We start from the raw sequence: 225,908 nt of genomic DNA on the forward strand, positions 1-225,908 counted from the left end.
CAATCTTGCCGCCTTCGACCTTGATGTCGGCCTTGTAGGTCAGGTCGGCGGTAACGACGGTTCCACCCTTGATGACAGTGCTCATTGGTTATCTTCCTCTGGATGGTGCTTCGGCGGCCGGGGCCACCAAGTAAAAAGGGCGGAACTTGTCGTCCCGCCCGCAAACTCACTCGACGACCTCGGCCGTTTCCAGAACAGCGTGGAAGAGAACGTCCGCGCCGGCGGCGGCCCATTCCTTGGAAATGTCTTCCGCCTCGTTGTGGCTGAGTCCATCGACGCACGGGCACATGATCATCGTGGTCGGGGCGACCTTTGCCGCCCAGCAGGCATCGTGGCCGGCGCCGGAGATGAGGTTCATATGGCTGTAGCCGAGCTTCTCGGCGGCGCCGCGGACAGTGGACACCAGCTTGGGATCGAAGGTGACCGGGTCGAAATGGCCGACCGCCTCGATCGAACAGCCGACGCCGAGCGGTTCGCAAATCTTCGGCGCTTCGGCTTCGATCCGGGCGCGCATCCCATCGAGCTTGGCCTGGTCCGGCGAGCGGATGTCGACGGTGAAGACGACCTTGCCCGGCAGCACATTGCGGGAATTGGGCGAGAAGAACATTTGGCCAACCCCGCCGACGGCGCCCGGCTGGCTTTCCATGGCGACGGTCTGCACCATTTCGAGGATGCGCGCCATGGCGAGGCCGGCATTGACACGCATGTTCATCGGCGTTGAGCCGGTATGGGCCTCCTTGCCGGTCAGCGTGAACTCCAGCCACCACAGGCCCTGACAGTGGGTGACGACGCCGATCTGCTTGTTCTCGGCCTCGAGGATAGGTCCCTGCTCGATGTGATATTCGAAATAGGCATGCATCTTGCGGGCGCCGACCTCCTCGTCGCCCACCCAGCCGATGCGCTTCAATTCGTCACCGAAGCTCCTTCCCTCCGGGTCCTTGCGGGCATAGGCGTAATCGAGCGTATGGACGCCGGCGAAGACGCCGGAGGCGAGCATTGCCGGCGCGAAGCGGGCGCCTTCCTCATTGGTCCAGTTGGTGACGACGATCGGATGCCTGGTCTTGATGCCGAGGTCGTTCAGCGTGCGGATGACCTCGAGGCCGCTCAGGACGCCGAGCACGCCGTCATACTTACCGCCGGTCGGCTGCGTGTCGAGATGGGAACCGATATGGACGGGGAGGGCATCCGGGTCGGTGCCCGGACGGGTCATGAACATGGTGCCCATCTTGTCGACACCCATGGAGAGCCCGGCCTTTTCGCACCAGGATTGGAACAGCCGGCGGCCCTCGCCGTCGGCGTCCGTCAAGGTCTGGCGATTGTTGCCGCCGGCAACGCCGGGGCCAATCCTCGCCATTTCCATCAACGAATCCCACAGGCGGTCGGCATTGACGCGCCTATTCTCGCCAGGTGCAGCCATGGCGCTCTCCTCTTTTGCCGGCTAGGCCCTCCCCGGGGATAGCCATGTTCCCGTCGGTCAAATCGGAGCTTTCCTTTGCGCCCTTCGATCAGCCGTTGCCTTTGTCGGCAATCTGACTGATAATTTGACCGGTTGGTAAACATTACAACTTCCGTGGCGGCACTCAAGCCGGAAAAAGAAAAAAACCAGTTTGTTGCCCAAATAAATGGCGCGTCCGAAATTTGGGCAAAACGCGACGGTGCGGGCATCGGCAGGGGGAGAGATGGTACTTCCGAGAGCGGCGAAAACCCAGAGGCGCACGCGTATCCAGGAGGAGAAGGAGGAGCGGATCCTCGAAGCCGCGCTTGAGGTCTTTTCCGCGAGCGGCTTCCGCGGTTCGACCATCGACCAGATCGCCGAGGTGGCGGGCATGTCGAAGCCCAACCTGCTCTATTATTTCCGGACGAAGGAAGCCATGCACCGCGCCTTGATCGACCGCGTCCTCGATACCTGGCTCGATCCGCTGCGCGAATTCAACGCCGAGGGCAACCCTGTCGCCGAGATCCGCAGCTACATTCGCCGCAAGCTCGAAATGGCGCGGGATTTCCCACGGGAAAGCCGATTGTTCGCCAATGAGGTGCTGCAGGGCGCTCCTCATATCGAGGACGAGCTGAAGGGGCCGCTGAAGCAATTGGTCGACGAAAAGGCCGAGGTTATCCGGGCCTGGGCGAAGGCCGGCAAGATCGCCAATTGCGATCCCTATCACCTGATCTTTGCCATCTGGTCGACGACGCAGCACTACGCCGATTTCGACGTACAGGTGCGGGCGGTGCTCGGCCAGGAGCACGCAGGCGAGGGGCGCTTCGAAGATGCGGCGCGCTTTCTCGAGCGGCTGTTCGTCGACGGGCTACAGGTGCGCGAGTAGCGGTCGACATTGAATTGCAATGGCGGTGCCGTCCCTCATCCCGCTGCCGACCTTCTCCCCGCAAGCGGGGCGAAGGGGTATGCCGCGCCGCCTCAAGTCCGCTCTCCCCGGGCGCCGGAGAGGTGCTAGTTTTTGGTTAAACCCGAGGAGAGGGCCAGAACCGGCTCTTGTGCTCACGTTGGCCAATATAGCTATCCCTGTGCCGGGATGATCTTGGCAATGCGCGCGGCATCGTCGACGATCCAGGTCTCGAGCGTCGCCTTTCGGCCGCGCAGGCTGATATCCAATCGCCTGTCGCCCTCGAGACTGAGGCCGGCGCGTTTGACGAGTTCGACGGAGACGGCAAGCTCGGCATCGTGCTCCTTGGCCAGGCCCTCGAGCCGGCTCGCGGTGTTGATGGTGTCGCCGACCGCCGTCAGCGAGGTCGCCTGACCATAGCCCATCTCGCCGACGATGGCCGGTCCGGCATGGAGGCCGATCGCGAGCCGGAGCGGCCGTTCGAGCTCGTCCCCGAAGGTCTGGTTGAGCGCGCGAATACCCGTCGACAGCCGCGAGGCGGCGGCGAGCGCCTGGCGGCATGCTTCGGGCAGCGGCGACTTCAGCCCGAAGATCGCCAGCGCTCCGTCGCCGATGAATTTGTCGATGACGCCGCCGGAACTCTCGACCGCCTCGCCAACCATCTCGAAGTAGCGGTTGAGCAGGAATACCGTATCGTAGGGCAGCTTGTGCTCGGCAATGCGGGTGAAGTCGCGCAGGTCGCAGAAGAGCACGGCCACGCGCCGCTCGCGCCCGCCGCCGTTCTGCCGGGCAAGCTGCGTCTTGATCCCGAGGCTGTCGGTGTCGAGGATGGGGACGACGGTGACGTTGTGAGTGGGCCGGAACTGGCAGGCCAGCCGGACATTGTCGGGGGCACCGATCCGGCCAAGCGTGGCACGTTCCGCGGCCTCGGGCGCCGGCTGCCCGTCGAGACCCTCGATGACCCGCACCCGGCAGGTCGAGCATCGGCCGCGGCCGCCGCAGACCGAGACATGCGGGATGCCGGCGGCGCGGCTTGCCTCAAGCACGCTGAATCCGATCCCGACCGCCGCCACGCGCCCATCCGGATAGCGGACGCGGATACGGCCCCGCGCCGGCAGCGCGCGCAGCGCCAGGGTCCCGCCGATCAGGCCGGCAAAGCCGCCATAGAAGGCGAGCCGGATGTTTTCGGCGAGGGCCGGATCGAGGCGCGGCCGCTCGCTGACATAGGCCCGGTCGCCATAGCCGCCATGCTCAGCATAGTCGCGACCGAGAGAACGGGCGCCGTTGACGAAGCCGAGCAGCGCGAAGATCGGCACGAGCAGAGCAACGGTATAGAGCAGGAACTCGTAGCGCGGAAACCAGTCACGCCCGCGCATCCAGAACCAGGCGCCGAGGCAGGCGTGGCTCCAAACAAAAAGAAGAGCAATCGTCTGTCGGGTCGTGCCGATCGAACTCGACCAGAGGGCGCGCAGGATGGCCGGGTAGTCGGCATCGACCCCGGTCAGGAGCGGCTCAACCCGGGTGGCGACCACATGGGGGATCAGCAGGAAAGGCAGGCTCAGGCCGAAGATGATCTTCACGGCCTCTCCGACCGGCATCCTCAGCGTCTGGCGGCGATAGAGACTGTCGAGTGCCATCAGGAAGTGCAGGAGTAGCGCGCCGTAGAGCAGGACGGTTCCGGGTACGCTCTGCCAAACGATCGTGAAGACCTGCCGGCCGGCTTCCATCGCGCCGATCGAGATCAGGCCGAGGGAGTGATTTGTGAAATGCGTTAGCACGAAGACGCTGAGCACGGCGCCGGAAATCAGGTGCGTCTTCTTGCGTGTATTGGCGGAAAGGATCGTCAAACAGTCTGCCCGGGGTCTGCCGGCGGCGACCGGCCGCTGCTGGTTTTCCCCTTATCGACCAGTTTGCCGGTGGCGACAACTTACGTTTTCTACACAATCTGTTTCGCGTTCGTGTTCGCTCGGCGATACCACGCCAGGGGCTTGGCCCGACAAATCTATTCCATGATGCGCGGCAGTCCGGCGGCGAGAGCATCGATCGCCAGGCGCAGTTTCGGCAGCAGGTGCCGTGTTTGCGGCCAAACGGCATGGACCTTGAAAACGAGACCCGGCCGATCCGTCAGAACCCGGACGAGCTCGCCGCGCTGTACGCGCTCGCGCACCAACCAGCATGGCAGCCAGGCAAGGCCCAGTCCCTCGGCCGCCGCATCGGCGATCGCCGCGAGATCGTCGAGCCGCAGCCGGGTTTTCGGCAGGATGGTGTCTGCGGCACTGCCTTCGGCGGGGAACGACCATGGCCGCTGTTGGCCTGCGCGGCAGTAGACCACGGCGTCGTGATCTGCGAGGTCCGCCACGGTCTGGGGCGCACCGGATGCCGCGAGATAGGCCGGCGAGGCACAGACCGTCATGCGCTGTTCGGCGATCACCCGCGTCATCAGGCCGGAATCATTGCCCAATACATTGTTGCGGATCGCGAGGTCGAAACCGTCGTCGAGCAGGTCGACCACGCGGTCGTTGAAGGAGAGTTCGAGCTCAAGCCGGGGGTGAATGCGGACGAGGTCGCGAAAGACGGGAGCCACGCATTGGCGGCCGAAGAGCACCGGCATGGAGATCCGCAACCGGCCGCGAATCTCCTGTTTGCCGGATTCAAGTAGGGCTTCGACCGTCCTGATCTCGTCGAGTGCTTTCTGGCAGCTCTCATAGAAGAGCTGTCCTTCGTCGGTCAGGCTCTGCGCCCGTGTCGTGCGGTGAAAGAGGCGGGTGGCGAGGCGTTCTTCAAGGCGGGCAATCGTCTTACCGACCGCGGAGCGCGAGAGGTTCAACCGTTCTGCCGCCGCAGAGAAGCCGCCGGCCTCCGCCACCTCGACAAACACCGAGATGCCATTCAGATGTTCCATTTAATTGTATCCGCCTAGGAACCAATCTCGGGAAATCTTATCGCAACTGGCGATCCTGGTTCAACACTATGCTTGTCCAATCACAACCGAAAGGAACGAGCATGTCGAAATGGATGCAGGAGTGGAGCACGGAGACGGTCGGCCCATACAACCTGAAGATCACCGAGCGCAGGATGCCGGAAACCGGCGAGTTTGATGTGCTCGTCCGCACGACGGCGGTGTCGCTCAACTACCGCGACAAGCTGATGCTGGAAAGCGGCATGGGGCTGGATCTCACCTTTCCCTTCGTGCCGGCTTCGGACATGAGCGGCGTCGTCGAAGCGGTCGGCAAGGGTGTGGCCCGCTTCCGCCCCGGCGACCGCGTCATCTCCACCTTCGCCCCTGGATGGCTCGATGGCTTGCGGCCGGGAAGCGGCAGAACGCCGGCCTACGCCACACTTGGCGGCGTGCATCCGGGTGTCCTGTCGGAATATGTCGCTTTTCCGCAAGACTGGTTCGTCGCCGCGCCGAAAAGCCTCGATGCCGCCGAGGCGAGCACCTTGCCGTGCGCCGGCCTCACCGCCTGGTTCGCGCTGGTCGAGAAGGGCCACCTGAGACCCGGCGACCGCGTCGTCGTGCAGGGCACGGGCGGCGTCGCACTCTTCGGGCTGCAGATTGCCAAGGCCGTCGGCGCCGAGGTGATCGTGACCTCGAGCAGTTCCGAAAAGCTCGATAAGGCGCTCGCCCTTGGCGCCGACCACGGCATCAATCGCCGGAGCGAAGATTGGGTAGAGTGCGTCTATGAGCTCACCGGCGACCATGGCGCCGACCACATCCTGGAGATCGCCGGCGGCGCCGGCCTCGGCCAGTCGCTGAAGGCGGTCGCGCCGGACGGGCGTATATCGGTGATCGGCGTGCTCGAAGGCTTCGAGGTTTCCGGCCCGGTTGCGCCGCTGCTCCTGAAATCGCCGGTGCTGCAGGGTATCAGCGTCGGGCATCGCCGGGCGCTCGAAGATCTGGTTGGTGCCGTCGACCGCTTGCGGCTGAAGCCGGTCATCGACAAGCGCTACAAGTTTACCGAAGTCGGTGAGGCGCTCGCGCATCTCGATCGCGGCCCGTTCGGCAAGGTGGTGATCGAGTTCTGATCGCGCCACAATGAACATGGCCGGCGGCGATTGCCGGCGGCCATGCTGTCCTGTCGACTGTGCTTACTCGGCCGCCTGGCGCGCCATCGGGTTGTTCGGGTGAGTCGTCCAGTTGGCGTAATTGGGGTCGACCGGCTTGCCGGTGCGCTTATCGAGTTCACCGGCGGCGAGCGGCTCCATGGTGATGCAATTCTGGACCGGACAGACATTGACGCAGAGGTTGCAGCCGACGCATTCCTCCTCGATCACCTCGAAATGGCGCACGCCATTGACGAACTGCGTGATCGCCTGGTGCGAGGTGTCCTCGCAGGCGATGTGACAGCGGCCGCATTTGATGCAGGCATCCTGATCGATCTTCGCCTTGGTGACGTAGTTGAGGTTGAGATATTGCCAATCGGTGACGTTCGGCACGGCGCGGCCGCAGATGTCGTCGAGCGTCCGGTGGCCCTTGGCATCCATCCAGTCGGACAGGCCGGTGATCATTTCCTGGACGATCTTGAAGCCATAGGTCATCGCCGCCGTGCAGACCTGCACGTTGCCGGCGCCGAGCGCCAGGAATTCGGCCGCGTCGCGCCAGGTGGTGATGCCGCCGATGCCGGAGATCGGCAGGCCGTAGGTTTCCGGATCGCGGGCGATCTCGGCGACCATGTTGAGGGCGATCGGCTTCACCGCCGGGCCGCAATAGCCGCCATGGCTGCCGCGTCCGTCGATCGAGGGTTCCGGCGAGAAGGTGTCGAGATTGACCGAGGTTATCGAGTTGATCGTGTTGATCAGCGACACGGCGTCGGTGCCGCCGGCCTTGGCGGCGCGGGCCGGCTTGCGGACGTCGGTGATGTTTGGCGTCAGCTTGGTGATCACCGGCATGCGCGTGTACTGTTTGCACCAGCGCACCACCATCTCGATATATTCGGGCACCTGGCCGACGGCGGAACCCATGCCGCGCTCGGACATGCCGTGCGGACAGCCGAAGTTGAGCTCGATGCCGTCGGCCCCGGTTTCCTCGACCAGCGGCAGGATCGCCTTCCAGGCATCCTCGACGCAGGGCACCATGATCGAGGCGATCAATGCCCGGTCCGGCCAGTTCATCTTCACCTGCTTCATCTCGCGCAGGTTCACGTAAAGATCGCGGTCGGTGATGAGCTCGATATTGTTCAAGCCGAGCAGGCGGCGGTCGGCGCCCCAGATCGCGCCATAGCGCGGGCCGTTGACATTGACCACCGGCGGCCCTTCCTCGCCGAGCGTCTTCCAGACGACGCCTCCCCAGCCCGCCTTAAAGGCGCGCTCGACGTTATAGGCCTTGTCGGTCGGCGGCGCCGATGCGAGCCAGAACGGGTTCGGGGATTTGATGCCGACAAAATTGTTGCGAAGATCAGCCATTTTTTCTCGTCCTCTCGATCCTGTTCAGGCGACGGCGCTCGCCAGCGGCGCGTCCGCGGCGAAAGCCCGGTTGATCGATTCGGCGCTATCGCGTCCCATCGCCACGGCGGAAACCGTCAGGTCCTCGCCGCCGAGCACACAGTCGCCGCCCGCCCAGACCCTGGCGAACGAGGTGCGGCCTTCTGCATCGACGACGATGCGTCCGCTCTCCATCTGCAAGGCACCGAGGCCGGAGGCCTGAAAACTCTGGCCGATTGCCTTGAAGATCTGCTCGGCGGCAATAATACCCGTTTCCCCGGTCGTCGTCAGCTTGCCTTCCTCAAGGGCCGTGTATTCGAGTTCGATGCCGGCGACCTTGCCGTCCTTCACGGCGATGCGCTTCGGCTGCAGCCAGTGGCGGATGGTGACGCCCTTGGATGCCGCGAGATCCTGCTCGAACTCGGAGGCGTTCATGTGCTCCTTGCCGCGGCGATAGCAGATCGTCACTTCCTCGGCGCCAAGCAGCTTCGCCTGGACGGCAGCATCGATCGCGGTCATGCCGCCGCCGAGCACCACGACGCGGCGGCCGACCGGAACGTCGGCCTTGGTCTTCGACTGACGGAGTGCGGCGATGAAGTCGACGGCGTCCTCGACGCCTTCGGCGTTCTCGCCCTCGATCCGGAGAGCGTTGACGCCGGCGAGGCCGAGGCCGAGGAAGACGGCGTCATATTGCTCGGTGAGGTCGGCGAGCGAGAAATCGCGGCCGAGGGCCTCGCCGTGGCGCACCTCGATGCCGCCGATCGACAGGACGTAGTCGACCTCCCTCCGGGCGAAATCGTCCACCGTCTTGTAGGCGGCGATACCGTATTCGTTGAGGCCGCCGGATTTTTCACGCGCATCGTAGATCACCACGTCGTGACCCTTGACGGCTAGCCGGTGGGCGCAGGCCAAGCCTGCCGGCCCGGCGCCGACGACGGCGATGCGGCGTCCCGTTGCGGCCGCGCGCGCATAGAATTGCTTGTTCTCCTTCATGGCGACATCGGTCGCGTAGCGCTGCAGGCGGCCGATCTCGACCGGCCGCTCCTCCGCCGTGTTACGTACGCAGGCCTGTTCGCAGAGTGTTTCGGTGGGACAGACGCGGGCGCACATGCCGCCGAGGATGTTCTGGTCGAAGATCGTCTTGGCCGAGCCGATCGGATTGCCTGTCGATATCTGCCGGATGAACAGCGGGATATCTATGGAGGTGGGACAGGCCGTCATGCACGGCGCGTCATGACAGAAGTAACAGCGGTCAGAAGCAACCAGCGCCTCGTGCCTGTCGAGCGGCGGATGCAGATCGGAGAAATTGGTTTCGTACTCCGCGAGCGGCAGCCGCCCGTAGAGAATCCCAGATTGCGTCGTTCCCATTTTTAGCTCCCAATGTATTCTCAGGATGGGGAACGGTAACACGCTTTATTTTTTTATCAAACGGTAAAATTTTGGGTGCGCTTTCCGCGAATTCCCGGTGTTGCGGGCGTTTTTGCCGGCAGCGACACGTTACGCCTTTGTTTGACAGTACACGGCAAATAATGGCAGCAAATCGGGGGAAGGAGACTCGCTGGCGATGGCGCGCAGGGCGGAGAGCAACAACAGGCTGGACGATGCGGCCCGGGCGGGCTGGCTCTACTACGTGGCCGGCCGGACGCAGGACGAGATCGCGTCGATCATGGGGATTTCGCGCCAGTCGGCGCAGCGCCTCGTGTCGCTCGCCATGGCCGAACGGCTGATCAAGGTGCGGCTCGATCATCCGATCGCCGCCTGCCTCGAAGCAGCGGCGCGGCTCAAGGAGAAATACGAGTTGCGGCATGTCGATGTCGTGCCGAGCGATCCCGGATCCAATTCGACGACCGTAGGGATCGCTGAAGCCGGGGCGGCAGAAATCGAGCGCTGGCTGAAATCAACCGAGCCGGTCGTGCTTGCGATCGGCACCGGCCGGACGCTGAAGGCGACGATCGACCAGTTGCCGTCGATGGAATGTCCGCAGCACCGCATCGTCTCCCTCACCGGCAATATCCGCCTCGACGGTTCGGCCGCCTATTACAACGTCATCTTCAGCATGGCCGACACCATCAATGCGCGGCATTTCCCGATGCCCTTGCCGGTGCTCGTCTCGTCGGCCGAGGAGCGCGAAGTGCTGCACAAGCAGAGCCTCGTCAGAATGGCTCTGGAGCTTGGCGCCGAGGCCGATGCCGCCTTTGTCGGGGTCGGCGAGCTCGGGCCGGATGCCCCGCTTTGTGCGGATGGGTTTCTGGCGCGCGACGAGATGGAGCGGCTGACGGCGGCGGGTGCCGCCGGCGAGATCTGCGGCTGGATGTTCGATCATCACGGTGAATTGCTCACCGGCAGCATCAACGAGCGCGTGGCCTCCGTGCCGCTGCCGCCGCGCGAGCGGGCCGCGGTGATCGGCATCGCCAAGGGCAAGCGAAAATACGGAGCCCTGGGAGCGGCTCTCAAGGGACGGATCATCAACGGCCTCATCACCGACGAGACAACTGCCGAGTACCTGCTAGGCGATTGAGTCTACTTCCGGGGAGCAGTCCGGCAGCGGCGTTTTACCGAATGGGCTGCGTCCTCCCGGCCCATCACCACAAAAAAATCCTCAACAAAAATGAACTCTTAGCGCGTTGGCTATTTGGCGGCGGCGAATGCGCATTGACTTTTTTTGCCAATGGGTGAGTAATTGCCCACGAGCAAAGCAAATGCTCAATTTCTTCTGGGAGGAAGTCGATGAATTTGAGAACTTTCCTGCTGGGCACGTGCTCGGCAGTCGCTTTGGCAGGCCTGGCCCAAGCAGAGACCCTGACCATCGCGACCGTGAACAACGGCGATATGATCCGGATGCAGAAGCTGACGGACGCGTTCACGTCGAAAAACCCGGACATTCAGCTCGAGTGGGTGACGCTCGAGGAAAACGTGCTGCGCCAGCGCGTCACGACCGACATCGCCACCAAGGGTGGCCAGTACGACATCATGACGATCGGCACCTACGAAGTGCCGATCTGGGCCAAGCAGGGCTGGCTCCTGCCGCTCGACAACCTCGGTGCCGACTACGACGTCGACGACCTCTTGCCGGCGATCCGCAGCGGTCTGACCATCGACGGCAAGCTCTATGCCGCGCCGTTCTACGGCGAGAGCTCGATGGTCATGTACCGCAAGGACCTGTTCGAGAAGGCCGGCCTCACCATGCCTGAGGCGCCGACCTGGGAGTTCATCGCGGACGCGGCGCGCAAGATCACCGACAAGAACAATGAGATCTACGGCATCTGCCTGCGCGGCAAGGCGGGCTGGGGCGAGAACATGGCCTTCCTTACGGCGACGGCCAACGCCTTCGGGGCGCGCTGGTTCGACGAGAACTGGAAGCCGCAGTTCGACCAGCCGGAGTGGAAGAACGCGCTCGATTTCTACGTCAAGCTGATGAACGATGCCGGCCCGCCCGGCGCCTCCTCCAACGGCTTCAACGAAAACCTGTCGCTGTTCCAGACCGGTAAATGCGGCATGTGGATCGACGCCACGGTGGCGGCCTCCTTCGTGACCAACCCGCACGAGTCGACGGTCGCCGACAAGGTCGGCTTTGCGCTCGCCCCGGATACCGGCCTCGGCAAGCGCGGCAACTGGCTCTGGGCCTGGAACCTTGCCGTCCCGGCGGGTTCGCAGAAGGCGGAAGCGGCGCAGAAGTTCATCGCCTGGGCAACCGGCAAGGACTATCTGAAGCTTGTCGCCGAGAAGGAAGGCTGGGCGAACGTGCCTCCCGGCACCCGCACCTCCCTCTACGAGAACCCGGAATACCAGAAGGCGGCGCCGTTTGCGAAAATGACGCTCGACTCGATCAACGCCGCCGACCCGAAGAACCCGGCAGTGAAGCCAGTGCCCTATGTCGGCGTGCAGTTCGTGGCGATCCCGGAATTCCAGGGTCTTGGCACGGCGGTCGGCCAGGTGTTCTCGGCCGCGCTCGCCGGCCAGATGAGCGTCGATCAGGCGCTCGCCAGCGCGCAGCAACTGACCACACGCGAGATGACCAAGGCCGGCTACATCAAGTGAGGCTCCCAAGGGGCCGGGGCGCCGTCCGGAAACGGCCGGCGCCCCGGCCACCTCCAGAGCGGGACGAGGGAGGGGCGAACCCCGCCCTCACCCGCGTCCCGCTCTGTCTTTTTTGCCGATGGGCGTGCGTTCGGCAGGCACGATGCGCCTGCCTCTTCTTGGAACACCGTTGAGACCACATGGGGGACGCCATGGCGACCTTGCATACCCGCTCCGCCGCGCGGCTGATGATCGCACCGTCGGTGCTTCTGCTTCTGGCCTGGATGATCGTGCCGCTGGCGCTGACGATCTACTTCTCGCTCCTGCGCTACAATCTGCTGATGCCGGGAATGGAGGAGTTCGCAGGCCTCACCAATTACACCTATTTTCTGACCGATCCAGCCTTCTTCCAGGCGGTCTTCAACACGCTCGCAATCGTGCTCGGCGTGCTCTTCATCACCGTCGTCGGCGGCATCGCCCTGGCGCTGCTGCTCGACCAGCCGATGTTCGGGCAGGGGATCGTGCGGATCCTGGTGATCGCGCCTTTCCTGATCATGCCGACGGTCGCGGCGCTCGTCTGGAAGAACATGTTCATGAACCCGGTCAACGGGCTCTTCGCCTGGCTTGCCAAGCTCGTCGGCCTGCAGCCGTTCGATTTTCTCGCCAATGCGCCGCTCTTCTCGATCATCCTGATCGTCGCCTGGCAATGGCTGCCCTTCGCGACGCTCATTCTGCTGACGGCGCTGCAGTCGCTCGACGAGGAGCAGAAGGAGGCAGCGCAGATGGACGGCGCCGGCGCTTGGAGCCGGTTCATCTATCTCGTCCTGCCGCATCTTTCGCGCGCGATCACCGTCGTCATCCTGATCCAGACGATCTTCCTGCTTTCGGTCTTCGCCGAAATCCTCGTCACCACCAATGGCGGCCCCGGCACGCAGAGCACCAATCTCACCTTCCTGGTCTATGCCCAGGCGCTGCTGCAGTTCGACGTGGGCGGCGCGTCCGCCGGCGGCATCATCGCGGTCATTCTCGCCAATATCGTCGCATTCTTCCTGATGCGCATGATCGGCAAGACGCTGGAGGCTTGATATCATGGCACGCAATGTCTCGACCCAGCGCAAACTGGTCACCACGGCCCTGGCCTGGACGGTCGGCATCCTGATCTTCTTCCCGATCCTCTGGACCTTCCTGACGAGCTTCAAGACGGAGGCGCAGGCGATCGCCTCGCCGCCCGCCTTCCTGTTCTTCGATTGGACGACCGAGAACTATTTCGAGGTGCAGAGCCGCTCGGACTACTTCAAGCACTTCATGAACTCGGTGGTGGTCTCTTTCGGCTCGACGCTGCTCGGCCTGGTGATCGCCATTCCTTCGGCCTGGGCCATGGCCTTCGCACCGACCAAGCGAACCAAGGACGTCCTGATGTGGATGCTCTCCACCAAGATGATGCCGCCGGTCGGCGTGCTGGTGCCTATGTATCTGATCTTCCGCAACACGGGGCTGCTCGACACCCGCACCGGGCTGGTGATGGTGCTGACGCTCATCAACCTGCCGATCATCATCTGGATGCTCTACACCTATTTCAAGGAAATCCCGGGCGAGATCCTCGAAGCGGCGCGCATGGATGGCGCTTCGCTTGCCAAGGAGATCATCTATGTGCTGACGCCGATGGCGATACCGGGCATTGCCTCGACGCTGCTCCTGAACATCATCCTCGCCTGGAACGAGGCGTTCTGGACCTTGAATCTCAGTGCCGCCAAAGCGGCGCCGCTCACCGCCTTCATCGCCTCCTATTCGAGCCCTGAAGGCCTGTTCTACGCGAAGCTGTCGGCGGCCTCGACGATGGCGATCGCCCCCATCCTCATTCTCGGCTGGTTCTCGCAGAAGCAGCTTGTGCGCGGCCTCACCTTCGGCGCGGTCAAATAAGGGTCAGACTCATGGGAAGCATCACACTCAAGAACGTCTCGAAGGTCTTCGGCGCCCATGCCGTGATCCCGTCGATCGACCTCGACATCAATGACGGCGAGTTCGTCGTCTTCGTCGGCCCTTCGGGCTGCGGCAAGTCGACGCTTCTGCGGCTGATTGCCGGCCTCGAGGATGTCAGCGACGGCGCCATCGTCATCGACGGCAAGAACGCCACCGAATTGCCGCCGGCCAAGCGCGGCCTGTCGATGGTGTTCCAGTCCTACGCGCTCTATCCGCATATGAGCGTCCGCGCCAACATCGCCTTCCCTTTGAAGATGGCGGGCGAGGACAAGGCGGTGATCGACAAGAAGGTGGCCGACGCCGCCCGCGTTTTGAACCTCACCGACTATCTCGACCGCAAGCCGCGCCAGCTCTCCGGCGGCCAGCGCCAGCGCGTGGCGATCGGCCGGGCGATCGTGCGCCAGCCGGAGGCCTTCCTGTTCGACGAGCCGCTTTCGAACCTCGACGCGGCGCTGCGCGTCAACATGCGGCTCGAGATCAGCCAGCTGCACCAGCAACTGAAGACGACGATGATCTACGTGACCCACGACCAGGTGGAGGCCATGACGATGGCCGACAAGATCGTCGTCTTGAACCGCGGCCGCATCGAGCAGGTCGGCTCGCCGCTCGAACTCTACCACCGGCCCGACAATCTTTTTGTCGCCGGCTTCATCGGCTCGCCGAAGATGAATTTCATTTCCGGCGGCCCGGCGGCCAGCCATCAGGCCCATACGATCGGTGTCCGCCCGGAGCACTTGGTGCTGTCGAAGGACCACGGCACATGGCAGGGCACGGTCGGCGTGGCCGAGCATCTCGGCTCCGATACCTTCCTGCATGTGAACGCCGACGGCATCGGCACGATGACGGCGCGCGTCAGCGGCGATTTTGCCGTCACGCATGGCGACCGGGTCTTCCTGACGCCGGACCCGCAGCGCCTGCACAGATTCGATGAAAAAGGGCTGGCAATTCGATGAAACGTCTTGAAGGAAAAAGCGCGCTGATCACCGGATCGGCGCGGGGAATAGGCCGCGCCTTCGCGGAGGCCTATGTGCGCGAAGGCGCCACCGTGGCGATCGCCGATATCAATGTCGAGCGCGCAAGACAGACGGCCTCGGAGATCGGACCGGCGGCCTACGCGGTGGAGATGGATGTCACCCGGCAGGATTCGATCGATGCGGCGATCGCCACGGTCGTCCGCCAGGCCGGCGGTCTCGACATCCTGGTCAACAATGCCGCGCTCTTCGACCTTGCGCCGATCGTCGAGATCACGCGCGCAAGCTATGAGCGGCTTTTCTCGATCAACGTCGCCGGCACGCTCTTCACGCTGCAGGCGGCGGCGAAGCAGATGATCGGGCAGGGGCGGGGCGGCAAGATCATCAATATGGCAAGCCAGGCGGGGCGGCGGGGTGAGGCGCTGGTCGCGGTCTACTGCGCGACCAAGGCGGCGGTCATCAGCCTCACCCAATCCGCCGGCCTCGATCTCATCAAGCACCGCATCAATGTGAACGCCATCGCTCCGGGCGTCGTCGAGGGCGAGCATTGGGATGGTGTCGACGCGCTCTTCGCGAAGTACGAGAACCGGCCTCTCGGCGAGAAGAAGCGTCTGGTGGGCGAGGCCGTTCCCTATGGGCGCATGGGCACAGCCGAGGACTTGACCGGCATGGCAATCTTTCTCGCTTCTTCCGAAAGCGACTACGTGGTGGCGCAGACCTACAACGTCGACGGCGGCCAATGGATGAGCTGAGGCTTCGTCCAAGGACGGGTGCTCGAAAGGAACGATAGAATGACGACCAAACTCTCGCTTGCCGCACTCGACGTCATCAGGGCCAAGGCCGGCGTCCCGAACTATGACCGGCACGATCTGCGCGCCGGGATCGTCCATTTCGGCGTCGGAAACTTCCATCGCGCCCATCAGGCCGTCTACCTCGACGATCTCTTCAATCTCGGGCGCGACCACGATTGGGCGATCATCGGTGCCGGCGTCCTGCCGTCGGACGAGGTCATGCGCGCCAAGCTCGAGGCGCAGGATTTTCTGACCACGGTGGTCGAGCAGGACAACAACCGCACCGGCGCGCATGTGACCGGCGCGATGATCGCCTATCTGAAACCGGGCGATATTCCGGCCATCGTCGCGCAACTGGCCAGTCCGCACATTCGCATCGTTTCGCTGACGATCACCGAGGGCGGCTACTTCATCGACCCGGCCTCGGGCGAGTTCAATCCTGGCCACCCGGCGATCGCCGAGGACGCTCGCAACCCGGCAACGCCGAAGACGGTGTTCGGGCTCATCCTGGCCGGCCTTGCCGAGCGCAGGGCGCGCGGCGTTCCGCCTTTCACCGTCATGTCCTGCGACAATATTCCCGGCAATGGCGAAGTTACCCATGCGGCCGTGTCCGGCCTCGCCCGCCTGTCGGATCCGGCCTTCGCCGACTGGATCGACGCCAATGTCGCCTTCCCGAACGGCATGGTCGACCGGATCACGCCGGCGACGGGCCCGCGCGAGATCGGCATCGTCGCCTCTGACTACGGCATCGACGATGCCTGGCCGGTTTTTTGCGAAGAGTTCAAGCAATGGGTGCTGGAGGACAATTTCCCGCAAGGCCGCCCGGCGCTCGAAGAGGTTGGGGTGCAGTTCGTCCCGGATGTCGCACCCTATGAGCACATGAAGATCCGCATCCTCAACGGCGGCCACGCGGCAATCGCCTATCCGGCGGCGCTGCTCGACATTCATTTCGTCCACGACGCGATGGAGGAGCCGCTGATCCGCGCCTTCCTGGCGAAGCTCGAGCACGAGGAGATCATCCCGGTCATTCCGCCGGTACCGGATACGGACCTGAGGGACTATTGCAAGCTGATCGAAACACGGTTCGCCAATCCGAAGATCGGCGACACGGTCGCCCGACTGGCACAGGACGGCTCGAACCGGCAGCCGAAATTCATCCTGCCGTCGACGGCCGATCGCCTGCGGCGCGGCGAGGACGTGGTGGGCCTGTCTCTTGTCTCCGCACTCTGGTGCCGTTATTTCGCCGGCACGTCCGACAGCGGCAAGGCGATCGTCTTCAACGACGCCAACGCCGATCGTTTGCAGGCGGCAGCGCTTGCGGCGAAGGACGATCCGATGGCCTTCCTCGCGCTTTCCGATATTTTCGGCGATGTCGCCCACTCTGATCTTTTCCGCCGCCGCTTTGCCCATGCCTTGAAAACACTTTGGGAAAAGGGTACGCGCGCCACGCTGCAACTTTATCTGGACGATAAACTCGGAGAATAGCGCGATGGCGGGGCACGCCTCCAGACTGGTCATCTTCGACTGCGACGGCGTGCTTGTGGACAGCGAACCGATCTCGCTCAGCGTGCTGGTGGATTCATTGGCGACCGCCGGCGTTTCGATGTCAACGGAGGAGGCGAGCGAGCGCTTCCTAGGCCGCAGCCTCCAGAGCATGTCGGCAATCCTTCATGACGACTACGGCCTTGCGACCGACCACGCATTTCTCGAAGCGATGCGGACGCGGCTCTATGCGCGTTTCCGCCAGGAGTTGAGGCCGATTCCCGGCATACGTGAGGCCGTCGAGCAGCTGGACGCGGCCTGCTGCGTCGCCTCTTCAAGCCAGCCGGAGCGCATTCGTCTGTCGCTGAGCGTGACCGGCCTTGCCGACCTTTTCGAGCCGCATATCTTCAGCGCCACCATGGTGACGCACGGCAAGCCGGCGCCGGACCTGTTCCTGCATGCGAGTGCTGAAATGGGCTACGCGCCGGCCGATTGCATCGTCGTCGAGGACAGTGCGGCTGGCATCGAGGCGGCCAAGGCGGCGGGCATGCGGGTCTTTGCGTTTGCGGGCGCCAGCCACGCCCGCAGCGAGCGGCATCGGCAGCTGCTCGCCGGTCTCGGGCCGGACCTCCTGTTTGACGACATGGGCGAATTGGTACAGTTTGTCCGTCAATAGGCAGGGCAGGGTGGAGCGGCCCGGCGCGCTCTTCAGGCACACTGAAAATCCATCATCATCTCGGGACGGGGTCATCCATTGATGCGCGAATATGTCGTGGCGGTCGATATAGGAACCGGCAGTGCGCGCGCTGGCATCTTCGACAGGAAGGGTGCGCTTCTTGCGCGTGCCGACCGGGCCATTGCCATGAACCGGCCCGAGGAGAACCATGCCGAGCACGATTCCGAGGATATCTGGGCGGCCGTCTGCGAAGCGGTGCGGGCGGCGCGCGAAAGGGCGGGTATAGGCGCCGAGAGCGTTGCGGCAATCGGCTTCGATGCCACCTGCTCGCTGGTGGTCCGCGACCGTGACGGCGCGCCGCTTTCGGTCAATCGGCGGGGCGAGCCACGCTGGGACACGATCGTCTGGCTCGACCACCGGGCGCTTGCGGAGGCGGATTTCTGTACGGCGACCAGGCATCCGGTGCTCGATCATTCGGGCCGGGTGATGTCGCCGGAAATGGAGATGCCGAAGCTGATGTGGCTGAAGAAAAATCTGCCGCATCAATGGGAGAGGGCAGGCTATTTCTTCGACCTGGCGGACTATATGTCCTGGCGGGCAACGGGAAACACGGCGCGGTCGCGCTGCACGCTCACGGCTAAATGGAACTATCTCGCGCACAAGGAACGCGGCTGGCAGCGGGACTATCTCGAGCGGATCGGTCTCGAAGACCTTCTGACGCGCGGCGGCCTGCCCGAGGAGACGCTGCCGGTGGAGCGCGCCGTGGGGAAACTGACGCCGACCGCGGCCGCCGACCTCGGCCTCGATACCGAATGCCGGGTCGCGCCGGGCTTAATCGACGCCTATGCCGGCGCGCTCGGTGTGCTCGGAGGATTCGCCGGCGATACGGCGAAGCTCGAGCGCCAGCTGGCGCTGATCGCCGGCACGTCTAGCTGCATCGTCGCCTTCTCGAAGGAGATGAAGCCGGGTTACGGCATGTGGGGGCCCTATTTCGAGGCGGTGCTGCCCGGCCTCTGGCTTATCGAGGGCGGCCAATCGGCGACGGGCGCGCTGCTCGACCATGTCGTCCGGCTGCATGGCGGCGGGCTGGAGCCGACGACCGAAACCCACAAGAAGATCATCGAGCGCGTCCAGGAACTGCGCGCCGAGCATGGCCACGGCTTCGCCGACCGGCTGCACGTTCTTCCTGATTTCCACGGCAATCGCTCGCCGCTTGCCGATCCGCATGCGCTCGGCGTGATTAGCGGCTTGGCGCTCGATTGCTCTTTCGACGCGCTTTGCCGCCTCTATTGGCGGACCTGCGTCGCCATCGCGCTCGGCATCCGCCACATTCTCGAGATGATGAAGGAGGCGGGCTACGACCTCGATACGCTGCACGTCACCGGCGGCCACGTGCGCAATCCGCTACTGATGGAGCTTTACTCCGACGCGACCGGCTGCCGGGTGGTCGTGCCCGACGCGCCGGATGCCGTTCTGCTCGGGACGGCCATGGCCGCGGCCGTGGCCGGCAACCTCTATCCCGACCTTGCGCATGCGGGGGATGCCATGGCCTCGGGCGGACAGGAGAAGCGTCCGAATCCGGCCCTGCAGGATTTCTACGACCGCGACTATCGCCGCTTGCTGGCGCTCTATCGCCACCGCGCCGAACTGGAATCGATCGAATAGCTGAATCTTCGCTTATCGCGGAACCTTTTTCTCGCTCGCGGATTATTGCGTATAGCCGAGCGGTGACGCACATCGCCCCCAATGTGACGTCGGAGGCATACCGCCGGTTGCCAACTCACATCCCCCTCAGTGAGTTGCATAACCTCAGCCAGTGCCCTTCCCTCGGCACTGGCTGTTTTGCTTCTGAATTCCGGATTTCCAAATGAGCCCTGCCTCGTGTGACGCCGCCCAGATACGCGGACGCCCTGCCGAAGTTTGCTCCGGCAGGGCGTCTGTTTCAGCGAATTGACCCTAAGCGGCAGCCTTGGTCGATTCATTGAAGAACAGTGCCTGGCTGATCAGCGCCTTGACCATTTCGGGGTTGAAAGGCTTCGTCACAAGAAATGTCGGTTCGGGCCTTTCGCCGGTCAGCAGCCGCTCAGGGAAGGCGGTAATGAAAATCACCGGCACGGCACTGGTCTTGAGGATTTCGTTGACCGCATCGATGCCCGAACTGCCGTCGGCGAGCTGGATATCGGCGAGCACCATTCCCGGTTTGGCCGTCTTGAAGAGAGCGATGGCTTCGTCCTTGGTCCGCGCGATGCCTGTCACCCGATGGCCGAGACTTTCGACCATCTGCTCGATATCTATGGCGATCAGCGGCTCGTCCTCGATGATCATGATGTCGGTCGCCACCTGGCGCGAAATCTCCTGCGAGGCGCGGTCGAGCAGAGAGGTGAGCTTGGCGGTGTCGACGTCGAGAACTTCCGCGGCCTCCTGGGGCGTAAAGCCCTCGACCGATACGAGGAGGAACGCCTGGCGGGCGACCGGCGACACGGCCCCAAGATTGACGGAGGCGCGCTGCTCCCAGGCAAACGGCGAGACGGGTTCCGGGACGAGCACCGACGAGGAGCCGAAGAGCGAGGTGAAGAGGCGAAACAGCGCGACTCTGTCGCTGCTGGCCTCGGGGAAAATGGAAGTGTCGGCGATCAGCGCTTCGAGCACCGCTGCGACATAGGCGTCCCCGGATGTCTGAGATCCGGTCAAAGCGCGCGAATAGCGGCGCAGATAGGGAAGAAATGGCGCGATGCGGGTGGACAATGTCATGCAGGACTCCCTCAATCCGTGTCTTTTGATCTTTGTTCCGCTGCGGAAACGTGCCGAGGAAAAAAAGGTTCCGGAGTGGAACATTTCATTTTTTCGTCGCGTTATGGGGCAGGCGAAGTTTCTAGGGCGGCAGTCATACGATGAGATATAATTCAGGGGCAGGGCGGACGGTGAGCATGCGTCCGAAGTCTGACGATCCGAATGCGCAGATCGCGGCGAAGCTCAAAGCGCTTTATCTTTCGGTACAGGAGGAGGGAATTCCGGCTCGCTTCCTCGACCTTCTGGAAAAACTTGAGGCCGTGGAACAACGATCCATGCTGGATGGCAAGGAGTGAGCGCCGGAATGTCGGAAAATCAAGAGTTCAAGCGTGAGATGCTTGCGGCGCTGCCGAGCCTCCGCGCTTTCGCCATGTCGCTGATCGGCCGCCACGACCGGGCCGACGATCTCGTGCAGGACACCATCATGAAGGCTTGGGCCAAGCAGGACCACTTCGAGATGGGCACCAACATGAAAGCCTGGCTCTTCACCATCCTGCGCAACGAACTCTATAGCCAGATGCGCAAGCGCGGCCGTGAGATCCAGGATAGCGACGGTCATTTCACGGAAACGCTGGCGCACCATCCGGAGCAATACGGATCGCTCGACCTGCAGGATTTCCGCCGCGCCCTCGACCAATTGCCGCCGGACCAGCGCGAGGCGATCATTCTCGTCGGCGCTTCTGGCTTCTCTTACGAAGAGGCCGCGACGATATGCGGTTGCGCGCTCGGCACGATCAAGAGCCGCGTCAACCGTGCACGCCAGCGCCTCCAGGAGATCCTCCAGATCAAGGGCGAGAACGACTATGGGCCGGACGAGACCTCGGCGCCCATTACTTCGCGTGCCTTCGTGTCCTGACAGACCCTCATCGCCCTCGGCACTTCCTTCCTTATTTCTGCTTTGCTATGCGCGTTTACTCGAAGCAAGGATTGCGGCAGCCTCTGGAATTGTCGCATAATTCCCAATCGGTCTTGCCGGCGGGAGCGGGATTGGAGTTCGGGCCGAATGCACGAGAGGGCAGACGCAATGCTTCCCGCAGTGGCTGACACGCTTGGTTCGCGCGAGCGGCTCAGTGTCCTGCATGCGGCCGCACCGGACATGACGGTCGCCGACAGCGACTTCGAACCGCTGGCCAGGCTCGCCGCCAGTCTGTTCGACGCGCCGGTCGCCCTTGTCACGCTCGTCGATCACGAATGGGAATGGTTTAAGGCGGCTGTCGGGACGACGGAAACTCGGGCGCGCACCGAGGAGTCCTTCTGCGCCCATGCGATCGGCGACCGTGGCCCGTTTCTCGTGCTCGACGCGTCGGCCCACCCGGTCTTGCGGCACAATCGAAAGGTCGCGCAAGCACCTTTCTTGCGTTTCTATGCAGGCGCTCCGATCGTTCTCGGAGGGCAGGCGGTGGGCACCGTCTGCGTGCTGGATGGAACACCCCGCGCCGAAATCGCGGCGAAACAGCTCGATGCGTTGCAGGAAATCGCCGACGCGGCTGCGTCGCTCCTCAAGTTGAAGGACGAGGCGCGTCGGCGTGCGCTGAAGGAGGCCGCGCTATCGCGCGAAGAACAGCGGCTCGCCATGGCGCTCGACGCCGCCAATGTCGGCAGCTGGCTCTGGGATATCCGCTCCGGAACCGTGGCGGGCAACGGTGCGATGATGCGCATGTTCGGCCTGCCGCCGGAACGGACCCTGACCGCCAAGGCGGTCTTCGGCGCGATCCATCCGGACGACCGAGGTGCAACCTTCTCGAAGCTCAGGCAGGCGATGGCCGCCAACGAGGAATATGACGGCATGTTCCGGATTCGGGCGAACGGGCGCTGGCTGCTCGGCCGAGGCCGGGTGCACGATCGCGACAGCAGAGGTATGGCGCTGACCTTTCTCGGCATGACCATCGACGTCTCCGAACAGCAGGCGTCCGTGCAGCGGACGAGGCTGCTGCTGAAGGAATTGAACCACCGGGTCAAGAACACGCTGGCAATGCTGCAATCGCTGGCGCGCCAGACCCTTCGTCAGACGAGTGACCCGGCCGAGTTCATGACCGCCTTCGCGGGCCGGCTACAGGCGATCTCCGAGGCGCATGGGCTGCTTTCGGACTACGAATGGGGGACGATCCGCCTTGCGGAGCTGATTTCCAAGCAGCTGAAACCCTATGTCAGCGACTATGCCGAGCAGGTGGAGATCCACAAGGACGAAGTCCTGCTCGGACCGGACCAGGCGGTTGGTCTCGGCCTGGTGCTGCACGAGCTGGCGACCAATGCCGTTAAATACGGGTCGCTCTCCGTACCAAAAGGCAAGATCGTGCTGACGGCGCGCAGCGTCGTCGAGGAAGGCAGTGCCGTGCTGCATTTGACCTGGACGGAAGTCGGCGGACCGCCGGTCCGGGAACCGCGCCGGCGCGGCTTCGGCTCGCTGCTGATCGAGCGGAGCCTCGACAAGATTATCGGCAGTTCCGTAAAGGTCGAGTATCTGCCGGCCGGCGTTACCGCGCTGATCCGCCTGCCGCTCTGAGATAACCGTTGGGCGCGCCGGAAATCAACGGCGGTCGCTGCGCCGCCGCCCTTTGCCGAGCCCCAGCAGGAGTCCTACGGCGATCGCCGTACCGACGCCGATCAGCGGCTGCTTACGCAGGATGCTGGTCGCCGCGGCAAGTGCCAGGTTCGTCTGAAGCAAGGAGCGGCGACGCCGTTCGTCGACGAGACGCCGGTCGCGTGCGTTTCGTACAGCCATGAGCGCGACAATCATCAGGGCGACTGCCAGAAGCGCCACGGCGATCGCCACAGAGGCGATGATTGGCGAATAATACTCGGCGAGAACGAGTGCGATCGCCACGAGGGCGAAAACATAGGCGGTGACGAGAAGCACCGCGACGATCCCCCATAGAGCCGCATTGCGCTTGAAGCGCGAGGCCGCGGCACCGAAATCGACTGCAAGCAAGGCGGTGAGAACGGCGCCTAGGGACTGCATGCCATTGTCTCCCCTTCACAACACGCCGAAAGCGCCGAAGCCCGCTAGCGGCGCAGAAGGGCTGCAGCGATCAGGCCGATTGCCGCTGCGGCGCCGAGCGTGGCGAGCGGATGTTCGCGCACCGCGCGGCGGACCTGTTTTTCCGTGTCCGCATAGCGGCCGCGCAGATCCGACAGCAGCTCCTCACCGCTCTCCAGCAGGTCCTGCAACTCCGATTCGGCTTGCTTGCGGGTGCTGCGCGCTTTAGCTTTGGCTTCTCGCGAGGCCGCCACACCCCGATCGGCGATCAGCGCCATCAGTTGCGCAACGTCTTCCCGAAGATCATGAAGCTGGTCCTCGATCGATGTATCGACCGCACCGCTGTTGCGCTTCCTGCTGCCTGAACCTGAAAAGAGACCCGTGGCCATCCTGTCGCTCCCTTCGCTTCGCTGCGATGCCGGCTGAAGGCCGGCGCATTCTCGGCGGCGCACCGGACGTGGCACGCCGGGGATCAACGCATGAGGGAGGAATTTGTTTCGATAAATCTTGACGTTGCTCTCAGCGCCGAGGTCAAAGCGATGCCGTTTGCGGCAGAACGAAGGGGACATCGCGTGCCGGCGCGATGCCGACCCGCATCCGGCATCCGAAGACCGCTTCCATGGTCTCGTCGGTGAGGACCTCCTTCGGGGCGCCGAGGGCGCGGATGCGGCCGGCCTTCATCATCACCATCTGGTCGGCAAACATTGCGGTCAGGTTGAGGTCGTGCATCACCGCGATGACGCCGCCGCCGCCCTCGCAGAATTGGCGCGCCAGCTGCATAATGGTCAGCTGGTGGCGGATGTCGAGGCTCGAGACCGGCTCGTCGAGCAGGAGGTAACGAGGCTCGCCGTCGCCGACCGGCGCGGCGATCTGGCAAAGCACGCGGGCAAGCTGGACGCGCTGCTGCTCGCCGCCCGAAAGCTCCTCGTAAAGGCGGCCGGAAAAGCCGGCGAGGTCGACGGCTTCCAGCGCCTCATCGACGGTGCGGCCACTGCCGGCGATATCGGCACCGCCGGTTGACAGACCCAGACCAACGATCTCCCGGACCGTGAACGGAAAGGAGATGACCGTCGATTGCGGCAGGACGCCTCTTTTCAGGGCGAGTTCAAAGGGCTTCAGCTGGGCGATGTCATGATTGTTGATGGTCACCTTGCCCTTGGACAGGTGCAGCTCGCCGGAGATCGCCTTCAAGGTCGTCGTCTTGCCGGAGCCGTTCGGACCGACGATCGCCGTCATTCTCCCCGGAACGGCTTCGAACGAGACGCCGTGGAGCACGGGCCGGCCGGCGAGGCGGGCGGAGAGATCGGAGGCGCGGATCATCTTAGGTCAAAGTCCCATGTTCGAGCGCCCGCGGAGCAGAACCCACAGGAAGAACGGCGCCCCGACGAAGGCGGTGATGATGCCGATCGGCAGTTCGGCGGGGGAAACGATGGTGCGGGCCAGCATGTCGGCGAAGATCAGCATGGTGCCGCCGAGCAGAGCCGAAGCTGGCAGAAGGTAGCGGTGATCCGGGCCGATGACGAGCCGCAGCAGATGCGGCACGACGATGCCGACAAAGCCGATACCGCCGCTGACCGCCACAGATGCGCCGGTCGCCGCGGCGACGCTCAAAATGGCGATGTTCTTGAGGCGCTGCACTGGCACGCCCATGTGGAAGGCGGCCGCCTCGCCGAGGGTGATCGCGTTGAGGCCTCTCGCCAGGAAGGGGACGACACAGAGCGACAGGAGGATGATCGGCCCGGCGGTAAGGATTTTCGTCCAATTGGCGCCGGCCAGCGAACCAAGCCCCCAGAAGGTGAGATCGCGGAGCTGCTTGTCGTCGGCGACGAAGACGAGCACGCCCGTTACCGCGCTGGCGAGTGCGCCGAGCGCAATCCCGGCAAGCAGCATCGTCGCCACGGAGGTCTGACCGCTGCGTGTGGCGATGCGATAGAGGAGCATGGTCGTCGCAAGGCCGCCGCAAAAGGCGCCAAGCGGCAGCGCATAGAAGCCGAAGAGCGCAAAGACCGGCCCGAAGGTGGTGCTGCCAAGGACGATAAGCAGGACGGCGCCGAGGCTCGCCCCGGACGACACGCCGACCAGACCGGGGTCGGCCAGTGGATTGCGGAACAGTCCCTGCATGACGACGCCGGAAACGGCGAGCGCGGCGCCGACCAGCATGCCGAGCACGGCGCGCGGCAGGCGGATATCGAGGATGATGATGCGATCGCGCATGCTCAGGGCCTGGTCGCCGGACGCGCCACCGGCGAGCCATCGCAGGACATTGCCAAGCGAAGCGTCGGCGGCTCCCGTCATGATCGAGGTCGCGAAGGTCGCGGCGGCAAGCGCTGCGAGGGCGGCAATAAGTGTGCGCGCCAGACCGGAACGGTCGCCCTTCCGCCACGCATGCACGATCCTTGCAGCCAAGGCAGGCCCCCGCGCGCCGTCCATCGCCTCACTGCGAGGCATTGGTCTTCTTTCCATAGATTGCGGTGTTCAGTTCCCGGATCGCGCTTGCGGTGCGCGGGCCGAAACCGAGCAGATGCAAGCCATCCATGCGGACCAGTGCCTTGCTTTTCGCCGCCGGCGTCAGGCTGAGGGCGGGAAGGGCGAAGAGTTGGTCGGCACTCATCCCATGGGCGCCGCCCCGATCCATCATCAGAATGACGTCCGGCTTCGCCTCGACGATCGCCTCGTCGGTCAGTGGCTTGTAGCCGGGGAACTTCCCGGCGGCATTGACGGCGCCGGCAAGCTCGATGATGCCGCTTGCGGCCGTGCCGGTGCCCGATGCCATGATCTTGCCGTCCTGGGTGCTGAGGATGAAGAGAACCCGCTTGCGCTCGCTTTCCGGGCGTGCGGCGCTGTCGGCGAGTGCGGCGTCCAGATCCTGCTCGACGGATTTCACGAGCGCTTCGGCCTTGTCAGGCACGCCGAGAAAGGCGCCGACGGCGCGTATCTTGGCAAGAATGCCCGCCTCGTCATAGGTCTCGCCAATCGTCGTGAAGGGAATGTTCGCCTGCTTCAGCACGGAAAGCGCCTCGGGCGGGCCACTGCCTTCGATGGCGACGATCGCCGCCGGGTTGACGGCGATTATGCCTTCCGGCGCCAGCTGCCGCATGTAGCCGACATTGGGGAGCTTCGCCGCCGCCTCTGGATAGGTGCTGGTCGAGTCGCGGCCGACGAGCCGGTTTTCCTCGCCCAGCGCATAGATGATCTCGGTGACCGCTCCGCCGATCGAAACGATCCGGGACGTGTCCGGCTTCTCGACCGTCTCGGCCATTGCGGGGCTCACAAGGGACGAGGAGACGGGGGCGAGCGCCGGCAGCAGGAAGGGTGTCGAGAGCGCAAAGGCGGCGAGCGCCAATTCCCAGCGGCGAAGGCGGCGGAAGTCGAAGCGGTGCATGCCTTGTCTCCTCAGGCTGCGACGATGCTGTCGAGGCGCGGCAGGTTCTCGACCAGGCTGCGCCATTCCGGTCTTTCGCCAAAGCCTTCCTTCCGCTTGCCGAAGAACTGAATGACCATTTCGGCCTTGGCATCGAGGGCTTCGAGCGAGGTTACATGGCCGTCCGACGTCGGCTTGCGCACCGCCCAAAGCTCGGCGATGTGATCCGCGCGCAGATGCAGGTGGAAGGCCGGATCCATGACGTTGAGCCACGGGCCCATGGAGGCGATATTCTTGACCGGGCCGGAGTGGATCTGGATGACGCCGCGATTGCCGACGAAGCACATGATGGGCAGCTCGGTCTCGGCACTGCCCCGCATCATCGTCTCGATGCCCCGCGCGTCGAGCTGCCAGGCCAGATCGTCGCCGACTGCATGCAAGGCTTGGCGCCGGCCGATTTTCAGATTGCGCAACATGCCGTGGAACTGATGGGTGTCGGTCAGCTTCGTCCAGTGCTCACGCAGCGCCTGGGTGTCGACGGTGGCGGACGCGTCGTCGCCCGCCGCGGCGCCGGATTCGGCAACAAATTGCTGCGACTGATCTTCGAGGCGGAAGTCCGCGACGATCCAGTCATAGGCTTCAAGATCAGACGTCGGGCGCAGGTGAACCTTGTGAACCGCATTCCCCCATTTGTCGAAGAACTGCAGGCTGCGGCGGATCTCGCCCTTGGCATCGGTCTTCGTGACGGCGAAGCCGTGCGCCCAGGCGGACGGGAAGACCCGCAGATCGATTTCCGATCCGAGAACCAGGCTCGCAGACGGACCTGTCTTGACGTTCTCGTAGATGCCGATTTTCTCGTGGACAGCGGATTCGTTGCGGGTGAGCGCCATGACCTCGCCCAGCTCCCTGGCGCGGCCCAGGAAACGATTGGCGTCGGCATCGATGCGGCTTGCCGTCAGGCCGCATTCCGCGGCGACGAGGGCGGCTTCGGAAATGCCGAGCTGGGCGGCTATGTCGCGCTCGCGCATCGTCGGGTTCGCCGCGCGGTAGGCGCGAATCTCGGAGGGAGTGGGGCGCGTGCTGTCGATCATCGTTGTCTCGCTATTTATTCAGAATCAGCTTGCCCTGCCGGGTGATCCGCATCCGGTAGATCGCGCCGTCATGGGAAATCAGGATCTCGCTGGCGCCGCGGAAGAGCTCGTGGCTTTCCACAATCGGCTGCGAGCGGGTGGTCGCGCTCGGCGCCGGCGAGGAGAGGGGGGTATCGGTGTCGTTCGGTGTCACAGTTTCGGCCAGTTCACGAGGGTGGAAGCGGGTCGATGTCCCCTGTTCGCTCGTGCATTTCCAATTAGTATCTTGACTGCATTACTCATATTTCATTAAGGACGCAATACCGGAGACTTGCAGTCAAGTTTAGTTTATCGCCTCCGTCGCTGGCTCAAGGCGGGCGGCTCGGATGCGGAGCATGGGTGGTGTTAATGATGGTCTGTCTTTCCCGTTTCGCTTCCTCGACCGCAGCGATGATCCTGTCGATCGCCGGGACGGCCGTGGCACAGGAGCCAACGGCCGTCGGCGGGCTGACGGTCGAGCTCAACGAGGTCGCGCCTTCCGAGAAGGGGTGCAAGCTGACCTTCGTCGCCGGCAACGGCCTGCAGCAATCGCTTTCCAAGGTCTCGTTCGAGTTCGTCCTCTTCGATCAGAAGGGCCTGGTCGAACGCATGGCCGTTCTCGATTTTCGCGACCTGCCTGCCGGCAAGACGAAGGTCCGTCAGTTCGACCTGCCGGGGACGAAATGCGAGGCGGTGAAGAGCCTGCTGATCAACGATGCACCGGCCTGTGTCGGTGAGGGCATCGACAAGGGCGCCTGCATGACGGGGCTCCAGACCGGCTCGAAGTCGGCAGTCGAACTCAAGGGCTGATTGCCCGATCACTGAGGTGCCGTTGGAAGGCAGACTTGGATGAAGCACATCGTGAAATGGACGGGCGCGGTCGGCCTCTCTCTGTTGGCGCATGCCGGCGGAGCGATGCTGCTGGAGCCTAGCAAAGACGATTTCCAGATGGCCGGCGGGGCGGCGACCGAAGTTACGCTGCTCGGCAACGCCTTCGAGGAGACGCTGCAAGCCGGCGACCTCTCGGACGTCGTAGAACCCGCCGAAGACACGCCCGAGGAGGTGCAGCCGAGCGAGGTCCAGCCGACGGAGGAGATGGCGGAAGAGATCCCGCCGGCAATGCCAGAGAGCGTCTCCGAGCAGCCGACCGACATTGCGCCGACGGAGGCGGACGTCATCCTGCCGGCAGATCAAATGCCGGTGACCGAGGTCGCCGAGGCGCCGGTCACGGCCACTGTCGCGCCTGTGGAAACCGTGGTTCCGGAACAGAAGCCGGAGCCGGAAAAAATCGAAGAGAAGGTCGAGAAGCCGGAACCGAAGAAGGAGCCGGTGAAGAAGAAAAAAATCTTGCGCAAGAAGGCCGGCGAGCGCGGGGAGCAGGCGAATTCGCAGAGCAAGGGCCAGGCGGACGGCGTGGAGAATGCAAATGCGACCGCGGCCACCGGCGCGAGACAGAGTTCAGTGGCCCGGGAAGCGGGCAATGCCGCAGTCGACAACTACAAGGGGAAGGTCCAGCGCAAGCTGAACAGGGCCATGCGCTATCCGGCCGAAGCCAAGCGCCAAGGGCTGCGCGGCGTCGCGCAGGTGCGCTTTACCGTCACCTCCAGTGGCGGGCTCGCCGGCGTCAGTCTGGCAAGAAGCACGGGGTCGCCGATTCTCGACCAAGCTGCACTTGACACCGTGCGACGCGCCGCACCCTTTCCGGCTATTCCTGCCGCGGCCCGACGTGACAGCTGGCAGTTCACCGTCCCCGTTGAATTCAAACGATAATTCCCCTGGGCACCACGCCGCAGAGGGCTTCGGCAGGCCGAAATTTAATATGATTACGTACTCATGTTTATACTTTACTCAAACAATCAAGTTTTATAAGTTGCCGCCGTCGCACAACCGAGCGGTGTGCCGAACGAATATTTGATGGCGGTCAGCGGAAGGTCCGCACGTCGCCCACAGAACGGAGAAAACGGATGCGCGGCAAGCGGCACCAGAACACAGGCAAGGGCGGCAAGGGAAAGGCGAGGGAGGAAACGCCTGCTGTGCAGCCGAACGGCGGCAAGGCAACGCTGGAGGGGCGGAGCTTCCTCTATGTCGGCGGCCGCGATTGCCAGGTCGCCCATTTGCGGGAGATCGCCAGTTCCTATGGCGCGGAACTCATCCATCACGACGGCGGTTTACGAGAGGCGGTATCGCGCATCGACCGGGTCCTTCCCTCGGTCGACTGCGTCTTCTGCCCCATCGACTGCATCAGCCACGATGCGTGTCTGCGCGTGAAGACCGGCTGCAAGAAGTGGGGCAAGGCCTTCGTGCCGCTGCGCAACGGCTCGAAATCGAGCCTGGAGCGGGCCCTTCAGGACCTGTCCGCCAGCGGCGACAACTGAACCTTTGATGAAAGCGACGGCGCATTTCACAGCCTGATGCGGTCACTCGGAGTATCGATGATGAACGACGAACGTCCCGATCAAATGATGATGATCGGTCTTCACAAGCTAGCCTCGCAGCTCGGCGATGGTCTGGTGCCGGAGCTCTATGAAGTCCTGACGCGCCGCTCGCGCATGCTGGAGGACAACCCCAATGTGGCGGAATTTCCGGCCTGGCAGACCCGCCCTCCGGCCCGTGAACCGTTCGGGCTTGAACCATCGTCGAGCGCCGTTATCCTGCCGTTCCCGCGGAGCGAAGCCGGAGTCCCGGAAAAGAAGGCACGCGAAAGGTAGCCCCATGTTTGTCGCCATGAACCGTTTCCACGTCGCCATCGGTCAGGAAGAGGCATTCGAGGCCGTCTGGAAGGCACGGGATTCAAGCCTTTCGGACATGCCGGGCTTCATCGACTTCCATCTCTTGCGCGGCGAGAGCGTGCCGGAAGAGGGCTACACGCCGTTCATCTCGAAATCGAATTGGGAAAGCAGGGACGCCTTCGTCGCCTGGACGAAATCGGAAAACTTCCGGGCCGCGCACCGCAATGCCGCCGACAATCGGGCCATGTATCTGGGGCCGCCGAAGTTCGAAGGATATACGGTTGTCGAGGGCGCCTGAGCGTCTCTAATCGGCTTTGCGAGGCAGCAGCGCTCCGAGCGCCACTGCGAGCCATCCGGCCATCATCGTCACGCCGCCGAGCGGCGCCGACATTGGAAAAAGACCGTGGCCGGCGAAATGGCGCATGGTGAGGTCGGCGGCAAAGAGGGCTGTGCCGAGCGCGAGCAACAGCGCAGCAATCGCCGCCGTCCGGAAGTGCGACCATCCGGCATGAAGCGCGACCAGTGCCGGCGCATGGGCGAGGCACATGGCGGAGGCGCCGCCGATCAGCCGCGGATCTGTACCGTGCGAGGCGGCTGCAGCGGCGGCGACGCCGAAAACCCCCATCAGCCCGGCGATGAAAAGCACGCTTCCACGCATTCCGCGGTTCGGCATTAGACGTTCATTTCTTGTTCTGCATGTGATGGGCGAGCCGGGTGATCGGCTCGAGGATGATGTCGCGGAGCTGCGGGTGGGGGACGGTCTCCTCGAGAGCGCGGGTGAAGCAGAGTAGCCACTCGTCGCGTTCGGCCGGACCGATTTCGGCGATGAAATGCCGCCGGCGCAGCATCGGATGGCCGCGCTTCTCGACATAGATCGGCGGCCCGCCGAGCCAGCCGGTCAGATACTCGTAAAACTTTTCCTCGCTGCCGGAGAGGTCCGGCGGATGCACGGCGCGGCATCGAGCCGCCTCCGGCAGGCTGTCCATCAGCGCATAGAACCGACGCGTCAGGGCGCGAACCGCGGCATCGCCGCCGATCGCCTCGTAGAGCGTCGTGGTTTTCGTTTCCGTCATGAGCGTATCCTTGTCCGACTTCGTATCGCGGCGCCGCCCCGCGCACAACATCCGCACGTACCTTGCGGCGTTTCATCGCGTTGCCTCCCCTCGGTTGACAAAACCGTCCAGACGGTATCTTTATGGAGCATGACGAGCGCCTATCAGAGAAAGAAGCAGCCGGAGCGGGTTCGCCAGCAATTGCTGGATGTCGCGGCGCGGCTGTCGTTCGAAGAGGGGATCGCCGCCGTGACGCTCGATAAAGTGTCTCAGGTGGCTGGCGTCAGCAAGGGTGGGCTGCTGCACCACTTCCCCAATAAACTCGCCTTGCTGGACGGCCTGTTCGACGAACTGGTGGCTCGTTTCGACCGGGCGATCGAGGCGGCAATGGCCGATGATTCGGTGGACCGGGGACGTTTCACCCGCGCCTATCTCACTGTCTGTTTTGCGTTGGAAGAGGAAGGCAAGGACTGGCAGGTGCTGGCGATCGCTCTGCTGGCGGAGCCGCATCTGAAGGCGCGCTGGCGGGAATGGGTCGAGAGACGGTCGGCCGAGTTCGCCGCGACAGACAGCTCGCAGGATTGTCTTCTTGCCCGCTTCGCCGCTGACGGCGTCTGGCTGGCGGATCTCCTAGAGAGCCACGCCATCGAAGCATCCACGCGGGCGGCGCTGCTCCGGAAGCTCAAGGCGCTTTCGTTGCAGTGAGGCCGCCCGGAACGGGCTGACTTTTTTACACCAATCGATCGGAGACGTGCCGTGAACCCCGCAATGCTCTACACCGTCCTGGTGATCGCCATTGTCTTCGAAGTGCTCGGCACTTCGGCCATGCAGGCGGCGCAACATTTCACGCGGCTGGCGCCGACCGTGCTGATGGTGGTTTGCTATGCCGTCGCCTTCTTCTTCCTGTCCTACACGCTGCGCTATATTCCCGTCGGGATCGCCTATGCGCTGTGGAGCGGCCTCGGCATCGTGTTGATTTCGGCGGTCGGCTACATCACCTTCGGCCAGAAGCTCGACCTGGCGGCGATCCTCGGCCTGGCGCTGATCATCGCCGGCGTGCTGGTGCTCAATCTCTTCTCGAAGTCGACCTTTCACTGACGCCGTTGCCATCGCTTTGGCGGAGCGCTTCGCCCTACGGTGCGACGGTCGAACCAACGGTGTTTTCCACCGATTGGCCGAAGCGTCGCAGTTGCGCGTTGTAATTTTGTCGGGTGCGCGGATCGAAGATCATGATCGGCGTCGAGACGGCGACGCTTGCGGCGCTGCCGACGGTCTGGGCAGTGCCGAGCGCAACGGCGCCAACCCGTTCGCCGAGGCCGACATCGGAATCCGTCACGGTCTGGCCGGCAATCAGCCGGTTGCCGAGCAGCCGCACCACCTCCGGACTTTCGGCGAATTTGCCGTGGTTGAGGCGGTCGCCGCCCTTGAGGGCCGTCAGGTCGAGCACCGTGATGCCCGCCCGCTCTAGCTGGCTGCGATAGGGTTCCACTGAGGGATCGATCTGCCCGAGCCGGTCGATATTACCGGAAATCCGCCGCGAAACGGTCAGTGCCCGGTCGTCGCGGGAGACGAAGAGGGTGAATTTCGGCCGCGATTTGCCCATGGCCTGCATTTGCTTGGTGAAGACATCGACGTCGAGATCGGGCGAGGCGAGAATGACGTCGGTGATCTTGGGGGCGACGCGGCCGTCGCGGATCGCCATCTGCCGGAGCGCCTCGACGGTGAGCCACGACCCCATCGAGTGGGCCATCAGTGTGATCTCGCCGACGGAAGGGTTCTTCGAGGCTCGCTGCAGCAGCTCTTCCAGCGCGTCGCGCGAATAGTTGGTGCTTTCCTTGTCGTAGTTATAGTCGAAGATGCTGGCGCGCGACGGCCACGTGAAGATGACCGGCGCGACATCGGCGCCGGAATCGTGAACGATCTGGGCGTAGCGGTAGACGGCGTCCTCGAAGCGGTTGTTGAAGCCGTGGACGAAGATCAGCACGCGTCGGCTCTTCGGCAGATGGCCGTGAAGCCAGGCCTGCGTCTCCGCCCCGGGCTCCAGCGGTTTGACGCTGACGGTGGAGAAATCGCGGCTCGGATCGGCTGGCAATCTCTTCGGCCATTGGACCTGGCCGACCTTGCGGTTCTCCTCCGGGGGAATCGAGACGACGATTTCGGTCAGCGAGAGCTCCGGGGCGCGTTCGCCGGTGAAGAGGATGCCAGGATCATTCGACTGGGCGCGGGTGGTCGCCACGAGCAGGTCCACCTGCGAGGCCCCGGCGGCGGTGCCGGAGGGAGCAAGCACGCCGACCGGGCGCCCGCCGCAGCCGGCAAGGCAGAGCATCAGCCCCAGGCAAAGCAGGACGCGGTTCATCCGCGCAGCCAGGCTTGCATCAGCGATCGACGGCACCCCGAGCCCCCTCATGAGCACAACTCGCGACCGGTCGTCATGACCGGCGACCATCGGACAGCAATGGCAGATTTTTGCTTGGCGCGACACCCCGCCTGAGATTTTTCTGATCGTCCCGCATGGTCTCCGCTCCATCCTGCCGCGGCGTGCATGCAAGTTTTCGCTACAATGCGCAGGCGGAGAATCCCCCGGATATTCATTGAAATGGCGGATATCTTTCAATAGCATCGCGCCTATCCTGACCGGGGTGCGGCGATAGCGGATGATCCATCCGATCTCCCTGAAATACCAAAGGAATAGAGGGAATGCAGGCGGTTTTCGACGGCCATAACGATGTGCTTTTGCGCCTCTGGCAGCATGCGCGCGGCGGGAGCGACCCGATAGCCGAATTCATCGAGGGAACCGACAAGGGCCATATCGACATGCCGCGCGCCAAGGCGGGCGGCCTCGCAGGCGGCCTATGCGCCATCTACATTCCATCGGGCGATCTGGTGCTCAGAACCCCGGACAAGAACGGCCACTACGTGACGCCGCTATCGGTGCCGCTCGACCGAATGCCGTCGCTCGCGACGGCGATCGAGCTGGCCGACATCGCGACGAGGCTCGACCGGGCGGGCGCCTGGCGGCTCTGCCGCTCGACCGCCGAGATCCGCGAGGCAATGGCCGATGGCATCTTTGCGGCCGTCCTGCATATGGAAGGCTGCGAGGCGATCGGGCCGGATCTCGCCGCACTCGAGACCTTCCATGCGGCCGGCTTGCGGTCGCTCGGACCGGTCTGGAGCCGCCACAATGTTTTCGGCCATGGCGTGCCCTTCGCCTATCCCTCGTCGCCCGACACGGGACCGGGTCTGACGGAAGCGGGATTTGAACTCATCCAGGCCTGCAACCGGCTCGGCATCCTGATCGATCTCGCCCATATCACCGAGAAAGGTTTCTGGGATGTGGCGGAAACCACCGATCAGCCGCTCGTCGCCAGCCATTCCAATGCCCACGCACTGACGCCTGTCGCCCGCAACCTGACCGATAGGCAGTTGGATGCCATCCGTGAGAGCCGCGGCCTGGTCGGCCTCAACTATGCGACGACCATGCTGCGCGCCGACGGGCAGGAAAATGCGGCCACGCCGCTTTCCGACATGGTGCGCCACATCGACTATATGGTCGAGCGTGTCGGCATCGACTGCGTCGCGCTCGGATCGGACTTCGACGGCGCGACGATACCCGAGGAAATCGCCGATGCCGCAGGCAATCAGAAGCTCGTTGCCGCGCTCAAGAGCGCCGGATATGGTGACCGCGAGCTCGAAAAAATATGCCGCGGCAACTGGCTTAGAGTTCTGGGACAGGCTTGGCACGAGGCTGCCTGAACCCATGAAGAAGAGCCCGGAAAGGGCTAGATAGAGGGAAGCGCAAAATGATGCATAAGCTCAATGGACGTTTTCGACTTCTGACTGCTTCCGCGGCGCTTGCGCTCGCGCTGGGTGCCGCCCTGCCGGCATTTGCCGAAACGCCGAAGGACACGCTGGTCGAGGGGTTCGCCTTCGATGACATCATCACCATGGATCCGGGCGAAGCCTTCGAGCTTTCGACCGCGGAAGTGACCAGCAACACCTACAGCCTACTCGTCCGTCTCGACCTCAACGATACGTCCAAGGTGGTCGGCGACCTTGCGGAAAGCTGGACCGTTTCCGATGACGGCCTCACCTATACGTTCAAGCTGAAGCAGGGCATGAAGTTTGCGTCGGGAAATCCGATCACCGCCGAGGATGTCGCCTATTCCTTCGAGCGAGCCGTCAAGCTCGACAAGAGCCCGGCCTTCATCCTCACCCAGTTCGGCCTCAGCGGAGACAACGTCACGGAGAAGGCCAAGGCGGCGGATGAGCATACCTTCGTCTTCACCGTCGACCAGCCCTACGCACCGAGCTTCGTCTTGAACTGCCTGACCGCGACCGTCGCCTCGGTCGTCGACAAGAAGCTGGTGCTCGAACACGTCAAGTCCGTCGAACCGACCAAGGACTACAAGTACGACAACGATTTCGGCAATGAATGGCTGAAAACCGGCTACGCGGGCTCGGGCCCCTTCAAACTGCGCGAATGGCGGGCCAACGAAGTGGTCGTGCTGGAGCGCAACGACAATTACTACGGCGAGCCGGCCAAGCTCGCCCGGGTCATCTACCGGCACATGAAGGAAAGCTCCGGCCAGCGGCTGGCGCTCGAGGCCGGCGATATCGACGTTGCCCGCAATCTGGAGCCGGGCGACTACGAGGCGGTCGGGAAGAACGCCGATCTGGCGACGACCAGCGCGCCTAAGGGCACGGTCTATTACATCAGCCTCAACGAGAAGAACGAGACGCTCGCAAAGCCCGAGGTGCAGAAGGCCTTCAAATATCTGGTCGACTACGACGCGATCGGCGCCACGCTGATCAAGGGAATCGGCGAGATCCACCAGAGCTTCCTGCCGAAAGACGTGCTCGGTGCTCTGAACGAGAACCCCTATACATTCGACGTCGCCAAGGCGAAGGAACTGCTGGCCAAAGCCGGCTATCCGGACGGCTTCACCGTCACCATGGACGTGCGCAATACCCAGCCGGTCACCGGCATTGCCGAATCCTTCCAGCAGACGCTGGGGCAGGCCGGCGTCAAGCTCGAGATCATTCCGGGTGACGGTAAGCAGACGTTGACGAAGTACCGCGCCCGCAATCACGACATGTATATCGGCCAGTGGGGCATGGATTATTTCGATCCGCATTCAAATGCCGATACGTTCACCAACAATCCGGACAATTCCGATGCGGGTACGAACAAGACGCTCGCCTGGCGCAATGCCTGGGACGTTCCGGAACTGAGCAAGAAGACCAAGGAAGCACTCCTTGAGCGCGACAGCGCCAAGCGTGCGGAGATCTACAAGGAACTGCAGAAGAGCGTTCTCGACGACAGCCCCTTCGTAATCATCTTCCAGCAGACGGAGGTCGCCGGTCTTCGGGGTAACTTGAAGGGCTTCAAGCTCGGTCCGAGCTTCGACACCAACTACGTCTGGAACGTCTCCAAGGAATAGTCGAGAGGACCATTCCCTTGAGCATGAGCGATACAGTGCGAATGAGCGGGCGCCGGCGCGCCCGTTCCCGCAAGGCCGTTGCCACGGTGCTGCAGTTTGTCGTCGTCGTGGCGACCACCTATCTCGGTCTTCTTGCCGTCACCTTCTTCATCGGCCGCGTCATCCCGATCGACCCGGCGCTGGCTGTTCTCGGCGACCGGGCGCCGCAGCACCTGGTCGAACGGACCCGCGAGGCGATGGGCCTCAACCTGCCCCTCTACCAGCAGTTCCTTCTTTACTGCCGGCAGGCGCTCTCGGGCGATTTCGGCGTGTCGGTGCTGACAACCAATCCGGTGATGACCGACATCCGCCGCGTCTTCCCGGCGACGATCGAGCTTGCGACGCTTGGAACGCTGATCGGCGCCGCGATCGGCGTTCCTCTTGGTGTCCTTGCCGCCGTCAAACGCGGCAGCATTGCCGACCAGATCGTCCGCGTCATCGGGCTTGTTGGCTATTCCGTGCCAATCTTCTGGCTGGCGCTGCTCGCACTCCTGGTCTTCTACGCGCGGCTGAAATGGGTCGCCTATCCCGGCCGTATCGACGTGGTCTACGAATATACGTTCTCGCCGATCACCGGCCTCTATCTCGTCGATGCGCTCTGGCAGCGGCAATGGGATGTGCTGCGCGACGTCTTCCGGCACATCATCCTGCCGGCCTCGCTGCTCGGCTATTTTTCGCTCGCGTATATCAGCCGGATGACCCGCAGCTTCATGCTGAACGAGCTGCAGCAGGAGTATATTGTCGCGGCTCGGGCCAAGGGGCTTTCCGAGGCACGGATCATCTGGGGCCATGCGCTGCGCAATGCCGCCGTGCCCCTCGTCACGGTGATCGCGCTTTCCTATGCCAGCCTGCTCGAGGGGTCGGTGCTGACCGAGACCGTCTTCGCCTGGCCGGGGCTCGGCCTCTACATCACCAATTCGCTGCAGAATGCCGACATGAACGCCGTTCTCGGCGGCACGATCATCATCGGTTCGGTCTTCATCGGCATCAATCTCCTGTCCGATCTGCTTTACCGGACGCTTGACCCGAGGACGCGCGCCCGATGAGCCTTGCCACGCAAACTCGCCCGTTGACGCGCCGCGAATGGCTGCTTTCCGACCGGCCGCAGTCGCGGCTGCAGGCGCGCCTCGGCCGCGCCTACATGACCTGGCGCCGCTTCTCGGCGAACCGCCTCGCGGTGGTCGGCCTGCTCATTCTCCTGGGCCTCTGCATCGTCGCCGCATTCGCCGATCTCCTCGCGCCGCATTCCCCGGTCATCGGCAATCTCGCCGGCGCGCGGCTGCTGCCGCCGGGCAGCGAGGGTTATCTGCTTGGCACCGACGACCAGGGCCGGGACATCCTGTCGCGGCTGATCTACGGTTCGCGGCTGACGCTCGCCGTCGTGGTGCTCGTCGCGATCATCGCCGCACCGGTCGGCCTGGTCGTCGGCGCCGCCGCTGGCTATGCCGGCGGCTGGATCGATGCGATCCTGATGCGCATCACCGACATTTTCCTCGCCTTTCCGAAGCTCGTACTGGCGCTCGCATTCGTCGCGGCGCTTGGCCCCGGCATCGAAAACGCCGTGATCGCCATCGCGATCACCTCCTGGCCGCCCTATGCGCGCATTGCCCGCGCCGAGACGCTGACCGTGCGCAATTCCGACTACATCGCCGCCGTCCGATTGATGGGCGCCTCGCCGACGCGCATCGTCTTGCGGCACGTGATGCCGATGTGCATGTCGTCGCTGATCGTCCGCGTGACGCTCGACATGGCCGGCATCATCCTGACGGCGGCGGGCCTCGGCTTCCTCGGCCTCGGCGCACAGCCGCCGCTTCCCGAATGGGGCGCGATGATCGCCTCCGGCCGCCGCTTCATCCTCGACCAGTGGTGGGTCGCCACCATGCCCGGCATCGCCATCCTCATCGTCAGCCTCGGCTTCAACCTGCTCGGCGACGGCCTGCGCGACGCGCTTGATCCGCGGGAGAGCGGGCAATGAGCGCCTTGCTGACTGTCGAAGACCTTCGCGTCCGGTTCCCGACCCGCACCGGTGTCGTCGAGGCGGTGCGCGGGGTCTCCTTCACGCTCGCACGCGAGCGCCTCGGCATCGTCGGCGAAAGCGGCTCCGGCAAATCGCAGACGGGCAGGGCGATCATGGGCCTTACGCCGCCGCATGCGGAAGTCACGGCGAAGCGGCTCGCCTTCGACGGTATCGACCTCCTCTCGGCGCCGCCGAAGCTTCGGCGCGATCTTCGCGGCAAGCGCATCGCCATGATCCTGCAGGATCCGAAATACTCGCTGAACCCGGTGATGAGCATCGGCCGGCAGATCGTCGAGACACTGCAACGCCACGAGAAGGTCGGCCGTGCGGAGGCGCGCAAGCGGGCACTCGACATGCTGGCGGCGGTGCAGATCCGCGATCCCGCCCGCGTCTTCGACCTTTATCCGCACGAGGTCTCTGGCGGCATGGGCCAGCGGGCGATGATCGCCATGATGCTCGTCGCCGGCCCGGAATTGCTGATTGCCGACGAGCCGACCTCGGCGCTCGACGTCACCGTGCAGCTTGAAGTGCTGTCGATTCTCGACCGGCTTGTGGCCGAGCGCGGCATGGGGCTGATCTTCGTCTCGCACGATTTGAGGCTGGTTTCGTCCTTCTGCGACCGGGTGCTCGTCATGTATGCCGGCAGGATCGTCGAGGAGATCGCCGCGTCCGACCTAGGCAACGCCAAGCATCCCTATACTCAGGGCCTTTTGAACTGCATGCCGGCGATCGGTACCGACCGCCATCCCTTGCCGGTTCTCGACCGCAAGCCGGAGTGGGCGCTATGACCGCGGCCGTCTCCGTCAAAGAGCTCAGCGTCGTCTATGACGACTTCCGCGCGCTCGACGCCGCGAGCGTCGAAGTCGAGGCCGGCGAATCCTTCGGGCTCGTCGGCGAGTCCGGTTCGGGAAAGTCGACGCTGCTGAGGGCAATCGCCGGGCTCGCGCCGGTCAGCGCAGGCACGATCCGCGTCGAGGGGCGCGAGCTTCGCGGCGCGCGCCGCGACAAGGCGTTCTACCGCGCCGTCCAGATGGTCTTTCAGGACCCCTACGGTTCGCTGCATCCGCGCCAGACCATCGACCGGCAGCTGGTGGAGCCGTTGGCGATCCACGGCATCGGTGACGGCGAACGCCGCATCCTGAAGGCGCTCGACGAAGTGGGCCTCGGCTCCGGCTTCCGCTTCCGCTACCCGCATCAGCTCTCCGGCGGCCAGCGCCAGCGCGTCGCCATCGCCCGGGCGCTGATCCTCGAGCCCTCGATCCTGCTGCTCGACGAGCCGACGTCGGCGCTCGATGCGTCGGTCCAGGCCGAGGTGCTGAACCTGCTCGAACAGGTGCGCCGCGACCGCAAGCTGACCTTCATCATGGTCAGCCACGACCTCGGCGTCGTCACCCATATGTGCGAGCGGCTGGCGGTGATGCAGGGCGGCCGTGTGGTCGAGCGGCTGACGTCAGCGGACCTCGTCGCCGGCCGCATTGCCGAGGACTATACGCGCAACCTGATGGTGGCGAGCAAGGGGTTTCGACGGAAGACGACGTAAACTTCCGGTTGGCGATCCTCAGATACAGTAAAGCGGCGTCTCTGAGCTGCCGAGGCTAGAACCCCCCTCTGCCCTGCCGGGCATCTCCCCCACAAGGGTGGAGATCGGCAAGGGTCGACGCTTTCGCCGGTCGGCAACGCCGCAGATTGGGCTACGGGCTTATCGTGCCGCCTCTACTTCGCGATTAATGCTGTCGGAAAGTTGAAGCAGGGGCTTGGCGTCTTGCCAATCTCCACCCTTGTGGGGGAGATGCCCGGCAGGGCAGAGGGGGTTATCCACACCCGCTTTCCCGCTCAGAGCAAACCAAAACCCCGATCGCGCTCCGACATTTGCGTCACCTCGAGCGGCCAGGCGATGGCGAGGCGTGGATCGAGCGGATTGAGGCCGCCTTCGGCCTCCGGCGCATAGAATTTGTCGTGCAGGTAGAGAAGCTCGCAGTCTTCGGTCAGCGTCTGGAAGCCATGCGCGAAGCCGCCGGGGATCATCATCGAGCGGGCGTTTTCGGCACTCAGGATTTCGCCGTGCCATTGGAGATAGGTCGGTGAATCCGGCCTGATGTCGACGGCCACATCGAAGACGGCGCCGGAAAGACAGGAGACGAATTTTGTCTCGTCGTGCGGCGCCCGCTGGAAATGCATGCCGCGGATCGCCCCCTTGATGCGCGTCAAAGTGTGGTTGATCTGGGCGACGCAGCCGTCTGCGCCGAAATCGCGCAGCTCGTCACGGCAGAAGAAGCGCGAGAAGAAACCACGTTCGTCACCGGCCTTCTTTCGCTCGATCACGATCAGGTCCGGCAGAGGGGTCTGGATACGGTTGAAGCGCGACATAAGGGTCCTCGCGAGGTGGTGCTATTTCGAACCGCTTCTTGCACGATCAAGCGTTGACGCGGCAAGCGGTAACTGGAAAAGAGGGCGAACGACATTGGAGCCACCATGATCGACGTGCATCCGACGGCGAGGATCAGCCCGCTCAGCGACATCGAAGATTCCGTTCGCGGGACGCGGATCGTCGTCGGCGAGGCGTCGGTCATCGACAGCTTCGTCAAGATCAAGCCGGCAGGCGGCTCGGGCGACCTCACGATCGGCCGCTTCTGCTACGTCAATAGCGGCTGCGTCTTCTATACCGGCAACGGCATTCGGATCGCCGACAACGTGCTGATCGCCGCCAATTGCACCTTCGCCCCGGTCAATCACGGCTTCAAGGACAGGGATCGCCTGATCCGCGAACAGGGGTTCCAGCCGAGCCGCGGCGGCATTGTCGTCGAGGAGGATGTCTGGATCGGCGCGAATTCGGTGATCCTCGACGGCGCCATTCTCAGGAAAGGCTGCGTCATTGCCGCCGGCTCGATCGTCCGCCGCGAGGTCGACGCTTACACGATCTGCGGCGGCAATCCGCTGCGCCGGCTCGGCGAGAGGTCATGATGTTCACGGTTCTCGGCGGTTCCGGCTTCATCGGGCGCAACCTGGTCCGCCGGTTGCGCGCGCTCGGACATGTCGTCGATGTCCCCGCCCGGGCCGACCTGCCGCTCGCCGGCAGGGATCTCGGCCATGTCATCTATGCCATCGGCCTGACCGCCGACTTTCGTACCCGGCCGTTCGACACGATCGAGGCGCATGTGTCGCTCGCGGCCGACGTCTTGCGCCACAACGCGTTTTCCTCCTTTCTCTATCTTTCCTCGACGCGGGTTTACGCGAACGGCCAGGATACGCGCGAGACTGCCCATCTGTCGGCGTCGCCGCTCAATCCCTCGGACCTCTACAATCTGTCGAAACTGACGGGGGAGGCGATCTGCCTTGCCTCCGGACGCGAGAATGTGCGGGTGGCTCGGCTGTCGAACGTCGTCGGCCCCGAGGAGGCACAGGCGGATACGTTCCTGGGGGCGCTCTGCCGAGAGGCGAAGGCGGGCCATATCCAGCTCCAGACGGCGCTCGATTCCGCAAAGGACTATATCTGGATTGACGATGCCGTCGATCTGTTGCTCCGCATCGCTGAGCAGGGGCGTCACACGGTCTACAACGCGGCAAGCGGCGGGCAGACCAGCCACGCGGACTGGTGCGCGGCAATTCAATCCCGCACGGGATGCACCGTTGCTGTAAACGACGAGGCGCCGACCGTTTCTCTTGCGCCGATCTCCAATGAACGGGTGAAAGAGGAATTCGCTTTTGCCGCCACACCTGTGCTAGAGCGCATCTCTGAAATCCTGGGCATGAGCGGATCGGGGCCCGATACCGATCCGCGGCCTTCCACATGAAGACAGGACCTGACATGGACCCTATCGAACAATTCCGCTCCGAACGGGTGGCGACGATCGAAAGCTATCGCCGCGACGGCGATTTCCAGGCGCTCTCCGATCAGTGGCGCGAAGCCACCATGGCCAAGCGCTATGTCTATAATTTCGACTGGCTCGGCCGTCCTATCATCCAGTATCCGCAGGATATCGTGGCGATGCAGGAACTGATCTGGGCGACGCGTCCCGATCTGGTCATCGAAACCGGCATCGCCCATGGCGGCTCGCTAATCCTCAGCGCCTCGCTGCTTGCCATGCTCGACATGTGCGATGCCATCGAAGCGGGCGTTTCGTTGGATCCCAGCCAATCCAAGCGCAAGGTGATCGGCATCGACATCGACATACGCGCCCACAATCGCGAGGCGATCGAAAGCCACCCGATGGCGAGCCGCATTCAGATGTTCCAGGGTTCGGCCATCGACCCCGAGATCGTCGCACAGGTGCGCGAGGCCTCGGCTGGCTACAAGCGCGTCATGGTCTGCCTCGATTCCATGCATACCCACGCGCATGTGCTTGCTGAGCTCGAGGCCTATGCGCCCTTGGTGACGCCCGGCTGCTACTGCGTCGTGTTCGACACTTTGGTCGAGGACCTGCCGGCCGGCTTCTTCAGCGACCGTCCCTGGGACGTTGGCGACAACCCGAAGACTGCGGTGCATGAGTATCTGCAAACCCATCCGGAGTTCGAGATCGACAGGTCCGTTCAGAACAAGCTGATGGTCACGGTTGCCCCGGACGGGTTCCTGAAGCGGCTATAACCGTGCAGCGACGGGATCACCACAGCAATTGAAGAGGGGGCCGTTCGCGACAGCGACGGCCCCTTTTGCTTTCGGCCCCGCTGCGCCGAGCCGCCGGGTCAAATCACCCGCACTTCCGGGATGGCGACGACGAAGCGGCCGCCCCAGCTGCGAATATAGGCATGCGCATCGACGATCTCGTCGGTCAGGTTCCAGGGCAGGATGACCACGTAGTCGGGCTTCGCCGCCTCGAGCCTGGCCGGTTCGTAGATCGGAATATGGCTGCCCGGCGAGAGCTTGCCCTGTTTCAGGTCGTTGCGGTCGACGATGAAGTCGATATCGGCCGCGGTCACGCCGCAAACATTGAGGAAGGTATTGCCCTTGGCGGCCGCGCCATAGGCTGCCACCCGCTTGCCCTCGCTCTTCGCCTTTTCCAGAAACGTCCGAAAGCCCTCGCAGACGGCGGCGATCCGTTTGCCGAAGGCGATGTAGGCCTCCATATCCGCAAGGCCGGCCTTCGCCTCGTCCGCCCGCACCTTCGCAAGCCCGTCGGTCGCGGCCCGTGTGCCGGTTGCCGGCTGGGCAAAGATGCGCAGCGAGCCTCCGTGGGTCGGCAATTCCTCGACGTCGAAGACCTTCAGGCCGCTGGCCTCGAATATGCGTTCGACGGCCACGAGCGAGAGATAGGAATAGTGCTCGTGATAGATCGTGTCGAACTGGATGCCCTCGATCAGGCGCAAGAGATGCGGGAACTCGAAGGTCGCGACGCCGTCCGGCTTCAGGAGGATCGCGAAGCCGCCGACGAAATCGGCGATATCCGGCACATGGGCGAGGACATTGTTGGCGGCCGTCAGGTCGGCGCGGATGCCGCGGCCGACGAGCTCGTTGGCGGTGTCGCGGCCGAAAAAGGCGACATGGGTCGGCACGTTGCGGCCTTCGGCGATCTTGGCGGCATTGCCGGCCGGCTCGACGCCGAGCACGGGTATCCCTTTGGCGGCGAAATATTGCAGCAGGTAGCCGTCATTCGAGGCAACCTCGACGACCTGCGACGTGCCTTCAAGGCCGAAGCGTTCGGTCATCTTTTCGGCATAGCGCCGCGCGTGGTCCAGCCAACTCGTCGAGAAGGACGAAAGATAGTGATAATCGGCGTTGAAGATCTCGTCCGCCGGCACCGTTTCGGTGGTCTGGACGAGCAGACATTCCGAACAGACCATCACCTTCAAGGGGAAGGCTTTTTCCCGCGCGATCGCTTCCTTGCTCGGCTCCAGAAACGAGTTCGACCAGGGTGTGACGCCGAGGTCGGCGACAACGGTTTCAAGCGGGCTCGAGCAGAAGCGGCAGGAGTGAGACATCAGCGGCCTTTCGTGAATGCGTCGATCTGATCAAGCGTCAGCGGCAGTGCGGCTTTGCCTTGGCGCCAGCCGTCGTACCAGCGGGCGGTCCATTCGATCGCCTGCCGCTGGGTAAACCGGGCGCGCCAGCCGAGGCTTTCGCCGGCAAGCGCCGGGTCGAGGCCGAGCGTCTGCATCTCGCGGGGTTGCTTTTGCGACGAGACGTCGTCCCATTCGGGTTCAAGCCCCATGGCCGCCTGGATGGCGTTCGCCACATCGCGCACGGGGATCTGCGGTTCGGCGGGCGAGGGGCCGAAGTTCAGGGCATCGACCGCGCTCGCGCCATTATAGATCGCTTCGGCGAAGAGGAAGTAACCGTTCAGGCAATCGAGTACGTGCTGCCAGGGGCGCGTCGCGAGCGGGCTGCGGATATTGAGCCTGGTGCCGGAAAGGGCGGCGCGGACGATATCCGGCACCAGCCGATCGGCCGAAAAATCGCCGCCGCCGATCACGTTGCCGCCCCGCGCCGTGGCGATGCGGATGCCGCGCTCTTGGAGAAAGGCGCTGCGCCAGGTCGCGACCGCCACCTCGCAGGCTGCCTTGGAGCCGGAATAGGGGTCGTGTCCGCCGAGCGTATCGCTCTCCCGGAAGTGCCTGCCGCTCTCGTCGTTGCGATAGACCTTGTCGGTGGTCACAACGAGGATCGCCTTCACCGAGGGAACGTCACGCGCCGCCTCAAGCAGCCGGATCGTGCCCATGACATTGACGGCGAAGGTCTCGGCGGGCGTCGCATAGCTCTCGCGCACCAGCGGCTGGGCCGCCATGTGCAGGATGATCTCCGGCTCGCTCTTGCGCAGGACGGCGGCAAGCGCCTCGCCGTCGCGGACGTCGCCGAACTGCCCGTCCGGCAGCCCGTCCGCATGGAGAAGCGCATGCAGCGACGGGTCGGAAGCGGGCGGCAGGGCGTAGCCGGTGACTTCGGCGCCCATCTTCTTGAGCCACAGGCCGGCCCAGCTGCCTTTAAACCCGGTATGACCGGTCAGCAGGACGCGCTTTCCCTTCCAGAAATCCGGATCGGGCAGGCGGCTCATGACCAGAGCTTCCAGGGGGCGCGGTTCTGCTGCCAGAGCTCCTCGAGCTGGTTCTTGTCGCGCAGCGTATCCATCGGACGCCAGAAGCCGTCATGCGGGAAGGCCATCAGCTGGCCGTCGCGCGCCAGCGCCTCGAGTGGCGCGCTCTCGAACGCCACGTGATCGCCATCGATGCGGTCGAGCACGGCGCGGTTGAGCACGAAGAAGCCGCCATTGATCCGGCCGTTGTCGCCCGCCGGCTTCTCGATGAAGCTCTGCACCTTGCCGGAGTCGATCGCCAGCGCGCCGTAGCGTCCCGGCGGCACGACGCTGGTGACGGTCGCCTCGCGGCCATGCCGAAGGTGGAAATCGGTGAGCGCCCGGATGTCGATGTCGGCGACCCCGTCACCATAGGTGAGGCAGAACGTGTCGCCGAGATATTCGCCGACGCGCTTCAGGCGCCCGCCGGTCATGGATTCCGCCCCGGTATCGACGAGCGTCACCCGCCAGGGCTCGGCCTTGCTCGAATGGTAGATCGTCTCGCCCGTGGCCATGTCGAAGGTGACGTCGGACAAGTGCAGGATGTAATTGGAGAAATACTCCTTGATCATGTAGCCGCGGTAGCCGAGGCAGATCACGAAATCGGTAAAGCCGTAATGGCTATAGATCTTCATGATGTGCCAGAGGATCGGCCGACCGCCGATCTCGATCATCGGCTTGGGCCTCAGGTGACTTTCTTCGGAGATGCGGGTGCCGTATCCGCCGGCGAGAATGACGACCTTCATGCCCTAACCTGCCTCTACCCAATCTGCCGCCCTTATGGCCGGCGTTCCGGCGGTTCATTGGAGCATTTTCAGCCTGATTGCAACAATTGCGGTGCCGGAACCGGGTTGGTCGGCTCTGCCGGCTAACTCGAAATGAGTATGCCGCCCGGCGGGCGGCGTCGCTTGCCGGGTGCCCGGCAAAGGCGCAGAATGCCGCGCGCTGGGGCATGGTTCACCGAGGGAGGATCGAATCATGAATGATATGAGCCTCACCAATCTGCAGGCAGGAAAGACAAGCATCAGCGCCGCGGCCGTCGAGGTCCTTGCGGGGCGGCTGCGCGGCCGCGTGCTGGACGGGCGCAACCCGGCCTATGACGAGGCGCGCACCGTCTGGAACGCGATGATCGACCGCAGGCCCGGCCTGATCGTGCAGGCGGCCGGCGCCTCCGACGTCATCAATGCGGTTCGCTTTGCGGCGGAGAACCAGCTGCTCCTCTCCGTGCGCGGCGGCGGTCACAATATCGCCGGCAATGCGGTTTGCGACGGCGGACTGATGATCGACCTCTCGCCGATGAAATCGGTGCGCGTCGACCAGACGACGAAGCGCGCCTGGGTCGAGCCAGGCGCGACGCTTGCCGACGTCGACAAGGAAACCCAGGCCTTCCGCCTGGTGCTGCCGACCGGCATCAACTCGACCACCGGCATCGCCGGCCTGACGCTCGGGGGAGGCTTCGGCTGGACCACGCGCAAATTCGGATTGACGATCGACAATCTCGTTTCGGTCGATGTGGTGACCGCCAATGGCGAGCTGCTGCGCGCCAGCCAGACGGAACACCGCGAACTCTTCTGGGCATTGCGGGGAGGTGGCGGCAATTTCGGCGTCGTCACGGCCTTCGAATTCGCGCTCAACGAACTCGGCCCGGACGTTGTCGCGGGGCTGGTCGTGCATCCCTTCGCCGATGCCGAAAACGTCCTCAGGCAGTATCGGCAGGCCCTGGAAAACGCTCCGGACGAGCTCACCTGCTGGGTGGTGATGCGGCAGGCGCCGCCGCTGCCCTTCCTGCCCGAGGAATGGCATGGGAAGGAGATCCTCGCGCTGGCGATGTGCTATTGCGGCGATCCCGAAGCAGGCGAGAAGCCAACCGCGGAGTTGCGTTCCATCGGCGAGCCGATCGCCGATGTCGTCGGTCCCGTTCCCTTCGTCGCCTGGCAGCAGGCCTTCGATCCGCTGCTTTCGCCCGGCGCCCGCAACTACTGGAAGAGCCATGACTTCATGGAGCTTTCCGACCAGACGATCGGCATCCTCACCGATGCGATCCGCCAATTGCCGGGGCCGGAATGCGAGATCTTCATCGCCCATATCGGCGGCGCCGCCGGCCGGGTTGCGGTGGAGGAGACCGCCTTTCCGCAGCGCAATTCACATTTCATCATGAACGTCCATGCCCGCTGGCGCGAACCCTCAATGGATCAGGCCTGCATCGCGTGGGCACGCCGGCTCTTCGAGGCGGCCAAGCCCCATGCAGCCGGCACGGCCTATATCAACTTCATGCCGGAGGACGAGGGCGACCGCGTCGAGGCGGCCTATGGCGGCAACTACCGTCGCCTCGTCGAGGTCAAGCGCCGCTACGATCCCCAAAACCTGTTCCGGATGAACCAGAACGTGCGGCCGAGCGAACTGGCCGGAGCGGCATGACCAAGGGTTACGCAAGCTGAAGGAGAGGCCGCATGGATGACCGATCGGTCCGTGACCTTTTTCGCCGCGCGGCCGATCACGCCGCGCGGTTTCGCGAGACGATCTCCGATCGCCGGCAAGGCCCTGAGGTCACCTATCTCGGATCGCTTGATGCGTTCCGCGAAGCGGTTCCGGAGGAGGGGACAGCCGGCGCCGAGGTGATTGATACGCTTGCCGCCAAGGCGGAGCCCGGGCTTCACGTCATGACCGGCCCGCGCTTCTTCGGCTGGGTCATCGGCGGCTCGCATCCGGTCGGGGTCGCGGCCGACTGGTTGACCAGCGCCTGGGGCCAGAATGCCGGTAACCACCATGCCGCTCCAGCGGCCGCGGCAGCGGAAGCGGTCGCCGCGGGCTGGCTGCTCGACCTCCTCGCCCTGCCGCGGACATGTTCCGTCGGCTTCGTCACCGGGGCGACGGTGGCGAATTTCGTCTGCCTTGCCGCGGCGCGCGGCGAAGTCTTGCGGCGCGTCGGCTGGGACGCCGAGGCGCAGGGTCTCTTCGGCGCGCCGCCGATCACCGTGCTGATCGGCGACGACGCCCATGCGACGGTTTTCTCCGCACTCCAGTTTCTGGGCCTCGGAAACGACCGCGTCATTCGCCTGAAGACCGACGAATTCGGCCGGATCAGCGTATCGGATTTCGAGGACCAGTCGGCCAAGGTCACCGGCCCCGCAATCGTCATCCTGCAGGCCGGGCAGATCAACACCGGCGCCTTTGACGATTCCGCCGCTCTCATCCCCGTCGCCAGGCGAATCGGCGCCTGGGTCCATGTCGACGGCGCCTTCGGGCTCTGGGCCCGCGCCTGTCCGCCGAAGCGCGCGCTCGCTGACGGAGCCGATGAAGCCGACTCCTGGGCGACGGACGGCCATAAATGGCTGCAGACGCCCTATGATTGCGGCTACGCCATCATCCGCGACGAGGAGGCGCATCGCCGGGCGATGACGATCGCGGCGAGCTATCTGCCGCCGAGCCACGAAGGCGAACGCGACCCGAGCCATTTCGTGCCGGAATTGTCGCGCCGCGCCCGCGGCTTTGCTACCTGGGCGATGATCAGGCATCTCGGCCGAAGAGGCATCGCCGCCATGGTCGAGCGCCATTGCCGGGTCGCCCGCGCCATGGCCGAGCGGCTGAGCGGCGAAGAGGGCATCACCGTCCTGAATGAGATCGTGCTCAACCAGTTCATGCTCCGCTTCGGTGCGGGACGACCGGATGAGGAGGCCGACCGGCTGACGCAACAGACAATTGAAAGGCTGCAGGCCGACGGCGTCTGCTTTGCCGGCGGCGCCAGCTGGCGCGGACGAAAGGTGATGCGTGTCTCGGTCATCACATGGCTGACCTACGACAGCGCTGGAGACACGGCCGCGGACGCGATCATCGCCGCCTGGCGGGCTGTCAGAACGACCGGCGAACGCGCCGGCTCGTGACCGCGGCATCTAGGCATCCACATTCCCGCGCCAGCGGAAGGATCCAGCGGCGTCGAACGGATCGCGACCATAGCGGGGAACCTCTCTGCCGCGGCTGTGGTTATCAGCTTTTGGAACGGGCGCAGGACGACCGCGACGGCTTGGCCGTGCCAAGGCCGGCCAGGCCGCTTCACCCGGCCAGTTTGACTTTGATCGAACGGGAGGAGGAATTCCCATGTCACCGATGAGACCGCCAATCGCGGCCGCCCTTGCCGCGCTGATGATCGTCAGCCCTTTGAGCTTCGCCGCCGCGCAGACGCCCGCACCCCCTCCGCCGGCAGCGCAAGCGCCCGATCAGGAACCGCCCGACCAGGATCAGGACACCCAGGCGGATCGGCCGGACATGCAGCGCGACGACGGCTGGCGCGACGGCAGGCGCGGCGAGCGCATGCGCGACCGGATGCGGCACGGCAACCGGATGCGGGCCGGAATGATGCACCGGCAGATGATGAAAATCATGTTCGCCATCACCGATGCGGACAATGACGGCGCGCTCTCCTTCGAGGAGATCAGCACCATCCACAAACGGATCTTCGACAAGGTGGACGTCAACCGCGACGGCAAGGCGACGCCTGAGGAAATCCAGACCTACTTCCACAACTAGCGACCGTCCGCTACGTTCCTTGCTGCAGGGCCGGCCGTCACCGGCCCCAGGATGTTGCGAGGGCGGATGACGTCATTCAAGTTGAAGCGCGTCTACGAGGCGCCGGAAGCGTCTGACGGCACGCGCATCCTCGTCGACCGCCTCTGGCCGCGCGGCGTCGCCAAGGACAAGGCGCGGATCGACCTCTGGCTGAAGGACATCGCGCCCAGCGACGCGCTGCGCAAGCGCTTCCACGGAAAGCCGGAGGACTGGGAGGCGTTTTGCGAAGCCTATGCCAAGGAGCTCGAAGGCGAGGCGGCGCAGGCGGCGGTGAAAGAGCTGCGCGATCAGCTCAAGAAAGGGCCGGTGACGCTGCTCTATGCGGCGCGCGACGAGAGCCATAACAATGCGGTGGCGCTGAAGGCGTGGCTGGAGAGGGATCAGTAGGAAGCACGCATTTGCCGTGATGCCGCCCGTGACGAGGTGAGCCAGACACCGAACAGTGTCACTGTCAGGCCAAGGAACATCAGCATCGAAAGTGGCTCGTCGAACATCAGCCATGCCCAGAGCATCGTCACCGGTGGGCTGAGATAGAGCACGCTACTGACCTCCGCGGCGGCGTAGAGTCGAAGGCTCATATAGTAGATGCCGTAGCAGAAGAAGGTCGAAAACAGCACCAGCCAAGCGATGCCACACTCGAAACGGCCGTCGAGAGGCGGCATCAGCTCACCATTCCATCCGGCGGCAGCCGCAAAGAGGACCGCTGCCGTCAGGCACTGGATGCACAGGGCTTGGTGGATGGGCATGTTGATCGTTCCCATTCGCTTCTGTACCACCGTTGCCAGTGCGAAAACCAGCATTGAGGCAACCGTCAGGACGTAGGCCCAGATCGGCGCCGTTCCGAGACTTACGCTGTCGGCCGAGGCGATAAGCACTCCGATCGCGCCGAGAGCCGTACCCGCCCATTGTCTTCCGCTCAATCGATGCCCCAGAACCGGCTGCGACAGGGCTGCAATGGCGAGAGGGACAAGATCCGATATCAGTGCCACAAGTCCCGTCGGCACCCGCTGGCCGATGGCAAGCGCAAACCCGCCCAGATAGAGGAACATCATCGCCACGCCGAACACCACCTGCTGGACCACGGCGCGTGCGCTGATCCGTGGTCCGATCAGGAGGGCGAATGGCAGTAGGATCAGTCCCGACATAAGGGTCCGCCAGAACAGGACCAGCATCACGTCGGCGTTCTCGCTGGCATAGCGGATTCCGACGAAGCCGGAACTCCAGCTTGCGACGAGTGCTACTGCCATGATCGGCCATAGGAGGCGATGCGGTCGGGTATGGAAAGCGCGCACTGTCATGGGGCCTCTGTAGATTCCAAGGGGCTCGCCCGTTGCGCCGGAAGCGCGTCGTGGGCGGTATTCCCGAGAGATCTATGTCAACGGCCATATTTCCGCACATGACAAATTTCGATGAGGCCATGAACAGGGCAAGAAATTCGGCATAAGAATTTGCCTTAATGCCGGCTTTGCGTCAGAATTTGACACCTACGAATGGGGATCGTCATGGCTGGGGTGATGACGCGCCGTCTGGATGTCGACTCTTTGCGGGCGCTTGTCGCGATCGAGAAACACGGCGGTGTCACGCGCGCGGCCGAGGTTCTGGGCCTGTCGCAGTCTGCCGTCAGCCACAAGATCAGGCGATTGGAAACGAGCCTCGATTGCGAAATTCTCAGCCGGAAACCAAACGCGCCGATATTCACGACGGCTGGTCAGGACCTTCTGGTTTATGCGCGGCGCATTCTGGGCATCCATGATGAGGCAATTCTCAGCCTGTCGAAAAGCACCCTGCAGGGCAAGATCGCGCTTGGAATGACCGAGGATACGACCTGCACCGACCTGTCGCGCATCCTCGGCCGGTTTCGCCGGCTCCACCCGGAGGTGACGGTCCGCACGCAAGTGCGCATGAGCCTCACCCTGCAGGCACTGCTTGCCAAAGGGGCGCTCGATGCCGCCATCATCCCGGTGTTCCAGCACGAGGTCCGGCCGACCGATCTCCTGCTCTTCCGCGAGACCCTGCATTGGGTCAAATCGCCCGAGCTGACCTTGCCCAAGGGCGGGGCAATCCCGTTCCTTTCCTTCGATGACAACTGCTTCTACCGGCGCTGGGGCATCGACCTCGGGCAGGACGAGGGAACGGTGTTCGAGACGGTGTTCGAATGCTCAAGCGCGGCGGGGATCACCGCGGCCGTCACCTCGGGGCTCGGCGTCGCGCTTCTAAGTCAGCGGCACCTCAGAGCCGACATGGAGATCATCGACAAGGACTTTCCCAAGCCCCCGGATCTCGCCTACGTGGTCCGGCGCGCCCGCAAGCCGCGGAACACGGCACTGGAAACGTTGGTAAGGGAGATTGAGGCAGAAGTCAGCCGTTATGGGAGGCTGCAAATTGCGGTGTGAGAGGTTTCATGGTGTCGCCGGAGTGGGGATGGACGGCCACCCTCGGATCTCTCGCGGGGGATCGGATGGCATCACTCCAGTTGAAGTGCGACAACGAGGCGTCGGAGGCGGGGACGGGACGCGCATCGTCGACCGGCTATGGCCGCGCGACATCCGTCCGGCCTTATTTCAACGAAAGAACCACCGGTCCCGCGACCGGGTCGGTCACGCCCAATCCGCCGCCCAGGTCCTCGAGCGACTCGCGGAAGCTGTCGAGCGTGGCGATCATCTGAGGCCGACTGGCGGCCAGCGCCTCCATGCTCTCCCATTCGACGATGATGCAGAAGCGCCCCTCGCCGGTCTTGACGATGTTGGCGTGACGCATGCCTTCCCAGCTCGCCGCGATGTTTCGGTGCGCGTCGAGGAAGCCGTCCTCCATGCCGGGCTTAACCTTGAAACGAACGACGTTGAACGCGGTCGTGATTGCCTCGGTGGGTGAGTGAGACTGCAAGAGGAGCCGGTATGTACTGGGGGTGATAGTCTCGCATCGGCTCCGGTGCCTGCTTCACAATAGCGTAACTCAGGGAGGCGAATAGTGCAAAAAGCGAACCAAGTGCATTTGCAGATTAAGAATGGAGGTCGCCTGATTTGGCGAAGGCTACGGTTTCAACAAGCCCCATAATCGCACTCCAGCGCAGTGTAATGCTCGGACAGTGTGGTATCGCGGTTCCGCTGTAAAGATGCGACTGGAACCTATGCTGGCAAACCGGAGCATGGGCAACACTTCTCGCTTGCGCGGGAGGAGTTGACGCCGTGGAGAGCGACTTCGGTGATGGAGGAACCCTCGATTTGTCGCCCAGCTGGGCGACGTGTGCCGGGAGTTCGCCATCTCGCGCTAGACCGGCTACGAGATCTTCAACCGCTGCAAGACTGACGGCCTGGATGATCGGTGGCGCGTGCTGGCGCACTGGGTGGGAGACAGGAAAACTGGCGCACCCGACAGGATTCGAACCTGTGACCTTTGGAATCGGAATCCAACACTCTATCCAGCTGAGCTACGGGTGCATCCGTTGGCGGCCAGGGCCGCCGAAGCAGGCTGTGAGCGGTTCTTAGCCTAGCTTGCGTGCCGCTTCAATGGCCAATTGCAAGAGAGTGTAGGGGAAATTCGATTTCCGCGCGGAAGCTGTGGTCGCGGCGCATCGCTCGGCGCGCGCCGCCCGCCCAAGAAAAATGCCGCATCCCGGGGATGCGGCATCGAGGCGGGAGCGGATTTCTCGGGCCGGAGCGCTGTTCGGGGCCGCGCTTCGGCCTGTCGGCCGCTCAATCCTCAAGTGATACGGGTATCGAGCCATTCGGGCCTCAAGCCATACGGGCCTCAAACCATCTGCATGGCGCCGGGGCCGGGGATGGCTTTGGCCGGCACCTTGCCCATGATGATCATGCCGAGCACCTCGTCCTTGGTGACGTCCTCGGTGCGGGCGTGGCCGACGACCTGGCCGTTCTTCATCACCGAGACGCGGTCGGCGAGGTCGAAGACGTCATGGATGTCGTGGCTGATCAGGAAGATGCCGATGCCCTCGCGCTTCAGCTGCTTGATGAGCTCGCCGACCTGCGCCGTCTCCTGCGGCCCAAGCGCCGCGGTCGGCTCGTCCATGATCAGGATGCGGGCGTTGAACAGGATGGCGCGGGCGATCGCCACCGATTGCCGCTGGCCGCCGGAGAGCGCCTTCACCGGCTCCTTGAAGCGCTGGAAGTTGGGGTTGAGGCGGCCCATCACCTCGCGGGCCTTCGCCTCCATCGCCACGTCGTCGAGCGTGCCCCAGGGGGTGCGCAGCTCCCGGCCGAGATAGAGGTTGGCGGCGGCGTCGACATTGTCGGCGACGGCAAGCGTCTGGTAGATCGTCTCGATGCCGTATTTCTTGGCGTCGCGCGGGTTGTTGATGTCGGCCGGCTCGCCGTTGATAAGGATCTCGCCGGCATCGCGCCGGTAGGCGCCGGAGAGGATCTTGATCAGCGTCGACTTGCCGGCGCCGTTATGGCCGAGAAGGGCGACGACCTCGCCGGGATAGAGGTCGACGGAAGCGTTGTCGACCGCGTGGATGCCGCCGAAGGAGATGGAAATGTTCCTCATTTCCACGAGCGGAGTGCGTTGTTCAGTCATTGTTCGAACTCCTGATTACTTGGCGCGGGCGCGGTAGACGGTGTCGAGCCAGACGGCGGTGACGAGCACCATGCCGACGACGATCCGCTGCAGCGGGCTATCGATGCCGAGCAGCACCATGCCCGACTGCAGCGACTGCATGACGAGCGCGCCGAGCATCGCGCCGGCGATCGTGCCCATGCCGCCGGCAAGCGAGGTGCCGCCGATGACGGCCGCGGCGATCGTATAGAGCTCGTCAAGCTCGCCCTGCGCATTGGTGGCGGCGTTGAGGCGGGCCGTCGAGATCGCCGCGGCAACGGCGCAGAGCATGCCCATCAGCGCAAAGATCCGGACGGTGACCCAGCGGGTCTTGATGCCGGCAAGCTCGGCCGCTTCCGGGTTGCCGCCGAGCGCGAAAACGTAGCGGCCGAAGCGCAAGCGCGTCGAGATGAAGGTCATGATAATGCCGATCAGGATGGCGATCAGCACGGGAATGGCAATCCCGTGGGCAATGAAAAGGCCGCCGTCCGGCCAGGCGATGCCGTTCGCGTCGGCGTATTTGCGGGCGATGTTGACCGGCCAGCCGTAGTTATTGGCGATCGCCACAGCGCCGAGCACGAGGGCGCAGCCGACCGCCGACAGGAAATACTCGGCCCAGATCGGGCGACGCGGAAATCCGAAGCGTTTGCGCTGCCTGCGCGAGTGGATGATGCTGGCGACGATCGCGACGCAGGCGATGAGGCCGACGATCCAGCTCGCCGTCGCGCCGATCGAGCCCTCGGTGCCGCCGCCCATCAGGCGGAAGGTGGAATCCATCGGCGCCACGGTGCGGCCGCTCGTCACGAACCAGGTGGCGCCGCGCCAGACGAGCAGCCCGCCGAGCGTGACGATGAAGGACGGCACGTTGAGGAAGGCGATGATCACGCCGTGCAGCGCGCCGATCGCGGCGCCCAGCAACAGGCCGGCGAAGAGGGTGATGATCCACGTGGCCGGATGGTTGAAGCCGAGGAGCTGCGGCAAGAGCTCCGCCTGCAGCACGCCCATGATCATGCCGACGAAGCCGAGAATCGAGCCGACCGAGAGATCGATGTTGCGCGTGACGATGACCAGCACCATGCCGGTCGCCATGACGGCGATCGAGGCTGTCTGCACCGACAGGTTCCAGAGGTTGCGCGACGTCAGGAACAGGCCGCCGGACAGAAAATGGAAGCCGATCCAGATGATCAGCATCGCGCCGACCATGCCGAGCAGGCGCGTATCGATTTCGGTGGCGCGGAAGAAGCGCTTCACCGGGCTTTCCTCCGCGCTGCGGGTGCGGTTGAAATGTGCGGTATGTGTCGTATCGGCCATGGCCGCCGTCCCCCACTTGTTTTCATGCATTTGCCGGTCGTTTACGCGGCGTGCCGCTATCATAGCACCGTGCGGCCAGACCATTCCGACCTCATGCAAACGCCGCAACGGGTTCCGTTGCGGCGTTTTGAGGTCACTTCAAACGTCCGTCCGTCACTTGCAGGCGGCGACGGAGTCGGCAGCCACGCCCTGGCAGGCGGCATCCTTGGAGATCCAGCCGGCGTCGATGACGACGTTCAGATTGTCCTTGGTAATCGCCATCGGTGCCAGGAAGACGGACTTCATGGCGACGCCCTTCGGTCCGCCGTTGAAGGTCTGAACGCCTTCGATTTCGTCCATCGTTTTGCCGCCGGCGAGTGCTGCAGCGATTTCTGCCGCCTTCTTGCCGAGCTCACGGGCGTCCTTCCAGACGGAGACGGTCTGCGTGCCGAGCGCCACGCGGTTGAGCGCCGCATGGTCGCCGTCCTGGCCCGAGACCGGAACCGAGCCGGCAAGGCCCTGGGCCGAAAGCGCTGCGATCGCGCCACCGGCGGTGCCGTCGTTGGAGGCGACGACCGCATCGACCTTGTTGTCGTTGGCGGTCAGGAACTGCTCCATGTTCTTCTGCGCATTTTCCGGCTTCCAGCCGTCCGTATAGGCTTCGCCGACATTCTTGACCTTGCCGGCGTCGACGGCTTCCTTCAGCACTTCCATCTGGCCGGCGAAGAGGAAGTCGGCGTTCGGATCGGAGGAGGAGCCCTTGATGAAGACGAAATTGCCTTCCGGCTTCGCCTTGAACACTTCGCGGGCCTGCATGCGGCCGACTTCCTTGTTGTCGAAGGTGATGTAGAAGGCCGCCGGGTTCTCGATCAGGCGGTCGTAGCCGACGACCGGAATGCCTTCCGCGGTGGCCTTTTCGATTGCCGGGGCAATGGCATCGGAGTCCTGCGCAAGCACGATCAGCGCGTTGGCGCCCTGGGCGATCAGCGATTCGATGTCGGTGAGCTGCTTGGCGGCAGAGGACTGCGCGTCAGCGGAAATATATTTGTCGCCGGAGGCTTCGAGCGCTGCCTTGATGGCCGCCTCGTCGGTTTTCCAGCGCTCTTCCTGGAAGTTCGACCAGGAAACGCCGACGACGAGGTCCTTGGCGACCGCTGCGGAATGCATGGACGCGATGATGGCAGCCCCTGCCATCAGCTTCAAAATGGATTTCATTCTATCCTCCCAAGTGGCAGCGCCGCGCGCACGAACCTCCCGCACGCATCCCCGACGAGCCGTGAACTGCTGTCGCAAAGAGCGCTGCCACAGGTGCAAGGCTTTTTTCTCGACAGTCGAGAAAATAAATGTCAGAGTTTTAGAAGGCTGTCAACAAGGCCCGTAACGTCTTGTTTCGCCAGTCAACAGGTGCTTTGAGAGGACATGTGATCGCGCAATCCGCCAAGCCCAGGGACGTGCAATGCTGACCAAAACGAGCACCGAAGTCGTGCGTCAGCAAAACACTGCGCTCGTCCTTTCTGCGCTTCGGCGCAAGGGCGCGCTGTCCCATACGGAGATTGCCGAGCAGACCGGCCTTGCCTCGGCGACGATCTCCGTCATCACCGCCGAACTGGAACGGTCGGGGACGATCGCCAAGACCGAGCAGCATGTTCAAGGGGGCAGGGGGCGGCCGCGCGTTCTCTTTGCGCAGCGGCGGGACTGCGGCTACGTGATCGTCGTGCGGATCTCCTCCGACATCGTTCAATATTCGCTGGCCGACTATGGCGGCGTGCTCCTCGATCGCTTCGAGGAGGCGCGAAGCCATGACGCCGGCGACGCGGTGGCTTTCGGCCAGGTTTTCCTGGCGGCGCTCGAGCGTCTGCTGCAGCGCTCGCGCATTGAGAAAGAGCGGGTGCTTGCCGTTTCGATCAGCAGCAAGGGGCTGGTGGCGGGCGACGGGGCGCGGCTCCTCTGGTCGCCGGTCTTCGGCCGCCAAGAACTCGATTTTTCGAAACTGCTCGGGCCCGATTGGCGGGCCCGGATCATGCTCAGCAACGAGACACTGCTCGTCGCCCAGGCGCTGGCGGCCAAGGCGGAAGAGAAGGGCGACGCCTTCAAGGGGCTGGCGGCCGTCTCGCTCGGCCACAGCATCGGTCTCGGTCTTGCCCGAAGGGGGCGGTCGGGCGAACTCGACGTTTCCGCGCCGAATTTCGGGCACATGCTGCACGCCTCCTCCGCCGGCCTCTGCCGCTGCGGCTCCCATGGCTGCATCGAGGCCGCTGCCGGCTTCTACGGCATTCTGCGCGCCGCCTTCGAGGTGCCGTCCGACACGATTCCCGCGAAATTCGTGCCGCTTGCCGAAATGGACAAGATCGCCACCGGTGCGCGTCAGGGCCAGCGCATGCCCGGCTATGCCTTCCGCCAGGCCGGCATCGCGCTCGGCAACGGCATTTCGCGCATGCTGAGCCTCTACGAGCCGATGCCGATCTACGTCACGGGGCAGGGGACGCGCTATTTCGATCTGCTGCAAAAGGGGGTTGAGGAGGGGCTTGCGCAATCCTTGCAGGTTCGCCTCGATGGCCTGCCGGAGATCACCGTCGTCGGCGACGAGCAGCGGCTCGTCTTCGACGGCCATCTCGGTCGGGCGCTAGGCGCCGTCGACAGCGACATCACGGCCGCCGGGCATTCCTAGGTATTTCAGGCACAGACATTCCAGAGGCGAATTATCATACTAGTACAATTTACGGTTATTTAGCGTCTGCCTGCCAAGCTGTTTCCGGGACGGGAGACGGCCATGTTCTCAGTAATTGCATGCATAAGCGATCGTCACGACTGGCGCCTGGTTGCGGTGGCGGCGATCGTCTGTCTGGCCGGCAGCGCGGCGACGATGCTGCTCTTGCAGCGCGCCGAGCGCAGCGAGGGCCTCCAGCGGCACCTCTGGACCGCAGCCTGCGCCTGTGCCTGCGGCGTCGGGGTCTGGTCGACGCATTTCATCGCTATGCTCGCCTATGATGGTGGCGTGCCTATTGCCTACGACGCCTGGGGTACGTTGTTTTCGGCGCTGGTCGCGGTGGTCGCCTCCGGGCTCGCCTTTGCGACCGCCCTTCTCGGCACGTCCCGCTACGCCTTCCCCGGCGCCGGCATTTTCCTCGGCCTCGGCATCGCCGCCATGCATGTAACGGGCATGCGCGCCGTCGAGACGCAGGCGCGCATCGAATTCGATCCGCAAATGGGTTTCGCCGCCGTCCTCTTCGGGCCGCTGATCGCCGTCTTTGCGCTCCATGCCTTTCAGGCTCTCGGCGGCGTGCGCAAGCTGGTCGTTCCGACGCTGCTGCTCGTGCTGGCGATATGCGTCCTGCACTTCACCTCGATGAGCGGCGTCACCCTGGTGCCCGATCCGAGCGCGGCGGCAGCGGACGCCTTCGATCCCGTCTGGCTCGCCGGCGGTGTCGTCGTGGCTTCGACGACGCTGATCCTCACGGCGCTGGGCGCGCTGTTCATCGATCGGCATTTGACCGACCTGCGCGGCCTCGCCAACGCCTCGCTCGAAGGGATGGTGATCGTCTGCAACGGCAGGATCATCGATGCGAACGAGCGGTTTGTCGGCCTCTGCGGCGCAAAGGTGGCCGATCTCATCGGCAGAAGACCTGAAGAGCTCTTCGCGCCACCTCAGGGGCGCGAAGCGCGCGAGCGCCAGATCGATGACGCTCCCGCGGAGGTCGAACTCCTCCGTGCCGACGGGCGGCTTGTGCCGGTCGAGCACCTCTGCCGGACGATCGAATACCGCGGCCGGCAATCCGACGTGATCTTCGTGCGCGACCTCAGCGCCCGAAAGGAGGCCGAGCGGACCATCGAGCATCTCGCCCACCATGACGCGCTGACGGATCTTTCCAACCGCAGTTCCTTCGAGAGGCGGATGAACCAGGCTCTGGCGGTCGCCGCCGCGAGAAACGAACAGCTCGCGATCTTCTGTCTCGACCTCGACCGGTTCAAGGCCGTCAACGACATATTCGGCCATGGCGAAGGCGATCGGATCCTGCGCAAGGTTGCCGATATCCTGCGTGCCGCTGCGGGCGAGGCCGATTCGATCGCCCGGCTCGGCGGCGACGAATTCGCCATCCTGCAGACCGGCGCCGCGCAGCCGGAAGCGGCGCGGCAATTGTCGGACCGCATCCTCAGGCTTTTCGCCGAGGAGATGGATACCCACCGCGATCCGATGGCCGTCGGCGTCAGCATGGGCGTGGCGATCTACCCCGGCGACGGCGACACGGCAGAGCGGCTCTGCAACAATGCCGATACGGCGCTCTACCGGGCCAAGCAGACGGGCAAGGGCATCGCCTGCTTCTTCGATGCGGAAATGGACGAGGCGGTGCGCTCGCGCCGTCAGATGGAGAGCGACCTCCGGCACGCGATCCTCAGGCATCAGCTGTTCCTCGAATACCAGCCGCTCGTCGATGTCCGTGACGATCGGGTGGTCGGATACGAGGCGCTGCTGCGCTGGAGACATCCGGAGCGCGGGCTCGTCGGGCCGAATGTCTTCATCCCGATCGCCGAGGAAAGCGGTTCGATCATCCAGATCGGCGAATGGGTGCTGGAACAGGCCTGCGCCGAAGCGGTCCGCTGGACGGAGCCGCTGCCGGTCTCCGTCAACATCTCGCCGGTCCAGTTCCTCGTGCCGAGCCTTTTCGACCAGATCGCCGGCATCCTGCGACGCACAGGCCTCGAGCCGCGGCGGCTGGAACTGGAACTCACCGAGGCGGCGCTGCTGCACAACCGGGAAGACGTGCTGGCGGCACTCGTGCGGCTTCGGCTGCTCGGCGTGCGGATCGTCATGGACGATTTCGGTACGGGACATTCGTCGCTCGCCAACCTGCAGACCTTCCCCTTCGACAAGCTGAAGATCGATTGCAGCTTCACGGCGGCGCTCGACAAGGACCCGGCCGCCCATGCGATCATCCGGGCGATCATCGCGCTCGGCCATAGTCTCGACCTGCCGGTCGTGACCGAGGGCGTCGAAACCGAGCGGCAGAAGCAGATCATCGTCGAGGAGGGGTGCCGGCAGGTTCAGGGGTTCCTCACCGGCCGGCCGGGACGTGCGCCGAGTGCCAGAGCGAATGTGTCATCGGACGCTCCGGTGCTCCGGTCGGTCGAGGCGTAGTCTGCCTGTTGCAGTCAAATGGGTTTCGACGGAGACTTTCTTTTCGCCCTCATTCCTGTGCTTGTCACAGGAATCCAGCAACGCCGCGTCTGCGGCGCGGAGGAGTCTTACAGCCAAGGACTTGGGCGGACTGGATTCCAGTGACAAGCACAGGAATGAGGGTGTGGAGGTGAAGCCATGCCGTACCGCAACCGAGGGGCGGCAGACGCTGTCGTGTAGTGCGCCGTCTGACACGGCGTCGCCAAAAAACAAAGGCCAGGAACGCCCGGCCTTTGTCCCTTCAGATTGCCTGAGCTTCAGGCGACGCTGATCTGGCGCTTTTCGGCGACAGAGCGGACGGCCGCATCGGCAAGGGCGAGGGCGGCAAGCCCGTCCTTGCCGGACGGGGTGATTTCCGCGCCTTTCTCGATCGCGGCGATGAAGCTTTCGATCTCGTTCGCATAGGCTTCGGTGTAGCGCGTCATGAAGAAATCGTGCAGCGGCGGGCGCGTATAGCCCTCGCCGGTGGCGATCTCGATCGAGACCGGTCGCTGGTTCTCGGCCGAAACGGCGCCCTTCGAGCCGTGCACCTCGATGCGCTGGTCGTAGCCATAGGTGGCGCGGCGCGAGTTGGAGATGACCGCCTGCTTGCCGGATGCCGTCTGCAGAATGACGGAGACGCTGTCATAGTCGCCCGCTTCGCCGATCGCCCTGTCGACGAGCACGGCGGCGGTCGCCGTCACCGAAACTGGCTCCTCGCCGAGCAGGAAGCGCGCCATGTCGAAATCATGGATGGTCATGTCGCGGAAGATGCCGCCCGAGCGCTTAATGTAATCGACGGGCGGGGCGCCCGGATCGCGCGAGGTGATCGTCACCATTTCGACGTCGCCGATAGTGCCGGCGTCGATCGCCTTGCGCACGGCCATGAAATGCGGGTCGAAGCGGCGGTTGAAGCCGACCATCAGCTTCGCCCCGGTTTCGGAGACCACCTCGAGGCAGGTCTTGACGCGATCGACGTCGAGGTCGACCGGCTTCTCGCAGAAGATCGCCTTTCCGGCCCGGGCGAAGCGCTCGATCAGGTCGGCATGGGTGTCGGTCGGCGTGCAGATGACGACGGCATCGATGTCGGAAGCGGCCTCGATCGCCTCGATGGTGCGAACGTCGCAGCCATAGGCCCCGGCGATTGCCTCCGCCGCTGCCGGAAAGGCATCGGCAACCGCGACAAGGACGGCATCGGGATTGCCGCTGACGGCTTTCGCGTGAACCTTGCCGATCCGTCCGGCGCCCAGAAGACCAAATCTCAATGTCATCTTCGTCTCTCTCAAATTCCGGTTCCAGACCGGGTGGGTGCGCAATGATATTGACGCTCATCGCACAGAGGCGTTGCGGGCGCGATGGCGTCCGCGGGATTAGATCGATGAGAGGGGTAGCGGTCGTTCCTCCCACGCCGTCACGTCCGATCTAGCATCCTGCCTCGTGGCACACGGATCAAATCGGAATGAAACGGCCAACGCTTTCATTTTCAGAATGTTTATTCCATTCGCGGCACTGGCGTCAAGCGGAGACGACGCCTGTCGATCCCGCCGTTCGTCTTCACGGCGCCCTTTTCCAACACCGACAATTGCCAAACAATTTGTCCTTTAGTCGGTATCGATCCGGAGAATTTTGCGATAGACGGAGAGGCAAGGCGCTGAGTGTCGTCAGAGGCAATGTCATGATCAAATTCATCGATCCGGATCATCCGTTCTACCGGCCCCTGTGGATCCGCCTGCTTATCGTTGCCCTCTGTGCGGTGTGGACGGCTGTCGAGTTCTATGGCGGCCAGATGATGTGGGCGACGATCTTCCTCGTCGTGACCGCCTATGCCGGAGCGGCGCTGCTGATCTTCTACAAGCCGAAGCAGGCCGAGGAAAAAGGAACCGGCGGGGGTGAGGAGCCGAAGTAGCGGCTAGCTCACTGCTCGAGCCGTCGCGACGCTTCGTCGATCAACATGTTGGCAAGCTTCATGCGGATGGTGGCGTTCGCCCGGAACTCCGGCGGCAGCCGGTCTGGATGGTTCATGGCGGCAAATCGGCGGCGCTTGGCGGCGAGCGTCAGCCCGGTCTCCCCTTCGCCGAGATCAAGTTCGGCCGCCACATCGGCGAGGCTCGTGCGCCGCAGGTGGTCGGGCATCACCGGCGGTTCTTCGCTGCGTTCGGCCGGCGCGAGGTCCATGTAGGCCCTCTCGACGGCGGCGAACGGGGCGGTCGTCCGCGCCGGCGTCTCGACGACGAATGCCGGCGAACGGCCGAACGGCGATTGCGGGCGTTCGCGCGCCGTGTCTTCCCCGTCCGCCTCCGTGTCGTCCGGTAGCGCCTGCTCGGCCTTCAGGCGCTCGAGTACCGATTGAAACACCGACATGCCGAACATGGCGACTCCCGTGATCTGCCGCGCGCGAGGAGCGCGTGCGAGCCGAACGATCTTGCCGGTCGAGAATTATGCGGGGCTTATCACGTGCGGCTCTGCTTGAGGATCAGGTCGTAGAGCAGTTTCGCGCTCGGGGGGAGCGCCCGGCCCTCGGCGGTGATCAGCCCATAGGGCTTGATGCGGATCGGGAACTCAGTCGACAGGATCCGGATTTCGCCGGCCTGGGTGCCGTTGCCGGCGACGAGCTTCGCCACGTCGAGCGCGACCGGGGCGATGGCGTTGGTGTTGCGGACGATCGACAGGGTGAGGATGATCGAGGATGTGTTGATGACGGTCGAAGGCAGGCGCACGCCGGCCGAGATGAAACTGTCCTCGACGGCGCGGCGCAACAGCGTCCCCGGCGGCTGAAACACCCAGTCATAACCCGGCAGGTCGTCGGCGCCGGCGGAGGCGTGGTCGAGCAGCGGGTGGCCCTGGCGGACAATCAGACAGACCTCCTCGAAGCCGATTTCGACCAGGTTGAAGAGCCGGGGATTGAGGTCGTCCGGGATACGGCCGACGACGAAGTCGTGGCGTGCCGCAAGCAGCTCGCGCGTCAACACGTTGCTGTTGTCGATCTGTACATTGATCTCGATGCCGGGATAGGCCGTCGACACCTGGCGGATTGCAGGCACGGCGAGGTTGAGGGCGGGGCCGGTGACGGAGCCGAGCGACACCGAGCCGCCGCTCCCCGTCTTCAATTCGGTGATTTCGCGCGCGGCTTCGCGCAATTCGAGAAAGATCGTCCGTGCCCGCCGCGCGAGCGCTTCGCCGTAGCGGGTCAATTCGACTCCGCGGGCCACCCGCGCACAGATCGGGGCCTTCACGATCGCCTCGATTTCGGCGAGCATGCGCGAGGCGGCCGGCTGGGAGACGCCGAGCGATTCGGCCGCGGCGCTGATGCGGCGATGGTCGTCGATCGCCAGGACCAGCCGCAGGTGGTTGATCTTCAGTCCCGACCGGAAAAGGCCGGTGTCGAAGGACTCGCCGGCCGGGGTCGCGACGCTCGGCTTGCTGTCGAGGGTCATTGTTCGGCCCCGCTATTCAAGAGATTCATAAATCACACTCTTTAAGAGTCGTATATCAATTTTGATATGTATGCAAAGCGATATTGTATTTGACAGTTATGGCAATTGATTCCAGTTTCCACCCATGTGCGCCAGCGCATGCGGGAGTATGCTAAGACAGGGAGGACCTTCCTTTATCTTGAAACGCCGCCGGGGACGATCTCTCCGGGCAGGCGAATCGCTGCGCATATGACGGGGGCTCCGGCCGCCGGCTTCAACACTCAGGGAGAGATCTGATGAAACTGATTACTTCGCTTCTCGCCGCCGCGGCGATATCCGTCGCAGCCTTCGCTGCGCCGGTATTTGCCCAGGACAAGGGCACGGTCGGCATTTCCATGCCGACGAAGACGTCGACCCGCTGGATTTCCGACGGCGAAACCATGGAGAAGCTATTCAAGGAAGCCGGCTACACGCCGGACCTGCAGTTCGCCGACGACGACATTCCGAACCAGCTCGCGCAGATCGAGAACATGGTGACGAAGGGCGCGAAGGTTCTCGTCATCGCCGCCATCGACGGCACGACGCTCTCCGACATCCTGCAGAAGGCAGCAGACGCCGGCGTCAAGGTCATCGCCTACGACCGGCTGATTCGCGACTCCGGCAACGTCGACTACTACGCCACCTTCGATAACTTCCAGGTCGGCGTGCTGCAGGCCACCTCGCTCGTCCAGGGCCTGAAGCTCGATGAAGCCAAGGAGCCGAAGAACGTCGAACTGTTCGGCGGTTCGCCGGACGACAACAACGCCTTCTTCTTCTATGACGGCGCGATGTCGGTTCTGCAGCCGCTGATCGACAGCGGCAAGATCGTCGTGAAGTCCGGCCAGATGGGCATGGACCAGGTCGGTACGTTGCGTTGGGACGGTGCTGTTGCCCAGTCGCGCATGGAAAACCTGCTCTCGTCCACTTACACCGATGCCAAGGTCGATGGCGTTCTGTCGCCCTATGACGGCCTGTCCATCGGTATCATCTCGGCCCTGAAGGGCGTTGGCTACGGCTCCGGCGACATGCCGATGCCGATCGTCACCGGCCAGGACGCGGAACTGCCGTCGGTCAAGTCGATCCTTGCCGGCGAACAGTACTCCACGGTCTTCAAGGACACCCGCGAACTCGCCAAGGTGACCGTCGGCATGGTCAATGCGATCATGGATGGCAAGGAGCCGGAAGTGAACGACACCAAGACCTATGAAAACGGCGTCAAGGTCGTTCCGTCCTACCTGCTGAAGCCGGTTTCGGTCGACAAGACCAACGCCAAGGACGTTCTCGTCGGCTCCGGCTACTACACGGAAGACCAGATCAACAACTGATCTTGCTCGAGGGGTCTGCGGCTGACCGCGGACCCTTTCGCCTGATGCGACGTGCATCCTTGCAGACGCATAATAGTCGCTGTGATAATTTGAACTGCTCATGGGGACCCCGGATCCTAACCGATCCGGGGGCCGTGCAGCGGGTGGAAGCCAGCAGTCTCTCGCAGATTGCCGCTGGAATGGCTGAATATGGACAATATCATTCTTGAAATGCGGGGCATCACGAAGACGTTCCCTGGCGTCAAGGCGCTGGACAATGTCTCGTTCAAGGTCCGCGAGGGCGAGATTCATGCCCTGGTCGGCGAAAACGGTGCCGGCAAGTCGACCCTGATGAAGGTGCTGAGCGGCGTCTATCCCGCCGGCACATATGAGGGCGAGATCCATTATGACGGCGAGGAGCGCCGCTTCAGCACGATCGCCGACAGCGAAGAACTCGGCATCATCATCATCCATCAGGAGCTGGCGCTCGTTCCGCTGCTGTCGATCGCCGAGAATATCTTCCTCGGCAACGAGATCGCCAACAAGGGCGTCATCCATTGGCCGCAGACCTTCTCCCGGACGCAGGAACTGCTCAAGAAGGTCGGCCTCACAGAATCGCCGGCGACGCTGATCACCGATATCGGCGTCGGAAAGCAGCAGCTGGTGGAGATCGCCAAGGCGCTCTCCAAGAAGGTCCGGCTGCTGATCCTCGACGAACCGACCGCATCCCTCAACGAAACCGATTCCGACGCGCTTCTGAAGCTGCTCATGGAGTTTCGCAACCAGGGCATGACGTCGATCATCATCTCGCACAAGCTGAACGAGATCAAAAAGGTCGCCGATCAGATCACCATCCTGCGCGACGGCGGTACGGTGGAGACGCTCGACTGTCACAAGGAAGACATCAGCGAGGACCGGATCATCAAGGGGATGGTCGGGCGGGCGATGGAAGACCGCTATCCGCCGCGCGAACCGAAGATCGGCGACACGCTGCTCGAGGTGAAGAACTGGAACGTTTACCACCAGCACCACCGCGACCGGCAGTTCCTGCACGATGTCAGCTTCAAGGTGCGCGCCGGCGAGGTCGTCGGCATCGCCGGCCTGATGGGCGCCGGCCGCACCGAGACGGCGATGAGCATCTTCGGCAAGTCCTGGGGCCACAAGATCACCGGCGAGGTGACGATGCGCGGCCAGCCGGTGGATGTCAGCACGATTCCGCGGGCGATCAAGGCGGGCCTTGCCTATGTAACCGAGGACCGCAAGCAGCTGGGGCTCGTGTTGATCAACAACATCAAGGAGAACACCACGCTTGCCAATCTGAGCGCGGTGGCCGCCAACGGCATCATCGACGAGCGCCAGGAGAGGAAAGTCGCCTCCGACTACCGCTCGAAGCTCCGGATCCGTTCGCACTCGATCTACCAGGAGGCGGTGAACCTTTCGGGCGGCAACCAGCAGAAAGTCGTGCTGTCCAAGTGGCTGTTCACCAACCCCGAAGTCCTCATACTCGACGAGCCGACCCGCGGTATCGACATCGGCGCGAAATATGAGATCTACACCATCATCAACCAGCTCGCAGCCGAGGGCAAAGGCATCCTGATGATCTCGTCGGAAATGCCGGAACTGCTCGGAACCTGCGATCGCATCTATGTCATGAACGAGGGCCGCATCGTGGCGGAGCTTTCCAAGGAGGAAGCAAGTCAGGAATCCATCATGCGCGCCATCATGCGTTCAGGGGAGAAACACTAATGGTCGCCGATACGAGCACCCACACCACCAAACCGTCGATCGGGGACTACCTCAGGAACAACATCCGCGAATACGGCCTTCTGGTCGCGCTCGTGATCATCATGCTGTTCTTCCAGTTCGTCACCAGCGGCGTCCTCTTCAAGCCGGTCAACATCACCAACCTGGTGCTGCAAAACTCCTTCATCGTCATCATGGCGCTGGGCATGCTGCTGATCATCGTGGCCGGTCACATCGACCTGTCGGTCGGCTCGATCGTCGCCTTCGTCGGGGCGATTTCGGCGATCATGCTGGTCAAATGGGGTCTGCCGGCCATCGTCGTCGTTCCCGCCTGTCTCGTCGTCGGCGGCATCATGGGGGCAGCCCAGGGCTACTGGGTGGCCTACCAGAAGATCCCGTCCTTCATCGTCACGCTCGCCGGCATGCTGGTTTTCCGCGGCATGACCTATGTCGTGCTCGGCGGACGTCCGATCGGTCCGTTCCCGAAGGACTTCCAGATCCTTTCGACCGGCTTCGTTCCTGATTTTCTCTACTTCCTCAACCCGAGCCCGGAGATCGTCAAGAACATGGTGGCCCTCGTGGCGGTGCTGGCTCTCGTCGGCTACGCGATCTATGCCGGCCTGCGCAACCGCCGGATCAACGAGCAGCACGGCACCGAAAACGAGCCCTTCGTGTTCTTCGCCGTTCAGATGGCGGTCATCGGTGTCGTGGCCCTGTTCATCGGCTTCCAGCTTTCGACCTATCGCGGCCTGCCGAACGTCCTCATCGTCATGGGCGTGCTGATCGCCGCCTATACCTTCATCACGACGCGCTCGACGATCGGCCGCCGGGTCTATGCCATGGGCGGCAACGAGAAGGCCACCAAGCTCTCCGGCATCAACACCGAGCGGCTGACCTTCTATGCCTTCGTCAACATGGGCGTGCTGGCGGCGCTTGCCGGCATGATCATCACGGCACGGCTGAATTCGGCGACCCCGAAGGCCGGCGTCGGCTTCGAGCTCGACGTCATCGCGGCCTGCTTCATCGGCGGCGCCTCGGCCTCGGGCGGCGTCGGCAAGATCACCGGCGCGGTGATCGGCGCTTTCATCATGGGCGTGATGAACAACGGCATGTCGATTATGGGTATCGGCATCGACTACCAGCAGCTGATCAAGGGCCTCGTGCTGCTCGCAGCCGTATTCTTCGACGTCTACAACAAGAACAAGGGCAAGGGCTGATCGGGGATCCGGGCAGCTCTCACTGACCACATCATGAACGGGCGGCCGATCATGGCCGTCATAGCTGGGTGGCGCGAGCCACTCTCGAGGCGGAGCATTGCCGTTCGCATTGACAGCAATGCCCGAAGCCAACTCGATCAGGAAGGATAGAGACGTGCTGATTTCCCAAGTCAGGAAGCAAGACGGATCGATTGCAGTCGCAGTGCGGGAGCCGGGCGAAACGGCACGCCTCGTCAAGGACGCGGAAAGCGTCTACGCATTGGCGATGAAGGCGGCGAATGGCGGCAAGAGCCTCCAGGCGGTTATCGATGCCAAGGGCCTCGGAGAGACGATCGACCTCGAGGCGGCCTATGCCGAGGGTCGGATGCTGCCGCCGATCACCCATCCCGATCCGGCGCACCTGCATCTGACCGGCACCGGGCTGACGCATCTCGGCTCCGCCGCGACGCGCGATGCGATGCATAAGAAAACCACCGAGGCGGCCGAAGAGACGCTCACCGACTCGATGAAGATGTTCCGCATGGGGCTCGAAGGCGGCAAGCCGAGGGCTGGCGAAAAGGGCGTCCAGCCGGAGTGGTTCTACAAGGGCAACGGCACCGCCGCGGTCGCCCCCGGTCAGCCGCTCACCTCCCCCTCCTTTGCCGAGGACGGCGGCGAAGAGCCGGAAATGGCCGGCATCTATGTCATCTCCGACAAGGGCATGCCCTATCGTCTCGGTTTCGCGGTCGCCAACGAGTTCTCCGACCATAAGACCGAACGGGTCAATTACCTGTGGCTGGCGCATTCGAAGCTCAGGCAGGCAAGCTTCGGCCCGGAAATCCGCATCGGTGCGGCGCCGGACGACATCCGCGGCACGTCGCGTATCCTGCGCGGCGGCAAGGTCCTGTGGGAAAAGCCGTTCCTCTCGGGCGAAACCAACATGTCGCACAGCTTCGCCAATCTTGAATATCACCACTTCAAATACGGTCTCTTCCGCGAGCCGGGCGATGTGCATGTGCACATGTTCGGGACCGCGACGCTGTCCTTCGGTGACGGCATACGCACCGAGCCAGGAGACATCTTCGAGATCGAGGCCAAGGACTTTGGCCTTGCGCTGCGTAATCCGCTGGCGATCGCCGAAGAAGAAGACATCGCCATACATCAGCTCTGATATATCTGCTAAAGCAGCGTCGGGCCGCGACGGGCGGCCCCTTGCGACAAGAAGACAAGGAGGCTGAAGCCCATGACACTTCACCAGAATCTCATTGCCGGCGAATGGGTCGGCAGCGACGGCGTCGCCAATGTCAATCCCTCGAACACCAACGACGTCATCGGCGAATATGCCCGTGCCACCGCCGACGATGCTTCAGCCGCGATCGCCGCGGCCAAGGCGGCGTTTCCGGCCTGGTCGCGCTCCGGCATCCTCGAGCGCCACGCTATCTTGAGAAAGACCGCTGACGAAATCCTCGCCCGCAAGGACGAACTTGGCCGGCTGCTGTCGCGCGAGGAAGGCAAGACGCTCGCCGAAGGCATTGGCGAGACGGTGCGGGCCGGTCAGATCTTCGACTTCTTCGCCGGCGAAGCCTTACGTCTCGCCGGCGAGACGCTGCCCTCGGTGCGTCCGAACATCGGCGTCGAAATCACCCGCGAGGCAGTCGGCGTCGTCGGCATCATCACGCCGTGGAACTTCCCGATCGCCATTCCGGCCTGGAAGATCGCCCCGGCACTTTGCTACGGCAACACCATCGTCTTCAAGCCAGCCGAACTCGTCCCGGGCTGCGCTCACGCGATCGTCGACATCCTGCATCGCGCCGGCCTGCCGAAGGGCGTGCTGAACCTCGTCATGGGCAAGGGCTCGGTCGTCGGACAGGCGATGCTCGAAAGCCCGGATGTCCAGGCGATCACCTTCACCGGATCCGTGGGCACCGGCAAGCGCGTCGCCATGGCCTCGGTCGAGCACAATCGCAAGTTCCAGCTGGAGATGGGCGGCAAGAACCCGTTTGTCGTCCTCGACGACGCCGATCTTCCGGTCGCCGTCGAGGCGGCGGTCAACTCCGCCTTCTTCTCGACCGGCCAGCGCTGCACCGCCTCGTCGCGGATCATCGTCACCGAGGGCATCCACGACAAGTTCGTCGCGGCAATGGGTGAGCGCATGCAAGGCCTCGTCGTCGATGACGCGCTGAAGGCCGGCACCCATATCGGCCCGGTCGTCGACCAGAGCCAGCTGAACCAGGACACCGACTATATCGCCATCGGCAGACAAGAAGGCGCGAAGCTCGCCTTCGGCGGCGAGGTCATTTCGCGCGACACCCCCGGCTTCTATCTGCAGCCGGCGCTGTTCACCGAGGCGACGAATGCGATGCGGATCTCGCGTGAAGAAATCTTCGGGCCGGTCGCCGCGGTCATCCGCGTCAAGGATTACGACGAGGCGCTCGCCGTCGCCAACGACACGCCGTTCGGGCTCTCCTCCGGGATTGCCACGACCAGCCTCAAGCATGCGACGCATTTCAAGCGCAATGCCGAGGCCGGCATGGTGATGGTCAACCTGCCGACCGCCGGCGTCGATTTCCACGTGCCGTTCGGCGGCCGCAAGGGCTCCTCCTATGGCCCGCGCGAACAGGGCAAATACGCCGCCGAATTCTACACAACCGTCAAGACAGCCTACACGCTGGCTTAAGCCCAAGAGCGGGATGAGGAGGCAAGTGCCATCCTCATCCCGCTGCAAAGCCATCGTGCTCCAGCCCGCACCCACGGGCCCGAAGGAAGGAAGAAATGAAGAAGAAAGCTGAGTGGCCGCGCAAGCTGCGTTCGCAGGACTGGTTCGGCGGTACGGGAAAGAATGCCATCATGCACCGCTCCTGGATGAAGAACCAGGGGCTGCCTGCCGACACCTTCGACGGCCGGCCGATCATCGGCATCTGCAACACCTGGTCGGAACTCACGCCCTGCAACGCGCATCTGCGCGACCTTGCGGAGCGGGTGAAGCGCGGTGTCTACGAGGCCGGCGGCTTTCCGGTGGAATTCCCGGTCTTCTCGACTGGCGAAAGCACGCTTCGCCCGACGGCGATGATGTTCCGCAACCTCGCGGCAATGGACGTCGAAGAGGCGATCCGCGGCAATCCGGTCGATGGCGTCGTGCTGCTCGGCGGCTGCGACAAGACGACCCCCAGCCTGCTGATGGGCGCGGCTAGCGTCGATATTCCGGCGATCGTCGTCTCCGGCGGCCCGATGCTGAACGGCAAGTGGCGCGGCAAGGACGTTGGTTCCGGCACGGCGATCTGGCAGTTCTCGGAAATGGTCAAATCCGGCGAAATGAGCCTCGAAGAATTCATGGATGCCGAGCAGGGCATGGCTCGTTCTGCGGGAAGCTGTATGACCATGGGCACGGCCTCGACGATGGCGTCGATGGCCGAAGCGCTCGGCATGACGCTCTCCGGCAATGCCGCGATCCCGGCCGTCGACGCCCGCCGCCGGGTGATTTCGCAGCTCACCGGCCGCCGCATCGTCGAGATGGTCAAGGAAGACCTGAGGCCCTCCGACATCCTCACCAAGCAAGCCTTCGAGAACGCCATCCGCGTCAACGGCGCGGTCGGCGGCTCTACCAATGCGGTGCTGCATCTGCTGGCGCTTGCCGGCCGCATCGGCGTCGATCTTTCGCTCGACGACTGGGACAGGCTCGGTCGCGACGTGCCGACCATCGTCAACCTGCAGCCCTCCGGCAAGTACCTGATGGAAGAATTCTATTATGCCGGCGGCCTGCCGGTGGTCATCAAGGCGGTCGCCGAGATGGGGCTGCTCCACAACGACGCCATCACTGTCAGCGGCGACACGATCTGGAACGACGTCAAGGGCGTAACGAACTACAACGAAGACGTGATCCTGCCCCGGGAAAAGGCACTGACGAAATCCGGCGGCATTGCGGTGCTGCGCGGCAATCTGGCGCCCCGCGGCGCCGTCCTGAAGCCCTCGGCCGCCTCGCCGCATCTGATGCAGCACAAGGGCCGCGCTGTCGTCTTCGAAAGCATCGAGGACTACCACGCCCGCATCAACCGCGAGGACCTCGACATCGACGAGACCTGCGTCATGGTGCTGAAATATTGCGGTCCGAAGGGCTACCCCGGCATGGCCGAGGTCGGCAATATGGGCCTGCCGCCCAAGGTCCTGAAGAAGGGCATCACCGACATGATCCGCATTTCCGATGCGCGCATGTCGGGCACGGCCTACGGCACCGTCATTCTCCACACGGCACCGGAAGCGGCCGAGGGCGGGCCGCTGGCGCTCGTTCAGAACGGCGACCTGATCGAGGTCGACATCCCGAACCGCACGATGCACCTGCATGTCTCCGACGAGGAGCTCGCCCGCCGCCGTGCGGCCTGGGTGTCGCCGGTCAAGCCGCTCACCGGCGGCTATGGCGGCCTCTATATCAAGACCGTCATGCAGGCCGATAGCGGTGCCGATCTCGACTTCCTCGTCGGGCCGCGCGGCGATCGCATCCCGATGGACCGCGACAGCCACTGACGGGGCTGAACAGCGACCACCGTTTCGGCTTCGGGTGCCGTAGTTGCCCCTCACCCGAACCCTCTCCCCGCCTGCGGGGAGAGGGGACGTAGGGGCCGTTGTCGCTGTTCCTGCGGACTATTGGGCAAGCGTTCGCCGCGAGTCTCCTTCGCCCCGCTTGTGGGGAGAAGGTGGCCAGTAGGCCGGATGAGGGGCCGCCGCCGGCGGTGATTCCCTGATTTTCGGCTTACTGACTCTGGCGTTGGCTCTGCTCGCCGTGGCTTTGCGTCTGCCCTTGCCGTTCCACCGTTACGGTGACTTTCAACGTCTCGCTGGCGACGCCATGCACCAGCCCGGATATCGGCGCGGCATCGCGGTAGCAGAGGCCGGTGGCGACTCGGACATAGCGTTCGTCGGGGCAGATCTTGTTTGCCGGATCGAAGCCGACCCAGCCGAGACCGGGCAGGTGCACATCGGCCCAGGCATGGCTCGCGGTCTGCTCGGGATGGCCTTCGGTCAGCAGATAGCCCGAGACGTAGCGGGCCGGCAGGCCAAGCGTTCGGGCGGCCGAGACGAGGATGTGGGCGTGGTCCTGGCAGACGCCCTTGCCGCGCTCGAGCGCCTCCTCGGCGGTGGTACCGGCATGGGTCTCGCCGGGCTCGTAGGCGACCGCCTCGTGAATCGTCCCCATCAGCGCGTGCATGCGCTCGAGATCCGTTGCGCCCTCGGCCGATTTCGCCAGCTCGCGGACCAGCTTGCCCGCCTCGCTGAGCGGTGTTTCGCGGGCATAGAGCCAGAGCGGCACATAGGACTGGTGCGCTCCGAAGACGCCGGCCCGGTCTTCCGTATCCACTTCACCGCTCGCCTCGATCCGCAAGGTCGTCCGATCCGCGTCGACGTTGACGAGATGCGTGCGGTTGCCGAAATGGTCATCGTAGCTGACCTCGACCACCGCGCCTTCGACGAGCGTGCGCCAGTTCAACACCCTCTGGCCGGGCTGCGTCGTCGGCGTCAGCCGCAGCCGCTGCAGCGCATAGGGCACCGGTTCGTCGTAATGGTATTCGGTCGTGTGGCTGATTTTCAGGTGCATTCCACTCTCCCGGACCTCATTGGTAAAACCGGTAGCCGTCGGTTATTTCCTGGCCGAGACGGTTGTTGTGGCTGATGAACTCTTCCAGATATTCGTGCAGGCCCCGGTCCATGATGTCGCTGATCGACTGGCTGCGGAGCGAAGCGAGCGTTTCCTCGGCGGTCTCGTGAGCGGCATGCCTCTCGCCATATTCGCGCGACAGATAACCGAGATTGCTGACGATCTTTTCGTAGCAATAGGCGAGCGAGCGCGGCATGCGGCCGTTCGAGATCAGGAAATCGGCGATATTGGCCGGCCTCAGTTCCGCATCATAGACCCAGCCATAGGCGCGGTGCGCCGAGACGGAGCGTAGGATCGATTCCCACTGGACGTTGTCCACCGACGATCCGACGGCGGAGACCGCCGGCAGCAGCACGTAGTACTTCACGTCGAGGATGCGCGCGGTGTTGTCGGCCCGCTCGATGAAGGTGCCGATGCGCGAGAAGTTGAAGATCTCGTTGCGGAGCATCGTGCCGTGGAAGGCGCCGCGGATGAGGCCGGCGCGGCGTTTGATGGCGTCGATGATCTCCGGCATGTCGGCCGGCCGCGCCTTCTTGGCGAGCATCGCCTTCAGCTCGATCCAGCATTCGTTGGTGGCTTCCCAGGTCTCGCGGGTCAGCGCCGTGCGGACCATGCGGGCGTTGTGGCGGCCCGCCTCGATGCAGGACATGACGCTTGACGGATTGGCCCGGTCGCGCAGCAGGAAATCGATGGCGTCGCTGCTGGTCAGCGTGTCGTGCACCTCGTCATAGAGCTCGCGCACGCCGGCGCTCTGCAGCACGCCGTCCCAGTCGCCCTCGCTCGATTCGCTGCGGGTCAGCGACATGCGCAGGCCCGCGTCGATCAGCCGGGCGCTGTTCTCGGCGCGCTCGATATAGCGGAACATCCAGTAGAGGCCGTTCGCAGTTCTTCCCAGCATGGCCTCAGTCCTCCAGTACCCAGGTGTCCTTGGTGCCGCCGCCCTGGCTGGAATTCACCACCAGCGAGCCCTCCTTCAGGGCGACACGCGTCAGCCCGCCGGGAATGATTTGCACCTTGTCGGAAACGAGCACATAGGGACGCAAGTCGACGTGCCGGGGCGCGATGCCCTTGTTGACGAGGATCGGCACGGTCGAGAGCGACAATGTCGGCTGGGCGATGTAGTTGCCGGGGCGCTCCTTGAGCTTCTCGGCGAAGGCGGCACGCTCCTTCTTGGTCGCCGTCGGGCCGACGAGCATGCCGTAGCCGCCGGAGCCGTGCACTTCCTTGACGACGAGCTCTTCCAGATGTTCGAGCACGTATTTGAGGCTCTGCGGTTCCGAGCAGCGCCAGGTGGGGACGTTTTCGAGCAACGGCTTGCGGCCGGTATAGAACTCGACGATTTCCGGCATGTAGGAATAGATCGCCTTGTCGTCGGAAATGCCGGTGCCCGGCGCATTGGCGATGGTGATGTTGCCGGCGCGATAGACGTCCATGATGCCGGGAATGCCGAGCGCGGAATCCGGTCGGAAGGTCAAGGGGTCGAGAAAATCGTCGTCGACGCGCCGGTAGAGCACGTCGATCGCCTCGTAACCGCGCGTCGTGCGCATCTTCACCTTGCCGTCGATGACCCTGAGGTCCGACCCTTCCACCAGTTCGACGCCCATCATGTCGGCGAGGAAGGCGTGCTCGTAGAAGGCGGAATTGTAGATGCCGGGGGTAAGCACGGCGACGCGCGGCTTGCCGGCGCAGCCGGCGGGCGCCAGTGACGACAGGCTCTGGCGCAGCAGATAGGGATAGTTCTCCACCGGCCGCACGCGGTTCTGGTGGAAGAGCTCCGGGAACATCTGCATCATGGTTTCCCGGTTTTCCAGCATGTAGCTGACACCGGAAGGCGTGCGGGCGTTGTCTTCGAGCACGTAGAACTGGTCTTCGCCGGTGCGCACGATGTCGGTGCCGACGATGTGGGTATAGACGCCTCCCGGCGGCCGGAAGCCGATCATCTGCGGCAGGAAGGCATCGTTCTTCTCGATCAGTTCGCGCGGGAGCCGGCCGGCGCGGATGATTTCCTGCTTGTGGTAAATGTCGTCCAGAAAGGCGTTAAGCGCAATGACGCGCTGTTCGATGCCCTGGGCGAGGCGTCGCCATTCACGTCCGGATATGATGCGGGGAATGAGATCGAAGGGGATGAGCTTTTCGGATGAATCGGCGTGTCCGTAGACTGCGAAAGTAATGCCCGTCTTGCGGAAGATGTTCTCGGCTTCTCTCGATTTCGCTATGAGCCGGTTTCTGTCCTGGCTGGCATACCATTGATGATAGGTCGAATATGGCTGGCGCGGACTGCTGTCCGCATTGATCATTTCGTCAAATGCCAAAGGCGTAGATCCCCTTATTTTTGTCCATTTGAGTACAACGGTTGCCGCAATGCAAGAAGCGTGCACAGTCGCGCGCGAAGAATTTTCGGCTTGCGCCGGTCCGTAAATTGAAGGCGCTTTCGTCTCTCCGGCTTGCGATTTATGCGTGCCGGATTTCTCCTGCTGATTTGGAAATGGGCAGATGCCTGATTATTTGGCGCCCCACCGCAGGTTGCGGTCTCGGTGGAAGCCTTGTTTGCCGATCTTGTTCATCGATGCGGCAGGAATAAGATATCGGCGCTGGTCAGGTGGTGACGGCATGGACGCAATATACGAGATCGCCGAACGGCCGGCGCAACGGGTTACCGGCCGCCTCTGGGACGGCACATTCATCGAAGCGGCCGACGGCGCCATCCACCGGCTGGTAGCCGAGACGCAGGAGCATCGACGCCGCACGCATCCGCGCGATCACGCCGCCCTTATAGGCCTCTCCTGGAATGTCCGGCCGGAGGGCTTCACCTATCTGCTCGGCTATGCCGGAGAAGATCACGAGACCTTTGCAGCGCCCGACCACATGGACCTGCCGGCCATGCGCTTTGCGACGACGATGCACCACCCTGAAGGAGGAGATGTTTTCGTTCAGTACCGCAAGATGTTCGAGTGGATTGCGGCTGCGGGCCACTTCGTCGATCAGACCCATCTACACTACCGCGAAGAATACGCGCCCGGCTTCGTCTCCCCGTCTGCCTCCTCTCTGCGACTGATGGTTCCAATTCGCTGATCGCAACCATCAGAAAAATTGCTTTGACCAGGGGCGGCACGCGGTCTATCGCCGCGGCGACGGTCTCGCTCATCGAGGTCCGCCTCGATCGGGAAAAACACCTATGATGCTTGCCCGCCTGGCCCCGGCCATTTTCGTGCTGCTCTGGTCGACGGGCTGGGTGGTGGCGAAATATGCTGCATTCTTCGCCGATCCGCTGACCTTCCTGGCGCTGCGCTACAGCGTGGCGATCCTGCTCTTCGTCGGCTTCTGCGCCGCGACCGGCGCGCGCTGGCCCAGCTCCTGGAGCCTGATCGGCCACGCGATTGTGTCGGGGATCTTCCTGCACGGCCTCTATCTTGGCGCCGTATGGTGGGCGATCGGGCAGGGGGTGCCCGCGGCCATATCCGGCATCATCGCCGGGCTGCAGCCGTTGATGACGGCGGCGGTCGCGCCGTTCCTGATCGGCGAGAATCTCAGCCGGCAGCAGCGGCTCGGTTTGGTGCTCGGCTTTTGCGGCATCGCACTTGCCGTCTTGCCGAAGACGCTGGCGCTCGACACCGCCGCGACGCCCATTCATTTCCTGCCGGTGGCCATCAACGTCCTCGGCATGGCGGCGGTGACCTATGGCACGCTCTACCAGAAGCGATATCTGCAAAACGGTGACATTCGGTCGATCGCCGCCCTGCAATATGTCGGCGCCCTGTTCGTCACCGTGCCCTTGGCCCTGATGCTCGAGGATCTGCACGTCACCTGGAACCTCGAGCTCGTCGCAGCGCTTGCATGGTCGGTCCTCGGCCTGTCGATGGGGGCGATTGCGCTCCTGCTCTATCTCATCCGCCGCGGCCAGGTCTCGCGCGCCGCATCGCTCATCTATCTGGTGCCTCCGCTCGCGGCGGTCCAGGCGGCGCTCTTCTTCGGCGAAGCCCTGACCTGGCCGATGATCGTCGGAACCGTTATTGCGGTGACGGGCGTCTACCTCACCAATCGCAAGAACAATGGCGAGGCGCCGGCTGGGGAACGCGCAATCAATGTTGCGGCAGGCTCAGCGAAATAGAGCAGCGCAGCGTATGCGAGAGCTCAGACGAGCGCGGATTCGGGGCCTTGCTGTTTCCCGAGAACGTTGCGCACCACGATGAAACGCTTGGTGGTCTCGACGCAGGTCGCGCCAAGGTGGAGGTCAGGCCCGCGGCCGGAGACATGCAGTAGGAAATATCTGCAGCGACCCTCGCGTCCTTTCGGAGGCGCAAGGGTCACTGTTTATCGCAGGCGGCTCAGCCCTGGCGGCCGCCGCCATTGTCTGCGCGGCGCATGCCTTGACCGCGCCCGCGGCGATTGCCGGGCTGCCCGTCGCCCTGGCGCCGGCCGTCATGCTTCGGGCCGGGGCGGCCATGGTGCTTGCGGTTTTCGTGATTGCGGTTGCCCTCCGGCCGGCCGTCGTGGTGGCCCTGGCCGGCGGCCCGGTGATCGCGGCGCTCGCTCTTCTGCGGACGATCGTCGCGCAGCAGTTCGTCGCCTGCAAACCCGCTCGTTGCCGGCTCCCGCGCAGGACGCTGCGGGCGCTGAGCTCCGTCGCGGCGCTGGCCGCCGCTGCCGCGATGTTGACCACCGCCATTGCCGCGCTGCTGGCCGTTGCCGCGACTGCCGCGACCCTTGGAGGGACGAGCCTGGTCGGCCGGCGCCTCGCCGCTGGCGACGGCGATCTGGATGCCCATCAGCTTTTCGATGTCGCGCAGCAGGCGGATTTCGTCCGGTGAGCAGAAGGCGATCGCAATGCCGTCGCGGCCATTACGGGCGGTGCGGCCGATGCGATGCACATAGGCGTCCGGCACTTCCGGCAGATCGTAGTTGTAGACATGGGTTACACCCGGAATGTCGATGCCGCGTGCGGCGACGTCGGTCGCGACGAGCACGCGGATTTCGCCGTCGCGGAACGCCTTCAGCGCGCGCTCGCGCTGGCCCTGACTCTTATTGCCGTGGATCGAGGCGGCCTTGAAGCCGACATGGTCGAGATGCTTCATCAGCTTCTCGGCACCGTGCTTCGTGCGGCTGAAGACTAGTGACAGACCATCGGGATTGTCGGTCAGCGATTTCTTGAGGATCGTCGTCTTCAGGTCCTTGCCGGGGACAAAATGGACATATTGCTCGACCTTGTCGGCGGCCTTGCCGGGCGGCGTTACCTCGACCTTGAGCGGATCGGTCAGATATTCGCCGGCGAGTTCGGCGATCTGCTTCGGCATGGTCGCGGAGAAGAGCAGCGTCTGGCGGTTCTTCGGCACCAGCTTCGAGATCTTCCGCAGATCGTGGATGAATCCGAGGTCGAGCATCTGATCGGCCTCGTCGAGCACGAGGTAGCGCCCTTGCGTCAGCGTCACGGCCTTGCGGGCGACGAGGTCGAGCAGGCGGCCGGGCGTTGCGACGAGAATGTCGACGCCCCGGGCGAGCTGTTCGGTCTGCTTGTTGATCGAGACGCCGCCGACAACGACGCCGATCTTCAGCGGGCTCTTTCTCACGAAAAGCTTAAGGTTGGTGGCGATCTGATTGACCAGTTCGCGGGTGGGGGCCAGCACGAGCGCGCGGATGTTGCGCGGGTCGGCGCGCCCGCCATCGGCGAGAAGCTTCTCGATCATCGGCAGACCGAAGGCGGCGGTCTTGCCGGTGCCCGTCTGGGCAAGACCGATGAGATCATGACCCTTGAGAACAAGCGGGATGGCCTGCATCTGGATGGGCGTCGGCTTTTCGAAGGCATTGGCGGAGAGGGTCGCCAGGATCTGCTGCGATAGGCCGAGGTCTTTGAAAGTGGACAATGGATATACCTTTCGGGGCGCCAAACGCATGCGCCGGAATCGCCTCTTGCAATTCCGGTGTCGTCTGGCGTCAAGAACCCCGCGTGAATTGGGAACTTGTGGTTTAGAGAAAATCGTCAAGCGCCTGTGCTGCCGCCGGTTGCGGCGATGTCTCGCGCTATTCCTTCTTCACGGCTCGAAGTGTTTGCCGAGGGCGCGCTCACGCGGCGGCCGGAAGGTGACGCGCTGTCCATGTCGTTGTTTTGGCCCGAAAAGTCAAGCGGCATCTTTTGCATGTGCGAGATTGGCTCGCCGCAGCAGCCTTCTCGAAGGCCGGCGTTCAGGAAAGTTCGTCATGGCCAGGATCGGCCAAGCATAATGGATGAAAGCTTGCAGAACAGGCGCCGGAGCGTACAATTCTGCGGCTCGGCCCCCGGCATCTCGGCTAGGCCGGGTGCGCATATTGCAGGAATTGCGTGGTCCAGTTCGGCAGGAGCGGGAGCGATACGGGCCGGCGCCGAAACCCGGTTTCGATGCTCAGCTGCGTTCGCAACCAAGCCGTGTGAAGCTGGACAAAAATTGGACGCTCGGCGATTCGGGAACCTGACGCGGCTTCAGCCGTTCCATCCCTTTAGTCTTCGCCGACCTATCTGCCAATCGAGATACAGGAGAGGAACCAGTGCGGAACCGGATTTGGATACTGGCAGCCGATGGCAACGCCGCGCGCATCGTCAAGGACGTCAACTTGCTGAAGGACGGGCATCAGCAGCCGGAGGTGGAATCCTACGAGATCGAGGCGAGGCGCGCTCAGGACATCATGGCCGACAAGCCGGGCCGCAGCCATTCGTCGGTCGGACACGGCCGCTCGGCCATGGAATACAGCAGCGATCCGGTTCGCGAGGAACAGCACCGCTTCGCCGTCGAGATTGCCGGGAAGCTCGACCACTATGCGCTGGAAAACGCCTTCGAGAACCTGGTGATCTGCGCCGCGCCGAAGACCTTGGGCGACCTCAGGAAGCTGCTCTCCCATCAGGTCAAGGAAAAGACCGTCGCCGAGATCGACCGGAATTGCGTGGCGGTGCCGACCGAGCAACTGATCGCCACGGTCAAGTCGGTGGTCTTTCCCGGCTAGATCGCTTCAGGGCTTATCGCCGCGCAGCATTTCGCGTTTGCCGGCGAAGCCCGGAAGGCGCTCGACCACGAAGCCGGCCGCAGCGAGATTGCGGCGGACGAAACCTGCCGCCGCATAGGTGGCGAAGGTGCCGCCTTTGACGGTTTTGTCGAAAACCGCCTGCATGAGTTCCTGCGACCACATGTCGGGGTTCCGCGACGGGGCGAAGCCGTCGAGAAACCAGGCGTCGAAACTTTCCCGCGTTTGGGCAACGCCCTGGAGCGCCATGCCGCAGACGACGGTGAGACGCACGCCGTCGAAGTCGATGTCGATCCGGCCGGCCGGCGCATCCGGCCAAGGGGCGACAAGCGCGCGGCGCTCGGCGTCGATCTCCCGCCAATGGGCGAGTGCCCGGTCGATTTCGCCGGCGCGCATCGGGAAGCGCTCGAAGGAGACGAAGTGTAGCCGGCCATCGGGGACCTGTGCCTCTTTCCATTGCCGCCAGGACTCGCAGAAGTTCAGGCCGGTGCCGAAGCCGAGCTCGCCGATCGTAAAGGTCCCGCCTGCGCTCCAGCGCGCGGGCAGCCTGTTGCCCGAAAGAAAGACATGGCCGCATTCCAGCCGGCCGTCAGTGCGGCAGTAAAAGTGATCGCCAAATTCCACCGAATAGGGCATATCGCCCGCATGCCATTCAAGGCTCTGGCTTGCGGTCGGCTGGTTCTGGCGGAGATCGGTCTCTGTCATGGCGATGGCGATAGACTTGCGGCGGGGTAAGGTCAATCGATGAGCGAAGTTTTGATCGTTGGTGGCGGTATCATGGGGCTCTGGGCGGCGCTCATGGCCGGCCGTGCCGGCATCGAGACGCGCCTCCTCGAGCGGAAGGGGATCGGTGCAGGCGCAAGCGGCGGCCTGCTCGGAGCGCTGATGCCGCACATGCCGGACCGCTGGAACGCGAAGAAACAGTTCCAGTTCGATGCGCTTGTTTCGCTGGAGGGCGAGATTGCCCGGCTCGAGGGCGAGACGGGTCTATCGGCGGGCTATCGCCGCTCGGGCCGGATCATGCCGCTCGGCAGACAGCATCTGCGCGATATCGCGCTCGGCCACCAGCAGGACGCGGAGCGGCACTGGGTCGCTGGCGACCAGCGGTATCATTGGCACGTCCGCGACGCCGATACCGACGGCTGGCCGGCAGCGAACGCCGCACCCTTCGGCCTCGTCCAGGACACGCTTGCCGCACGCGTGGCGCCGCGCAGGCTGCTGGCGACCTTGCGGGCGGCACTCGATGCATTTCCTCATGTCCAGATCGAAGAGGGCGCCGACGTTTTGTCGATCGACCCGCAGCACGCTCGGCTAGCACTCTTCGAGGGCCGCGAGGTCGCGTTCGGGCATTGCATCCTCGCCGCCGGTGTCGCGAGTTTTCCGCTGGTCGATCGGTTGGCGGAGCGGCCGCAGGCGGCGAGCGGCGGCCCCGTCAAGGGGCAAGCGGCGCTGCTCCGCGCCGATATTGATCCGGCCGCGCCGATCATCTTCACCGACGGGCTCTACATCGTTCCGCATGAGGACGGCCTTGTGGCCGTCGGCAGCACCAGCGAGAACCGATTCGCCGAGCCCTTTTCGACGGACGCGCAACTGGATGCGCTGATCGAACGCGCCGTTGCACTCACCCCGCTGCTGCGCGATGCACCGGTGATCGAACGCTGGGCCGGTCTGCGCCCCAAGGCCACGGGCCGGGAGCCGATGGTCGGCCGCCATCCGGAATATGAAAGGCTGTCGGTGCTGACGGGCGGCTTCAAGGTCAGTTTTGGACTGGCACATGTTCTGGCGGGCTTCGTCATCGACGAGATTGCCGGGCGCAGGACCGCCGAACTGCCGCAATCCTTCCGGTGCGAAACCCATATCGCGGCGTTGCAGTAGCCCCCATTCCACTTCGTCAATCTGTCACGCAAATCACCTAAGAGGCGGCTATCGAACCGAATTTCGGAGCCTTGCAATGCGGTACGCCATTTGTTTTACGCCGCCGATGGGCGACCCTCTGTCCGCGGCGGCGGCAAGCTGGCTTGGCCGCAGCGTCTATTCGGGCGAACCCGTCGAGCCGCCGTCGATCGCCGGCCTTCGCATTTCCGAGATCGCCTTCCACACGGCCGTTCCGCGCCGCTTCGGCTTCCACGCGATGATCATGGCGCCCTTCCGCCTCGCGGAAGGCGCCGATGAAGCGCAGCTGCTGAGAAGTCTGATGCACTTCACCAGCGCCGAGACGCCGTTCGCGATCGAGCGGCTGGAGGTGGCGCGCCTCGGGCAATGCCTGGAGCTGACGCCGACGGTGCCGAGCCGTGCGATGCATATGCTCGCCGCGCGGGTCCTGCAGGCATTCGACCGCTTTCGGGCGCCGCTCGGCGAGGACGAAATCGAACGTTCCGATCCCGACCGGTTGACTGCCCCGCAATTTACGAATCTGCATCGGTGGGGCGATCCCTTCGTGATGGAAGAGTACCGCTTCCATATGAAGCTCACTGGTCCTTTGGGTGCTGAAGCCGGACGAGGCCTCGAGGCGCCGTTGCGCGAAGTCTTCGAACCGCATCTGACGAAGCCGCTTGCGGTCGAAAGCCTCGCCTTGTTCGTCGAAGCGGAGAAGGGCGCGCCGATGCGGGTCCATTCCCAGCATCCGCTCGGCAAGATTTCCGTCCGTCCAAGGAGCGAAAGGACGGTTCGGTCCTCGGCGCAGCCTCAGTTATCGGGTAAGTCAACGGGTGACGCCGGCGGCGCTTCGCCGCTGCTGGCCAATTCCGTTTCGGCAATCCGCTAACCTCCTTTCGCGCCGTCATTTTCATCTCGACAATCCGTTGCGCGGTGCTACCGTCTCGGAAAATCGAAGGTGATTTCATGGCCGAGACTTCCTATCCGCGCGACCTTGTTGGCTATGGACGCACGCCGCCGCAGCCGCATTGGCCGGGCGATGCGCGCATCGCCGTGCAGTTCGTCCTCAATTACGAGGAGGGCGGCGAAAGCTGCATTCTCGATGGCGATCCGGCATCCGAGTGCCTGCTGTCGGAGATCGTCGGCGCGCAGCCCTGGGCGGGTCAGCGCAACCTCAACATGGAATCAATCTACGAATACGGCGCGCGTGCCGGTTTCTGGCGCCTGTGGCGGATGTTCACGAGCCGTGGCGTGACGCTAACGGTCTATGGCGTGACGCTTGCCATGGCCCGCAACCTGGAGGCGGTTGCGGCGATGAAGGAGGCCGGCTGGGAGATCGCCAGCCACGGGCTGCGCTGGCTCGAATACAGGGATTTTCCGGAGGAGGTGGAGCGCGAGCATATTCGCGAGGTCGTGCGGCTCCATACGGAGCTGACGGGCGAGCGGCCGCTTGGCATCTACCAGGGCAAGCCTTCGGTCAACACGCTGAGGCTCGTGCTGGAGGAGGGCGGCTTCCTCTATTCCTGCGATTCCTATGCGGACGAACTTCCTTATTGGGTCCCGGGGCTGACACCCGACAAGCCGCATCTCATCATCCCCTACACGCTCGACGCCAACGACATGCGCTTTGCCACCAATCAGGGCTTCAATTCGGGAGACCAGTTCTTCACCTATCTCAAGGACACGTTCGACGTGCTTTATGAGGAGGGCAAGGAAGGCAGCCCGAAGATGATGAATGTCGGCCTGCATTGTCGTCTCGTCGGCCGGCCGGGCCGAGCGGCGGCGCTCGGCCGCTTCATCGATTACGTCCTGTCGCACGATCAGGTGTGGGTGCCGCGGCGCATCGATATCGCCCGCCACTGGTATGAACACCACAGACCGGAGGGAATGCGTTGATGTCGGAACGCGAGGATTTCGTCCGCCGTTTCGGCGGTATCTTCGAGCATTCCCCCTGGGTGGCGGAGCGTGCGTTCGACCATGCCGCCTCGTCGGGATTGACGGCCGGAAACGTCCATTCGGCCCTCTGCAACGCTTTTCGCGCGGCATCGCCCGCAGAACGTCTGGCGGTCCTGCGCGCCCATCCCGATCTAGCCGGTAAGCTCGCCGTTGCCGGCAAGCTCACGGCGGAATCGACGTCCGAACAGGCATCGGCGGGCCTCGACCGGCTCTCGCCGAAAGAGCATGCGCAGTTCACGAAGCTCAACGCCGCCTATACCAAGAAATTCGGCTTTCCCTTCATTATCGCGGTGAAGGGTTTGACGAAGGCGGAGATTCTCGCCGCCTTCGAGCAGCGGATTGACAATTCCGCGGAAGAGGAATTTGAAACCGCCTGCGCGCAGGTGGAGCGGATCGCCCGGCTGCGTCTCAGTTCCATGCTTCCGGGAGATGACAATGCCTGACAAGACCGTTCCGCCTACCGGCGCCGCACCGCGCCCGGGCCTCCATGGCCGGAGAGTTGGGACCCGGGCCTGATGTCGCATCTGCTTTCGATCGAGCCCCTGACGAAGGAGGCGTTCGCCCCGTTCGGCAGCGTCATCGAGGCCGACCCCGCGTCGGCGCGGCTGATCAATGGCGGCAATACAGAGCGGTTTCATGCGCTTGCCGAGGCCGACGTGATCGGGGAGGGCGCCCGGGTGATCATCAGCATCTTTCGCGGCCAGCCGCGGAGCTTTCCCTACAGCATCACCATGATGGAACGCCACCCGTTCGGCAGCCAGAGTTTTTCGCCACTTCAAGATCGGCCCTGGCTCGCGGTTGCCGCCGAGGATGAGGGCGGGCGCCCGGGCAGGCCGCGGGTTTTCCTGGCAGGGGGCCGGCAGGGGGTCAATTATGGCCGCAACGTCTGGCATCATCCGCTGATGACGGTCGATACCGTCAGCGATTTCCTCGTTGTCGATCGCGGCGGACCGGGCAACAATCTCGAGGAGTTCTTCTACGAGGAACCTTTCTTTATCCCAGATCTGCCTTCGAAGGGAACAGTCCGATGAAGAAGAGCGGCCGGCTGACAACCCATGTTCTCGACACGGCGCTCGGCAAGCCGGCAGAGAACCTGCGCATCGATCTCTATCGGCTGGAAGGCGAGGAGCGGCAATCGATCTGCACGGTCCGCACGAACAGCGACGGTCGCGTCGACGCGCCGCTTGCGGAGGGCGAAGCCTTCAAGGCGGGGCAGTACGAACTTGTGTTTCACGCCGGCGATTATCTGCGCGCGGCCGGAGTGGCGCTTGTCGAGCCGGCCTTTCTCGACCTCATCCCGTTGCGGTTCGGCATCGCCGACGCCGCCAGCCACTACCACGTGCCGCTGCTGCTCTCGCCCTACGGCTATTCGACCTATCGCGGCAGCTGAGCCGGACGAGAAGGATGTGGGCGCACGGCGCCCGCATCTGGCGCCTCACATCGCGTAGTCGGCGATGACGTCGCGAGCCACGTCGTTGATGTTGCGCTTGCCGCAGAGCGCCATGGTGATGTCCATCTCCTTGCGGATGATGTCGAGCGCCAGGGTCACGCCGTCCTTGCCCATCGCCCCGAGGCCATAGAGGAACGGGCGGCCGATGAAGGTGCCCTTGGCTCCAAGCGCGACTGCCTTCAGCACGTCCTGTCCGGAGCGGATGCCGCCGTCGAGATGAACCTCGATCTGGTCGCCGACGGCATCGATGATCTTCGGCAGCATGCTGATCGAGGACGGCGCCCCGTCGAGCTGGCGGCCGCCGTGATTCGAGACGATGATTGCGTCGGCGCCGGTTTTCGCCGCCATTTTCGCGTCTTCCGGATCGAGGATGCCCTTCAGGATGAGCGGACCGCCCCAGCGGTCCTTGATCCATTCGACGTCCTTCCAGGAAAGCTGCGGGTCGAACTGCTCGGCGGTCCAGGCATGGAGCGAGGAGAGGTCGGTGACGCTCTTGGCATGGCCGACGATGTTGCGGAAGGTGCGTCGGTTCGTGCCGAGCATCTTCATGCACCAGCCCGGGCGCGTCGCCATCATCCAGAGATGTTTCGGAGTCATGCGGGGCGGCGCCGAGAGGCCGTTGCGGAGATCCTTGTGCCGCTGGCCGAGTATCTGCAGGTCGAGCGTCAGGACGAGGGCCGAGCATTTGGCCGCCTTGGCGCGGTCGATGAGGTTGAGCACAAATTCGCGCTCGCGCATCACATAGAGCTGAAACCAGAAGGGTTTCGTCGTCACCGAGGCGACGTCCTCAATCGAGCAGATGCTCATCGTCGACAGCGTGAAGGGAACGCCATAGGCCTCTGCCGCCTGCGCCGCCAGCATCTCGCCGTCGGCGTGCTGCATGCCCGTCAAACCCGTCGGTGCAAGCGCCACCGGCATCGAGACTTTCTGGCCGATCATCGTCGTTTCGAGCGACCTGTTGGTCATGTCGACCAGCACCCGTTGACGCAGCTTGATCTTGGCGAAATCCTCTTCGTTGGCGCGATAGGTGCCCTCCGTCCAGGCGCCGCTGTCGGCATAGTCGAAGAAGAGCTTCGGAACCCGCCGCCTGGCAAGCGCCTTGAGGTCGCTGATGTCGAGGATTTGCGTCATGGATGGCCCTCATCGAATGGAGATGACGGACGCCTTAACATCTTTTCGGAAGGGTTGTAATAGTCGCCTGAGGCAAGTGGTCAAAAAAATTGACCTCTTGCCTCAGGTGGTGCCGAGCGTGGATTTCGCCGGCTTGCCTGCCACATAGGTCTCGACGATCGAGCGATCGTCGCCCATCGTCTGCAGGAGGAAGAGCTCGTCGGCGAGCGAATTGACCACTTCGGCCCTGAGCGCCATGGCCGGTGTGGCCGCCATGTCGAGGACCGCAAGGTCGGCATCGCTGCCCGGCTCCAGCGTGCCGATGCGATCGGCAAGCGAAAGCGCCTCGGCATTGCCCCGGGTCATCATGTAGAAGCTGTCGAAGGGGTTCAGCCGTTCGCCTTGGAGCTGGACGATCTTGTAGGCCTCGTCGAGCGTCTTCAGCATCGAATAGCTGGTGCCGCCGCCGATATCGGAGGCGACCGAGACGCGCACCGGTTTCGCCCGCCGCGTCAGGGCGTGGAGCGGAAACAGGCCGGAACCGAGAAAGAGGTTGGATGTCGGGCAGAAGACGGCGACAGAACCGGTCTCGCTCATCGCATCGGCTTCGCGCTCGGAGAGATGGATGCAATGACCGAAAAGGCTCTTGCGCCCGAGCAGGCCGTAGCGGGCGTAGACGTCGGTATAATCCTTGGCTTCGGGATAGAGCTCGCAGGTAAAGGCGATTTCGTCGCGGTTTTCGGAGAGATGCGTCTGTACGTGCAGGTCAGGAAACTCGCGGACGAGCGATTTCGCCGCATCCATCTGCTCCGGCGTCGAGGTGATGGCGAAGCGCGGGGTGATGGCGACGTGATTGCGGCCCCTGCCGTGCCAGTCGGCGATCACCGCCCGCGTCTCGTCATAGCTCATCTCAGGCGTGTCGAGCAGGCCCTGCGGCGCGTTGCGGTCCATCATCACCTTGCCGGCGACCATGCAGGTGCCGCGCCTCAGGCTCTCGGCGAAGAAGGCGTCGACGGACGCCTTGTGCACCGAACAATAGGCCGTTGCCGTCGTCGTGCCGTGGCGGACCATCTCGTCGAAGAAGTGCCGGGCGATCCGCTCCGCATGCGCGGTTTCGACGAAGCGGCATTCCTCCGGAAACGTGTAGGTGTTCAGCCATTCGAGCAGGTTGGCGGCGTAGGAGGCCATGACCTGCATCTGCGGGAAGTGCAGATGCGTGTCTATGAAGCCCGGCACGATGAGGTGCGGCCGGTGATCGATCTCCTCCACCCCTTCCGGCGCTGCCGTCTTTACAGTCGCGTAGGGGCCGCAAGCCTTGATGACGCCATCCTCGACAAGGAGCGCGCCGTCGCCTTCATAGGCATAGCCGGCGCTGTCGTCGATGCTCTCCGGCGCGCGGTTGAAGCTCAATGTGCGGCCGCGGATCAGGATGGATGTCATTCTGCCTCCCCGACGGCGCTCTCGAACCAGGCCGTCAGCAGCCTGCGTTCGTCCGCCGTCATATCGGTTATGTTGCCGGGCGGCATGGCGTGGCTGCGCCCGGCCTGGATATAGATTTCCCGCGCCAAAGCGGCAATCTCGGCGTCGCTCTCGAGCGTGACCCCCTTCGGGGCCCGGCCAATGCCTTCGTAAACAGGCTCGGCCGCATGGCACATGCTACAGCGGGTGGCGATCGTGTCCTTGACGGCCGGGAAATGCGCGTTTTCGGCAAAGCGCTTGAACGCTGGTGCGGCCTCGGCCCGCTCTTGTCCGGTCAGCACCTTCGGCACCGTCGACAGCCACATGATCAGGATGAAGAGGATCGCTGTCGCGAGCCAGGTCCAGGTCGGCTTGCCCTTGCGCGCATGCGTGGTGTTGAACCAGTGGCGGATCGTCACGCCCATCAGGAACACCAGGGCCGCAATGATCCAGTTGAACGCCGTCGCGAAGGCAAGCGGATAGTGGTTTGACAACATGAAGAAAATCACGGGCAAGGTCAGGTAGTTGTTGTGCAGCGAACGCTGCTTGGCCTGGGCGCCGAGCCTCGGATCGGGCGTGCGGCCGGCGATCAGGTCGGCGACGACGATCTTCTGGTTGGGGATAATGATGAAGAAGACGTTGGCGGACATGATCGTCGCCGTGAAGGCGCCGAGATGCAGGAAGGCAGCGCGGCCTGTGAAGACCTGCGTGTAGCCCCAGGCCATGGCGACCAGCACCAGGTAGAGAAGGGCCATCAGGCCCCAGGTATTCTTGCCGATCGGCGATTTGCAGAGGAGATCGTAGAAGACCCAGCCGACACCGAGCGATGCAAGCGAGATCAGGATTGCCGTCGTCGCCGAGATGTCCAGCACATGCCGGTCGATCAGGAACAGATCGGCGCCGCCGTAATAGACGAGGCAGAGCATCGCGAAGCCGGAGAGCCAGGTGGCGTAGGACTCCCATTTGAACCAGGTGAGATGTTCCGGCATCGTGGCGGGCGCCACCAGATATTTCTGGATGTGGTAGAAGCCGCCGCCATGCACCTGCCATTCCTCGCCATAGGCGCCGGGCGGCAGGTGGTTGCGTTTCACCAAGCCGAGGTCGAGCGCGATGAAGTAGAAGGACGAGCCGATCCAGGCAATGGCCGTCACCACATGCAGCCAGCGGACGGCAAAGGCCAGCCATTCCCAGGCAATGGCGAATTCATACATTCAGATACCCTTTCTCTCCGGTGTCGCAGCTTGCGAGAAAAAACGGGAGCGGGGAAGGGGTGACGTGATCACTCGGTGGTATTTCACCGCCAATGCCAGCGCGCTTGAAACCAATCTTTTCCAAAAGGTTAGAGCGGCGTTCTCCGAAACCGATTCATCGCTGGCCTGCCAGCTCGCCTGGATTTAGCTTGCCAAGGATCCAGTCGCGGAAGGCGCGGATCTTGAAGGCATTGCGGCGGGCATAGGAATAGACCAGCCAATAGTCGTGACCCTCGCTGCAGCGCAGCTTGAAAGGCTGGTAGAGCCGGCCGAGCGCCACGTCGTCGCTATAGAATTCCGGCATCAGAATGGCGACGCCCTGGCCGGCGACCGCTGCCCGCGCCTCGAAGGCTTGGGAGCCGAGCCGGATTGCCGGCCTGCCGGCCAAATCCGGGTCGTCGACGCCGGCGGCGCGGAACCATGCCGGCCACCATGGATCCCCAGGGCCGATGATGGGGAGCTTCAGAAGGTCTCGCGGCGTGCGCACGCCGCCGATCGTCGCCGCAAGCGCGGGGCTGAGCATCGGGGCAAATTCCACCCGCATCAGCCGATGGCTGACAAGGCCCGGCCAATCGCCCGTTCCGGAGCGGATCGCCACGTCGACCGATTCCTTGTTGAAATCGATGATTGCGTCGTTCGCCGCCAGACGTACGGCGATATTCGGGTGTGCAAGTTGGAACGTGCCGATCTCTCGGGCAAGCCATTGCGAGGCAAAGGTCGCCGTCGAGTTGATGAGCAGCGCCGTTTCCGTGTCGCGGCGCGCCGAGGCGACCGCGTCCTGCAGCAGTTCGAATGCTTCGGTCACCTTCGGCGACAGCCGCTGGCCGACTTCCGTCAGCGTCACCTGGCGCGGCTTCCTGAGGAACAGCGGCTCTCCGACGCTCTCTTCGATGAGCTTGATCTGGTAGCTAACCGCCGTCTGGGTCATGCCGAGCTCCTCCCCGGCCCTGGTGAAGCTGCCAAGCCGTGCGGCTGCCTCGAAGACCCTCAGCGCATTCAGCGGAAACTGCTTCGACATCTTCATGGATAAGTTCTCTTGATGCATGCAGGCAGATGTTCGATTGGAGTTCGAGCATCTTTGGCGGCATGCTGCAAGTCAAGTTCACAGCTTTCGAAAGGGTGCTCAGATGTCCTGCGATGTATTGGAATATGCTGAAAGAAAGCCAGTTTGCTCAGTGCGTGGAGCAATCCGGACAGTCGCCTCTGCCTTTCGTCGGATGAGAGGCCGGAGCTTGAAACTCGACCTCGAAACGACGTCCGATTACATGAAGAGAGACTTGGGTGTCATGGATTGGGACGTGCCGCGGCGGGAGGATGAAAGGCTCCGGTAGGTCGACAAATGCCCCTCATCCCGCTGCCGCGACCTTCTCCCCGCAGGCGGGGCGAAGGGACTCGCGGCACCTCCCAAGTCCGTCAGAACGGGGAGAGGGTTAGGGGCCTCCACGGTTGCTGAAAATCGTTGAGCCAAACTTGCCCCTGAACAGCTCAAATCCCTCTCAATCTCTCCACCGCCATCAAGACACGCTCCGGCGTCGCCGGCGCATCGAGCCTCGGACATTCGCGATAGTCGGCGACGCTGGCGACCGCCATCGACAGTGCTTCCAGCACCGAGATCGGCAGCATCAAGGGCGGCTCGCCAACCGCCTTGGAGCGGCCGATGGTCTTTTCCGCATTTTCCGACCATTCGGCGAGGCGCACGTTGAAGACCTTCGGCCGGTCCGAGGCGAGCGGGATCTTGTAGGTCGACGGGGCATGGGTCTTCAGCCGCCCCTTCTCGTCCCACCAGAGTTCCTCCGTCGTCAGCCAGCCCATGCCCTGCACGAAGCCGCCCTCAACCTGGCCGATGTCAATCGCCGGATTGAGCGAGCGGCCGACGTCGTGCAGCACGTCGACCCGGTCGACGAGGTATTCCCCGGTCAATGTGTCGATCGATACTTCCGAGACGGCCGCCCCATAGGCGAAGTAGTAGAAGGGCGTGCCGCGTCCGGCGGCGCGGTCCCAGTGAATCTTCGGCGTTTTGTAGAAGCCGGCGGCCGATAGTTGCACACGGGCAATGTAGGCCTGGCCGATGAATTCGGCGAAGGGCACGCGTTCTTCGCCGATCTTCACGTGGTTCTGCACGAAGCTGACATAGTCGGCGGTCGTCTGCCAGCGCTCGGCGGCGAAGGCGACGAGGCGCTCCTTGATCTGGCGGGCGGCGTCGAAGGCAGCCATGCCATTCAGATCGGAGCCCGAGGAGGCAGCGGTTGCGGAGGTGTTCGGCACCTTGCCGGTCGTCGTCGCGGTGATCTTCACCCGGTCGATATCGATCTGGAAACTGTCGGCGAGAACCTGCGCCACCTTGGTGTTGAGGCCCTGGCCCATTTCGGTGCCGCCGTGATTGAGATGGACCGAGCCATCCGTGTAGATGTGAACGAGCGCGCCGGCCTGGTTCAGATGGGTCAGGGTGAAGGAAATGCCGAACTTGACCGGCGTCAGGGCGATGCCCTTGCGGATCACCCGGCTCGATTTGTTGAAGTCGATGATCGCGGCACGCCGGCCCTGATAGTCGGCGCTCGCCTCCAGTTCCTCGACGATCTGCCGGATGATGTTGTCTTCGACCTTCTGATGGTAGGGCGTGACGTTGCGTCCCGAATCCTTGTCGCCATAGAAGTTCAGCTTGCGGATTTCGAGCGGGTCCTTGCCGAGCGCATAGGCAACCTCCTCGATGATCCGCTCGCAGCCGACCATGCCTTGCGGCCCGCCGAAACCGCGAAAGGCGGTATTGGAAACCGTATTGGTTTTCAAGGGTTGCGAGGTCAGCTTCACGTGTGGATAGAAGTAGGCGTTGTCGGCATGGAAGAGGGCTCGGTCGGTCACCGGCCCGGAAAGATCGGCGGAGAAACCGCAGCGCGCCGCATACGTCGCCTGCACTGCCAGGATGGTCCCGGCATCATCGAAGCCGACGTCGTAATCGACGAGAAAGTCATGGCGCTTGCCGGTCGCCACCATGTCGTCGTCGCGGTCGGGCCGGAACTTGACGGCACGACGCAGCTTGCGCGCGGCGACGGCGGCGAGTGCGGCGAACTGGTTGCCCTGCGTCTCCTTGCCGCCGAAGCCGCCGCCCATACGGCGGACGTTGACGGTGATGGCGTTTGAGGGGACGCCGAGCACCTGCGCGACCATATGCTGGATTTCGCTCGGATGCTGGGTCGATACCCAGACGGTCATGTCGTCATCCTCGCCCGGAATGGCGAGCGCGATGTGCCCCTCCAGGTAGAAATGCTCCTGGCCGCCGATGCGCATCTTGCCCTTGAGCCGGCGTGGCGCACGCTCCAGTTCGCCCTCCGCGTCGCCGCGCTGAAGAGTCAATGGCGGGGTGACCAGCTCTCCGCCTCCGGCGATTGCGTCGGCCACATCGATCCTGTGGGGCAGGTCGCGATAGGTGATCTTCGCCAGCCGCGCCGCGCGGCGGGCAATGTCGCGCGTCTCGGCAATCACCGCGAAGGCCGGCTGTCCATGAAACTGCACGCGGCCGTCGGCGAGCACCGGCTCGTCGTGGAGATGCGTGGAACTGATGTCGTTCGAATGCGGCATGTCCTTTGCGGTCAGCACCGAGACGACGCCGGGCAGGGCGGCAACCGCGGAGAGGTCCATTTCGAGGATTTCCGCATGGGCCCGGTCGGTGAGGCCAAGTGCGCCGTGCAAGGTGCCGGCGGGCTCCGGCATGTCGTCGATATAGTCGGCGGTCCCGGCGACGTGCTTGTGGGCGCTGTCGTGGCGCAGTTCGCTGTGCATCGGGCCGGCGATGGTGGTGCGTTCTTCGAAGGCGGATTTATCCATCGCTTAGCGCCCCCAACTGAGGGAGTTGCTGCCCCTCATCCGGCCTGCCGGCCACCTTCTCCCCGCGAGCGGGGCGAAGGCACTTACAGCGCCACTTTCCTTCCTGCCACTTCCCGAGCGAAGCGGGGCGCTGCCTCGATCCCCTCTCCCCGCGCGCGGGGAGAGGGGATGGGTGAGGGGCAATTTGACGACGCAGACTTCGAGGCCACCGCTCATGCCACATCCTCGAAACGCTCAAGCTGCGCCTTTTCGCCGACGCTCTCCAGAAAGAAGCGCATCAGCAGGTTCTTTGCCGCCAGCATGCGATAGGCGCTGCTGGCGCGCCAGTCGGTTATCGGTTGATAATCCGTTTCGAAGGCCGCCTGGGCTGCGCGTACCGTATCCTCTGTCCAGGGCTGGCCGATCAGCGCGGCCTCGACGGCCTTCGGCCGCTTCGGGGTGGCCGCCATGCCGCCAAAGGCGATGCGGGCGGCTTTCACCCGTCCGCAGTCGAGCGCGATGCGGAACGCGCCGAGCAGGGCGGAGATGTCCTCGTCGCGGCGCTTGGTCACCTTGTAGGCCGCGAAGCGGTCTCCCGCCGGCAGGGCCGGGACGAAGATGCTCTCGACGAATTCGCCGGGCCTGCGATCCTGCTTGCCATAGGCAATGAAGAAATCCTCGAGCGGCAGCGAGCGCGTGCCGTCCTTCGAGCGCAGACTGACCGTTGCGCCGAGAGCGATCAGCGGTGGCGGGCTGTCGCCGATCGGCGAGCCATTGGCGATGTTGCCGCCGATCGTTCCCATGTTGCGCACCTGCTCGCCGCCGATGCGGTCGAGGAGCGGTCCGAAGCTTGGAAAGGCCAAGGAAAGGGCTTCGAAGGCGGATGAATAAGTGACGCCGGCGCCAATGGTCAGGCCGGCTCCGGAGCTTTCGATCCGCTGCAGTTCGGCGATGCCGCTGATGAACACCGCCGGGCTGATCGGGCGCATCTGCTTCGTCACCCAGAGCCCGACATCGGTCGAGCCCGCGACAATCGTCGCCGTCGGGTACTCGGCGAGCGCCGTTGCGAGGCCGGCCGTATCCGCCGGCAAGACAAGGCAGTTCTCGCCATTGCGGATGACGATCGTTTCCGTCGGCTGAAACGCCTTTAGCCGGGCCGCTACGGTCTCCCGTGTCCGGGTGATCGGATCGAAAATCGCCGAGGGGCGCTCTTTGGCGGCGGCTTCCGCCGCCCGCACGATCGGCTCATAGCCGGTGCAGCGACAGAGATTGCCTTGCAGCGCCTTTTCGATCGCCGCACGGCTCGGATTGTCGTTCGTCAGCCACAGGCCATAGAGTGACATGACGATGCCGGGCGTGCAGAAGCCGCATTGCGATCCGTGATAATCCACCATCGCCTGCTGCACCGGATGCAGCGCCCCGTCGCTTGCCGCCAGATGCTCGACGGTGACGACATGCGTGGCGTTGAGCGAGCCGATGAACCGGATGCAGGCATCGACAGTTTCATAGACGAGGCTTTCACGCCCTTGGGGGTCGCCGGCAAGCCGGCCAACGAGCACGGTGCAGGCGCCGCAATCGCCCTCGGCGCAGCCTTCCTTGGTGCCGGTGAGGCGGCGTTGAAGCCTGAGGAAGTCGAGCAATGTGTCTGTCGGCGCAACGTCCGAGAGTGCGATTTCCGTATCGTTCAGGATGAAGCGGATGCTGTCGGATGCCTGTGCCATCACGTCCTTCTCGATCCGTTATTGCGCCGTCCAGCCGCCGTCCATCGAGACATGGGTGCCGGTGATCTGCGCCGCGTCGTCGCTTGCAAGGTAAAGCGCCAGTGAGGCCACCTGCTCGACGGTTATGAATTTCTTGGTCGGCTGGCCCTTGAGCATAACCTCGTTGATCACCTGTTCCTCGGTGATGCCGCGTGTCCTCGCCTGGTCCGGTATCTGCTTTTCGACGAGCGGCGTCAGCACATAACCGGGGCAGATCGAGTTCACGGTAATGCCGTTTTCCGCCACCTCGAGCGCCACGGTCTTAGTAAGACCCATGATACCATGCTTGGCCGCCACATAGGCGGACTTGAAGGGCGAGGCGACGAGGCCGTGTGCCGAGGCGATGTTGACGATGCGCCCCCAGCCCTTCTCTTTCATGGAGGGAATCGCCGCTCGGATGGTGTGGAAGGAGGAGGAGAGGTTAATGGCGATGATCCGGTCCCATTGCTCGACGGGAAAATCCTCGATCTTCTCGACGAATTGCACGCCGGCATTGTTGACGAGGATGTCGGTGCCACCGAAGCGCGCGGTGGCGGTCGCCATCAGGTCGGCGATCTCGGCCGGTTTCGTCATGTCTGCCGGGTGATGGAGGACGGTGCCGGCGCCGAGGCCGGCGCCGAGGCCGGCGACCTCGTCCGTCACCGTCCTGATCTCGTCCGCCGAACCGAAACCGTTCAGCACGATGTTGGCCCCGGTCTTCGCGAAGGCCTTGGCGATGGCCAAGCCGATGCCGCTCGTCGAACCCGTTATGACCGCTGTCTTCGTCATTCTCAATCTCTCCCTCGGCGCTGCAAACCGCCCTCGTTTCTGCAATCGAACGATGCGCCGTACTGTCACCCGCGCGCGCGCATTTTTGCGATGCAACAGCCGCAGCCTACGCGCAAAAGCGCAGCGGTGACAATTGTGTTTTTCCGTCCGGCGACGCAGAGTTCGTGTCGGGTTCGCAAGGGTGGTCGAGTTGCGTTTTGTTTTCGTTTGACATTCGTTTCAGCGTCGTATTGAAGTCTTTCGAAGGCCTCCCCTAGAGGAAGGGCGGCGTCTGTGCGTGCCGAGGAGGGGCATATGGGCGGATATATTCTCGCGATCGATCAGGGTACGACGTCCACGCGCGCGATCGTTTTCGACGGCAAGCAGCAGGTCGCGGGCGTCGGCCAGAAGGAATTCAAGCAGCACTTCCCGAAATCGGGCTGGGTCGAGCACGACCCGGAAGAAATCTGGGAGACCGTTCTTTTCACCATCCGGCAGGCGATCGAGAAGGCTGGCATTGCCGCCAGCGATATTGCGGCGATCGGCATCACCAACCAGCGCGAAACGGTCGTCGTGTGGGATCGCGAGAGCGGCAAGCCGATTCACAATGCCATCGTCTGGCAGGATCGCCGCACTGCCTCCTTCTGCGACAAGCTGAAGAAGCAGGGCCTCGAAAGGACCTTCACCAAGAAGACGGGACTGCTGCTCGACCCGTATTTTTCCGGTACGAAGCTCAACTGGCTGCTGACCAATGTGAAGGGAGCGCAGGCGCGCGCCGCCAAGGGCGAGCTCTGCTTCGGCACCATCGACACCTTCCTCATCTGGCGGCTCACCGGCGGCAAATCCTTTGCGACCGACGCCACCAATGCGTCGCGGACGCTGATCTACAATATCGTCGACAATGGCTGGGACGCCGAACTCACCGACATCCTCCGCATCCCGCGGACGATGCTGCCGGAGGTGAAGGATTGCGCGGCCGAGTTCGGCGTTACCGATCCTTCCCTCTTCGGTGCGGCGATTCCTATCCTCGGGGTGGCCGGCGACCAGCAGGCGGCGACGATCGGCCAAGCCTGCTTCAAGCCGGGCATGCTGAAATCCACCTACGGCACCGGCTGCTTCGCGCTGCTCAATACCGGCAAGGACATCGTCCGCTCGAAGAACCGACTGCTCACCACCATCGCCTATCGCCTCGATGGCAAGACGACCTACGCGCTCGAAGGCTCGATCTTCGTCGCGGGCGCTGCCGTCCAATGGCTGCGCGACGGGCTCAAGGTCATCAAGGCGGCGCCCGACACCGGCACGCTGGCCGAAAGCGCCGATCCGACGCAGGAGGTCTATCTGGTGCCGGCCTTCACCGGGCTCGGCGCTCCGCACTGGGACCCGGATGCCCGCGGCGCGATCTACGGGATGACGCGCAATACCGGACCCGCCGAATTCGCCCGGGCGGCGCTCGAGTCGGTCTGCTACCAGACGCGCGATCTTCTCGACGCCATGCACCGGGACTGGCGCAGCAACGGCAAGGACACGGTGCTGCGGGTCGACGGCGGCATGGTCGCCTCGGACTGGACGATGCAGAGGCTCTCCGATCTGCTCGACGCGCCGGTCGACCGGCCGGTCATCCTCGAGACGACCGCGCTCGGCGTCGCCTGGCTCGCCGGCAGCCGCGCCGGCGTCTGGCCCACACAGGAGGAATTCGCCAAATCCTGGGCCCGCGACCGGCGCTTCGAGCCGAAGATGGACGGGACGACCCGCAAGGGCAAGCTGAAGGGCTGGCGCAGCGCGGTGAAGCGGACGCTGATGGCGGCGTAGGCAGCTCACGCCGAGAATTGCTCCTCACCTTAGCCCTCTCCCCGCAGGCGGGGCGAGGGGACATGAGTTCGAGCGTTCCCCTTACTCCATAGAAATTGCCGCATGCGGGAGCAGGGACGGGACGGGCGCGGCAGCTCCCTTCTCCCCGCTTGCGGGGAGAAGGGAGCTGCCGCGGGATGGGGCAAAATTCCTGCCTTAAGAAACAGTGTGTTTCCAAATCCCGCATTTGTGGCCGTGCCGGGCGCCGATTATCTCTGGGCGATCGACAACAGGACGTCATCATGGAACTCGGGCTTTATACCTTCGCCGACGTGGACCCCAATGCTACCGACAAGGGTGCCGAGGGGCGCCGGCGCCTTGCGAATCTCATCGAAGAGATCGAGCTTGCCGACCAGGTCGGCCTCGACGTCTTCGGCCTTGGCGAGCATCACCGGCCCGACTACGCCGCCTCCGCGCCGGCGGTGATCCTCGCCGCCGCGGCGGCGCGCACCAGCCGTATCCGGTTGACGAGCGCCGTGACGGTGCTGAGCTCCGACGATCCGGTGCGCGTCTTCCAACAATTCGCGACCCTCGATCTTCTTTCCAATGGCCGCGCCGAGGTCATGGCCGGGCGCGGCTCCTTCATCGAGTCCTTCCCGCTCTTCGGCCAGTCTCTCGACGACTACGACCAGCTCTTTGCCGAAAAGCTCCATCTCCTGCTGGCGATCCGTGACAGCGAGAAGGTCACCTGGTCGGGCGAATTGCGGCCACCGATCGACGGTCGCGGCGTCTATCCGCGGCCGTTGCAGGACCAGCTGCCGCTCTGGATCGCCGTCGGCGGCACGCCGCAATCGGTGGCCCGCGCCGGCGCGCTCGGCTTGCCGATGGCGCTGGCGATCATCGGCGGCGAGCCGCGGCGGTTCGCGCCGCTCTTCGACCTCTACCGCGAGGCGGCGCGCCGCGCCGGCCAGGACGCATCGAAGCTGAAGACGAGCATCAACGTGCACGGTTTCATCGCCGACACGACGGATGAGGCGGCCGACCAGTTCTACGGGCCGCAGGCGGAGGTGATGAACCGCATCGGCCGCGAGCGCGGCTGGGGGCCGACGAACCGTGCCCATTACGACCAGGCGCGCAGCCCGACCGGCAATCTCTTCCTGGGCGACCCGGAGACGGTGGCGCAAAAGATCGTCGCGCACCAGAGGCTTTTCCGCAACGATCGCTTCCTCTTGCAGATGGCGATCGGCCCGATGCCGCACGACCAGATCATGCGCGGCATCGAGCTCTACGGCACCAAGGTCGCGCCGCGGGTTCGCGAGATGCTTGCGGAAGCAGGCCGGTAGCGGACCAGCCGGCACTGGTATCCATCGCGTCGCCACGCTACATGTGGCCGCGAAAGCGAGACACGATGACCCTCAACAATGACGAAGATCTCGAGCGGCTGAAGGAGATTGGCCGTATCTGCGCCAATGCGCTGCAGGCGATGGGCGAGGCGCTCGCGCCCGGCATCACCACGGCTGAACTCGACGCGATCGGCCGCAAGGTGCTCGAGGAAGCGGGCGCGCGCTCGGCGCCGGAGCTCTGCTACAAGTTTCCCGGCGCGACCTGCATCAGCGTCAACGAGGAAATCGCCCATGGCATTCCGGGCAGCCGGGTGATCCGCGCCGGCGATCTGGTCAACATCGACGTTTCCGCCGAGAAGGATGGCCTCTTTGCCGATACCGGCGCCTCCTTCCCCGTGCCGCCCGTCACATCGGCCATCGACCGGCTCTGCCGCGACGGCAAACGGGCCATGTGGGTGGGCTTGAAGCAGGTGCGGCCGGATCAGTCTCTGGCAGCGATCGGCAATGCCATCGGCGAATTCGCCCGCAAGAACCGCTATTCGCTGGTCACCAACCTGGCGAGCCACGGCATCGGCCGGTCGCTGCACGAGGAGCCGGCCGAGATCGCCACCTGGCCGGATCCGTCCGAACGTCGGCGGATGAAAGAGGGCATGGTCTTCACGGTCGAGCCGTTTCTGTCTATGGGCGCCCATTGGGCCGAGGGCGGCGACGACGACTGGACGCTCTACAGCGAGCCGCGTGCGCCAACGGTGCAGTACGAGCACACGGTCGTCGTGACGCGCGGCGGGCCGCTGGTCGTCACGCTGCCAGGCTGACCAGCTGATGCGGCAGCGCGGTAGCGCCAGGCTGCGATCGTTCGATTCCGTCAATCGAAGCTTCAATTATAATGATTTGTCGCCTTCTTGCTGCGATGCAATAAGGAGGCATGAGCACGCTTCACAGATTGCCGGATCGCGATGAGAAGCACGTCGGCACGACCGGCGGAATCGATCCGCGTCGCATGGTTGAGGCAGAGGCGCTGCCGACTTCTGCGCCCCATGCGCTCGCAGGCGGCAGCCTCGCCGCGACGGCGATCGCGGGCGCCATCGCCATGGCCGTTGCCATGGGCTTCGGCCGTTTCTCCTATACGCCGATCCTGCCGGCGATGATGACGGATGCGGGGCTCTCGCCGGCGGATGCCGGGCTGATCGCCTCGGCCAATTTCGTCGGCTATCTCGCCGGCGCCGTGCTGGCCGCCTATGGCTGGGCGCATGGCCACGAGCGGCGGATCGGCCTTGCTGCACTGGCCGCGACGACCCTGTTGCTGGCGGCGATGGGGCTCACCTCATCCGTTCTCGTCTATTCAGCCATCCGTTTCCTTGCCGGCCTCGCGAGCGCCTTCGCAATGATCTTCGTGTCCGGGATCGTGCTGGGGCAGGGGCTGCTGGCCAAGTCGGAACATGTGCCGTCGGTGCATTTCGGCGGCGTCGGCTTCGGCATCGCGCTTTCCTCGCTCTGCGTCTGGGCGGCACCGCTCGCGGGGGTCGCGGGCCTTTCCGCCTCGCAAGGAGATTGGTTCACCGGCGCGCTTGTCGCACTGGCAGGGACTGTCCTCGTTGCCGCTCTGCTGACGGGCGGAGAGCATGTGGGGAATGGTGCCGGACGGGAGGCGCCGCTCAGCTGGACCCGGCCGCTTGCAGCCATGACGCTCACTTACGGCTTCTTCGGATTCGGCTATGTGATTACCGCCACCTTCCTCGTCGCCATGGCCCGGGACCCGAGCGGCGGCCACAGCGTCGAATTCCTCGCCTGGCTGATTACCGGCATCAGCGCTGCGCTGTCGATCTCTCTGTGGCGCTTCGCCGTGCCGCGCCTCGGGCTTGCTGGCGTCTATGCCGCGGGCCTCCTGGTCGAGGCCGCCGGCCTGGTGCTGACCATATCCTTGCCTTCGCCCTACGCGCCGCTCGTCGGCGGCCTGATGCTCGGCGCCACCTTCATGATGGTCACCGCCTACGGCCTGCAGATCGGCCGCCAGCTTGCACCCGAAAGCCCGCGCCGGGCCCTCGCCTTCATGACCGCCGCCTTCGGCATCGGCCAGATCGTCGGTCCGCTCGTCGCCGGCTGGCTGGCGGAACGGACCGGGAGCTTCGCGCTGCCGACACTGGTGGCTGCCGTGGTGCTGTTCGGCTGCGGCGTGGTGGTGGTCGTTGAACTGCCGAGGATCAGGGCGGCATTGGGTCGGTGAAGCCCACGAATTCCGCGCGCCCGAGGCGGAACTATTCCCGGCGGAGCTTCATGAAATAACAGTAACATTCGCAATGTGGAATTGTTGCGACGGGCAATTTGCCCTAGTTTCGGCCGCATCAGGAGGCAAGTCGTTGTCCTCCAAATAGCGAGAGTGCCGTCCCTTGTTCCAATCCTTCTTCCCCAAGCCGAAGCAGTTCTTCATATCCGTCATTGTCTGGTCGCTGATTGCCGTTGCCTTCTGGTACGGCTGGGGTGAAAGGCTCGGCGCGGTCGTTGGTTTGCCGCCCGCACCGGCCGATGCCCCGCCGATCGTCGGCATCTCGGCCTTCTGGTCGCCTGCCTTCCTCTGGTTCTACATCTACTTTGGATTGGTGGTGGCGATTTTCGCCGCCTTTTGGCAGGTTTACGCTCCCCATCGCTGGCAGAGCTGGTCTATCTGGGGATCGGCTCTCATTCTCTTTGTCACCTATTTCCAAGTGCAGGTGAGCGTGGCAATCAACAACTGGTACGGACCCTTCTGGGACCTGATCCAGGCGGCGGTCTCCAAGGCGGCAGTTGTCACGGCGGAACAGTTCTACGCTCAGATCGGGACGTTCCTCGGAATCGCCATGGTCGCCGTGGCAGTCGCGGTGATGACGCGCTATTTCGTCAGCCATTACATCTTCCGTTGGCGTACGGCCATGAACGAATACTACATGACCAACTGGGGCAAGCTGCGTCACATCGAGGGGGCCTCGCAGCGCGTACAGGAAGATACGATGCGCTTCTCCTCGACGGTCGAGGGCCTTGGCGTTAGCCTTATCGACAGTGTCATGACCTTGATCGCCTTCACACCTGTCCTGATCCGGCTTTCCGAGAACGTCACCGAACTGCCAATCGTCGGCAGCATTCCCTATCCTTTGGTCACGGCAGCCGTCCTATGGTCGCTTTTCGGTACGGTGTTCCTCGCCCTGGTTGGGATCAAGTTGCCGGGACTGGAATTCCGCAACCAGCGTGTGGAAGCCGCCTATCGCAAAGAGCTAGTTTACGGCGAGGATCACATCGATCGCGCCCAACCGGAAACGGTTGTCGAGCTTTTCAGCAACGTTCGCAGGAACTATTTCCGGCTCTATTTCCACTATCTGTACTTCAACATTGCACGCATTTTCTATCTGCAGATCAACAATATCTTCTCGCTGCTTATCCTCGCGCCCTCGATTATTGCGGGCAAGATTTCCCTCGGCGCGCTGAATCAGATTTCCGGTGCGTTCGGCCAAGTGAGCTCGTCCTTCCAATACCTCGTCAACTCCTGGCCGACGATCGTTGAGCTGCTTTCGATCTACAAGCGTCTCCGCGCCTTCGAATCCGTGCTCGATGAAGCGCCGCTGCCTGATATCGACCGCCAATTCATTGAGGCCGGCGGCAAGGAAGAACTTGCCCTGTAGCTCGCGCTGATCAGAAGGCGGAGCGATCCGCCTTCTCTTCTGCCGCCTCGATCTGCGGCAGAGCCTCCGCATAGCTGACGCAGGCGACGTCCGGCTTGCGGCAGGTCTCCGTCAGGAAGCGATCAAGCGCCCGCCAATAGGCGCCGCCGTTCATCTCGACGAAGTGAAAGCCGAGCTGCAGCGGAACGCGCCCGCCGTCATATTCCTTGCGGAATGCCTCTCGGTATGCCGCAAGCGTCCGCTCCTCGAAACGGGTGCTGTCCCTTCGGTTTTCGACGCCCATCGAGTGGCGGATGAAGAGATTGTAGTCCATGCCGATGACCGGCCGGTGCGAAGGGCCTTCCGGGATGAGCGGCAGACCGAAGCGCGGCATACCGGCCTCGGTCCTGGGCCAGCCCGGCCCCTTGGTGACGAGGCTCGCGTCATAGCTGAACTTGAAGGCCTTGAGCGCCGGCAGGAGGCCGTCGCTCACCGAGAGATAAGGCGCGCGGAATCCCTTGGCGCCGTTGCGGGCGAAATGCGCCCAACCTTCCGGCTCGGCCTCCGGCCTGCTGGCCTTCTTCCAGGCGTCGACGAGTGCCGTGCGGAAGGCCGCGAATTCGCTCTCCCAGTCCGCCTCGCTCCAGCCCTTGCCGTCGAAATGACCGCAGGCGTGGCTGCCGATGTCGTGACCTTCGAGATGCGCCTGCCAGATATGGCCGGCGCGAACGGCGATCTCCTCGCGGCTCTGGGCGAAGCCGACATTGGATCGGCCGGCTTTCTGTCCCGGCGCCCTGTAGCTCTCCCTGCCGTCCGCCTTTGTCATCAGGAAGGTGCAGGAGAGGAAATAGGTGAAGTGCGCCCGGTTGCGCCTTGCCATGGTGAGGCTCTTTTCCCACAGCGCATTGTCGTGCGCGCCGTCGAAGGAGACGATCACGAGTTGCTTTTCCTTGGCGGGCAGGGGCGCCGAAGGCGGATCGGCGAGCGCTACTGTGGGAAGGAGACAGAGCGAGAGCGCGAGGATCTTGCGTGGCATGGGACGGCTTCTTGGGAGAATCAGCAGATATGACGAGTTGTATTCGCCGTCCCTTCTTCAACAATGCGGCAATCCTTTGGTCCCGCCGGAGATTCGCTGGGGATAAGCTATGCGATGGTAAATGAAGGGATAAAGCGGGTTGCGGGAGGTTCGACGCAGGCTATGGCTTGCATCGCGCTCCGAATTGTTGATCGATGCGTTCACAATCCGGATTCCCCCGGTTCGATGCAATCTAGCGTGGGTGACTTATGACTCTACTGGTCCTTGGTATCGTGATCTTTCTGGGCATGCATCTCGTTCGCGTGGTTGCGCCCGGCCTTCGCGCCGGTGTCATCGAGAGCCGCGGCAAGGGTACATGGATGGGGCTTTACGCGGCCGTCAGTTTCGTCGGCCTCTGTCTCATCATCTATGGCTTCGGCCAGGCGCGCGGCGAAACGGGGATGCTCTACGATCCGCCGGTATTCCTGCGCCACATCGCCGTTCTGCTGATGCTCTTCGCCTTTGTCTTCCTTGCCGCGGGTTCCCTGCCGGCCGGTCGCATCGCCGTCGCGGTCAAGCATCCGCAGATCCTCTCGATCAAGATCTGGGCCCTGGCGCACCTCCTCGCGAACGGCGAGACCTCTTCCGTCCTGCTCTTCGGCTCGTTTCTCGCCTGGGCGGTGATCCTGCGCATCTCGCTGAAGCGACGCGAGCGCGCGGGCGAAACCGTGCTGCCGGTGTTCAAGTCGACGCGCAACGACGCGCTGGCGGTGCTCATCGGCCTCGCAGCCTATGTGCTCTTCGTCTGGAAGCTCCACGATTGGCTGATCGGGGTCCCTCCCATCGTTATGGGCTAAATGACATCATGGGCTAAATGACATGGGCCCCCTTACAAGCGGCGCAAAATCGGGTAGAAGGCGCAAAATCCACAGAGAGCGACGCGCGTCCGGCCGGGCGCGCAACGGATGCTCGAACAGTTTGAGATTGCGCGTCTCCCTTCCAAATATCGGCATCGAATGTTGGGGACTACGCGCCAGCGTGCAGGAAGACCGGGGCAACAGATGGCAAACCAGGACGACAGCTTTATCCGCGAGGTGAACGAGGAACTCCGCTCGGATCAGATGAAAGCCATCTGGACGCGCTTCGGCGGCATCATCATCGGGATCGCGGCACTCATCGTCCTCGGCACCGTCGGCAAGGTCGGCTACGACTATTGGCAGGAGAGTTCCTCGTCGCAATCGGGAGACGCCTTCCTTGTAGCGCTTGATCTTGCCAAGGAAAACAAGTCGGAGGAGGCGCTTGCCGCCCTCACCAAGCTGGAGCAGGAGGGCTACGGCTCCTATCCGGTTCTCGCACGATTGCGCGCGGCGACGCTGCAGGCCCAGAAGGGCGAAACCGATGCGGCCGTTGCGGCGTTCTCCGAGATCGGCAAGGACACCCGCATTCCCGCGGCTCTCCGCGATGCGGCGCGGCTGCGCGCCGCCTACCTGCTCATCGATGCCGGCACCTATGATCAGGTCTCGGCCGAGGTCGAACAGCTGGCGGTGCCGCAGAACGCCATGCGCCATTCGGCGCGCGAGGCGCTCGGCCTTGCGGCCTACAAGGCGGGCGATTACGCCAAGGCGAAGGGCTGGTTCCAGCAGATCGCCGACGATACCGAAAGCCCGCGCGGCGTCGTCAACCGGGCGCAGATGCTGCTCGACGTGATTGCGGCGAGCGGCAAAGCTTGAGGCTTCTGATATGAGTTTCACCGTCGCCATCGTCGGGCGCCCCAATGTCGGCAAGTCGACCTTGTTCAACCGTCTGGTCGGCAAGAAGCTGGCGCTCGTCGACGACACGCCCGGGGTCACACGCGACCGGCGACCCGGCGACGCAAAACTCGTCGACCTGAAATTCCGCATTATCGATACGGCCGGTCTCGAGCAATCGGCGCCCGAGAGCCTGCAGGGGCGGATGTGGGCGCAAACCGAACAGGCGATCGACGAGGCGGATCTGTCGCTGTTCGTCATCGACGCCAAGGCCGGCCTGACGCCGGCCGATGAAACGCTTGCCGAGATGCTGCGCCGGCGCGGCAAGCCGGTCATCGTCGTCGCCAACAAGTCGGAGGCACGCGGATCCGACGGCGGCTTCTACGACGCCTTCACGCTCGGCCTCGGCGAACCGTGCCCAATCTCGGCTGAGCACGGCCAGGGCATGCTCGACCTGCGGGACGCGATCGTCGCCGCCCTCGGTGAGGATAGGGTCTTCCCGCCGGCGGAGGACGTCGCCGAGACCGATGTGGATATTCGCCCGACGGGGGCAGGCGAGGACGAAGAGGCGGAGCCCGCCTATGACGAAACCAAGCCCCTGCGAGTCGCGATCGTCGGCCGGCCGAATGCCGGCAAGTCGACGCTGATCAACCGCTTTCTCGGCGAAGACCGGCTGCTGACCGGCCCCGAGGCCGGCATCACCCGCGATTCCATCTCGGTCGAATGGGACTGGCGCGGCCGCACGATCAAGATGTTCGACACGGCCGGCATGCGCCGCAAGGCGAAGGTCCAGGAAAAGCTCGAGAAGCTTTCGGTCGCCGATGCGCTGCGCGCCATCCGTTTTGCCGAGACGGTCGTCATCGTCTTCGACGCTACCATTCCCTTCGAGAAGCAGGACCTGCAGATCGTCGATCTGGTGCTGCGCGAGGGGCGTGCGGCCGTGCTCGCCTTCAACAAATGGGACCTGGTCGAGAACTGGCAGGCGGTGCTTGCAGATCTGCGCGAAAAGACCGAACGGCTGCTGCCGCAGGCCCGGGGCATCCGCGCCGTGCCGATCTCCGGCCATACGGGCTACGGTCTCGACAGGCTGATGCAGGCGATCATCGAGACGGACAAGGTCTGGAACCGGCGCATCTCGACGGCGCGCCTCAACCGTTGGCTGGAATCGCAGCAGGTGCAGCACCCGCCGCCGGCCGTCTCCGGCCGTCGCCTGAAGCTCAAATACATGACCCAGGTGAAGGCCCGCCCGCCAGGCTTCATGATCTCCTGCACGCGCCCGGAAGCGGTGCCGGAATCCTATGTCCGCTATCTGGTCAACGGCCTGCGCAACGATTTCGACATGCCGGGCGTGCCGATCCGCGTCCATTTCCGGGCTGCGGATAATCCTTACGAATCGAAGGCTCGCAAGAGGCGGTGATTGGCTGTTTAGGCCGGAATCGCCCCTCATCCGGCTGCCGCCACCTTCTCCCCGCAAGCGGGGCGAAGGGACTTGTGGCGGCGCCTCCAGTCCCCTCTCCCCGCGTGCGGGGAGAGGGTTAGGGTGAGGGGCTATTCTCGATCCAGCACACCAGGCAATTTCTCCCGCTCCACCAGCGCTCCGTGATGGCCGATCACCGCTGCGGCGACCCGGGCCGCAAAGGCAGCGGCGTCGGACGGGGTGTCGCCGGCTGCAAGGCGCGCAAGGAAGGAGCCGTTGAAACTATCCCCGGCGCTGGTGGTGTCGACGATGCGGGCAACGGGTGCTGCCGGGATATGCAGGCGCTCTCCCTCGCCGAATTTCAGCGTGACACCGTTGGCGCCGTCCTTGACCGCGATATCTTCGACCTCGAGGCCACGATAACGTTCGATCGTGCTGCCGACGGAGGCATCACCGAAATGCGTCGCCTCGTCGTCATAGCTCGGCAGCACCATCGTCGCCGCTCGCGCACCCGCCTCGATGGTTGCGCGCATCCGTGCCACGTCGTCCCAGAGGCGCGGGCGGATATTCGGATCGAACACCACGCGCTTGCCGGTCGCCTTCGCCCGCCGCAGTTCCGACAGCAAGGTTTCGACCGCATCGGCAGCAAGGATTGCAAGCGTGATCCCGGAGAAGAAGACCACGTCCGCCGAGCCGATCGCCTTTCGCAGCCGATCCGGGTCGTCGGCAAGCAGCTTCGCGGCGGAAGTTGAGCGCCAGTAGGAGAAGCTGCGCTCCCCCTCCTTCAGATGGATCATGTAGAGGCCCGGCATGCGGCCCTCGATCCGGGCGATATGCGCCGTGCCGACCCTGGTCCCCTCGATGAATGACAGCATCTCGTCAGAGACGACATCGGTGCCGACGGCGGTCAGATACTCGACGGTCCATCCGGCCGGTGCGAACAGACGCGCGTAATAGGCGGTGTTGAAGGTGTCGCCCGCATAGCCCTTGCGCAGCATGCCGCCTTCCGCCTGCATCAGTTCGACCATGCATTCGCCGATTGAAAGCATGCTGCCCGCCATCCGCTCTTCCTCCCGCCATCGATGTCGCCGCCAATGGGTTAGCGATCTGTCGGCTTCGCAGCAAGCGAATGTTGCGCGCGCCGTTTACTCGGTGAAATCGCGGCGATACATCTTTCGTGCAGCAGCAGGAACAGCGGGGTGTGCGGATGGCGGTCGGAACGAGGTCTGGCGACGATTGGTGGCGCGGCGCGGTGGTCTATCAGGTCTATCCGCGTTCCTTCCAGGACACGGATGGCGACGGCATCGGTGATCTTCGCGGCGTGACCCGGCGGCTTTCTCATATCGCCTCGCTCGGCGTCGACGCCATCTGGCTGTCGCCCTTCTTCAGGTCGCCGCAGACGGACATGGGCTACGACGTCTCGGACTATTGCGACGTCGACCCGATGTTCGGCTCGCTTGCCGATTTCGACGCCATGATGGCGGAGGCGCACCGGCTGGGACTGAAAGTGATCATCGACCAGGTGATCTCGCACACGTCCGACCGGCATCCCTGGTTCGTCGAGAGCCGCTCGAGCCGTAGCAATGCCAAGGCGGACTGGTTCGTCTGGGCCGATCCGAAGCCGGACGGCACGGCGCCGAACAATTGGCTTTCGATCTTCGGCGGCCCGGCCTGGGAATGGGACGGGGTGCGCAGGCAATACTACATGCACAACTTCCTGACGTCGCAGCCGGACCTCAATTTCCATCATCCCGAGGTCCAGGAGGCGCTGCTCGATACGGTGCGCTTCTGGCTGGACCGCGGCGTTGACGGCTTCCGGCTCGACACGGTCAATTATTACTTCCATGACCGGCATTTGCGGGACAACCCGCCGCTCGTTCCGGATCCCGATGCGACGAGCAGCGACGCGCCGGAGGTCAATCCCTACGGCATGCAGGATCATCTCTACGACAAGACCCAGCCGGAGAATATCGCCTTCCTGCAGCGGCTGCGGGCCTTGCTCGACAGATATGGCGGCCGCACGACGGTGGGCGAGGTCGGCGATGGCGCCCGGTCGCTGAAGACGGTTGCCGCCTATACGAGCGGTGGCGACAAGCTGCACATGTGCTACACCTTCGACCTGCTCGGCCCGGAACTCTCGGCCCGCCATATCCGGCGCTGCGTCGAGAATTTCCAGGCGATCGTCACCGATGGCTGGGTCTGCTGGGCCTTCTCCAACCACGACGTCATGCGTCATGTCAGCCGCTTTGTGCTCCGCGAGGCGGACCGCGAACGGGTGGCGAAGCTCGCTATTGCGCTGCTTGCCAGCCTGCGCGGCTCGATCTGCCTCTACCAGGGCGAAGAACTGGGCCTGCCGGAGGCGGAACTCACTTACGAGGAATTGCGCGACCCCTATGGCATCCGCTTCTGGCCGGCCTTCAAGGGTCGCGACGGCTGCCGGACGCCGATGGTCTGGGAAAGGGATGAGGCGAATGCCGGCTTTTCCGCCGGTTTTCCCTGGCTGCCGGTGCGCGAGGAACAGCGCGCCTTGGCGGTGGATGCACAGGAGGGCGTCGCGGGGTCGGTGCTCGAACATTATCGCACTACGCTCGCTTTCCGTCGCGCCCACGCGCCCCTCCTAGACGGCGACATGGCGTTCCTTGCGACCAACCAGGATGTGCTGGCCTTCACCAGGGAGAAGAACGGCGAGAGGTTGCTTTTCGTCTTCAACCTGACGGGCGAGCCGCAAACGGTTCAGCTCGCCGTCGACATGGATGTCGCTGAAGTGCTGCCAATGCCGGGATTTGCGCCCGAGTTAGCTGAGAACGCGATCGCGCTTGCCGGTTACGACGTCTTCTGCGGCAGGCTGGGGTGAGCGGAGACGCGTTCGTTACCCCTCCGTCATCCTCGGGCTTGACCCGAGGATCCCAAGCACAGACATCACCGAAACTATCGAGCGTCGCGGTTAGTTTGCGTGAATTCGAGATCGCGTCGTGGTCAATGTGCCACGGGCGGCCTTGTGAATGGATCCTCGGGTCAAGCCCGAGGATGACAAGTGTGGAGAGGGCGGCATTCCGTCAGCAGGTCATCGTGTCAGTAGTCTCAGCCAATCAGCGCAAACTTGTCCACATCCACCAGCCCGCGGTCCGAAATCTTGAGGTGCGGTATCACCGGCAGCGGCAGGAAGGCGAGTTGCAGGAAAGGCTCCTCCAGCGTCGCGCCAAGCGCGAAGGCGGCCTGGCGCAGGTGGTGGAGGATGTCGCGCACCCGCTCATAGGGCTCGAGGCTCATCAGTCCGGCAATCGGCAAGGCGATCTCGCCGGTCACTCGGCCGTCTTCGACGACGACGAAACCGCCCCTGATCTCGGCGAGGCGATTGGCGGCAAGTGCCATGTCTTCGTCTCCGACGCCGACGACGCAGATATTGTGGCTGTCATGGCCGACGGTGGAGGCGATCGCGCCCTTCTTCAGGCCGAAGCCCTGAACGAAGCCGTTGGCATGGTTGCCGTTGATGCCGTGGCGCTCGATGACGGCGACCTTGATGATGTCGCGGCCGAGATCGGGCCCTGTCTGGTTGCCCTCGGCCGGCAGCCGAAAGCGTCGATGCTCGGTGATGATCTTTCCCGGCAGCACGCCGATCACCGAGGTCTCGCCCTCGCTGTAGGGCACGGCGAAATCCGCCGCCTTGACCTCTCGCGCCTTGACGCTGTCGAGCCCCACCGGCTCGACCGGCTTGCGGCGGGCAAAGAGCGCGCCGGTCACGCGTTTCCCGGCGGAGAAGACCATCCCGGCCCTGCAGGTCTCCAGGCTGTCGACGACCACGAGATCGGCCCGCCAGCCGGGCGCTACCAGGCCGCGGTCGCTGAGACCGAAGGCACGCGCCGCCGAGATCGAGGCGGCGCGATAGACCGCCAGCGGCTCGACGCCCGCCGCGATCGCCGTGCGGATCATGTGGTCGAGATGGCCCTGCTCGGCGATGTCGAGCGGGTTGCGATCGTCGGTGCAGAGCGCCAGATAAGGCGATAGCCGCTCGGTGATGATCGGCATCAAGGCATGCAGGTCTTTCGACACCGAACCTTCGCGCACGAGGATGTGCATGCCCTTGCGGATCTTTTCGAGGGCTTCCTCGGCGCTCGTGCATTCGTGGTCGGTGCGGATGCCGGTCGCGAGGTAACCATTCAGTTCCTTGCCGCGCAACAGCGGCGCATGGCCGTCGATGTGGCCGCCCTGGAAGGCGTCGAGCTTGGCGAGGCAGACCGGATCCTTGTGGATGACGCCGGGGAAATTCATGAACTCGGCAAGGCCGATCACCTTGGGGTGATGGCGAAACGGCGTAAGCCGCTCGATCGGCAGGTCGGCACCGGCCGTCTCCAGATGCGTTGCCGGCACGCAGGAGGAAAGCTGGACGCGGATGTCCATGATCGTTTCCATCGCCGAGTCCAGGAAGAACTGGATACCCTCGGTGCCGAGCACGTTGGCGATCTCGTGCGGGTCGCAGATCGCCGTGGTGACGCCGAGCGGCAGGACGCAACGGTCGAATTCGTGCGGGGTGACGAGCGAGGACTCGATGTGCAGATGCGTGTCGATGAAGCCCGGGACGATGATGCGACCGGAGATGTCGATTTCCTCGCAGCCCTCGTAGTCGCCGCAGGTTCCGACGATCCGGTCGCCGGAGATGGCAATGTCGGAAGCGACGAGTTCGCCGGTGACGAGATCGAAGAAGCGCCCGCCCTTGAGCACGATGTCGGCCGGCTTGCGGCCGACGCCCTGATCGATGAACCGTTCCAGCGCCTCGGACATGCCTGCACCTCGCCCCTTTGCTGCTTTGCCGATGACAATACCCCTCTCCCCTGAGGCGGGGAAAGGGCTTCGCAAATAACGCGGAGATGTCTCAGATATTGTTCTTCAAGACGTCGCGCAGCTTGTCGAAGAGTTCGTCGATCTGCTGCTTTTCGATGATCAGCGGCGGCGACAGCGCGATGATGTCGCCGGTCGTGCGGATCAACAGGCCTTTCTCGTAGGCCTTTAGGAAGGCGGAGAAGGCGCGCTTCGTCGGCTCGCCGGCGATCGGCTCGAGCTCGATCGCGCCGATCAGGCCGATATTGCGGATGTCGATCACATGCGGGCAGTCCTTCAGCGAATGCAGCGCCTCCTCCCAGTAGGGCGCGAGATCGGCGGCGCGCGTCAGCAGACCCTCTTCCTTGTAGGTGTCGAGCGTTCCGAGTGCCGCGGCAGACGCGATCGGGTTGCCGGAATAGGTGTAGCCGTGGAAGAACTCGATCAGATGCTCCGGGCCGGTCATGAAGGCGTCGTGGATTTCCGAGGTGACGAACACTGCGCCCATCGGGATCACGCCGTTGGTCAGGCCCTTGGCGGTGGTGATGATATCTGGCTTGACGTCGAAATATTGCGCGGCAAAAGGCGTGCCGAGACGGCCATAGCCGGTGATGACCTCGTCGAAGATCAGCAGGATGCCGTGCTTGGTGCAGATCTCGCGCAGCTTCTGGAGGTAGCCCTTCGGCGGGATGAGCACGCCGGTGGAGCCGGCGACCGGCTCGACGATGACCGCGGCGACAGTCGAGGCGTCGTGGAGGGTGACGATCCGCTCCAGTTCGCTCGCAAGATCGGCCCCGTGCTCGGGCTCGCCGCGGGCAAAGGCGTTCTTCCCCGGCAGGTGCGTATGCGGCAAATGGTCGACGCCCGTCAGCAGCGTGCCGAACATCTTGCGGTTGGCGACGATGCCGCCGACCGAAATGCCGCCGAAATTGACGCCGTGATAGCCGCGCTCGCGGCCGATGAGGCGGAAGCGCGAGCCGTTGCCCTTGGCGCGGTGATAGGCGAGCGCGACTTTCAGCGCGGTGTCGACCGATTCCGAACCGGAATTGGTGTAGAGGACGTGGTTCAGACCTTCCGGTGCGATGTCGACGAGCCGGTTGGCGAGCTCGAAGGCCTTCGGATGGCCGAGCTGAAAGGCCGGCGCATAATCGAGTTCGCCCGCCTGTTCGCGGATCGCCTCGGTGATCTTCGGCCGACAGTGACCGGCATTGACGCACCAGAGACCGGCCGTGCCATCGAGCACGGTCCGCCCGTCATGGGTGGTGTAGTACATGTCCTTGGCGCCGACGAAGAGCCGCGGCTCCTTCTTGAACTGCCGATTGGCGGTGAAGGGCATCCAAAAGGCGCGGAGATCGTTCGGGGTGGTGTTCAGGCGGTTCGACATGTCTGTTCTCCTCGGGGGCGTCCAGCGCGAAAAGTCGGCTGGGGTCCGAATTCTTTTACCTGTTGGTCAAATTATCAGTGCCCCTGTGAGCGTCAAGCCTGCCGGCGCGCAAGAAATAAGCCCCGCGATTGCTCGTCGGGGCTTTGGCCTTGCAGCTCTTGTCGGCGTCTTGGGAGTTACGCCGACTTGCGCACGAAGGGCTTTTCTATGACGACGCTCGTGGGGGCTCCGTAAATCTCCGTGAGTGCGCCCAAAATCCTCATGACCGCCTCGGACGAACTCGAATAATAGATCGTCTGGGCGTCACGACGGGTGCTAACCAGATTCTGGGCACGCAACTTCGAGAGGTGCTGGGAAAGAGCCGACTGGCTCAGCCCGACCTTGTTGGCCAATGCGCCTACCGCCATTTCTTCCTTGACCAGCGAGTCGAGAATGAGCAGGCGTTTTGGATTTGCCATGGCCGAGAGGAAACCGGCTGCTATTTCCGCTTCCTCATGTTTTTCAGGCGAAAGAGGCTGCATTGCGTGCTCCATGCGAGAATTACATCACACGTAGTTATGTTTTACGAAGCACGATAATTAGACGTGATGCATAAAAGGGCAACCACCCACTGCAAGAATTGGGGGTAGCTAAGTGCCGATTAACCGTTAAGTTTTTTCAAAATCGGCCGCAACTGGGCCGTGTCCTCGAGAACGGCGTCGAATTCCAGGCGCTGCAGTCTCTCCCCGTCGGAAAGGTCGAGGCCAGCCGAGTCGATCCCGACGATCTTCCAGTCGCCATCGCCGGCGCGGCAGTGGACGGTCGCATAATGCTTCACCGCGTCCCGGTGATCGGAGTTCATATGCTCGATGGCGCTGCTCTCCATCTCGGCGAGCGCGGCGGCCGCGGGCGAAACGATGACGAGATCCTCGCCAGTCAGCACATAGGCGCGGCCGAAACCGCCATTGAGGCTGGCGCGCAGCGGCGCCAGGCGGAAAAAGCCGAAATCGGGAAAATCGACATAGAGCCGGGCCTTGGGATGGCGGCGCAGAAAACGCTCGCGGATGCGGCCATGCGAGGCGCTGTCGCGCGCAACCTCTTCGGCCTCGCACTGCAGGGTGAGGCGGGGATGGGCTAGGGGGTCGCCCTTGCCCGGCTCGCCGGTCAGCAGTGAGGCGCGTCGGTCGGCAAGGAGCGCCTGGGTATGGGTCGAAAGCCGTGAGACGAGAATGACCGGCGCGCCGTCGATATCGATGCCGATCAAGGCGCGGCTGACGAAGGGAAAGCCGCTGCCGTCGGGTTCGAGCACAGCCAGCGCGCCGCTGCGCGCGGATCGGAGCAACACCCGGGCAAGCCTGCGCGCCTCGTCGTCGGTCTCTCTCAAGACGTTCGGTTTGTCGCTCATGATGCGCTTCCTCGGGTCAGTCAAAACAAAAAAGCCCGGAGCGGCTGCTCCAGGCTTCTTTTGAACCCCGCGCTTCGTGGCGTCAATCTTTGCTGCGGTGACGCGTCAGGCCTTCGACGATGTTTTGGGCGTCGATGGTCCCGACCACAGCGCCGTTATCGACGACGCCGATGCTGCCCGGCTGGCGGGACATGGCGTCGAGGATGTCGACGAGCGGCGTCGTCGGCTTGGCGGTCGCCGTCACGCCGGTCGTGGCAGCGGTCCGCCCGACGCCGGACTGCATCACGTCCTTTGCCGTCAGCATGGTGATCGGGTTCATGTGCTGGACGAAGTCGGCCACGTATTGGTTGGCGGGATTCTTGACGATCTCCTGCGGCGTACCGCACTGGATGATCCGCCCGCCTTCCATGATGGCGATGCGGTTGCCGATGCGAAAGGCCTCGTCGAGATCGTGGCTGACGAAGATGATCGTCTTCTTCAGCCGCCGCTGGAACTCTAGCAGTTCGTCCTGCAGGCGCGTGCGGATCAGCGGGTCGAGCGCCGAGAAAGGCTCGTCCATCAGCAGGATGGGAGCGCCGGTGGCGAAGGCCCGCGCAAGACCGACGCGCTGCTGCATGCCGCCCGAAAGCTCGTTGACCTTGCGGTCTGCCCACTTGGTCAGATTGACGAGTTCGAGCTGTTCGCCGACGCGCTTCTTTCGCTCCGCATCGCCGACGCCGGCCAGTTCGAGGCCGAAGCCGACATTGTCGGCCACCGTGCGCCAGGGAAGCAGGGCGAACTGCTGGAACACCATCGACACCGTGTGCATGCGGAAGTCGCGCAAGGCCTTGGCGTTGCAACGATAGGGGTTCAGCGGTGCGCTCGAAGTCTTGACCTCGACCTCGCCGCGAACGACCGGGGCAAGGCCGTTGACGGCTCTCAGCAGCGTCGACTTGCCGGAGCCGGACAGGCCCATTAGCACGAGGATCTCGCCTTCGTGGATTGCCAGCGAGGCGCCGGCCACGCCGAGCACGAGGCCGGTGGCAGCGCCGATCTCGTCGCGCGTCTTGCCCTGATCGACCATCTGAAGGGCAGGCTGGGGGTTCTTGCCGAAGATGATGTCGACATTCTTGAAAACGACGGCTTCGGTCATGCGCCTTCTCCTTCATCGGACGAGCGGAAAAGACGGTCGAGGACGATCGCCAGGATGACGATACAGAGACCAGACTCGAAGCCCCTGGCGATATTGACCGTGTTCAGCGCCCGAAGGACCGGCACGCCGAGGCCGTCGGCACCGACGAGCGCGGCAATGACCACCATCGACAGCGACAGCATGATCGTCTGCGTCAGCCCGGCCATGATCTGCGGCATGGCGAAGGGAATCTCGACCTTGCGCAGCACCTGCCATGGCGTGGCGCCGAAGGACTCGGCGGCCTCGACCAGTGACGGCGGCGTCGAGATGATGCCAAGGCGCGTCAGGCGGATCGGCGCGGGAATGGCGAAAATGACCGTGGCGATCAGCCCGGGCACCATGCCGAGACCGAACAGGATCAGCGCCGGAATGAGATAGACGAAGGTCGGGATCGTCTGCATCAGGTCGAGGATCGGCCGCATGATCGAGTAGACCCAGGCACGCCGCGCAGCGACGATGCCAAGGGGCACGCCGACGGCCATGCTGACGAAGCTGGCCGCGAGCACCAGCGCCAGCGTCTCCGTGGTTTCCTGCCAGTAGCCCTGGTTGACGATCAGGAGCAGCCCAAGACAGGTGAATGCGGCGATGCCGACCGAGCGGCGAAACCACCAGGCCAGGGCGGTCACGACCGCGATGACGATGAGCGGGTGCGGTGTCTGGAGGATGTAGAGCAGGACGGCGATGATGCCTGAAAGCAGATTTGCGAGCTGGTCGAAGAACAGTTCGAAATTCGTCGTCAGCCAGTCGACGAACGCCTTGGCCCAGCCGCCGATCGGGATGCGATTATCAGTTAGAAATTCCACGAAACTGGATCCCTCTTGTCAGGGTCAAACACTGGATCGCATGAAGCGGTGGAAGGGCGGGGAGGTTCCCGCCCGACTGCATGGTTTCCTTCAATCACAGCCGATTTGAGGACAGAGGCATGCAGCAATTTTTGAGTGCTGCAGCGACCTATGCGCGGCGGGCGGCCGCGCGGCGCCACGCAATCAGAGGCCGAGTTCGGACTTCACCGCAGCCAGTCCGTCGCCACCATCCTTGGTGGTCACGCCGGCAAGCCAGGGCTCGATGGCAGAGGGGTTGTCCTTCAGCCAGGCGGCAGCGGCCTTCTCCGGATCTTCGCCGTCGTTCAGGATCTTGCCCATGATCTCGTTTTCCATCTCAAGCGAGAAGTTCAGGTTCTTGAGCAAGGCGCCGACATTCGGGCATTCGGTCGTATAGCCGGCGCGCACATTGGTGTGCACCGTGGCGCCGCCGAAGTTCGGGCCGAAGATGTCGTCGCCGCCCGAGAGGTAGGTAAGCTTGAAGTTGGCGTTCATTGGATGCGGCTCCCAGCCGAGGAAGACGATCGGCTCGCCGTCCTTCTCGGCGCGCGCCACCTGCGCCAGCATGCCCTGTTCGGAGGATTCGACGACCTCGAAGCCCTTGAGATCGAACGTTCCCTTCTCGACCATGTCGATGATCAGGCGGTTGCCGTCATTGCCAGGCTCGATGCCGTAGATCTTGCCCTCGAGCGCATCCTTGTGGGCGGCGATGTCCTTGAAGTCCTTGATGCCGAGCTCAGCACCCTTGGCGTTGGTCGCCAGCGTGTATTTGGCGCCTTCGAGATTTTGGCGGACGGTTTCGACCGATTTGTCGTCGCGATAGGGTTTGATGTCGGCTTCCATGGTCGGCATCCAGTTGCCGAGGAAGACATCGATATCCTTGTTCTTCAGCGACGTGTAGGTAACGGGGACCGAAAGCACCTTGACGTCAGTCTCGTAGCCGAGCGCCTCAAGGATGGTGGTTGCCGTCGCCGTCGTGGCGGTGATGTCCGTCCAGCCGACGTCGGAGAAGCGGACGGTGCCGCAGCTTTCCGCCTCGGCCGCGGCCGCATTGCCGGCGGTCAAGGCCGCCATGCAGATGGCACCTGCCAGCATGAATTTGAGCGAGAATGTCCTTGTCATCGTTGTCGTTCCCCTGCCTGTGTTCTTTTTTTAGCCAAACACCAATGCGCCCCGAATTCAAGGCCTTGGCGTCGAGGGAAGTGTATTGTCTCATTCCATTGAGGGGATGCACAAAACGACGCTGAATGTCGCAATGCCTGCGAAATGGCGCTCCACAAACATTGATAGGCTCACGAGCGGCGCGGGTGGACCAATTTCCGCCGACGGCGAAAATCTGTGGGTCGCGCCGACGCGCTCTGGTCATCAGCTCTTTGCAAGGTCATGTAGCGGAGACGACGTCTGGGAACCCTGGTCATGGCCAAACTCTATTTCAGCTACGCGACGATGAATGCGGGCAAGAGCACGCTGCTCCTGCAGGCCGCCTACAACTATCAGGAGCGCGGCATGCGCGTCGTGATGCTGATCGCCGCCTTCGACGATCGGGCAGGCACGGGGCGCATCGCATCGCGCATCGGGCTCCAATCGGAGGGGATCCCGTTCCGTGGGAAGGACGACCTCTTCAAACTCGTCGAGCGGCTGAACGGCGACGGATCCGGCCAGATCGCCTGCGTCTTCGTCGACGAGGCGCAGTTCCTCGGCGAGGACCAGGTGTGGCAGCTCGCGCGCGTCGCCGATCGCCTCGGCATTCCGGTCATGGCCTATGGCTTGAGAACGGATTTTCAGGGGAAGCTCTTTCCGGGTTCTATGGCGTTGCTGGCGATTGCCGACGAGTTGCGCGAGGTCAGGACGATCTGCCATTGCGGACGCAAGGCGACGATGGTCGTACGCCTCGACGGCAACGGCAAGGTCATGCGCGAGGGGGCGCAGGTCGATGTCGGCGGCAATGAGAAATACGTCTCCTTCTGCCGCCGCCATTGGGAAGACGAGATGCGCGCCGGCTGACGGCGGCGCCCCGATCTTCAATGGGAGTTCCAAGCATGCGGTCCGTCGCCTTCGCCACCTGTCTCGCCTTCGTCGCGACACCGAGCCTGGCAGATGGCGACGCCAGGGCGGGCGCCGCGGTCTTTCGGAAATGCAGTGCCTGCCCTCCGGCGACGGAACCGGCGAACCGGGTGGGACCGAGCCCTGATGGGCGTTGTCGGCCGTCCCGTCGCTTCGTTCGGCGGCTACAACTATTCCGATGCAATGAAGGCGTTCGGCACTCAAGGTAAAGTGTGGGACGAGGTTACGCTCTCCGAATATCTGTTGAGCCCACGGACTCTGGTAAGCGGCACCAGAATGAGTTTTCCGGGACTGAGGAGGCCGTCGGACATTGTCGACTTATCGCCTATCTCAAAAATCCCACCGCCGGCCAATGAGCGGACCGCGCAGCCTCGCCTTACCTGCGAAAAAAGCCCGCCGGCGTCTCTTGTCCTGACCTGCTAAACACCCTTTATATAACTGCAATCAAGGGCTGAGCAGATTGGTCCGCGGGCACAGCCGCCCGGACGGACAAAGGGGATAGGACATGGCCACTCTTCAGAATTTTGACGCCGAAATCGCCAAGACGCGCAGTGTCGTCGACGAGATGCGCGGCAAGCTCGAACAGTCGGGCGTCGTGCTAGAGCAATTCGCCAAGGCGGACACCAAGCTCGGCGATGTCAATTTCGACATCGAGAACGCCCGCATTCAGGACGTCCTCAAACAACAGAAGGCGATGGAAGCCAACATCGCCGATCTGATCATCGGTCTCGAAGATGCAACGAACGTCTTCGGTGCCGAGTTCGAGAGCATGAAAAACTATACGGGTTACGAGAAGTTCATCGGCATGTTCTCCAAGCAGTCGATGCAGCGGATGCGCACCGACCGGGTGCGCAACATGTCGCTCGCCGGAAACCTTCAGGAACTGCTCGTCAAGTCCGACACCATCGTCGGCATCCTCAAGGAGCAGAAGGCGATCCTCGACCAGCGCTACAAGACCTCCGAGCAGAGCCTCATCCAGGTGATCGAGCGCCGCAAGGGCACGATGGCTGCGCTGGTGGAGACCCAGAAGCGCATCGAGGAGCTCAACCCTCTGCTGCTCGACGTCGAGAATCGGATCGCCGCTTCCACGGACCAAACGACCCGCACCGAACTCGAGTCCGAGCGCTCGCGGCTGGCGACGGAATACAACGAGAAACAGGCCAAGGAACAGGAACTGCTCGCCGAGAGCCAGACGCTCGAGCGCTATACCGCGATGTTCCAGACCTTCGTCGATTCGCTCAACAATCAGATCGCCGCGCAGAACACGCTGATCAACAAGCTGACGATCGATACGGAGCAGCGCATCGTCCTCTACAAGTCGCTGGAAGATTCGCTGAAGACCGCGGCGCAGCAGGACGTGGCTCACAAGATCAATACGCTCGGCAGTCAGGTCGACACCGCCGCCGAGGAAACGATGGCCGGGATCGGCGCCGCCGCCCAGCGGCATATCGGCGACCTTCTCGAAATGCATGAAAAGAACATGCTCGCGACCCAGGATATCCAGCGGCGCAAGAAACTGGCCGACGACGCCTTTGCCCGTCGCTTCCAGACGGTGATGGACAAGCACAATGCCGCAAACTACGTGAAGCAGTGATCGGCAAGGCGGCAATGACCGGCTTTCCGACCGCCTTTCGGCATATGCCGGAGGGGTTTACATGAACACCGCCGTATCGCCTGCCGTCAGGCAATATTTCACCTCGATCAGGGCCGCATTGGCCGGTCTCGAGCTGTTTCTCGGCGACCGCAATTCACCGCTTTACCGCAACACGGTCGTCGGCGAGGTCATTGTTCCCTATCTCGCCCGGCTGAAGGCATCGGTTGCCTGCTGGGAGAATCGCATCGGATTCGTAGAGCATTTCCGGATTTCGCGGGCCGAGAGCGGCTTTCCGGTCTTCCAGAACGTGCTGGAGCTCGAGAACGACCGGCAGAGCGCGGAAAAGCGGCTGGCGAGCATTCCCTCCGCGGATGCGCTGCGCGAGGAAATGGTCGATTTCATCCTCAGGCAAAAGGCCTTTCCGGAGGCGCTGCAGGCGCGCATGGCCGAACGGCTCTATCTCGAGCAGATCGGCAAGGGCGACATCTTCTCGCCTTTCATCCTGCCGGAGACGATCCGGGTCGCCGTCAACCCGAAGAAGATGCGGCCCTATTATGTGGTCGCCTGGGGCGCCTTCGACGGCACGCAGACGCTGCCGATGATCTATATGGCGACGGTCGAGGATTCTTCCGACAATATCGTCGAGATGCTGGTGACCGAAGACGGCAAGCTCAATCCGGAGATTGAGATCCCGCTGCCGGTCGGCGGACTGCTCAATCCGCAACTGGCGAGCCGTTTCGACGATTTCGCCTCGAAGAACAGCGCCTATTCGCTGACGCCGGTGACGATCGCCACCAATCTCGACAGGGATTTTCCGGAACTGCATCCAAAACAGCTTCGGCGCATCGTGCTCGGGCCGTTCTATTCGGCTGGAATCACGGAGAACAACGCGCGGATCAACGACATACTCTCGAAGGTGCGCAAGACCGAGAATGCCTGGCTTTTGACCTGGACGGTGCAGGAGGTCTTCTCCAAGGCCGAGCGGCCGGCGGAGCGTGGCTTCTGGTCGACGACGCCGGCGCAGGAGGAGTTTCACATCGATACCGGCAATCTCGAAGCCGCGCGCATGGGCGTGAGCGCCTACGAGAAGCATGCGCTGGTGCCGCACGACGCCTATCAGGCGCTCTACGCGGCAGGCGAGGCGGCGCAGGTGTTCGGTGACTACAAGGTGCATGTTATCTCCGGCAACCAGGTGGTGAGCGAGGTTTGATCGATGACGCTGAACACGGGCCTGACGACGCTGCACGAGGACGACATCGCCAAGCATCAGGCGGTGGCGCAGAGCCTCGTCACCAAGCTCGTCATTCTCGAGCGGGATGAGCCATCGGCGGGCACACCCCTTGCCGGCACCGGCCGCCGTTTCGTCTCGACCGTATCGACGGGAGGCCAGCGCCGCAGCCGGGAGGTGGAACTCGCCCGGACGATCCAAGCGGTGCGCGGCGCCGATCCGCTGCTTTCGCCGGCCCAGCACGCCGCGCTTTACCGTACCCGGCGCGGCATCCAGGTGGCGCTCGCGGTTTCGGATGTTTTCGCGCGGCAGACGAATCTCGAACAATTGCAGGCGCGTAACGCGGGCACGCCGCTTTCCGGCGAAGACGCAAGTCATTTCAAGGCGCTGCTCTCGGCCGCCGCCTATATCGCCGCCTTCACCCTTGCCGCCTATCTCGGCGCGACGCTGCAGGGTGAGGGCGAGCCGGTCGACGATGCCGCCGAGCCGGATTTCCTCTTCGATACGCCCCAGGACGCACTGAAGAGCATGGTCGCCGGGCTCGATCGCAGTCTTGCCGGTGCGCCGGACGATCTGGCCTTGACGGCGCGGGCCCGCGCCTTCTCTCGCGTCGCGATCGAAGGGCTGCTTGCCCGCAAGGCGCGCTTGACCGGGCTGCAGAACTTCGAGAATGTCCACATCCGGCTCGACCAGGATGACTTCACCCTGAACGGTTTCGATGTCGCGCCCGGGCAGAAGCGCAAGCCCTTGGTGATGACCTTCAAGAAGCCGGAGGAGATCATCGGCAATCACATTGCCAAGTATCAGGCGCTGAAACTTGCCAAGATGCTGATGGCCTACGACTTCGACCGGCAGATGAATCCCTTCGTCGAACTCGGCGGCTTCCTCTTCACCTTCATCGGCGACGGCATGCCGGGTACCGGCAAGACGATCCTGATCCAGATGCTTGCCGGCATGCTCCACGACTATTGCGGTGTCGCCGGCTACGCCTTCCATTACGAGAATTTCGGCGTCGACCAGATCTCCTCCTATCAGGGCAAATCGGGCCAGAACTGCAAGGAGTTCGTCAACAACGTGATGAACCCGCGGGCAATCGGCTTCGGCACGATCGACGACGTCGATCAGGTGACGGCGAAGCGCTCCGACGATCGCGCTTCCGCCGGCCAGCACGAAGTGACGGCGGTGCTGATGGAGAGCTTCGCCGGCGCCTCGACAGTGGTGCGCGGCAATTGCACCTTCGGCATGTTCTCGAACCATCCGGAGAATGTCGACGATGCCCTGCGCCAGCGCGCCGGCGCACGTTGGCTGGTCGACGGGCCGCAGACGGAGGCCGACTATATCGACATCTTCGCGCTGCTCGTCGGCAAGAACCACAAGATCCCGCTCGGGGAGCACGATCTCTATGCCGGCCAGGAGATCAAGCGCGCCGTCTCGCAATCCTATGCGGCCCATGCCCGGCCGCAGGAGGACGGGCTTGCGGCGGTTTGGGAACGCTACGAGAAGGAGAAGGGCAAGATCGCCTCGCTCGCCGATGTCGGCGCCTATCTGCACATGATCAAGGAGGCGGAGCCGCGCTTCACCGGCCGGGCGATCCGCAACATCACCGACGCGATCAAAATGCGGGCGATGGACGTCGAATTGCCGGACGACTGGTTCAAGGATGCGGGCACCTTCATGCACAAACCCTACGACGAGAAGAAGGCGATGATCGAGGACCTGCGCGGCCCGATCACCATCGACATGGTGCTGCAGGAGATCAACCGCTACGCCGATAGCGAATTCCGCTATACCGACAAGTCGGACGACGCCGCCATTGCCGAAATCATCCGCCGCGAGCGGCAACGCGAGAAGGCGATCCGCGAGATCGAGACAATGAAGCGCGAGGGCCGATGGCAGGGATGACAGAAGAGAACATCGCCCCATGAAGCGCCTTGTCGAAGCCGAGCTCATCTATGGGCGGCTGCTCGATATTTCCGAGCCGCATCTTGTGGCGCGCTATAACAAGGCGCTCGAAGGGTTGGGGCTGAAGCCGACGGCGCTCGAGCGCTTCAGCATCGATGTGACCGGCTTTTCGCCGGAAATTGCTGAGGAGCTCGGAGACCGCGATTATCTCGATCCGAACCGGGTCAACCGGCGCTTCATCATCCTGACGCCCGCCCAGGCGGACCTGCCGGTGGTCCATACGAGCTTTTCCAACACCGCGGCGCTGATGCATGAGTTCTTCAACGCCAACAGCCGGGCTATCAACGCCGTCACCATCAAGGATGCGCTCTATGGCGAGATCGAGGATTCGGTGTCGGTGGTCGAGGACATCGACGATCTGCTGTCGATCAACGAGGTCCGCTTCCGCGTGCTTTCCGCCGAGGACATGCTCGGAAAGGCGGCGGAGCTCCGGGAGCTCGTCGACCGGCTGAAGAAAGTGCCGGACGCGTGGGCGGACGACGCCATGCTGGACCGGATGGTGGAACTCGCCAAGCTGACCGGCGACATCCGCCAGAATGCTCTTGTCCCAGAGGAGCTGGTGTTTCGGCACGAGGCCTTCTGGGCCAATCATTTCGGCGGCGTCTATGTCTTCCTCGACCAGAAGACGACGACGGTGATCTGCGATCCTTCCGTGCCCGGCTTCAGGCGCTCGCGGCCCTGGCAGGTGAGCTATATCGCGATCGGCGATTACGCGCGCATCTACGACTTCCTGACGACGACGAACCGGCTGCAACTGCCGCAGGCCTCCTGGGTGCAGGAGTCGGGCCTCTTCCAGCACCGGGCCGACATGGCAATCCGCGGGCTGATCAACGAAGCCGATCCGGATGCGGATCTGCTGAATGCCGATCGAATCTGGCTACAGACCTGGATCCATCGCAACGCCGCGCTGGTGGCGCGCGATGGCACCTACCCGTTCCTGCAGGAAGTTGCGCGGGCGATCGCCGCAACGGGGACGGTGAAGATGCAGGAGATCGCCCCGGAGAACCGTTTCCTGCTGGTGCGGGCCGCTCCCGACCATCCGGACAAATGGCTGGTCAACCAACTCGTCTCGCAGCTCGTCCCGCGCGACTTCGTCTCCCGCTTCGTGTTCGACAAACAGGGCTTTTATGCTGCCTACGAACACTACGGCGAAAAGTTCCGCGAATATGTTGTGGCGACCCTGACGGGCACATATCTGAAAGACAAGACCGCCTTCCGGCACAAGCTCTACGGTCTCAAAGAGGAATAGGACATGCTCGATCCGATCGTTGTGTTTTTTCAGCGCGTGTTCACGGCGATCGGCCGCGGCATAGGTCTGGCGGTCTCCTGGCTCCTCTGGCCCTTCGTGGCGCTCGGCAACTGGTATGGGGCGCGGAGCTGGATCATCAAGGGGCCGATCGGACTGGTGCTGCTCGGGCTGATCTTCTTCTACGGCTATTTCATCTGGCAGACGCAGGCCTGGACCAATTTCGATCCGGACTATGTCAATCGCTACAAGCTCGCCGAGCGCAAGGTGCCGGCGGGTTCGCCGATCAGCGGCCCGGGGGCGACGACGGGACAATCCGGTAGCGCGGCGGCTACGAGCCAGGCCGCAGCCGTGGTGCCCTCGGACGGGTCGACCACGGAAGCGCTCGACATGGTGCAGTTGCCGGCCGGCACGGTCTGCCAGACCTCGGCGACCGTCGATGTCGCGGCCGATCTCATCGACCTCAACGTCAACCAGAACGCCTGGATTTCCTCGATGCTCGCCTACAAGCTCGGCCTGTTCGGGATGGACTGGGACGACACGCCCTGGCTCGACAACAAGGCGTCGTTCCAGCGCGGCATCAACCAGGCGGTGCGCCGCACCAGCGTCGAACTGGTCGACTCGCTTGGCCGGGTGCGCGGTACCTCCGGCGTCAACAACGACCTGCAGGCCGCACGCGGCAACATTCAGTTCGACGAGGAAACCTGGTATTTCGGCATCAATCCTTTCGGTCCGAAGACCCCGACGCCAAGCTTCTACCGTGCCGCCGAGCGCGACCTTCGGAAATTCAACGTTTCGCTCGGCAAATGCGAGGCGATCTTCGACGGCCGGTCCGACAACATGGTCGAGTTCCTCGACCGCATCGCCAACGATCTCGGCAATACGTCGGCGATCATCCGCGAGCGTTCGGAATTCCACAATGGCGGTTGGTTCGATACGCGCGCTGACGACCGTTTCTGGTTCGCCTTCGGCCAGCTCTACGGTTATTACGGCATTCTCTCGGCGGCCGGTGCCGATTTCGAGAATGTCGTCGCCCAGCGCGGGCTGACGCCGATCTATACGGAGACGCTGAAGCAATTGCGCTCGGCGCTGCGTATCCAGCCGCTGATCATCTCCAACGGCCGCGAGGACGGCTGGATCATGCCGACGCATCTGGCGACGATGGGCTTCTATATTCTTCGCGTGCGCTCCAACCTGGTGGAGATGCGCGACATCCTTGCCCGCTGACGGCCGGCATGGCAGCGTAAGCACAAGGAAACGGAGCGCGCATCCGGCAGAGGAGGCGGGATGTACGCACCAAACAGGGGGAAGCCATGGGGGAGGTCAAGTCCGACATCGAAATCGCGCGTGCTGCGCGCAAGCAACCGATCATGGAGATCGGGGCTAAACTCGGCATTCCGCCGGAGCATCTGCTGCCTTACGGCCATGACAAGGCGAAGGTCAGCGCCGAGTTCATTGCCGCGCAGAAGGATAAGAGAGACGGCCGGCTGATCCTGGTGACGGCGATCAACCCGACGCCGGCCGGCGAGGGCAAGACGACGACCACCGTCGGCCTCGGCGACGGCCTCAACCGCATCGGCAAGAAGACGATCGTCTGCATTCGCGAGGCCTCGCTCGGTCCCTGCTTCGGCATCAAGGGGGGTGCGGCCGGCGGCGGCTATGCGCAGGTGGTGCCGATGGAGGATATCAACCTGCACTTCACCGGCGATTTCCACGCCATCACCTCGGCCCACAACCTGCTCGCCGCGCTGATCGACAATCACATCTATTGGGGCAACGAGCAGGCGATCGACATTCGCCGCATCGCCTGGCGGAGGGTGATGGACATGAACGATCGGGCGTTGCGCCAGATCATCGGCTCGCTCGGCGGTGTCGCCAATGGCTATCCGCGCGAGACCGGCTTCGACATTACCGTCGCTTCCGAGGTCATGGCGATCCTGTGCCTTGCCGCCGACATCAAGGATCTGGAAAAACGCCTCGGCAACATCATCATCGGCTACCGGCGCGACAAGAGCCCGGTCTATGCGCGCGACATCAAGGCGGACGGGGCGATGGCGGTGTTGCTCAGGGATGCGATGCAGCCGAACCTGGTGCAGACGCTCGAGAACAATCCGGCCTTTGTCCATGGCGGCCCCTTTGCCAATATCGCGCATGGCTGCAACTCGGTGGTGGCAACGACGACGGCGCTGAAGCTTGCCGACTACGTCGTGACCGAAGCCGGTTTCGGAGCGGATCTCGGCGCCGAGAAATTCTTCGACATCAAGTGCCGCAAGGCCGGCCTGAAGCCGGACGCCGCCGTCGTCGTCGCCACCGTCAGGGCGATCAAGATGAATGGCGGCGTGAAGAAGGACGATCTCGGCAAGGAGAATCTCGAGGCGGTCAGGAAGGGATGCGCCAACCTCGGCCGCCACGTGCAGAACGTCAAGAAATTCGGCGTGCCGGTGCTCGTCGCGATCAACCACTTCACCTCCGATACGGAGGCGGAAATCCGCGCAATCAAGGACTATGTCAGGACGCTCGGTTCCGAGGCGGTCCTGTGCCGGCACTGGGCCGAGGGATCGGCCGGCATCGAGGAACTGGCGCATAAGGTCGTCGATCTCGCCAATGCCGGCCACTCGCAGTTCTCGCCGCTCTATCCGGACGACATGCCGCTCTTCCATAAGATCGAGTCGATCGCCAAGGACATCTACCACGCCAGTGAAGTGATTGCCGACAAGGTGGTGCGGGATCAGCTGAGGACCTGGGAAGACCAGGGCTATGGCCATCTGCCGATCTGCATGGCGAAGACGCAATATTCCTTCTCCACCGACCCCAACCTGCGCGGCGCTCCCAGCGGCCATGCGGTGCCGATCCGCGAAGTCCGCCTTGCGGCCGGAGCCGGCTTCGTCGTCGTCATCACCGGCGAGATCATGACGATGCCGGGCCTGCCGAAGGTGCCGTCCTCGGAGAAGATCCGCCTCAACGAAGCGGGCTACATAGAGGGGCTGTTCTGACGGTGGTGCAGTAGTGCCGGCTCAATCGAGACCGCCGATAAAGTCCGCCTTGCCGAGCGGCACGCCCTTATGGCGCAGGATGTCATAGGCCGTGGTCAGATGGAAATAGAAGTTCGGCAGCACGAACTTCAGCAGATAGTCGTCGCCGCTGAAGGTGACCTTCAGATTCGGGAAGTTGAGGGTCACCTCGCGCTTCTCGCTGCCCTCGAGGTGTTCCGGTGTCACGGTTTCGAAGAATGCCACCGTCTTGTCGATCCGCTGACGCAGATCGGCAAAGCTCTGCTCATCGTCGGGAAACCGCGGCACTTCAAGCGTTGTCAGTCGAGCGATGGCGTTCTTGCTGGTGTCGCTCGCTCGCTGGACTTGACCCGACAGCGGCAGCATGTCCGGCGCGAGCCGCGCGCTGAAGAGTTCGTCGAGCGGCGTGCCCGATTTGGCGGCAAAGGCCTCGCCCTTGTCGAGGAGCCCGCCGAGCGCGGAAAAGCCGCGTGTGAAGACGGGGACGGAGAGCGAATACATTCTCAAAGGCATGGGTCGTTCCTCGATAAGGCGTTGCGGACGATGCCGCTGTTAGATCGTGTCGCTCGGCGGCGGGTTCAATCGGCGGCGGAGATCTTTGCCAATCCGAAAGAGAATTCGTGCTGATGTTGGCTCGATTGCGCGCCACCATGGAACCACAATGACACCTTCGGAACTGCAGACCTACCTTTATTCACATATCCCGCTCTCCGCTGCGATGCAGGTGGAGGTGGCTGCGGTGGAGTGGGACCATGTCCTCCTCCGGGCGCCTCTGGCACCGAACATCAACCATCGCGACACGGTTTTCGGCGGCAGCGCTTCGGCACTTTCGATACTCGCTGCCTGGTCGCTGCTGCATGTCCGGCTTCGTGGGAGTGGCATCGCAAGCCGCCTGGTGATCCAGAGCAACCGCATGGACTATCTTAGGCCGATCGACGGTTCCTTCTCGGCCCGCTCGCGGCTCGAAGACTCCCACCAATGGCCAGGCTTCCTGCGTCTGCTCGAACGGCGGGGCAGGGCGCGTCTGACGGTGACGGCCGAACTCATGGCCGAGGGTGAGGTCGCCGGCACCTTCTCCGGCGAATTCGTGGCACTTGGATACGGGAACGCGAGCATTGACGGAGGCGGCTAGCGGCAATAGCGATAGCCGTTCTTTCGTTCGATGACGTCGAAATGCAGGTGTGTTTCATGGGCCGCGTCGCTGCCCGGATCGAGGACGGTCGTGAAGTAGAGGCAGCCGGAGGCGGTCACGGCGCGCTGGAAGGCGCCGGTCAGAGTGCCGTCTTCGTCGCGCGGCTCGATTTCGACGGTCTTGCCGTCTGCGAGGCTGAAAGAGGCGATGTCGACAGCGTTACCGCGTGCGTGCTCGGAGATCTTTCCCGTCTTTGCGTTGTTCCTAAGCCGGCAGACATAGGAGGAGGCCTGGTTCAGCGCCGAAATACGGGCGTCGGCTCCGAATGCGGCCTCCGCCGCCGGAGTGGCCGTCTCCTTCACCCAACGGGCGAGCGCCAGGGCCGTTTCGCAGCGCATCACTCCCTCGGGCTCAAGCGCGACGCCCGGCAGGACCGAACGGACTCGGATCGGCTTGTCGATGCCGCAGCCCTTGCCGTCGTCGATGCGGGCAGTCTCCGCAAAGGCGCTGCCGATCTCCTTGAGCGCGGCCAGACAGGAGGCATAGGCTTTCGGGTCTTCCTTTTCGATCGGCAGAAGCGCTTCCTCGCGGAGAGAGTCGTCTTTCCACCCAGGCGGTAGGTCTTTGCCAGCCCCGACACTTAAGTTTTCTTGATCGCTCGCTTGAGGTTTTCTCTGCGGCGCGGCAGGTTTTGGCGTGGGCGTCGGCTGTTCGCCTTGATCGGTATCCGGCCTCGCTACGGGTAGCGGGCCTTCCTTCGGAAGCGCCGCCCCCCAGAGCACGAGGGCGGAAATCAGTACCACTCCGACAGCGCGCATGCAGGTCCTTTCCGTTTGTCACGGTCAAACGCATGAAAGGCCATCCTGTTTCAAAATGTGCTGAAACTGAGGAGGACGGACGGGATATATGTGCCCTAAAATTATATTGACTTTTTCAGTCATGTTTTTTATGTGGCCCAAATAAGGCGATGACGTGACTGGATTCGCCGATTCCGACACCTGCCCAGCCAGCCCTTGAGTTTGCCGCTCAACAGCAAGCCCGGCCAACAAACTCATAGGACTGGTCCATGCTCAACCGGCATCATCGCCTGGCTCTTCTCGCATGCACGGCAACACTCGCATTGTCCGTCGCCTCCGGCAGCTTCGCGCAAAGCGCGACAACATCCCAGCCGACAGAGGCCGAAGAATCGGAAGCGGCAAAGAAGGGCGAGACCTATCTCTCGCCGATCATCGCCAAGGGCGGACGCGAGGCCAATCCCTATGCGAAGCCCGGTCCTTCGAGCGTCGTCAGCACGGACCAAATCGAGCTTCAGGCGGGCCAGGAGACCGACGATCTGCTGCGCAGCGTGCCCGGCACGTCGACGGCCAACAACCCGCAAAATCCCGGCGTTGCCGCCAATATTCGCGGTTTCGAGGGCTCCGGCCGCGTCAACATGATGATCGACGGCGTTCGCCAGAACTTCCGCTTCACCGGCCACGAGGCCCAGGGCTTCGCCTATGTCGATCCGGCCTTCCTTTCCGAGATAGACCTGACCCGCGGCGCCGTCACTGGCATCGGAGGCGGGGCGCTGGCCGGTTCGGTCAATTTCAAGACCTATGACATCGAGGACCTGATCCAGGACGGCAAAAACTATGGCGGTCAGGCCGTCGCCACCTACGGCAGCAATGGCGCCGGCTGGTCGGAATCCTTGCTCGGCGCCTATCGCTTCAACGACGTCTTCTCTGTGCTTGGCGGGATCAGCAAGAGCGATCCGGGTAATTACGACAATGGCGACGGCATCGAAGTTCCCTTCACCGAGGAGGATCTGCTTTCCGGCCTCCTGAAGGCCGAGATCACGCCGGACAAGGACCATTCTTTCAAGTTCAGCGCAATCTCCTACGACAATGACTTCTTCGCGAACTCCTATTTCCAAAACGTCAGAAACCAGACGGTCAGCGCGAACTACGCCTACACGCCCGACAATGAACTGATCGATTTCCGCGCCAACTCCTACTGGAACCGCCTGCGGATGAAGTACGATACCAACCTCCTGGGTGCCGGCGGCGCGGCGGGGCGGCGGATCACCGACACGGGTATCGGCTTCGACATTTCCAACACCTCGACATTCGATTTGGGCGAAGTTGCCGTGCGCTCCAACTACGGCGTCGAATATTTTCAGGATGACTACGATGTGATCAACAGCACGGCGCAGCCGACCGGCGGCGTCAACGGCGGCGGCAAGAACGCGACGACGGGCATCTTCAATTCGACGACCTTCACCTATGGCATCGTCGACCTCACTGCCGGCCTGCGCTACGACCAATTCAACATCGACGGCACCGGATCGGTGAGCGCCGGTAATCCGCTCGGCATGCCGGCAGGCGCCTATAGCGTCGACGAATCGGACGGCCGCCTCAACCCGAGCGTTACGCTCGCCGTCAATGCCACCGAGTGGCTGCAGCCCTACGTGACCTATGCCGAGACCTCGCGTGCTCCGACGGTCAACGAAATCTTCGTGGGCGGTTCGCATCCGGGCGGCTTCCAGATGTTCTTCCCCAACCCGTTCCTCCAGCCAGAAATATCCAAGGGCTGGGAAATCGGCGCGAACATCAATCTGGACGACCTCATTGCTACGGGAGACAGCTTCCGCCTGAAGGCGAACTATTTCCATAACCGGGTGGACAATTACATCACTGCGGCTTTGGCCAACGGCGGGATGAAAATATTCTTTGTCAACAATCCGGGAATATCCACGGTTCAAGGCTTTGAACTGCAGGCAGCCTATGATGCCGGCTATGTCTTCGGCGACCTTGCCTACACGCATACGGAGAGCGACCTCCCGTCACAGGTCAACGGCTTTGGCGTACAGAGCTTCCTTCCCGATGACATCGTAAGTGCGACCCTCGGGGCACGCTTCCTCGAGGAACAGCGCCTCACGGTAGGCACGCGGATCTATGCCGTTTCCAATGCCTTCATCGGCGAGGAGAATGCGGGGGCAAGCGGCTCCGCCACCGTTCCCGGCTACGGACTGGTGGACCTCTTCGCGAACTACAAATTCGAGAACGGTCTCGAACTCACCGGCAGTGTGACGAACGTCTTCGACAAGACCTACACGCCGGCGTCGAGCACGATCGCCGGCAGCACGGTCGACACCGGCCGCGGTCGGACGTTCCTCGTCACCGCGAAGGCGAAGTTCTAGGCTCCGTTGCCTGACTGCATGGAGAGGCGGCTCGAAAGGGCCGCCTCTTTTCTTTCGGCGCGCGAACATTCGGTGCTGTTTTCCCGCTTGCGTGAGGCCGCAAGCCACGCTAACACTTCGCCCATGGCAAACACGCAGAACATTTCGATCTGGTGGTGGGCTCGCTGAGGCGGCCTTGACCAGTCATGCGTGATTGAGACATGAAGCCGCCCGGAGATTTCGAGGCGGCTTTTTTCGTATTCGAGCCGCGTGGAATGACCGGGCTTTTACGGAGCGAGGCGAATGGCAACGGTAATTCTGAAAGACGGCGCGGAGAGTTACACCACGAATGGCGGCATTGTCGTGACGCGCCGGCGGCGCGACGCGTCCTATGCGGATGCGATCGCCTCCTATGTGGACAGGCTGGACGAGCGCCGCGGTGCGGTGTTCTCGTCGAATTACGAATATCCGGGGCGCTATACCCGCTGGGACACTGCCGTCGTCGACCCGCCGCTCGCCATCTCCTCCTTCGGCCGCTCGCTCTGGATCGAAGCCTATAACGGGCGCGGCGAGGTGCTGCTGGCGCTGATCGCCGAGCACCTGAAAATGGTTGCCGACATCACGCTCGGGACGCTGACGGCCCGCCGTCTCGATCTCACCATCAATGAGCCCGACCGCGTCTTTACCGAGGAAGAGCGCTCGAAGATGCCGACGGTCTTCACGGTGCTTCGCGCCGTGACGAACCTCTTCCATTCGGAGGAGGATGCGAGCCTCGGCCTTTACGGCGCCTTCGGCTACGACCTTGCCTTCCAGTTCGACGCAATCGACCTGAAGCTCGCCCGGCCGGACGACCAGCGCGACATGGTCCTCTTCCTGCCGGACGAAATCCTCGTCGTCGATCACTATGCCGCCAAGGCCTGGATCGACCGCTACGATTTCGCCAGGGACGGTGTCTCGACCGAGGGCAAGGCGGCGGAGATTGCTTCCGAACCGTTCCGCACCGTCGACAGCATCCCGCCGCACGGGGATCATCGCCCGGGCGAATACGCCGAGCTCGTCGTCAAGGCGAAGGAGAGCTTCCGCCGCGGCGACCTCTTCGAAGTGGTGCCTGGGCAGAAATTCTATGAGCGCTGCGAAAGCCGCCCCTCCGAAATCTCCAACCGGCTGAAGGTGATCAACCCGTCGCCCTATTCCTTCTTCATCAATCTCGGCAACCAGGAATACCTCGTCGGCGCCTCGCCGGAGATGTTCGTGCGCGTTTCCGGGCGCCGCATCGAGACCTGCCCGATCTCCGGCACGATCAAGCGCGGCGACGATCCGATCGCCGACAGCGAGCAGATCCTCAAGCTCCTGAACTCGAAGAAGGACGAATCCGAGCTCACCATGTGCTCGGACGTCGACCGCAACGACAAGAGCCGCGTCTGCGTGCCGGGCTCGGTCAAGGTGATCGGCCGCCGCCAGATCGAGATGTATTCGCGGCTGATCCACACGGTCGACCATATAGAGGGGCGGCTGCGCGACGACATGGACGCCTTCGATGGCTTCCTCAGCCACGCCTGGGCGGTCACCGTCACCGGCGCGCCGAAGCTCTGGGCGATGCGCTTCATCGAGAGCCATGAGAAGAGCCCGCGCGCCTGGTACGGCGGGGCGATCGGCATGGTGGGCTTCAACGGCGACATGAACACCGGGCTGACGCTGCGCACGATCCGCATCAAGGACGGCATTGCCGAGGTGCGGGCGGGGGCGACGCTGCTCTATGATTCCAATCCGGAAGAGGAAGAAGCCGAAACCGAACTGAAGGCCTCCGCCATGATTGCAGCCATTCGCGACGCGAAATCCGCCAACAGCGCCAAGGCGGCGCGCGACGTCGCCCCCGTCGGCGCCGGCGTCAATATCCTGCTGGTCGATCACGAAGACAGCTTCGTCCATACGCTGGCCAATTATTTCCGCCAGACGGGTGCGACGGTGACCACCGTGCGCACGCCGGTTGCCGAGGAAATCTTCGATCGGGTGAAGCCGGACCTCGTCGTGCTTTCTCCCGGCCCCGGCAGCCCGAAGGATTTCGACTGCAAGGCGACGATCAAGAAGGCGCGGGCGCGTGAACTTCCGATCTTCGGCGTCTGCCTCGGCCTGCAGGCGCTGGCCGAGGCCTATGGCGGCGATCTCAGGCAACTGGCGGTCCCGATGCACGGCAAGCCGTCGCGCATCCGCGTGCTGGAGTCGGGCATCGTCTTCTCCGGCCTCGGCAAGGAAGTGACGGTCGGGCGCTACCATTCGATCTTTGCCGATCCGTCGAGCCTGCCGCGCGACTTCATGATCACCGCCGAAAGCGAGGACGGAACGATCATGGGCATCGAGCATCTCAAGGAACCGGTGGCGGCCGTGCAGTTCCATCCGGAATCGATCATGACGCTCGGCGGAGACGCCGGCATGCGGATGATCGAGAACGTCGTGGCGCACCTGGCGAAGAGGGCGAAGATCAAGGCCGCCTGAGGCCCTCGCTGACGACCCCTTGAGAGTAATCGCGAGAGTGCGATCGCGCCTTTGACAAGCCGTTCATTATCGCCCATATGAGGCATGAAAATCCGCCTGCGCGAAAACCCGCGCGGGCGGTTTTGCGTTTCAATGGGCATGCATTTGCAACTCGTTTGCATCTGCACGAGGAATGAAGATGACCGCGTCCGACAATCGAACGGTTCTAAGGCTCGCCTTTTGGGGCATCCCGCTTTCTCTCGGGGTCATGGGGCTGAAGCTGCTTGCCTGGTGGGTGACAGGGTCGGTCGCATTGCTGTCAGACGGCCTGGAGTCCGTAGTCAACGTCGTTGCCGCGGTGATCGCCTACGCGATGATCGGCTACGCAGCGAAGCCGGCGGACGCCGGCCACCCCTTCGGGCATCACAAGGCGGAGTATTTCTCGGCGGTCATCGAAGGTGTCCTGATCGTCGTGGCGGCGCTGTCCATCCTTTGGGAGGCCGTGCCCGAGATGATGGCGCCGTCCTTGCTGAAGGCGCCGGCGCTCGGCCTGGCAATCAACTTCGCTGCGGGTGTCGTCAACGCGATCTGGGCCTATGTCCTGATCCGCGCCGGCAGGGCGCATCGTTCGCCGGCACTCAGCGCCGACGGACATCACATCCTCTCCGACGTCGTCACGTCGGCCGGGGTGCTCGCGGGTCTTGTTCTTGCCGTTGCCACCGGCTATGCAATTCTCGATCCCTTGCTTGCCGTGGTCGTCGCCGCCAACATCCTGTTTCAGGGCTGGAAGGTCATCTCGCGCTCGATCGACGGGCTGATGGACAAGGCTGTGCCGGCGGAGGAAGAAGAGGCGATCAAGCAGGCGATCGCCGCCAATGCCGGCGGGTCGCTCGGCGTCCATGACCTGAAGACGCGGCAGGCGGGTCCGGCGACCTTCGTGGATTTTCACATGGTCGTGCCGGAGGCGATGCCGGTCGGCGACGCCCATGATATTTGCGACCGGATCGAGGTTGCTATCCGCGCCGTTCATCCGGGCGCAAGGATCGCCATCCACGTCGAGCCGGAAGGCGAAAAACCGCACGGCGTGCGCGTCAAAACCAGAACGGGATGACGAAAAAGGGTGTGCGGTGCTTTGCCCGCATCGCTCCAAACTTAAGGAACCAGGGAAATGCCGAAGACCGACGTATCAGGACTTTCACAACTGGGGGCGAAGGTCGACCTGCCGCAGAGCCCCGAGGAGGCGGTGCTCGAACGCGTGCCGAGCGGCCATGAGGGTACGGATTTCCTCGTCCGCTTCACGGCGCCGGAATTCACCTCGCTCTGCCCTATGACCGGACAGCCGGACTTCGCCCACATCGTTATCGACTACGTGCCGAACGGCTGGCTGGTCGAATCGAAGTCGCTGAAGCTGTTCCTGCATTCCTTCCGCAATCACGGCGCCTTCCACGAGGATTGCACGATCGACATCGCTAAGCGGCTGGTGTCGCTTCTTTCTCCGAAGTGGCTGAGGATCGGCGCCTACTGGTACCCGCGCGGCGGTATCCCAATCGATGTGTTCTGGCAGACCGGCAATCCGCCCGCAGGCGTCTGGCTGCCGGATCAGGGCGTGCCGACCTATCGCGGCCGCGGCTGAAGCGGCGGGAAGCCCGCCGCCCTTGCGCCGGTATGGTCAGCCGAAGATCATCGCGGCGCCGGCCAGCGCGGTGACGCCGCCGAGAAGGCGGGCAAGCGTGCCGTTGCTCGAAAGCCTCGCGAGCGCGATACCCAGGCCAAAGCCGGCGGCGTGCAGCAATGCGGTTGCGGCGATAAAGCCGAGAGCGAAGGGCCAGGCGCCGGCCAGCCCCAGTTCGCTGCCATGGGCATGGCCGTGGAAGAGGGCGAAGATGCCGACGATCGCAGCGGCCGGCGCCACGTCGAGGCGCACGGCGATCGCGACGATCAGGCCGAGGGCGACGACCGAGGCGAGGATCGCAGGCTCGGCGAAGGGCAGGGAAACGGCGGCGAGCGCCAGTCCGAAGCCGACAGTCATCATCCCGACGAAGGCAGCAGGAACAGTCCAGAGCGCGCGGCCGCCGATCTGCGCGGCCCAGAGGCCGACGGCGACCATCGCCAGAACATGGTCCGCGCCGAAAAACGGATGGGAAAGACCGGCCGCCAGCGAACCGTGCTCGACCGGGTCGAGATGCGCGAAGGCGGGCGCCGCGGAAGCGCCGAGTGCGGCGGTGGCAATGAGCATGCGTGTCTTCATTATGGTCCCCATTTGTCGGCGGGCACGGGAGGCAGCCCGTCCGCTCTGATGACGCGCTGATCTTATTGGGCTTTTTCGCGCTGTCCATACGGCATTTGACGGTGCACCCATTTACCATTGCGGCAGCGCTCGGGGTCCGGACCTTTATTCACTGGCGGTTTGCATTGTCATCGGCATCGAGTCGCATTATCTGACCTTGAGACATTTCACGAGGAGTCCGAAGAATGCGGATGAACGACGACGACCAGGAAGAAAAGAAGACCGAACTGCCGCTGGGCAAGGAAACCGAGGCGAACCTTTTCAAGTCTCGTTCGATTTTCATCTACGGAACGATCAACCAGGAACTGGCGCAGAAGGTCTGCTCGCAGCTGGTGGCGCTTGCCTCGGCCAGCGACGAAGACATTCGCATCTTCGTCAACTCGCCGGGCGGACACGTCGAATCCGGCGACAGCATTCACGACATGATCAAGTTCGTGAAGCCGAAGGTCTGGACGATCGGCACGGGTTGGGTGGCCTCCGCCGGCGCGCTCATCTTCGTCGCTCCGCCGAAGGAACGGCGCCTTTGCCTGCCGAATACCCGCTTCCTGCTGCATCAACCGTCCGGCGGCACCCGCGGCATGGCTTCGGACATCGAGATCCAGGCGCGTGAAATCATCAAGATGAACGAACGGCTTAACAAGATCTTCTCCGAAGCGACCGGCCAGCCGGTCGAGAAGATCGCCAAGGACACGGACCGCGACTACTGGCTCGGCGCCGACGAGGCGAAGTCCTATGGACTCGTCTCGCGGATCATCACATCGGTCGCGGAGATTTGACGTCGGGTCACCCCAGCGAATCGCCCCTCATCCGGCTGCTGCCACCTTCTCCCCGCAGGCGGGGAGAAGGGTTCTGCCGCACCGTTCTGCCTATTTATGTTGACTTCGACGCCAGCCCCGCAGGCTATTGGTGAAGCCTCAGCTAACACGGGCTACACCCATCAGCTCCCTTGCTCCGCTTCGCCAAGCCGTGTATAGGCACTCTTATGACCAAGGCTTACGCGCACAAGATCTCAGCGATCTCCTTTGGACACGATCACGATCGTGCCCCCTCGCGCGCCTTTGCCTCGCTTCTTCTTCTCGGCCTTACTCGCGGTTGCCGGGTCCGGTGAGGGGCGCCCGGCGGCCGAAAGCCTTGCCGGCAGATGCTCCTCGAACACCCCAGAACTGAAACAATGGCGTCGGCATCAGCCTCGCAATATGGTCCGTGATCGGTTATTGCATCCGGCAAGCCACGCTCCAGTGACGAAGAGAAGCTGCACATGACACTGAGATCGCATCCCATCAAGGCCGGCATGCCCGAGGCCGCGGTGAAATATCAGGCCTATCCGCAGGTCGCGCTGCCGGACCGCACCTGGCCGTCGAATACGATCAGCAAGGCGCCGATCTGGTGCTCGGTGGACCTGCGCGACGGCAACCAGTCGCTCGTCGATCCGATGGGGCACGACCGCAAGGCCCGCATGTTCCACCTGCTCGTCGACATGGGGTTCAAGGAAATCGAGATCGGCTTCCCGTCTGCGTCGCAGACCGATTTCGACTTTGCCCGCTGGTGCGTCGAGGAGGGCAATGTGCCGGCCGACGTGTCGCTGCAGGTGCTGGTGCAGTGCCGGCCGGAACTGATCACCCGTACCTTCGAGGCGCTTGAGGGCGGCCACCGACCGATCGTCCACTTCTACAACTCCACGAGCGAGCTGCAGCGCCGCGTCGTGTTCGCCAAAGATGTCGCCGGCATCAAGCAGATCGCAACCGACGCCGCCAAGATGATCACCGACATGGCGGCAAAGGCTGGCGGCGGCTATCGCTTCGAATATTCGCCCGAGAGCTTCACCGGCACCGAACTGGAAGTGGCGCTGGAGATCTGCAATGCGGTCACGGAGATCGTCAGGCCGACCCCGGACAACAAGCTGATCATCAACCTGCCGTCGACCGTCGAGATGGCGACGCCGAACGTCTATGCCGACCAGATCGAATGGATGTGCCGCAATCTCGACAACCGCGAGAACCTGATCATCTCGCTGCATCCGCACAACGACCGCGGCACCGGCATCGCTGCCACCGAACTGGGCCTGATGGCCGGCGCCGATCGCGTCGAGGGCACGCTGTTCGGCAATGGCGAGCGCACCGGCAATGTCGACGTGGTGACGCTGGCGCTCAACATGTTCACGCAAGGGGTCGATCCGAAGCTGGACTGCTCGGATATCGAGCGGATCAAGGAAGTCTACGAATATTCGAACCAGATGGTCATTCCGGAACGCCATCCCTATGTCGGCGAACTGGTCTACACCGCCTTCTCCGGCTCGCATCAGGACGCCATCAACAAGGGCATGAAGGCGCTGAAGCAGGCCAACAAGCCCATCTGGGAAGTGCCGTATCTGCCGATCGACCCGCGCGATGTCGGCCGCAGCTACGAGGCCATCATCCGGATCAACTCGCAATCGGGCAAGGGCGGCATCGCCTATATCATGCAGGAAGACTACGGCATCAACCTGCCGCGCAACCTGCAGATCGAGTTCCGCGAGGACATTCAGCGGATCACCGACGAAGAAGGCAAGGAATTGCCGTCGAAGCGCATCCATCAGCGCTTCATCGAGCGCTATGTCGAGCAGCCCGGCGCACGCATCAAGTTCGTCGATCACCACACCTATCCGGTGGGCGACAACAAGGGGCTCAGAGTCGTTGCCGCCGAGATCACCGATCGCGGCGAGACGAAGCGGATCGAAGGCAAGGGCACCGGCCCGATAGACGGTTTCATCAACGCGCTGTCGATCTATCTCGGCATCGAGCTCTCGGTCGCGGACTATTCCGAGCACTCGCTGCAGCACGGCTCGAACGCCGCCGCGATCGCCTATGTGGAGGTCGAGCATCCGGGCGGCACGCTCTTCGGTGCTGGCATCAATACCAACATCGTCGCGGCCTCGCTCGAAGCGATCGTCTCGGCCGCGAATCGCGTGTTGGAGACGGTGGCGAAGTGAGCCCGTGACGATGGCCAGCGGGCTGTTCTGAAGACGGCGCTCGCCTGCGATTGCCCCTCTTCTCGGGTTTAACCCGAGGACTAGCGCTCTCCCCGCTTGCGGGGAGAGGGGACTAAGGCAACGCGGCAAACCCCTTCGCCCCGCATTGTGGGGAGAAGGTGCCGGGGGCCGAACCGCGACGTTCCAACGTGCTCAGATGGCGGCCGCCACCGTGCGCGCCAGATCCTGCAGACCGGCGGCCGATGACGGCCCGACGACGACGAAGGAGGCGCCCTCCTTCTGCCAGGAGACCAATCCCAGATCGCCGCGGATAACCTCGCTGAAGGTGTCCGCCTTGGCCCCGTCGGCGCTCCTCAAGAAGCAGATGGCGAAGATCTCGTCCTCCTGGTCACGGTAGACGAGCTGGGCGACCGGCTTGCCATTGGCGACCAGCAGCCTTGCGCCTTCGAAGGCAAGTCCCGTGCTCGTAAGATCGGGAATCTTGAAGCGGACGCCGACGCTCGCGGTCAGCCAGGTTTCTATGTGGGCCGCTTGCGAGGCCGGGACCTCGACCAGATGCTCCTTCTGGCGCGAATAGACGCGATGGTAGTCGGCAATCTCGTTGACCCACGGGCTCGCGGCGGTCTCGCCGACCGGTTCGACGAAATTGGCCGTGCTGCCGAGAATGAACCCGGCGACGCCGCCGGTCAGCAGCAGGCCGATCGCGGTGGCAACAAGGCGTGGCAAGACCCGGGCGCCTCGTGTCGGGAGGTTCGACGTCGTTACCCGCTCGAGCTTCGGGTTGATGCCGCCTCCCTGCTTTATCTGCCGCACCAGCGCCAGCGGCACCGGATCGTGAAGGAAATCCTCGAAGGCCCTGTTGCCGAATGTGCTGCCCGCCTTCAGCTTGTCAAGCAGCACCCTGGCGTCCTCATCGCGCGTAAGCAGAGCGTCGAGCTCGGATCTTTCCGCCTCGCCGAGTTCGCCGTCGATATAGGCGGACAACCGCACTTCGAGCGCCATCCCTTTCGTCTGCTGCAACGGTCAGGCCCTCCTTTCCGTATCTTCGGACAGCATGGCCGCGAGCCGCAGGCGCGCTGTCGAGAGCCTGCTCATCACCGTGCCGATCGGGATGCCGAGGATCGTCGCGGTCTCCCGGTAGCTGTGACCTTCGACGTTGACCAGCAGGAAGACGCTTGCCAGTCCCTCAGGCATGGAGAGGATCATCTTCTGCAGCTGATTGGCATAGACCGCCTTCTCGGCCGCGGCTTCGACATTCAGTTCACGCTGGTCGAATATGTCGACCATGCTGCCGGTGCCGCGGACCTTGCGCTTGCGGACCTCGTCCACCCAGAGATTGCGGGTCATCGCATAGACCCAACTCTCCAGCCGTCCCTCGCCATTCCACAGATGGCTGCGGCTGATCGCCCGCTCGCAAACCTCCTGGACGAGGTCGTCGGCATCGTTGGCATTGCGCGTCAGCGTCATCGCGAAGCGGCGCAATTTGGGCAGAAGGCTGACCAAATCCCGTCTGAAGTCCTTCATCTCTGCCGCTGGGCGCATTTCTCTTCCAGTGAGACGTGCCGGATCATCCGTCTGTTCGCGCTGCGAACGCACGGCTCATGATATGAAACTTGATCGGAAGTCTGCAAGGGAAGACCCGGATCGCAATGAGTTTTTTGCGGTCCGGCGTACAAGGTTTTGCACGCCGGCAGCCCGGCGTTCGGCGGGGAGGAAGATCCGCGCCGTCAATACTGACGAACGCCGCCGAGCGATTCGAGCAGGGCCCTGTAAGCCCATGTGCCTTCGCCGCCGCGGTCGCGGATTTCGACGAGCTGTGCTCTCCCCTCCTCGACCCGACCTTGCTCGATCAGGGCCTGGCCCATATAGGAGCGGGCGAGAATATAGTTTTCGTCGGCCTGGATGGCGCGCTTGTAATACTGCATGCCGAGCTCCATGCGCCCGGCCTTGCGGTTGCTATAGCCGAGATAGTTCAGGACGCGGGCGCTCTGCTGCTCGTTCATCGCGCCGAGGACCTTGATCGCGTTCTCGTATTGGCCGGCATAGGCGAGCTCGCGTGCCGCGTCGAACAGGACATCGTCGCCAAGATCACTCCGCTTCGCATCGACGCATCGGTTCCGCTTGGCGTCCCAGACCTTGCCGTCCCTGCATTGGGTGGTCGTCTTGGTCTTCTTGGGCGGCGCGCTGTTGTCGTCGCCGACGGCCAACGCCGCCTGGCTTGCCACGGAGGCCGCGAAGGCGGAAAGGGTGAAGAGGATGATCTTGCCGTTCATGATGCCTTTCTCCTGTGAACGATGCGGCGGCCGATGACCGGCCGACGCAGATGTCGCTCCGGCGGCGTTTGACCTCCAACGCGACATAGACGCCGGAGCCTTGCCGATTATTCGGGCGGCAGTTCAAAAAAAGCGCCCCCGATACGATGCCCCCTAAGCGCTCTCTCAACCATGGAACTGGGTTGTCTCGGCGAGGCTGACGGTCTTGGCGTCCGCGCCAAGGGCAAAGCGCTCGCGGGTCAGCTTCCAATTGCCCGGCTCTCCTCCGATCGAGAAAAGGTTGTAGGCGGCGACCGGCTTGGCGCCGCCCGGCCCTTGCGAGGCGGAGGCGATGCCGACAACCGGCACCGGCGCCGCGTGTCCCCTGAGCCAGTAGACGGTGTTGAGATGCGTGTGGCCATGCAGCACCAACTCCGCGCCACCTGACGAGATGGTCGCGGCGAAGCGGCGGATGCCGATCATGCGCTTGTGCATGGATGTGGCGCCGCGGATCGGCGGATGGTGGATCATGACGACCCGAAACAGACCGGCCTCGCCGGCCGCACGCAAGAGGTTGACCGTGGCGCGGGCCTGCCGCGGGCCGAAATAGCCGCTTGCCGCAAAGGGAGGCGTGGCGACCGCCGTCGAACAGCCGATGAGGGCGACCGAGCCCCGTACGCGAAGATAGGGAAAGCAGTGATGGTCCTTCATCCAACCGGAAGGACCGTTGTCGCCGCGCATGAAAGGATACCAGGCGCGTGCCGTCTTCTCATAGGCCCCCGGCACATAGGCGTCATGATTGCCGGGCACGACGGAGATGTCCTGCGGGGCGCCGGCCTCGGCGAGCCATTCGGTGACCGCTTCGATTTCCAGAGAGGATGCAAGGTTGACTAGGTCGCCCGTGATCGCCAGATGGTCCGGGTCGCGCGTTTCGATGTCGTCCATCAGGCATTTGAGCGTGTCGGGAAAGAGATGGCGCGCCCGGTTGCGGTGCCAGTTGACGAAACCGGTAATGCGCTTGGAGGCGAGTTCGCGAAACGACAGATCGGGCAGGGGGCCGAGATGGACGTCGGAAATATGCGCAAGTTTGAACATCGCCCCGGTCTAGCGCATATTCGACGGCAGGGGAATCACTTGAATGGGTTATCCCGCCGCAGCGGCACATGTCCGACGCAGGGCCACAGGCCCCGTTGCAGCACTTCGAATTGCCGGGAAGGAGAAGCCGATGGACCAGGACCGGCCGAAAGAGGTGCGCAACTGGCTCTGGCCCCTGACACGGCTCGCTCACATGTATTTCGCCGTCTCGCGCGGCATGACGCTCGGGGTGCGGGCCGCCTGCTTCGATTACCAGGGCCGGGTTTTCCTCGTCAGGCACTCATATCTGCCCGGATGGCACTTGCCCGGTGGCGGCGTCGACCGGCACGAGACGGCGTTTGACGGGCTGGTCCGCGAGCTCCGCGAGGAGGGCAATCTGGAGCTCACCGGGCCGCCGCGCCTCGTGCAGGTCTACTACAACCCGGGAACAAGCAAGCGCGATCATGTCGTCTTCTTCCGGTGCGACGATGTCCGCCAGGTGCGGCCGAAAGTTGCCGACCTGGAAATCGCGGCGGCCGGCTTCTTTGCGCCCGACGATCTGCCCGCCGACACCACGCCGGCAACGCGCCGCAGGCTTGCCGAACTTGCCGGAACGGCGGCGCCGGCTATGTTTTGGTAGGGACCCTACCGATCCTCGCGTCCGTGCGGCGCCTGCAGATCGAGTTCCGGCCCGACGGGCACGATACCGGTCGGATTGATCATCCTGTGGCTGCGGTAATAGTGCTCCTTGATATGGCGCATGTTGACGGTCTCGGCGACGCCCGGCACCTGATAGAGATCGCGCAGATATCCGCTTAGGTTCGGATAGTCGGCAATGCGGCGGATGTTGCATTTGAAATGGCCGACATAGACCGGGTCGAAGCGCAGCAAGGTGGTGAACAGGCGCCAGTCCGCCTCGGTCAGGCGGTCGCCGAACAGATAGCGTCGCGAGGCAAGGCGGCTTTCCAGTTCGTCCAACATCGCGAATAGCGCCGTGACGTTCTCCGCATAGGCCTCCTGTCGCGTGGCGAAGCCGGCCTTGTAGACGCCGTTGTTGACCTTGTCGTAGATGCGCGCATTGAGCGCGTCGATCTCCTCCCTGAGGTCCTCCGGATAGAAATCTGCTGCCGAGCCGGTGAGACGGTCGAAGGCGGAATTGAACATGCGGATGATCTCGGCCGACTCGTTGGAGACGATCGTGTTCTTCTTCCTGTCCCAGAGCACCGGTACGGTGACACGGCCGGAATAGTTGGAGTCGGCGCGCGTGTAGATCTGCCAAAGCGCCTGCGAGCCGAAGAGATGATCGACGGTGCCGCCGTTGTCGCCCTTGAATTCCCAGCCGTTTTCCAGCATCAGCGGATCAACGATCGAGACCGGGATGATCTCCTCAAGCTTCTTGAGTTTGCGGAAGATCAGCGTGCGGTGCGCCCAGGGACAGGCAAGCGAGACATAGAGATGGTACCGATCGGCCTCGGCCTCGAAGCCGCCTTCGCCCGAAGAGCCGGGTGAACCGTCGGCGGTGACCCAATTGCGGAATTGCGACACGCTTCGCTTGAAATGCCCGTTGGTTTCGACCGTATCGTACCAGACGTCCTGCCAGACGCCGTCCACAAGCCTGCCCATCAGCGCGATCCTTCCAGTTCTTCCTGTTCTCGATAGATAGCGCGGCATCGCCTCGCCGATAGGCATGAAATTCTGAACAGTGCGTTTTAGACTTTGACCGGCGGCGATTTTCTGCTATCGGCGATCCGAAGCTTTTTCTTTTTTCGGAAGCGACCGTAACGATGATCCTGTCGGGAAGCCTGCGACGACGCTGATGCTGCAAACGCCCTTGGGGCGCGCCATCCCTATTGTCTGTTCGCTTGCCGGTTCTCGACATCCATGAAAAAGCTCGATCTCGTCTATCTGACTGAAGACGCATCCCACGACGCAGCCATCGAAATCATCAATGAGGAAGCCTTCGGCCCCGGCCGGTTTGCCCGGGCGGCCGCGCGGATCCGCGAGCAGGGCCCGCACGACCGGGCGCTGTCCTTCATCTGCACCGATGACGGCGAAACGATCGCCTCCGTGCGGATGACCCCGGTGAGCGTGGGGTCCGTCAAGGGGCATCTGCTCGGTCCGCTCGCCGTCCGGCCGTCGCACAAGAACAAGGGCATCGGTCGGGAACTCGTGCGGATCGCCGTCGAGGCGGCGCGGCGGAAGGGCTCCGAAGCGGTCATCCTGGTGGGCGACCCGCCCTATTACCAGCCGCTCGGCTTCGCGAAGGTCCGGTACGGCGCGCTCGAATTCCCCGGTCCGGTCGATCCGGCCCGGGTGCTGGTCGTGCCGATCGCAGCCGACGTTCACGCGCGGCTTGAGGGTGTGATTGCCTGGCGGGATGACAGCGTAGTGCCTGCAGCGAAGGGCGTTGTGCCGCCACCCGCTGAAGGCGCCGCCGCCTGATTTGCTGGGCGCTGGGCCATTCAACGGAATGGCCGCTCCCTTCCACTCGTCATCCTCGGGCTTGACCCGAGGATCCATTCACGAGCTCAAAAAGAAGCAACCGGCCCCGGGGTTCGCGCTACATTACTGATGACCTGGGCGTGTCCAGATGCTTGCACTTGGATCCTCGGATCAAGCCCGAGGATGACGATCCAGGGGGCTCGGCATCCAACGCGCTCGCCCAAACGTGCGGCAGCACACCGAGCCGTATAGACCTCAATGCGCCCACTCACCGCCCTTCGCGGTACCACATTGCCGAGATCAACAACAGCAGGGCGGCGAGGCCGAAGAGGCCGGCGAAGAGCGACAGCGAATTGACGCCCTTGAGCACCGTCTCGTCTGTCATTCTGAGTGACAGGCGCTGGTCGTCGGCGACGCGCACCGCACCCCGGACCGGCAGGATGGTTGGCAGGTCGACGGCACCATCGGCATCCGCAAGCCGGCGGACCATGCCCTTGGTCTTTTCGGCCCAAGGCTTCAATTTTTCCTCGGTGGAGATCGCCGCCTTGAACTCCGGCGCATCGACATTGCCGACATGGACGAGCGTCGTCAGTTCGTCATTGGCGACTTCGAAAAGACCGATCTCGTCGGTCTTCACCTCCGCCTTGTAGAGCCCCGGCTCGCGCTCGGTGAGCCCTATCTCCTGAGTGCGGCCGGAAGGGTAGGTGAGCGTCGCCTGTCCGGGGTCGCCTTCGATCGTCTGCCGGGTGATTTCCAGCGTCCGTCCGAGGGCGCGCGCGGTCAGCGCTTCTTCCTCAAGCGCCGGCTCCTGCATCAGCCAGTGGGCGGTGCGCCGGTAGAGCGAGATATGCGGGCCGCCGCCTTCAAAGCCGCGCGCCCAGAGCCAGCCCTGGTCGGAGAGCAGCATGGCGACGCGGCCCTTGCCGACACGGTTGAGCACGAGCAGCGGCTTGCCGTCCGCTCCCTCCATGACGGTCTGGCCGAGCGGCCTATCAACGTCGACGGTGCGGAACCAGCGTCCCCAGCTTGGCGGTTCACTCGATGCGCCTTCGAGCCCGCGCGTCACCGGATGTTTTTTTCCTTCCTCCGAAAGCCGCGGGAAGAAGGCCTTCTCATTCATGACGCCTGTCGGATTTGCCGGCAGCACAGTCGAAAGCGGCGTTGCCGCGATCGAATCGTCGCCGGCATGTTCCGGCCCCGCCGCAATCAGCAGCGCGCCGCCGTTCTGCACGTACTGGGCGATGTTGTCGTAGTAGAGAATGGGCAGCACGCCGCGATGCTGGTAGCGGTCGAAGATGATCAGATCGAACTCGCTGATCTTGTCGACGAAGAGCTCGCGCGTCGGAAAGGCGATGAGCGAGAGTTCGTTGATCGGCGTGCCGTCCTGCTTTTCCGGCGGCCGCAAAATCGTGAAATGCACGAGGTCGACGGCGGCGTCGGATTTCAGGAGATTGCGCCAGGCGCGTTCGCCGGCATGCGGCTCGCCGGAGACGAGAAGGACGCGCAGGTTCTCGCGGATGCCATCCAGCACGTGAACGGCGCGATTGTTGACCTCCGTCACCTCGCCCGCGATCGGGTTGACTGCGAATTCGAGAATATTGTTGCCGCCGCGCGGAACGGTGAAGCTGAACGGCACATCCGTTCCCGGTTCCGCATGTTCCGTCGCGATCTCGTTGCCGTTGAGGCGGATCGTCACCTCGGCGCTGCCGCCGTTGGCAGCGCCATCGTCAACAACGCGGAAGGTCAGTTTCTGCTGCTCGCCGACGATGCCGAAGCGCGGTGCGTTGACGATCTCGATGCGCCGGTCGACCTCGTCCGGCCTGCCGCTAATCAGTCCATGGATCGGCGCCTCGAAACCGAGCTTCTGGTTGATATCGGGCACGTCGTGGATCTGGCCGTCGGTGATGAAGATGGCGCCGCCGACCCGGGCGGGCGGCACGTCCGCTATGGCCGTCGCGAGCGCGCCGAAGAGCTTCGTCGAGGGCGCCTCGGTCTCCTCGCCGTCCTTGGCCTCGACGACACGCGTCTCGATCTGCGGAAAACGGGCGAGTCGCTCCTTGAGGTCGGCAAGCGCCCTGTCGGTCTGTTCGCGCCGGCCGTCATTGTCCTGGCTCTGGCTGCGGTCGACGACGACGGCGACGATGGTCGAGAGGGGCTCGCGCTCTTCCTGGAACAGCACGGGATTGGCAAGCGCAAGGAAGAATGCTGCAAGGGCCGCGGCGCGGAGCCAGGCGCCGCGAACGCCTCGCCAGATGCCGAACGCCGCCAAGGCGGCCGCAACGAGCGCCAGTGCGGCAAGATAGGGCCAGGGAAGGAGCGGTGAGAAATCGATCGTCATCGCTGCCTCATTGTCCGAGCCGCTCGAGCAGGGCGGGGACGTGTACCTGGTCGGCCTTGTAGTTGCCGGTCAGCATATACATCATGATGTTGACGCCGGAGCGGAAGGCATATTCGCGCTGCATCTCGTCCGGCGGAACGGTCGGCAGCAGGGCGACGCCGTTGGCGTCCACCGCCCAGGCGCCGGCAAAATCGTTGCCGGTGATCATGATCGGCGTTACGCCGTCGCCGGAGCGGGCCGGCCGGTTGCTCGGCTCGTCGCGATTTTCGAACTGCGCCTCGATCCACAGAGGACTGCCGGTGTAGCGGCCGGGGAAATTGGTCAGGAGGTAGAAGGCCTTGGTCAACACGTGGTCGGCGGGCACCGGCTCCAGCGGCGGGATGTCCAGATTGGCCAGAATGGCCTGCAGCCGTTCCGTGTTCGGGCTGGTGCCGCTCGATGCAGCGCCAAGCGAGGAAAACTGGTCGCGCGTGTCGAAGAGCACGGTGCCGCCGGCGCGCATATAGGCGTCGATGCGGCTGACCGCCTGCGGGCTCGGCATCGGGGCGCTCGCCGAAATCGGCCAGTAGATGATCGGATAGAGGCTGAGTTCGTCCCGCATGATGTCGAGACCGACTGGCGCACCGGGCTCGAGCGTCGTGCGGTAGGTGAGGAAATCGGTCAGCCCGCGAAGCCCGCTCTCCGAAAGCCGGTCGACCTCGTCCTCACCAGTGACGACATAGGCGAGATGCGTCGTGTCCAGACGTTCGAGAATACGCTCGTCGTCCGGTCGCGCATCGTCCGCAAGGACCTGCGGCGGCGTGAAGAGAACGCCTGCGGCAAGCGCGAAGACCAGCATAGATGCAGTGCGCACCATGCGGATCCGGGAAAAGGCGCCGCTCATGAAAAGCACGATGATGGCGTCGGCAATGAGCAGGAGCAGGGCGAACGTCAACAGAGCCGGCTTCAGCGACCAGCTCTCTGCCCGCACGAGCCGTTCCACGGTGTGGGCTCCGGCAAGGGTCATGTCGATCCGCTTGAGTTCGGCGTCGCGCGGCAAGAGGTTCAGCGCGGTGAATCCGTCCTCGGAACCGTAAAGGCCCGGCGGGTTGTCCGGCGTCGTGACGGGAGCCTTGCCCGGCTGCATATCGAGCGGCCGGGCATTGCCGGTCTCCGCGACGAGCACACCGTCGGCATTGAGGAGCCGGAAGGGCGCCAGCGTGTGCGCCTGCGCCGCCCTGCTTTCACCGGCGACGCCGCCGCTGCGTGAAAGCTGGACGCTGCGGCGAAGCATCTCGACGAAATGCCCGGAAATCGGCAGGTTCGACCAGGTTGCCTCGGCGCTGACATGGAAGAGCACGATGCGGCCGGTGCCGCGTGCTGCCGTAGTCACCAACGGCGTGCCGTCGGCGAGGTTTGCCCAGGTGCGCTCGACCAGATCTGCCGTCGGTTCGGCTAGAACCTGGCGCTTGACCAGAATGTCGCTCGGCCGCGCCATACCCGCGAAGGGGCTGTTGGCCGGATAGTCGGCGAGCGGCTGCGGTTCGGACCAGGAGAGGGCCCCGCCGAGGGCCCGCTCCCCTTGCCGGAGCGTCACGGGAACGAGGGGGTCGTCGGCCGGTGCCGCGGCAAGGCGCGGACCCGCGAAACGGATCAGCATGCCGCCGTTGTCGATCCACTTCGAAAGCAGCGGATAGGTTTCTTCCGGCAACCGGCCGATATCGGCCATGATCAGGACGGAAGGGCGCTGTTCCAGGAGCTCGGGAATGGCGACGGCGAGGTCGGTCTCGCGCGGCTCGATGAGATCGGCATAGGGGCCGAGCGCGCGATTGATATAGTAGAGCGGCGACAAAAGCGGCTGCGACAGGTCGCGCGCCTCGCCGCTCAGGAGTGCGACGCGACGCCGGCGGAAACCGTCGTCCAGGAGATGCGTGGCACCGGCGGTCGCCTCGCCCTGGATGCCGATGCGGGCGAAATCGTTGCGCAGCTCGAACGGTGCTTCGATCGTTCCCTTGGCGACAGCGGCGCCGGGGGCAAATTCGATTGCGCTATCGGCGATGGCGCGGCCGCGGCTGTCGTAAGCGACGATCGGAAGGGACCGGCGGTCGTCGGTCTTCAGGCGGGTGGCCGTCACCGACATGCCGGCAGACTCGTTGCTCGTGCCGGTCAGTGCCACGGCCTGGCTGCCGTCCGCGTCGATCACCCGGAGCTCCGCCGCGCCCATTTCGTTCAGCGCTGCCATGGTCTTGTCATCGGCCGCTTCGATGCCGTCGGTGACGAAGGCGATCGTCCCCGGCGGGGTGTCGTTGAACGCGGTCTTCAGCGCCGCCAGCGCCGGTCGGCGATCGGCGGGAAGCGGCTCCGGCGCAGCGGCCGCGAGCCGGGTGCGTGCGGCAGCGGCCGATGCCGGCGTCGCGTCGTGCTGGCGATCGCCTGTGAAAAGGACCGAAACGGCAAGATCCCTGGCCTCGGCGTCGTCGATCAATGCCGACGCAGCCTCGACCCTTCGCTCCCAGTCGGGTGCTGTTGCCCAGCTGTTGTCGATCACGAGCGCCAACGGTCCGGAAGAGGCAAGCGTATTGCTGCGGGGATTGAAGACCGGGTCGGCGATCGCGAAGATGACCGCGGCGGCCATCAGCATTCGGAGAAGCGTCAGCCACCAGGGGCTTTTCGACGGCGTCTCCTCGCGCTTGATTACGGAGGCAAGGATGCGAAGCGGCGGGAAGACCTCGGCCGCGGGCCTCGGCGGCGTCATGCGCAGCAGCCACCAGATCACCGGCAAGGCCGCGAGGGCGGCCAGTATCGCGGGGTTGGCAAAGGCGAAGGCGAGGCCGCCGATCATAGCTGCCCCCCGTGTGTCGCGCGGGTGGGCATCCCGGAAAGATACATATGGACGGCGACCAGCGCCTCCGAGGCCGGCCGGTCGGTCCGATGCGGAATGAAGGTCCATCCGAGGTGGCGGAGACCTGCGCCGAGGCCGTCGCGGCGGGCGCGGTAGGCGCGCTGGTAGTCGTCGCGCAGGATTTCGGCGCGGCCGGCCGTCAGCTTCTCGCCGCTTTCGGGATCGGTGAATTCGGTGCGGCCGGCATAGGGGAAGACCTCCTCGGCCGGGTCGGCGATTTCGACGACATGTCCGCGCAGTCCCCTGCGGGCGAGCGGGCCGAGCCGCTCCATCACCTTGTCGGCCGGGTCGAGAAAGTCGCCGATCAGCACCAGATCGCTGGCGCCGCGGATCATGCCGGTCTCGGGCAGGCCGCCGCCAAGCGGGCTCAGCATGATCGCCGCCGCCAGGCGTTCGGCGGCGTTGCGGGCCGAAACCGGCTCCATCACCCCCGGGCAGCCGATCCGTTCGCCGGACCGGGCGAGGATTTCGGCCAGCGCCAGCATCAGCACCAGTGCGCGGCTTTCCTTCGACACTGCGCCGAGGGTCGATTTGTACATCATCGAGGGCGAAAGATCGGCCCAGAGCCAGATCGTGTGCGCCGCCTCCCACTCGCGGTCGCGGACATAAGTATGATCATCGCGGGCCGAGCGGCGCCAGTCGATGCGCGACAGGCTTTCGCCCTGGCTATAGGGGCGGAACTGCCAGAAATTCTCGCCGATGCCGCGCTTGCGCCGGCCGTGCCAGCCGGCAATCACCGTATTGGCGATGCGACGCGCCTCGACAAGGCAATCGGGAACGAGCATCGCCCGCTGCTGGGCGCGCGACAAGACTTCCCCGGACGGTGTACGCGCGACTGTCTGCCCGATCGCGGCCATGCGCTATCCCTTGGCTCGCTTCACCAGGTCGGCGATGACGTCCCGCACGGTCATGCCCTCGGCGCGCGCCGCGAAGGTCAGCGCCATGCGGTGCTGCAGCACTGGCTCGGCAAGCGCGAGAATATCGTCGATCGAGGGCGCCAGCCGGCCGTCATAGAGAGCGCGAGCGCGGGCACAGAGCATCAGGGCCTGGCCGGCGCGCGGACCCGGCCCCCAGGCGACGTTCTTGTCGGTGGCCGGATTGCCGTTGCCCGGGCGGGCGGAGCGGACGAGCGACAGGATGGCATCGACCACCTTTTCGCCGACCGGCATCTGACGAATGAGATGCTGAAGCTGCTGCAGGCGTTCGGCGTTGATGACCGGGCGGGCTTCGATCTCGGTCACGCCGGTTGTCTCCAGCAGGATCTGCCGTTCGGCGGCAAGCTCCGGATAGCCGACGTCGACCTGCATCAGGAAGCGGTCAAGCTGGGCTTCCGGCAGCGGATAGGTGCCTTCCTGCTCAAGCGGGTTCTGGGTCGCGAGCACGTGGAAGGGATGCGGCAGGTCCTTGCGGGCGCCGGCAATGGTGATGTGATATTCCTGCATGGCCTGCAGCAGCGCCGATTGGGTGCGCGGAGAGGCTCGGTTGATTTCGTCGGCCATCAGGAGCTGGGTGAAGATCGGACCGGGAATGAAGCGGAAAGAGCGGTGGCCGGCCTGATCCTGGTCCATCACCTCGGAGCCCAGAATATCCGAGGGCATCAGGTCCGGCGTGAACTGGATGCGGCTGTTGGCAAGCCCCAGCACGGTGCCGAGCGTCGCGACGAGCTTGGTCTTGGCGAGACCCGGCACGCCAACGAGCAGCGCGTGGCCGCCGGAAAGCACCGCCAGCAGCGTCTGCTCGACGACGTTTTCCTGGCCGAAGATGACCTTGCCGACCTCCGTCCGGATGAGCGCTATCTCCCCGAGAGCCGCTTCCGCGGCGGCGACGATCGCCTTCTCGTCGGCCGCTTCGGCCGCGGTTTTCATCACACTCATCGCCTGTCTCCCGCTCGTGCGTGTCGAACCCGATTCGGCATCACCCGGCGTCCGGTTCCCTTTTTTCAATTTAGACCCTGGCAGACGGCTGACAAGCCGCCGCCAACGCACTATCTCGTGAGCTTCAAGAAGCCCTGAAGCATACTAAGTGCTTCTCTGCGAAGCGCGAAGTGCGGTCAAGGTGCTCGTAACCGCTGACGAACATCCCGCACGCCTTTGAACACGCGACGCCTCCGAGGAAGATTGGGGCCAAACGGGACAGAACGATGGCAGAGACCAAGATTCAGCAGACGGGAGATGCGGCGGGTCTTGCCGCGTTAATTGCCCGCGCTGCCAGCCAGACGGAAGGCGAAGCGAGAGGGCTGCCGCCGGTCGAGCGCTGGAACCCGCCATTCTGCGGCGACATCGACATGGAAATCCGCGCCGATGGAACATGGTTCTACATGGGCACGCCGATCGGCCGCCTGCCGCTGGTGAGGTTGTTTTCCACGGTGCTGCGCAAGGACGACGACGGCAGGACCTATCTGGTCACTCCGGTGGAAAAAGTCGGCATCCGCGTCGCCGATGCGCCCTTCATCGCCGTCGAGATGAGCGTCACGGCAAGGGAGGGCGAGACCGTGGTCACCTTCCGCACCAATGTCGGCGACGTGGTCGAGGCGGGGCCGGAGCATCCGCTGCGCTTCGTCATCCATGGCGACAACCGCGAGCTGAAGCCCTATCTGCACGTGCGCGGACGCCTCGAGGCGCTCGTTTCCCGTCCGGTCATGTACGAGATCGTCGAACTTGGCGAGACCGCCCTGATCGACGGCGTCGAGACGTTCTGCGTCAGATCCGCGGGGGCCGTCTTCCCGGTCATGCCGGCGGCCGAGCTGGAAGCGCTGTCGCGATGAGCCGTCCGATTTTCTCCGCCGACGAGTTCCGTCGCCGTGCGCTCAAGCAGACGGGCGGCCCGATCGAGACCGCCTGGCGCGATCACGGCGACTTTCTCCTCAATCCCGGCATCGTGCCCCATCTCGAGTCGCTGCATCTGAAGGACGCCGCGGTGCTCGTACCGGTGGTCGACGACGGTGACGATGCGAGCGTCATCTTCACGCAGCGCACCTCGCATCTGCGCAAGCACTCGGGCCAGGTGGCCTTCCCGGGAGGCGCCGTCGATCCCGAGGACCACTCGATCGAGGTGGCGGCGCTGCGGGAGGCGCAGGAGGAGATCGGGCTCGATCCGCGTTTCGTCGAGACAATCGGCCGCCTGCCGCATTACATGGCATTGTCCGGCTTCCGCATCACCCCGGTGCTGGCCGTTGTCCAGCCCGGTTTCGAGCTCGTGCCCAATCCCGAAGAGGTCGAGAGCGTCTTCGAAGTGCCGCTCTCTTTCCTCATGGATCCCGGCAATCACGGCCGCGGAAGCCGCCATTGGGAGGGTGCGGAGCGGCATTTCTACCGGATGCCCTATGGCGAGCGGAACATCTGGGGGATCACCGCCGGCATCGTCCGCATGCTCTATGAAAGGCTTTATGCATGATATCTATCGCCGCCGAGCACTGGTTTCAGGCTCCATCGCTGCGCCGCGTCTTCGAGCTTTTGAATGCCGAGGGCGGCGAGGTGCGGGTCGTCGGCGGCGCCGTCCGCAACAGCCTGCTCGGTCTGCCGGTGGGGGATGTCGACCTGGCGACAACCTGGCAGCCGGAGGATGTGGTGGCGCGGGCGGAGAGCGCCGGCATCAAGGCGGTGCCGACGGGGATCGAGCACGGCACAGTCACGCTGGTGATCGACGGAATTCCCCATGAGGTGACGACGTTGCGCCGCGACGTTGCGACGGACGGCCGCCGCGCCGAGGTCGCCTTCGGCACCGACTGGAAAGCGGATGCCGAGCGCCGCGACTTTACGATCAACGCCCTCTATGCCGACGCCGGAGGCGAGATATTCGACTATGTCGGCGGCCTGTCCGATATCGAGAGCCGCACCCTGCGTTTCATCGGCAGCGCCGCCGAGCGGGTTGCGGAGGACTATTTGCGTATCCTGCGCTTCTTCCGCTTCTTTGCCCATTACGGGCAGGGCCGCCCGGATGCGGAGGGGCTCAGGGCCTGCGCGCAGGCACGAGCAAGGATCGCGACGCTCTCGGCCGAGCGCGTCTGGGGCGAGATGAAGAAACTGCTTGCCGCGGAGGATCCCGGCCGCGCCCTTCTCTGGATGCGCCAGGCAGGCGTGCTCGGCGAGGTCCTGCCTGAAACCGAAAAATGGGGGATCGATGCAGTGCCGGGCCTGATTGCCGCCGAGAAGGTCTTTGCCTGGACGCCGGAGCCGCTTCTGCGGCTTGCCGCAATCGTTCCGCCCGATGCCGGGCGGCTCGAGGCGATGGCGGCGCGGCTGCGCCTGTCGAAAACGGAGGCGGCCTTTCTCGCCCGCTTTGCCGAGGCGCCGGCCATTGCCGCCACGCTCGCGGACGCAGCGCTCGATCGCACGCTTTACCGGAACGGTGCCGAGGGCATCATCGCACGCCTCAAGCTTTCGCTCGCTGCAGCGCGGCGCAAATCGGAAACCGATCCGGCCTTTCTCGCCGAGACAGCCGCCTACCAGCGGCTGTTGGCACGGACGGAGAAGTGGCAGCGTCCCGTCTTCCCCGTGAACGGGGCCGATGTCCTGAAGGCCGGCGTTCCCGCCGGACCAAAGATCGGGGAACTGCTGGCGGAACTCGAGAATTTCTGGATCGAGCGCAACTTCAATGTCGACCGGGCGACGCTCGTCGCCCGGCTGGAAGCCCAGCTGCGTTCCGGCTGAGGCGAAAGGGCGGCGCGTCAGGCGGCCTGGGTTTCGTCGACGATGCGAGCCTTAATATTGTCGATCATGTTTTCGCGGATCACCGTCTCGCCATGGGTGTCCCGCATGTGTTCGACGACACGGCGGACGATTTCCGCGTCGTTGTCGGCGCGGGTATGCCAGGGGCAACCCGGAACGAGAGAACCGCATTCGAACAGGCGCATGGTGTTCCTCCTTTCTCTGGATCGGCATGCTTTCGCATCGAGCGAAATGCAGCGTGATCTCATCCAAGAAGTTCGGAGCGGGATGCGGTCAGAAAGACGCCGAGATCGTCTCATCCCGCTCAGTCATCAATGCAACTGACAGAGCCGCCGTCGGGATCTGTCCATGGGCAAGGGTAACATCAACCGGAGGTTCGGCCAAATTGTTCCGGCCCGGCCAGTTGCGCAAAGAAACCCTGTGAACATGCGGCGCGATGGTGCTATGGCTTTGCCACCTCCAGACTTGAAAGGCCGCTTCCACACCATGCTCGCTGTCCAATCGGAACTGATTTCCGCCATCCGGAGCATTCCGGACTATCCGAAGCCCGGCATCGTCTTTCGCGATATCACGACTCTGCTCGGCAATCCGAAGACGTTCCGGCGGGCGATCGACGAACTCGTCCACCCCTATGCCGGAACCAAGGTCGACAAGATCGCCGGGATCGAAGCGCGCGGCTTCATTCTGGGCGGTGCAATTGCGCATCAGCTGTCGGCCGGCTTCGTGCCGATCCGCAAGAAGGGCAAGCTGCCGCACGAAACGGTGAGGATCGCCTACAGCCTGGAATATGGCGTGGACGAGATGGAGATGCACAAGGATGCGATCGAACCCGGCGAGAAGGTGATCCTGGTGGATGATCTTATCGCCACCGGCGGAACCGCCGAGGGCGCCACCAAGCTCCTGCAGCAGATGGGCGCCGACATCGTCGCCGCCTGCTTCATCATCGACCTGCCGGAGCTCGGCGGTCGCAAGAAGCTCGAGGCGCTCGGCGTCAAGGTCCGCACGCTGATCGAGTTCGAGGGGCACTGAGTGAGTGGGCGGGCGCCCGGCGCTCGCGTGCTCAGGTGAATTCGAGGACCTTGCTTTCGAAGCGGATCACCGGCTCCTCATGCTGGTTTTCGCCCTCGCACAGGATCGTGTTGATGCGCCAGCCGGGGCGGGAGGCGAGGGCGCGGGCTTGGAGGAGCGTGACGGCATAGGTAACGGTGTCGCCGGCATAGACCGGTTTCAGCCAGCGGAGCTCGCGGAAACCGGCAGCCGGGCCGAGCCGGGGAGCATGCAGCCCCTCTGCGGCCAGCCGCCGGGCTTCGCCGGCCCAGAAACGGACGAAGCACTGCATCCAGCCGGCGCTGGTGTGCCAGCCTGAGGCGCAAAGGCCGCCGAACAGCGAGCGCCTTGCCTCCTCCTCGTCGAGATGGAAGGGCTGCGGATCGAAGTCGCGTGCGAAACGGACGATGTCCTCCGCCGTGAATGCCAGGCTGCCGATCATGGTCTTGCGGCCGGCCGCATAGAGTTCTTCGAGCGTCATCATCAGCGCCCACCCGCGCGGTGCCGAAACATGATCGAACATTCGGAGACAGCAACCGGCGCCCCGCTCTGATTGCTGATTTCGTTGCGGAACTTGACGAGACCGATCTGCGGCTTCGACTTCGAAGGGCGCGCCTCCAGGACGAGGCTGAAGCCGGAAAGCACGTCTCCTGCAAGCACCGGCTTCTTCCAGTCCATGAAGTCGATGCCGGGCGAGCCCTGCGAGGACGAATGGCCGAGGAAGGCGTCGATCATCATCCGCATGCCGATAGCGCTGGTATGCCAGCCGGAGGCGGAAAGCCCGCCAAGGATGCTGCGCCTGCCGGCTTCTTCGTCCAGATGCATCGGCTGCGGGTCGAACTCGCCGGCAAAGGCGATCATGTCTGCGGCCTGCATCCGAACCGGCGCATAGTCAAAGCGCCGCCCCGGCGTGAAGTCCTCGAAATATAGCATGCCAACCTCCGGGCCGCCTCCTGCGCACGTCACGTGTTGAAGCGGAAGTGGATGACGTCGCCGTCCTGGACGACATATTCCTTGCCTTCGTCGCGGGCCTTGCCGGCCTCCTTGGCGCCGGTCTCGCCGTTATAGGCAATGTAGTCGTGATAGGCGATCGTGTTGGCGCGAATGAAGCCGCGCTCGAAGTCCGAATGGATGACGCCGGCCGCCTGCGGCGCCTTGGTGCCGCGCGGGATCGTCCAGGCGCGCGTCTCCTTGGGGCCGACGGTGAAATAGGTGATGAGGTCGAGCAGCTTGTAGCCGGCTCGGATCAGCCGGTCGAGGCCGGCCTCCTCGAGGCCCAGAGCGCCGAGGAATTCCTTGGCCTCCTCTTCCGGCAGTTGGGCGACCTCGGATTCGATCGCGGCGGAGATGACGACGGTTTCGGCGCCCTGCGCCTTGGCCATCTCGGCAACGGCGCGGGTGTGCTCGTTGCCCGCTGCGGCATCTGCCTCCGCGACGTTGCAGACGTAGAGAACCGGGTGGGCGGTGAGGAGATTCAGCCCCTGAAGAATGCGCAGCTCCTCGGTATCGAGCTTCGGCAACAGCGTGCGCACCGGCTTGCCTTCTTGCAGGAGCTTCAATGACGCCTCCATGATCGGAAGCTGCGCCATCGATTCCTTGTCCTTGCCGGTGGCGCGCTTGCGCGTCTGTTCGGTGCGCCGCTCCAGGCTCTCGAGGTCTGCGAGCATCAGCTCGGTCTCGATCGTCTCGGCGTCCTCGACCGGATGGATGCGGCCCTCGACATGGGTGATGTCGTCGTCCTCGAAGCAGCGCAGTACGTGCACCACCGCATCCACCTCGCGAATGTTGGCGAGGAACTGGTTGCCGAGACCTTCACCCTTGGAGGCGCCGCGCACCAGGCCGGCAATGTCGACGAAGGAGATGCGGGTCGGAATGATTTCCTTAGACTTGGCGATGTCGGCGAGTTTGCGCATGCGCGCGTCCGGCACCGCGACCTCGCCGGTATTCGGCTCGATCGTACAGAAGGGATAATTTGCCGCCTGCGCTGCCGCCGTCTTGGTCAGCGCGTTGAAGAGTGTGGACTTGCCGACATTCGGCAGCCCGACGATACCGCATTTGAAGCCCATGGCCTAAACCTGTCGTTCTCGAATTTCTTGGCCGTGGCTATGGGGGAAAGGAGCGGGGCGGTCAAGCGCTTCGCGCGCATTGGGTGGACTTGCCCGGCTTCGACTTGAATGCTGGTACTGCAGGCGCGATACTGGATTTTTCCATCGCATGTCATCAACGGGTGCAGGTTCCGATGAGTGACAATGAAGTCGCCCCAAAACGAAAAACGAAGGTGAAGCCCAAGCTCGAGCGGCCGCGGCTCTATAAGGTCATCCTCGTCAACGACGACTACACACCGCGTGACTTCGTGGTGATGGTGTTGAAGGCCATTTTTCGCATGAGCGAGGAGACCGGCTATCGAGTGATGATGACCGCTCACAAGCTGGGCACCTCGGTCGTCGTGGTCTGCGCCCGGGACATCGCCGAGACCAAGGCGAAGGAAGCGACCGATCTCGGCAAGGAAGCCGGCTTCCCCCTGATGTTCACGACCGAGCCGGAGGAGTGAGTTCCGGCCCGTCCGTCAGTCCCCCTTGGGGCCGAACATCTTCTTCAGCATGTCGGCCATCGGTCCCGTCGCCGGCAGTTTTTTCGGCTGCGCGGCGTTGCGGGCCTGGTGGATATGGGACTGAGCGGCGACCCGCTTCTTCGCCTGCGGCTCTTGCGTGTCGGGCTTGCCGCCGGTGGCAAGGGCGATCTTGTTCATGAGCTGCGAGTCCTCGCCTTTGACGAGCATGCCGGCGTTGTCGGCGATGGTATCGAGTAGGGCCGAAAGCCAGGCCTGATCGGCCTTGGCGAAATCGCCGAGCACATGCGCATGTACCAGGTCCTTGACGCCCGGATGGCCGATGCCGAGGCGCAGGCGGCGGTACTCCTTGCCGCAATGGGCGTCGATCGATTTGATGCCGTTGTGGCCGCCATGGCCGCCGGCGGTCTTGATCCGCGCCTTGCCGGCAGGGAGATCCAGCTCGTCATAGATGACGACGATGTCCTTCGGCGCGAGCTTGTAGAAGCGCATCGCTTCGCCGACCGCTTCGCCGGAAAGGTTCATGAAGGTCTGCGGCTTGATCAGCAGGACGCGCTCGCCGCCGATCTCGCCCTCGGCGATCTCCGCCTTGAATTTCTTCGACCAGGAGGGAAAGCCTTGACGCTGCTGGATGGCATCCACCGCCATGAAGCCGATATTGTGGCGGTTGCCGGCGTATTTCGACCCCGGATTGCCAAGTCCCGCGATGATCAGCATGCGGCAAACTCCTGATGGTTCCTGCTTCACCGACGATGGTCATGCGGAGAGTGGAATGCTTGCCCCCCATCCCGCTGCCGTGACCTTCTCCCCGCTCGCGGGGAGAAGGGGTTCGCCGCGCTCTCCCAGTCCCTCTCTCCGCGCGCCGGAAGAGGACTAGTCCTCGGTTAAACCCGAGGAGAGGGGCAAAACCCGTCTCTCAACCCCAAACACCGTCGGCCGGGCAAGTCAATCTCTATTTGGCCGCCTGCTTTATTCCGTCCGGACGAAGGCCGTATTGCTCGTAGATCCGATCCTGGCTTCCCGTGGCGATCAAGCGGTTGAGTTCGACCTGCATGCGGCTGACGATCTCGTCGGGCATGTCGATGTGGCAGGCAATACCGTATTGCTTGCCTTCAAGCACCAGCGCCGCCTCGACAGGCTTGCCTTCGGCCCGCATCGTCTCGAAGGTCTTTTCGGAGGTCATCATCAGGTCGACGCGGCCGGCGATCAGCTTCCTGAGCGTCGAATCGAGGCTGGAGGCATAGTCGATCCTCTGGAAGCCATGCTCTTTCAGATAGCTGGCGGAAAAGTCCTCGCGTTGGGTGCCGACGATGAACTGTTTGGCCTCATCCAGCGTCCGTAGCTCGATCGCCGAATGCCTGTGACGCACCATGATCATCTGGTCGACGAGAAGCGGTTCGATCCATCTGAACTTCTTGTCCCGCTCGGCGTCGTGACCGGTCGTGAAAACGCAGTGGAAGGGTTCGCTTTCGGCAAGCGCAAAGGCGCGCGCCCAAGGCAGGACTTCGATCTCGTAGGGGAGCTCGACGGCCTTCATGATCAGGGCGATTTGGTCGACCGAGGCGCCGCTCGCGCCGTTCGCGGTCGAGAAATTGTAGGGCGGGTACTCCTCGGTGAGGAAATGGATCGTCTCGGCGTGGGCAGCGGCGGAAAGACCGATGGAAAATGCCAAGATCAAGTGTTTCACGCCATAACTCCTTCTGGCTCCCGGCTAGAGACGAGCACTGGCCTTGGCTTCGGATTCGTTTTCCAGCATGGTCAGCATACCGTCGATCGGCATCGGCCGGCTGAAGAGATAGCCCTGGCCATAATCCACACCGAGCTTGCGCAGGAGTTGCCACTGCTCGTTCGCCTCGATGCCTTCGGCGACCACCGTGCAGCCCATCTGGTGGGAGATCGTCCGGATGCCCTTGATCAACATTCGGCTCTTGCGCCGGACGTCGGCGGCTGGCGAGCTCAAGGAGCGTGTGAAGGACTGGTCGACCTTGACGATATCGACCGGGAAGCGGTTGAGGTAGCTAAGCGACGAGTAGCCGGTGCCGAAATCGTCGAGAGCGATGCGGCAACCGAATTCATTCAGCTGCTTCAACACCGAATGGACTTCCGGATTGTCGAGCATCAGCACCGCTTCGGTGATCTCGACGACGATGCGCTGCGGCGAAATGTGATGTTTGAGCAGGAGCGCGGCGAGCTTGTGAGGCAACGTCAGCTCGAACTGCAATGGCGAGAAATTGACGGCGAGATAGGTGCCTTGGGTGCCGTCCAGTTCGGAGATGGCGGCGAGATGGCGGATCGCCTTTTCGAGCACGCAGTCGCCGATGCGGCCTATCGTGCCGGTCTCCTCGGCAATGCCGATGATCTTGCCCGGCGGAATCAGGCCCTTTTCCGGATGATTGAGCCGCACCAGCGCTTCGAAGCCGACAATCTGCCCGTCGTCGAGGCTGACGATCGGCTGCAGCCAGGCCTCGAACCAATCTTCCTTGAGACCGGCCTCGATGCACTGTTCGATCTCGTGGCGCTCGCGTGCGGCGTCGAGCATGCCGGCGTCGAAAATCTGCAGACCGTTCTTGCCCTCGCGTTTGCGGGCATACATCGCCATGTCGGCCTTGAGCAACAGGTCGGAGGCGCCGGAGGCATGGGTCGGGTAGACCGAGACGCCGACACTGGCGCTGACGAAGAGCTCGTTGCCGGCAATCGGCATCGGTTCGTGCAGCGCCGCGCAGATGCTCTCGCCGATCTCGCTTGCCAGGGCTGCGACATCCGTTGCGGCAATCAAGATGGCAAACTCGTCGCCGCCGAGCCGCGCGATCACATCCTCGGGCCGAAGCGCTGCCCGAATGCGTTCCACCGTCTGGCGCAGGACCGCATCGCCGGCGGCGTGGCCGAAATTGTCGTTGATCCACTTGAAGCGATCGAGATCGATGAACAGGCAGGCAAGTTGAATGCCGCACTGGTCGGCGCTCAGGATCGCCTCGTCCAGCGCGTTTTCGAATCCTTGCCGGTTCAAGAGTCCGGTCAGGTGATCGGTGATCGCCTGGGTATGGTTGCGGCTCTCGGCCTGTTTCAAGGCGGTGACGTCGGTCATCACCGAAAGCGAAATTTCTCCGCCGCTCGTTTCCGTTTCCAGGATGAGCACCGTCATGAACTCGCCATCCGCCTTGCGGAAGGGCAGGGTCGAGTCGCTGACGTCGTGACCGTCCCGCGCTGTCGCTTTTGTGCGCTGATGGTAGGCGTCGTGCCATGAGGGATCGATGAAATCAGTGAAGCTGCGCCCGATGACCGAGTCGCGGCGATATCCGGTCGCGAGTAGCCAGTAGTCGCTGACCGCCGTCAGCCTGCCCGCGGCGTCGAGGGAAAAGAGCATGGCCGGCGTCAGGTTGTAGGTCTCCGTTGCACGGGCATGGGCGCTCTTCAGCTCCTGTTCCTCGCGCTCGAGCCGATCCTGCATCGCGTTGAAGTTGCCGGCCAAGGCGCCCATCTCGTCATCCGCGTTCCAGTCGACCCGGTGGCGCGATCCGAGGCGCCGCGTCGCTTCGACTGCAGCGGTGAGCCGCATCAGCGGCCGGATGACGATGAAGCGGTTGCCGATCAGTGCCGCAGCGAAGACCGTCGCGACGGCAAAGAGAAGGATGCCGAGGATCGTCCACTCGTCCTTGCTGAAGCGTAGCAGCAGGCCGGAGGGCGGGACGACGACGGTCAAAGCGCCGACGGGCACCGGGCCTTTGACGCTGTCATAGGAAATGGCCGTTTCCAAGGGCTTGCCGGCTGCGGCGTCAAGCTTGCCCGGAGGCACTTGCGCAAGGACGTTTCCCGCCGTGTCGCGGATCGTGACGGCGTCGATATCGGTGGCGTTCATCAGCGAAAGAGCGATCCGCTTGATGCCGTCCTGGTCGAAGTCCCAGATCGGCTTGCCAAGGGCTTCGGCGCTGGTTTCCATCAGCAGTTCGACGTTCTGCAGGCGCTCCCGCGCAACGCGCTCGCCGGATATGGCGAGGAACAGTGCCAAGAGGGGCGCCACGAATACAAGCATCGCGCCGCAGATGATCGCAATAAACCGGTTTTCCACCGAGTGCATCATCGGATGCTCCCGCCGGCGGACGTCATCACTCTCGACATTCGGATACTCTTGCACTGCCACGCCCATGTCCCTCGCGTGCAGAACATCATCAAAACCTTAAATGTTGCTGAAATTGCACGCCGAGATTTCATAAGCCGCGGCGTCAGCCCGCGGTCCGTGTGCGGTGCACAATGAAAGCAAAAAGCCCGTCCCAGGATTGGGACGGGCTCTCGAATGTTGCGGCCGTAAGGGCCGGCCAGCCGTTGCGGCAGTCGCGGATCAAGCTTCCGCTTCGCCCTCGGCTGCTTCTTCTTCTGCTTCAACTTCCTGCGCGCGGCCGGCGATCGTGGCGATCGTGAAGTCGCGGTCGGAAATCACCGGGGTCGTACCAGCCGGAAGCTTGACGTCCGAGATGTGGACGGTGTCGCCGATCTTGAGGCCACTGAGATCGACGCTCAGGAAATCCGGAATGTTGTCGGCGGAAACGTTCAGTTCGACTTCGTGGCGAACGATGTTCAGCGTGCCACCCTGCTTGAGACCCGGGGACTTCTCTTCGTTTTCGAAGTGGACCGGAACCTGGACCGACACCTGGCTGCCCTTCGAGACACGCAGGAAGTCGACATGCATGGTGAAGTCGCGAACCGGATCCAGCTGATAGTCCTTCGGCAGGACGCGGATCTTCTCGCCGTTGACGTCGATCGTTGCGACGGTGGTCATGAAACCGCCGGCGTGGATCTTCATCGTCACTTCCTTGGTGGAAAGCGCGATGGAAAGCGGGGCTTGCTTGTCACCGTAGATGACAGCAGGGATAAGACCGTTGCGGCGAAGTTCACGGGAGGACCCCTTACCAACCCGTTCGCGCGTCTCGGCCTTGAGCTCGTAAGTCTGGCTCATGGATAGACCTTTCTGGTTATTTGGAGAGTTCGTCCGTCAAGCGGAAAAACCTGAAACCGCATGGCGGTTCCATCCGCGTTGCCTCCAAGGGTGTCTGCGCGGACGCGGGGTCCATAGCCGAGAACGGGCCGAAATGCAAGGCACGCCGCGCCTCTCAACCTTTGCGCCGGGAGAAACGTGCGAGCGCGAGCATCAGGCCACCGCCGATCAGGCCCCAGAAGGCGCCGGAGACGCCGGCAAAACTGACACCGGACGCGGTGACGAGGAAAGTGATGGCGGCGGCTTCGCGGGTCCGGGCCTCCGTGAAGGCGGCCACGGCGGAGTTCGAAAGGGCGCCGATGAGCGCTAGGCCCGCGACCGCTTCGATCAGCACCGGCGGCGCCAGGCTGACGAAGGTGGTAACGGCGCCGGCGAGCAGGCCGAAGACGATATAGGCGATGCCGGCGATGATCGCCGACCAATACCGGCGGTTGCGGTCCGGGTGGGAATCGGGCCCGGCGCACATGGCGGCGGTGATCGCCGCGAGATTGACGGCGTGGCCGCCGAAGGGTGCGCTGAACAGCGAGAAAAGCCCGGTCGCCGCAAAGAGCGGGCCGGGGTTCGGGTGATAGTCGTTGACCTTCAGCACGGCGATGCCGGGAATGTTCTGCGACGCCATGGTGACGATGAAGAGCGGCAGGGCGATGCTGATCATCGCCGCCGCATTGAGGACCGGCGGGACGAATTCAGCCTTCGGCACGAGAGCGGACGATAGTTGCGCAAAGGCGGTTTCCGGCATCTCGACGCCGAGGGCGATCACGCCGACGAAGGCGAGAAGCGCTGCGGGAACGGCATAGAGCTTGTTGACGCTGCCGACGATCGCCCAGGCGAGGACGATCGGCAGGCCGAAGAGCGGATTGAAGGCGATCGCTTTCACCGGGGCGAAGCAGAGGCTCAGGAGCACGCCCGCGAGCATGGCGTTCGCCAGAGCTGCAGGAATGGCCGACACCATGCGGCCGAGCGGCTTCCACAGCCCGGCGACGACGATCAGCAGGCCGCAAACAAGGAAGGCACCGACGGCCGCGTTGAAGCCGCCTGGAACGGAACCGGAGGTCGCCAGCAGCGCCGCGCCGGGTGTCGACCAGGCGATGCTGACGGGTAGCCGCGTGACGATGCTGACGACTATCGCGCAGACACCCATAGAAACGGAGAGCGCCATCAGACCCGAGGCCGCCTGGGCCTCGGTGGCGCCGACGCCGGCGAGGCCATGCAGGATGACGGCGAAGGAGCTGGCAAAGCCGACGAAGGCGATCAGCACGCCCATGAAGAGGCTTTGGACGGAGAAATCACGAAGCATGGGCAACCGGGGTCTCGGGCGAGTCACAAGAGTTGCCCGACGGCGTAGCACATCGCAGGCCCGCTCGGTACCGCCCAACAACGTCTTGTAGGAGGGGGTGCTTGCACGACCTTCGTCTGCCTGGACCGGCCGCGGGACCTCTGTTTATAGTGGCCGCCAACGCGGTGCACCGAACGGGGAGACGGGTGCAGGCGATCCATGGCCGGAGGACGCTTTCAGGGAGGGAGCGAATGCCAGCAGTCAGAGACCATACGGAACACGTCTACAGGACCGCGCAACAATCGGCAGCGGCCGTCAGTTCGCCGGTCGCCGCTTCGTGGCGGCGCTGCCTGACCCTGCACGGCCTCGCCCCCGAAGAGGCGCGTCTGCCCTCGCGGCTCTCCGATGGCGAGTTTCGGCAGGCGCGCGAACGCTCGGGGGTGCTGATTGCGGAAGCGGTCGGCGAACTCGACCGGCTGTTCGGCGTGGTCGTCAAGGCCGGATGCTGCCTGTTGCTCACCGACGAGAAGGGGATTGCGCTTGAACGGCGCGGGGCAGGCGGGGACGATGCGGATTTCCGCGGCGTCGGTCTCTGGTCGGGCACCGTGTGGAGCGAGGCGAGCGTCGGAACCAACGGCATCGGTACGGCGATTGCCGACGAGCGCCCAGTCGTCATACATCGCGATCAGCATTTTTTGAGCCGCAATATCGGTCTGAGCTGTGCGACCGCACCGATCCGGGACGAGGCCGGGCGGCTTGCCGCGGCGCTCGACATATCCACCTGCCGCGACGACGCTTCCGAGGCGACGCTCGCGATCCTTTCGCAGGCAGTGCGCGATGCTGCCGCTCGCATCGAGGCAAACCTCTTCCGGCGCGCCTTTGCCGAAGCGCGGATCGTGCTCGTGCCGGCCGATCGGGCAGGGCCGGCTCTGCTCGCCGTCGACCGTGACGACCTTGTGCTCGGCGCGACGCGAGCGGCCCGGCAGTGGCTCGGGCTCGACGACAAGCGCATCGCCGCCGGCATTCCGGCCACCGACCTGCTCCAGGAGCGGGCCTCCAGCGAGGCGCGCGAATTGCCCGATGCTGAAAGGGCGGCCTTGCGACGCGTCTTGTCGCGGACCAATGGCAACGTGTCGATGGCCGCCGATCTGCTCGGAATCAGCCGCGCAACGCTCTATCGGAAAATGAAGCGGCTTTCGCTTAATTGAGTCTTCTCGAGAATGCCGCTCTCCTCGGGTTTAACCCGAGGACTAGCCCTCTCCCCGCATGCGGGGAGAAGGTCGCGGCAGCGGGATGAGTGGCAAAACTCAAATGACGTGCGATAGCGAGGGCCACCTGTCTCAATTCTGAAACACGCGGCGAAGCCGCGTGCCGCGGCACCCTACCGAAAATCTCCATCCGGCTTCACTCTCCCTCCACAGCAAATTGGAGTGCTGTTTTTCCAAGGGAGGAAGCCATGCTGCATCAGAAGATTCTCGATAACCCGTTCAAGCACAAATACGGAAATTTCATCGGCGGTGAATGGCGCGAGCCGGTGGCCGGCCGCTATTTCGACAATACCACGCCCGTCACCGGCGGCACGCTCTGCCAGGTGGCCCGTTCGGATGCCGCCGATATCGAGCTGGCGCTCGATGCCGCCCATTCCGCGAAGGAGAAATGGGGCCGGACCTCGACCACCGAGCGCTCCAACATCCTGATGAGGATCGCGGCGCGGATGGAGGACAATCTGGAACTTCTGGCGCGGGCCGAGACCTGGGACAACGGCAAACCGATCCGCGAGACGATGGCCGCCGACATTCCTCTGGCGATCGACCATTTCCGCTATTTCGCCGCCTGCATCCGGGCACAGGAAGGGTCGATCGGCGAGGTCGATCACGATACCATCGCCTATCATTTCCACGAGCCGCTCGGTGTCGTCGGACAGATCATTCCCTGGAATTTCCCGATCCTGATGGCCGCCTGGAAGGTGGCGCCGGCGCTTGCGGCCGGCAACTGCGTCGTCCTGAAACCGGCCGAGCAGACGCCGGCCTCGATTCTCGTGCTCGCAGAACTGATCGCTGATCTGCTGCCGCCGGGCGTGCTCAACGTCGTCAACGGCTTCGGCCTGGAGGCGGGCAAGCCGCTGGCGACCAGCCCGCGCATCGCCAAGATCGCCTTTACCGGCGAGACGACGACCGGCCGGCTGATCATGCAGTACGCCAGCCAGAACCTCATCCCGGTGACGCTCGAACTCGGCGGCAAGTCGCCGAATATCTTCTTCGCCGACGTGCTCAATGAGGACGACGACTATTTCGACAAGGCGCTCGAAGGCTTTGCGATGTTTGCGCTCAACCAGGGCGAGGTCTGCACCTGCCCGAGCCGGGCGCTGGTCCAGGAAAGCATCTATGACCGCTTCATGGAGCGGGCGCTGAAGCGGGTCGAAGCAATAAGGCAGGGCAATCCGCTCGATAGTGCGACGATGATCGGTGCGCAGGCGTCGGGCGAACAGCTCGAGAAGATCCTCTCCTATATCGACATCGGCAGGCAGGAGGGCGCTGAAGTGCTGACCGGCGGCGAGCGCAACGTGCTCGAGGGCGATCTCTCGGGCGGCTACTACGTCAAGCCGACGGTGTTCCGCGGGCACAACAGGATGCGCATCTTCCAGGAGGAAATCTTCGGCCCGGTCGTGTCGGTGACGACCTTCAAGACCGAGGAGGAGGCGCTCGCGATCGCCAACGACACGCTCTATGGCCTCGGCGCCGGCGTATGGAGCCGCGATGCCAACCGCTGCTACCGCTTCGGCCGCGAGATCCAGGCCGGCCGTGTCTGGACCAACTGCTACCATGCCTATCCTGCGCATGCCGCCTTCGGCGGCTACAAGCAATCGGGCATCGGCCGCGAGACGCACAAGATGATGCTCGACCATTACCAGCAGACGAAGAACCTGCTGGTAAGCTACAGCCCCGAGGCGCTCGGCTTCTTCTGATCCCCGCCCCAGAATTGGAGCGGGAAGGCGGTAAACCGCTCGTCCCGCTGGTGCCGGCGATCCTCCCGGCATGCTCCCGGTGGCGTTCCACCGGGAGCATGCTGGCTTTTCAGGAAGGAGAGAATGATGACGGAAACAATCGGCGAGCCGCGCGTGCTTGCGACCGACGCGGCGATCGAACTCATCCGCGAAATCCGCGCCGATCATCCGGAGATCCTGTTCCATCAGTCAGGCGGCTGCTGCGACGGCTCGTCCCCGATGTGCTACCCGGCAGACGACTACATCGTCGGCGACAACGACGTGAAGCTCGGCGAGATCGACCGCGTGCCGGTCTATATCAGCGCCAGTCAGCATGAGGTCTGGAAGCACACCCAACTGATCATCGATGTGGTGCCGGGCAGGGGCGGGATGTTCTCGCTCGACAATGGCCGCGAGAAGCGCTTCCTCACCCGCTCGCGGCTCTTTGGAGGCGGCGAGGCCTGCGCCGTTCCGTAGTCAAAAACAAACGCCGGCAGTTAGAGCCGGCGTTGTGATTGGCTGAAGTCGGACGTTCCGCTCTCAGTCGAAAAGGCTCGACACCGATTCTTCCTGGCTGGTGCGGCTGATGGCTTCGCCGATTAGGCCGGCGGTCGAGATCACGCGGATATTGTGGGCCGATTGCACCGCCGTCGTCGGCTGGATGGAATCGGTGATCACCAGTTCCTTCAGCATCGATGAGGTGACGCGGGCGACCGCGCCGCCGGAAAGCACGCCGTGCGTGATATAGGCGGTGACGCTTGTGGCGCCGTTCTTGAGCAGCGCCTCGGCGGCGTTGCAGAGCGTGCCGCCGGAATCGACGATGTCGTCGATCAGGATGCAATCCTTGCCATGAACGTCACCGATGACGTTCATGACCTCCGATTCGCCGGGGCGATCGCGACGCTTGTCGACGATCGCCAGCAGACAGTCGAGGCGCTTGGCAAGCGCCCGGGCGCGCACGACGCCGCCGACGTCCGGCGAAACGACCGTGACGTTCTTGAGGTCGTAGTGCTCCTTGACGTCGCGGGCCAGGATCGGAACCGCATAGAGGTTGTCGGTCGGGATGTCGAAGAAGCCCTGGATCTGGCCGGCGTGGAGATCGAGGGTGAGGACGCGGTCGGCGCCGGCTTCGGTGATCAGATTGGCGACCAGCTTGGCGGAGATCGGGGTGCGCGGTCCGGGCTTGCGGTCCTGGCGGGCATACCCGAAATAGGGAAGCACGGCGGTGATGCGGCGGGCGGAGGAGCGGCGGACCGCGTCGATCATGATGAGCAGTTCCATCAGATGATCGTTGGTGGGGAAGGAGGTCGACTGGACGATGAACACATCCTCGCCGCGCACGTTCTCGCCGATCTCGACGAAGATTTCCTGGTCGGCGAAGCGCCGTACGGTGGCTCTGCCGAGCGGCAGGTTGAGATAGTTGCAGATCGCTTCGGCCAGCAGCCGGTTCGAATTGCCTGCGAAAACCTTCATAGACGGTCCGCCTTGAGCTGGCGCGGCCACCGTCCGGTCCAGTCCGGGGCAGGATCGTCCGCGCAAAATCCCTGAGCCATTCCGATCGCGGGCAATCGCTGCGATGGCCGCTGTCAGAGCTGATCGGCCGCTTTTTAGCGTCCTTGAAGGTGAATGCAAGGGGATTGCTGCGGCGCAGCGCCTATTATCCTAAAATCTTTGCGTCAACCGCGTTGGGACTGACGCCATTCGAGATAGGCGTCGATCGTCTTTTCGGCGATCGCCTGCATTGTTTCCGGCGGAATGGCGCTCCAGGGTTCGGCAGCGCTGCTTTCCACCGTGTCCTGCCCCTGGATGCGGTGCAGGCGATTGCCGCCGCCGTCGAGAATGTCCCAAACATAGACGACCGTCGTCTTGCCGCTGTCGTTGAGCGCCGAGAAATAGCCCTTGAGAATATGGTCGCTCGACGTGTCGGTGGAGCTCTTGATGGTGATCCCCTGCGCCCGGGCCGAGGCGCCGAGCTGCTTCGAGAGGGGCGTGACGGCCTGAACCGGAGCGCCGATGATCGGCAGGAAGCGGATGCCGCCGGCACCGGTCGCCGCCGGAGCCGGCGAAGCGGCAGCCTGCTGCGTCTTCTCCGCTGCGGCCGCGACGTCAGGCTGCGCCGGCTGCTCTGCGCTTTCTTCCTCCGGCGGCGCCACGTTTCTCGCCTGCGCCCGCTGACTTTCGACCTGGGGCGGCGGATTTTCTGCCTGCGGCGGCAGATTTTCTGGCACCGGCGGTTGGGGCTGCATGGTCTGCACCGGTGCCACGCCTTCGGCGAGGCGGCTGGCTTGCGCCTCGAGCGTGCCGGCGGGATCCGTGTAGTCGGTGTGGCTCGTCGCGTAGTGGGTCGGCGGGACGGAAATGTTCGGCTGCGCTGCGAAGGCTGCGGTGCGGCTTGGCGGCACGCTTTCGACCGGCATCACGGCGGTCTGCGTGGACATGGCTTCGAGATCGGACTGGGTCACCGGCGGCGAGCGGAAGGTTCCTCCGCCGACGTCCACTTGCGGGATCAGGGCGTCGGTGGTGTTGCAGCCGGCAATGGCTGCGGCAAGACCAAGGCTTGCGATAGGCATGATCTGCTTGCGCATCGTTCCCACCGTCTGGCTCGAACTCGGCGAGGCCGGCGGCCGGAAAGCCGACTGCCGTGCTGCCTTTCATTTCTCGCCGGAAAGCATAGGACGATTTCCTTACGCAGATATGAAGTCCAGTCCGTAGCGCGACAGCGGCCTCGGGCTCTCGGTGGTTGTCAGATAGGTCTGGCCGAGCGTCATGGCGGTGCCGCTGTCGGAATCCATGATGATCATGTGCACGAAGAGCGACATGTCCGGCTCGATCTCCTGCGGGTTTCCGACATGGAACATCTGGTGCTCCATCCAGGAGGGCGAGAAGCGGGCACCGAGCGAATAACCGCAGGCGTTCAGGCGGTGGCGGGCGAGGCCGCGCTCGTCCATGATCCTCGCATGCACGTCGAAGACGGTGCCGAAGGTATTGCCGGGCCTCAGCACCATTTCGATTGCCTGGATCGTCTCGCGGCAGGCGCTGTAAAGTTCGCGATGGCGGTTGGTGGGCTCGCCGACGACGATCGTGCGCATCATTGCCGCATGGTAGTGGGCGCTGACGCCGGCCCATTCGAGGGTCAACTGGTCACTGGCATCGAGACTGCGCCGGCCGGCCTTGTAGCGGCAGAGCAGCGCGTCGGCGCCCGAGCCGATGATGAATTCATTGGCCGGATAGTCGCCGCCGCCGGCAAAGACGGCGCCCTGCATGGCGGCGAGGATATCGGCCTCGCTGCCGCCGGGGCGGATCAGCGGCAAGGCCGCGTCGAGTGCGTCGTCGGCAAGGCTCGCGGCCTTTTCGACATGAACGATTTCGGCCGGGCTCTTGACGAGGCGCAGGCGGCTGACGAGCATCGATGCGTCGATCAGCTCGCCGAAGGTCGACAGCTGGTTGTCGACGAGACGGGCCGTCCTGCCGGTCATGCCATGCGTGTCGTATTCGACGCCGATGCGGCAGCCGAGCAGGTCGAGCTCGCTGAGCAGGTTCTTGAGGTCCATGGCGGGATCGGCATTGACGCGATCCACCCAGATCTCGATGCGCTCGATATTCGACGTGTGGCGCGCCTGGCGCAGATCGGCCGACCGGGTTAGCAGCACCATCGAGCCGTCCTGCTTGACGACCAGCGTCTGGAAGAAGCAATAGCCGAAAGTGTCGTAGCCGGTGAGCCAATACATGCTCTCCTGCGCGAAGAGAAGGACGGCATCGAGCCGCTCTTCCTGCATCTTGGCCGTGAGCCGTCTCAGGCGCGATGCATATTCCTCTTCGGCGAAGTGAAGCGCCATCTCAAGCCTCCCGTATGCAAATTGCGGATATCTGCCGCCCGTAGTCGGGCTCCTGGCGGTGCGTGGTGCGGCGATAGGAGAAGAAGCGGTCCTCGTCGGCATAGGTGCAGATATCGAGGTTTTCCGCCGTCACACCGGCCGCGACGAGCCGGCGGACCGTGAGCCCGGGCAGGTCGAACATCGCATGACCGTTGCGGCCGGACGGCCTGAAGAACGCCGCGTAGCTGTCGTCGGTGGACATGAAACGTTCGACGAATTCCGGGCCGACCTCGTAATGCTGGCGGCTGATCGACGGTCCGAGACAGGCGACGATGCGCTCCCGGCGCGCGCCGAGCGAGACCATTGCATCGATCGTGCTTTCGAGAACGCCGCCGAGCGCGCCCTTCCAACCGGCATGGGCGGCGCCGATGACGCGCGCCCTCGGGTCGGCGAAGAGCACGGGTCCGCAATCGGCCGAAAGCACGCCGAGGACGATGCCCGGCGTCGCCGTCACCAGCGCATCGGCGTCCGGACGCGCGCCGTCGTAGCTGTCGTCGACGATGATCGCATCGGGGGAATGGATCTGGTGAACCGTTGCAAGACGTCGCGGCTCGGCATCGAACCAGCTGGCGACTCGGGCCCGGTTTTCGGCGACGCGCTCGCGATCGTCATGGGAGCCGAGGCCGACATTGAGGCCGCGATAGATGCCTTCGGAAACGCCGCCCTTGCGGGTGAAGTAGCCATGGGCGATCTCTGGCCCCGCCTCGGCGCCGAAGAGCGGGCTCTGCACGGGTGAGAGCGAGGCATCGTCCTGCATTCGGTGTTCTCGCCCTCGAATCTTCGTGGTTTCGCGTTGGGGTGAGGGCGCGTCTGGCCCGATGATTTGCGGCTGATTTGCCGGGCGATGTTGGCCCGGCAGGCCAGAACTGTCAATTGCGGAACGTCGAGACGAGGTCCTGATCCCTCCCGGCCATTCCCTCTCGCGACCAGAAAGCGAAGAGCCTGCACCGGCTGGAAATGTGCGTTTTCCCGCGCGTCAGCGCGCCTTTTTGCGGAACGGCACCAGGGCGACTTCAGGGCTGCTGACGACCAGCACCTTGAACAGTTCGCCCATCTTTGCGGCACCGGCACCGGCAAGCCGCTCGACATCGTCGCGGATGCTTTCCTGAGTCGCCGCATCCTTGTCGCGGCCGAGGGCCGCCGCCCGATCGAGCAGGCCCAGACCGACCAGAAAGTCACCCTGATGCGCGAGGCCGTTCACCTGCACGCTCTCCGCCTTGGCGCGCAGCGCCAGTTGTTCGAAATCCACATGGCTGGTGAGGTCGGCAAGTCCCGGGTTGGCGAGCGGAGGATCGTACCGGTGGTTGCGGACGGCCTGCAGCGTGTCGCCGTAGCCGGTCGAGAGATGACCATAGTCGATGAGGACCGCCGTCCCGCCGTTCGCACGCAGGCGCTCGCAAAGCGCGGCCATCACCGCGTCTCGCGCCGGGGCGGCCTCGAAGATCGTGCCTTCGGCGACCGATTGCACCGGCGTCGGCAGCAGGGAGGGATCGATGCCCGCCACACCGGCGGCAAAGGCCAGCTCATCGTCGGCATCAAGCCCGACCATGCGTTCGCGGAACCCCTGTGCGGTTCTCACAAACTGGCGAATCGGGATCGCATCGAAAAGCTCGTTTGCGGCGAGAAGCAGGAAGCCCGCGGGCAAGCTGTCGAAGCTTGCATGCCAATGGACTTTGCCTTCATAACCGGCGAGCGTTTCGGCCTGCACCTTGCGCAGCCTTTCGCTGGTTTCGACGAGATGAACCTCGGCGGTCTGGTAAAGCTCCGGCGCTAGGCGGCGGAGGACGCGCAGCATATCCGCCATCATCGTGCCGCGGCCCGGCCCAATCTCGGCGATGATCGGCTCGCTGGGAGAACCGTGCTCCTGCCAGGCGTGAACCAGGAATATGCCGATCATTTCCCCGAAGAGCTGGCTGATTTCCGGTGCCGTCGTGAAATCGCCCTCCCGTCCGAACGGCTCGCGAACGCGGTAGTAACCGTATTGCGGGTCCGCCAGGCAGAGGGAAAAAAAGTCGGTGACGCTGATCGGCCCATTGGTCCTGATCAGCGCCTTGATCTTGTCGGCGAGAGGATTCGTCATGCACCAGTCCAGTTATGCGGCTGCGGTTGCCGCCCTGCGCGCCCGCGCCATCGCCCAGATCCCGGCGAGAGCCAGCGGCAGCGAGAGCACCATGCCCATGGTCAGCCAGCCGCCGGCAAGATAGCCGATCTGCGCGTCCGGTTCGCGGAAGAATTCGACGAAAATGCGGCTTAAGGCGTAACCGCAGGCAAAGGCGCCGGTGACGAAGCCGGGCGTCTTCAGGGCTTTGCTGCGATAGACGAAATAGGCGAGGGCGACGAGAAGCAGGACGCCCTCGAGAAGAGCCTCGTAAAGTTGGCTCGGGTGGCGCGGGAACGGCCCTCCGGTCGGGAAGACGACCGCCCACGGCATGGACGAAAGCCGGCCCCAGAGCTCGCCGTTGATGAAATTGGCAATGCGGCCGAAGAGAAGGCCGATCGGCACGACGGCGGCGACGACGTCGAACAGGCTCCAGACGGGAATGGCGTTCCTACGGGCAAACACGATCATCGCCAGCGTCGTGCCCAGAAGACCGCCATGGAAGGACATGCCGCCGTTCCAGATTTCGACGGCCCGAATCGGGTCCTGCAGCACCGTGCCGAGATCGTAGAAGAGAATGTAGCCAAGGCGCCCGCCAAGCACGATGCCGCCGGCTGCCCAGAGCAGGAAATCATCAAGCTGCGCCAGAGTGAGAGGGGCGGTATCGTTGCGCCAGAGCGGGGCATTCTGGACCAGGCGTCGGGCATAGAACCAGCCGAGCAGGATCCCGGCGACATAGGCCAGCCCATACCAGTGGACGGCGAGGGGCCCGATCGTGAAGATGACGGGATCGATTTCGGGAAAGGGGAGAATGGCGAGGCGGGTAGCAAGTGTTTCCAAGGTCTTCTCTCATGCCGGGCCTATCGGTTGGGCGGAACATGGCGATCGAAGCAGGCGGGGTCAAGCGGCTCTCCCGTTCTTCCCGTCGCAGGCTCTGATTTTCCTTGCATCCTCGTGCGCGCGACCCTACCTGAAAATGACAGGGCTCGCCCATGGGGCGCGAGCGAAATGGAGACGAATACGATGAGCACAGGGGCCAACCGCATTCTCGATGATCTTGCGAGATTGATGACGGATGCTGCCGGTGCGGCCCAGGGCGTACGGCGGGAGGTCGAGACGGCCTTTCGCGCCCAGGCCGAAGGCTGGCTGAATTCGCTCGACGTGGTGAAGCGCGAGGAGTTCGAGGCCGTCAAGGAGATGGCTGCCAGGGCGCGCGACGAAAACGACGCCCTGCTCGCCCGGATCGCAGCGCTCGAAGCGCGCCTTGCCGCGACAGAACCGGTCGGCGACATCACCACCGGCAAGTAATTTCCGGCCAGCATACGATTGGATGCCGCCTTCGAGCTGCTTCTCCGCAGCCGAGTCGCCTTTTCACGCGGCAGTCGCTGCGTCAGCTTCAGGGTTAATGAAAGCTGAAAAGTTTTCCACCTGTGGACACTGCCAAAAAACCCTTATCGCAGAGTCGTTTAAGCATCCCCGCTGAATCGAAATCCTAACGCGACGAGAGGTCTTCCCTGCAATTTTTCGGCTCAGGGGCTGGCAGGGTGACTCTGCCGTTATACACTGATTTTAAATGATGATTCGAAACGGGCCACGCAAGCTCCGGGCAGGGTAAGTAAGCCAGGATAACCGCAGGTCCAGCAATCAGAGTGTGTCGGTATCCGGTGTCGGGTTTGCAGCGTTGCGTCTTGTGAACGTGACCTCGCGCGCCTTGCGCCGTGCCTTTAGGGTGATGCATGAGCCTTTTGGAAATGGAAGTCGAGCGCCAGTCCAACCCGGTCGATATGATCGAGTTCGTCGCCGCCAACAATGACTGGTCCTTCGAGCGGTCGGGCGAGGACGAGATCGCCATGACGGTCGAGGGCCGGTGGGCGGACTATCACGTTTCCTTTTCCTGGATGGAGGAGTTCGAGGCGCTGCATCTTGCCTGCGCCTTCGACATCAAGGTTCCGGATAGCCGCGTCAACGAGGTGATCCGCCTGCTCTCCCAGATCAACGGCCAGGTCCTGATGGGACATTTCGATCTCTGGCGCCAAGAAGAGGTCATCATCTTCCGGCAATCTCTGTTGCTTGCCGGCGGCGCCGAGCCGACAAACCGGCAGGTGGAAGTGCTTTTGTCGAGCGCGCTCGACGCCTGCGAAACCTATTTCCAGGCGTTCCAATTCGTCGTCTGGTCCGGGATGGACGCGCAGCGCGCCGTCGATACTGTCCTGTTCGCGACTGTTGGGGAGGCATGAGATGAGCATCGCCGTTTCCGGTCCCATCGTCCTGGTCGGCGCCGGCAACATGGGCGGCGCCATGCTCGGCGGCTGGATCAAGAGCGGTGTCAGCGGCGGCGATGTTCTCGTCGTCGATCCGGGCCCACCCCCGGCCATGCAAAAACTCATCGCCGAAAACGGCGTGGCTCATGCGGCCGCCGTCCCGCAGGGCGTCAAGGCAAGTGTGATCTTTCTCGCCGTCAAGCCGCAAGTCATGGAAGCGGCACTCCCGCCGCTGAAGGGGCTCGTCGGATCCGGCACAGTGATCGTCTCCGTCGCGGCCGGCAAGACGCTTGCTTTCATCGAGCGCCATCTCGGCGAAGCGGCGACCGTGCGGGCGATGCCGAACACGCCGGCCATGATAGGTCGCGGCGTCACGGGCGCTTTCGCCAATGCCCGCGTGACCGAAAAGCAACGCGGGCTGGTTCATGATCTCCTGAAGGTCAGCGGGCCGGTCGAATGGGTTGCCAGCGAAGCCGACATCGATACAGTGACTGCGGTTTCCGGCAGCGGACCGGCCTACGTCTTCTATCTCGTCGAGTGCATGGCGGAGGCTGGGCGTAAGCTCGGCCTCCAGGCGGACCTTGCCATGCGGCTCGCTCGGGAAACCGTCGCGGGGGCTGGTGAACTCCTACATCAGTCCCCCGACGACGCCGCACGCCTTCGCCAGAACGTCACGTCGCCGGGCGGCACGACCGCCGCCGCACTCGCCGTCCTGATGGCGGACGACGGCATGCAGCCGCTTTTCGACAAGGCCATCGCGGCAGCGCGCAAGCGCGCCGAAGAACTGGCCGGTTAAGCGGCCGGCCGGATTTCCAAAGGTATTTTGATGGCGGACCTCATTGAATTTTGCGATTTCGAGCGCGTGGATATCCGCGTCGGCACGATCATCGAGGCCGAGGTCTTTCCCGAGGCGCGCAAGCCCGCCTACAAGCTCAGAATCGATTTCGGTGCCGAGATCGGCATAAAAAGGTCGTCTGCACAGATCACCGTGCACTACAAGCCGGAAGATCTCGTCGGCCGGCAGGTGCTGGGCGTAGTCAATTTCCCCCCGCGTCAGATCGGGCCCGTCCGCTCCGAGGTCCTGACGCTCGGCTTTGCAGACGAAGAGGGCGCGATCGTGCTGGCCGCGACCGACAAGCCCGTTCCGAACGGCAGAAAGCTGATGTGAAGAGGCATGGCGTTTGAGATAGAACTTGGCGCCGTTTCAACGAACGGCGCGGTCTGACCTACAGCAATTCAAAGTGTTACAGCGACCTTTGCGCGTCTGATAAGACGCGCGGCGCTGTAGACTATTCGCGCTAATTTTAACAGCTCCGGGAGGGTTCACGTCGGGACGCGCACTGTGGCGCGCAGCCCTCCAAGCGGGCTGTCGCCGAGGGTGACGTTGCCGCCATGGCTTCGGGCGATGTCGCGCGCAATGGCGAGGCCAAGGCCAGTGCCGGAACTGTCGAGATTGCGCGCCTCGTCCAGGCGGAAGAACGGCTTGAAGACATCCTCGCGCGAGGGCTCCGGAATGCCGGGACCGTCATCGTCGATGGTGATCGTCAGCCATTTGGCGGTATGGCGGGCGTCGATCCGAACCGTGTCGGCATAGCGGTAGGCGTTCGATACCAGGTTGGCGACAAGACGCGTGAAGGCGTTCGGCCGGACGCGAATGTTGTCCTCTCCCTCGATCGAGGTGGTCAGGGTCTTGCCGTAAAGCTCGGCCTCTGCCAAGAGCCGCGCCATCAGGTCGCTGAGCTTCAACTCGCCGACGTCTTCCTCCGCCTCGCCGCGGGCAAAGGCGAGATAGCCTTCCAGCATGTTCTGCATGTCCTCGACGTCCTGGTTGAGGCTGGGGTCCGGAGTGTCGCCGGCGAGCGCCAGTTGCAGCTTGAAGCGCGTCAGGATGGTGCGCAGATCGTGACTGACACCGGTCAGCATCGCGGTGCGCTGTTCGATCTGGCGTTCGATGCGTTCGCGCATCAGGATGAAGGCCAGGCCGGCGCGGCGGATCTCTTCGGCGCCGCGTGGGGCGAAGTCATCGATCTTCTGTCCCTTGCCGAAACTTTCGGCGGCATTGGCGAGCGCCAGGATCGGGCGGATTTGTCCACGCAGGAACAGGATTGCGATCGCCAGCAGGACGAGCGACGCGCCGACCATCCAGACGAGAAAGATATGGGTGTTCGACGCATAGGCCTGGTTGCGCCGCGCATAGACACGGAGGATACGGCCGTCTTCGAGCTTGATGCGGATCTCGACGATCTTCGAGTTGCCGACCGTATCGATCCAGAAGGGAAGGCGGATCTGGTTCGAAATCTCCTCGCTGAGGATCTGGTCGAGGATCTCGAAGAAGGGTTTGGGCCGGGGTGGCGGCAGTTCTCCGCCCGGCTCGACGGCGATGTTGAGGTCGAGCTCGTCGCGGGCGATCCGGACGATCCGATCTATGTCGCCGTCCTGCGGGAAGGTCGTGATCAGGTCGACGATAGCCGCGATGTCGTTGGTGACCGCGGCCGAGAGACGCTGCGTGACGAGCTGCCAGTGCCGCTCCATGAAGACGAAGGCGACGACCGACTGCAGCAACACCATGGGAATCACGACAATGAGCAGCGAGCGGGCGTAGAGACCCATCGGCAGGCGGCGACGCAGCCAGCGGATCAGGCGCTTCCAGGCGCTGTCGGCGCTGTTCGATCTTGTGCGCCTGAGGCTGTCGAGGCTTACCATCGTCGTCTCAGTCGTTGCCGAAGCGGTCCTTTGTTGAACAGGTGTGGCATCCCGCTCGTCTTGAACCTAGACTAGTCCACACTCAAACGATAGCCGATGCCGCGCACCGTCTGCAGCCAGACGGGATTGGAGGGATCGTCCTCGATTTTGCGCCTCAGCCGGTTGATCTGCACGTCGATCGTCCGTTCGCCGACCTCGGCGTCGTCGCCGATCAATTCGTGGCGTGGAATGGTTTCGCCGGCGCGTTGCGAAAACAGGGTCATGATCTCCTGTTCGCGGTCGGTCAGCCGGATGTGCTCGGCGCCGCGGCGAAGCTCCTTGCGCACCACCGAAAACGTATAGGGGCCGAAGATGACCTGATCGACCTTCGGCGCCTGTGTGGGCTGGTTCCGACGCAATATGTTATTGATCCTGAGCACGAGCTCACGCGGCTCGAAGGGTTTCGGCAAGTAGTCGTCGGCGCCCGCCTCAAGACCTTCGATGCGGGAATTCGCTTCTGCGAGTGCCGTCAGCATGATGATCGGTACGGTCTTGATGTGTCTCAAGCTCTGGGTCAGCGAGATGCCGCTTTCGCCGGGCATCATCACGTCGACGATCAGGAGATCGAAATCGAGCCCGATGAGCTTTCGCCTCGCTTCGCCGGCATCGGCCGCCGTTGTCACGCGAAACCCCTGTTCCACCAGAAAGCGGTTCAGCAGGTCGCGAATGCGTCGGTCGTCATCCACGATCAGAAGGTGCGCCGCGTCATCGGCCACTTTCGCTTTGGCAATCATGCTTGGCAAACCCTTTTCTCGGCAGAGCCTTATTTCCCCTGCGGTGCGCGACTGCGATCGAACCGAACCGGATCACAGCCGCGTCCTCCTCCCGAATTTGAGTGACCGCGCATTGAAGCAGATGCGCCGCGGTCGCCCCATTCCCTGATTCCAGGGGTTTATCCGTTAATCCTAATAAAATCCTAGGCGGAGCCCCGGTATCAGTCCGCGGCGCTGTTCTTCATGTTGACGAGAAACCGCTTGACGATTTCCCGCGCGCCGGGACCCGTCTTCGCCAATGCATCCGCTATGCGGCGGGACTGTGGCTCGGCGAGTGCTCGCGCCAGTGCCTGGCCGTCTTTCGTCGTATAGAGCATGCGTTGGCGCCTGTCCTCCGGACCGGCCACCTGACGAATATAGCCTGAGTCGATCAGTTGCTTGAGGACACGGGCAAGGCTCTGCTTGGTGATCTTCAACGTGTCGAGAAGATCGGCCACGGTCATGCCCGGCTCTCGATTGACGAAGTGCACGACGCGGTGGTGGGCGCGCCCGAAACCGCTCTTTTCGAGAATGGCGTCCGGATCGCCGGTGAAGTCGCGATAGGCGAAAAACAGCAGCTCGATAATCTCAAAATCGATCGTGTCTTCCTCCTTGCGGGTGACATCTGTCATGTACTGGCTGTTGTCCCTAGTTTGGCCGGCCACGCGGTCACTTTCCTTTCCCGGCAGATTGCACCTCCAGCGCCGTGCGTCTTATAGGACGCGCAAAGCTCGCTGTGGCACTTTGAAGGCTGCATGCTCTTAATCCTTAAATCGACTGGGATTTAAGAAAACGTCCACTAGCGACATAATAGAAAGAAGTGTCAGCTTTGTTGACACAATTCTACCGGCGAGTCGAACCGTCTGCGGCAGAATAGGTCGATGCGCACCGTGAGGTTGGGAGATTGTTGAGGCTCGGCGGGAGACTGACACGGAAATGCGTCGCAGCGCGTTCACGACGCGCTGCGACTTAATCACGTCCACTACGATTGAACGTCAGCGATAGATGTAGACTATCCGACGTGTCGAGGGTTCAACAAGCACAGGCTGCCCGTTTACCATCACGTATTCGTAGTTGTACTCCGGGATCGGCCGGACGGCCACGGTGCTCGGCAGCGTCGCGCCGAGAACCACCTCGCCATCGAGATAGACCGGGTCCACCGGGTTGGAAGTGATGTAGGTGCCTACTGCCGGAGGCGGGGTGATGGCATCGACCTCTTCGACCGGCCCGATCAACTCAAGCGGTTCGGTCGGGGTGGCCACCGTGCTGCCGGTCGCCTCGTAGGTCACGACCGGGACGCCGAGTTCAGCGCGCCGCTCGGAAATTACCACCGTCGAGCCGCTCTGGGCCATTGCGAGATATTTGGCATAGGCCCAGCCGCTGACGCCGCCGACATTGACCCGGCACCACAGGCTGCCTTCGATGCAGCCCTCGAGCACGGTCGTGCTGCCGCGCGCCGCCAGGCCAACGACCGGATATTGCGGGCCGGGGCCGGCGCGTACGTTGAGATCGGTCACTGCCGTCGCGCTCATTGCCGCAGCGGCGGCGGAGACGCCCGCAGCGAGGATCAAACCCGCTGCCGCGACCGCTTTCAACAGGTGGGGGGAGAGGGTCTTCATTGTCTTGCTCCTCTTCTATGATGCGGGCCAAACGCCCCGTACGCCTCGGATGTTCCCGGCGTGACATCAGGAAATGTGAACATGAAACATATTGCTGCCGCCGAGCGTTGCTTCGGCCGACGGTGGAGCGCTTCGACTGAGAGATCGCCGCGCCCGCTGAAGGTTGGACGAAGTCACGCCTTCTGACCAAGGGCGTTCTCACCGGGAGTCCGGACCATGCAGCATGAGACCATCGACGAGGCCGAACTCACTGCACAGCGGCTGCGTCCGCTGGTCTTTGTTGTCGTGGCGGCGAAACTTGCCGTATCCATTCTGTTGCTCACAACCGTGCAATTGCCGACCGAGTCGAACAGAACGGAAATTGTCGCGCTTCGCTGATTTGCGCTGTCTCCGGCCTCATATCCCGCTATAGGTGACCTGGCGGCGACACCGCCCACAGCTAAGGAAGAACGAGGCACGGTCGGCATGTTACAGGCGGGCATCATCCCGGTTACGCATTTTCAGCAGAACTGCACGGTGCTGTTCGACAGCGAGACGAAGGAAGGCGTGATTGTCGATCCCGGTGGCGACGTCGACGTCATCCTGCAGACGATCCGCGAAAACGGCATCGAGCTGCAGGCGATCTGGCTCACACACGGTCATATCGATCATGCCGGCGGCGCCAAGGAATTGAAGGAGGCGCTGGAGCTCAAGATCATCGGTCCGCACAAGGACGACCGGCCGCTGCTCGAACGGCTGGAGGGCCAGGCGGAGCGTTTCGGCCTGGCGATGAAGGTGCAGAACGTCCTGCCGGACCAATGGCTGGAAGACGGGGACACGGTCTCCTTCGGCAATCACGTCTTCGAAGTGCTGCACGTCCCCGGCCATGCGCCCGGCCATGTCGTCTACTTCAACCGTGCGCAGAGCTTCGCCCATGTCGGCGACGTGCTGTTCCACGGCTCGATCGGCCGCACCGACCTGCCCGGCGGCGACCATCAACAACTTCTCGATTCCATCCGCGACAAGATCCTGCCGCTCGGCGATGACGTCGGTTTCATCTGCGGCCACGGACCGGGCGGCCGGATCGGCGAGGAGCGCCGTAGCAACCCATATCTGCGCGGGCTCTGATCGGATTACAGGCTTACAGCGCCGCGCGTCTTTTCAGACGCGCAAAGGACGCTGTAACACTCTGAATCTACATATCGTGCTTTCCGAAAATCGATTCCGATTTTCGGGCCGATGCGCTAGAAAACCCCGTGACTCGTATGAGGCACGGGGTTCTCGTCTAAAATTGGGCGACGCTCTGATCAGCCGGCCGTGCAGAAATGGCTGCGGCCGTCGTAACCGACGAAGGTGCCGCTCTCCGGATCGAAGGAGCGGTAGCGCTGCGAGCAATAGCGGTACCAAGCCGGAGTCCAGGGTTCAAGATCGTAGCTGTCGACGACAACCTGACGATAGACCGGGCGGGCCCGGTAGACGGGGCGGGGCTGGTAAACCGGACGCGGCTCGTAATATTCCGGCTCCGGATCGATATAAACCGGTTCGCTGTAGCGGGGCTGTGAACCGATCGCGGTTCCGATAAGCGTGCCTGTCACCAGACCCACTGCGCCTGCTGCCCACGCATCATCGTGATCGTCGCCTGCCTGGGCCGTGCCGAACGTTGGGAGGACCATGGCGGCCGCGGCGAGCGAGAGAACGGTTGCTTTGAGGAACTTGTTCATGGGCTTCAATCCTGTGCATGGAGGAACCGGACTGAAGGCCCGGCTTTCATGATGAGCAAGACTGTATATAGCCCAAACTGAACGGAGCCTGAACGAAAAAACCCGGCAAAAATGCCGGGCTACAAATGCAATTATTGACAGAGCGCGGCGTTAGCCGACGATCTGCAGGTTGACCGCCTTCGGTCCCTTGCCGCGGCGATCCGGCTCGGTATCGAAGGAGACTTTCTGGTTCTCGCTGAGACCGCTCAGGCCCGAGGCCTGTACGGCTGAAATATGTACGAAGATATCTGCACCACCATTTTCCGGCTTGATGAAGCCAAAGCCTTTGTCGGTGTTGAAGAATTTAACAGTGCCAGTTTCGGCCATGCGTCAGGTCCTTTTCTCTCCACCCGGTCGAAGGGTGGCATTACAGTTTTGCCCAGAAGGGCGTGGGGCAGGCAGTTCTCGACAATTGAGGAAAGGGTCCTGTTATCGCGACGGACCTGGTGGGCCCAGATTCACCGCCCGGAGTGGCTTGCGTCTCCGGCTCGCATTTATTTCAAGATCTTCCCGCGTTCGCAAATTGCCCGAACACAGTAAGAGTGATCAGTTTATTTTGAATTGGCAAGCAAAACTTTTCCGGCGAGGTATTGAGTCTTCTCATTGCTCAAAAACAGATCAATTCGGCCGGCGGCGGAAGATATTCGGGAGGCGCTGCAAGCCGTTGAATCCACAGCTTTTTGATGGGCCGTTGCAGGCAGTGGATTTTTTGCGCCATATCATGTCGCTTGCAAGCATGCCTCTATGTTGGGCAGTTCGTCATGGGAGTCGCAACCCTCTGATAAGGCTCATCCTTCAAGGAGAGCCGACGCTCGGGCAGGCGACGAATAATCTTGCAGAAAAAATGCAAAGAACTTTGGCCGTTGCTCGGCTCCACCGCATGCTGATCCATTTTGGCGCAAAGTAGAGCGGTTGTGTACAGTAATAAGTAATATAGTAAGTCCAGCTTGGCTCCCAATGTAGCTAAATCTTGCTGGTCTAAGCGGCGGCCCCTGCCGCCCGGCGGCGCCGCTTCGCCAATTCCGGCACGAGTTCGACGACGAGCATCGCCGCGAAGATGACGATACAGCCGAGATAGCCGCTCGGGGTGATGACCTCGTCCAGCAGCAGCACGCCGAAAAGCGCCGCGAAAAGCGCTTCGCTGGACAGGAAGATCGCCGCTTGCGGTGCCGTCGTATAGCGCTGGCCGACCACCTGGCAAATGAAGGCGATGCCGCTCGAAAACACACCCGCATAGAGAATCTGCGGCAGGGCGGCCGCGATGCGATCGAGACTCAAGGGCTCAAAGGCGGCGGCGAGCAGGATTCCTGAAACGGCACATACGGCAAATTGCGTCATCGACAGCAGCATCGGCCGCCCGGTGGCTGCGGCGAAGACGCCGATCAGCAAAACTTGAATCGCCCAGAAGAAGGCACAGACGATGGTCAGCAGATCTCCGCGGTTCAGTCCCGACAGGGTGCCGCCGCTCAAGAGAAAAATGCCGAAACTCGCCATCAGCGCCGCCGGCCAGATGATCCAGTGCGGCCGTCGGCGCAGGAAGACGACCGTCAGGACAGGCACGAAGATGACGTAGAGGCCGGTCAAGAAGCCGGAATTGGTGACGGTGGTTGTGAGCAGCCCGTATTGTTGCGTCACCGCTCCGCCGAACAGCGCCAGCCCGACAAGGATGAAGTTGCGCATGGCCGCATGCGGCAGCGGCGCCGTGGCGCGTCGGGCCTCGACCAGTGCCAGGGGCAAGGCCACCAGGGTGGCAATTGCGAAACGCAAGCCGATGAACGAGAGCGGTCCGATCGCCTGCATCGCGGTAGACTGGGCTACGAATCCTGCGCCCCAGATCGCGCCGGACAGCAACAGGAAAAGGTTGGCCTGGATGCGAGTCACGGAGGGCTCCCGGGGCGAGACTGGGCGGAAAGCAATAAAGGCAACTTCGCCTCTTGATTGCGCCGCCGCTCTATCAGTTGCGTTTTCCTGGCGCAAGTCTCATCCTCGACGCCCAGAGCTGGCACGACGACGATGCGACGCGACGATGCCGAACGGATTGAAACGCATATGAACGCGGCGGGCTATTCGGGCACGCCGCTTCAAAAGAAGCTCGGCCTGCGCGGCGGGCAGGCGGCGCTGCTTCTCTATGTGCCTGAGCATCTGCAGGAGATTGCCGCTTTTCCCGGGTTTGCCCATCTCGTCACCTCGATTGAGGGGACGGTCTCGCGCCGGTTCGATTACATTCACAGCTTCGATACGGAGAGGGCGGGACTCGAAGCACGGGCGACTGCCCTGGCTCGCCGGCTAAAGCCAGACGGCATGCTTTGGGTATCCTGGCCCAAGCGCGCCTCAGGCGTTGCGACGACGTTGACCGAGGATGCGCTTCGGGACATCTTCCTGCCGCTCGGCCTCGTCGACGTGAAGGTCTGCGCCGTGGACGCGGTGTGGTCGGGGCTGAAGTTTATGTTCCGAAAGGAGATCAGGGCCTCGCTCTGAAGCGCGCCTCATTGGGTCGGGGCCTTCGAGACCCTGAGGACCGCGCCATTCTGCTCGTCGGTCACCATCAGCAGGGCGCCGTCCGGCGCGACGATCACATCGCGGATGCGGCCGAACTCGCCGTCGAACAGCCGCTCCTCGGACGTGATCGCCCCGGTGTCGTCGCGCTCGAGCCGGGCCAGCAACTGGTATTTCAGCGCCGCGACCAGCAGGTCGCCGTTCCATTCCGGAAACATGGTGCCGCGATAGACCGCGAGCGCGCCGGGGGCGATCGAAGGATCCCAGTAGTAAAGCGGCTGCTCCAAGCCTTCCTTGGCGGTACCTTCGCCGATTTCTGCGCCGGAATAGTCTTTACCGTAGGTGATCACCGGCCAGCCATAGTTCTTGCCCGGCTGCGGGTTGTTCACTTCATCGCCGCCGCGCGCCCCGTGCTCGACGGTCAAGAGCTTGCCGTCGGCCGTATCGAAGGTGAGGCCCTGGGGATTGCGGTGGCCCTTCGACCAGATCTCCGGCAGGCCCTCGGTACCGCCGCGATAGGGGTTGGAGGAGGGGACGGAGCCATCGGCGTTGATGTGCAGGATGGCGCCGGCATGGTCGCGCGGGTCCTGAGCCCGCTCGCCATCGCCGCGGTCGCCGATGCCGAAGAACAGGCTGCCGTCGCGGTCGATGGCGATGCGGGAGCCGAAATGCTGGCCAGCCCGCGTGAACCGGTTCATCCGAAAGATCTCCTTGACGTCCGTCAGCCTTCGCTCGTCGTCGGAGAGCGTCGCTCGCGCCAGAGCGGTGCCATAACCGCCGTCGCCTCGGGCCGCGAAAGTGAGGTAAAGGGTGCGGTTGGCGGAAAATTGCGGGTCGAGCGCGACGTCGAGCAGGCCTCCCTGGCCATGTTCGGCGACATCAGGAAGGCCTTCGACCGCGGACGAGAGCTTGCCGTCGCGCAGGATGCGGAGCCGGCCCGGCCGCTCGGTGACGATAAGCGCCCCATCGGGCAGGACTTCGACCGCCCAGGGATGCTGGAGGCCGTGCGCGAGTGTCTCGACAAGGACGGTCCCCGTCTGTGTCTGGAATTCCCGGGCCTCTTGTGCAGCGGCAGGCAGAGCGGCGGAAAGGAACAGAGCCGCGGCCACAGGCAGGGCGGCCGAAAGGAGCGTCACGGGGATTTCGCTCGGTTTGATTTTTGCCCAGTGCCACATGCAATTCGACGCTCCCAAGCTCCTGCATGACCGCCATTACAGGTCAGGAGAGAAACTGGTGCCCAGTCGCCTTAGCTTCAAGTCAAATCCGATCAAAACGGCTTTATCGGACGTGCGCGCTGCAGCGACCCCTTTACAAGCTCTCGAAAAAGGGCTGCAGCGACCGGCTGGTGCCAATCAAGGACTGGTTTGCCATCTGCCTTTCCAAGTCAAAAAGCTCGGCGGTCGCTTTCATGTAAAAGCCCTTGCCGATCAGCATCAGGCCGGCAAGGGCAATCATGGCGATGATCGCGACGATGATCGTCTCGATCGCCGACAGCCGGGCAAGGAAGCCGGTGCGTTGCTCGGGCAGATCGTCTTCGTTATCGGCCATGGCGCCTGCTTCTCGCCCTGCTTAAGGCGGCGATCCGGTTGCTGACGACGAAAGCGGTGCCGGCCGTGAGCGCGGCGGCAAGCAGCGTTGCGCCGACGGCAATCTGCCGCTCGCCCAGCACCGCCGCGGGGGCGGGTTCGGCGACGACGAGCATCGCCGATTGCTGGTCCGGCTCGGCGGAAGCCGCCTGGGCCTTCGTCTCGACCACGAGGCCGAAGATCATCACCATGCAGACCGCGAGCGCCGCGAGCGCCAGATAAAACCCCCAGCGCGCCTCGTTTCGGCCGGTTCGCGTCGAAGCGATCTCTTCATCGAGAAACATAGCACACCCCCACGATGCCAATGCGTTCGCATCACACGACATGACGCCTGGATATCGGCTCTTGAAGGACGGAATTGCGGCGCTCTGCGACAGTTATTGTGGCGAAATATGGGCCGTGGGAAAACGCGTGAAGAGGGGCGGTCTTCTGGGGCACGGAGGGGCGGTGAGATTGCGGACGGAGGTTCCGGATTGCCCGTCATCCATTGCGGCCGTGATCGCTTTGATGAAACTTTGTCATGGTGACGCATTTTGCGAGGTTTGGCCGCCGTTTTTCTCGATCGAGCGCTTGCAAGACCGGGCGTCTTTCGACATAGACCTAACCGCTATGGAGGCCGGTCTTCCGTTCCGTAGCGTCTCACGCCCGTTTCGAAACGATCAGGACCTCACACCATGGCCTTCCTTGCCGATGCCCTTTCTCGTGTAAAGCCCTCCGCCACCATCGCCGTTTCGCAGAAAGCCCGCGAATTGAAGGCGAAAGGCCGCGATGTCATCGGTCTTGGAGCAGGCGAGCCGGATTTCGATACGCCGGACAACATCAAGAAGGCGGCGATCGACGCGATCAACCGCGGCGAGACGAAGTACACGCCGGTTTCGGGCATTCCGGAACTGCGCGAGGCGATCGCCAAGAAATTCAAGCGCGAGAACAACCTCGACTACACCGCCGCCCAGACGATCGTCGGCACCGGCGGAAAGCAGATTCTTTTCAACGCCTTCATGGCGACGCTCAACCCGGGCGACGAAGTCGTGATCCCGGCTCCCTACTGGGTCTCCTATCCGGAGATGGTGGCGCTTTGCGGCGGCACGCCGGTCTTCGTCGCGACGGCCCAGGAAAACAACTTCAAGCTCAAGGCCGAGGATCTCGACAAGGCGATCACGCCCAAGACCAAGTGGTTCGTCTTCAACTCGCCCTCGAACCCGTCGGGCGCTGCCTATTCGCATGACGAACTGGAGGCGCTGACGGATGTGCTGATGAAACATCCGCATGTCTGGGTGCTGACGGACGACATGTACGAGCACCTGACTTATGGTGACTTCAAGTTCGCGACGCCGGTCGAGGTCGAGCCCGGCCTCTACGACCGCACCCTGACGATGAACGGCGTCTCCAAGGCCTATGCGATGACCGGCTGGCGCATCGGCTATGCCGCCGGACCCTTGCCGCTGATCAAGGCGATGGACATGATCCAAGGCCAGCAGACCTCGGGCGCCACCTCGATAGCGCAATGGGCAGCCGTCGAAGCGCTGAACGGCTCGCAGGATTTCATTCCGCGCAACAAGGAAATCTTCCAGGGCCGCCGCGACCTCGTCGTGTCGATGCTGAACCAGGCGAAGGGCATTTCCTGCCCGACGCCGGAAGGCGCCTTCTACGTCTATCCGTCCTGCGCCGGTCTCATCGGCAAGACCGCCCCGTCGGGTAAGGTCATCGAGACCGACGAGGACTTCGTCTCCGAGCTCCTCGAGATCGAAGGCGTGGCGGTGGTGCATGGTTCGGCCTTCGGCCTCGGCCCGAACTTCCGCATCTCCTATGCGACCTCCGAGGCGCTGCTGGAAGAGGCTTGCCGGCGCATCCAGCGTTTCTGCGCCGCTTGCAAGTAAAGCCCCGGACAGAGCAACAAACATCAAGCCCGCCGGACACGGCGGGCTTTTTCGTGCTCAGATTTCGATTCAACGACCGGACAACCCATCTCAGGCGGCAGTCCTAACTCTTTCAAATTCGATTCATTCCGCCTTCGGATCAGTTCGATCACGCCGGAGATGCGGCGCCGCTTTGGCCTCTGTCGACTCGCATGGTGGCAAGCCTTCGCATGGCATCGATGAAGTCCGGGGCGAGGTCCTGCTCGCGGCTCCCACGGACTATAGTGTCAACGGGATGGTCTGCATTGCCGTGTCGGAGACGACGTTGCGGTGGTGCTGACCGCTGTCGATCGAAAATCCTGGTGATGCTTTTTCCTTTCCTGTTTCGCTTCAACCGGCCGTTGAGAGCTTCTGCCCGAGGCCGCCGTCGACGGCGAGCTTTGCCCCCGTTGTGAAGGTGGCCTCGAAGGCGAGGAACAGCACGGCGCGGGCCACCTCGTCGGCAGTGCCGTTGCGCTTCATCGGCGTGATCGCATCGCCCAGCGCTTTGAACTCGGCGCGTTCCGCATCGGTAAGGCCGGCTGCACCCTTGGTCGGCGTGTCGACGAAGCCGGGACTCACCGTGTTGACCCGGATGCGGCGCGGCAGGAGCTCTGCCGCCAGCACCGAGGCGAAGGAGACGAGTGCGGCCTTGGTGGCGCTGTAGACGCTCATGCCCGGATGCCCACCCTCGTCTGCAACCGAGGAGGTGAAGACGATCGAGCCGCCCTCGCGGATCAGCGGCGCCAGCCGCTGGACGGTGAAGAAGGCGCCCTTGGTGTTGACCGCGAACTGGCGATCGTAGGAGGCTTCGCTGACCTGATCGAAGGGCTCAAGCTCGGAAATGCCGGCATTGACGTGGAGGAGGTCGATGGCCCCGAGCTTCTGGCCGGCGGAGGCGCCAAGGACCGCGATATCGCTGAGATCGGCGATATCCGAGCGCACGGCGTGCGCGCGCGGACCGAACTCCTCTCTGACTTTGGCGACATTCGCCTCGTTGCGTCCGGTCAGGAGCACTTCAGCGCCGCCATTGACGAGGCGCCTGACCGTTGCCAGCCCCATACCGTGGGTGCCGCCGACCACGATCGCCTTCTTACCCTGATAAATCGCCATTATGTCTTCCTCTTCGGTTCGATTGAATGATGAGAAAGAGATGCATTCGTGGACGGTCTTGTGGTAGACGGCTGGTCGTGGACATATCGTCCACAATTGCAGACAATGACGGCAATGGCGAATCTCAATGACTTCACTTTCTTTGTCCACGTCGTGGACCACGGAGGTTTTGCGCCGGCGGCGCGTGCGCTCAACGTGCCGAAATCGACGCTCAGCAAGCGGGTGGCGGTGCTCGAGAGGAACCTCGGCGTCCGCCTCATAAACCGGACCTCGCGCCGGTTCGCGGTGACTGAAACGGGGGAAGATTTCTACCGCCACGCGGCGGCGATGCTGGTGGAGGCCGAAGCGGCGGAAAATGTCGTCAAAGGCAGGCTTGCCGAACCGAGCGGCGCTGTCAGGATCACGGCCTCCGTTCCGACGGCGCAGCTTTCGCTAGCCCCGCTATTGCCCGAACTCGCTCTCGCCTATCCCAAGCTTCGCGTCGTCCTGCACGCGACTGACCGCTTCGTCGATATCGTCCAGGAAGGCTTCGATATGGCGGTGCGGGATCATTTCGCGCCCCTGCCGGACTCTGGTCTCGTGCAGCGTCGCGTCGGCTCACAGAGCAAACTTCTCGTCGCCGCGCCTGCTTATTTGCAAGAGCGCGGAGTGCCTGCACGAGCAGAGGCGTTGCAGGAGCACGATGGGCTGATGACGTCACTTACCTCGCAGGGCTGGACGGTCGAGCACCAAGACGGCACGAGCGTGCAGATCTCACTCAATCCGCGCTTTGTGGCGGACGAATCCCGGGTCCTGCTGGCGGCAGCGCTGGCAGGACTTGGGATAACCGCGCTGCCTGGCACGCTCTGTCAGGAGGAAATTGCAAGCGGTGCACTCGTCCACATCCTCCCGGAGTGGACTGCAGGCAAGGTGACGACGACGATCCTGATGCCACATCGTCGCGGCCAATTGCCTTCGGTGCGTGCGACGATCGACTTCATAGCGGAGCGGCTCGGCGACGGCTGAAGTAAAAGGCCCGCGTACGCGGGCCTTCATTCGTTCTCTTCGGCTTTCTAGCGTTCGGCGAGCGCCGGTTCTCCCTTCTTCTCACGGATCAGGTTGAGGAACCGGCGGAAGAGATAGTGGCTGTCCTGCGGGCCCGGGGAGGCTTCCGGGTGGTGCTGGACGGAGAAGACCGGCTTGCCGCTCAAGCGCAGGCCGCAATTGGTGCCGTCGAAGAGCGAAATGTGAGTCTCTTCAACACCTTCCGGCAGCGACTTGGAATCGACCGCGAAGCCGTGGTTCATCGAGACGATCTCGACCTTACCGGTCGTGTGGTCCTTGACCGGATGGTTGGCGCCGTGGTGGCCCTGATGCATCTTCTCGGTTTTCGCGCCGAGCGCCAGCGCCAGCATCTGGTGGCCGAGGCAGATGCCGAAGACAGGGATGTCGCTCTGCAGCAGGCTCTTGATCACCGGCACGGCATATTCGCCGGTGGCGGCCGGGTCGCCCGGGCCGTTCGACAGGAAAATGCCGTCCGGCTTGAGCGCCAGTACTTCCTCGGCGCTTGTGTCGGCCGGGACGACCGTGACGCGGCAATCAAGACCGGCGAAGAGGCGCAGAATGTTGCGCTTCACGCCATAGTCGAGGGCGACGACATGATAGGCGGCTTCGGTCTCGCCGAGCGTGGAGTAGCCGTCGTTCCAAACCCAGGGCTTCTCGTTCCAGCGGTAGGACTGGCCGGAGGTCGCGACCTTCGCAAGGTCGAGCCCCTCGAGGCCGCTCCAGGCTTTGGCTTCCGCCTTCAGCGTCTCGACGTCGAAAACGCCGGCCGGATCATGGGCGATCACGGCGTTCGGCATGCCGTTTTCGCGGATCCAGGCGGTCAGCGCCCGGGTATCGATGCCGCAGAGCCCGATGACGCCGCGTGCCTTCAACCACGCGTCGAGGTGCTTGGCGGCGCGATAGTTTGAAGGATCGGTGATGTCGGCCTTGAAGATCACCCCGACGGCGCCGTGGCGGGCGGCGGGGGTCAGGTCCTCGATGTCCTCGTCATTGGCACCGATATTGCCGATATGCGGGAAGGTGAAGGTGACGATCTGGCCGAGATAGGAGGGGTCCGTGAGGATTTCCTGATACCCCGTCAGCGCCGTGTTGAAACAGACCTCGGCCTGAACCTTGCCGGTCGCGCCGATGCCCTTGCCTTCGATCACCGTGCCGTCGGCCAGAACGAGCAGGGCAGTGGGTTTCTGGGTTGTCCATGCGGGTGTCGCGGTCATCGTTCCTATCCCGTTGCGGCGGAAGGCGCGGCTTTAAAGCCGGTCGGTTCAGCCCCATTTCAAAATTGCATGCGGCATGGCGCGCGGAAGCCCCGCGAGAAAGAGGTTCATGCCGATGTTCGTGCAGGTGCCGGAAAATAGACAAAGGCTTTAGCCGGGTCAACCGGGCGCCCGTGAATTGTCCGGAAATAAAGTCCCTTACCATTCAACCGGTTGCGCGAAGGGTTTGATTGTGGCTGCCGCCGTGGTTTAAGAGAACGACCATAACGAGGCAATAGCAGTCGTCCGGCGCCGTCGACGCGGGGCCGTTTCTGCATGGAGAAAGAGATGCGCGAGCAATTCGCAAACGCCCTGAAGGAAGCGCTGAAAGCCAAGGATACCCGGCGGACTTCGACCGTTCGGCTGATCCAGGCGGCTATCAAGGACCGCGACATCGCCAATCGCGGCCAGGGCAAGGACCAGGCCGGCGATGACGAGATCATGCAGATCCTCGCCAAGATGATCAAGCAGCGCGAGGAATCGGCCCGCATCTACGACGAGGGCGGCCGCCCGGAGCTCGCCGAGCAGGAGCGGCAGGAAATCACCATCATCAACGGATTTTTACCCGAGCAGTTCTCCGAGGAGAAGGTGAACGAGCTTTGCGCCGCAGTCATCGCGGAACTCGGCGCTCAGGGCCTGCGCGACATGGGCAAGGTGATGAATGCTTTGAAGGAGCGCTATCCCGGCCAGATGGATTTCGCCAAGGCTTCCAGCATCGTCAAGGAGCTGTTGAAGTAAGCCGCTGCGCCGGCGCCTGATCTCCGGCGGCGCCTCAGTTTCCCGCCTCTTTTGATGGCCGCCTGTGAAAAGCGGGCAAGACCGAGAGGAACGGTGGCTTCCTCCGGCCAGGCCGCTTATATGGAAGCTGGCCAGAGGTATCCATGCGCTTTTCACCGTCCTTCCTTGACGAGATCCGCGACCGCGTTCCGATTTCGGACGTGGTCGGCAAGCGCGTCACCTGGGACCGGCGCAAGACCAATGTGTCGCGCGGCGACTACTGGGCCTGCTGCCCCTTCCACGGCGAAAAGTCGCCGAGCTTCCACTGCGAGGACCGCAAGGGCCGCTACCATTGTTTCGGCTGCAATGTCTCCGGCGACCATTTTCGCTTTCTGAGCGACCTCGAGGGCCTGAGCTTTCCCGAAGCGGTGCAGCAGATCGCCGATATGGCGGGTGTTCCCATGCCGCAGCCGGATCCGCAGGCCGAGCGGCGGGAGAAGGAGCGCACGAGCCTGCTCGACGTCATGGAACTGGCGACGCAGTTCTTTCAGGACCAGCTTCAGACCGCGTCCGGCGCCAAGGCGCGCGCCTATCTGCGCGAACGGGGCCTCACCGGCCGCACGATCGAGACCTTCCGGCTCGGCTATGCGCCGGATAGCCGAAATGCGTTGAAGGAATTTCTCGCCGGCAAGGGGGTCGGCAAGGAGCAGATCGAGGCCTGCGGCCTCGTCGTCTATGGGCCGGACGTTCCGGTCTCGTACGACCGCTTTCGCGACCGGATCATGTTTCCGATCCTCTCGGCGCGCGAAAAGGTGATCGCCTTCGGCGGCCGGGCGATGTCTGCCGATGCGCCCGCCAAATATCTGAACTCCAACGAGACCGAGCTCTTCCACAAGGGCAATGTGCTCTTCAATTTCGCGCGCGCCCGGCGCGCTTCCCAGGGCGCCGACGGCGCGGGCACGATCGTCGCCGTCGAAGGCTATATGGACGTGATCGCGCTGCATCAGGCAGGCATCGAAAATGCCGTGGCGCCGCTCGGCACGGCGCTGACCGAGAACCAGCTCGATCTCCTCTGGAAGATGACGCCCCAGCCGGTGCTTTGCTTCGACGGCGACGGGGCCGGCATCCGCGCGGCCAACCGTGCCGTCGACCTGGCGCTGCCGCATCTGAAGCCCGGCCGTTCGGTGCGCTTCGCCATGCTGCCGGACGGTAAGGACCCGGACGACCTCGTCCGCCACGATGGGCGAGAGCCTTTCGACAAGGTGCTTGCCAATGCCCGTTCGCTCGCCGAGATGGTTTGGATGCGCGAGGTGCAGGGCGGCGGCTTCGATACGCCGGAAAAGCGCGCCGAGCTTGAGGCCCGGCTGAGGCAGGTGACCTCCGTCATCGCCGACGAGAGCGTGCGCCGCCACTACGGCCAGGACATGCGCGACCGGCTGAACGCCTTTCTGCAGGTGAGCGCGCCGTTCAGGGGCGAGCGGCGGCCGTTCGAGCGCGGTGGGCGCGAGCGCGGCGGTCCGCGAAACTATGGCGGTGCGCGCAACGCTGCCGGCCCGACCTCGATTTCCGACCGGCTGGCGCGCTCGTCGCTGGTCAGCGGTCAGCAGGCGGCGCCGATGCTGCGCGAGAGCGTCCTTGCGCTCACGATCGTCAACCACCCGCAACTGCTTTTCGACGAATATGACGAGATCTCGACGATCGAGTTCGATCATCGTGAGCTGCAGCGTTGCTGGGCAGCGGTTCTGAACGCCGCGGCGGCAAACGGCCCGCGGCTGACGCGGGAAGGGCTGGTCGAGCAATTGGAGGCTGAAGGTTTTGCCCCGTTGATCAGCGCGCTCGACCAGCAGATTCGCTATGCGCGGCTATGGACCGCGACGACGGCGGCTGCGCCAGAAGATGCGCGCGAGGGTTACCTGCAGGCCCTGGCGCTGCACAAGCGCACCAAGGCGCTCAATTGGCAGCGCCGCGAGCTCGAAAGGGAATTGGCGCATGCCACGGAAGAAGGGGATCTCGAGGTCGTGCCGCAGCTGTTGCGGACGCTTCAGGAGGTTCAGTTGGAAGTCACCCGGCTGGAGAACCAGGAAGCGATCATCGAAGGCTTCGGAGTGCTTTCCGGACGGGTCAAGGGGCCGGCGGCGCGGTGATGCCCTGCTTCTGGCGGCCCCTGATCTCGCTGCCGCGACCCTTTCCCTGCAGGCGGGGAGAAGGGAATGCCGCGCCAGCTCAGCAAACGTCCTTGCAGTTGGTGCACGACACGAGCCTCAGATGCGACGCAACCTCGCCCCGCCTGCGGGGCGAGGGCAGGGTGAGGGGCATCTCTCTACCCGCCTTTGCGTCCGATTTTCGTGAGCCGCATACTGCCCGCCGACGAAAGCGATTTCATGCCATACAATGACGACGCCTCCACCATCCTCCTCTTCGGAAACGACGGCGCCCGCAATCCCCTCGATGTCCTCAAGCGCGTCTACGGCTATTCCGCCTTCCGCGGTCAGCAGCAGGCCGTCGTCGAGCACGTCGTGGCGGGTGGCGATGCTGTGGTGCTGTTCCCGACCGGCGCTGGCAAGTCGCTCTGCTTCCAGATCCCGGCGCTTTGCCGCAAGGGCGTCGGCATCGTCGTCTCGCCGCTGATCGCGTTGATGCGCGACCAGGTGGAGGCGCTGAAGCAGGCCGGCATTCGCGCTGCGGCGCTCAACTCCTCGCTCAGCCGCGACGAGGCGATCGCCGTCCGCCGGGCTCTCTCGGCGGATACGCTCGACCTGCTCTACGTCACGCCGGAGCGCGCGGTCACCGACGGTTTCGCCGAAATGATCGGCGACATGGACATCGCCCTCTTTGCGATCGACGAGGCGCACTGCGTCTCGCAATGGGGTCACGATTTCCGGCCCGAATATCGCGGCCTCGATTGTCTTGCCTCGCGTTTCCCGGGCGTGCCGCGCATTGCTCTGACGGCCACCGCCGACCCACACACGCGCGACGACATCATCGAGCGGCTGGCGCTTCGCGGCGCGCGGGTGTTTTCCTCCAGCTTCGACCGGCCGAACATCGCCTACGAGATCGTCGAGCGCGACCAGCCGCGCCAGCAGCTCTTGCGCTTCCTGTCGCGCTTCAAGGATTCGAGCGGCATCGTCTATTGCCTGTCGCGCGCCAAGGTCGAGGACACGGCCGAATGGCTGAACGGACAGGGCATCCGCGCTCTCCCCTATCACGCCGGAATGGACCGCGCCTTGCGCGATCGGCATCAGGACGCCTTCCTGAAGGAGGAGAACCTCTGCCTGGTGGCGACAGTCGCCTTCGGCATGGGGATCGACAAGCCGGATGTCCGTTATGTCGCGCATCTCGACCTGCCCGGTTCGGTCGAGGCCTACTATCAGGAGACTGGCAGGGCCGGTCGCGACGGATTGCCGTCGGAAGTGTGGATGGCCTATGGCATGGCCGACGTCATCCAGCGCCGGCGCATGATCGACGAGGGCGGCGCGCCGGACGAGATCAAGCGCATCGAACGGTCAAAGCTCAATTCCCTGCTGGCGATCTGCGAGACGGCAGGCTGCCGGCGGCAGGCGATCCTCGCGCATTTCGGCGAGGCGCATCCCGGCCGTTGCGGCCACTGCGACACCTGCCTGAAGCCGGTCGAGACCTGGGATGGTACGGAGGCGGCGATAAAGGCACTCGCCGCCGTCTACCGGACCGGCGAGCGGTTCGGCACCGGCCATGTCATCGATGTTTTGATCGGGGCCGTCAACGAGAAGACCGAGCGCTTCGGCCATGTCGACATGCCGGTCTTCGGCGCCGGCAAGGACCTGCCGGCGCGAACCTGGCAATCGGTTTTGCGGCAATTGCTCGCAATGGGGTTGATCACAGTCGACCACGCTGCCTACGGCGCCCTGAAACTCGAGCCGGAAGCGCGGGCGGTGTTCAAGCGCGAGCGGCAGGTGCTCTTCCGCAAGGATCGGCCGAGTTCCGGCAAGGCGGCACGCGGGCAGAAATCGGCCTCGGCCCGCGAGCGTTCGGATCTTGCCGGCTCCGATCTCGAGCTTTTCGAGAAGCTGCGGGCCGAGCGGTTTTCGATCGCCAAGGAATTGAACGTCCCGCCCTATGTCGTCTTCCCGGACACGACCTTGATCGCGCTCGCCAAGCAGCGTCCGCGCGACTTTGACGATCTCATCGGCGTTCCCGGCATCGGCGAGAGCAAGCGGGAGAGATATGGCGAGGCTTTCCTGGCGGTGATCGATGCATTCGAGGAGGGGGGCTGAGAAGGGCAGGTCCAGAAGGTCGCGGGGGCGTCAACTTGCATTCCCTCATTCCTGTGCTTGTCACAGGAATCCGGCGCGCCCAAGTCCTTGGGCGCTGAAAGTGTCTCAATATTCGGTTGGGGTCTCCACCGCTTTTCCTTCTTATCTGGCTCATTCACGGCGCGGACGCGCCGTGGCTGGATCCCTGTGACGAGCACAGGGATGAGGGAGGGTGAGTGTAGGCTTTTCGCCAATTAAGCAACCTTGGTTGCATAATTGCAGCTGATCATGCACGTTGTGACTGCATGAGGGGCTATGTCTATACTCTCGCATCCAAGCGAAACGGGACGCTCTATACCGGCGTCACCCGTGTTTGCCTCGCCGCCTCTTTGAACACCAGAACGACCTAACCCCGGGCTTCACTTCCAAATACGGCGTAAAAACGCTTGTCTGCTTCGAGGATTTCGATCTGTTGACGACCGATATCACGCGGGAAAAGACGATCAAGAAGTGGCCGAGGCAGTGGAAGCTGAACCTCATAGAGCAGATGAACCCGGAGGATATTCCCACTACCTCCACGGGATATAGTGTGCATCGACAGTAAGGCCCACGCCTCCCTCATCCCTGTGCTTGTCACAGGGATCCAGCATCGCCGTGTCCACGGCGCGGAAGAGTCTTTCACCCCAAGGACTGGGCTGACTGGCCTCCTGTGACAAGCACAGGAATGAGGCGGGGAGGTGAAGCCTTTGCCGTACCGTAGCCGATGAGGCTGCACGCTGCCTGTGCGTACTGTGGCGACGCCGTGTCCACGGCGCGGAAGGTGCTTGAATCCCGCGCGTTTCACCTCAACAATGCGGTAAGAAATTGCTGTGCGTCGCCAGCCATCGTGTTATTTGTCTATACAAACTCCTTTGTTCGAAAGCGGCTGCCATGACCTCTGCCTTCCTCTCCCACCTGCGTTCGGAGCTTGATGGCCTGAAGCAGGCCGGGCTCTACAAGTCCGAGCGCGTCATCACCTCCAAGCAGGCGGGCGAGATCGAAGTCGCGTCCGGCGAAAGGGTCCTGAACTTCTGCGCCAACAACTATCTGGGCCTTGCCGACAACGAGGAACTTGCCGATGCCGGCAAGAAGGCGCTCGACCGTTACGGCTACGGCATGGCCTCGGTGCGTTTCATCTGCGGCACGCAGGAGGAGCACAAGCAGCTCGAGGCGCGCATTTCCTCCTTTCTCCGCATGGAGGACACGATCCTCTATTCCTCCTGCTTCGATGCCAATGGCGGTCTGTTCGAGACGCTGCTCGGCGAGGAAGATGCGATCATCTCGGACGCGCTGAACCACGCCTCGATCATCGACGGCGTCCGGCTCTCCAAGGCGAAGCGATTCCGTTACGCCAACAACGACATGGCGGCGCTGGAGGAGGAGTTGAAGAAGGCCGAGGGCAGCCGCTTCAAGCTGATTGCTACCGACGGCGTCTTCTCCATGGACGGCATCATCGCCAACCTCGAGGGCGTCTGCGACCTGGCGGAGAAATATGGTGCGATGGTCATGGTCGACGACAGCCACGCGGTCGGCTTCGTAGGCAAGCATGGCCGCGGCTCCGCCGAACATTGCGGCGTCGAGGGCCGCGTCGACATCATCACCGGCACCCTCGGCAAGGCGCTGGGCGGTGCCTCGGGGGGCTACACGTCGGCAAAGGCCGAGGTCGTCGACTGGCTGCGCCAGCGCTCGCGACCCTACCTCTTTTCCAATACGCTTGCTCCGGTGATCGCCGCGGCCTCGCTCAAGGTCTTCGAACTGATCGAGAACGGCGATGCGCTTCGCGAGCGGCTCTATGCGAACTCGGCACTCTTCCGGGCCGAGATGTCGAAGCTCGGCTTCCGGCTCGCCGGCGAGGGGCACCCGATCATTCCCGTCATGCTGGGCGATGCGGCGCTGGCGCAGGAAATGGCGGCGCGCATGCTGGAGAAAGGCGTCTACGTCATCGGCTTTTCCTTCCCCGTAGTGCCGAGAGGACAGGCACGCATCCGCACTCAGATGTCGGCGGCGCACAGCGAGAAGGATGTGCGGCGTGCGATTGCGGTGTTCGAGGAAGTGGGCCGCGAGCTGGGCGTGATTTGAGGAGCTAAGCTATGCGAGACGCGGAGGGAGTGAGGATCCTGCAATGACCAACATGATGAAGGCGCTGGTCAAGACGAAGCCCGAGGTTGGGCTGTGGATGGAACGCGTGCCGGTGCCGGAGGTCGGGCCGAACGATGTGCTGATCCGCGTCAAGAAATCGGCTATCTGCGGCACCGACGTCCATATCTGGAACTGGGACCAGTGGGCGCAGAAGACCATTCCCGTCCCGATGGTCGTCGGCCACGAGTTCATGGGCGAAATCGCCGAGGTCGGCTCGGCGGTCACCAAGCACCATGTCGGCGAGCGGGTTTCCGGCGAGGGCCATATCGTCTGCGGCAAGTGCCGCAATTGCCGGGCGGGCAGGGGACATCTCTGCCGCAATACGCTCGGCGTCGGCGTCAACCGGCCGGGCTCCTTCGCCGAGTTCGTCTGCCTGCCGGAATATAATGTCGTGACGATCCCGGACGACGTGCCGGACGAGATCGCCGCGATCTTCGATCCCTTCGGCAATGCGGTGCATACGGCGCTTTCCTTCGATCTCGTCGGTGAGGATGTGCTCGTCACCGGCGCCGGACCGATCGGCATCATGGGCGCGTTGGTCGCCAAGCGCTCAGGCGCCCGAAAGGTGGTGATCACCGACATCAATCCGGTACGCCTCGATCTCGCCCGCAAGCTTGGGATCGACTACGTCGTCGATGCCTCGAAAGAGAATCTCGCCGATGTGATGCGCTCGATCGGGATGACCGAAGGCTTCGACGTCGGCCTCGAAATGTCGGGCGCTGCACCGGCGTTCCGCGACATGATCGACAAGATGAACAATGGCGGCAAGATCGCCATTCTCGGCATTGCGCCGGCCGGCTTCGAGATCGACTGGAACAAGGTGATCTTCAAGATGCTCAACCTGAAAGGCATCTATGGCCGTGAAATGTTCGAGACCTGGTACAAGATGATCGCCTTCGTCCAGGGCGGGCTCGACCTTTCGCCGGTCATCACCCACCGCATTCGTATCGACGAGTTCCGCGACGGTTTCGAGGCGATGCGCTCTGGCAATTCGGGCAAGGTGGTGATGGATTGGCTGTGATGTGACTGCGGGTTACATTCGAAATGGAACGACGCGGCGATCCCGGAAAAAGCCCGCGCCTCTTGTCTTTTAAAAGGGCGCTCCTACATCTTGAGCAACCCTGGTGAACGGCGAGATAGTCCCGTCGATATGCGTTTTTTGCCGATTTGCGCGGTTTTTCACCGGAAAAGCTTGACGGGATGAAAAATTCTGGGAATCACCATTTCAAGCAGAAATGGCGACATGGTACGGCGGATAGGAAATCATGCCAGAGACGATTCAGTGGCAGGACTGTCGAAGCTTGCCCGCTCAGCCGCGATCGCTGTCGTGGTTAATCAGGAATTAAACATCATCCCGTTACGTCAGGGGAAATGAATCGGTGGCGGGTGCGCGGCGCGCCCGAACCCCGAGCGGCATTGGGCACCGGGTGCAGGCCGGTTGCGACAAGGAAAGCGACGAAATAAATGGCAACAAAAGTCAAAGAAAACGAAGAAGCAGACGTTGAACGCGAAGGCACTCCGGACGGTCCGCTTCTCGATCTTTCCGACGACGCTGTCAAGAAGATGATCAAGGCCGCCAAGAAGCGCGGCTATGTGACGATGGACGAATTGAATTCCGTCCTGCCTTCCGAGGAAGTCACCTCCGAGCAGATCGAAGACACGATGGCGATGCTCTCCGACATGGGCATCAACGTCATCGAGGACGAGGAAGCCGAGGAGGCGGCCGGCGGCGACGACGAGGACGCTGGCGACGACGGCGAGAGCGAAGGCGGCGAACTGGCGACGGTCAGCGGGACGGCGCTTGCCACCGGCAAGAAGAAGGAGCCGACAGACCGCACCGACGACCCGGTGCGCATGTATCTGCGCGAGATGGGCTCGGTGGAGCTGCTCTCCCGCGAAGGCGAAATCGCCATCGCCAAGCGCATCGAGGCCGGCCGCGAAACGATGATCGCCGGTCTCTGCGAGAGCCCGCTGACCTTCCAGGCGCTGATCATCTGGCGCGACGAGCTGAACGAGGGCCAGACGCTGCTGCGCGAGATCATTGATCTCGAGACCACCTATTCCGGCCCCGAGGCCAAGGCTGCCCCGCAGTTCCAGAGCCCGGAAAAGATCGAGGCCGACCGCAAGGCGGCCGAGGAGAAGGAAAAGACCCGCAAGTCACGCGTTGCGGCCAATGACGACGACATCACCAATGTCGGCGGCGAGGGCCAGCCGGTCGAGGAAGAGGAAGAGGACGACGACGAGTCGAACCTCTCGCTCGCCGCGATGGAGGCGGAGCTGCGCCCGCAGGTGATGGAGACGCTCGACATCATCGCCGAGACCTACAAGAAGCTCCGTAAGCTGCAGGACCAGCAGGTGGAAGCACGGCTCGCCGCGACCGGCACGCTCTCGCCGGCGCAGGAGCGTCGCTACAAGGAGTTGAAGGACGAACTGATCAAGGCGGTGAAGTCGCTGTCGCTCAACCAGAACCGCATCGATGCGCTGGTCGAGCAACTCTACGACATTTCCAAGCGCCTCATGCAGAACGAGGGCAGGCTGCTGCGCCTTGCCGAATCCTACGGCGTCAAGCGCGACTCCTTCCTCGAGCAATATTCCGGCGCCGAGCTCGATCCGAACTGGATGAAGTCGATCAGCAATCTTGCCGGCAAGGGCTGGAAGGAATTTGCCAGGGCCGAGAACCAGACGATCCGCGACATCCGCCAGGAGATCCAGAATCTCGCGACCGAGACCGGCATTTCGATTGCCGAGTTCCGCCGCATCGTCTCGATGGTCCAGAAGGGCGAGCGCGAGGCGCGGATCGCCAAGAAGGAGATGGTCGAGGCAAACCTGCGCCTGGTGATCTCCATCGCCAAGAAGTACACGAACCGCGGCCTGCAGTTCCTGGACCTCATTCAGGAGGGCAATATTGGCCTGATGAAGGCGGTCGACAAGTTCGAATACCGCCGCGGCTACAAGTTCTCGACCTATGCGACCTGGTGGATCCGGCAGGCGATCACCCGCTCGATCGCCGACCAGGCCCGCACCATCCGCATTCCGGTGCACATGATCGAGACGATCAACAAGATCGTCCGCACTTCGCGCCAGATGTTGCACGAGATCGGCCGCGAGCCGACGCCGGAAGAACTGGCGGAAAAGCTCGCTATGCCGCTCGAGAAGGTGCGCAAGGTCCTGAAGATCGCCAAGGAACCGATCTCGCTCGAAACCCCGGTCGGCGACGAGGAAGATTCGCATCTCGGCGATTTCATCGAGGACAAGAACGCACTGCTACCGATCGACGCTGCCATCCAGGCGAATCTGCGCGAGACGACGACGCGCGTCCTCGCCTCGCTGACCCCGCGCGAGGAACGCGTCTTGCGCATGCGCTTCGGCATCGGCATGAACACCGACCACACGCTCGAGGAAGTTGGCCAGCAGTTCTCGGTCACCCGCGAGCGCATCCGCCAGATCGAGGCGAAGGCCTTGCGCAAGCTCAAGCATCCGAGCCGTTCGCGCAAGTTGCGCTCGTTCCTGGACAGCTGAGCAGAGAACAACGACCTGAACGAACTTGAAAAGCCGGGCCCAGCGTCCGGCTTTCTCGTCTTCGTCAACGCCTGCCATGCCATGGTCTTTTGGGCGCTGAACTTGTTCGGATTTCATCCCGGGATTATACTTCTAAGCTTGCAGCGAAAGGGGGCACTGGTTGCAGTGCGAGAGAAGTAGTTGCACCGCAGGCGTCCGCCCGTGCATTGGAGCGCCGGCACTTGAACCCGGAAAAAGCGCTCTGCCCCTTCTAAATTCGGAGCATCTTTAGGCGCTTTCCGTCGAAGGCGGGATGCTCTGCGGGAGGTGTGAGATGACCACTTACGTCGTGCTCCTCAATTGGACCGATCAGGGTATCAGAAGCGTGCGTGAGTCCCCCAAGCGGCTCGATGCAGCCAGGAAGGTCCTTGAAGAAATGGGCGGATCGTTCAAGGACTTCTATCTCACCATGGGCGAATACGACATGGTGGCAATCTGCGAGGCACCGGACGATGCGGTGGCCGCGCGATTCTCGCTGACACTCGGCACCTACGGCAATGTGCGCACCCGCACGTTGAAGGCGTTCCCGGAGGCTGCGTATCGCGAACTGATCGGCACGCTCGGCTAGCAAGATTGTAACCGACTGGTTATTGCCGCGGCGCACCTTTCCAGAAGATTTGCGCTGCGCCGCGGATGGTATTGCCGCCTGAAACGCGCGGCGACGCAGAAGTCCTTCAACTTCGCTTCAAAACCGTTCCTTAACATTTACCCTTTATCAATCTCTCGCATATGAGAGGTTCCGCGATGCGTTGCGTTTTTGTCGCCGTCCTCCTGTTGCTGGCCGGCTGCGGAACGGTGCCGAGAGATACCCGGAACGCCTGCGCGGTTTTCGAGCAGCGAGATGGCCTTTTCAACAATTGGCGCCGGGCCGCCTATGCGGCCGAGCGCGAATATGGCGTGCCCGTACCGGTGCTGATGGCGACGATTTACACGGAGTCCGGCTATCGCCACAATGCACGGCCGCCGCGCACCAAGCTCTTCGGCTTCATTCCCTGGACGCGCGTCTCCACGGCTTACGGTTATTCACAAGCTCTCGATGGCACCTGGGCGCGCTACCAGGCCGAAACCGGGCGTTGGATGGCACGCCGGACCGATTTCGCCGACGCCATCCGCTTCATCGCCTGGTACCACAATCAAAGCCACCAGCAGAACGGCATCGCGCTCAACGATCCCTATCGGCTCTACATCGCCTATTACCACGGCCAGGGCGGCTATCAGCGCGGCAACTGGAGCGAAACGGCGAAGACGGGCGCCAAGCGCGCCAGCAACGTTGCCGCGCTTTATGCGCGGCAGCTGCAGGGCTGCGGCGGCTGAGGGCCGTTCAAGTCTCTTTCGAGGATCAGTCGCCCCGCCGTGAAAAATTGCCTTCCGCTGTCGGAACCTTTCCGCTCCGGCCGTCCTTTGTCGACTTTCAACGGAGGAGACGGACATGGCCTATGTGGATGGTTTTCTGATTGCGCTGCCGAAGCAAAACGTCGAGGCCTACAAGGATCTGGCCCGCAAGGCCGGCGAGGTCTGGAAGGAGCACGGTGCCCTGAATTACGTCGAATGCCTGGGCGACGACGTGCCCTATGGCGAGCTCACCTCCTTTCCGCGGGCCGTGCAGGCCAAGGAAGACGAGACCGTCGTTTTCTCCTGGGTCGCATACCGGTCGCGCGAGGACCGCGACGTGATCGTCGCCAAGGTGATGACCGATCCGCGGCTTCAGGGCGATGAATGGAAATCCATTTTTGACGGCAAGCGGATGATCTATGGCGGCTTCCAGGCCTTCCTGGAACTTTGACCAGCCGCTGGGTGTCGGGCCTGCTCTGCGCAAGCTGATGCCGAGCAGTTCTTTCAATTCGGACGGGGTTCGCAGTACAGTCCTTTGGAGACGGGTGCCGTCGAAGGTGCGGCGCCCGGCCATGCAGGACGACAGCCATGCCGCAGACCGTCATCACCATCACTACCAAGGGGCAGGGGCTCTACGAGTTCACTCGCGAGGCGGCGGATTTCGTGCGGGAGTGCGGGGTCTCGGAGGGGCTTCTTACCGTTTTCGTGCGCCACACCTCCGCCTCGCTCATCATTCAGGAAAACGCCGATCCGGACGTTCGACGCGATCTGCGCGAATTCTTCCATCGTCTGGTGCCCCCGTCGTCGGCGCCTTCGATGGGCTGGATCATCCATACCCAGGAAGGGCCTGACGACATGCCCGCCCATATCAAGGCGGCGTTGACCCAGGTCTCGGTCGGCGTACCGGTCATCGACGGGCGCATGGCGCTCGGCACCTGGCAGGGGATCTATCTCTTCGAGCACCGCGACCGGCCGCATCGCCGCGAAATTATCCTGCATCTCACCAGCTGACCTCAGGAGGAAACGATGACGGACGCCCAGACTATTGCCGGACGTTTCATCGAGGCCGTGAACGACCGGGATTTCGAAGCGCTTGCCGGCCTCCTCGACGACGATGTCGCCTTCGATTCGCTGACCGGACAGCGCACGCTCGGGATCGGACCGCTCAGAACCTGGGTGATGAGCTACCTGCGCCATTTCGACGAGAGCTTCGGCGACGTCGTGCTGATGCGCGATGCCTTCGGGCAGCGGGTGGCGGCGGATACGACCGCGCGCGGCACGTACCGCGAGACAATGGTCGGCTTCCCAGAGGCGTCCGGTCAGAGCTATGCCGTCCCGAGCGTCTTCATCTTCGAGGTCGAGGAGGGTGTCATCACCCGACTCAGCCACTATCGCAACCTGCGCTTGTTCGAACGGGAACTCGGCGGCTGAATGGAGCAGAATGAAACGCGTCGCGTTTCAATGCGTTAGCACTCCCCCTGCACAGCTGGAAGGAACGATTCCGTTCATTCTTCGTTTCCCCTCGAACGGGAAGAGGAAAGCGCGAGCGGTCGTCCGTTCACGTCCCCCGCTGACCACCTGCCGCAAATCCGGCCGAATCGCCTGAGATGCGCGCGGTGGGGTGGGACTCATCCTGAACGCCGCATGAACGAAGGGTTCCGGTGCCGTTCAGCTTGTCCGGTCTAGATTTGGATCATCGATGAGAGAGTGACCGCAACCCTTTCGCTAACGGAGAAATGTCATGAGGAAGTTTCTTGTCAATGCAGCCGTCGCCGCCGTTGTCGGACTGACCGGCCTTGTCGGCACCACCACCACGGCTTCGGCCGATGCGCTGGTCTTCGAATTCGGCCAGGGAGGCGGCGTACAATACCGCGAACGCGACTATGACCGCTGGGACGACCGTCGCGACTGGCGCCGCGACCGCTGGGAACGCCGTGGCCGTTGTGAACCGTGGCTCGCCGTCGACAAGGCACGTGACCGTGGTCTGCGCCGCGCCCATGTAGCCGACGTTTCGCGCCGCCAGGTCGTCGTCCAGGGCCGCCGTCATGGCGATCGCCAGGCGATCATCTTCGCCAATGTCCGCGGCTGCCCGATCATCGGTCGCTGGTAAGGACGGTTTTCCGTCTTGTCTCCCCGGCTGACGGAAAACAGCCCGGCGCCTGGCGCCGGGCTCTTCTTTTTTACGTTCAATGAGAGACCAGCCTGGGTTTTCAGGCTTGATTGTCACCGTTACGGATTGACCGCGAAGGTGACGTTGACCTTGACGCTATAGGCCTGCTCGCCGGTTGCGATCGGCACCTGATCGGCGGCGAATTCCTTGGCCATGCTGCGCATCGGCACCGGCGGCTCGTCGCGGGCCGGTTGTTCGGAAAGCTCGATCAGCCGGCCGAGCGAGACTCCGGCCGCTTCCGCCAGCACTCTTGCCTTGTTGATCGCATCGGCGACAGCGGCCTTGCGGGCCTCGGTGATCACCGTCTCCGGCTTGTCGTTGGAAAATTCGATGCCGCCGCCCTGATTGACGCCGAGCGTCACGGATTTGTCGAGGACTTCGCCGAGCTTCGCCAGATCGCGCACGCGCACGCTGACGCCGTTGACGACCTGGTAGCCGACGAGCTCCGGCGGGCGGGCGCTGCCGTCGCTGTTCTGGGGATAGTTGTATTGCGGCATGATCGAGAAGCCGCTTGTCTGCAGGTCGCGTTCGGCAATGCCGGACTGCTTGAGTGCTGCCAGCACCTCGGCCATCGCCTTGTTGTTGGCGTCGAGCGCCTCGCGAGCGGTCTTGGCGTCCTTGACGACGCTCAGCTGTACGATCGCCATGTCGGGCGCCGTCGTTGCCTGTCCTTCGCCCGAAACCTTGATCAGCGCCTGGCGCCCTCTCGGGGCATCAGGGCGCCCCTTGCCCTCTGCCTTGCCGGCACCGCTGTCCTGCGCCGCCGCTGCCGCCGCAAACGCACCGGCAAAGGCGGCGGCGATCGCCGCGACATGGACCGAGCGGGCAATGCGTGTGGAAATCATGGATGTTACTCTCCGGTTGTTATTCGCCAAATCCATGCTTATCGATTGTGTAGGCATTGCGGCAATGGCTTGTCGGCAAAAAGGTTTTCCGCTAGAGCCATTTGCAGCTTCGAACTGCCATTGGTTCGCGGCGGCCGGACTACCCGGCAGGGCCTGTAGCTCAATGGTTAGAGCCGGCGGCTCATAACCGCTTGGTTGGGGGTTCGAGTCCCTCCGGGCCCACCACTTAGCTCTAGCCCATCACCTCGCCACAGCGCGAACCTCGCGGCGGAATTCCGAGGGCGGCATGCCGGCGATCTGGCGGAAGGCCTTGTTGAAGGCGCTTACCGAGCCGAAGCCGCTGTCCATCGCCACCTGCAGGATGCTGTCGGCACCGTTCATCAGCATGGCTTGCGCCCGCGAAAGGCGCAGCAGCGTCAGATATTTGATCAGCGTCATGCCCGTCGACTTGCGAAACAGGTTCATGGCGTATTTCGGGTGCAATCCGGCTGCCGCGGCGATGTCGACCGCGTCGATCTCCTCGAGAAAATTGGCGGCGATGAAATCGCACATGCGCACGACGCCGGGCGAGGGCGGGGCCGAGGCGGTTTCGGTCTGGCGTTCCTTGCCGGGTGCAACGATCGTGTAGGGTTCCATGAACATGCGCTCGACGCGCAGCAGCAGTTCTTCGACGGCGTGCTGGGCCTTCACCTCGTCGCCGGAATTTGCCCAGTTGCGCCAGCGCGGAAAGTTCCGGTCGTCGGCGCCGTCCGTCTCTGAGGTCAGCATCGTGGCCCCGCCCATGAGCATGGCCGAGATTTCCGGCGGCAGCCGCATGCGGAAGAAGTGCACGAGCGGCAGATGCGCGCCGGCATAGATGGAATCGTCGGAGGATTCGTCCATCCGGTGCGGCTGCCCGCCCCAGAAGAGGCACATCTGTCCGGGGCCGAGCCTCAGGTCATGGCCAGCCATGCGATAATGCACCGAGCCCCGCATCACGTAGTTTACCTCGACCTGCGCATGCCAGTGCGCGCGCAGCATGATCGGGGGATGGGCGTGGAAGAAATGCAACCGGGTCGGCATGCCCTCGATGCCGCAGGCACCCGGCTGGTAGACCGGTCGCTCGACAATCTTACTATCCGCCAAATCCGCATTCCCTTCGTACGAGACAGATTTCCGCGCGGCGTTAATGTGCCCTTGTTTGCTGAGGACTGCACTTGAGAAGCGAGGTTTTCAAGGTGTTTCAAGCATTTCAGGGCTCTGGCATTTACCCGGTTCCATCGATCTTCCATCCGTATGGCTGTCCTGCACAATCGCCTACGGCAAGCGCCTGATCCTCCGCCAGACACCCGCGTCCCGTTTGATGCCGAAGGCAAGCGACGGCGCTGATCAACCCATCACCCTCCAAAAGGAAGTTCCATGCGCCCAGAACAGCTGATCCGTTGGGGTATCATCGGCCCCGGCACCATCGCGCGGACATTCGCCGCGGGGATTGCCCGGTCCAGGACGGGCCACCTTGTGGCTATCGGCAGCCGCGATCCGGACAGGCCTGGCCTCGCTGACGGCTTTCCCGGCGCGCGCATTGTCGAGGGTTACGAAATGCTGCTTAAGGATCCGGAGATCGACGCGGTCTATATCGCCACGCCGCATCCCAGCCATGCAGAATGGGCGATCAAGGCGGTGCGCGCCGGCAAGCATGTGCTGGTCGAAAAGCCGATGGCGCTTTCCGCCTTCGAGGCGCAGTCGATCTTCCACGAGGCGAAAAAGGCCGGCGTTTTCGCCGGCGAAGCCTATATGTACCGGTTCCATCCGCAGACGGCCCGGCTGGTCGAACTCGTGCGGGAGGGCGCGATCGGCGACGTGCGGATCATCCGCTCGAGTTTCGGCTTCGACATGGGCGGCTATCGCCCGGAGCACCGCCTCTTTGCCAATGATCTCGCCGGCGGCGGCATTCTCGATGTCGGCGGCTACCCGGTCTCTATGGTTTGCATGCTCGCCGGTGCCGCAGAGGAAAAGACCTTCCTCGAACCGCAGACGGTATCCGGTGCGGCGCGTCTGGGGCCATCCGGGGTCGACGAGTGGGCCTCGGCGGTCCTCAAGTTCCCGAACGACATTGTCGCGGAAGTGTCCTGCTCGATCATGGCACAGCAGGACAACGTGTTGCGCATCATCGGTTCGAAAGGCCGCATCGAGGTGAAGGACTTCTGGTTCGCCTCCGGCACCGAGGGCGGGATAGGGCGCATCGAGATCATCAGGGGCGACGGACAGCGGACGATCGAGGTCGAGGAGAAGCGCCATCTCTATTCGTTCGAGGTCGATGCGGTGGGCGAGGCGATCCGTGCCGGCCGCGCCGAGTTCTCTTTCCCCGGTATGAGCGCCGAAGATACCCGCGCCAATCTACGCGTTCTCGATCGCTGGCGCGCATCCGTCGGCCTCGAATATGCGATCGAGACGGCCGCCAAACGGACCACCAATCTCGCAGGTGCGGCCGTCGTCGCCGGGAGCAATGTGCCCAAACGGCAGATTCCGGGCGTCGCCAAGCCGGCCTCAAATGTTGCGCTGGGTTTCGAGTTTTTTCCGAGTTTCGCCTCCGCCTCGCTGACGCTCGACGCTTTCTACGAGGCCGGAGGAAACGTCTTTGACACTGCATTCGTCTACCGTGCCGGCAAGACCGAGAGCATTTTCGGCGACTGGCACACGAGCCGAAAGGTCGATCGTGAGGACATCATCCTGATCGGCAAGGGCGCCCATTCGCCGCTCTGCTATCCCGACGTGATTGCCAAGCAATTGGATCAGTCGCTGGAGCGGCTGAGGATCGACTATGTCGATGTCTATTTCATGCATCGCGACAATCCGGATGTCCCGGTCGGCGAATTCGTCGATGCCATGGATGCCGAGGTCCGGCGGGGCCGTATCCGGGGTATCTTCGGCGGATCAAACTGGACGCGCGAGCGCATGGAGGAGGCGATCGCCTATGCCGAGAGAAACGGCAAGGCGGCCCCGGCCGCGCTTTCCAACAATTTCTCGCTGGCGGAGATGCTCGATCCCATCTGGCCCGGCTGTGTCGCGGCGTCCGACGACGGCTGGAAAGACTGGCTGGCGAAGCGGCAGATTCCGAATTTTGCCTGGTCGAGCCAGGGGCGGGGGTTTTTCACCGACAGGGCCGGGCGCGACAAGCGGGAGGACGAGGAAATCGTCCGGGTCTGGTATTCCGAGCGCAATTTCCAACGCCGCGACCGGGCAATCGAACTCGCGAGGAAGCACGGCTGCAGCCCGATCCACATCGCGCTTGCCTATGTCATTGCCCAGCCGTTTCCCGTCATCCCGCTGATCGGCCCGCGGACCGTGGCGGAACTGGATGATAGTCTCTCGGCCCTGCAGATCACGCTTGCTCCGGAAGAGTTGCGTTGGCTGGAAGGCTGATCGCCGGGGTTTCGGGACCCGTCGGTGATCTAGAGGATGCTTATCCGGGGTTGTGTGGTTCAATACAGCCTGCAGACTAAAGTTATGGTTAACCAATAGTGGATAGGGTGACGATATTCTCTTTCTAGGAATATCGTCATGAAACAAACCCTGTTCGCAACGACTGCGATCTTGATTTCAGCAATGAGTGCTGAAGCTGCCGACATGGATGGGCCGCTGGTTAGCGATTTTGCCGACAGTGGCGCGTCCTATGAAGAAGCCTCGCCTGCTGTAGCAAGTCCCGTGGTTGGCTATGTCGAGGGCGAGCTTCATGCCGGAAAGACGTCGGACTCCGATCTGGACAGCAAGGGCTGGGCTCTGCGCGGCGCAGTCAATTTCGACGCCGGCTCCGGCCTCAACCTCCAGGCTGACGGCGGGTATGGCCAGACGGATATCGATGACGCCGATTATGACAACGCCTATGGCGCAGCGCACGTCTATTATCGCCCAACCCAGGATTATGCATTGGGCGCATTCTTTCAAAGCTCGCGGCTCGGAACTGGTTTTGCGTCGGGGCTGGCGGGAGGAAGCGACGATGTCACCGACAATTCCGGTGGCATCGAAGCTGCCTATTTCGACGCCGTGGGCACGGCCTATACTCAACTGGGCTACGGCAAGTCCGACATCGTCGGCCTCGATGCCGACCACTATTTCGGAAAGATCGGCGCTCGACTCTATCTTACCGACAACATGCGGATCGACGGCGAACTCGGGCTGCACAACTTCGACTTCGACGTCGCCGATGCGAAGCTCGATCTGACGACGGCCTCGATCATCGGCAATTACCGTCCGGAGGCCATGCCCTTCACGGTGTTCGCCGGATACCGCTACGACCGCGCGAGCCTCGAAAGCGGCGGCATCGATTTCGAACCGGAAAATAGCCACACGCTGACAACGGGATTGCGCTACAACTTCGGCTCTTCGACGCTCAAGCAGGAAGAGCGTAGCGGTCCGGCCTGGACCACTACCACCCTGCTGCCTTGATCCGCTGACCTCGCCCTCCAGGATCGAGTTCAAGAACGCAGTGACGTTCCGGGACGGCACGTCACTGCGGCGCGCGGGCTTTACTTCTCCGCCGACAATATTCTTGTGAAAAATCCGAGACTAGGGCACAATTTGTAAACGCATCTGAAGTGCGGCGCTACCCCAAATCTGACCATCTCGCGCCGAGTGACAGTTCGCGTGTGAGGGGTCGGCGTCGATGGATCAGGGCTTCTTTCTTCTGTTCGCCACTGTAGCTGTGATCACCGCCCTGATTGTGGTGCTGGCCCGCAATCCGGTTCACAGCGCCCTGGCCCTGATGGCCTGTTTCCTGCAGATTTCGGCCGTCTTCGTGCTGCTCGAGGCACCCTTGCTCGCGGTCGTCCAGATCTTCGTCTATGTCGGCGCGATCATGGTGCTGTTCCTCTTCGTGATCATGATGATCGATGTGCGCGAGGCGGTGTTGCAGCGGTTCGTGCCGGGTGGAAACCTGCCGGCCCTGGCGCTGCTCGTGCTGCTCGGGGCCGAGATGCTCGTGCTGGTGCTGTCGAGCGACCGCTTTTCGGCCACGGAACCCGCCGCCATGGCGGAGGGCGACCAGATCCGAGCACTCAGCACGACCCTGTTTGCCGATTATCTCCTGCCGTTTGAAGCCGCCTCCGTCATCCTGCTGGCGGCGCTCGTGGGCGCGATCGTGCTGGCACGGAAGGAGTCGGGGTGATGGTTCCGCTCTGGTGGCACATTTCGCTCGGCGTGATCCTCTTCGTGATCGGGGCGGCGGGTGTGCTCCTGAGGCGCAATATCCTCGTCGTGCTGATGTCGCTGGAGCTGCTGCTCAACTCGATCAATATCAACTTCATCGCTTTCGGGCGTTACTATGCCGATTTCCGCGGCCAGATCTTCGCGATCTTCGTCATCGCGATCACCGCCGCGGAGGTTGCCGTCGCCCTCGGTATCCTGGTTGCCCTCGTGCGGAACAAGTCGACCCTCAAGGTCGACGACGTCACCGTGATGAAAGGATAGCCGCTTGGATCCGGTGATCTCCATCCGGCCCCTGCTTGCCGTCGCCGTCGCGGGCCTGGCGGCTCTGGCAGTTCTCTTTCTCCACAAGCGTGAAAATGTCCGCGATCTCGTCTCGCCGCTCGCCGCGGTCGTCATGTTCGCGATCGTCGCTTCAATGGCGCCGACGGTGCTTTCGGGCGGCACGGTCGAGTTGCGGCTGTTCGAGATCCTGCCCGGGATCGACTTCGCGTTCCGGGTCGATGCGCTCGGCATGGTGTTTGCCACCGTCTCGTCGCTCTTATGGATCGTGGCGGCGATCTATTCCATCGGCTATATGCGGCATTTGCACGAGCACGCGCAGACCCGCTTCTTCGCCTGCTTCGCCACCAGCCTCGCGGCCGCCGTCGGCGGCGCCTTCGCCGCCAATCTGTTCACGCTGGTGATCTTCTACGAGGTGCTGAGCCTCGTCACCTATCCGCTCGTCTACCACCACGAAGACGAAGCGGGCTGGGCGGGCAGCCGCAAGTATCTCGTCTATCTGATGGGCGCCTCGAAGAGCGTGCTGCTGGCGGCGCTGGCGCTCACCTATCACATCTCCGGGTCGCTCGACTTCGCGCCCGGGGGACTGTTGGCGAAGGCCGATGCCTCGGCGGCGCTGCTGACGGTCGTCTATTTCTGCTATCTGTTCGGCTTCGCCAAGGCGGCCGTGATGCCGATGCATGCCTGGCTGCCTGCCGCAATGGTGGCGCCGACCCCGGTCAGCGCGCTCCTGCATGCGGTGGCCGTCGTCAAGATGGGCGTGTTCTGCGTGCTCAGGATAGTGTTCCACGTCTTCGGCACGGGGCTGATGGGCGGCTTGGGTCTCGGCATCGCGACCGCCTACCTGGTCTCCTTCACGATCCTGATGGCGTCGATCTATGCGCTCACGCGCGACGATCTAAAGGCGCGGCTCGCCTATTCGACGGTCAGCCAGCTCTCCTACGTGGTGCTGGGCGCGGTTCTGCTCTCGCCGGTCGCGATGGTCGGCGGGATCATCCACATCGCTGCGCACGCCTTCTCCAAGATCACCCTCTTTTTCTGCGCCGGGTCGATCTATTGCGCTTCGGGAAAACGCAACATCAGCGACATGGCCGGTATCGGCCGGAGGCTGCCCTGGACGATGGGAGCGTTCTTCGTCGCCTCGCTCAGCATGATCGGCGTGCCGCCGACCGCGGGCTTCGTCAGCAAATGGTACCTGACGCTCGGTTCCGTCCAGGCGGGGGAGATCGCGTTCCTGATCGTGCTTCTGGCAAGCTCGGTGCTGAACGCCGCCTATTTCCTACCGGTCAGCTATGTCGCCTTTTTTGGCGGAGAGGGGCCCGAGGGGCTATCGAAGGTCCGTGAAATTCCGCTGGTGACTGTCCCTCTGGTTGCGACGGCGGTCCTGTCGGTGCTGATGGGCATCTTCCCCGGCTATTTCCTCGCCCTGGCGGAAGGAGTGGCTCGATGATCAAGAGCATCGTCGATTTCTTTGGCGATGAAGCCTATGCGCGGTACCGGCACCGGCTGTTCTATCTGGTGCTCGCGCTGATCGTCGTCGCCGACTTCGTCGTCCCGCGCGACCATGTCGAATATCTGTGGGAGCGGCTGCCTGGCTGGTCGGCCGTCTACGGCTTCGTCTCCTGCGTGCTGCTGATTTTCGTTTCCAAGTTCCTCGGCCATCAGGGCGGGCTCATGCGGCGCGAGGACTATTATGATTGAGTTCGTCCATCCCGCTCTGCTGTTCGTTCTCGGTGCCGTGCCGATCCCTTTCCTTCCGCGATCGATCCGCAAGGCCTATCTGTTGCTGATCCCGGTGCTGGCGATCTTCGCCGTGCTCGCTCTCCAGCCGGGAAGCTATGGCGCGGCGCAGTTTCTCGGCCAGGAGATCCTGATCGCCAAGGTCGACAAGCTGAGCATCGTCTTTGCCACGGTCTTCACCATCATGGCGCTGATCGGCACGGTCTATGCGCTGCACCTGACCGAGGCCGGCCAGCATGTGGCGGCCTTCGTCTATGTCGGCAGCGCGCTCGGCGTGGTGTTCGCCGGCGACTACCTGACGCTCTATCTCTTCTGGGAGGGCATGGCTTTTGCCTCCGCCTACCTGGTTTTCGCCCAGGGAGGCGAGAAGGCGATCGGCGCCGCGTTCCGCTACCTCATGGTCCACGTCACCGGCGGCGTCGTGCTGCTCGGCGGTGTCGTCCTTCACGCGCTTGCCAGCGGATCGCTGCTTTTCGGCCCGATCGAGGGCAATATCGGTGCCGGCGCCTATCTGATCCTTGCCGGCTTCCTGCTTAATGCCGCCGTGCCGCCGCTCAATGCCTGGCTGACCGATGCCTATCCGGAGGCGACGGTTACCGGGGCGGTTTTCATGAGCGCCTTTACCACCAAGACTGCCGTCTATGTGCTGGCGCGGGCCTTTCCGGGGACCGAACTCCTGGTCTGGCTCGGCACGGCGATGGCGCTCTACGGGGTCGTCTACGCCGTGCTGGAAAACGACTGCCGGCGCCTGCTCGCCTATCATATCGTCAGCCAGGTGGGCTACATGGTGGCCGGCGTTGGCATCGGCACCGAGGTGGCCGTGAACGGTGCGACCAGCCATGCCTTCGCGCATATCCTCTATAAGGCGCTGCTGTTCATGGGGGCAGGGGCGGTGATCTACGTCACCGGACGGCGCAAGCTCACCGAACTCGGCGGTCTCTACCGGACCATGCCGTTGACGGTGGCGCTCTACATGATCGGCGCCTTCGCGATCTCGGCCTTTCCGTTCTTCTCGGGCTTCGTCACCAAGTCGATGGTGGTGGCCGCCGCCGGAGAGGATCACCGTGCGCTGGTGATGCTGGCGCTGACGATGGCCTCGTCGGGGACGTTCCTGCATACCGGGCTCAAGCTGCCCTACTACATGTTCTTCGGCACCGACCGCGGCCTTCAGGCGCGGGAGCCGCCCGGCAACATGCTGGTGGCGATGGCCATGGCGGCGACGCTCTGCGTTGCGATCGGGGTTTTCCCAGGGCCACTCTACGCGCTTCTTCCTTATCCGGTTGCCTTCGAACCCTATACCGGCGCTCACATCACCGAGAGCCTCGGCGTGCTGATGTTCACCGCCCTGGGCTTCGTGCTGTTCTTGAAGGCGCTCGACCCGGAGAGCACCATCAGCATCGACACCGACTGGTTCTATCGCAAAGGGGCGCGGGCCTTCATGTGGTTCGCCGAGCGGCCGCTGGCCCGTTACGAGAAGGCGGTGAGCGACGTCTCCGAGACGACGGCGCTGCCCTTGCTGCACGGGACGGCACGGACCGGGCTGCGGGTCGACCTCAACGGCGTGGATGCCATCGTCAATGGCGTGGCGCATGCGATCCTTGACGGCGGCGGGGTGTTGCGGCGGCTGCAGACCGGCGTCGTGACGCATTATGCGCTGGCGATGATTGCCGGTCTGATCGCGGCCATCGCGGTCTTCGCCGTCGTGTGGCGATAGGGGGTGCGATGACGTTCCCGCTGCTCAGCCTTATCGTCTTCCTGCCCGCTGCCGGGGCAGCGGTTCTGATGTGCCTGCGCAACGACGACGCGGTGCGCTGGACGGCGCTCGGTTTCACGGTGGCCGACCTCGCGCTCGCGGTGGCGATGCTGGCCGCTTTCGACACCACGACTCACGAGATGCAGTTCACCGAGAGGCACCCCTGGGTGCCGGCAATCGGGATCACCTATGCGCTCGGCGTCGACGGCATCAGCGCTCTCTTCGTGTTCCTGACGGCGCTACTCGGCTGGATCTGCGTCCTCGCCTCGTGGGTGGCGATCGACCGCAAGGTCAAGGAGTTCATGGTCGCCCTGCTTTCGATGCAGACGCTGATGCTCGGAGTGTTCTCAGCGCTCGACCTGTTCCTGTTCTACGTCTGCTGGGAGGCGATGCTGATCCCGATGTATCTGATCATCGGCGTCTGGGGGGGCGACGGCCGGGTCTATGCGGCGTTCAAGTTCTTCCTCTACACGCTGGCCGGCAGCCTGCTGTTCCTGATTGGCGTCATCGTGCTTTATTTCCACGGCGGCCGGACCTTCGATATTCTTGCTTTGAGCGCGCAGGATCTGCCGTTCGATGTCCAGGCCTGGCTGTTCTTCGCCTTCCTGATCGCCTTCGCGGTAAAAGTACCGATGGTTCCGGTCCACACCTGGCTGCCGGACGCGCATGTCCAGGCGCCGACGGCGGGCAGCATCATTCTCGCCGGCGTACTTCTGAAGATGGGCGCCTACGGCTTCCTGCGCTTCTCGCTGCCGATGCTGCCGGAGGCATCGGTCTATTATTCGACGCTGATGCTGGCCCTTTCGGCGCTCGCCATCGTCTATGGCGGTCTGCTTGCGCTCGCGCAGGACGATCTGAAGAAGCTGGTCGCCTATTCCAGCATCAGCCACATGGGCTTTGTAACGATGGGGATTTTCGCCCTCAATCTGCGCGGGCTCGAAGGCGGCATCCTGCAGATGTTCAATCATGGCGTGACGACGGGCGCGCTGTTCCTGTTCGTCGGCGTGATCTACGAACGGACCCATACGCGCAGCATCGCCAATTATGGCGGGCTGATGAAGGTTGCGCCAGTCTATACCGGATTTCTTGCGCTGTTCACCCTCTCGTCGATGGCGCTGCCGGGCACCAATTCGTTCGTCGGCGAGCTGCTGGTGCTGTCGGGCGGCTTTGCCGCCAACATGGCCGTCGGCACAGCCGCCGTTCTGGGGGCATTGCTGAGCGCCGCCTATCTGCTTGGAATGTATCGCAAGGTCGCACTCGGTCCGGCGAGCGTCGGTGCCCGGTATCAGATCCGCGACGTGAACGGCCGCGAGATCGCGGCGATACTGCCGCTGGCGGTTTTCGTGCTCTGGGTCGGGCTTTATCCGAAACCCTTCCTCAACGTCATCGACGCCTCGGTGAAGCATCTGCTGACCGAGGTGCACGGCCAGGAGATCGGACAATGACCGCCGCCGTGCTTTTCCAATGGATGCTGGCAAGCCTGCCGGAAATCATCGTGATCACCGGCGCTTGCATCCTGTTGATCCTGGGGCAGTTGGTACGGCGGGAACAGCTGCTCTTCTGGGCCTCCGTCGCGGTCGTACTGATCGCCGCTCTCGCGACGTTTCTGCTGGCGGGCGAGGTGCGGCCGGCCTATTCGGGCATGTTCGTTGCCGATCGCTTCGCGGTCTTCTTCAAGTTTGTCTTCTATCTGGCCACGGTCCTGACGCTCCTGCTTTCGCGGAAATATGCCGATATCGAAGGGATCGGCAGCAGCGAATACTATGTCATGCTGCTCTTCGCGCTGTCGGGCATGATGATCATGGCCTCGGCGACCGATCTCCTGTCGATTTATGTGGGCCTCGAACTGATGGTGCTCTGCACCTATGTGCTGACCGGCTTCCTCCGGCATGAGCGGCGGTCGAACGAGGCGGCGCTGAAATATGTGATCCTCGGCGCCGTTTCGACCGGCATTTTCCTTTATGGCGTTTCGCTTGTCTATGGGCTCACTGGGACGACGCAGCTGGATGCCATGGCCGCTGCGGTGAGCGGCGATCCGCTCGATCCGGGCTTGCTGCTGGCGGTGGTTTTCATCGTCGCGGGGCTGGTCTTCAAGGTCGGCGCGGTGCCGTTCCATATGTGGGTGCCGGACGTCTATGAAGGCGCGCCGACGACGGTCACCGCCTTCATGTCGGTGGGGCCGAAGGCGGCGGGGTTCGCGGTGATCCTTCGGGTGTTCCTCAATCCGCTGGTCGCAGCCTCGGACGTCTGGATCATAGTCGCGGTCATTGCGGTGGTGACGGCGGCGCTCGGCAGCTTTGTGGCGCTGGTGCAGGACAATTTCAAGCGGCTGCTCGCCTATTCGAGTATCGCCCATGCGGGGTTCGCCACGTTCGGCGTGGTGGCCGGCGGGGTGGACGGGGTCGCCAGCGTGATGCTCTATCTGCTGATCTACGCCTTCATGAATCTCGGCATTTTTGGCGCCGTTATCATGATGCGGAGCGGTGATTTTTCCGGCGAGGTCATCGAAGACTATGCCGGCTTCGCCAAGGCGCACCCGGGGCTGGCGCTTCTCATGCTCATCTATCTGTTTTCGCTTGCTGGCATCCCGCCGACTGCCGGGTTTTTCGCCAAGTTCTACGTGCTCACCGCGCTCGTCGAGCGCGGTTTCGTCTTCCTGGCGGTGGTCGCGGTGCTGTTGAGTGCCGTCGCCGCCTATTTTTACATCCGCATCGTCATGGTGATCTACATGCGCGAGCCGGAGCGGGCCTTCGAACCGGCACTGACGCCCTTTGTCCGCGCCACGCTCGCCTGCACCGCCGCCGGCACCATCGGCATCGGCCTTTTTCCGGAGTGGTTCCTGAGGCTTGCCCAACACTCGGCTTTTGGCGGCTGATGGATTGGATTTGCAATGGTCCGTTCGACGGAATAGACTGCAAGTTCAAGAAAGAATTGCTCAAATTCGCTTCCAGGGCGAGCGCTTTTTTGACCCGGCATGGGGTCGGCCCTGACGAAAGCCCTCGATGAACGGGGCATGCGAGATGACTGCGATCGAATTCCTGCCGGTTCTTGTGATGATCGCCGGAGTTGTTCTGGTGGTCGGGGCGACTTTGTTTGTCTCATCGCTGCTGCGTCCCTCCAATCCCTATCCCGAAAAGAACATGCCCTATGAGTGCGGCATGGACCCGGCCGGCGAGGCCGCCGGGGGCCGCTTCCGGGTGCAGTTCTATATTCTCGCGATCCTGCTGGTCGTCTTTGACGTCGAGACGATGTTCCTGTTTCCCTGGGCCGTCGTGCTGAAGGAGATCGGCCTGATTGGCTTTGTCGAGATGTTCGTCTTCATCGTTCTGCTTCTCGTGGGCTTCGCCTACGCCTGGTTGAAGGGGGCGCTCGAATGGGAGGCTTGAACAACGCATTCCGCGACAGCGTGCTCTTCACCACGGCCGACAGCGTCATCAGCTGGAGCCGCCGGTCGGCGCTGTGGCCCGAGACTTTCGGTATCGCCTGCTGCGCCATCGAGATGATCTCGGCAGGCTGCGCCCGCTATGATCTCGACCGGTTCGGGGTGGTGTTCCGGCCGTCGCCCCGGCAGTCCGACGTGATGATCATCGCTGGTACCGTGACGCGGAAGTTTGCGCCCGTGGTGCGCCGGCTCTATGACCAGATGCCGGAGCCCCGCTGGGTAATCGCCATGGGCACCTGCGCCATTTCCGGCGGGGTCTACAACACCTATGCGGTGGTGCAGGGGGCGGAAACTTTCGTGCCGGTGGACGTTCACGTGCCGGGCTGTCCGCCACGGCCTGAGGCGCTGATGCACGGTTTCCTGCTGCTTCAGGAGAAGATCAAGAAGACCAGGGCGCTCGCCGGGACGCCATTGGACCGGATCGCCGCATCATGAGCGTAACGACGTCCGTTATCAGCACCCTTATCGCGGAACGTTTCGGAGAGGCCATCGAGGACCTTGGCTTCTCGCTTGGGGTTCACGCTTTTGCTGCTCCGCCAGACAGGATCGTCGAGCTTTGCCGGTTGCTGAAGGAGCACCCGGAACTGCGCTTCGATTTCCTGTCAGACGTCTGCGGTGTCGACCACTATCCCGAGCAGCCGCGCTACGAGGCCGTCTATCACCTCTATTCGCTGCCGAACAAATGGCGCGTCCGGATCAAATGCCGCCTCGGCGATCCGCCGCGGGTGCCCTCGGTGACGGGCGTCTGGCGCACGGCCAACTGGCATGAGCGCGAGGCCTGGGACATGTACGGGATCACGTTCGAGGGACATCCCGACTTGCGCCGCATCTATATGTGGGAAGGCTTCGAGGGCTTCCCACAGCGCAAGGACTTTCCACTTCGAGGCTACAGGGACGAACTGAACCCGTTCGGCGCCGAAGGGCCGGCGCCAAACCAGCCGGACCTTGCCACCAGGGACATTCCATCGGGGGGCCGTACGACACCGGGAACGTGAGATGACCGAAGTCACTGAGCTCATGAGGCCTGAGGGCGAAGCGCTCGACACCAAGGAGGTGCTTCTCAATCTCGGCCCGCAGCATCCGAGCACTCACGGGGTGCTGCGGCTCGTGCTCGAGCTCGACGGCGAATATGTCGCCCGCGTCGATCCGCATATCGGCTATCTGCACCGCGGCACCGAGAAACTCGCCGAGAGCTTCACCTACACGCAGATCTTTCCGCTCACCGACCGGCTCGACTATGTCTGTCCGCCCTCGAACAACCTCGCCTTCGCGCTGGCAGTCGAGAAGCTGCTGGGCATCGAAGCGCCGATCCGCGCGCAATATATCCGCGTGCTGATGGCCGAGCTGGCGCGGATCTCCGGCCATCTGCTGATCACCGGCGCGCTGCCGATGGATCTCGGTGCCATGACCGCGCTGCTTTACGCCATGCGCGAGCGCGAAATGATCATGGACCTCCTGGAAATGGTCACCGGCGCGCGCATGCACACTTCCTTTTGCCGGGTGGGCGGCGTGCGCGAGGACCTGCCGGACGGCTTCCTCCCCAAGGTCCGGGAGTTCTGCGACATCTTCCCGCACCGGATCCGCGACTACGAACGGCTGATCGAGGACAATCGGGTGTTCCTGAAGCGGACCCAAGGCGTCGGTATAATTTCGCCCGAGGACGGCATCGACCTCGGCTTGAGCGGTCCCAACTTGCGCGCGTCCGGCGTCGACTGGGACATTCGCCGCGACGAACCTTACGAGATCTACGACCGGCTCGATTTCAACGTCATTACCCGCGACGAGGGCGACTGCTATGCGCGCTGGCAGTGCCGGGTCGAGGAAATGCGGGAGAGCGTGCGGATCATCGAGCAATGTCTCGACCAGATGCCGGACGGGCCGTTCCAGGTCGACATGCCGACGATCGCCTTTCCCATGGACAAGGATCGCGTGCACTGTTCGATGGAGGCGCTGATCCAGCATTTCGACCTGTCGGCCTACGGCTTCAAGGTGCCGAAGGGCGAGGTCTATTCGGCGATCGAGGCGCCAAAGGGCGAGCTCGGCTTCTACATCGTCAGCGACGGGTCGGAAAAGCCGTTCCGCATGAGGGTGCGGGCACCGTCCTTCGTCAACCTCCAGGCGCTCTTCGGGGTCAGCAACGCCCGCTATCTGGCGGACATGATCGCCGTGCTCGGCAGCCTCGACCCCGTGATGGCGGAGGTGGACAAGTAGCAGGAGTTTGAACCCGATGAGCATGCGCGAAAAGATCGAGGAAGCGGCGGCGCGGTATCCCGACCAGCGCTCGGCAATCATGCCCGCACTGCTCATCGCGCAGCAGGAACATGGCCATCTGCCCGGTCCGATACTGGAGGAAATCGCCGACATACTCGGCGTCGAGCGGATCTGGGTCTACGAGTTGGCGACCTTTTACACGCTCTTCCATACGGAGCCCATCGGAGCCTTCCACCTGCAGCTCTGCGACAATGTCTCCTGCATGCTCTGCGGATCCGAGGCGCTTTTGAAGCATCTGGAAGCGGTGCTGGCGATCAAGACGGGCGAGACCTCTCCGGACCGCGTGTTCACGCTTTCGACCGTCGAGTGCCTCGGTGCCTGCGAGATGGCTCCGGTAATGCAGGTCGGCGACGACTATTACGGCGACCTCGATATCGGCCGGATCGATAAGCTTCTCGCCAGGCTGCGGGCCGAGGCGGGGCAAGTGATAGGCGGCGCCGATACCGCCGCCGCGGCACCGCCGGGAGAATAGAGTCATGTTCGAACCGGTTCTCCTCAAGAATATCGATGCGCCGGATGGCCATCTGCTCGCTACCTACGAGGCCGGCGGCGGCTACCAGGCTCTAGCCAAGGTGCTGCGTGAGCACACGCCCGACGAGGTCATCGAGCTCGTCAAACAGTCCAATCTGCGCGGTCGCGGCGGCGCCGGATTCCCGACGGGGATGAAGTGGGGGTTCGTGCCGAAGCGGGCCGACAAGCCGAAATATCTCTGCTGCAATGCCGACGAGGGCGAGCCGGGAACCTTCAAGGACCGGATCATCATGGAACGCGACCCGCATCAACTCGTCGAGGGGCTGGCGGTCAGCGCCTATGCGATCGGGGCGGAAACCGCCTATGTCTACGTCCGCGGCGAATATGTGAAGGCCATTCGTCGCCTGGAACAGGCGATCGCCGAGGCGCGGGAAAAGGGCTATCTCGGAGAGGGAGTCCTCGGATCGGATTTCAATTTCACGATCCACATTCACTGCGGCGCCGGCGCCTATATCTGCGGCGAGGAAACCGCGATGCTCGAATCGCTCGAGGGCAGGCGGGCGCAACCGAGATTGAAGCCGCCCTTTCCGGCAGTTGCCGGGCTCTACGCCAGCCCTACGGTGATCAACAACGTCGAAACGCTCGCCTGCGTGCCGCATATCGTGATGCGGGGGCCTCACTGGTTCCGGAGTATCGGCCCGGACAAGAGCCCCGGTCCGAAGCTCTACTGTATCAGCGGTCATGTGAAGAAACCCGGGCTCTACGAGCTGCCGATGGGCATACCGTTGCGCGAACTGGTCGAGGACCACGCAGGCGGACCGCTGCCGGGGCGCCGGATCAAGGCGGTGATCCCGGGCGGGGTCTCGGCCCCGGTTATCCCTCGGGAAGGTCTGGATGTCGGCATGGATTTCGACTCGCTGGCGGCCGCCGGCTCGATGCTCGGTTCGGCTGGGGTGATCGTGATCGACGACTCGACCTGCATGGTCAAGGTCGCCACCCGCATCATCGAATTCTTCCATCACGAATCCTGCGGCAAGTGCACGCCATGCCGCGAAGGATTGAATTGGGTCGTCAAGGTGCTGCGCCGGATCGAGGCGGGGGAGGGCGCCCCCGGCGATCTCGAGCAGTTGGACAAGCTCTGCAAGGGCATATTCGGCAACACCTTTTGTGCCTTGGGCGACGGCGCGGCGATGGGCCTGCGGGCGGCACTCGCGCATTTCCGCGATGAGTTCGTCGCCCATATCGAAGAGCGGCGGTGCCCGTTTCACTGAAGGCGGGCCGGGAGGGAATATGGTTAGGATCACGATCGATGGGCAAATGCTGGATGTGGAGCCCGGTTCCACAATACTGCAGGCCGCCCAGCGTCTGGGCACCGAAATCCCGACATTCTGCTATCTGAAGCGACTGCCGCCGCTCGCGTCATGCCGCATGTGTCTGGTGGAGATCGAGGGACTGCGGCGGCTGCAGCCCTCCTGCGCGACGGCGGTCACTGATGGCATGGTCGTGCGGACGAACACGCCGCTGATCGAGGAAACGCGGTCCTCAATGCTCGACATGCTGCTCGCCAACCATCCCCTCGACTGTCCGATCTGCGACAAGGGCGGCGAGTGTGAACTGCAGGACATG

215 protein-coding genes, 2 tRNA genes and 2 pseudogenes (2 of these 219 cut by a window edge) are annotated in these 225,908 nt (G+C 63.5%); 127 read left to right on the forward strand and 92 right to left on the reverse strand.

Features of this window, described 5'->3' with window-relative positions; translation table 11 throughout:
• On the reverse strand, positions 1–85 hold the 5' portion of the coding sequence (gene hydA / locus CO656_RS05995; RefSeq protein ID WP_097525153.1) for a dihydropyrimidinase. The gene continues 1,370 nt to the left of window position 1, outside the view; 85 of the gene's 1,455 nt are visible here — the first part of the coding sequence; it begins with the start codon at positions 83–85; the stop codon falls past the left edge of the window.
• A gap of 81 nt (positions 86–166) precedes the next feature.
• Positions 167–1,417, reverse strand: a complete 1,251-nt coding sequence (locus CO656_RS06000; protein WP_097525154.1) for a Zn-dependent hydrolase — start codon at positions 1,415–1,417, stop codon at positions 167–169.
• Between the two features lie 262 nt (positions 1,418–1,679).
• Here CO656_RS06000 and rutR point away from each other — a divergent pair, with 262 nt between their 5' ends.
• Positions 1,680–2,321, forward strand: a complete 642-nt coding sequence (rutR, locus tag CO656_RS06005) for an HTH-type transcriptional regulator RutR (RefSeq protein WP_012708997.1) — start codon at positions 1,680–1,682, stop codon at positions 2,319–2,321.
• A gap of 191 nt (positions 2,322–2,512) precedes the next feature.
• Here rutR and CO656_RS06010 read toward each other — a convergent pair whose 3' ends face one another.
• Both CO656_RS06010 and CO656_RS06015 read right to left on the reverse strand, forming a co-directional pair.
• Positions 2,513–4,186 (reverse strand): adenylate/guanylate cyclase domain-containing protein, encoded by a 1,674-nt coding sequence (locus tag CO656_RS06010; RefSeq protein WP_095677985.1) that lies wholly within the window; start codon positions 4,184–4,186, stop codon positions 2,513–2,515.
• Positions 4,187–4,341: 155 nt separating this feature from the next.
• The gene (locus tag CO656_RS06015) at positions 4,342–5,241 is read right to left on the reverse strand and encodes a LysR family transcriptional regulator (protein ID WP_097525155.1); all 900 of its coding nucleotides are present in this window, start codon (positions 5,239–5,241) and stop codon (positions 4,342–4,344) included.
• A gap of 101 nt (positions 5,242–5,342) precedes the next feature.
• On the opposite strand from CO656_RS06015, the gene CO656_RS06020 reads away from it, so the two are divergent.
• A complete protein-coding gene (locus CO656_RS06020; RefSeq protein WP_097525156.1) occupies positions 5,343–6,365 on the forward strand; it encodes an NAD(P)-dependent alcohol dehydrogenase in 1,023 nt (340 codons plus the stop codon).
• A gap of 63 nt (positions 6,366–6,428) precedes the next feature.
• On the opposite strand, the gene preA is transcribed toward CO656_RS06020, so the two are convergent.
• Together preA and CO656_RS06030 are read right to left on the reverse strand one after the other, a co-directional pair.
• Complete coding sequence (preA, locus tag CO656_RS06025; RefSeq protein WP_095677984.1) at positions 6,429–7,742, reverse strand: NAD-dependent dihydropyrimidine dehydrogenase subunit PreA; 1,314 nt, start codon at positions 7,740–7,742, stop codon at positions 6,429–6,431.
• A gap of 24 nt (positions 7,743–7,766) precedes the next feature.
• Positions 7,767–9,128 (reverse strand): NAD(P)-dependent oxidoreductase, encoded by a 1,362-nt coding sequence (locus CO656_RS06030; protein ID WP_097525157.1) that lies wholly within the window; start codon positions 9,126–9,128, stop codon positions 7,767–7,769.
• 196 nt (positions 9,129–9,324) lie between these two features.
• On the opposite strand from CO656_RS06030, the gene CO656_RS06035 reads away from it, so the two are divergent.
• The 9 genes from CO656_RS06035 to CO656_RS06075 all read left to right on the forward strand — a co-directional run bounded on the left by CO656_RS06035 (position 9,325) and on the right by CO656_RS06075 (position 19,342).
• Positions 9,325–10,278 carry a sugar-binding transcriptional regulator gene (locus tag CO656_RS06035; RefSeq protein WP_097525158.1) on the forward strand — a complete coding sequence of 318 codons (954 nt, stop codon included), beginning with the start codon at positions 9,325–9,327 and terminating at the stop codon, positions 10,276–10,278.
• 209 nt (positions 10,279–10,487) lie between these two features.
• Positions 10,488–11,798, forward strand: coding sequence for a sugar ABC transporter substrate-binding protein (locus CO656_RS06040; protein WP_037414644.1), 1,311 nt, complete (start codon positions 10,488–10,490; stop codon positions 11,796–11,798).
• Positions 11,799–11,989: 191 nt separating this feature from the next.
• Positions 11,990–12,862, forward strand: a complete 873-nt coding sequence (locus tag CO656_RS06045) for a sugar ABC transporter permease (RefSeq protein ID WP_037414697.1) — start codon at positions 11,990–11,992, stop codon at positions 12,860–12,862.
• 4 nt (positions 12,863–12,866) lie between these two features.
• Entirely contained in the window at positions 12,867–13,697 is an 831-nt protein-coding gene (locus CO656_RS06050; protein ID WP_037414645.1) for a carbohydrate ABC transporter permease, read from the forward strand.
• 11 nt (positions 13,698–13,708) lie between these two features.
• Complete coding sequence (locus CO656_RS06055; RefSeq protein WP_037414647.1) at positions 13,709–14,710, forward strand: ABC transporter ATP-binding protein; 1,002 nt, start codon at positions 13,709–13,711, stop codon at positions 14,708–14,710.
• Positions 14,707–15,480 carry an L-iditol 2-dehydrogenase gene (locus tag CO656_RS06060; RefSeq protein WP_097525159.1) on the forward strand — a complete coding sequence of 258 codons (774 nt, stop codon included), beginning with the start codon at positions 14,707–14,709 and terminating at the stop codon, positions 15,478–15,480. Before CO656_RS06055 ends, CO656_RS06060 begins: the two co-directional genes overlap by 4 nt.
• Positions 15,481–15,519: 39 nt before the next feature.
• Complete coding sequence (locus CO656_RS06065; RefSeq protein WP_097525160.1) at positions 15,520–17,004, forward strand: mannitol dehydrogenase family protein; 1,485 nt, start codon at positions 15,520–15,522, stop codon at positions 17,002–17,004.
• A 4-nt stretch (positions 17,005–17,008) separates the two neighbouring features.
• Positions 17,009–17,677 (forward strand): HAD family hydrolase, encoded by a 669-nt coding sequence (locus CO656_RS06070; RefSeq protein ID WP_097525161.1) that lies wholly within the window; start codon positions 17,009–17,011, stop codon positions 17,675–17,677.
• 81 nt (positions 17,678–17,758) lie between these two features.
• Positions 17,759–19,342, forward strand: a complete 1,584-nt coding sequence (locus tag CO656_RS06075; RefSeq protein ID WP_097525162.1) for an FGGY-family carbohydrate kinase — start codon at positions 17,759–17,761, stop codon at positions 19,340–19,342.
• A 291-nt stretch (positions 19,343–19,633) separates the two neighbouring features.
• Here the strand turns inward: CO656_RS06075 and rsiB1 are convergent, their stop codons facing one another.
• A complete protein-coding gene (gene rsiB1, locus CO656_RS06080) occupies positions 19,634–20,428 on the reverse strand; it encodes a PhyR-type response regulator RsiB1 (protein ID WP_097525390.1) in 795 nt (264 codons plus the stop codon).
• A 176-nt stretch (positions 20,429–20,604) separates the two neighbouring features.
• On the opposite strand from rsiB1, the gene rsiA1 reads away from it, so the two are divergent.
• From rsiA1 to CO656_RS06095, 3 genes are all read left to right on the forward strand, one after another.
• Positions 20,605–20,763, forward strand: a complete 159-nt coding sequence (gene rsiA1, locus CO656_RS06085) for a NepR family anti-sigma factor (protein ID WP_234819725.1) — start codon at positions 20,605–20,607, stop codon at positions 20,761–20,763.
• A gap of 8 nt (positions 20,764–20,771) precedes the next feature.
• Positions 20,772–21,323 (forward strand): RNA polymerase sigma factor, encoded by a 552-nt coding sequence (locus CO656_RS06090; protein WP_037387615.1) that lies wholly within the window; start codon positions 20,772–20,774, stop codon positions 21,321–21,323.
• 147 nt (positions 21,324–21,470) lie between these two features.
• Complete coding sequence (locus CO656_RS06095; RefSeq protein ID WP_097525163.1) at positions 21,471–22,970, forward strand: HWE histidine kinase domain-containing protein; 1,500 nt, start codon at positions 21,471–21,473, stop codon at positions 22,968–22,970.
• A gap of 24 nt (positions 22,971–22,994) precedes the next feature.
• Here the strand turns inward: CO656_RS06095 and CO656_RS06100 are convergent, their stop codons facing one another.
• From CO656_RS06100 to CO656_RS06130, 7 genes are all read right to left on the reverse strand, one after another.
• On the reverse strand, positions 22,995–23,426 hold the full coding sequence (locus CO656_RS06100) for a hypothetical protein (RefSeq protein WP_097525164.1): 432 nt from the start codon (positions 23,424–23,426) through the stop codon (positions 22,995–22,997).
• A 44-nt stretch (positions 23,427–23,470) separates the two neighbouring features.
• Complete coding sequence (locus CO656_RS06105) at positions 23,471–23,833, reverse strand: DUF883 family protein (protein ID WP_097525165.1); 363 nt, start codon at positions 23,831–23,833, stop codon at positions 23,471–23,473.
• 142 nt (positions 23,834–23,975) lie between these two features.
• Entirely contained in the window at positions 23,976–24,764 is a 789-nt protein-coding gene (locus tag CO656_RS06110; RefSeq protein ID WP_097525166.1) for a heme ABC transporter ATP-binding protein, read from the reverse strand.
• Positions 24,765–24,770: 6 nt separating this feature from the next.
• On the reverse strand, positions 24,771–25,892 hold the full coding sequence (locus CO656_RS06115) for an iron ABC transporter permease (protein WP_037414677.1): 1,122 nt from the start codon (positions 25,890–25,892) through the stop codon (positions 24,771–24,773).
• Positions 25,879–26,826, reverse strand: coding sequence for a hemin ABC transporter substrate-binding protein (locus CO656_RS06120; protein ID WP_097525167.1), 948 nt, complete (start codon positions 26,824–26,826; stop codon positions 25,879–25,881). Before CO656_RS06120 ends, CO656_RS06115 begins: the two co-directional genes overlap by 14 nt.
• A gap of 11 nt (positions 26,827–26,837) precedes the next feature.
• Entirely contained in the window at positions 26,838–27,896 is a 1,059-nt protein-coding gene (locus CO656_RS06125; RefSeq protein WP_097525168.1) for a ChuX/HutX family heme-like substrate-binding protein, read from the reverse strand.
• 10 nt (positions 27,897–27,906) lie between these two features.
• Entirely contained in the window at positions 27,907–28,089 is a 183-nt protein-coding gene (locus tag CO656_RS06130; RefSeq protein ID WP_083853880.1) for a hemin uptake protein HemP, read from the reverse strand.
• A 197-nt stretch (positions 28,090–28,286) separates the two neighbouring features.
• Between CO656_RS06130 and CO656_RS06135 the strand changes: the two genes are divergently transcribed.
• The 5 genes from CO656_RS06135 (at position 28,287) to CO656_RS06155 (ending at position 30,941) form a co-directional block, all read left to right on the forward strand.
• Positions 28,287–28,724 (forward strand): hypothetical protein, encoded by a 438-nt coding sequence (locus CO656_RS06135; RefSeq protein WP_037387947.1) that lies wholly within the window; start codon positions 28,287–28,289, stop codon positions 28,722–28,724.
• A 39-nt stretch (positions 28,725–28,763) separates the two neighbouring features.
• On the forward strand, positions 28,764–29,684 hold the full coding sequence (locus CO656_RS06140; protein ID WP_097525169.1) for an energy transducer TonB: 921 nt from the start codon (positions 28,764–28,766) through the stop codon (positions 29,682–29,684).
• Between the two features lie 194 nt (positions 29,685–29,878).
• Positions 29,879–30,289 (forward strand): DUF2325 domain-containing protein, encoded by a 411-nt coding sequence (locus tag CO656_RS06145; RefSeq protein ID WP_097525170.1) that lies wholly within the window; start codon positions 29,879–29,881, stop codon positions 30,287–30,289.
• A 60-nt stretch (positions 30,290–30,349) separates the two neighbouring features.
• On the forward strand, positions 30,350–30,622 hold the full coding sequence (locus CO656_RS06150; protein ID WP_097525391.1) for a hypothetical protein: 273 nt from the start codon (positions 30,350–30,352) through the stop codon (positions 30,620–30,622).
• 4 nt (positions 30,623–30,626) lie between these two features.
• A complete protein-coding gene (locus CO656_RS06155; protein ID WP_097525171.1) occupies positions 30,627–30,941 on the forward strand; it encodes an antibiotic biosynthesis monooxygenase in 315 nt (104 codons plus the stop codon).
• Between the two features lie 6 nt (positions 30,942–30,947).
• Here CO656_RS06155 and CO656_RS06160 read toward each other — a convergent pair whose 3' ends face one another.
• Positions 30,948–31,316, reverse strand: a complete 369-nt coding sequence (locus tag CO656_RS06160; RefSeq protein WP_097525172.1) for a DUF423 domain-containing protein — start codon at positions 31,314–31,316, stop codon at positions 30,948–30,950.
• Positions 31,317–31,323: 7 nt separating this feature from the next.
• A complete protein-coding gene (locus CO656_RS06165; protein ID WP_037414702.1) occupies positions 31,324–31,716 on the reverse strand; it encodes a globin in 393 nt (130 codons plus the stop codon).
• A 129-nt stretch (positions 31,717–31,845) separates the two neighbouring features.
• Here CO656_RS06165 and CO656_RS06170 point away from each other — a divergent pair, with 129 nt between their 5' ends.
• Both CO656_RS06170 and CO656_RS06175 read left to right on the forward strand, forming a co-directional pair.
• Positions 31,846–32,400, forward strand: a complete 555-nt coding sequence (locus tag CO656_RS06170; RefSeq protein WP_097525173.1) for a TetR/AcrR family transcriptional regulator — start codon at positions 31,846–31,848, stop codon at positions 32,398–32,400.
• Positions 32,401–32,451: 51 nt separating this feature from the next.
• Positions 32,452–32,793: an SMR family transporter gene (locus tag CO656_RS06175; protein ID WP_037414688.1), complete on the forward strand. Its 342-nt coding sequence runs from the start codon at positions 32,452–32,454 to the stop codon at positions 32,791–32,793.
• Between the two features lie 34 nt (positions 32,794–32,827).
• Here CO656_RS06175 and CO656_RS06180 read toward each other — a convergent pair whose 3' ends face one another.
• Positions 32,828–34,051, reverse strand: a complete 1,224-nt coding sequence (locus CO656_RS06180; protein ID WP_179864726.1) for an alpha/beta hydrolase — start codon at positions 34,049–34,051, stop codon at positions 32,828–32,830.
• Between the two features lie 341 nt (positions 34,052–34,392).
• Between CO656_RS06180 and CO656_RS06185 the strand changes: the two genes are divergently transcribed.
• Genes CO656_RS06185 through CO656_RS06210 form a run of 6 tightly spaced genes read left to right on the forward strand, consistent with a single transcriptional unit; the run spans position 34,393 to position 40,732 of the window.
• On the forward strand, positions 34,393–35,448 hold the full coding sequence (locus CO656_RS06185) for a dipeptidase (protein ID WP_097525174.1): 1,056 nt from the start codon (positions 34,393–34,395) through the stop codon (positions 35,446–35,448).
• Positions 35,449–35,495: 47 nt separating this feature from the next.
• Positions 35,496–37,136, forward strand: a complete 1,641-nt coding sequence (locus CO656_RS06190; protein ID WP_037414692.1) for an ABC transporter substrate-binding protein — start codon at positions 35,496–35,498, stop codon at positions 37,134–37,136.
• Between the two features lie 41 nt (positions 37,137–37,177).
• Positions 37,178–38,221, forward strand: a complete 1,044-nt coding sequence (locus CO656_RS06195) for an ABC transporter permease (protein WP_097525175.1) — start codon at positions 37,178–37,180, stop codon at positions 38,219–38,221.
• The gene (locus CO656_RS06200) at positions 38,218–39,150 is read left to right on the forward strand and encodes an ABC transporter permease (RefSeq protein WP_097525176.1); all 933 of its coding nucleotides are present in this window, start codon (positions 38,218–38,220) and stop codon (positions 39,148–39,150) included. The genes CO656_RS06195 and CO656_RS06200 overlap by 4 nt, the downstream gene beginning before the upstream one ends.
• A complete protein-coding gene (locus CO656_RS06205) occupies positions 39,147–39,980 on the forward strand; it encodes an ABC transporter ATP-binding protein (RefSeq protein ID WP_097525177.1) in 834 nt (277 codons plus the stop codon). Before CO656_RS06200 ends, CO656_RS06205 begins: the two co-directional genes overlap by 4 nt.
• Positions 39,977–40,732 (forward strand): ABC transporter ATP-binding protein, encoded by a 756-nt coding sequence (locus CO656_RS06210; protein ID WP_097525178.1) that lies wholly within the window; start codon positions 39,977–39,979, stop codon positions 40,730–40,732. Before CO656_RS06205 ends, CO656_RS06210 begins: the two co-directional genes overlap by 4 nt.
• A 293-nt stretch (positions 40,733–41,025) precedes the next feature.
• On the opposite strand, the gene rfbC is transcribed toward CO656_RS06210, so the two are convergent.
• Complete coding sequence (rfbC, locus tag CO656_RS06220) at positions 41,026–41,559, reverse strand: dTDP-4-dehydrorhamnose 3,5-epimerase (protein WP_037414716.1); 534 nt, start codon at positions 41,557–41,559, stop codon at positions 41,026–41,028.
• 105 nt (positions 41,560–41,664) lie between these two features.
• Between rfbC and CO656_RS06225 the strand changes: the two genes are divergently transcribed.
• The 3 genes from CO656_RS06225 to CO656_RS06235 are packed head-to-tail and all read left to right on the forward strand — an operon-like array spanning position 41,665 to position 43,774.
• Positions 41,665–42,153: a DapH/DapD/GlmU-related protein gene (locus tag CO656_RS06225; RefSeq protein ID WP_037414717.1), complete on the forward strand. Its 489-nt coding sequence runs from the start codon at positions 41,665–41,667 to the stop codon at positions 42,151–42,153.
• A complete protein-coding gene (locus tag CO656_RS06230) occupies positions 42,153–42,983 on the forward strand; it encodes an SDR family oxidoreductase (protein ID WP_097525179.1) in 831 nt (276 codons plus the stop codon). The genes CO656_RS06225 and CO656_RS06230 overlap by 1 nt, the downstream gene beginning before the upstream one ends.
• 14 nt (positions 42,984–42,997) lie before the next feature.
• Positions 42,998–43,774, forward strand: a complete 777-nt coding sequence (locus CO656_RS06235) for a cephalosporin hydroxylase family protein (protein WP_097525180.1) — start codon at positions 42,998–43,000, stop codon at positions 43,772–43,774.
• Positions 43,775–43,872: 98 nt separating this feature from the next.
• Here CO656_RS06235 and CO656_RS06240 read toward each other — a convergent pair whose 3' ends face one another.
• From CO656_RS06240 to rfbF, 3 genes are read right to left on the reverse strand one after another with little or no spacing between them, the layout of a single operon-like run.
• Complete coding sequence (locus CO656_RS06240; protein ID WP_097525181.1) at positions 43,873–45,105, reverse strand: class I SAM-dependent methyltransferase; 1,233 nt, start codon at positions 45,103–45,105, stop codon at positions 43,873–43,875.
• Positions 45,105–46,175: a CDP-glucose 4,6-dehydratase gene (rfbG, locus tag CO656_RS06245; RefSeq protein WP_097525182.1), complete on the reverse strand. Its 1,071-nt coding sequence runs from the start codon at positions 46,173–46,175 to the stop codon at positions 45,105–45,107. The genes CO656_RS06240 and rfbG overlap by 1 nt, the downstream gene beginning before the upstream one ends.
• Positions 46,172–46,939 carry a glucose-1-phosphate cytidylyltransferase gene (gene rfbF / locus CO656_RS06250; protein WP_037414727.1) on the reverse strand — a complete coding sequence of 256 codons (768 nt, stop codon included), beginning with the start codon at positions 46,937–46,939 and terminating at the stop codon, positions 46,172–46,174. Before rfbF ends, rfbG begins: the two co-directional genes overlap by 4 nt.
• 232 nt (positions 46,940–47,171) lie before the next feature.
• On the opposite strand from rfbF, the gene CO656_RS06255 reads away from it, so the two are divergent.
• The 4 genes from CO656_RS06255 (at position 47,172) to CO656_RS06270 (ending at position 51,143) form a co-directional block, all read left to right on the forward strand.
• Positions 47,172–48,611 (forward strand): FAD-binding oxidoreductase, encoded by a 1,440-nt coding sequence (locus CO656_RS06255; RefSeq protein ID WP_097525183.1) that lies wholly within the window; start codon positions 47,172–47,174, stop codon positions 48,609–48,611.
• A 32-nt stretch (positions 48,612–48,643) separates the two neighbouring features.
• Positions 48,644–50,074 (forward strand): aspartate aminotransferase family protein, encoded by a 1,431-nt coding sequence (locus CO656_RS06260; protein WP_097525184.1) that lies wholly within the window; start codon positions 48,644–48,646, stop codon positions 50,072–50,074.
• A 214-nt stretch (positions 50,075–50,288) separates the two neighbouring features.
• On the forward strand, positions 50,289–50,717 hold the full coding sequence (locus CO656_RS06265; protein WP_097525185.1) for an EF-hand domain-containing protein: 429 nt from the start codon (positions 50,289–50,291) through the stop codon (positions 50,715–50,717).
• 66 nt (positions 50,718–50,783) lie between these two features.
• Positions 50,784–51,143 carry a DUF488 domain-containing protein gene (locus tag CO656_RS06270; protein WP_097525186.1) on the forward strand — a complete coding sequence of 120 codons (360 nt, stop codon included), beginning with the start codon at positions 50,784–50,786 and terminating at the stop codon, positions 51,141–51,143.
• On the opposite strand, the gene CO656_RS06275 is transcribed toward CO656_RS06270, so the two are convergent.
• A complete protein-coding gene (locus CO656_RS06275; RefSeq protein WP_179864727.1) occupies positions 51,137–52,069 on the reverse strand; it encodes a DMT family transporter in 933 nt (310 codons plus the stop codon). The two genes, CO656_RS06270 and CO656_RS06275, sit on opposite strands and share 7 nt — an antisense overlap.
• 189 nt (positions 52,070–52,258) lie before the next feature.
• Between CO656_RS06275 and CO656_RS06280 the strand changes: the two genes are divergently transcribed.
• Complete coding sequence (locus tag CO656_RS06280) at positions 52,259–53,149, forward strand: LysR family transcriptional regulator (RefSeq protein WP_097525393.1); 891 nt, start codon at positions 52,259–52,261, stop codon at positions 53,147–53,149.
• 163 nt (positions 53,150–53,312) lie between these two features.
• Here CO656_RS06280 and CO656_RS06285 read toward each other — a convergent pair whose 3' ends face one another.
• The 5 genes from CO656_RS06285 to xylF all read right to left on the reverse strand — a co-directional run bounded on the left by CO656_RS06285 (position 53,313) and on the right by xylF (position 57,812).
• The gene (locus tag CO656_RS06285) at positions 53,313–53,612 is read right to left on the reverse strand and encodes an antibiotic biosynthesis monooxygenase (RefSeq protein ID WP_272938891.1); all 300 of its coding nucleotides are present in this window, start codon (positions 53,610–53,612) and stop codon (positions 53,313–53,315) included.
• Positions 53,613–54,116: 504 nt separating this feature from the next.
• Positions 54,117–54,193: transfer RNA gene (locus tag CO656_RS06290), tRNA-Arg, on the reverse strand.
• Positions 54,194–54,503: 310 nt separating this feature from the next.
• The gene (locus tag CO656_RS06295) at positions 54,504–55,289 is read right to left on the reverse strand and encodes an ATP-binding cassette domain-containing protein (protein ID WP_097525189.1); all 786 of its coding nucleotides are present in this window, start codon (positions 55,287–55,289) and stop codon (positions 54,504–54,506) included.
• A 15-nt stretch (positions 55,290–55,304) separates the two neighbouring features.
• Positions 55,305–56,618 (reverse strand): sugar ABC transporter permease, encoded by a 1,314-nt coding sequence (locus tag CO656_RS06300; RefSeq protein WP_097525190.1) that lies wholly within the window; start codon positions 56,616–56,618, stop codon positions 55,305–55,307.
• 153 nt (positions 56,619–56,771) lie between these two features.
• A complete protein-coding gene (gene xylF / locus CO656_RS06305; RefSeq protein ID WP_037414744.1) occupies positions 56,772–57,812 on the reverse strand; it encodes a D-xylose ABC transporter substrate-binding protein in 1,041 nt (346 codons plus the stop codon).
• Positions 57,813–58,053: 241 nt separating this feature from the next.
• Here xylF and CO656_RS06310 point away from each other — a divergent pair, with 241 nt between their 5' ends.
• Together CO656_RS06310 and CO656_RS06315 are read left to right on the forward strand one after the other, a co-directional pair.
• Positions 58,054–59,265 carry an ROK family transcriptional regulator gene (locus CO656_RS06310; protein WP_097525191.1) on the forward strand — a complete coding sequence of 404 codons (1,212 nt, stop codon included), beginning with the start codon at positions 58,054–58,056 and terminating at the stop codon, positions 59,263–59,265.
• Between the two features lie 102 nt (positions 59,266–59,367).
• A complete protein-coding gene (locus CO656_RS06315) occupies positions 59,368–61,731 on the forward strand; it encodes an EAL domain-containing protein (protein ID WP_097525192.1) in 2,364 nt (787 codons plus the stop codon).
• A 296-nt stretch (positions 61,732–62,027) separates the two neighbouring features.
• Here CO656_RS06315 and iolG read toward each other — a convergent pair whose 3' ends face one another.
• On the reverse strand, positions 62,028–63,020 hold the full coding sequence (iolG, locus tag CO656_RS06320; RefSeq protein WP_097525193.1) for an inositol 2-dehydrogenase: 993 nt from the start codon (positions 63,018–63,020) through the stop codon (positions 62,028–62,030).
• Positions 63,021–63,424: 404 nt separating this feature from the next.
• On the opposite strand from iolG, the gene CO656_RS06325 reads away from it, so the two are divergent.
• On the forward strand, positions 63,425–63,655 hold the full coding sequence (locus CO656_RS06325) for a hypothetical protein (protein WP_097525194.1): 231 nt from the start codon (positions 63,425–63,427) through the stop codon (positions 63,653–63,655).
• A gap of 8 nt (positions 63,656–63,663) precedes the next feature.
• On the opposite strand, the gene CO656_RS06330 is transcribed toward CO656_RS06325, so the two are convergent.
• Positions 63,664–64,119 carry a hypothetical protein gene (locus CO656_RS06330; protein WP_097525195.1) on the reverse strand — a complete coding sequence of 152 codons (456 nt, stop codon included), beginning with the start codon at positions 64,117–64,119 and terminating at the stop codon, positions 63,664–63,666.
• Positions 64,120–64,199: 80 nt separating this feature from the next.
• Positions 64,200–65,183, reverse strand: a complete 984-nt coding sequence (locus CO656_RS06335; protein ID WP_037414756.1) for a LysR family transcriptional regulator — start codon at positions 65,181–65,183, stop codon at positions 64,200–64,202.
• A gap of 275 nt (positions 65,184–65,458) precedes the next feature.
• On the opposite strand from CO656_RS06335, the gene chvE reads away from it, so the two are divergent.
• From chvE to araD, 6 genes are all read left to right on the forward strand, one after another.
• Positions 65,459–66,526: a multiple monosaccharide ABC transporter substrate-binding protein gene (chvE, locus tag CO656_RS06340; RefSeq protein ID WP_097525196.1), complete on the forward strand. Its 1,068-nt coding sequence runs from the start codon at positions 65,459–65,461 to the stop codon at positions 66,524–66,526.
• A 189-nt stretch (positions 66,527–66,715) separates the two neighbouring features.
• Positions 66,716–68,251 (forward strand): multiple monosaccharide ABC transporter ATP-binding protein, encoded by a 1,536-nt coding sequence (gene mmsA / locus CO656_RS06345; protein WP_037414762.1) that lies wholly within the window; start codon positions 66,716–66,718, stop codon positions 68,249–68,251.
• Complete coding sequence (mmsB, locus tag CO656_RS06350; RefSeq protein WP_037414764.1) at positions 68,251–69,465, forward strand: multiple monosaccharide ABC transporter permease; 1,215 nt, start codon at positions 68,251–68,253, stop codon at positions 69,463–69,465. Before mmsA ends, mmsB begins: the two co-directional genes overlap by 1 nt.
• A 154-nt stretch (positions 69,466–69,619) precedes the next feature.
• Positions 69,620–70,615, forward strand: a complete 996-nt coding sequence (araD1, locus tag CO656_RS06355; protein ID WP_097525394.1) for an AraD1 family protein — start codon at positions 69,620–69,622, stop codon at positions 70,613–70,615.
• Between the two features lie 72 nt (positions 70,616–70,687).
• A complete protein-coding gene (locus tag CO656_RS06360; protein ID WP_097525197.1) occupies positions 70,688–72,121 on the forward strand; it encodes an aldehyde dehydrogenase family protein in 1,434 nt (477 codons plus the stop codon).
• A gap of 95 nt (positions 72,122–72,216) precedes the next feature.
• A complete protein-coding gene (gene araD, locus CO656_RS06365) occupies positions 72,217–73,962 on the forward strand; it encodes an L-arabinonate dehydratase (RefSeq protein ID WP_037414769.1) in 1,746 nt (581 codons plus the stop codon).
• A 226-nt stretch (positions 73,963–74,188) separates the two neighbouring features.
• On the opposite strand, the gene CO656_RS06370 is transcribed toward araD, so the two are convergent.
• From CO656_RS06370 to CO656_RS06380, 3 genes are read right to left on the reverse strand one after another with little or no spacing between them, the layout of a single operon-like run.
• Positions 74,189–75,031 carry a transglutaminase family protein gene (locus CO656_RS06370; RefSeq protein WP_037414772.1) on the reverse strand — a complete coding sequence of 281 codons (843 nt, stop codon included), beginning with the start codon at positions 75,029–75,031 and terminating at the stop codon, positions 74,189–74,191.
• Positions 75,032–75,047: 16 nt separating this feature from the next.
• Positions 75,048–75,989, reverse strand: a complete 942-nt coding sequence (locus CO656_RS06375; RefSeq protein ID WP_097525198.1) for an alpha-E domain-containing protein — start codon at positions 75,987–75,989, stop codon at positions 75,048–75,050.
• A 4-nt stretch (positions 75,990–75,993) separates the two neighbouring features.
• Positions 75,994–77,388 carry a circularly permuted type 2 ATP-grasp protein gene (locus CO656_RS06380; protein ID WP_179864728.1) on the reverse strand — a complete coding sequence of 465 codons (1,395 nt, stop codon included), beginning with the start codon at positions 77,386–77,388 and terminating at the stop codon, positions 75,994–75,996.
• 313 nt (positions 77,389–77,701) lie between these two features.
• Between CO656_RS06380 and CO656_RS06385 the strand changes: the two genes are divergently transcribed.
• The 3 genes and pseudogenes from CO656_RS06385 to CO656_RS30730 form a co-directional block, all read left to right on the forward strand.
• Positions 77,702–78,163: a GyrI-like domain-containing protein gene (locus tag CO656_RS06385; RefSeq protein ID WP_097525200.1), complete on the forward strand. Its 462-nt coding sequence runs from the start codon at positions 77,702–77,704 to the stop codon at positions 78,161–78,163.
• Positions 78,164–78,269: 106 nt separating this feature from the next.
• Positions 78,270–79,199, forward strand: coding sequence for a DMT family transporter (locus tag CO656_RS06390; protein WP_234819733.1), 930 nt, complete (start codon positions 78,270–78,272; stop codon positions 79,197–79,199).
• Between the two features lie 47 nt (positions 79,200–79,246).
• Positions 79,247–79,351: pseudogene (locus CO656_RS30730) on the forward strand (cysteine hydrolase); the annotation flags it as partial.
• 65 nt (positions 79,352–79,416) lie between these two features.
• On the opposite strand, the gene CO656_RS06395 reads toward CO656_RS30730, so the two are convergent.
• A complete protein-coding gene (locus CO656_RS06395) occupies positions 79,417–80,949 on the reverse strand; it encodes a DEAD/DEAH box helicase (RefSeq protein ID WP_179864714.1) in 1,533 nt (510 codons plus the stop codon).
• A gap of 658 nt (positions 80,950–81,607) precedes the next feature.
• Here CO656_RS06395 and CO656_RS06400 point away from each other — a divergent pair.
• Positions 81,608–82,060, forward strand: coding sequence for a host attachment protein (locus tag CO656_RS06400; RefSeq protein ID WP_037387508.1), 453 nt, complete (start codon positions 81,608–81,610; stop codon positions 82,058–82,060).
• A gap of 6 nt (positions 82,061–82,066) precedes the next feature.
• Here the strand turns inward: CO656_RS06400 and mnmD are convergent, their stop codons facing one another.
• Complete coding sequence (gene mnmD, locus CO656_RS06405; protein WP_097525203.1) at positions 82,067–82,783, reverse strand: tRNA (5-methylaminomethyl-2-thiouridine)(34)-methyltransferase MnmD; 717 nt, start codon at positions 82,781–82,783, stop codon at positions 82,067–82,069.
• Between the two features lie 39 nt (positions 82,784–82,822).
• Between mnmD and CO656_RS06410 the strand changes: the two genes are divergently transcribed.
• From CO656_RS06410 to uraH, 6 genes are all read left to right on the forward strand, one after another.
• On the forward strand, positions 82,823–83,953 hold the full coding sequence (locus CO656_RS06410) for an FAD-binding oxidoreductase (protein WP_097525204.1): 1,131 nt from the start codon (positions 82,823–82,825) through the stop codon (positions 83,951–83,953).
• A gap of 76 nt (positions 83,954–84,029) precedes the next feature.
• A complete protein-coding gene (locus CO656_RS06415) occupies positions 84,030–84,842 on the forward strand; it encodes a DUF1045 domain-containing protein (RefSeq protein WP_179864715.1) in 813 nt (270 codons plus the stop codon).
• Positions 84,843–84,919: 77 nt separating this feature from the next.
• Positions 84,920–85,849 (forward strand): allantoinase PuuE, encoded by a 930-nt coding sequence (gene puuE, locus CO656_RS06420; protein WP_037414786.1) that lies wholly within the window; start codon positions 84,920–84,922, stop codon positions 85,847–85,849.
• Complete coding sequence (uraD, locus tag CO656_RS06425) at positions 85,849–86,352, forward strand: 2-oxo-4-hydroxy-4-carboxy-5-ureidoimidazoline decarboxylase (protein ID WP_037414789.1); 504 nt, start codon at positions 85,849–85,851, stop codon at positions 86,350–86,352. The genes puuE and uraD overlap by 1 nt, the downstream gene beginning before the upstream one ends.
• A 72-nt stretch (positions 86,353–86,424) precedes the next feature.
• A complete protein-coding gene (locus tag CO656_RS06430; protein WP_097525206.1) occupies positions 86,425–86,940 on the forward strand; it encodes an ureidoglycolate lyase in 516 nt (171 codons plus the stop codon).
• Entirely contained in the window at positions 86,937–87,299 is a 363-nt protein-coding gene (gene uraH / locus CO656_RS06435; RefSeq protein ID WP_037414794.1) for a hydroxyisourate hydrolase, read from the forward strand. The genes CO656_RS06430 and uraH overlap by 4 nt, the downstream gene beginning before the upstream one ends.
• Before the next feature lie 45 nt (positions 87,300–87,344).
• Here uraH and CO656_RS06440 read toward each other — a convergent pair whose 3' ends face one another.
• The 7 genes from CO656_RS06440 to CO656_RS06475 form a co-directional block, all read right to left on the reverse strand.
• On the reverse strand, positions 87,345–88,490 hold the full coding sequence (locus CO656_RS06440) for an alpha-hydroxy acid oxidase (protein ID WP_037414797.1): 1,146 nt from the start codon (positions 88,488–88,490) through the stop codon (positions 87,345–87,347).
• Between the two features lie 102 nt (positions 88,491–88,592).
• The gene (gene guaD / locus CO656_RS06445; protein ID WP_097525207.1) at positions 88,593–89,909 is read right to left on the reverse strand and encodes a guanine deaminase; all 1,317 of its coding nucleotides are present in this window, start codon (positions 89,907–89,909) and stop codon (positions 88,593–88,595) included.
• Positions 89,906–91,138 (reverse strand): urate hydroxylase PuuD, encoded by a 1,233-nt coding sequence (gene puuD / locus CO656_RS06450; RefSeq protein WP_097525208.1) that lies wholly within the window; start codon positions 91,136–91,138, stop codon positions 89,906–89,908. The genes guaD and puuD overlap by 4 nt, the downstream gene beginning before the upstream one ends.
• 154 nt (positions 91,139–91,292) lie before the next feature.
• Positions 91,293–92,201 (reverse strand): LysR substrate-binding domain-containing protein, encoded by a 909-nt coding sequence (locus CO656_RS06455; protein ID WP_179864716.1) that lies wholly within the window; start codon positions 92,199–92,201, stop codon positions 91,293–91,295.
• 461 nt (positions 92,202–92,662) lie between these two features.
• Positions 92,663–94,999 carry a xanthine dehydrogenase molybdopterin binding subunit gene (gene xdhB / locus CO656_RS06465; protein WP_097525210.1) on the reverse strand — a complete coding sequence of 779 codons (2,337 nt, stop codon included), beginning with the start codon at positions 94,997–94,999 and terminating at the stop codon, positions 92,663–92,665.
• 212 nt (positions 95,000–95,211) lie between these two features.
• Positions 95,212–96,699, reverse strand: coding sequence for a xanthine dehydrogenase small subunit (xdhA, locus tag CO656_RS06470; protein ID WP_097525211.1), 1,488 nt, complete (start codon positions 96,697–96,699; stop codon positions 95,212–95,214).
• 18 nt (positions 96,700–96,717) lie between these two features.
• Positions 96,718–97,506, reverse strand: coding sequence for a 3-hydroxybutyrate dehydrogenase (locus CO656_RS06475; protein WP_097525212.1), 789 nt, complete (start codon positions 97,504–97,506; stop codon positions 96,718–96,720).
• A gap of 294 nt (positions 97,507–97,800) precedes the next feature.
• Here CO656_RS06475 and glpK point away from each other — a divergent pair, with 294 nt between their 5' ends.
• The 5 genes from glpK (at position 97,801) to sbmA (ending at position 104,266) form a co-directional block, all read left to right on the forward strand.
• Complete coding sequence (glpK, locus tag CO656_RS06480; protein WP_097525213.1) at positions 97,801–99,294, forward strand: glycerol kinase GlpK; 1,494 nt, start codon at positions 97,801–97,803, stop codon at positions 99,292–99,294.
• A gap of 281 nt (positions 99,295–99,575) precedes the next feature.
• Complete coding sequence (locus CO656_RS06485; protein WP_097525214.1) at positions 99,576–100,616, forward strand: LLM class flavin-dependent oxidoreductase; 1,041 nt, start codon at positions 99,576–99,578, stop codon at positions 100,614–100,616.
• Between the two features lie 65 nt (positions 100,617–100,681).
• A complete protein-coding gene (gene map, locus CO656_RS06490; RefSeq protein ID WP_037414825.1) occupies positions 100,682–101,431 on the forward strand; it encodes a type I methionyl aminopeptidase in 750 nt (249 codons plus the stop codon).
• 110 nt (positions 101,432–101,541) lie between these two features.
• Complete coding sequence (locus tag CO656_RS06495) at positions 101,542–102,840, forward strand: MFS transporter (RefSeq protein ID WP_179864717.1); 1,299 nt, start codon at positions 101,542–101,544, stop codon at positions 102,838–102,840.
• 163 nt (positions 102,841–103,003) lie between these two features.
• The gene (gene sbmA, locus CO656_RS06500; protein WP_037414832.1) at positions 103,004–104,266 is read left to right on the forward strand and encodes a peptide antibiotic transporter SbmA; all 1,263 of its coding nucleotides are present in this window, start codon (positions 103,004–103,006) and stop codon (positions 104,264–104,266) included.
• Positions 104,267–104,276: 10 nt separating this feature from the next.
• On the opposite strand, the gene CO656_RS06505 is transcribed toward sbmA, so the two are convergent.
• Complete coding sequence (locus CO656_RS06505) at positions 104,277–105,281, reverse strand: polysaccharide deacetylase (RefSeq protein ID WP_097525215.1); 1,005 nt, start codon at positions 105,279–105,281, stop codon at positions 104,277–104,279.
• A 248-nt stretch (positions 105,282–105,529) separates the two neighbouring features.
• Between CO656_RS06505 and CO656_RS06510 the strand changes: the two genes are divergently transcribed.
• From CO656_RS06510 to der, 3 genes are all read left to right on the forward strand, one after another.
• Entirely contained in the window at positions 105,530–106,117 is a 588-nt protein-coding gene (locus tag CO656_RS06510) for an NnrU family protein (RefSeq protein ID WP_097525216.1), read from the forward strand.
• Between the two features lie 204 nt (positions 106,118–106,321).
• Positions 106,322–106,990, forward strand: a complete 669-nt coding sequence (locus CO656_RS06515; RefSeq protein WP_097525217.1) for a tetratricopeptide repeat protein — start codon at positions 106,322–106,324, stop codon at positions 106,988–106,990.
• Positions 106,991–107,000: 10 nt separating this feature from the next.
• Positions 107,001–108,425 carry a ribosome biogenesis GTPase Der gene (gene der / locus CO656_RS06520; RefSeq protein ID WP_097525218.1) on the forward strand — a complete coding sequence of 475 codons (1,425 nt, stop codon included), beginning with the start codon at positions 107,001–107,003 and terminating at the stop codon, positions 108,423–108,425.
• Positions 108,426–108,556: 131 nt separating this feature from the next.
• Here der and CO656_RS06525 read toward each other — a convergent pair whose 3' ends face one another.
• Positions 108,557–109,486, reverse strand: coding sequence for a sugar kinase (locus CO656_RS06525; protein WP_097525219.1), 930 nt, complete (start codon positions 109,484–109,486; stop codon positions 108,557–108,559).
• A gap of 146 nt (positions 109,487–109,632) precedes the next feature.
• Here CO656_RS06525 and CO656_RS06530 point away from each other — a divergent pair, with 146 nt between their 5' ends.
• Entirely contained in the window at positions 109,633–111,279 is a 1,647-nt protein-coding gene (locus tag CO656_RS06530) for an alpha-glucosidase family protein (RefSeq protein ID WP_097525220.1), read from the forward strand.
• A 227-nt stretch (positions 111,280–111,506) separates the two neighbouring features.
• On the opposite strand, the gene ade is transcribed toward CO656_RS06530, so the two are convergent.
• The 7 genes from ade to CO656_RS06565 form a co-directional block, all read right to left on the reverse strand.
• A complete protein-coding gene (ade, locus tag CO656_RS06535; RefSeq protein ID WP_097525221.1) occupies positions 111,507–113,204 on the reverse strand; it encodes an adenine deaminase in 1,698 nt (565 codons plus the stop codon).
• 91 nt (positions 113,205–113,295) lie between these two features.
• Positions 113,296–114,624 carry an aspartate aminotransferase family protein gene (locus CO656_RS06540; protein ID WP_097525222.1) on the reverse strand — a complete coding sequence of 443 codons (1,329 nt, stop codon included), beginning with the start codon at positions 114,622–114,624 and terminating at the stop codon, positions 113,296–113,298.
• Between the two features lie 176 nt (positions 114,625–114,800).
• A complete protein-coding gene (locus CO656_RS06545) occupies positions 114,801–115,145 on the reverse strand; it encodes a metalloregulator ArsR/SmtB family transcription factor (protein ID WP_037414853.1) in 345 nt (114 codons plus the stop codon).
• 119 nt (positions 115,146–115,264) lie between these two features.
• Positions 115,265–116,008 (reverse strand): HugZ family protein, encoded by a 744-nt coding sequence (locus CO656_RS06550; RefSeq protein WP_097525223.1) that lies wholly within the window; start codon positions 116,006–116,008, stop codon positions 115,265–115,267.
• Positions 116,009–116,090: 82 nt separating this feature from the next.
• Complete coding sequence (gene choV, locus CO656_RS06555; RefSeq protein ID WP_037414858.1) at positions 116,091–117,140, reverse strand: choline ABC transporter ATP-binding protein; 1,050 nt, start codon at positions 117,138–117,140, stop codon at positions 116,091–116,093.
• Entirely contained in the window at positions 117,137–117,982 is an 846-nt protein-coding gene (choW, locus tag CO656_RS06560) for a choline ABC transporter permease subunit (RefSeq protein WP_037414860.1), read from the reverse strand. The genes choV and choW overlap by 4 nt, the downstream gene beginning before the upstream one ends.
• 183 nt (positions 117,983–118,165) lie before the next feature.
• Positions 118,166–119,122, reverse strand: coding sequence for a choline ABC transporter substrate-binding protein (locus CO656_RS06565; RefSeq protein WP_037414862.1), 957 nt, complete (start codon positions 119,120–119,122; stop codon positions 118,166–118,168).
• 294 nt (positions 119,123–119,416) lie between these two features.
• Here CO656_RS06565 and CO656_RS06570 point away from each other — a divergent pair, with 294 nt between their 5' ends.
• The 7 genes from CO656_RS06570 (at position 119,417) to CO656_RS06605 (ending at position 129,087) form a co-directional block, all read left to right on the forward strand.
• Positions 119,417–120,004, forward strand: a complete 588-nt coding sequence (locus CO656_RS06570) for a thymidine kinase (protein ID WP_037414865.1) — start codon at positions 119,417–119,419, stop codon at positions 120,002–120,004.
• 565 nt (positions 120,005–120,569) lie between these two features.
• Positions 120,570–121,658 carry a hypothetical protein gene (locus CO656_RS06580; RefSeq protein WP_097525224.1) on the forward strand — a complete coding sequence of 363 codons (1,089 nt, stop codon included), beginning with the start codon at positions 120,570–120,572 and terminating at the stop codon, positions 121,656–121,658.
• A gap of 61 nt (positions 121,659–121,719) precedes the next feature.
• Positions 121,720–122,868, forward strand: a complete 1,149-nt coding sequence (locus CO656_RS06585) for a hypothetical protein (RefSeq protein WP_097525225.1) — start codon at positions 121,720–121,722, stop codon at positions 122,866–122,868.
• 3 nt (positions 122,869–122,871) lie between these two features.
• Positions 122,872–124,788 carry an AAA family ATPase gene (locus tag CO656_RS06590; protein ID WP_097525226.1) on the forward strand — a complete coding sequence of 639 codons (1,917 nt, stop codon included), beginning with the start codon at positions 122,872–122,874 and terminating at the stop codon, positions 124,786–124,788.
• 19 nt (positions 124,789–124,807) lie between these two features.
• Positions 124,808–126,097 (forward strand): DUF6638 family protein, encoded by a 1,290-nt coding sequence (locus CO656_RS06595; RefSeq protein WP_097525227.1) that lies wholly within the window; start codon positions 124,808–124,810, stop codon positions 126,095–126,097.
• Positions 126,098–126,100: 3 nt separating this feature from the next.
• Positions 126,101–127,321 carry a DUF2333 family protein gene (locus tag CO656_RS06600; RefSeq protein ID WP_097525228.1) on the forward strand — a complete coding sequence of 407 codons (1,221 nt, stop codon included), beginning with the start codon at positions 126,101–126,103 and terminating at the stop codon, positions 127,319–127,321.
• Positions 127,322–127,407: 86 nt separating this feature from the next.
• Positions 127,408–129,087 carry a formate--tetrahydrofolate ligase gene (locus CO656_RS06605; protein ID WP_097525229.1) on the forward strand — a complete coding sequence of 560 codons (1,680 nt, stop codon included), beginning with the start codon at positions 127,408–127,410 and terminating at the stop codon, positions 129,085–129,087.
• Positions 129,088–129,108: 21 nt separating this feature from the next.
• On the opposite strand, the gene CO656_RS30155 is transcribed toward CO656_RS06605, so the two are convergent.
• Positions 129,109–129,618: a DUF1993 domain-containing protein gene (locus tag CO656_RS30155; protein ID WP_179864718.1), complete on the reverse strand. Its 510-nt coding sequence runs from the start codon at positions 129,616–129,618 to the stop codon at positions 129,109–129,111.
• A 148-nt stretch (positions 129,619–129,766) separates the two neighbouring features.
• On the opposite strand from CO656_RS30155, the gene CO656_RS30160 reads away from it, so the two are divergent.
• Positions 129,767–130,237, forward strand: a complete 471-nt coding sequence (locus tag CO656_RS30160; protein ID WP_179864719.1) for a YiiD C-terminal domain-containing protein — start codon at positions 129,767–129,769, stop codon at positions 130,235–130,237.
• On the opposite strand, the gene CO656_RS06615 is transcribed toward CO656_RS30160, so the two are convergent.
• Positions 130,234–131,055, reverse strand: a complete 822-nt coding sequence (locus CO656_RS06615) for an extensin family protein (RefSeq protein ID WP_097525230.1) — start codon at positions 131,053–131,055, stop codon at positions 130,234–130,236. The genes CO656_RS30160 and CO656_RS06615 overlap by 4 nt on opposite strands.
• Positions 131,056–131,303: 248 nt before the next feature.
• Here CO656_RS06615 and CO656_RS06620 point away from each other — a divergent pair, with 248 nt between their 5' ends.
• The 5 genes from CO656_RS06620 to queF all read left to right on the forward strand — a co-directional run bounded on the left by CO656_RS06620 (position 131,304) and on the right by queF (position 137,499).
• Positions 131,304–133,415, forward strand: a complete 2,112-nt coding sequence (locus tag CO656_RS06620; RefSeq protein WP_097525231.1) for a TonB-dependent receptor — start codon at positions 131,304–131,306, stop codon at positions 133,413–133,415.
• A 123-nt stretch (positions 133,416–133,538) separates the two neighbouring features.
• The gene (gene trpLE, locus CO656_RS30455; protein WP_178385068.1) at positions 133,539–133,583 is read left to right on the forward strand and encodes a trpE operon leader peptide TrpLE; all 45 of its coding nucleotides are present in this window, start codon (positions 133,539–133,541) and stop codon (positions 133,581–133,583) included.
• Positions 133,584–133,697: 114 nt separating this feature from the next.
• Positions 133,698–135,887 carry an anthranilate synthase gene (locus tag CO656_RS06625; RefSeq protein WP_097525232.1) on the forward strand — a complete coding sequence of 730 codons (2,190 nt, stop codon included), beginning with the start codon at positions 133,698–133,700 and terminating at the stop codon, positions 135,885–135,887.
• Positions 135,888–136,065: 178 nt separating this feature from the next.
• Positions 136,066–136,977, forward strand: coding sequence for a cation diffusion facilitator family transporter (locus tag CO656_RS06630; protein WP_097525397.1), 912 nt, complete (start codon positions 136,066–136,068; stop codon positions 136,975–136,977).
• A gap of 57 nt (positions 136,978–137,034) precedes the next feature.
• Positions 137,035–137,499 (forward strand): preQ(1) synthase, encoded by a 465-nt coding sequence (queF, locus tag CO656_RS06635; protein ID WP_037414901.1) that lies wholly within the window; start codon positions 137,035–137,037, stop codon positions 137,497–137,499.
• A gap of 36 nt (positions 137,500–137,535) precedes the next feature.
• Here the strand turns inward: queF and CO656_RS06640 are convergent, their stop codons facing one another.
• The gene (locus tag CO656_RS06640) at positions 137,536–138,114 is read right to left on the reverse strand and encodes a HupE/UreJ family protein (RefSeq protein WP_097525233.1); all 579 of its coding nucleotides are present in this window, start codon (positions 138,112–138,114) and stop codon (positions 137,536–137,538) included.
• Between the two features lie 230 nt (positions 138,115–138,344).
• On the opposite strand from CO656_RS06640, the gene CO656_RS06645 reads away from it, so the two are divergent.
• Both CO656_RS06645 and leuA read left to right on the forward strand, forming a co-directional pair.
• Entirely contained in the window at positions 138,345–138,929 is a 585-nt protein-coding gene (locus CO656_RS06645) for an ATP-dependent Clp protease proteolytic subunit (RefSeq protein WP_037414905.1), read from the forward strand.
• A 482-nt stretch (positions 138,930–139,411) separates the two neighbouring features.
• Entirely contained in the window at positions 139,412–141,121 is a 1,710-nt protein-coding gene (leuA, locus tag CO656_RS06655) for a 2-isopropylmalate synthase (RefSeq protein WP_097525234.1), read from the forward strand.
• A 192-nt stretch (positions 141,122–141,313) separates the two neighbouring features.
• Here the strand turns inward: leuA and CO656_RS06660 are convergent, their stop codons facing one another.
• From CO656_RS06660 to CO656_RS06675, 4 genes are all read right to left on the reverse strand, one after another.
• On the reverse strand, positions 141,314–142,141 hold the full coding sequence (locus tag CO656_RS06660; protein ID WP_050988181.1) for an anti-sigma factor: 828 nt from the start codon (positions 142,139–142,141) through the stop codon (positions 141,314–141,316).
• A gap of 3 nt (positions 142,142–142,144) precedes the next feature.
• A complete protein-coding gene (locus CO656_RS06665) occupies positions 142,145–142,663 on the reverse strand; it encodes an RNA polymerase sigma factor (protein WP_097525235.1) in 519 nt (172 codons plus the stop codon).
• 185 nt (positions 142,664–142,848) lie between these two features.
• Positions 142,849–143,394 (reverse strand): hypothetical protein, encoded by a 546-nt coding sequence (locus tag CO656_RS06670; RefSeq protein ID WP_037414917.1) that lies wholly within the window; start codon positions 143,392–143,394, stop codon positions 142,849–142,851.
• 165 nt (positions 143,395–143,559) lie between these two features.
• Positions 143,560–144,468 carry a metallophosphoesterase gene (locus tag CO656_RS06675; protein ID WP_097525236.1) on the reverse strand — a complete coding sequence of 303 codons (909 nt, stop codon included), beginning with the start codon at positions 144,466–144,468 and terminating at the stop codon, positions 143,560–143,562.
• 130 nt (positions 144,469–144,598) lie between these two features.
• Here CO656_RS06675 and CO656_RS06680 point away from each other — a divergent pair, with 130 nt between their 5' ends.
• Complete coding sequence (locus CO656_RS06680; RefSeq protein WP_097525237.1) at positions 144,599–145,087, forward strand: NUDIX domain-containing protein; 489 nt, start codon at positions 144,599–144,601, stop codon at positions 145,085–145,087.
• 5 nt (positions 145,088–145,092) lie between these two features.
• On the opposite strand, the gene CO656_RS06685 is transcribed toward CO656_RS06680, so the two are convergent.
• Positions 145,093–146,070, reverse strand: coding sequence for a glutathione S-transferase family protein (locus CO656_RS06685; RefSeq protein WP_037414927.1), 978 nt, complete (start codon positions 146,068–146,070; stop codon positions 145,093–145,095).
• Between the two features lie 258 nt (positions 146,071–146,328).
• Between CO656_RS06685 and CO656_RS06690 the strand changes: the two genes are divergently transcribed.
• The gene (locus tag CO656_RS06690; RefSeq protein WP_037414930.1) at positions 146,329–146,889 is read left to right on the forward strand and encodes an N-acetyltransferase; all 561 of its coding nucleotides are present in this window, start codon (positions 146,329–146,331) and stop codon (positions 146,887–146,889) included.
• A gap of 268 nt (positions 146,890–147,157) precedes the next feature.
• Here CO656_RS06690 and CO656_RS06695 read toward each other — a convergent pair whose 3' ends face one another.
• The 4 genes from CO656_RS06695 to CO656_RS06710 are packed head-to-tail and all read right to left on the reverse strand — an operon-like array spanning position 147,158 to position 153,982.
• The gene (locus CO656_RS06695; RefSeq protein WP_097525238.1) at positions 147,158–149,227 is read right to left on the reverse strand and encodes a hypothetical protein; all 2,070 of its coding nucleotides are present in this window, start codon (positions 149,225–149,227) and stop codon (positions 147,158–147,160) included.
• A 7-nt stretch (positions 149,228–149,234) separates the two neighbouring features.
• Positions 149,235–152,048, reverse strand: coding sequence for a DUF4159 domain-containing protein (locus CO656_RS06700; protein WP_097525239.1), 2,814 nt, complete (start codon positions 152,046–152,048; stop codon positions 149,235–149,237).
• Complete coding sequence (locus tag CO656_RS06705) at positions 152,045–152,965, reverse strand: DUF58 domain-containing protein (RefSeq protein ID WP_097525240.1); 921 nt, start codon at positions 152,963–152,965, stop codon at positions 152,045–152,047. Before CO656_RS06705 ends, CO656_RS06700 begins: the two co-directional genes overlap by 4 nt.
• A gap of 3 nt (positions 152,966–152,968) precedes the next feature.
• A complete protein-coding gene (locus tag CO656_RS06710; protein WP_097525241.1) occupies positions 152,969–153,982 on the reverse strand; it encodes a MoxR family ATPase in 1,014 nt (337 codons plus the stop codon).
• 266 nt (positions 153,983–154,248) lie between these two features.
• Between CO656_RS06710 and CO656_RS06715 the strand changes: the two genes are divergently transcribed.
• From CO656_RS06715 to CO656_RS06725, 3 genes are read left to right on the forward strand one after another with little or no spacing between them, the layout of a single operon-like run.
• Positions 154,249–154,872: a DUF1285 domain-containing protein gene (locus CO656_RS06715; RefSeq protein WP_097525242.1), complete on the forward strand. Its 624-nt coding sequence runs from the start codon at positions 154,249–154,251 to the stop codon at positions 154,870–154,872.
• Positions 154,869–155,501, forward strand: coding sequence for a CoA pyrophosphatase (locus tag CO656_RS06720; RefSeq protein ID WP_097525243.1), 633 nt, complete (start codon positions 154,869–154,871; stop codon positions 155,499–155,501). Before CO656_RS06715 ends, CO656_RS06720 begins: the two co-directional genes overlap by 4 nt.
• Positions 155,498–156,757, forward strand: coding sequence for a CCA tRNA nucleotidyltransferase (locus CO656_RS06725; protein WP_097525244.1), 1,260 nt, complete (start codon positions 155,498–155,500; stop codon positions 156,755–156,757). The genes CO656_RS06720 and CO656_RS06725 overlap by 4 nt, the downstream gene beginning before the upstream one ends.
• 17 nt (positions 156,758–156,774) lie before the next feature.
• Here the strand turns inward: CO656_RS06725 and CO656_RS06730 are convergent, their stop codons facing one another.
• Entirely contained in the window at positions 156,775–156,960 is a 186-nt protein-coding gene (locus CO656_RS06730; protein ID WP_037414981.1) for a DUF1059 domain-containing protein, read from the reverse strand.
• A 301-nt stretch (positions 156,961–157,261) separates the two neighbouring features.
• On the opposite strand from CO656_RS06730, the gene CO656_RS06735 reads away from it, so the two are divergent.
• Positions 157,262–157,804, forward strand: a complete 543-nt coding sequence (locus tag CO656_RS06735; RefSeq protein WP_037414984.1) for an adenine phosphoribosyltransferase — start codon at positions 157,262–157,264, stop codon at positions 157,802–157,804.
• 31 nt (positions 157,805–157,835) lie between these two features.
• Here the strand turns inward: CO656_RS06735 and CO656_RS06740 are convergent, their stop codons facing one another.
• The 3 genes from CO656_RS06740 to ychF are packed head-to-tail and all read right to left on the reverse strand — an operon-like array spanning position 157,836 to position 159,888.
• Positions 157,836–158,306 (reverse strand): MaoC family dehydratase, encoded by a 471-nt coding sequence (locus tag CO656_RS06740; RefSeq protein WP_083853895.1) that lies wholly within the window; start codon positions 158,304–158,306, stop codon positions 157,836–157,838.
• Positions 158,306–158,755, reverse strand: a complete 450-nt coding sequence (locus CO656_RS06745; protein WP_037414987.1) for a MaoC family dehydratase — start codon at positions 158,753–158,755, stop codon at positions 158,306–158,308. The genes CO656_RS06740 and CO656_RS06745 overlap by 1 nt, the downstream gene beginning before the upstream one ends.
• Positions 158,756–158,784: 29 nt before the next feature.
• Complete coding sequence (gene ychF, locus CO656_RS06750) at positions 158,785–159,888, reverse strand: redox-regulated ATPase YchF (RefSeq protein ID WP_097525245.1); 1,104 nt, start codon at positions 159,886–159,888, stop codon at positions 158,785–158,787.
• A gap of 173 nt (positions 159,889–160,061) precedes the next feature.
• Here ychF and clpS point away from each other — a divergent pair, with 173 nt between their 5' ends.
• Positions 160,062–160,373: an ATP-dependent Clp protease adapter ClpS gene (gene clpS / locus CO656_RS06755; RefSeq protein ID WP_037414992.1), complete on the forward strand. Its 312-nt coding sequence runs from the start codon at positions 160,062–160,064 to the stop codon at positions 160,371–160,373.
• A 15-nt stretch (positions 160,374–160,388) separates the two neighbouring features.
• Here clpS and pth read toward each other — a convergent pair whose 3' ends face one another.
• The 5 genes from pth to CO656_RS06780 all read right to left on the reverse strand — a co-directional run bounded on the left by pth (position 160,389) and on the right by CO656_RS06780 (position 166,678).
• Positions 160,389–161,108 (reverse strand): aminoacyl-tRNA hydrolase, encoded by a 720-nt coding sequence (pth, locus tag CO656_RS06760; protein ID WP_037414994.1) that lies wholly within the window; start codon positions 161,106–161,108, stop codon positions 160,389–160,391.
• A 235-nt stretch (positions 161,109–161,343) separates the two neighbouring features.
• Positions 161,344–162,078, reverse strand: coding sequence for a transporter substrate-binding domain-containing protein (locus tag CO656_RS06765; RefSeq protein WP_097525246.1), 735 nt, complete (start codon positions 162,076–162,078; stop codon positions 161,344–161,346).
• A 24-nt stretch (positions 162,079–162,102) separates the two neighbouring features.
• Complete coding sequence (locus tag CO656_RS06770) at positions 162,103–164,469, reverse strand: EAL domain-containing protein (protein WP_097525398.1); 2,367 nt, start codon at positions 164,467–164,469, stop codon at positions 162,103–162,105.
• Between the two features lie 258 nt (positions 164,470–164,727).
• The gene (locus CO656_RS06775; RefSeq protein WP_037414999.1) at positions 164,728–165,342 is read right to left on the reverse strand and encodes a 50S ribosomal protein L25/general stress protein Ctc; all 615 of its coding nucleotides are present in this window, start codon (positions 165,340–165,342) and stop codon (positions 164,728–164,730) included.
• Between the two features lie 154 nt (positions 165,343–165,496).
• Entirely contained in the window at positions 165,497–166,678 is a 1,182-nt protein-coding gene (locus tag CO656_RS06780) for a benzoate/H(+) symporter BenE family transporter (protein ID WP_037415007.1), read from the reverse strand.
• 230 nt (positions 166,679–166,908) lie between these two features.
• Between CO656_RS06780 and CO656_RS06785 the strand changes: the two genes are divergently transcribed.
• The 3 genes from CO656_RS06785 (at position 166,909) to CO656_RS06795 (ending at position 170,117) form a co-directional block, all read left to right on the forward strand.
• Positions 166,909–167,865: a helix-turn-helix domain-containing protein gene (locus tag CO656_RS06785; protein WP_097525247.1), complete on the forward strand. Its 957-nt coding sequence runs from the start codon at positions 166,909–166,911 to the stop codon at positions 167,863–167,865.
• A 248-nt stretch (positions 167,866–168,113) separates the two neighbouring features.
• Positions 168,114–169,622 carry an aldehyde dehydrogenase gene (gene adh, locus CO656_RS06790; RefSeq protein ID WP_097525248.1) on the forward strand — a complete coding sequence of 503 codons (1,509 nt, stop codon included), beginning with the start codon at positions 168,114–168,116 and terminating at the stop codon, positions 169,620–169,622.
• 126 nt (positions 169,623–169,748) lie between these two features.
• A complete protein-coding gene (locus CO656_RS06795) occupies positions 169,749–170,117 on the forward strand; it encodes a DUF779 domain-containing protein (RefSeq protein WP_097525399.1) in 369 nt (122 codons plus the stop codon).
• A 63-nt stretch (positions 170,118–170,180) separates the two neighbouring features.
• Here the strand turns inward: CO656_RS06795 and CO656_RS06800 are convergent, their stop codons facing one another.
• From CO656_RS06800 to lgt, 6 genes are all read right to left on the reverse strand, one after another.
• Positions 170,181–171,113 (reverse strand): ribose-phosphate pyrophosphokinase, encoded by a 933-nt coding sequence (locus CO656_RS06800; protein ID WP_037415037.1) that lies wholly within the window; start codon positions 171,111–171,113, stop codon positions 170,181–170,183.
• Positions 171,114–171,316: 203 nt separating this feature from the next.
• Positions 171,317–172,225 (reverse strand): hypothetical protein, encoded by a 909-nt coding sequence (locus tag CO656_RS06805; RefSeq protein ID WP_097525249.1) that lies wholly within the window; start codon positions 172,223–172,225, stop codon positions 171,317–171,319.
• 99 nt (positions 172,226–172,324) lie between these two features.
• Positions 172,325–173,476 carry a Xaa-Pro peptidase family protein gene (locus tag CO656_RS06810; protein WP_037415040.1) on the reverse strand — a complete coding sequence of 384 codons (1,152 nt, stop codon included), beginning with the start codon at positions 173,474–173,476 and terminating at the stop codon, positions 172,325–172,327.
• Position 173,477: 1 nt separating this feature from the next.
• Positions 173,478–174,272 carry a peptidoglycan editing factor PgeF gene (gene pgeF, locus CO656_RS06815; RefSeq protein ID WP_037415042.1) on the reverse strand — a complete coding sequence of 265 codons (795 nt, stop codon included), beginning with the start codon at positions 174,270–174,272 and terminating at the stop codon, positions 173,478–173,480.
• A 219-nt stretch (positions 174,273–174,491) separates the two neighbouring features.
• Positions 174,492–175,595, reverse strand: coding sequence for a class I SAM-dependent methyltransferase (locus tag CO656_RS06820; protein ID WP_097525250.1), 1,104 nt, complete (start codon positions 175,593–175,595; stop codon positions 174,492–174,494).
• A gap of 12 nt (positions 175,596–175,607) precedes the next feature.
• On the reverse strand, positions 175,608–176,453 hold the full coding sequence (gene lgt, locus CO656_RS06825; RefSeq protein ID WP_097525251.1) for a prolipoprotein diacylglyceryl transferase: 846 nt from the start codon (positions 176,451–176,453) through the stop codon (positions 175,608–175,610).
• Between the two features lie 183 nt (positions 176,454–176,636).
• Between lgt and CO656_RS06830 the strand changes: the two genes are divergently transcribed.
• The 4 genes from CO656_RS06830 to CO656_RS06845 all read left to right on the forward strand — a co-directional run bounded on the left by CO656_RS06830 (position 176,637) and on the right by CO656_RS06845 (position 179,042).
• Positions 176,637–176,921, forward strand: a complete 285-nt coding sequence (locus tag CO656_RS06830; RefSeq protein WP_037415293.1) for an accessory factor UbiK family protein — start codon at positions 176,637–176,639, stop codon at positions 176,919–176,921.
• Positions 176,922–177,349: 428 nt separating this feature from the next.
• Positions 177,350–177,850 (forward strand): YbjN domain-containing protein, encoded by a 501-nt coding sequence (locus CO656_RS06835; RefSeq protein WP_037415051.1) that lies wholly within the window; start codon positions 177,350–177,352, stop codon positions 177,848–177,850.
• 1 nt (position 177,851) lies between these two features.
• Positions 177,852–178,670 (forward strand): pyrroline-5-carboxylate reductase, encoded by an 819-nt coding sequence (proC, locus tag CO656_RS06840; RefSeq protein ID WP_037415054.1) that lies wholly within the window; start codon positions 177,852–177,854, stop codon positions 178,668–178,670.
• 30 nt (positions 178,671–178,700) lie between these two features.
• Positions 178,701–179,042 (forward strand): tRNA-binding protein, encoded by a 342-nt coding sequence (locus CO656_RS06845; RefSeq protein ID WP_037415057.1) that lies wholly within the window; start codon positions 178,701–178,703, stop codon positions 179,040–179,042.
• Between the two features lie 155 nt (positions 179,043–179,197).
• On the opposite strand, the gene CO656_RS06850 is transcribed toward CO656_RS06845, so the two are convergent.
• From CO656_RS06850 to CO656_RS06865, 4 genes are all read right to left on the reverse strand, one after another.
• On the reverse strand, positions 179,198–180,577 hold the full coding sequence (locus CO656_RS06850) for an ATP-binding protein (RefSeq protein ID WP_037415061.1): 1,380 nt from the start codon (positions 180,575–180,577) through the stop codon (positions 179,198–179,200).
• Positions 180,578–180,648: 71 nt separating this feature from the next.
• On the reverse strand, positions 180,649–181,350 hold the full coding sequence (locus CO656_RS06855; protein ID WP_037387345.1) for a response regulator transcription factor: 702 nt from the start codon (positions 181,348–181,350) through the stop codon (positions 180,649–180,651).
• A gap of 200 nt (positions 181,351–181,550) precedes the next feature.
• A complete protein-coding gene (locus CO656_RS06860) occupies positions 181,551–182,033 on the reverse strand; it encodes a MarR family transcriptional regulator (protein WP_097525252.1) in 483 nt (160 codons plus the stop codon).
• 330 nt (positions 182,034–182,363) lie between these two features.
• A complete protein-coding gene (locus CO656_RS06865) occupies positions 182,364–182,987 on the reverse strand; it encodes a DUF1236 domain-containing protein (protein WP_097525253.1) in 624 nt (207 codons plus the stop codon).
• A 216-nt stretch (positions 182,988–183,203) separates the two neighbouring features.
• Here CO656_RS06865 and CO656_RS30170 point away from each other — a divergent pair, with 216 nt between their 5' ends.
• Positions 183,204–183,365, forward strand: coding sequence for a hypothetical protein (locus tag CO656_RS30170; protein ID WP_097525254.1), 162 nt, complete (start codon positions 183,204–183,206; stop codon positions 183,363–183,365).
• 87 nt (positions 183,366–183,452) lie between these two features.
• On the forward strand, positions 183,453–184,094 hold the full coding sequence (locus CO656_RS06875) for an MBL fold metallo-hydrolase (protein ID WP_037415069.1): 642 nt from the start codon (positions 183,453–183,455) through the stop codon (positions 184,092–184,094).
• Positions 184,095–184,273: 179 nt separating this feature from the next.
• On the opposite strand, the gene CO656_RS06880 is transcribed toward CO656_RS06875, so the two are convergent.
• From CO656_RS06880 to CO656_RS06890, 3 genes are all read right to left on the reverse strand, one after another.
• Positions 184,274–184,687 carry a BA14K family protein gene (locus tag CO656_RS06880; RefSeq protein ID WP_037415071.1) on the reverse strand — a complete coding sequence of 138 codons (414 nt, stop codon included), beginning with the start codon at positions 184,685–184,687 and terminating at the stop codon, positions 184,274–184,276.
• A gap of 150 nt (positions 184,688–184,837) precedes the next feature.
• Positions 184,838–185,053 (reverse strand): cold-shock protein, encoded by a 216-nt coding sequence (locus CO656_RS06885; RefSeq protein WP_037415073.1) that lies wholly within the window; start codon positions 185,051–185,053, stop codon positions 184,838–184,840.
• A gap of 651 nt (positions 185,054–185,704) precedes the next feature.
• Positions 185,705–186,607: a DMT family transporter gene (locus tag CO656_RS06890; RefSeq protein ID WP_097525255.1), complete on the reverse strand. Its 903-nt coding sequence runs from the start codon at positions 186,605–186,607 to the stop codon at positions 185,705–185,707.
• 132 nt (positions 186,608–186,739) lie between these two features.
• Between CO656_RS06890 and CO656_RS06895 the strand changes: the two genes are divergently transcribed.
• Entirely contained in the window at positions 186,740–187,204 is a 465-nt protein-coding gene (locus CO656_RS06895) for a hypothetical protein (RefSeq protein WP_037415077.1), read from the forward strand.
• Between the two features lie 8 nt (positions 187,205–187,212).
• On the opposite strand, the gene CO656_RS06900 is transcribed toward CO656_RS06895, so the two are convergent.
• From CO656_RS06900 to CO656_RS06910, 3 genes are all read right to left on the reverse strand, one after another.
• Positions 187,213–188,397, reverse strand: coding sequence for a PQQ-dependent sugar dehydrogenase (locus CO656_RS06900; protein ID WP_097525256.1), 1,185 nt, complete (start codon positions 188,395–188,397; stop codon positions 187,213–187,215).
• A gap of 133 nt (positions 188,398–188,530) precedes the next feature.
• Positions 188,531–188,770, reverse strand: a complete 240-nt coding sequence (locus tag CO656_RS06905; protein WP_097525257.1) for a hypothetical protein — start codon at positions 188,768–188,770, stop codon at positions 188,531–188,533.
• The gene (locus CO656_RS06910; RefSeq protein WP_037415085.1) at positions 188,760–189,092 is read right to left on the reverse strand and encodes a hypothetical protein; all 333 of its coding nucleotides are present in this window, start codon (positions 189,090–189,092) and stop codon (positions 188,760–188,762) included. Before CO656_RS06910 ends, CO656_RS06905 begins: the two co-directional genes overlap by 11 nt.
• A gap of 390 nt (positions 189,093–189,482) precedes the next feature.
• Here CO656_RS06910 and CO656_RS06915 point away from each other — a divergent pair, with 390 nt between their 5' ends.
• Positions 189,483–190,685: a pyridoxal phosphate-dependent aminotransferase gene (locus CO656_RS06915; protein ID WP_097525258.1), complete on the forward strand. Its 1,203-nt coding sequence runs from the start codon at positions 189,483–189,485 to the stop codon at positions 190,683–190,685.
• A 369-nt stretch (positions 190,686–191,054) separates the two neighbouring features.
• On the opposite strand, the gene CO656_RS06925 is transcribed toward CO656_RS06915, so the two are convergent.
• Positions 191,055–191,816, reverse strand: coding sequence for an SDR family oxidoreductase (locus tag CO656_RS06925; RefSeq protein WP_097525259.1), 762 nt, complete (start codon positions 191,814–191,816; stop codon positions 191,055–191,057).
• 114 nt (positions 191,817–191,930) lie between these two features.
• Between CO656_RS06925 and CO656_RS06930 the strand changes: the two genes are divergently transcribed.
• Positions 191,931–192,821, forward strand: coding sequence for a LysR substrate-binding domain-containing protein (locus tag CO656_RS06930; RefSeq protein ID WP_097525260.1), 891 nt, complete (start codon positions 191,931–191,933; stop codon positions 192,819–192,821).
• 47 nt (positions 192,822–192,868) lie between these two features.
• Here CO656_RS06930 and carA read toward each other — a convergent pair whose 3' ends face one another.
• Positions 192,869–194,074, reverse strand: a complete 1,206-nt coding sequence (carA, locus tag CO656_RS06935; RefSeq protein ID WP_037415095.1) for a glutamine-hydrolyzing carbamoyl-phosphate synthase small subunit — start codon at positions 194,072–194,074, stop codon at positions 192,869–192,871.
• Positions 194,075–194,401: 327 nt separating this feature from the next.
• On the opposite strand from carA, the gene CO656_RS06940 reads away from it, so the two are divergent.
• From CO656_RS06940 to CO656_RS07000, 13 genes and pseudogenes are all read left to right on the forward strand, one after another.
• On the forward strand, positions 194,402–194,851 hold the full coding sequence (locus tag CO656_RS06940; protein ID WP_097525261.1) for a GatB/YqeY domain-containing protein: 450 nt from the start codon (positions 194,402–194,404) through the stop codon (positions 194,849–194,851).
• A 143-nt stretch (positions 194,852–194,994) separates the two neighbouring features.
• The gene (dnaG, locus tag CO656_RS06945; protein ID WP_097525262.1) at positions 194,995–196,974 is read left to right on the forward strand and encodes a DNA primase; all 1,980 of its coding nucleotides are present in this window, start codon (positions 194,995–194,997) and stop codon (positions 196,972–196,974) included.
• 237 nt (positions 196,975–197,211) lie between these two features.
• Complete coding sequence (recQ, locus tag CO656_RS06950) at positions 197,212–199,080, forward strand: DNA helicase RecQ (RefSeq protein ID WP_097525400.1); 1,869 nt, start codon at positions 197,212–197,214, stop codon at positions 199,078–199,080.
• Positions 199,081–199,364: 284 nt separating this feature from the next.
• A pseudogene (locus CO656_RS30740) lies at positions 199,365–199,663 on the forward strand (GIY-YIG nuclease family protein).
• Between the two features lie 326 nt (positions 199,664–199,989).
• Positions 199,990–201,177 carry a glycine C-acetyltransferase gene (locus tag CO656_RS06960; protein WP_097525263.1) on the forward strand — a complete coding sequence of 396 codons (1,188 nt, stop codon included), beginning with the start codon at positions 199,990–199,992 and terminating at the stop codon, positions 201,175–201,177.
• Positions 201,178–201,220: 43 nt separating this feature from the next.
• Positions 201,221–202,258, forward strand: coding sequence for an L-threonine 3-dehydrogenase (gene tdh, locus CO656_RS06965; protein WP_037415106.1), 1,038 nt, complete (start codon positions 201,221–201,223; stop codon positions 202,256–202,258).
• A gap of 443 nt (positions 202,259–202,701) precedes the next feature.
• A complete protein-coding gene (rpoD, locus tag CO656_RS06970) occupies positions 202,702–204,756 on the forward strand; it encodes an RNA polymerase sigma factor RpoD (RefSeq protein ID WP_037415109.1) in 2,055 nt (684 codons plus the stop codon).
• A 313-nt stretch (positions 204,757–205,069) separates the two neighbouring features.
• A complete protein-coding gene (locus tag CO656_RS06975) occupies positions 205,070–205,363 on the forward strand; it encodes a GYD domain-containing protein (RefSeq protein ID WP_037387241.1) in 294 nt (97 codons plus the stop codon).
• Between the two features lie 176 nt (positions 205,364–205,539).
• On the forward strand, positions 205,540–206,109 hold the full coding sequence (locus CO656_RS06980; protein ID WP_037415112.1) for a transglycosylase SLT domain-containing protein: 570 nt from the start codon (positions 205,540–205,542) through the stop codon (positions 206,107–206,109).
• Positions 206,110–206,224: 115 nt separating this feature from the next.
• Positions 206,225–206,578 (forward strand): DUF1428 family protein, encoded by a 354-nt coding sequence (locus CO656_RS06985; protein WP_037415115.1) that lies wholly within the window; start codon positions 206,225–206,227, stop codon positions 206,576–206,578.
• A 137-nt stretch (positions 206,579–206,715) separates the two neighbouring features.
• Positions 206,716–207,138 (forward strand): secondary thiamine-phosphate synthase enzyme YjbQ, encoded by a 423-nt coding sequence (locus tag CO656_RS06990; protein ID WP_037415118.1) that lies wholly within the window; start codon positions 206,716–206,718, stop codon positions 207,136–207,138.
• Positions 207,139–207,153: 15 nt separating this feature from the next.
• Positions 207,154–207,558, forward strand: coding sequence for a ketosteroid isomerase-related protein (locus tag CO656_RS06995; protein ID WP_037415121.1), 405 nt, complete (start codon positions 207,154–207,156; stop codon positions 207,556–207,558).
• A gap of 310 nt (positions 207,559–207,868) precedes the next feature.
• On the forward strand, positions 207,869–208,237 hold the full coding sequence (locus tag CO656_RS07000) for a hypothetical protein (RefSeq protein ID WP_037387227.1): 369 nt from the start codon (positions 207,869–207,871) through the stop codon (positions 208,235–208,237).
• Between the two features lie 119 nt (positions 208,238–208,356).
• On the opposite strand, the gene CO656_RS07005 is transcribed toward CO656_RS07000, so the two are convergent.
• Positions 208,357–209,142: an SIMPL domain-containing protein gene (locus CO656_RS07005; protein WP_097525264.1), complete on the reverse strand. Its 786-nt coding sequence runs from the start codon at positions 209,140–209,142 to the stop codon at positions 208,357–208,359.
• 149 nt (positions 209,143–209,291) lie between these two features.
• Between CO656_RS07005 and CO656_RS07010 the strand changes: the two genes are divergently transcribed.
• Positions 209,292–209,367: transfer RNA gene (locus CO656_RS07010), tRNA-Ile, on the forward strand.
• A gap of 15 nt (positions 209,368–209,382) precedes the next feature.
• On the opposite strand, the gene CO656_RS07015 is transcribed toward CO656_RS07010, so the two are convergent.
• Positions 209,383–210,267, reverse strand: a complete 885-nt coding sequence (locus CO656_RS07015) for a helix-turn-helix domain-containing protein (RefSeq protein WP_097525265.1) — start codon at positions 210,265–210,267, stop codon at positions 209,383–209,385.
• Between the two features lie 273 nt (positions 210,268–210,540).
• Between CO656_RS07015 and CO656_RS07020 the strand changes: the two genes are divergently transcribed.
• From CO656_RS07020 to nuoG, 16 genes are all read left to right on the forward strand, one after another.
• A complete protein-coding gene (locus tag CO656_RS07020) occupies positions 210,541–212,544 on the forward strand; it encodes an aldo/keto reductase (RefSeq protein WP_097525266.1) in 2,004 nt (667 codons plus the stop codon).
• Between the two features lie 138 nt (positions 212,545–212,682).
• A complete protein-coding gene (locus tag CO656_RS07025; protein WP_097525267.1) occupies positions 212,683–213,567 on the forward strand; it encodes a hypothetical protein in 885 nt (294 codons plus the stop codon).
• Between the two features lie 217 nt (positions 213,568–213,784).
• A complete protein-coding gene (locus CO656_RS07030) occupies positions 213,785–214,285 on the forward strand; it encodes an NADH-quinone oxidoreductase subunit J (protein ID WP_097525268.1) in 501 nt (166 codons plus the stop codon).
• Positions 214,285–214,587 carry an NADH-quinone oxidoreductase subunit NuoK gene (nuoK, locus tag CO656_RS07035; RefSeq protein WP_097525269.1) on the forward strand — a complete coding sequence of 101 codons (303 nt, stop codon included), beginning with the start codon at positions 214,285–214,287 and terminating at the stop codon, positions 214,585–214,587. The genes CO656_RS07030 and nuoK overlap by 1 nt, the downstream gene beginning before the upstream one ends.
• 4 nt (positions 214,588–214,591) lie before the next feature.
• Complete coding sequence (locus CO656_RS07040) at positions 214,592–216,055, forward strand: monovalent cation/H+ antiporter subunit D family protein (RefSeq protein WP_097525270.1); 1,464 nt, start codon at positions 214,592–214,594, stop codon at positions 216,053–216,055.
• Entirely contained in the window at positions 216,052–216,306 is a 255-nt protein-coding gene (locus CO656_RS07045) for a hypothetical protein (RefSeq protein ID WP_037415146.1), read from the forward strand. Before CO656_RS07040 ends, CO656_RS07045 begins: the two co-directional genes overlap by 4 nt.
• A complete protein-coding gene (locus tag CO656_RS07050; protein ID WP_097525271.1) occupies positions 216,299–218,059 on the forward strand; it encodes a Na(+)/H(+) antiporter subunit D in 1,761 nt (586 codons plus the stop codon). Before CO656_RS07045 ends, CO656_RS07050 begins: the two co-directional genes overlap by 8 nt.
• A gap of 8 nt (positions 218,060–218,067) precedes the next feature.
• The gene (locus CO656_RS07055) at positions 218,068–219,543 is read left to right on the forward strand and encodes an NADH-quinone oxidoreductase subunit M (protein WP_097525272.1); all 1,476 of its coding nucleotides are present in this window, start codon (positions 218,068–218,070) and stop codon (positions 219,541–219,543) included.
• Positions 219,540–220,973, forward strand: a complete 1,434-nt coding sequence (locus tag CO656_RS07060; protein WP_097525273.1) for an NADH-quinone oxidoreductase subunit N — start codon at positions 219,540–219,542, stop codon at positions 220,971–220,973. Before CO656_RS07055 ends, CO656_RS07060 begins: the two co-directional genes overlap by 4 nt.
• A gap of 145 nt (positions 220,974–221,118) precedes the next feature.
• On the forward strand, positions 221,119–221,484 hold the full coding sequence (locus tag CO656_RS07065) for an NADH-quinone oxidoreductase subunit A (RefSeq protein WP_037415296.1): 366 nt from the start codon (positions 221,119–221,121) through the stop codon (positions 221,482–221,484).
• Entirely contained in the window at positions 221,472–221,975 is a 504-nt protein-coding gene (nuoB, locus tag CO656_RS07070) for an NADH-quinone oxidoreductase subunit NuoB (protein WP_037415152.1), read from the forward strand. Before CO656_RS07065 ends, nuoB begins: the two co-directional genes overlap by 13 nt.
• Positions 221,972–222,535 (forward strand): NADH-quinone oxidoreductase subunit C, encoded by a 564-nt coding sequence (locus tag CO656_RS07075; RefSeq protein WP_097525274.1) that lies wholly within the window; start codon positions 221,972–221,974, stop codon positions 222,533–222,535. Before nuoB ends, CO656_RS07075 begins: the two co-directional genes overlap by 4 nt.
• Position 222,536: 1 nt before the next feature.
• On the forward strand, positions 222,537–223,751 hold the full coding sequence (nuoD, locus tag CO656_RS07080) for an NADH dehydrogenase (quinone) subunit D (protein WP_097525275.1): 1,215 nt from the start codon (positions 222,537–222,539) through the stop codon (positions 223,749–223,751).
• Positions 223,752–223,767: 16 nt separating this feature from the next.
• Positions 223,768–224,283 (forward strand): NADH-quinone oxidoreductase subunit NuoE, encoded by a 516-nt coding sequence (gene nuoE / locus CO656_RS07085; protein ID WP_097525276.1) that lies wholly within the window; start codon positions 223,768–223,770, stop codon positions 224,281–224,283.
• Positions 224,284–224,287: 4 nt separating this feature from the next.
• A complete protein-coding gene (nuoF, locus tag CO656_RS07090; protein ID WP_097525277.1) occupies positions 224,288–225,553 on the forward strand; it encodes an NADH-quinone oxidoreductase subunit NuoF in 1,266 nt (421 codons plus the stop codon).
• A 19-nt stretch (positions 225,554–225,572) separates the two neighbouring features.
• Positions 225,573–225,908 carry the start of an NADH-quinone oxidoreductase subunit NuoG gene (gene nuoG, locus CO656_RS07095; RefSeq protein WP_097525278.1) on the forward strand. It continues 2,235 nt past the right edge of the window, so the window shows 336 of its 2,571 coding nt (coding positions 1–336); it begins with the start codon at positions 225,573–225,575; the stop codon falls past the right edge of the window.

Source organism: Sinorhizobium sp. FG01 (genome assembly GCF_002531875.1).
GTDB lineage: Bacteria > Pseudomonadota > Alphaproteobacteria > Rhizobiales > Rhizobiaceae > Sinorhizobium > Sinorhizobium fredii_C.

Excerpts from the sequence above, each read along its gene's own strand:
- pth (WP_037414994.1), bottom strand. The coding sequence starts at position 161,108 with ATGCTGATCATCGCGGGACTTGGCAATCCGGGGTCGAAATACGCCGGC.
- rsiA1 (WP_234819725.1), top strand. The coding sequence starts at position 20,605 with ATGCGTCCGAAGTCTGACGATCCGAATGCGCAGATCGCGGCGAAGCTC.
- CO656_RS06180 (WP_179864726.1), bottom strand. The coding sequence starts at position 34,051 with ATGAACCGCGTCCTGCTTTGCCTGGGGCTGATGCTCTGCCTTGCCGGC.
- CO656_RS06240 (WP_097525181.1), bottom strand. The coding sequence starts at position 45,105 with ATGTCTCACTCCTGCCGCTTCTGCTCGAGCCCGCTTGAAACCGTTGTC.
- CO656_RS06775 (WP_037414999.1), bottom strand. The coding sequence starts at position 165,342 with ATGAGCCAGACTTACGAGCTCAAGGCCGAGACGCGCGAACGGGTTGGT.
- mnmD (WP_097525203.1), bottom strand. The coding sequence starts at position 82,783 with ATGACAGAGACCGATCTCCGCCAGAACCAGCCGACCGCAAGCCAGAGC.
- araD (WP_037414769.1), top strand. The coding sequence starts at position 72,217 with ATGAAGAAGAAAGCTGAGTGGCCGCGCAAGCTGCGTTCGCAGGACTGG.
- CO656_RS06060 (WP_097525159.1), top strand. The coding sequence starts at position 14,707 with ATGAAACGTCTTGAAGGAAAAAGCGCGCTGATCACCGGATCGGCGCGG.
- der (WP_097525218.1), top strand. The coding sequence starts at position 107,001 with ATGAGTTTCACCGTCGCCATCGTCGGGCGCCCCAATGTCGGCAAGTCG.
- tdh (WP_037415106.1), top strand. The coding sequence starts at position 201,221 with ATGACCAACATGATGAAGGCGCTGGTCAAGACGAAGCCCGAGGTTGGG.
- CO656_RS06905 (WP_097525257.1), bottom strand. The coding sequence starts at position 188,770 with ATGGCCGATAACGAAGACGATCTGCCCGAGCAACGCACCGGCTTCCTT.
- CO656_RS06055 (WP_037414647.1), top strand. The coding sequence starts at position 13,709 with ATGGGAAGCATCACACTCAAGAACGTCTCGAAGGTCTTCGGCGCCCAT.
- xylF (WP_037414744.1), bottom strand. The coding sequence starts at position 57,812 with ATGAAATCCATTTTGAAGCTGATGGCAGGGGCTGCCATCATCGCGTCC.
- CO656_RS06415 (WP_179864715.1), top strand. The coding sequence starts at position 84,030 with ATGCGGTACGCCATTTGTTTTACGCCGCCGATGGGCGACCCTCTGTCC.
- CO656_RS06800 (WP_037415037.1), bottom strand. The coding sequence starts at position 171,113 with ATGAAGGTTTTCGCAGGCAATTCGAACCGGCTGCTGGCCGAAGCGATC.
- rfbF (WP_037414727.1), bottom strand. The coding sequence starts at position 46,939 with ATGAAGGTCGTCATTCTCGCCGGCGGATACGGCACCCGCATCTCCGAA.
- CO656_RS06065 (WP_097525160.1), top strand. The coding sequence starts at position 15,520 with ATGACGACCAAACTCTCGCTTGCCGCACTCGACGTCATCAGGGCCAAG.
- CO656_RS06985 (WP_037415115.1), top strand. The coding sequence starts at position 206,225 with ATGGCCTATGTGGATGGTTTTCTGATTGCGCTGCCGAAGCAAAACGTC.
- CO656_RS06680 (WP_097525237.1), top strand. The coding sequence starts at position 144,599 with ATGGACCAGGACCGGCCGAAAGAGGTGCGCAACTGGCTCTGGCCCCTG.
- mmsA (WP_037414762.1), top strand. The coding sequence starts at position 66,716 with ATGGACAATATCATTCTTGAAATGCGGGGCATCACGAAGACGTTCCCT.
- CO656_RS06410 (WP_097525204.1), top strand. The coding sequence starts at position 82,823 with ATGAGCGAAGTTTTGATCGTTGGTGGCGGTATCATGGGGCTCTGGGCG.
- CO656_RS06685 (WP_037414927.1), bottom strand. The coding sequence starts at position 146,070 with ATGGGCAGGCTTGTGGACGGCGTCTGGCAGGACGTCTGGTACGATACG.
- CO656_RS06390 (WP_234819733.1), top strand. The coding sequence starts at position 78,270 with ATGCTTGCCCGCCTGGCCCCGGCCATTTTCGTGCTGCTCTGGTCGACG.
- adh (WP_097525248.1), top strand. The coding sequence starts at position 168,114 with ATGCTGCATCAGAAGATTCTCGATAACCCGTTCAAGCACAAATACGGA.
- CO656_RS06960 (WP_097525263.1), top strand. The coding sequence starts at position 199,990 with ATGACCTCTGCCTTCCTCTCCCACCTGCGTTCGGAGCTTGATGGCCTG.
- rpoD (WP_037415109.1), top strand. The coding sequence starts at position 202,702 with ATGGCAACAAAAGTCAAAGAAAACGAAGAAGCAGACGTTGAACGCGAA.
- ade (WP_097525221.1), bottom strand. The coding sequence starts at position 113,204 with ATGTCCGAGGCGCTGGAACGGTTCATCGATCAGGGCGTCGGCCGCAAG.
- CO656_RS06040 (WP_037414644.1), top strand. The coding sequence starts at position 10,488 with ATGAATTTGAGAACTTTCCTGCTGGGCACGTGCTCGGCAGTCGCTTTG.
- CO656_RS06255 (WP_097525183.1), top strand. The coding sequence starts at position 47,172 with ATGAATGATATGAGCCTCACCAATCTGCAGGCAGGAAAGACAAGCATC.
- xdhA (WP_097525211.1), bottom strand. The coding sequence starts at position 96,699 with ATGGCACAGGCATCCGACAGCATCCGCTTCATCCTGAACGATACGGAA.
- leuA (WP_097525234.1), top strand. The coding sequence starts at position 139,412 with ATGACACTGAGATCGCATCCCATCAAGGCCGGCATGCCCGAGGCCGCG.
- CO656_RS06930 (WP_097525260.1), top strand. The coding sequence starts at position 191,931 with ATGGCGAATCTCAATGACTTCACTTTCTTTGTCCACGTCGTGGACCAC.
- CO656_RS06700 (WP_097525239.1), bottom strand. The coding sequence starts at position 152,048 with ATGATCGGCGGCCTCGCCTTCGCCTTTGCCAACCCCGCGATACTGGCC.
- CO656_RS06515 (WP_097525217.1), top strand. The coding sequence starts at position 106,322 with ATGGCAAACCAGGACGACAGCTTTATCCGCGAGGTGAACGAGGAACTC.
- CO656_RS06565 (WP_037414862.1), bottom strand. The coding sequence starts at position 119,122 with ATGACAAGGACATTCTCGCTCAAATTCATGCTGGCAGGTGCCATCTGC.
- CO656_RS06505 (WP_097525215.1), bottom strand. The coding sequence starts at position 105,281 with ATGCCACGCAAGATCCTCGCGCTCTCGCTCTGTCTCCTTCCCACAGTA.
- CO656_RS06620 (WP_097525231.1), top strand. The coding sequence starts at position 131,304 with ATGCTCAACCGGCATCATCGCCTGGCTCTTCTCGCATGCACGGCAACA.
- CO656_RS06120 (WP_097525167.1), bottom strand. The coding sequence starts at position 26,826 with ATGCACCGCTTCGACTTCCGCCGCCTTCGCCGCTGGGAATTGGCGCTC.
- mmsB (WP_037414764.1), top strand. The coding sequence starts at position 68,251 with ATGGTCGCCGATACGAGCACCCACACCACCAAACCGTCGATCGGGGAC.
- rfbG (WP_097525182.1), bottom strand. The coding sequence starts at position 46,175 with ATGAGCCGCCTGCCCGATCCGGATTTCTGGAAGGGAAAGCGCGTCCTG.
- CO656_RS06195 (WP_097525175.1), top strand. The coding sequence starts at position 37,178 with ATGAGCGGGCGCCGGCGCGCCCGTTCCCGCAAGGCCGTTGCCACGGTG.
- puuE (WP_037414786.1), top strand. The coding sequence starts at position 84,920 with ATGGCCGAGACTTCCTATCCGCGCGACCTTGTTGGCTATGGACGCACG.
- CO656_RS06740 (WP_083853895.1), bottom strand. The coding sequence starts at position 158,306 with ATGATGACGCTCGAAGAACTCTATGCGGCCGGCCGCAAGACCATGATC.
- CO656_RS07030 (WP_097525268.1), top strand. The coding sequence starts at position 213,785 with ATGGATCAGGGCTTCTTTCTTCTGTTCGCCACTGTAGCTGTGATCACC.
- CO656_RS06375 (WP_097525198.1), bottom strand. The coding sequence starts at position 75,989 with ATGCTGGGAAGAACTGCGAACGGCCTCTACTGGATGTTCCGCTATATC.
- CO656_RS06125 (WP_097525168.1), bottom strand. The coding sequence starts at position 27,896 with ATGATCGACAGCACGCGCCCCACTCCCTCCGAGATTCGCGCCTACCGC.
- CO656_RS06780 (WP_037415007.1), bottom strand. The coding sequence starts at position 166,678 with ATGCTTCGTGATTTCTCCGTCCAAAGCCTCTTCATGGGCGTGCTGATC.
- CO656_RS06645 (WP_037414905.1), top strand. The coding sequence starts at position 138,345 with ATGAACGACGACGACCAGGAAGAAAAGAAGACCGAACTGCCGCTGGGC.
- CO656_RS06000 (WP_097525154.1), bottom strand. The coding sequence starts at position 1,417 with ATGGCTGCACCTGGCGAGAATAGGCGCGTCAATGCCGACCGCCTGTGG.
- CO656_RS06300 (WP_097525190.1), bottom strand. The coding sequence starts at position 56,618 with ATGGCCGATACGACACATACCGCACATTTCAACCGCACCCGCAGCGCG.
- ychF (WP_097525245.1), bottom strand. The coding sequence starts at position 159,888 with ATGGGCTTCAAATGCGGTATCGTCGGGCTGCCGAATGTCGGCAAGTCC.
- CO656_RS06295 (WP_097525189.1), bottom strand. The coding sequence starts at position 55,289 with ATGACTGAACAACGCACTCCGCTCGTGGAAATGAGGAACATTTCCATC.
- CO656_RS06170 (WP_097525173.1), top strand. The coding sequence starts at position 31,846 with ATGACGAGCGCCTATCAGAGAAAGAAGCAGCCGGAGCGGGTTCGCCAG.
- CO656_RS06310 (WP_097525191.1), top strand. The coding sequence starts at position 58,054 with ATGCTGACCAAAACGAGCACCGAAGTCGTGCGTCAGCAAAACACTGCG.
- CO656_RS06590 (WP_097525226.1), top strand. The coding sequence starts at position 122,872 with ATGACGCTGAACACGGGCCTGACGACGCTGCACGAGGACGACATCGCC.
- CO656_RS06225 (WP_037414717.1), top strand. The coding sequence starts at position 41,665 with ATGATCGACGTGCATCCGACGGCGAGGATCAGCCCGCTCAGCGACATC.
- CO656_RS06475 (WP_097525212.1), bottom strand. The coding sequence starts at position 97,506 with ATGACGAAGACAGCGGTCATAACGGGTTCGACGAGCGGCATCGGCTTG.
- CO656_RS06330 (WP_097525195.1), bottom strand. The coding sequence starts at position 64,119 with ATGTTCGGCATGTCGGTGTTTCAATCGGTACTCGAGCGCCTGAAGGCC.
- CO656_RS06695 (WP_097525238.1), bottom strand. The coding sequence starts at position 149,227 with ATGACGATCGATTTCTCACCGCTCCTTCCCTGGCCCTATCTTGCCGCA.
- CO656_RS06990 (WP_037415118.1), top strand. The coding sequence starts at position 206,716 with ATGCCGCAGACCGTCATCACCATCACTACCAAGGGGCAGGGGCTCTAC.
- CO656_RS06690 (WP_037414930.1), top strand. The coding sequence starts at position 146,329 with ATGAAAAAGCTCGATCTCGTCTATCTGACTGAAGACGCATCCCACGAC.
- CO656_RS06370 (WP_037414772.1), bottom strand. The coding sequence starts at position 75,031 with ATGCACCTGAAAATCAGCCACACGACCGAATACCATTACGACGAACCG.
- CO656_RS06725 (WP_097525244.1), top strand. The coding sequence starts at position 155,498 with ATGATATCTATCGCCGCCGAGCACTGGTTTCAGGCTCCATCGCTGCGC.
- choV (WP_037414858.1), bottom strand. The coding sequence starts at position 117,140 with ATGACCGAAGCCGTCGTTTTCAAGAATGTCGACATCATCTTCGGCAAG.
- CO656_RS06785 (WP_097525247.1), top strand. The coding sequence starts at position 166,909 with ATGCCAGCAGTCAGAGACCATACGGAACACGTCTACAGGACCGCGCAA.
- CO656_RS06745 (WP_037414987.1), bottom strand. The coding sequence starts at position 158,755 with ATGCTATATTTCGAGGACTTCACGCCGGGGCGGCGCTTTGACTATGCG.
- CO656_RS06625 (WP_097525232.1), top strand. The coding sequence starts at position 133,698 with ATGGCAACGGTAATTCTGAAAGACGGCGCGGAGAGTTACACCACGAAT.
- CO656_RS06455 (WP_179864716.1), bottom strand. The coding sequence starts at position 92,201 with ATGAAGATGTCGAAGCAGTTTCCGCTGAATGCGCTGAGGGTCTTCGAG.
- CO656_RS06110 (WP_097525166.1), bottom strand. The coding sequence starts at position 24,764 with ATGATCCGCGCCTCCGATCTCTCCGCCCGCCTCGCCGGCCGGCCCGTG.
- CO656_RS07045 (WP_037415146.1), top strand. The coding sequence starts at position 216,052 with ATGATCAAGAGCATCGTCGATTTCTTTGGCGATGAAGCCTATGCGCGG.
- nuoF (WP_097525277.1), top strand. The coding sequence starts at position 224,288 with ATGTTCGAACCGGTTCTCCTCAAGAATATCGATGCGCCGGATGGCCAT.
- CO656_RS06585 (WP_097525225.1), top strand. The coding sequence starts at position 121,720 with ATGAACACCGCCGTATCGCCTGCCGTCAGGCAATATTTCACCTCGATC.
- CO656_RS06925 (WP_097525259.1), bottom strand. The coding sequence starts at position 191,816 with ATGGCGATTTATCAGGGTAAGAAGGCGATCGTGGTCGGCGGCACCCAC.
- CO656_RS06715 (WP_097525242.1), top strand. The coding sequence starts at position 154,249 with ATGGCAGAGACCAAGATTCAGCAGACGGGAGATGCGGCGGGTCTTGCC.
- CO656_RS06915 (WP_097525258.1), top strand. The coding sequence starts at position 189,483 with ATGGCCTTCCTTGCCGATGCCCTTTCTCGTGTAAAGCCCTCCGCCACC.
- puuD (WP_097525208.1), bottom strand. The coding sequence starts at position 91,138 with ATGTATGAATTCGCCATTGCCTGGGAATGGCTGGCCTTTGCCGTCCGC.
- CO656_RS07025 (WP_097525267.1), top strand. The coding sequence starts at position 212,683 with ATGAAACAAACCCTGTTCGCAACGACTGCGATCTTGATTTCAGCAATG.
- CO656_RS06385 (WP_097525200.1), top strand. The coding sequence starts at position 77,702 with ATGGACGCAATATACGAGATCGCCGAACGGCCGGCGCAACGGGTTACC.
- CO656_RS30155 (WP_179864718.1), bottom strand. The coding sequence starts at position 129,618 with ATGCCTTTGAGAATGTATTCGCTCTCCGTCCCCGTCTTCACACGCGGC.
- CO656_RS06150 (WP_097525391.1), top strand. The coding sequence starts at position 30,350 with ATGAACGACGAACGTCCCGATCAAATGATGATGATCGGTCTTCACAAG.
- CO656_RS07005 (WP_097525264.1), bottom strand. The coding sequence starts at position 209,142 with ATGATTTCCACACGCATTGCCCGCTCGGTCCATGTCGCGGCGATCGCC.
- CO656_RS06540 (WP_097525222.1), bottom strand. The coding sequence starts at position 114,624 with ATGTCGAACCGCCTGAACACCACCCCGAACGATCTCCGCGCCTTTTGG.
- CO656_RS06665 (WP_097525235.1), bottom strand. The coding sequence starts at position 142,663 with ATGCGCCCAGCGGCAGAGATGAAGGACTTCAGACGGGATTTGGTCAGC.
- CO656_RS06675 (WP_097525236.1), bottom strand. The coding sequence starts at position 144,468 with ATGTTCAAACTTGCGCATATTTCCGACGTCCATCTCGGCCCCCTGCCC.
- CO656_RS06265 (WP_097525185.1), top strand. The coding sequence starts at position 50,289 with ATGTCACCGATGAGACCGCCAATCGCGGCCGCCCTTGCCGCGCTGATG.
- CO656_RS06975 (WP_037387241.1), top strand. The coding sequence starts at position 205,070 with ATGACCACTTACGTCGTGCTCCTCAATTGGACCGATCAGGGTATCAGA.
- CO656_RS06670 (WP_037414917.1), bottom strand. The coding sequence starts at position 143,394 with ATGAACGGCAAGATCATCCTCTTCACCCTTTCCGCCTTCGCGGCCTCC.
- CO656_RS07000 (WP_037387227.1), top strand. The coding sequence starts at position 207,869 with ATGAGGAAGTTTCTTGTCAATGCAGCCGTCGCCGCCGTTGTCGGACTG.
- CO656_RS06530 (WP_097525220.1), top strand. The coding sequence starts at position 109,633 with ATGGCGGTCGGAACGAGGTCTGGCGACGATTGGTGGCGCGGCGCGGTG.
- CO656_RS06550 (WP_097525223.1), bottom strand. The coding sequence starts at position 116,008 with ATGAGCGACAAACCGAACGTCTTGAGAGAGACCGACGACGAGGCGCGC.
- CO656_RS06910 (WP_037415085.1), bottom strand. The coding sequence starts at position 189,092 with ATGTTTCTCGATGAAGAGATCGCTTCGACGCGAACCGGCCGAAACGAG.
- CO656_RS06855 (WP_037387345.1), bottom strand. The coding sequence starts at position 181,350 with ATGATTGCCAAAGCGAAAGTGGCCGATGACGCGGCGCACCTTCTGATC.
- CO656_RS06615 (WP_097525230.1), bottom strand. The coding sequence starts at position 131,055 with ATGCGCGCTGTCGGAGTGGTACTGATTTCCGCCCTCGTGCTCTGGGGG.
- nuoE (WP_097525276.1), top strand. The coding sequence starts at position 223,768 with ATGAGCATGCGCGAAAAGATCGAGGAAGCGGCGGCGCGGTATCCCGAC.
- CO656_RS06880 (WP_037415071.1), bottom strand. The coding sequence starts at position 184,687 with ATGAACAAGTTCCTCAAAGCAACCGTTCTCTCGCTCGCCGCGGCCGCC.
- chvE (WP_097525196.1), top strand. The coding sequence starts at position 65,459 with ATGAAACTGATTACTTCGCTTCTCGCCGCCGCGGCGATATCCGTCGCA.
- CO656_RS06875 (WP_037415069.1), top strand. The coding sequence starts at position 183,453 with ATGTTACAGGCGGGCATCATCCCGGTTACGCATTTTCAGCAGAACTGC.
- CO656_RS07050 (WP_097525271.1), top strand. The coding sequence starts at position 216,299 with ATGATTGAGTTCGTCCATCCCGCTCTGCTGTTCGTTCTCGGTGCCGTG.
- CO656_RS06090 (WP_037387615.1), top strand. The coding sequence starts at position 20,772 with ATGTCGGAAAATCAAGAGTTCAAGCGTGAGATGCTTGCGGCGCTGCCG.
- CO656_RS06805 (WP_097525249.1), bottom strand. The coding sequence starts at position 172,225 with ATGCGCAAGCAGATCATGCCTATCGCAAGCCTTGGTCTTGCCGCAGCC.
- CO656_RS06235 (WP_097525180.1), top strand. The coding sequence starts at position 42,998 with ATGGACCCTATCGAACAATTCCGCTCCGAACGGGTGGCGACGATCGAA.
- CO656_RS06380 (WP_179864728.1), bottom strand. The coding sequence starts at position 77,388 with ATGATCAATGCGGACAGCAGTCCGCGCCAGCCATATTCGACCTATCAT.
- CO656_RS06705 (WP_097525240.1), bottom strand. The coding sequence starts at position 152,965 with ATGGCCGCGATCGGGCAGACAGTCGCGCGTACACCGTCCGGGGAAGTC.
- recQ (WP_097525400.1), top strand. The coding sequence starts at position 197,212 with ATGCCATACAATGACGACGCCTCCACCATCCTCCTCTTCGGAAACGAC.
- CO656_RS06895 (WP_037415077.1), top strand. The coding sequence starts at position 186,740 with ATGCGACGCGACGATGCCGAACGGATTGAAACGCATATGAACGCGGCG.
- map (WP_037414825.1), top strand. The coding sequence starts at position 100,682 with ATGACCCTCAACAATGACGAAGATCTCGAGCGGCTGAAGGAGATTGGC.
- CO656_RS06845 (WP_037415057.1), top strand. The coding sequence starts at position 178,701 with ATGGCGGACCTCATTGAATTTTGCGATTTCGAGCGCGTGGATATCCGC.
- CO656_RS06155 (WP_097525171.1), top strand. The coding sequence starts at position 30,627 with ATGTTTGTCGCCATGAACCGTTTCCACGTCGCCATCGGTCAGGAAGAG.
- CO656_RS06545 (WP_037414853.1), bottom strand. The coding sequence starts at position 115,145 with ATGCAGCCTCTTTCGCCTGAAAAACATGAGGAAGCGGAAATAGCAGCC.
- CO656_RS06135 (WP_037387947.1), top strand. The coding sequence starts at position 28,287 with ATGGTCTGTCTTTCCCGTTTCGCTTCCTCGACCGCAGCGATGATCCTG.
- CO656_RS06185 (WP_097525174.1), top strand. The coding sequence starts at position 34,393 with ATGCAGGCGGTTTTCGACGGCCATAACGATGTGCTTTTGCGCCTCTGG.
- CO656_RS06440 (WP_037414797.1), bottom strand. The coding sequence starts at position 88,490 with ATGACGCAAATCCTCGACATCAGCGACCTCAAGGCGCTTGCCAGGCGG.
- rsiB1 (WP_097525390.1), bottom strand. The coding sequence starts at position 20,428 with ATGACATTGTCCACCCGCATCGCGCCATTTCTTCCCTATCTGCGCCGC.
- CO656_RS06270 (WP_097525186.1), top strand. The coding sequence starts at position 50,784 with ATGACGTCATTCAAGTTGAAGCGCGTCTACGAGGCGCCGGAAGCGTCT.
- CO656_RS06335 (WP_037414756.1), bottom strand. The coding sequence starts at position 65,183 with ATGACCCTCGACAGCAAGCCGAGCGTCGCGACCCCGGCCGGCGAGTCC.
- CO656_RS06630 (WP_097525397.1), top strand. The coding sequence starts at position 136,066 with ATGACCGCGTCCGACAATCGAACGGTTCTAAGGCTCGCCTTTTGGGGC.
- CO656_RS06865 (WP_097525253.1), bottom strand. The coding sequence starts at position 182,987 with ATGAAGACCCTCTCCCCCCACCTGTTGAAAGCGGTCGCGGCAGCGGGT.
- CO656_RS06600 (WP_097525228.1), top strand. The coding sequence starts at position 126,101 with ATGCTCGATCCGATCGTTGTGTTTTTTCAGCGCGTGTTCACGGCGATC.
- CO656_RS06205 (WP_097525177.1), top strand. The coding sequence starts at position 39,147 with ATGAGCGCCTTGCTGACTGTCGAAGACCTTCGCGTCCGGTTCCCGACC.
- CO656_RS06830 (WP_037415293.1), top strand. The coding sequence starts at position 176,637 with ATGAGCACAGGGGCCAACCGCATTCTCGATGATCTTGCGAGATTGATG.
- clpS (WP_037414992.1), top strand. The coding sequence starts at position 160,062 with ATGAGTGACAATGAAGTCGCCCCAAAACGAAAAACGAAGGTGAAGCCC.
- CO656_RS06730 (WP_037414981.1), bottom strand. The coding sequence starts at position 156,960 with ATGCGCCTGTTCGAATGCGGTTCTCTCGTTCCGGGTTGCCCCTGGCAT.
- proC (WP_037415054.1), top strand. The coding sequence starts at position 177,852 with ATGAGCATCGCCGTTTCCGGTCCCATCGTCCTGGTCGGCGCCGGCAAC.
- uraD (WP_037414789.1), top strand. The coding sequence starts at position 85,849 with ATGTCGGAACGCGAGGATTTCGTCCGCCGTTTCGGCGGTATCTTCGAG.
- CO656_RS06710 (WP_097525241.1), bottom strand. The coding sequence starts at position 153,982 with ATGAGTGTGATGAAAACCGCGGCCGAAGCGGCCGACGAGAAGGCGATC.
- uraH (WP_037414794.1), top strand. The coding sequence starts at position 86,937 with ATGAAGAAGAGCGGCCGGCTGACAACCCATGTTCTCGACACGGCGCTC.
- CO656_RS06770 (WP_097525398.1), bottom strand. The coding sequence starts at position 164,469 with ATGATGCACTCGGTGGAAAACCGGTTTATTGCGATCATCTGCGGCGCG.
- CO656_RS30170 (WP_097525254.1), top strand. The coding sequence starts at position 183,204 with ATGCAGCATGAGACCATCGACGAGGCCGAACTCACTGCACAGCGGCTG.
- CO656_RS06210 (WP_097525178.1), top strand. The coding sequence starts at position 39,977 with ATGACCGCGGCCGTCTCCGTCAAAGAGCTCAGCGTCGTCTATGACGAC.
- CO656_RS06160 (WP_097525172.1), bottom strand. The coding sequence starts at position 31,316 with ATGCCGAACCGCGGAATGCGTGGAAGCGTGCTTTTCATCGCCGGGCTG.
- CO656_RS06485 (WP_097525214.1), top strand. The coding sequence starts at position 99,576 with ATGGAACTCGGGCTTTATACCTTCGCCGACGTGGACCCCAATGCTACC.
- CO656_RS06145 (WP_097525170.1), top strand. The coding sequence starts at position 29,879 with ATGCGCGGCAAGCGGCACCAGAACACAGGCAAGGGCGGCAAGGGAAAG.
- CO656_RS06280 (WP_097525393.1), top strand. The coding sequence starts at position 52,259 with ATGGCTGGGGTGATGACGCGCCGTCTGGATGTCGACTCTTTGCGGGCG.
- dnaG (WP_097525262.1), top strand. The coding sequence starts at position 194,995 with ATGCGCTTTTCACCGTCCTTCCTTGACGAGATCCGCGACCGCGTTCCG.
- CO656_RS06735 (WP_037414984.1), top strand. The coding sequence starts at position 157,262 with ATGCTCGCTGTCCAATCGGAACTGATTTCCGCCATCCGGAGCATTCCG.
- CO656_RS06495 (WP_179864717.1), top strand. The coding sequence starts at position 101,542 with ATGAGCACGCTTCACAGATTGCCGGATCGCGATGAGAAGCACGTCGGC.
- CO656_RS06165 (WP_037414702.1), bottom strand. The coding sequence starts at position 31,716 with ATGACGGAAACGAAAACCACGACGCTCTACGAGGCGATCGGCGGCGAT.
- nuoB (WP_037415152.1), top strand. The coding sequence starts at position 221,472 with ATGGGAGGCTTGAACAACGCATTCCGCGACAGCGTGCTCTTCACCACG.
- CO656_RS30160 (WP_179864719.1), top strand. The coding sequence starts at position 129,767 with ATGACACCTTCGGAACTGCAGACCTACCTTTATTCACATATCCCGCTC.
- CO656_RS07060 (WP_097525273.1), top strand. The coding sequence starts at position 219,540 with ATGACCGCCGCCGTGCTTTTCCAATGGATGCTGGCAAGCCTGCCGGAA.
- CO656_RS06430 (WP_097525206.1), top strand. The coding sequence starts at position 86,425 with ATGTCGCATCTGCTTTCGATCGAGCCCCTGACGAAGGAGGCGTTCGCC.
- CO656_RS06900 (WP_097525256.1), bottom strand. The coding sequence starts at position 188,397 with ATGTGGCACTGGGCAAAAATCAAACCGAGCGAAATCCCCGTGACGCTC.
- CO656_RS06820 (WP_097525250.1), bottom strand. The coding sequence starts at position 175,595 with ATGACGAATCCTCTCGCCGACAAGATCAAGGCGCTGATCAGGACCAAT.
- CO656_RS06030 (WP_097525157.1), bottom strand. The coding sequence starts at position 9,128 with ATGGGAACGACGCAATCTGGGATTCTCTACGGGCGGCTGCCGCTCGCG.
- CO656_RS07065 (WP_037415296.1), top strand. The coding sequence starts at position 221,119 with ATGACTGCGATCGAATTCCTGCCGGTTCTTGTGATGATCGCCGGAGTT.
- carA (WP_037415095.1), bottom strand. The coding sequence starts at position 194,074 with ATGACCGCGACACCCGCATGGACAACCCAGAAACCCACTGCCCTGCTC.
- CO656_RS07075 (WP_097525274.1), top strand. The coding sequence starts at position 221,972 with ATGAGCGTAACGACGTCCGTTATCAGCACCCTTATCGCGGAACGTTTC.
- CO656_RS06325 (WP_097525194.1), top strand. The coding sequence starts at position 63,425 with ATGATCAAATTCATCGATCCGGATCATCCGTTCTACCGGCCCCTGTGG.
- rutR (WP_012708997.1), top strand. The coding sequence starts at position 1,680 with ATGGTACTTCCGAGAGCGGCGAAAACCCAGAGGCGCACGCGTATCCAG.
- CO656_RS06190 (WP_037414692.1), top strand. The coding sequence starts at position 35,496 with ATGATGCATAAGCTCAATGGACGTTTTCGACTTCTGACTGCTTCCGCG.
- iolG (WP_097525193.1), bottom strand. The coding sequence starts at position 63,020 with ATGACATTGAGATTTGGTCTTCTGGGCGCCGGACGGATCGGCAAGGTT.
- CO656_RS06835 (WP_037415051.1), top strand. The coding sequence starts at position 177,350 with ATGAGCCTTTTGGAAATGGAAGTCGAGCGCCAGTCCAACCCGGTCGAT.
- CO656_RS06525 (WP_097525219.1), bottom strand. The coding sequence starts at position 109,486 with ATGGCGGGCAGCATGCTTTCAATCGGCGAATGCATGGTCGAACTGATG.
- nuoD (WP_097525275.1), top strand. The coding sequence starts at position 222,537 with ATGACCGAAGTCACTGAGCTCATGAGGCCTGAGGGCGAAGCGCTCGAC.
- CO656_RS06115 (WP_037414677.1), bottom strand. The coding sequence starts at position 25,892 with ATGCCTCGCAGTGAGGCGATGGACGGCGCGCGGGGGCCTGCCTTGGCT.
- CO656_RS06980 (WP_037415112.1), top strand. The coding sequence starts at position 205,540 with ATGCGTTGCGTTTTTGTCGCCGTCCTCCTGTTGCTGGCCGGCTGCGGA.
- CO656_RS06595 (WP_097525227.1), top strand. The coding sequence starts at position 124,808 with ATGAAGCGCCTTGTCGAAGCCGAGCTCATCTATGGGCGGCTGCTCGAT.
- CO656_RS06810 (WP_037415040.1), bottom strand. The coding sequence starts at position 173,476 with ATGGCGCTTCACTTCGCCGAAGAGGAATATGCATCGCGCCTGAGACGG.
- CO656_RS06070 (WP_097525161.1), top strand. The coding sequence starts at position 17,009 with ATGGCGGGGCACGCCTCCAGACTGGTCATCTTCGACTGCGACGGCGTG.
- CO656_RS06315 (WP_097525192.1), top strand. The coding sequence starts at position 59,368 with ATGTTCTCAGTAATTGCATGCATAAGCGATCGTCACGACTGGCGCCTG.
- CO656_RS06605 (WP_097525229.1), top strand. The coding sequence starts at position 127,408 with ATGGGGGAGGTCAAGTCCGACATCGAAATCGCGCGTGCTGCGCGCAAG.
- CO656_RS06640 (WP_097525233.1), bottom strand. The coding sequence starts at position 138,114 with ATGAAGACACGCATGCTCATTGCCACCGCCGCACTCGGCGCTTCCGCG.
- CO656_RS06035 (WP_097525158.1), top strand. The coding sequence starts at position 9,325 with ATGGCGCGCAGGGCGGAGAGCAACAACAGGCTGGACGATGCGGCCCGG.
- CO656_RS06095 (WP_097525163.1), top strand. The coding sequence starts at position 21,471 with ATGCACGAGAGGGCAGACGCAATGCTTCCCGCAGTGGCTGACACGCTT.
- CO656_RS07020 (WP_097525266.1), top strand. The coding sequence starts at position 210,541 with ATGCGCCCAGAACAGCTGATCCGTTGGGGTATCATCGGCCCCGGCACC.
- CO656_RS06580 (WP_097525224.1), top strand. The coding sequence starts at position 120,570 with ATGGCCACTCTTCAGAATTTTGACGCCGAAATCGCCAAGACGCGCAGT.
- CO656_RS06940 (WP_097525261.1), top strand. The coding sequence starts at position 194,402 with ATGCGCGAGCAATTCGCAAACGCCCTGAAGGAAGCGCTGAAAGCCAAG.
- preA (WP_095677984.1), bottom strand. The coding sequence starts at position 7,742 with ATGGCTGATCTTCGCAACAATTTTGTCGGCATCAAATCCCCGAACCCG.
- CO656_RS06140 (WP_097525169.1), top strand. The coding sequence starts at position 28,764 with ATGAAGCACATCGTGAAATGGACGGGCGCGGTCGGCCTCTCTCTGTTG.
- CO656_RS06795 (WP_097525399.1), top strand. The coding sequence starts at position 169,749 with ATGACGGAAACAATCGGCGAGCCGCGCGTGCTTGCGACCGACGCGGCG.
- CO656_RS06850 (WP_037415061.1), bottom strand. The coding sequence starts at position 180,577 with ATGGTAAGCCTCGACAGCCTCAGGCGCACAAGATCGAACAGCGCCGAC.
- glpK (WP_097525213.1), top strand. The coding sequence starts at position 97,801 with ATGGGCGGATATATTCTCGCGATCGATCAGGGTACGACGTCCACGCGC.
- CO656_RS06015 (WP_097525155.1), bottom strand. The coding sequence starts at position 5,241 with ATGGAACATCTGAATGGCATCTCGGTGTTTGTCGAGGTGGCGGAGGCC.
- queF (WP_037414901.1), top strand. The coding sequence starts at position 137,035 with ATGCCGAAGACCGACGTATCAGGACTTTCACAACTGGGGGCGAAGGTC.
- rfbC (WP_037414716.1), bottom strand. The coding sequence starts at position 41,559 with ATGTCGCGCTTCAACCGTATCCAGACCCCTCTGCCGGACCTGATCGTG.
- CO656_RS06020 (WP_097525156.1), top strand. The coding sequence starts at position 5,343 with ATGTCGAAATGGATGCAGGAGTGGAGCACGGAGACGGTCGGCCCATAC.
- CO656_RS06050 (WP_037414645.1), top strand. The coding sequence starts at position 12,867 with ATGGCACGCAATGTCTCGACCCAGCGCAAACTGGTCACCACGGCCCTG.
- CO656_RS06570 (WP_037414865.1), top strand. The coding sequence starts at position 119,417 with ATGGCCAAACTCTATTTCAGCTACGCGACGATGAATGCGGGCAAGAGC.
- CO656_RS06995 (WP_037415121.1), top strand. The coding sequence starts at position 207,154 with ATGACGGACGCCCAGACTATTGCCGGACGTTTCATCGAGGCCGTGAAC.
- CO656_RS06260 (WP_097525184.1), top strand. The coding sequence starts at position 48,644 with ATGGATGACCGATCGGTCCGTGACCTTTTTCGCCGCGCGGCCGATCAC.
- CO656_RS06045 (WP_037414697.1), top strand. The coding sequence starts at position 11,990 with ATGGCGACCTTGCATACCCGCTCCGCCGCGCGGCTGATGATCGCACCG.
- CO656_RS06230 (WP_097525179.1), top strand. The coding sequence starts at position 42,153 with ATGTTCACGGTTCTCGGCGGTTCCGGCTTCATCGGGCGCAACCTGGTC.
- CO656_RS06105 (WP_097525165.1), bottom strand. The coding sequence starts at position 23,833 with ATGGCCACGGGTCTCTTTTCAGGTTCAGGCAGCAGGAAGCGCAACAGC.
- CO656_RS06510 (WP_097525216.1), top strand. The coding sequence starts at position 105,530 with ATGACTCTACTGGTCCTTGGTATCGTGATCTTTCTGGGCATGCATCTC.
- nuoK (WP_097525269.1), top strand. The coding sequence starts at position 214,285 with ATGGTTCCGCTCTGGTGGCACATTTCGCTCGGCGTGATCCTCTTCGTG.
- xdhB (WP_097525210.1), bottom strand. The coding sequence starts at position 94,999 with ATGGATAAATCCGCCTTCGAAGAACGCACCACCATCGCCGGCCCGATG.
- CO656_RS07055 (WP_097525272.1), top strand. The coding sequence starts at position 218,068 with ATGACGTTCCCGCTGCTCAGCCTTATCGTCTTCCTGCCCGCTGCCGGG.
- pgeF (WP_037415042.1), bottom strand. The coding sequence starts at position 174,272 with ATGCAGGACGATGCCTCGCTCTCACCCGTGCAGAGCCCGCTCTTCGGC.
- CO656_RS06360 (WP_097525197.1), top strand. The coding sequence starts at position 70,688 with ATGACACTTCACCAGAATCTCATTGCCGGCGAATGGGTCGGCAGCGAC.
- CO656_RS06200 (WP_097525176.1), top strand. The coding sequence starts at position 38,218 with ATGAGCCTTGCCACGCAAACTCGCCCGTTGACGCGCCGCGAATGGCTG.
- CO656_RS06885 (WP_037415073.1), bottom strand. The coding sequence starts at position 185,053 with ATGGCCGAAACTGGCACTGTTAAATTCTTCAACACCGACAAAGGCTTT.
- CO656_RS06100 (WP_097525164.1), bottom strand. The coding sequence starts at position 23,426 with ATGCAGTCCCTAGGCGCCGTTCTCACCGCCTTGCTTGCAGTCGATTTC.
- guaD (WP_097525207.1), bottom strand. The coding sequence starts at position 89,909 with ATGACATCCATCCTGATCCGCGGCCGCACATTGAGCTTCAACCGCGCG.
- CO656_RS06720 (WP_097525243.1), top strand. The coding sequence starts at position 154,869 with ATGAGCCGTCCGATTTTCTCCGCCGACGAGTTCCGTCGCCGTGCGCTC.
- CO656_RS06075 (WP_097525162.1), top strand. The coding sequence starts at position 17,759 with ATGCGCGAATATGTCGTGGCGGTCGATATAGGAACCGGCAGTGCGCGC.